Origin of the sequence: Bremerella alba, assembly GCF_013618625.1 — a bacterium.
In the GTDB taxonomy this organism is placed as follows: Bacteria; Planctomycetota; Planctomycetia; order Pirellulales; family Pirellulaceae; genus Bremerella; species Bremerella alba.
On the sequence record NZ_JABRWO010000006.1, the window covers coordinates 1 to 230,686 of the forward strand.

Annotated in this window: 177 protein-coding genes, 1 tRNA gene, 3 pseudogenes and 1 riboswitch (1 of these 182 cut by a window edge); of the genes and pseudogenes, 94 read left to right on the plus strand and 87 right to left on the minus strand. The window is 53.3% G+C overall.

Translation table 11 applies throughout. The features are described from left to right. A pseudogene (locus tag HOV93_RS26700) lies at window positions 1–72 on the plus strand (IS200/IS605 family transposase); the annotation flags it as partial. A gap of 63 nt (window positions 73–135) precedes the next feature. On the opposite strand, the gene HOV93_RS11155 reads toward HOV93_RS26700, so the two are convergent. Next, window positions 136–4,158 carry a protein kinase domain-containing protein gene (locus HOV93_RS11155; protein WP_207396588.1) on the minus strand — a complete coding sequence of 1,341 codons (4,023 nt, stop codon included), beginning with the start codon at window positions 4,156–4,158 and terminating at the stop codon, window positions 136–138. Window positions 4,159–4,253: 95 nt separating this feature from the next. Continuing rightward, window positions 4,254–4,829 carry a sigma-70 family RNA polymerase sigma factor gene (locus HOV93_RS11160; RefSeq protein ID WP_207396589.1) on the minus strand — a complete coding sequence of 192 codons (576 nt, stop codon included), beginning with the start codon at window positions 4,827–4,829 and terminating at the stop codon, window positions 4,254–4,256. 462 nt (window positions 4,830–5,291) lie between these two features. On the opposite strand from HOV93_RS11160, the gene HOV93_RS11165 reads away from it, so the two are divergent. The 12 genes from HOV93_RS11165 to HOV93_RS11220 all read left to right on the plus strand — a co-directional run bounded on the left by HOV93_RS11165 (window position 5,292) and on the right by HOV93_RS11220 (window position 23,395). Beyond that, window positions 5,292–6,773: an MFS transporter gene (locus HOV93_RS11165; protein ID WP_207396590.1), complete on the plus strand. Its 1,482-nt coding sequence runs from the start codon at window positions 5,292–5,294 to the stop codon at window positions 6,771–6,773. A gap of 89 nt (window positions 6,774–6,862) precedes the next feature. Further along, on the plus strand, window positions 6,863–7,666 hold the full coding sequence (locus tag HOV93_RS11170; RefSeq protein WP_207396591.1) for a DUF1028 domain-containing protein: 804 nt from the start codon (window positions 6,863–6,865) through the stop codon (window positions 7,664–7,666). Between the two features lie 329 nt (window positions 7,667–7,995). Next, on the plus strand, window positions 7,996–8,943 hold the full coding sequence (gene coxB / locus HOV93_RS11175; protein ID WP_207396592.1) for a cytochrome c oxidase subunit II: 948 nt from the start codon (window positions 7,996–7,998) through the stop codon (window positions 8,941–8,943). Window positions 8,944–8,945: 2 nt separating this feature from the next. Then, the gene (gene ctaD / locus HOV93_RS11180; protein ID WP_235990257.1) at window positions 8,946–11,168 is read left to right on the plus strand and encodes a cytochrome c oxidase subunit I; all 2,223 of its coding nucleotides are present in this window, start codon (window positions 8,946–8,948) and stop codon (window positions 11,166–11,168) included. Beyond that, window positions 11,168–11,980 (plus strand): cytochrome c oxidase assembly protein, encoded by an 813-nt coding sequence (locus HOV93_RS11185; RefSeq protein WP_207396594.1) that lies wholly within the window; start codon window positions 11,168–11,170, stop codon window positions 11,978–11,980. The genes ctaD and HOV93_RS11185 overlap by 1 nt, the downstream gene beginning before the upstream one ends. Beyond that, window positions 11,977–12,192, plus strand: a complete 216-nt coding sequence (locus HOV93_RS11190) for a hypothetical protein (protein WP_207396595.1) — start codon at window positions 11,977–11,979, stop codon at window positions 12,190–12,192. Before HOV93_RS11185 ends, HOV93_RS11190 begins: the two co-directional genes overlap by 4 nt. Beyond that, complete coding sequence (locus HOV93_RS26385) at window positions 12,185–12,712, plus strand: QcrA and Rieske domain-containing protein (protein ID WP_207396596.1); 528 nt, start codon at window positions 12,185–12,187, stop codon at window positions 12,710–12,712. The genes HOV93_RS11190 and HOV93_RS26385 overlap by 8 nt, the downstream gene beginning before the upstream one ends. A gap of 2 nt (window positions 12,713–12,714) precedes the next feature. Then, complete coding sequence (locus tag HOV93_RS11200; protein WP_207396597.1) at window positions 12,715–14,139, plus strand: cytochrome b N-terminal domain-containing protein; 1,425 nt, start codon at window positions 12,715–12,717, stop codon at window positions 14,137–14,139. Window positions 14,140–14,290: 151 nt separating this feature from the next. Beyond that, the gene (locus HOV93_RS11205) at window positions 14,291–16,894 is read left to right on the plus strand and encodes a DUF1592 domain-containing protein (RefSeq protein WP_207396598.1); all 2,604 of its coding nucleotides are present in this window, start codon (window positions 14,291–14,293) and stop codon (window positions 16,892–16,894) included. A gap of 22 nt (window positions 16,895–16,916) precedes the next feature. Continuing rightward, complete coding sequence (locus HOV93_RS11210) at window positions 16,917–18,347, plus strand: DUF1552 domain-containing protein (RefSeq protein WP_207396599.1); 1,431 nt, start codon at window positions 16,917–16,919, stop codon at window positions 18,345–18,347. Between the two features lie 483 nt (window positions 18,348–18,830). Further along, complete coding sequence (locus tag HOV93_RS11215; protein ID WP_207396600.1) at window positions 18,831–20,246, plus strand: efflux RND transporter periplasmic adaptor subunit; 1,416 nt, start codon at window positions 18,831–18,833, stop codon at window positions 20,244–20,246. After that, the gene (locus tag HOV93_RS11220; protein ID WP_207396601.1) at window positions 20,243–23,395 is read left to right on the plus strand and encodes an efflux RND transporter permease subunit; all 3,153 of its coding nucleotides are present in this window, start codon (window positions 20,243–20,245) and stop codon (window positions 23,393–23,395) included. The genes HOV93_RS11215 and HOV93_RS11220 overlap by 4 nt, the downstream gene beginning before the upstream one ends. A gap of 103 nt (window positions 23,396–23,498) precedes the next feature. On the opposite strand, the gene HOV93_RS11225 is transcribed toward HOV93_RS11220, so the two are convergent. The 4 genes from HOV93_RS11225 to HOV93_RS11240 form a co-directional block, all read right to left on the minus strand. Beyond that, window positions 23,499–23,969, minus strand: a complete 471-nt coding sequence (locus tag HOV93_RS11225; protein WP_207396602.1) for a bacterioferritin — start codon at window positions 23,967–23,969, stop codon at window positions 23,499–23,501. Between the two features lie 116 nt (window positions 23,970–24,085). Continuing rightward, window positions 24,086–25,429: a Gfo/Idh/MocA family protein gene (locus HOV93_RS11230; protein ID WP_207396603.1), complete on the minus strand. Its 1,344-nt coding sequence runs from the start codon at window positions 25,427–25,429 to the stop codon at window positions 24,086–24,088. 184 nt (window positions 25,430–25,613) lie between these two features. Next, on the minus strand, window positions 25,614–25,910 hold the full coding sequence (locus tag HOV93_RS11235) for a hypothetical protein (protein WP_207396604.1): 297 nt from the start codon (window positions 25,908–25,910) through the stop codon (window positions 25,614–25,616). 205 nt (window positions 25,911–26,115) lie between these two features. Next, window positions 26,116–27,051 carry a malate dehydrogenase gene (locus HOV93_RS11240; RefSeq protein WP_207396605.1) on the minus strand — a complete coding sequence of 312 codons (936 nt, stop codon included), beginning with the start codon at window positions 27,049–27,051 and terminating at the stop codon, window positions 26,116–26,118. A 257-nt stretch (window positions 27,052–27,308) separates the two neighbouring features. Between HOV93_RS11240 and HOV93_RS11245 the strand changes: the two genes are divergently transcribed. The 5 genes from HOV93_RS11245 to HOV93_RS11265 all read left to right on the plus strand — a co-directional run bounded on the left by HOV93_RS11245 (window position 27,309) and on the right by HOV93_RS11265 (window position 34,012). Next, window positions 27,309–27,752, plus strand: a complete 444-nt coding sequence (locus tag HOV93_RS11245) for a Fur family transcriptional regulator (protein ID WP_207396606.1) — start codon at window positions 27,309–27,311, stop codon at window positions 27,750–27,752. A gap of 203 nt (window positions 27,753–27,955) precedes the next feature. Beyond that, complete coding sequence (locus HOV93_RS11250; protein ID WP_207396607.1) at window positions 27,956–28,798, plus strand: polyphosphate kinase 2 family protein; 843 nt, start codon at window positions 27,956–27,958, stop codon at window positions 28,796–28,798. Window positions 28,799–28,909: 111 nt separating this feature from the next. Further along, complete coding sequence (locus HOV93_RS11255) at window positions 28,910–31,744, plus strand: PSD1 and planctomycete cytochrome C domain-containing protein (RefSeq protein ID WP_207396608.1); 2,835 nt, start codon at window positions 28,910–28,912, stop codon at window positions 31,742–31,744. Continuing rightward, window positions 31,734–33,137, plus strand: coding sequence for a DUF1501 domain-containing protein (locus HOV93_RS11260; protein WP_207396609.1), 1,404 nt, complete (start codon window positions 31,734–31,736; stop codon window positions 33,135–33,137). Before HOV93_RS11255 ends, HOV93_RS11260 begins: the two co-directional genes overlap by 11 nt. Before the next feature lie 32 nt (window positions 33,138–33,169). Beyond that, the gene (locus tag HOV93_RS11265) at window positions 33,170–34,012 is read left to right on the plus strand and encodes a hypothetical protein (protein ID WP_207396610.1); all 843 of its coding nucleotides are present in this window, start codon (window positions 33,170–33,172) and stop codon (window positions 34,010–34,012) included. Between the two features lie 65 nt (window positions 34,013–34,077). Here HOV93_RS11265 and HOV93_RS11270 read toward each other — a convergent pair whose 3' ends face one another. The 6 genes from HOV93_RS11270 to HOV93_RS11295 form a co-directional block, all read right to left on the minus strand. After that, entirely contained in the window at window positions 34,078–35,163 is a 1,086-nt protein-coding gene (locus HOV93_RS11270) for a Gfo/Idh/MocA family protein (protein ID WP_207396611.1), read from the minus strand. Window positions 35,164–35,295: 132 nt separating this feature from the next. Continuing rightward, complete coding sequence (locus tag HOV93_RS11275) at window positions 35,296–36,324, minus strand: CPBP family intramembrane glutamic endopeptidase (protein ID WP_207396612.1); 1,029 nt, start codon at window positions 36,322–36,324, stop codon at window positions 35,296–35,298. A gap of 12 nt (window positions 36,325–36,336) precedes the next feature. Next, entirely contained in the window at window positions 36,337–36,963 is a 627-nt protein-coding gene (gene pgsA / locus HOV93_RS11280; RefSeq protein WP_207396613.1) for a CDP-diacylglycerol--glycerol-3-phosphate 3-phosphatidyltransferase, read from the minus strand. Window positions 36,964–37,014: 51 nt separating this feature from the next. Beyond that, a complete protein-coding gene (rimO, locus tag HOV93_RS11285; RefSeq protein ID WP_207396614.1) occupies window positions 37,015–38,436 on the minus strand; it encodes a 30S ribosomal protein S12 methylthiotransferase RimO in 1,422 nt (473 codons plus the stop codon). Window positions 38,437–38,510: 74 nt separating this feature from the next. Continuing rightward, window positions 38,511–39,323, minus strand: a complete 813-nt coding sequence (locus HOV93_RS11290) for a hypothetical protein (RefSeq protein WP_207396615.1) — start codon at window positions 39,321–39,323, stop codon at window positions 38,511–38,513. 10 nt (window positions 39,324–39,333) lie between these two features. Further along, complete coding sequence (locus HOV93_RS11295; protein WP_207396616.1) at window positions 39,334–40,035, minus strand: PTS sugar transporter subunit IIA; 702 nt, start codon at window positions 40,033–40,035, stop codon at window positions 39,334–39,336. Between the two features lie 384 nt (window positions 40,036–40,419). Between HOV93_RS11295 and HOV93_RS11300 the strand changes: the two genes are divergently transcribed. Then, window positions 40,420–41,940: a Mur ligase family protein gene (locus HOV93_RS11300; protein ID WP_207396617.1), complete on the plus strand. Its 1,521-nt coding sequence runs from the start codon at window positions 40,420–40,422 to the stop codon at window positions 41,938–41,940. Window positions 41,941–42,194: 254 nt separating this feature from the next. Continuing rightward, window positions 42,195–43,145 carry a hypothetical protein gene (locus HOV93_RS11305; protein WP_207396618.1) on the plus strand — a complete coding sequence of 317 codons (951 nt, stop codon included), beginning with the start codon at window positions 42,195–42,197 and terminating at the stop codon, window positions 43,143–43,145. 284 nt (window positions 43,146–43,429) lie between these two features. Here HOV93_RS11305 and HOV93_RS11310 read toward each other — a convergent pair whose 3' ends face one another. From HOV93_RS11310 to HOV93_RS11325, 4 genes are all read right to left on the minus strand, one after another. Further along, complete coding sequence (locus tag HOV93_RS11310) at window positions 43,430–44,404, minus strand: nitrilase family protein (RefSeq protein WP_235990216.1); 975 nt, start codon at window positions 44,402–44,404, stop codon at window positions 43,430–43,432. Continuing rightward, window positions 44,401–45,228, minus strand: coding sequence for a hypothetical protein (locus tag HOV93_RS11315; protein ID WP_207396619.1), 828 nt, complete (start codon window positions 45,226–45,228; stop codon window positions 44,401–44,403). The genes HOV93_RS11310 and HOV93_RS11315 overlap by 4 nt, the downstream gene beginning before the upstream one ends. 154 nt (window positions 45,229–45,382) lie before the next feature. Next, window positions 45,383–46,525: a (E)-4-hydroxy-3-methylbut-2-enyl-diphosphate synthase gene (gene ispG / locus HOV93_RS11320; protein ID WP_207396620.1), complete on the minus strand. Its 1,143-nt coding sequence runs from the start codon at window positions 46,523–46,525 to the stop codon at window positions 45,383–45,385. 77 nt (window positions 46,526–46,602) lie between these two features. Further along, window positions 46,603–47,748, minus strand: a complete 1,146-nt coding sequence (locus tag HOV93_RS11325; protein ID WP_207396621.1) for a glycoside hydrolase family 88 protein — start codon at window positions 47,746–47,748, stop codon at window positions 46,603–46,605. Window positions 47,749–47,891: 143 nt separating this feature from the next. Between HOV93_RS11325 and HOV93_RS11330 the strand changes: the two genes are divergently transcribed. Continuing rightward, window positions 47,892–48,395 (plus strand): tRNA (cytidine(34)-2'-O)-methyltransferase, encoded by a 504-nt coding sequence (locus HOV93_RS11330; protein ID WP_207396622.1) that lies wholly within the window; start codon window positions 47,892–47,894, stop codon window positions 48,393–48,395. A 314-nt stretch (window positions 48,396–48,709) separates the two neighbouring features. Then, window positions 48,710–49,678 carry a lysophospholipid acyltransferase family protein gene (locus HOV93_RS11335; RefSeq protein ID WP_207396623.1) on the plus strand — a complete coding sequence of 323 codons (969 nt, stop codon included), beginning with the start codon at window positions 48,710–48,712 and terminating at the stop codon, window positions 49,676–49,678. Between the two features lie 254 nt (window positions 49,679–49,932). On the opposite strand, the gene HOV93_RS11340 is transcribed toward HOV93_RS11335, so the two are convergent. Next, window positions 49,933–50,496 (minus strand): type 1 glutamine amidotransferase domain-containing protein, encoded by a 564-nt coding sequence (locus tag HOV93_RS11340; RefSeq protein ID WP_207396624.1) that lies wholly within the window; start codon window positions 50,494–50,496, stop codon window positions 49,933–49,935. 341 nt (window positions 50,497–50,837) lie between these two features. After that, window positions 50,838–51,854 (minus strand): hypothetical protein, encoded by a 1,017-nt coding sequence (locus HOV93_RS11345; RefSeq protein ID WP_207396625.1) that lies wholly within the window; start codon window positions 51,852–51,854, stop codon window positions 50,838–50,840. Between the two features lie 403 nt (window positions 51,855–52,257). Between HOV93_RS11345 and HOV93_RS11350 the strand changes: the two genes are divergently transcribed. After that, a complete protein-coding gene (locus HOV93_RS11350) occupies window positions 52,258–53,184 on the plus strand; it encodes a hypothetical protein (protein ID WP_207396626.1) in 927 nt (308 codons plus the stop codon). Between the two features lie 522 nt (window positions 53,185–53,706). Continuing rightward, window positions 53,707–54,684, plus strand: a complete 978-nt coding sequence (locus tag HOV93_RS11355; RefSeq protein ID WP_207396627.1) for a glycosyltransferase family 2 protein — start codon at window positions 53,707–53,709, stop codon at window positions 54,682–54,684. 21 nt (window positions 54,685–54,705) lie between these two features. On the opposite strand, the gene HOV93_RS11360 is transcribed toward HOV93_RS11355, so the two are convergent. Further along, window positions 54,706–56,001, minus strand: coding sequence for a right-handed parallel beta-helix repeat-containing protein (locus tag HOV93_RS11360; protein WP_207396628.1), 1,296 nt, complete (start codon window positions 55,999–56,001; stop codon window positions 54,706–54,708). 407 nt (window positions 56,002–56,408) lie between these two features. On the opposite strand from HOV93_RS11360, the gene HOV93_RS11365 reads away from it, so the two are divergent. Further along, on the plus strand, window positions 56,409–57,335 hold the full coding sequence (locus tag HOV93_RS11365) for a DUF1559 domain-containing protein (RefSeq protein WP_207396629.1): 927 nt from the start codon (window positions 56,409–56,411) through the stop codon (window positions 57,333–57,335). A 59-nt stretch (window positions 57,336–57,394) separates the two neighbouring features. After that, window positions 57,395–57,808, plus strand: a complete 414-nt coding sequence (locus tag HOV93_RS11370; RefSeq protein WP_207396630.1) for a carboxypeptidase-like regulatory domain-containing protein — start codon at window positions 57,395–57,397, stop codon at window positions 57,806–57,808. 78 nt (window positions 57,809–57,886) lie between these two features. Here HOV93_RS11370 and HOV93_RS11375 read toward each other — a convergent pair whose 3' ends face one another. The 4 genes from HOV93_RS11375 to HOV93_RS11385 form a co-directional block, all read right to left on the minus strand. Continuing rightward, window positions 57,887–58,084 (minus strand): cold-shock protein, encoded by a 198-nt coding sequence (locus tag HOV93_RS11375; protein ID WP_207396631.1) that lies wholly within the window; start codon window positions 58,082–58,084, stop codon window positions 57,887–57,889. A gap of 178 nt (window positions 58,085–58,262) precedes the next feature. Beyond that, on the minus strand, window positions 58,263–58,691 hold the full coding sequence (locus HOV93_RS26590) for a DUF2625 family protein (RefSeq protein WP_390814338.1): 429 nt from the start codon (window positions 58,689–58,691) through the stop codon (window positions 58,263–58,265). Then, a complete protein-coding gene (locus HOV93_RS11380; RefSeq protein ID WP_207396632.1) occupies window positions 58,628–59,587 on the minus strand; it encodes a bestrophin family protein in 960 nt (319 codons plus the stop codon). Before HOV93_RS11380 ends, HOV93_RS26590 begins: the two co-directional genes overlap by 64 nt. 94 nt (window positions 59,588–59,681) lie before the next feature. Next, entirely contained in the window at window positions 59,682–61,271 is a 1,590-nt protein-coding gene (locus HOV93_RS11385; protein WP_207396633.1) for an arylsulfatase, read from the minus strand. Between the two features lie 295 nt (window positions 61,272–61,566). Here HOV93_RS11385 and HOV93_RS11390 point away from each other — a divergent pair, with 295 nt between their 5' ends. Next, complete coding sequence (locus HOV93_RS11390; RefSeq protein ID WP_207396634.1) at window positions 61,567–62,856, plus strand: hypothetical protein; 1,290 nt, start codon at window positions 61,567–61,569, stop codon at window positions 62,854–62,856. 3 nt (window positions 62,857–62,859) lie between these two features. Here HOV93_RS11390 and HOV93_RS11395 read toward each other — a convergent pair whose 3' ends face one another. Both HOV93_RS11395 and HOV93_RS11400 read right to left on the minus strand, forming a co-directional pair. Then, on the minus strand, window positions 62,860–63,279 hold the full coding sequence (locus HOV93_RS11395; RefSeq protein ID WP_235990218.1) for a carboxypeptidase-like regulatory domain-containing protein: 420 nt from the start codon (window positions 63,277–63,279) through the stop codon (window positions 62,860–62,862). A gap of 19 nt (window positions 63,280–63,298) precedes the next feature. Continuing rightward, window positions 63,299–64,264 carry a DUF1559 domain-containing protein gene (locus tag HOV93_RS11400; protein WP_207396635.1) on the minus strand — a complete coding sequence of 322 codons (966 nt, stop codon included), beginning with the start codon at window positions 64,262–64,264 and terminating at the stop codon, window positions 63,299–63,301. Window positions 64,265–64,696: 432 nt separating this feature from the next. Between HOV93_RS11400 and HOV93_RS11405 the strand changes: the two genes are divergently transcribed. Then, complete coding sequence (locus HOV93_RS11405; RefSeq protein WP_207396636.1) at window positions 64,697–65,545, plus strand: arylamine N-acetyltransferase family protein; 849 nt, start codon at window positions 64,697–64,699, stop codon at window positions 65,543–65,545. A 10-nt stretch (window positions 65,546–65,555) separates the two neighbouring features. Here HOV93_RS11405 and HOV93_RS11410 read toward each other — a convergent pair whose 3' ends face one another. Both HOV93_RS11410 and HOV93_RS11415 read right to left on the minus strand, forming a co-directional pair. Then, window positions 65,556–66,662, minus strand: coding sequence for an SGNH/GDSL hydrolase family protein (locus HOV93_RS11410; protein ID WP_207396637.1), 1,107 nt, complete (start codon window positions 66,660–66,662; stop codon window positions 65,556–65,558). A 176-nt stretch (window positions 66,663–66,838) separates the two neighbouring features. Continuing rightward, a complete protein-coding gene (locus HOV93_RS11415; RefSeq protein WP_207396638.1) occupies window positions 66,839–67,867 on the minus strand; it encodes a TlpA family protein disulfide reductase in 1,029 nt (342 codons plus the stop codon). A 222-nt stretch (window positions 67,868–68,089) separates the two neighbouring features. On the opposite strand from HOV93_RS11415, the gene HOV93_RS11420 reads away from it, so the two are divergent. After that, on the plus strand, window positions 68,090–68,941 hold the full coding sequence (locus HOV93_RS11420; RefSeq protein WP_207396639.1) for a GNAT family N-acetyltransferase: 852 nt from the start codon (window positions 68,090–68,092) through the stop codon (window positions 68,939–68,941). Between the two features lie 71 nt (window positions 68,942–69,012). On the opposite strand, the gene HOV93_RS11425 is transcribed toward HOV93_RS11420, so the two are convergent. Next, window positions 69,013–69,603, minus strand: a complete 591-nt coding sequence (locus tag HOV93_RS11425; RefSeq protein WP_207396640.1) for a hypothetical protein — start codon at window positions 69,601–69,603, stop codon at window positions 69,013–69,015. A 264-nt stretch (window positions 69,604–69,867) separates the two neighbouring features. Between HOV93_RS11425 and HOV93_RS11430 the strand changes: the two genes are divergently transcribed. From HOV93_RS11430 to HOV93_RS11440, 3 genes are read left to right on the plus strand one after another with little or no spacing between them, the layout of a single operon-like run. Then, window positions 69,868–70,536, plus strand: coding sequence for an esterase/lipase family protein (locus HOV93_RS11430; protein ID WP_207396641.1), 669 nt, complete (start codon window positions 69,868–69,870; stop codon window positions 70,534–70,536). 44 nt (window positions 70,537–70,580) lie between these two features. Next, window positions 70,581–71,102 carry a GNAT family N-acetyltransferase gene (locus HOV93_RS11435; protein WP_207396642.1) on the plus strand — a complete coding sequence of 174 codons (522 nt, stop codon included), beginning with the start codon at window positions 70,581–70,583 and terminating at the stop codon, window positions 71,100–71,102. Window positions 71,103–71,132: 30 nt separating this feature from the next. Next, window positions 71,133–71,447 (plus strand): Rieske (2Fe-2S) protein, encoded by a 315-nt coding sequence (locus HOV93_RS11440; RefSeq protein ID WP_207396643.1) that lies wholly within the window; start codon window positions 71,133–71,135, stop codon window positions 71,445–71,447. Window positions 71,448–71,485: 38 nt separating this feature from the next. Here HOV93_RS11440 and HOV93_RS11445 read toward each other — a convergent pair whose 3' ends face one another. Both HOV93_RS11445 and HOV93_RS11450 read right to left on the minus strand, forming a co-directional pair. Continuing rightward, window positions 71,486–71,914, minus strand: a complete 429-nt coding sequence (locus tag HOV93_RS11445; RefSeq protein WP_207396644.1) for a hypothetical protein — start codon at window positions 71,912–71,914, stop codon at window positions 71,486–71,488. A gap of 123 nt (window positions 71,915–72,037) precedes the next feature. Next, a complete protein-coding gene (locus HOV93_RS11450; protein WP_207396645.1) occupies window positions 72,038–72,982 on the minus strand; it encodes a DUF1559 family PulG-like putative transporter in 945 nt (314 codons plus the stop codon). A 630-nt stretch (window positions 72,983–73,612) separates the two neighbouring features. Here HOV93_RS11450 and HOV93_RS11455 point away from each other — a divergent pair. The 3 genes from HOV93_RS11455 (at window position 73,613) to HOV93_RS11465 (ending at window position 77,496) form a co-directional block, all read left to right on the plus strand. Further along, the gene (locus HOV93_RS11455) at window positions 73,613–74,833 is read left to right on the plus strand and encodes a hypothetical protein (RefSeq protein ID WP_207396646.1); all 1,221 of its coding nucleotides are present in this window, start codon (window positions 73,613–73,615) and stop codon (window positions 74,831–74,833) included. 134 nt (window positions 74,834–74,967) lie between these two features. Next, the gene (locus tag HOV93_RS11460; protein ID WP_207396647.1) at window positions 74,968–75,576 is read left to right on the plus strand and encodes a glycine zipper domain-containing protein; all 609 of its coding nucleotides are present in this window, start codon (window positions 74,968–74,970) and stop codon (window positions 75,574–75,576) included. Between the two features lie 183 nt (window positions 75,577–75,759). Next, on the plus strand, window positions 75,760–77,496 hold the full coding sequence (locus tag HOV93_RS11465) for an outer membrane protein assembly factor BamB family protein (RefSeq protein WP_207396648.1): 1,737 nt from the start codon (window positions 75,760–75,762) through the stop codon (window positions 77,494–77,496). Here HOV93_RS11465 and HOV93_RS11470 read toward each other — a convergent pair. Beyond that, window positions 77,493–78,623: a hypothetical protein gene (locus tag HOV93_RS11470; RefSeq protein ID WP_207396649.1), complete on the minus strand. Its 1,131-nt coding sequence runs from the start codon at window positions 78,621–78,623 to the stop codon at window positions 77,493–77,495. The two genes, HOV93_RS11465 and HOV93_RS11470, sit on opposite strands and share 4 nt — an antisense overlap. A gap of 123 nt (window positions 78,624–78,746) precedes the next feature. Here HOV93_RS11470 and HOV93_RS11475 point away from each other — a divergent pair, with 123 nt between their 5' ends. The 10 genes from HOV93_RS11475 to HOV93_RS11520 all read left to right on the plus strand — a co-directional run bounded on the left by HOV93_RS11475 (window position 78,747) and on the right by HOV93_RS11520 (window position 88,038). Beyond that, window positions 78,747–79,571 (plus strand): SDR family NAD(P)-dependent oxidoreductase, encoded by an 825-nt coding sequence (locus HOV93_RS11475; RefSeq protein WP_207396650.1) that lies wholly within the window; start codon window positions 78,747–78,749, stop codon window positions 79,569–79,571. Window positions 79,572–79,578: 7 nt separating this feature from the next. Continuing rightward, window positions 79,579–81,003, plus strand: coding sequence for a DUF6513 domain-containing protein (locus HOV93_RS11480; protein ID WP_207396651.1), 1,425 nt, complete (start codon window positions 79,579–79,581; stop codon window positions 81,001–81,003). After that, window positions 80,993–82,420 (plus strand): anthranilate synthase component I family protein, encoded by a 1,428-nt coding sequence (locus HOV93_RS11485; RefSeq protein ID WP_207396652.1) that lies wholly within the window; start codon window positions 80,993–80,995, stop codon window positions 82,418–82,420. Before HOV93_RS11480 ends, HOV93_RS11485 begins: the two co-directional genes overlap by 11 nt. Further along, on the plus strand, window positions 82,417–83,085 hold the full coding sequence (locus HOV93_RS11490; RefSeq protein ID WP_207396653.1) for an anthranilate synthase component II: 669 nt from the start codon (window positions 82,417–82,419) through the stop codon (window positions 83,083–83,085). Before HOV93_RS11485 ends, HOV93_RS11490 begins: the two co-directional genes overlap by 4 nt. Beyond that, entirely contained in the window at window positions 83,082–83,681 is a 600-nt protein-coding gene (locus tag HOV93_RS11495; protein WP_315853390.1) for a DUF447 domain-containing protein, read from the plus strand. The genes HOV93_RS11490 and HOV93_RS11495 overlap by 4 nt, the downstream gene beginning before the upstream one ends. 89 nt (window positions 83,682–83,770) lie before the next feature. Beyond that, on the plus strand, window positions 83,771–84,709 hold the full coding sequence (locus HOV93_RS26390; protein WP_207396654.1) for a hypothetical protein: 939 nt from the start codon (window positions 83,771–83,773) through the stop codon (window positions 84,707–84,709). A 26-nt stretch (window positions 84,710–84,735) separates the two neighbouring features. After that, window positions 84,736–85,449, plus strand: coding sequence for a pyridoxine 5'-phosphate synthase (locus tag HOV93_RS11505; RefSeq protein WP_207396655.1), 714 nt, complete (start codon window positions 84,736–84,738; stop codon window positions 85,447–85,449). A gap of 99 nt (window positions 85,450–85,548) precedes the next feature. Continuing rightward, window positions 85,549–86,436, plus strand: a complete 888-nt coding sequence (dapA, locus tag HOV93_RS11510; protein WP_207396656.1) for a 4-hydroxy-tetrahydrodipicolinate synthase — start codon at window positions 85,549–85,551, stop codon at window positions 86,434–86,436. 31 nt (window positions 86,437–86,467) lie between these two features. Beyond that, window positions 86,468–87,568: a glycosyltransferase family 4 protein gene (locus HOV93_RS11515; protein WP_207396657.1), complete on the plus strand. Its 1,101-nt coding sequence runs from the start codon at window positions 86,468–86,470 to the stop codon at window positions 87,566–87,568. A gap of 128 nt (window positions 87,569–87,696) precedes the next feature. Continuing rightward, window positions 87,697–88,038: a hypothetical protein gene (locus tag HOV93_RS11520; RefSeq protein ID WP_235990221.1), complete on the plus strand. Its 342-nt coding sequence runs from the start codon at window positions 87,697–87,699 to the stop codon at window positions 88,036–88,038. A gap of 8 nt (window positions 88,039–88,046) precedes the next feature. Here the strand turns inward: HOV93_RS11520 and mgtE are convergent, their stop codons facing one another. After that, on the minus strand, window positions 88,047–89,396 hold the full coding sequence (gene mgtE, locus HOV93_RS11525) for a magnesium transporter (protein ID WP_207396658.1): 1,350 nt from the start codon (window positions 89,394–89,396) through the stop codon (window positions 88,047–88,049). Between the two features lie 298 nt (window positions 89,397–89,694). Here mgtE and rnc point away from each other — a divergent pair, with 298 nt between their 5' ends. Continuing rightward, window positions 89,695–90,453 (plus strand): ribonuclease III, encoded by a 759-nt coding sequence (rnc, locus tag HOV93_RS11530; RefSeq protein WP_235990223.1) that lies wholly within the window; start codon window positions 89,695–89,697, stop codon window positions 90,451–90,453. Between the two features lie 237 nt (window positions 90,454–90,690). Beyond that, window positions 90,691–91,122 carry a response regulator gene (locus tag HOV93_RS11535; protein WP_207396659.1) on the plus strand — a complete coding sequence of 144 codons (432 nt, stop codon included), beginning with the start codon at window positions 90,691–90,693 and terminating at the stop codon, window positions 91,120–91,122. On the opposite strand, the gene HOV93_RS11540 is transcribed toward HOV93_RS11535, so the two are convergent. Continuing rightward, window positions 91,119–91,862 carry a hypothetical protein gene (locus HOV93_RS11540; RefSeq protein WP_207396660.1) on the minus strand — a complete coding sequence of 248 codons (744 nt, stop codon included), beginning with the start codon at window positions 91,860–91,862 and terminating at the stop codon, window positions 91,119–91,121. The genes HOV93_RS11535 and HOV93_RS11540 overlap by 4 nt on opposite strands. Window positions 91,863–92,186: 324 nt before the next feature. Between HOV93_RS11540 and HOV93_RS11545 the strand changes: the two genes are divergently transcribed. Together HOV93_RS11545 and HOV93_RS11550 are read left to right on the plus strand one after the other, a co-directional pair. Continuing rightward, window positions 92,187–92,570 (plus strand): methylated-DNA--[protein]-cysteine S-methyltransferase, encoded by a 384-nt coding sequence (locus tag HOV93_RS11545; protein ID WP_207396661.1) that lies wholly within the window; start codon window positions 92,187–92,189, stop codon window positions 92,568–92,570. 178 nt (window positions 92,571–92,748) lie between these two features. Continuing rightward, window positions 92,749–92,822 (plus strand) — tRNA-Arg (locus HOV93_RS11550). A 229-nt stretch (window positions 92,823–93,051) separates the two neighbouring features. Here the strand turns inward: HOV93_RS11550 and HOV93_RS11555 are convergent. The 4 genes from HOV93_RS11555 to HOV93_RS11570 form a co-directional block, all read right to left on the minus strand. Then, the gene (locus HOV93_RS11555) at window positions 93,052–93,468 is read right to left on the minus strand and encodes a carboxypeptidase-like regulatory domain-containing protein (RefSeq protein WP_207396662.1); all 417 of its coding nucleotides are present in this window, start codon (window positions 93,466–93,468) and stop codon (window positions 93,052–93,054) included. 102 nt (window positions 93,469–93,570) lie between these two features. Further along, window positions 93,571–94,500, minus strand: a complete 930-nt coding sequence (locus HOV93_RS11560) for a DUF1559 domain-containing protein (protein WP_207396663.1) — start codon at window positions 94,498–94,500, stop codon at window positions 93,571–93,573. A 101-nt stretch (window positions 94,501–94,601) separates the two neighbouring features. Then, window positions 94,602–96,356 (minus strand): LamG-like jellyroll fold domain-containing protein, encoded by a 1,755-nt coding sequence (locus HOV93_RS11565; RefSeq protein ID WP_207396664.1) that lies wholly within the window; start codon window positions 96,354–96,356, stop codon window positions 94,602–94,604. 58 nt (window positions 96,357–96,414) lie between these two features. Then, the gene (locus HOV93_RS11570; protein WP_207396665.1) at window positions 96,415–96,951 is read right to left on the minus strand and encodes a sigma-70 family RNA polymerase sigma factor; all 537 of its coding nucleotides are present in this window, start codon (window positions 96,949–96,951) and stop codon (window positions 96,415–96,417) included. A gap of 663 nt (window positions 96,952–97,614) precedes the next feature. Here HOV93_RS11570 and HOV93_RS11575 point away from each other — a divergent pair. Next, window positions 97,615–98,367: an AraC family transcriptional regulator gene (locus tag HOV93_RS11575; RefSeq protein WP_207396666.1), complete on the plus strand. Its 753-nt coding sequence runs from the start codon at window positions 97,615–97,617 to the stop codon at window positions 98,365–98,367. 28 nt (window positions 98,368–98,395) lie between these two features. On the opposite strand, the gene HOV93_RS11580 is transcribed toward HOV93_RS11575, so the two are convergent. Then, a complete protein-coding gene (locus HOV93_RS11580) occupies window positions 98,396–98,818 on the minus strand; it encodes a helix-turn-helix domain-containing protein (protein WP_207396667.1) in 423 nt (140 codons plus the stop codon). 5 nt (window positions 98,819–98,823) lie between these two features. On the opposite strand from HOV93_RS11580, the gene HOV93_RS26160 reads away from it, so the two are divergent. The 8 genes and pseudogenes from HOV93_RS26160 to HOV93_RS11615 all read left to right on the plus strand — a co-directional run bounded on the left by HOV93_RS26160 (window position 98,824) and on the right by HOV93_RS11615 (window position 108,390). Beyond that, window positions 98,824–98,955, plus strand: coding sequence for a hypothetical protein (locus HOV93_RS26160; RefSeq protein WP_261358595.1), 132 nt, complete (start codon window positions 98,824–98,826; stop codon window positions 98,953–98,955). Between the two features lie 671 nt (window positions 98,956–99,626). Further along, a complete protein-coding gene (locus HOV93_RS11585) occupies window positions 99,627–101,120 on the plus strand; it encodes an aldehyde dehydrogenase family protein (protein WP_207396668.1) in 1,494 nt (497 codons plus the stop codon). Between the two features lie 36 nt (window positions 101,121–101,156). Beyond that, window positions 101,157–102,449, plus strand: coding sequence for a class II aldolase/adducin family protein (locus tag HOV93_RS11590; RefSeq protein WP_235990225.1), 1,293 nt, complete (start codon window positions 101,157–101,159; stop codon window positions 102,447–102,449). A 90-nt stretch (window positions 102,450–102,539) separates the two neighbouring features. Then, the gene (locus HOV93_RS11595) at window positions 102,540–103,952 is read left to right on the plus strand and encodes a sulfatase family protein (RefSeq protein ID WP_207396669.1); all 1,413 of its coding nucleotides are present in this window, start codon (window positions 102,540–102,542) and stop codon (window positions 103,950–103,952) included. 180 nt (window positions 103,953–104,132) lie between these two features. After that, complete coding sequence (locus HOV93_RS11600) at window positions 104,133–105,284, plus strand: alpha/beta hydrolase (RefSeq protein WP_207396670.1); 1,152 nt, start codon at window positions 104,133–104,135, stop codon at window positions 105,282–105,284. Window positions 105,285–105,352: 68 nt separating this feature from the next. Continuing rightward, window positions 105,353–106,843: a hypothetical protein gene (locus tag HOV93_RS11605; protein ID WP_390814337.1), complete on the plus strand. Its 1,491-nt coding sequence runs from the start codon at window positions 105,353–105,355 to the stop codon at window positions 106,841–106,843. A 336-nt stretch (window positions 106,844–107,179) separates the two neighbouring features. Continuing rightward, window positions 107,180–108,063: pseudogene (locus HOV93_RS11610) on the plus strand (integrase core domain-containing protein). 24 nt (window positions 108,064–108,087) lie between these two features. Beyond that, the gene (locus HOV93_RS11615; RefSeq protein ID WP_207396672.1) at window positions 108,088–108,390 is read left to right on the plus strand and encodes a hypothetical protein; all 303 of its coding nucleotides are present in this window, start codon (window positions 108,088–108,090) and stop codon (window positions 108,388–108,390) included. Between the two features lie 60 nt (window positions 108,391–108,450). Here HOV93_RS11615 and HOV93_RS11620 read toward each other — a convergent pair whose 3' ends face one another. From HOV93_RS11620 to HOV93_RS11630, 3 genes are all read right to left on the minus strand, one after another. After that, a complete protein-coding gene (locus HOV93_RS11620) occupies window positions 108,451–109,428 on the minus strand; it encodes a formylglycine-generating enzyme family protein (protein WP_315853391.1) in 978 nt (325 codons plus the stop codon). An 81-nt stretch (window positions 109,429–109,509) separates the two neighbouring features. Continuing rightward, on the minus strand, window positions 109,510–110,835 hold the full coding sequence (locus HOV93_RS11625) for a DUF1552 domain-containing protein (protein ID WP_207396674.1): 1,326 nt from the start codon (window positions 110,833–110,835) through the stop codon (window positions 109,510–109,512). A 30-nt stretch (window positions 110,836–110,865) separates the two neighbouring features. Then, complete coding sequence (locus HOV93_RS11630; protein WP_235990228.1) at window positions 110,866–113,415, minus strand: DUF1592 domain-containing protein; 2,550 nt, start codon at window positions 113,413–113,415, stop codon at window positions 110,866–110,868. 480 nt (window positions 113,416–113,895) lie between these two features. Between HOV93_RS11630 and HOV93_RS11635 the strand changes: the two genes are divergently transcribed. From HOV93_RS11635 to HOV93_RS11650, 4 genes are all read left to right on the plus strand, one after another. Beyond that, window positions 113,896–117,036 (plus strand): amidohydrolase family protein, encoded by a 3,141-nt coding sequence (locus HOV93_RS11635; protein ID WP_207396675.1) that lies wholly within the window; start codon window positions 113,896–113,898, stop codon window positions 117,034–117,036. A 58-nt stretch (window positions 117,037–117,094) separates the two neighbouring features. Beyond that, window positions 117,095–118,351 (plus strand): amidohydrolase family protein, encoded by a 1,257-nt coding sequence (locus HOV93_RS11640; protein WP_207396676.1) that lies wholly within the window; start codon window positions 117,095–117,097, stop codon window positions 118,349–118,351. 363 nt (window positions 118,352–118,714) lie between these two features. Beyond that, window positions 118,715–120,646 (plus strand): DUF1592 domain-containing protein, encoded by a 1,932-nt coding sequence (locus HOV93_RS11645; protein WP_207396677.1) that lies wholly within the window; start codon window positions 118,715–118,717, stop codon window positions 120,644–120,646. 35 nt (window positions 120,647–120,681) lie between these two features. Then, complete coding sequence (locus HOV93_RS11650; RefSeq protein ID WP_207396678.1) at window positions 120,682–122,037, plus strand: DUF1552 domain-containing protein; 1,356 nt, start codon at window positions 120,682–120,684, stop codon at window positions 122,035–122,037. Here the strand turns inward: HOV93_RS11650 and HOV93_RS11655 are convergent, their stop codons facing one another. Both HOV93_RS11655 and HOV93_RS11660 read right to left on the minus strand, forming a co-directional pair. Beyond that, window positions 122,038–123,423: a hypothetical protein gene (locus HOV93_RS11655; protein WP_207396679.1), complete on the minus strand. Its 1,386-nt coding sequence runs from the start codon at window positions 123,421–123,423 to the stop codon at window positions 122,038–122,040. Between the two features lie 63 nt (window positions 123,424–123,486). Next, window positions 123,487–126,450 carry a PVC-type heme-binding CxxCH protein gene (locus tag HOV93_RS11660; RefSeq protein ID WP_207396680.1) on the minus strand — a complete coding sequence of 988 codons (2,964 nt, stop codon included), beginning with the start codon at window positions 126,448–126,450 and terminating at the stop codon, window positions 123,487–123,489. A gap of 320 nt (window positions 126,451–126,770) precedes the next feature. On the opposite strand from HOV93_RS11660, the gene HOV93_RS11665 reads away from it, so the two are divergent. The 4 genes from HOV93_RS11665 (at window position 126,771) to HOV93_RS11680 (ending at window position 133,773) form a co-directional block, all read left to right on the plus strand. After that, on the plus strand, window positions 126,771–128,168 hold the full coding sequence (locus HOV93_RS11665) for a glutamate decarboxylase (protein WP_207396681.1): 1,398 nt from the start codon (window positions 126,771–126,773) through the stop codon (window positions 128,166–128,168). Window positions 128,169–128,327: 159 nt separating this feature from the next. Further along, window positions 128,328–129,038: a hypothetical protein gene (locus HOV93_RS11670; RefSeq protein ID WP_315853392.1), complete on the plus strand. Its 711-nt coding sequence runs from the start codon at window positions 128,328–128,330 to the stop codon at window positions 129,036–129,038. Between the two features lie 179 nt (window positions 129,039–129,217). After that, window positions 129,218–132,307 carry a PSD1 and planctomycete cytochrome C domain-containing protein gene (locus tag HOV93_RS11675; protein WP_207396683.1) on the plus strand — a complete coding sequence of 1,030 codons (3,090 nt, stop codon included), beginning with the start codon at window positions 129,218–129,220 and terminating at the stop codon, window positions 132,305–132,307. Continuing rightward, window positions 132,304–133,773, plus strand: a complete 1,470-nt coding sequence (locus HOV93_RS11680; protein WP_207396684.1) for a DUF1501 domain-containing protein — start codon at window positions 132,304–132,306, stop codon at window positions 133,771–133,773. Before HOV93_RS11675 ends, HOV93_RS11680 begins: the two co-directional genes overlap by 4 nt. 48 nt (window positions 133,774–133,821) lie before the next feature. Here the strand turns inward: HOV93_RS11680 and HOV93_RS11685 are convergent, their stop codons facing one another. The 8 genes from HOV93_RS11685 to HOV93_RS11720 form a co-directional block, all read right to left on the minus strand. Further along, window positions 133,822–136,320: an FAD-dependent oxidoreductase gene (locus HOV93_RS11685; protein WP_207396685.1), complete on the minus strand. Its 2,499-nt coding sequence runs from the start codon at window positions 136,318–136,320 to the stop codon at window positions 133,822–133,824. A gap of 48 nt (window positions 136,321–136,368) precedes the next feature. Beyond that, window positions 136,369–136,785, minus strand: a complete 417-nt coding sequence (locus tag HOV93_RS11690; RefSeq protein ID WP_207396686.1) for a hypothetical protein — start codon at window positions 136,783–136,785, stop codon at window positions 136,369–136,371. A gap of 23 nt (window positions 136,786–136,808) precedes the next feature. Further along, window positions 136,809–137,726, minus strand: a complete 918-nt coding sequence (locus HOV93_RS11695) for a DUF1559 domain-containing protein (RefSeq protein WP_207396687.1) — start codon at window positions 137,724–137,726, stop codon at window positions 136,809–136,811. A gap of 98 nt (window positions 137,727–137,824) precedes the next feature. Then, entirely contained in the window at window positions 137,825–138,631 is an 807-nt protein-coding gene (locus HOV93_RS11700) for an IclR family transcriptional regulator (protein WP_207396688.1), read from the minus strand. Between the two features lie 210 nt (window positions 138,632–138,841). After that, window positions 138,842–140,503 (minus strand): FGGY-family carbohydrate kinase, encoded by a 1,662-nt coding sequence (locus HOV93_RS11705; protein ID WP_207396689.1) that lies wholly within the window; start codon window positions 140,501–140,503, stop codon window positions 138,842–138,844. A 4-nt stretch (window positions 140,504–140,507) separates the two neighbouring features. After that, on the minus strand, window positions 140,508–142,142 hold the full coding sequence (locus HOV93_RS11710) for an L-fucose/L-arabinose isomerase family protein (protein ID WP_207396690.1): 1,635 nt from the start codon (window positions 142,140–142,142) through the stop codon (window positions 140,508–140,510). A gap of 4 nt (window positions 142,143–142,146) precedes the next feature. After that, window positions 142,147–143,070: a dihydrodipicolinate synthase family protein gene (locus HOV93_RS11715; protein WP_207396691.1), complete on the minus strand. Its 924-nt coding sequence runs from the start codon at window positions 143,068–143,070 to the stop codon at window positions 142,147–142,149. A 54-nt stretch (window positions 143,071–143,124) separates the two neighbouring features. Further along, window positions 143,125–144,672 carry a sodium:solute symporter gene (locus HOV93_RS11720; RefSeq protein ID WP_207396692.1) on the minus strand — a complete coding sequence of 516 codons (1,548 nt, stop codon included), beginning with the start codon at window positions 144,670–144,672 and terminating at the stop codon, window positions 143,125–143,127. 432 nt (window positions 144,673–145,104) lie between these two features. Between HOV93_RS11720 and HOV93_RS11725 the strand changes: the two genes are divergently transcribed. Next, on the plus strand, window positions 145,105–145,875 hold the full coding sequence (locus HOV93_RS11725; RefSeq protein WP_207396693.1) for a GntR family transcriptional regulator: 771 nt from the start codon (window positions 145,105–145,107) through the stop codon (window positions 145,873–145,875). On the opposite strand, the gene HOV93_RS11730 is transcribed toward HOV93_RS11725, so the two are convergent. Beyond that, window positions 145,872–147,311, minus strand: a complete 1,440-nt coding sequence (locus HOV93_RS11730) for a sulfatase (RefSeq protein ID WP_207396694.1) — start codon at window positions 147,309–147,311, stop codon at window positions 145,872–145,874. The two genes, HOV93_RS11725 and HOV93_RS11730, sit on opposite strands and share 4 nt — an antisense overlap. Before the next feature lie 419 nt (window positions 147,312–147,730). On the opposite strand from HOV93_RS11730, the gene HOV93_RS11735 reads away from it, so the two are divergent. The 3 genes from HOV93_RS11735 to HOV93_RS25770 all read left to right on the plus strand — a co-directional run bounded on the left by HOV93_RS11735 (window position 147,731) and on the right by HOV93_RS25770 (window position 152,999). Continuing rightward, complete coding sequence (locus HOV93_RS11735) at window positions 147,731–148,672, plus strand: DUF1559 domain-containing protein (protein ID WP_207396695.1); 942 nt, start codon at window positions 147,731–147,733, stop codon at window positions 148,670–148,672. Window positions 148,673–148,734: 62 nt separating this feature from the next. After that, window positions 148,735–149,202 (plus strand): hypothetical protein, encoded by a 468-nt coding sequence (locus HOV93_RS11740; protein WP_207396696.1) that lies wholly within the window; start codon window positions 148,735–148,737, stop codon window positions 149,200–149,202. Window positions 149,203–149,249: 47 nt separating this feature from the next. Next, window positions 149,250–152,999, plus strand: coding sequence for a sulfatase-like hydrolase/transferase (locus HOV93_RS25770; protein WP_235990231.1), 3,750 nt, complete (start codon window positions 149,250–149,252; stop codon window positions 152,997–152,999). A gap of 30 nt (window positions 153,000–153,029) precedes the next feature. On the opposite strand, the gene HOV93_RS11755 is transcribed toward HOV93_RS25770, so the two are convergent. After that, window positions 153,030–153,950, minus strand: coding sequence for a PLP-dependent cysteine synthase family protein (locus HOV93_RS11755; protein ID WP_207396697.1), 921 nt, complete (start codon window positions 153,948–153,950; stop codon window positions 153,030–153,032). A gap of 167 nt (window positions 153,951–154,117) precedes the next feature. Between HOV93_RS11755 and HOV93_RS11760 the strand changes: the two genes are divergently transcribed. Continuing rightward, a complete protein-coding gene (locus tag HOV93_RS11760; protein ID WP_207396698.1) occupies window positions 154,118–154,939 on the plus strand; it encodes a sialate O-acetylesterase in 822 nt (273 codons plus the stop codon). Window positions 154,940–154,957: 18 nt separating this feature from the next. Here HOV93_RS11760 and HOV93_RS11765 read toward each other — a convergent pair whose 3' ends face one another. Together HOV93_RS11765 and HOV93_RS11770 are read right to left on the minus strand one after the other, a co-directional pair. After that, window positions 154,958–156,574: a proprotein convertase P-domain-containing protein gene (locus HOV93_RS11765; RefSeq protein WP_207396699.1), complete on the minus strand. Its 1,617-nt coding sequence runs from the start codon at window positions 156,572–156,574 to the stop codon at window positions 154,958–154,960. Next, the gene (locus HOV93_RS11770) at window positions 156,575–159,175 is read right to left on the minus strand and encodes a secretin N-terminal domain-containing protein (protein ID WP_207396700.1); all 2,601 of its coding nucleotides are present in this window, start codon (window positions 159,173–159,175) and stop codon (window positions 156,575–156,577) included. It abuts the gene before it with no gap. Window positions 159,176–159,826: 651 nt separating this feature from the next. On the opposite strand from HOV93_RS11770, the gene HOV93_RS11775 reads away from it, so the two are divergent. After that, entirely contained in the window at window positions 159,827–160,825 is a 999-nt protein-coding gene (locus tag HOV93_RS11775) for a DUF1559 domain-containing protein (protein ID WP_207396701.1), read from the plus strand. Between the two features lie 55 nt (window positions 160,826–160,880). After that, window positions 160,881–161,342: a hypothetical protein gene (locus HOV93_RS11780; protein WP_207396702.1), complete on the plus strand. Its 462-nt coding sequence runs from the start codon at window positions 160,881–160,883 to the stop codon at window positions 161,340–161,342. A gap of 47 nt (window positions 161,343–161,389) precedes the next feature. Here HOV93_RS11780 and HOV93_RS25775 read toward each other — a convergent pair whose 3' ends face one another. Then, entirely contained in the window at window positions 161,390–163,696 is a 2,307-nt protein-coding gene (locus tag HOV93_RS25775; RefSeq protein ID WP_235990234.1) for an exo-beta-N-acetylmuramidase NamZ domain-containing protein, read from the minus strand. After that, window positions 163,696–165,198, minus strand: a complete 1,503-nt coding sequence (locus tag HOV93_RS11795) for a sodium:solute symporter family transporter (RefSeq protein ID WP_207396703.1) — start codon at window positions 165,196–165,198, stop codon at window positions 163,696–163,698. The genes HOV93_RS25775 and HOV93_RS11795 overlap by 1 nt, the downstream gene beginning before the upstream one ends. Window positions 165,199–165,419: 221 nt before the next feature. Here HOV93_RS11795 and murQ point away from each other — a divergent pair, with 221 nt between their 5' ends. Together murQ and HOV93_RS11805 are read left to right on the plus strand one after the other, a co-directional pair. Then, window positions 165,420–166,325 carry an N-acetylmuramic acid 6-phosphate etherase gene (murQ, locus tag HOV93_RS11800; protein WP_207396704.1) on the plus strand — a complete coding sequence of 302 codons (906 nt, stop codon included), beginning with the start codon at window positions 165,420–165,422 and terminating at the stop codon, window positions 166,323–166,325. Window positions 166,326–166,331: 6 nt separating this feature from the next. After that, entirely contained in the window at window positions 166,332–167,336 is a 1,005-nt protein-coding gene (locus HOV93_RS11805; RefSeq protein WP_207396705.1) for a BadF/BadG/BcrA/BcrD ATPase family protein, read from the plus strand. Window positions 167,337–167,339: 3 nt separating this feature from the next. On the opposite strand, the gene HOV93_RS11810 is transcribed toward HOV93_RS11805, so the two are convergent. Then, the gene (locus tag HOV93_RS11810; protein ID WP_207396706.1) at window positions 167,340–168,431 is read right to left on the minus strand and encodes an anhydro-N-acetylmuramic acid kinase; all 1,092 of its coding nucleotides are present in this window, start codon (window positions 168,429–168,431) and stop codon (window positions 167,340–167,342) included. A gap of 224 nt (window positions 168,432–168,655) precedes the next feature. Here HOV93_RS11810 and HOV93_RS11815 point away from each other — a divergent pair, with 224 nt between their 5' ends. Further along, the gene (locus tag HOV93_RS11815) at window positions 168,656–169,843 is read left to right on the plus strand and encodes an AraC family transcriptional regulator (RefSeq protein WP_207396707.1); all 1,188 of its coding nucleotides are present in this window, start codon (window positions 168,656–168,658) and stop codon (window positions 169,841–169,843) included. A gap of 128 nt (window positions 169,844–169,971) precedes the next feature. Here HOV93_RS11815 and HOV93_RS11820 read toward each other — a convergent pair whose 3' ends face one another. The 5 genes from HOV93_RS11820 to HOV93_RS11840 all read right to left on the minus strand — a co-directional run bounded on the left by HOV93_RS11820 (window position 169,972) and on the right by HOV93_RS11840 (window position 175,535). After that, window positions 169,972–171,273, minus strand: a complete 1,302-nt coding sequence (locus HOV93_RS11820; RefSeq protein WP_207396708.1) for a DUF5690 family protein — start codon at window positions 171,271–171,273, stop codon at window positions 169,972–169,974. Between the two features lie 50 nt (window positions 171,274–171,323). Further along, window positions 171,324–172,139, minus strand: coding sequence for a phosphonoacetaldehyde hydrolase (gene phnX, locus HOV93_RS11825; protein WP_207396709.1), 816 nt, complete (start codon window positions 172,137–172,139; stop codon window positions 171,324–171,326). A gap of 36 nt (window positions 172,140–172,175) precedes the next feature. Next, window positions 172,176–173,381: a phosphonoacetaldehyde reductase gene (locus HOV93_RS11830; protein WP_207396710.1), complete on the minus strand. Its 1,206-nt coding sequence runs from the start codon at window positions 173,379–173,381 to the stop codon at window positions 172,176–172,178. A 59-nt stretch (window positions 173,382–173,440) separates the two neighbouring features. Then, window positions 173,441–174,739: an alkaline phosphatase D family protein gene (locus tag HOV93_RS11835; RefSeq protein WP_207396711.1), complete on the minus strand. Its 1,299-nt coding sequence runs from the start codon at window positions 174,737–174,739 to the stop codon at window positions 173,441–173,443. 232 nt (window positions 174,740–174,971) lie between these two features. Continuing rightward, window positions 174,972–175,535, minus strand: a complete 564-nt coding sequence (locus HOV93_RS11840; RefSeq protein ID WP_207396712.1) for a helix-turn-helix domain-containing protein — start codon at window positions 175,533–175,535, stop codon at window positions 174,972–174,974. An 854-nt stretch (window positions 175,536–176,389) separates the two neighbouring features. On the opposite strand from HOV93_RS11840, the gene HOV93_RS11845 reads away from it, so the two are divergent. Both HOV93_RS11845 and HOV93_RS11850 read left to right on the plus strand, forming a co-directional pair. Further along, the gene (locus HOV93_RS11845; RefSeq protein WP_207396713.1) at window positions 176,390–180,103 is read left to right on the plus strand and encodes a DUF1553 domain-containing protein; all 3,714 of its coding nucleotides are present in this window, start codon (window positions 176,390–176,392) and stop codon (window positions 180,101–180,103) included. Between the two features lie 52 nt (window positions 180,104–180,155). After that, window positions 180,156–181,451 carry a DUF1501 domain-containing protein gene (locus HOV93_RS11850; RefSeq protein WP_207396714.1) on the plus strand — a complete coding sequence of 432 codons (1,296 nt, stop codon included), beginning with the start codon at window positions 180,156–180,158 and terminating at the stop codon, window positions 181,449–181,451. A 10-nt stretch (window positions 181,452–181,461) separates the two neighbouring features. Here HOV93_RS11850 and dprA read toward each other — a convergent pair whose 3' ends face one another. The 3 genes from dprA to HOV93_RS11865 all read right to left on the minus strand — a co-directional run bounded on the left by dprA (window position 181,462) and on the right by HOV93_RS11865 (window position 184,055). Continuing rightward, a complete protein-coding gene (dprA, locus tag HOV93_RS11855) occupies window positions 181,462–182,592 on the minus strand; it encodes a DNA-processing protein DprA (RefSeq protein ID WP_207396715.1) in 1,131 nt (376 codons plus the stop codon). 81 nt (window positions 182,593–182,673) lie between these two features. After that, window positions 182,674–183,795, minus strand: coding sequence for a 3-dehydroquinate synthase (gene aroB, locus HOV93_RS11860; RefSeq protein WP_207396716.1), 1,122 nt, complete (start codon window positions 183,793–183,795; stop codon window positions 182,674–182,676). A 29-nt stretch (window positions 183,796–183,824) separates the two neighbouring features. After that, a complete protein-coding gene (locus tag HOV93_RS11865; protein ID WP_207396717.1) occupies window positions 183,825–184,055 on the minus strand; it encodes a hypothetical protein in 231 nt (76 codons plus the stop codon). Between the two features lie 115 nt (window positions 184,056–184,170). Here HOV93_RS11865 and HOV93_RS11870 point away from each other — a divergent pair, with 115 nt between their 5' ends. Then, window positions 184,171–184,671, plus strand: a complete 501-nt coding sequence (locus tag HOV93_RS11870) for a hypothetical protein (RefSeq protein ID WP_207396718.1) — start codon at window positions 184,171–184,173, stop codon at window positions 184,669–184,671. 13 nt (window positions 184,672–184,684) lie between these two features. Here HOV93_RS11870 and HOV93_RS11875 read toward each other — a convergent pair whose 3' ends face one another. Together HOV93_RS11875 and nagB are read right to left on the minus strand one after the other, a co-directional pair. Beyond that, a complete protein-coding gene (locus HOV93_RS11875) occupies window positions 184,685–185,689 on the minus strand; it encodes a rhomboid family intramembrane serine protease (protein ID WP_207396719.1) in 1,005 nt (334 codons plus the stop codon). A 12-nt stretch (window positions 185,690–185,701) separates the two neighbouring features. Beyond that, window positions 185,702–186,493 (minus strand): glucosamine-6-phosphate deaminase, encoded by a 792-nt coding sequence (nagB, locus tag HOV93_RS11880; RefSeq protein WP_207396720.1) that lies wholly within the window; start codon window positions 186,491–186,493, stop codon window positions 185,702–185,704. Between the two features lie 235 nt (window positions 186,494–186,728). Between nagB and HOV93_RS11885 the strand changes: the two genes are divergently transcribed. The 7 genes and pseudogenes from HOV93_RS11885 (at window position 186,729) to HOV93_RS11910 (ending at window position 192,336) form a co-directional block, all read left to right on the plus strand. Next, window positions 186,729–187,565 carry a ParA family protein gene (locus tag HOV93_RS11885; RefSeq protein ID WP_207396721.1) on the plus strand — a complete coding sequence of 279 codons (837 nt, stop codon included), beginning with the start codon at window positions 186,729–186,731 and terminating at the stop codon, window positions 187,563–187,565. 107 nt (window positions 187,566–187,672) lie between these two features. Continuing rightward, window positions 187,673–188,317, plus strand: coding sequence for a hypothetical protein (locus HOV93_RS11890; RefSeq protein WP_207396722.1), 645 nt, complete (start codon window positions 187,673–187,675; stop codon window positions 188,315–188,317). 125 nt (window positions 188,318–188,442) lie between these two features. Beyond that, a pseudogene (locus tag HOV93_RS26595) lies at window positions 188,443–188,538 on the plus strand (MJ0042-type zinc finger domain-containing protein); the annotation flags it as partial. Beyond that, window positions 188,539–190,155, plus strand: a complete 1,617-nt coding sequence (locus tag HOV93_RS11895; RefSeq protein WP_235990238.1) for a hypothetical protein — start codon at window positions 188,539–188,541, stop codon at window positions 190,153–190,155. Between the two features lie 67 nt (window positions 190,156–190,222). After that, window positions 190,223–191,164, plus strand: coding sequence for a hypothetical protein (locus tag HOV93_RS11900; RefSeq protein WP_207396724.1), 942 nt, complete (start codon window positions 190,223–190,225; stop codon window positions 191,162–191,164). 95 nt (window positions 191,165–191,259) lie between these two features. Continuing rightward, window positions 191,260–192,003, plus strand: coding sequence for a metallophosphoesterase (locus HOV93_RS11905; RefSeq protein ID WP_207396725.1), 744 nt, complete (start codon window positions 191,260–191,262; stop codon window positions 192,001–192,003). A gap of 6 nt (window positions 192,004–192,009) precedes the next feature. Continuing rightward, window positions 192,010–192,336, plus strand: a complete 327-nt coding sequence (locus HOV93_RS11910; RefSeq protein WP_207396726.1) for a hypothetical protein — start codon at window positions 192,010–192,012, stop codon at window positions 192,334–192,336. A 63-nt stretch (window positions 192,337–192,399) separates the two neighbouring features. Here HOV93_RS11910 and HOV93_RS11915 read toward each other — a convergent pair whose 3' ends face one another. Then, window positions 192,400–194,454: a TonB-dependent receptor plug domain-containing protein gene (locus HOV93_RS11915; protein WP_207396727.1), complete on the minus strand. Its 2,055-nt coding sequence runs from the start codon at window positions 194,452–194,454 to the stop codon at window positions 192,400–192,402. A 37-nt stretch (window positions 194,455–194,491) separates the two neighbouring features. Further along, window positions 194,492–194,679: riboswitch (cobalamin riboswitch) on the minus strand. Between the two features lie 201 nt (window positions 194,680–194,880). Here HOV93_RS11915 and HOV93_RS11920 point away from each other — a divergent pair. Next, a complete protein-coding gene (locus tag HOV93_RS11920) occupies window positions 194,881–198,405 on the plus strand; it encodes a DUF7133 domain-containing protein (RefSeq protein WP_449243555.1) in 3,525 nt (1,174 codons plus the stop codon). Between the two features lie 31 nt (window positions 198,406–198,436). On the opposite strand, the gene HOV93_RS11925 is transcribed toward HOV93_RS11920, so the two are convergent. From HOV93_RS11925 to HOV93_RS11935, 3 genes are all read right to left on the minus strand, one after another. Next, window positions 198,437–199,819, minus strand: coding sequence for a Gfo/Idh/MocA family protein (locus HOV93_RS11925; RefSeq protein ID WP_207396729.1), 1,383 nt, complete (start codon window positions 199,817–199,819; stop codon window positions 198,437–198,439). A 53-nt stretch (window positions 199,820–199,872) separates the two neighbouring features. Beyond that, the gene (locus HOV93_RS11930) at window positions 199,873–201,276 is read right to left on the minus strand and encodes an SUMF1/EgtB/PvdO family nonheme iron enzyme (protein WP_207396730.1); all 1,404 of its coding nucleotides are present in this window, start codon (window positions 201,274–201,276) and stop codon (window positions 199,873–199,875) included. 290 nt (window positions 201,277–201,566) lie between these two features. After that, a complete protein-coding gene (locus tag HOV93_RS11935) occupies window positions 201,567–204,623 on the minus strand; it encodes an FAD-binding and (Fe-S)-binding domain-containing protein (RefSeq protein ID WP_235990239.1) in 3,057 nt (1,018 codons plus the stop codon). Window positions 204,624–204,779: 156 nt separating this feature from the next. Between HOV93_RS11935 and pncB the strand changes: the two genes are divergently transcribed. Genes pncB through pncA form a run of 4 tightly spaced genes read left to right on the plus strand, consistent with a single transcriptional unit; the run spans window position 204,780 to window position 207,567 of the window. After that, window positions 204,780–205,628 carry a nicotinate phosphoribosyltransferase gene (pncB, locus tag HOV93_RS25780; protein ID WP_235990242.1) on the plus strand — a complete coding sequence of 283 codons (849 nt, stop codon included), beginning with the start codon at window positions 204,780–204,782 and terminating at the stop codon, window positions 205,626–205,628. Window positions 205,629–205,653: 25 nt separating this feature from the next. Beyond that, the gene (locus HOV93_RS26395; RefSeq protein ID WP_315853393.1) at window positions 205,654–206,238 is read left to right on the plus strand and encodes a hypothetical protein; all 585 of its coding nucleotides are present in this window, start codon (window positions 205,654–205,656) and stop codon (window positions 206,236–206,238) included. An 11-nt stretch (window positions 206,239–206,249) separates the two neighbouring features. Next, complete coding sequence (locus tag HOV93_RS11945) at window positions 206,250–206,957, plus strand: NUDIX hydrolase (RefSeq protein ID WP_207396731.1); 708 nt, start codon at window positions 206,250–206,252, stop codon at window positions 206,955–206,957. Window positions 206,958–206,967: 10 nt separating this feature from the next. After that, window positions 206,968–207,567 carry a bifunctional nicotinamidase/pyrazinamidase gene (gene pncA, locus HOV93_RS11950; RefSeq protein WP_207396732.1) on the plus strand — a complete coding sequence of 200 codons (600 nt, stop codon included), beginning with the start codon at window positions 206,968–206,970 and terminating at the stop codon, window positions 207,565–207,567. Window positions 207,568–207,871: 304 nt separating this feature from the next. On the opposite strand, the gene HOV93_RS11955 is transcribed toward pncA, so the two are convergent. Next, the gene (locus HOV93_RS11955) at window positions 207,872–209,092 is read right to left on the minus strand and encodes a pyridoxal phosphate-dependent aminotransferase (RefSeq protein ID WP_235990245.1); all 1,221 of its coding nucleotides are present in this window, start codon (window positions 209,090–209,092) and stop codon (window positions 207,872–207,874) included. Between the two features lie 280 nt (window positions 209,093–209,372). On the opposite strand from HOV93_RS11955, the gene HOV93_RS11960 reads away from it, so the two are divergent. Then, window positions 209,373–210,317: a hypothetical protein gene (locus HOV93_RS11960; protein ID WP_207396733.1), complete on the plus strand. Its 945-nt coding sequence runs from the start codon at window positions 209,373–209,375 to the stop codon at window positions 210,315–210,317. A 52-nt stretch (window positions 210,318–210,369) separates the two neighbouring features. Further along, complete coding sequence (locus HOV93_RS11965; RefSeq protein WP_207396734.1) at window positions 210,370–211,782, plus strand: amidase; 1,413 nt, start codon at window positions 210,370–210,372, stop codon at window positions 211,780–211,782. Here the strand turns inward: HOV93_RS11965 and astB are convergent. From astB to HOV93_RS11990, 5 genes are read right to left on the minus strand one after another with little or no spacing between them, the layout of a single operon-like run. Continuing rightward, complete coding sequence (gene astB, locus HOV93_RS11970) at window positions 211,779–213,083, minus strand: N-succinylarginine dihydrolase (protein ID WP_207396735.1); 1,305 nt, start codon at window positions 213,081–213,083, stop codon at window positions 211,779–211,781. The genes HOV93_RS11965 and astB overlap by 4 nt on opposite strands. Further along, window positions 213,080–214,510 (minus strand): succinylglutamate-semialdehyde dehydrogenase, encoded by a 1,431-nt coding sequence (locus HOV93_RS11975; protein WP_207396736.1) that lies wholly within the window; start codon window positions 214,508–214,510, stop codon window positions 213,080–213,082. Before HOV93_RS11975 ends, astB begins: the two co-directional genes overlap by 4 nt. Window positions 214,511–214,534: 24 nt before the next feature. Continuing rightward, window positions 214,535–215,563, minus strand: a complete 1,029-nt coding sequence (locus tag HOV93_RS11980) for an arginine N-succinyltransferase (RefSeq protein ID WP_207396737.1) — start codon at window positions 215,561–215,563, stop codon at window positions 214,535–214,537. Window positions 215,564–215,595: 32 nt separating this feature from the next. Then, on the minus strand, window positions 215,596–216,990 hold the full coding sequence (locus HOV93_RS11985) for an aminotransferase class III-fold pyridoxal phosphate-dependent enzyme (RefSeq protein WP_207396738.1): 1,395 nt from the start codon (window positions 216,988–216,990) through the stop codon (window positions 215,596–215,598). Between the two features lie 53 nt (window positions 216,991–217,043). Beyond that, window positions 217,044–218,264: a hydrolase gene (locus tag HOV93_RS11990; RefSeq protein WP_207396739.1), complete on the minus strand. Its 1,221-nt coding sequence runs from the start codon at window positions 218,262–218,264 to the stop codon at window positions 217,044–217,046. Window positions 218,265–218,394: 130 nt separating this feature from the next. Between HOV93_RS11990 and HOV93_RS11995 the strand changes: the two genes are divergently transcribed. Further along, entirely contained in the window at window positions 218,395–220,038 is a 1,644-nt protein-coding gene (locus tag HOV93_RS11995) for a Glu/Leu/Phe/Val dehydrogenase dimerization domain-containing protein (protein WP_207396740.1), read from the plus strand. A 9-nt stretch (window positions 220,039–220,047) separates the two neighbouring features. Here HOV93_RS11995 and HOV93_RS12000 read toward each other — a convergent pair whose 3' ends face one another. The 9 genes from HOV93_RS12000 to HOV93_RS12040 all read right to left on the minus strand — a co-directional run. Next, window positions 220,048–220,857: a DUF1338 domain-containing protein gene (locus HOV93_RS12000; RefSeq protein ID WP_207396741.1), complete on the minus strand. Its 810-nt coding sequence runs from the start codon at window positions 220,855–220,857 to the stop codon at window positions 220,048–220,050. A gap of 699 nt (window positions 220,858–221,556) precedes the next feature. After that, window positions 221,557–221,985, minus strand: coding sequence for a GreA/GreB family elongation factor (locus tag HOV93_RS12005; RefSeq protein ID WP_315853394.1), 429 nt, complete (start codon window positions 221,983–221,985; stop codon window positions 221,557–221,559). A 274-nt stretch (window positions 221,986–222,259) separates the two neighbouring features. Then, window positions 222,260–223,654 (minus strand): sigma-54-dependent transcriptional regulator, encoded by a 1,395-nt coding sequence (locus HOV93_RS12010; protein ID WP_207396742.1) that lies wholly within the window; start codon window positions 223,652–223,654, stop codon window positions 222,260–222,262. 11 nt (window positions 223,655–223,665) lie between these two features. Then, on the minus strand, window positions 223,666–224,913 hold the full coding sequence (locus tag HOV93_RS12015) for a sensor histidine kinase (protein WP_207396743.1): 1,248 nt from the start codon (window positions 224,911–224,913) through the stop codon (window positions 223,666–223,668). Window positions 224,914–224,996: 83 nt separating this feature from the next. Further along, on the minus strand, window positions 224,997–225,140 hold the full coding sequence (locus HOV93_RS12020) for a hypothetical protein (protein ID WP_207396744.1): 144 nt from the start codon (window positions 225,138–225,140) through the stop codon (window positions 224,997–224,999). A 307-nt stretch (window positions 225,141–225,447) separates the two neighbouring features. Continuing rightward, window positions 225,448–225,951 (minus strand): carbonic anhydrase, encoded by a 504-nt coding sequence (locus HOV93_RS12025; protein WP_235990281.1) that lies wholly within the window; start codon window positions 225,949–225,951, stop codon window positions 225,448–225,450. Window positions 225,952–226,094: 143 nt separating this feature from the next. Continuing rightward, entirely contained in the window at window positions 226,095–228,029 is a 1,935-nt protein-coding gene (locus HOV93_RS12030; RefSeq protein ID WP_207396746.1) for a SulP family inorganic anion transporter, read from the minus strand. Between the two features lie 8 nt (window positions 228,030–228,037). Continuing rightward, window positions 228,038–229,288: a proton-conducting transporter transmembrane domain-containing protein gene (locus HOV93_RS12035; RefSeq protein WP_315853395.1), complete on the minus strand. Its 1,251-nt coding sequence runs from the start codon at window positions 229,286–229,288 to the stop codon at window positions 228,038–228,040. A gap of 182 nt (window positions 229,289–229,470) precedes the next feature. Beyond that, window positions 229,471–230,686, minus strand: the 3' portion of a protein-coding gene (locus tag HOV93_RS12040) for a proton-conducting transporter transmembrane domain-containing protein (RefSeq protein WP_207396748.1). 224 nt of this gene lie beyond the right edge of the window; 1,216 of the gene's 1,440 nt are visible here — the last part of the coding sequence; its start codon lies beyond the right edge, outside the window — the gene reads right to left on this strand; its stop codon occupies window positions 229,471–229,473.

Genomic DNA, 230,686 nt, shown 5'->3' on the forward strand with positions numbered 1-230,686 from the left:
GAATACATTCGCCACCAGGACGGAACGGAGCCTGGCGATGGGGGCGACCACTTCCGAATTACTCCTTCGTGAGTTGAGGACTTCAGTCCGAATCTCACGAAATCTTCAAACCTGCCGGCTTTAGCCGGAAGTTGTTTAGTCTAATTCTGTTGGGTTGACTTCGGGTTTCGGTGGGCTCTTTCGTACCCGGGCTATGCGGAAGCCGCTTAGGTAGTTTCGGAAGTCTGGGGGGTCGAGGTTTCGTTTGGTGGTTTTGTTTTGGTCGGGGCCGAGGAAGTAGCCGCCTCCTCGGACGGGGTGGCGGAGTTCTCCGTTGTTGGTGGCGACGGTGTCGTGGCACCACTCGTAGAGATTGCCGTGCATGTCGTACAGCCCTAGTTTGTTGGGGGCGTAGCTGGCAACTTTTTCGGTGCGTGCCAAGCGGTTGCCTACGTTGGCTTGATCCATCTCTAAGCGGTTCGTTCCTTCGGCAAAGTAATAGCTGAAAGCCGATTCTGCCGGGCTCGTCATGGGGCCGTTGCGGCAGGCGTATTCCCACTCTTGTTCCGTGGGCAGACGGTAGGTCCAGCCCTCTTCGTTCAATTCTGAGTTCAGCTTTGTCAGGAATTGTTGGACTTCGTTCCACGAGACCAGTTCCACTGGCAACTTCTGAACTTCTGCGTGGGTTAAGCCTTGGACGGCATCTGCGCCGGGTGATCTTCGAGTTCCAGGAGGGCCTGGCTTTTGAAAAAAGCTTGGATTACGCCCCATGACCGAATGCCATTGCTCTTGGGTGACTTCTGTCGTGCCGAGGTAGAAATCTTCGGTGAAGACTATCTCTTGGGTGCCTGGTTTGCCGTCGCTGCCACCGAGCCAGGCTTTGCCGTGTGGCACCAAAGCAAACGACATTCCGCGAAGGTTCGTGAAGCTTACAGTCGGGGCTGCATCGGGATCGAGGATTCCACCGTTCCAGACAATTTTTAGCTTGGGGATGGCTGTGGCAAGCTGCTTGACGACCGATTCGCTTACGTCGCATCCGCTCACGTCAAGGAATTCAAGCTGGGAACATGCGAGCAATTGCTTGAGGCCTTCGTCGGTGATCGATGTTGCGCTGAGATCAAGAAAAGTCCAACGCGGCTGCGAGGCAAGTTGCTCACACGATTGGTTGTTGATGTTCTTGCAGTTTGCTGCTCGGATCGCTTGGTTTTTCAGGGGCAATAAAAGGTTGATCCCCTCGGAAGTAACCTGGGTATTGTTGAAACAAACCCCACGCAAGTTCGGAAGCTCTTTCATGTGCATTAGAAAATGGTCGGTTACGTTCGTATCGCGCATGTCGAAGTGTTCGACTGCGTTGATGCCTGGGGTGCGTAGCAACGCAAGCAGCAGTGCGTCGTCGGCCTCTGCGGGTGCGATCAGCGAGCGGTGGACTTCGGGAAGGTGTTGCAGGTTCTCAATCATCGCCACGTCGATCTCGGTCGCATCGGCCATCTTAAGATCAACTATTTCATGAGACGGTGCTTCAACCGGAAGGAAACGGGGGCCGTAGGTGATGTAACCACCACGGTGAATGACTCCGACTTTGATGCCGTGCTGGCATGCCCATTGAATGGCACCGAGTTGTTGCTGCTGAGTTTCTGTCTGAGGCGGATCAAGGACCATGACCTCGACATCTTTAAACTGGAATGTCGAACGCGGCAACGCATGGCTTGCACGCAATGCGGGCATTCCGGCGGAACGCGTGATTCGGTCGTCGCGTTTTTCATAGACTTGTTTTCCATCGACAAAGACCGAAATGGTTTCATCAATGGTGGCCAAAGCGAATTCAAAGAAGTCCGTCGCCTGATCTTCCAGATGAACGTCGGCCAATCGTAGATGGCGATCTCCGTTGGAAAGCCAAACCTGAAGTTCACGGCTGTTAATCATATAGACGGCGATGTGATCTTCATTGGATCGCAGATAAAAGCCTCCCCAGGAACCTTCAAGTTTGCGAATCTTGGCTCGGATGATTGCGTCTTTGGCGAGGATGTCGGTGAAGTAGAGATTCTTGGCATGTAGTTCCGTCACACCGTCAATGTACTTCGCGTAGGCATCCTCGGATTCGTTGAGAGGTGGGGATGCCGCAAGCACGCGATCGAATTCTTCTTGACTGCGAAGAAGCAGCTGCCACGTTCCGCTTGCGATTTTATTTAAGTCGGCAATGGTCTTCGTATCTCCCTCGGGAAATCCTTTCCATAGGAGCTTGTCTTCGGGATTCGTGACCGTCAAGTTTCGCCAGCGGACAGCGGAATTCCATGTTCCTAGTCCAATGCCTCCTTGGGCAAAGTGCGGATTTTTAGTCTCGAACATCAGTTGACCGTCAAGCCATATTTGGATCGTGTCTTGTCGAACTTTAGCGTCGATGGCGTACCAGCGATTGCGCTCGTACTGAACTGCCGCATAAGTGTCGTCACGATGAAACTGACCTTTCAGCGTGTAGGCCAGATCGGTTCCCTTACCGAAATAATTGCCAGGCGTGAACGCGTACCGATTCGAGCGATCTTGTGCGCGTAGGTAAAGAGAACCCCCTTGGCTGCCAGGGTCGTCTGACTCGGTTTTCATCTCGACGTGAACGTCGTAGTCGGTCCAAGCCGTATCGCCGAAGTAGAGTTCCGAGAATTCAGGTTTTCCTTGAAGGAATTCATCGCCATCATTTATCCATACTCCTTTGCCGTTCCTTTGCGACAAAGGGGCGGTAATTGCAGACTGATCGTCGGAGGCCGTCTGGCTTGGCAGAGATTGCTCTTTAGTGGTAACGCCCTCTGGTTGCTGGGCTTCCTGGGGCAATGTCTGGGTGGCGACAGCGTTTGGGCTTGGGACTGTGTGAGCATCAAGCGACTGCGAGGTTATCTTGGTTGGCTGCCCGTGCTCCAGCGAAAGGGCGAATATCAGAATCGCGACCAGGGCCATCAACCCACCAACCAAGGCCAGTCGACGCGGGGCGGTCCTGGTTTGCTTGGTCGTTGGTTGGGGAAGTTGTGTAGTGGCCCTTCGCACAATTTCAGATGGAAGATGGACGGCCTTGTTATGCTTGACGTCGTCGTGGCAGCGATGCAGCAGCGTGGCAACTTCCTTGGCTGAGGCAAATCGCCGATCTGGTTCTTTGGCGAGAAGTACATCGACGATGGTTACCAGCCAGTTGGGCACCTCGGGGATAATCTGCTGGATCGGGCGTGGCTGGTCTTCAACAACTCGACGGAGCACTGCGAACGTTGTCTTGGCGCGAAATGGAGGTCGGCCGCTGGACATCACATACAACACGCTACCGAGGCTAAACAAGTCGCTACGCTCGTCCATTTCCAGACCTTGCGCTTGCTCGGGCGACATGTAGAGCGGGGTCCCTGAAATGATACCACTTTGCGTTATGCTGGCGTCATCGGCCGACCTGGCCAGGCCGAAGTCGGTGAGTTTGACTTCGTTGGTGTTTCCTTCCAGCAAAATGTTGGCTGGTTTAATATCGCGATGAATGAGCCCCTTCGCGTGTGCGGCGGCCAGGCCGGCAGCTGCATACTGGCCGATCTCAAGAATGTCGTCGAGTTCCAAGGGGCCGAGCGCGTTAATTTTTTGCTGTAGCGTCGGGCCATCGATCAGTTCCATCACTAGATACGGTAGCGGAAGCTCTTCGACGGCATAGATGCTGACGACATTGCGGTGTCGAATTGCGGCGGTTGCTCTGGCTTCGCGTAGAAAACGCTTGCGTGCCGGTGAAGTTACTGCCAATTCCGGATACATGACCTTGATTGCCACGATGCGTTCCAGCTTCGTATCAAAGCCTTTGAGGACGATCCCACAGCCGCCACGGCCAATCGTTTCACGGATTTCGTAGTGCCCTAGCTTGCCCATGGAATCAGGCTCGTCCGAGGGTTCCAGAAATGAGAAATCAATGGGTTCGGCGTGGCCGGGGGCGCCTTGAGTCGTGATCGTTACCTCGCTCTCGTGAGAATCTTGCCCTGCGGCTAGCTGCTCGAGAACGGGTACATTGAGAAATTGCCCGGAACGCTCGTGCTCAACGAGTAGGGCTTCAATGCGTTTACGAAAGAGAGAGTCTCCACCACACGTTTTGTTCAAATAGGTGGCCCGCTGACGTGTGTCGGCTATATCTATTGCAGCCAGGAACACCGATTTTTCGTTCAGCTCAGTCATATAGCACGATGTCGATTATTTTTGACGATACGCACGATTGGTTCTCTAAGACTTATGCGAAAATGGCTGGTCGATGTCGCCAATATAAAATGCTTTTATTTTGAAACATCCTCGTGGGGTGCAATCTCACGCCTTAGCCATGCTCGGGCAAACGTCCAGAGACGATCGGCCGTTCGTGGCGAGATGTCTAAAATCTCTGCGGCCTCGGCACGTCGTAGCCCTGAGAAGTAAAGCAACTGCACCAATTGGGCGGCCTCTGGATATTCGGTGTGAAGCTTGCTGAGGGCCTCGTCGAGTGCGAGTAGGTCTTCCACGGGTTCTGGTAAGACACAAATTTGTTCGTCGAGGAGTTCCTGCCGTGTGAAGTTGCCCCCTCGCTTCTGGCTGCGTTTTTTACGCGAGTTGTCGACCAGAATGCGGCGAATCGAAATGGCCGCCGCCGCGAAGAAATGCCGGCGGCCCTCCCAGAGTTTTGCCTGCTGCCCACCGGTCAGACGCATGTATGCTTCATGGACTAAAGCGGTCGGCTGAAGAGTTTGCCCGGGGCTTTCGTGGGCAAGCTGATAGGCCGCCAATCGACGCAATTCGTCGTAGACCATAGGGAGCAATTCGTCCGAAGCCCTGGCGTCGCCGTTGCCAGCGGCTTGTAAGATCTCGGTAAAGTTTTGCATGCCGTGATTGCTTGAGTTGAATTCGTGGTACTCGGCCTAGATGCTCTCTTAATATCCAGGTTGCAAGCTGGTAGTTCCAGTAGTATTTGGGGGTTTTCGCTGCTTTTGTGATTGGCTCGTTGCCAAAGGCGACTCAGGTTTCAGGCTAGGCCAACCGTCTCCCCGCTTATTACTGCGAAGCATCCATGGCTGGTTGTTTAGCAGTACCTATCAGAAAGGGCTGCCGCGAACGGATAAGAAGCAGGCGGCCCTTTGGTCGATTTGTAAGACACGATTTGCGTGGCGACAAAATGGTGGTTCGCCTGATGCTAACAAGAGCTTAACGCCGGACTTACCTGTTTCGACTTGTGATCTGGAAGCAAGTTGATACAGTTCACTCTTTATCGCCGCGACACTCTTGAGCAGGGAGCGTTGCGCAGCGAAACGGCCGCTGGCAGAGCCTGGTTCTCGAGGAAAGACAGTATGGATACTTCGCCGGTTGGCTCGACTGAAAACGGCAACAAGTCGGTTCAGCAATATATCGACGAAACGCCAGTCTGGTCCGACGGAACGCGTACAGCCTCGACACCGATGACGCCGATGCAGTTGCGAATCTGGTGGCTTGCCGCGGCTGGTAAGTTCTTTGAAGGACTGGTCGTCTTCATGACCGGCGTGGCTTTGCCATTATTGGCGAAGGAGTTTTCGCTCGATCCAGCCGCCCACGGGATTGTTGGGGCGGCGTCGCTACTGGGCATCCTGATTGGTGCTACTGCACTGGGTGGTCTCGCCGATCACTTTGGCCGCAAGCCGATGTTCATCATTGAAATGGCGATCTTCAGCGTCTTTTTGGTGGGCGTCACGCTAAGCCCGAACTTTCCGTTTCTAGTCTTTTGCTTGTTTGGCCTGGGGATCGCGTTGGGGTGCGACTATCCGACCGCCCACTTAGTGATCTCCGAGAGCATGCCGAGCAACTGTCGCGGCCGCTTTGTCCTGGGGGCATTTGGCTTTCAGGCGGTCGGGGCGTTGATGGGAGCTGGCATTGGTTTCTTTATCTTGTATGAAAATCCCAGCCTTAGCGCGTGGCGCTGGATGTACGCGACGGCCATCATTCCCGCTGTGTTCGTAACGCTGGCACGATTAACAATTACCGAGAGTGCCCACTGGTTGTATGCACGAGGTAAGAACGACAAAGCCGAACAGGTGATGGTGCGTCTGCTCAATCGCGAGCCGCAGTACCCTCGCGAAGTAAACCTGGGTGGCGAGGAAGAGTACGACGACGCGGCGCAATCCGAAGCGAGTGGCGGCTATCGAGAACTCTTTAGTGAGAAAAACCGCCGCGCCACAATCCTGGCGTCGGTGCCGTGGTTTCTGCAAGACCTGGGGACGTACGGTATCGGGATATTTACACCGACTATATTGGCTGCGGCGGTTGGGCATAAGAAGGACCACGCCACGGCCATTTCGGATATCGTTCAGAATGACATGATTGCTGCCAAAGGAGCGGCAGTGATCGATGTTCTGTTGATCTTGGGAATTGTCGGAGCGGTCTTGTTGGCAGATCGCGTCGGTCGAATCAAGCTGCAGGTGTTTGGTTTCATTGGATGTGCTGTCGGGCTTTTTCTGGCCTCTCTTTCGGTCGATTTCACCGGGTTAATGCAGCTTTATCTGATTTTCGCAGGCTTCATGATCTTCAGTTTCATGACCAACCTCGGCCCCAATGCTCAGACCTATTTAATCGCCGGCGAAGTCTTCCCTACCAAGGTCCGCGGCAAAGGGGCTGGTTTTGCCGCGTCGTTTGCGAAAATCGGTGCCGTGCTCACGGCGTTCCTTTTTCCGATCCTGTTGGCACAGATTGGGGTGAAATATCTGCTTTATATTCTTGTCGCGACATCGATCGTCGGCGCCGTCGTGACTTGGATGACGCGAATTGAAACGAACGGCTTGAATTTGGAAGAGTTAGAGTAGTCTCGCTCTGCGAGGAGATAATTTACCGGAAACGTCGCCAAGTCGAGGGTAAACTAGTAGCGAACTCTAACCTCGATGGACGCGCTAAAATGACTTCTCTGAAGCAATCTTTCTGGATCGCAATGCCGCTTCTGGCAGTAGCGTTGGTTTTCATGATCTTGCCTGAGCAGGAAACCCAGCCTGAGAAGGATGCGTTTGTTGCCGAAGGTTCAGACCCGGAAGTTAATACGTTTTCGATTGTCGCGTACGATCCTCAGACCGGCGATCTGGGGATTGCCGTGGCGAGCAAGGTGCTTGGCGTTGGCTGTATCGTCCCCTGGGGAGAAGCCGGACGCGGGGCCATTGCGACCCAGTCGGCCGCGAACACGGCCTACGGACCCAATGGTTTAGAGCTGCTGAAAGATAAGTCGGCCGAAGAGGTCGTCCGGTCGTTGACCAGCGGAGATGAAGCTCGGGCCATACGTCAGCTCGGGATCGTAGACGCCCAAGGAAACGCGGCCAGCTACACCGGCGACCAGTGCAATGCATGGGCTGGCCATATTGTGGGAGAGCATTTTGCTGTGCAGGGAAACTTGTTGGCCGGTGAGAAGGTGCTCGAGGACATGGCGACCAAATACCGCGAGGCGCGTCGGCAAGGCGAAGGGGAACTCGCCGACTGGTTAATCGCCTCTTTAACTGCCGGCGACGATGCCGGTGGAGACCGCCGCGGTAAGCAATCGGCGGCACTTATGGTCTATCGGCAAGATGCCGGCTACGGTGGCAACGATCGTTACATCGATCTGCGGGTAGACGACCATCTTGAGCCGGTTTCGGAACTATCTCGACTGCTTGAAGTGCACAAGAAGTTTTACGCCAGGGCGCATCGTCTCATGAAAGCTGACGCGAAAGAATGAGTCTTCTCATTCTTCCAATGGGTCGTCTTTGTGAAGCGTGCTGCCGAAGCTATTCATGAGCGGTTTGATCGAGCATTCGAGAAAATTCTCTTGAAAGGGGAGCTGGAATTCGAGAACGGCTTGCTCGAACGAATTCTTTACCAGCGGCAAGGTGGTTTCACTAAATTGCCTTGAATGCGTAGTGCGAACTGCTTACCGGAATCGGCAAATTGTTAAGCTGACATGAGTAATGTCTTTTTGAAACCGATTGCGGCTTGCGAGAATCTTCGTACAATCGCATCGACCAGCAAGGATTACGCTAAGCATCAGCACCCTAGAGTTTGGACGCAATGGAGTCGACATTTCCCGTATTCGATCCGGCATCACCTCAGGCGGAATCGATACGCGATCTCTTCGTCCAGGTGCTCTTTATCAGCGGGGGAATCTTCGCGATTGTCGCGGGGCTTATCTGTTTTGCCTTGTACCGGTTTCGTGTTAGCGAGAATCTTCCGGTACAAGATTTCGGCAGTCATCGGCGAGAAATAGCCTGGATGGTGGGGCCGGTGATCATTGTCGTGTGGATCGCGGCGATCAGTATCAAGTTAATCCTCACGGTTAACGCGTTGCCGGTCCAATATGTCGAAGGTTCGACCGATGGCATCGATCTCATCGTCACCGGGCACCAATGGTGGTGGGAAGTGGAATACCCCGCGTCCGGGATCGTCTCAGCGAACGAAATCCACATTCCTACCGGAAAAAAACTGCGAGTCGCGTTGCGCTCGGAAGATGTCATTCACAGCTTCTGGGTTGCGCAATTAACCCGCAAGATGGACGCGATTCCCGGTCACGAGAACTTTGTCTGGTTAGAAGCCAGCACACCAGGTACCTATCAGGGACGCTGCGCCGAGTATTGCGGAACGCAACACGCCTGGATGAACTTTTTAGTGATCGCACACGAGCCAGCTGACTTCGAGGCTTGGCAGAAGCGTGAAAAGCAGGTTTCTACAGCACCAGACGATCAACTGGCATCCGCTGGCGAGGCCCTCTTTATGAAACTGACCTGTTCGCAGTGCCATGCCATTTCGGGAACGGAAGCCAAAGAAGACTTTGCACCCGACCTGACGCACTTGGCAAGCCGAGCTCAGCTGGGCGCTGGCGTGCTGAAGAACACTCCGGAGGAACTCCGCACCTGGCTCGCCAACCCTCAGGCAGTGAAGCCGGGCTGCAAGATGCCTAACTTTAAACTCAAAGATGAGCAACTCGATCAATTGGTTGCCTACCTGGAGACCCTCCGTTGAGCATGCCGCTGGTCGAAACGAAGGAAAAAGAAGCCGAGCGGTCGCCGGCAATGGGCCCCCTGCTCTCGTGGGTCAGTTCGGTTGACCACAAGCAAATCGGGATCCTCTATATCTGCACGGCGACCATCTTCCTGGCCATCGGCGGACTAGAAGCCCTGTTGATTCGGTTTCAACTGCTGGTTCCTAAGAACGACTTTCTCTCGCCTGATTTCTTCAACCAGATGTTCACCATGCATGGGACCACGATGGTCTTTCTGGTGGGCATGCCGGTGCTGGTTGGCTTTGCGAACTATTTTGTTCCCCTGATGATCGGGGCGAAAGATGTTGCCTTCCCGCGGCTCAATGCGATGAGCTTCTGGCTGTTGCCCATGGGCGGCATCTTGCTTTACTTCAGCTTTTTTACCGGTGCGGCCCCGAGCGCCGGCTGGTTCAGCTATGCTCCCCTTTCGACGCGTCCTTACAACTTGATGGTCGCGCAGGACTACTGGATTATCGGCCTGCTCTGCCTGGGCGTGGGTAGTGTGGCCGCAGCGATCAATATTTTCGTGACAGTGCTTACACTTCGTGCACCGGGGATGAGCTTGCAGCGGGTGCCGCTGTTTGTCTGGATGAGTCTGATGACGGCCATCCTGACGGTGCTCGCCTTGCCGGCACTCAACGCGGCCTTGGCCATGCTGCTCATCGATCGCTTCTTGGGGGCCGCGTTTTTCCAGCCTGAACGTGGTGGCTCGGCGGTACTTTGGCAGCACTTCTTTTGGGTGTTTGGCCATCCCGAGGTTTATATTCTCATTTTGCCAGCGTTCGGGATGATCTCGGAAGTGATTCCGGTCTTCTCGCGAAAGCCCGTGTATGGCTACGCGTTTGTGGCAGGCTCGAGTGCTGTGATCGTTCTGTTGAGTTACGGCGTATGGGCCCATCATATGTTCGCCGTGGGGCTGGGCATGGGGGCCGATATTTTCTTTGCCGTGGGAACGCTGCTGATCGCGTTGCCGACCGGCGTGAAGATCTTTAACTGGACCGCAACCATGTGGGGCGGGGCCATCCATTTGACTGTCGCGATGCAGTTTGCCGTGGCTTTCTTGCTGGAATTTGTCATCGGTGGTCTTACCGGCGTGATGTTCGCCGCGGTGCCCATCGACTGGCAATTGACCGATACCTATTTCGTGGTAGGGCACTTTCACTACGTGCTCATCGGCGGAACTGTGTTCGGGTTGTTCTCGGCAACTTACTATTGGTTTCCGAAAATGACCGGGCGGATGCTTAGCGAACGCCTCGGCCGCTGGCAACTGTGGCTGTGGATCTTTGGACTCAACGCCACGTTCATGTCGCAGCACTTCCTTGGCGTGATGGGCATGCCGCGGCGGGTGTACACCTACGATAACAACCCCGGCTGGATGTTGCTGAACATGGTGGCTACCGGCGGTGCTGTCGCGATGGCAACCGGAACGTTGGTGTTGCTATGGAACATCGCGATCAGCCTCCGAAGCGGCAAGATCGCAGGCAATAACCCATGGAACGGCTTCACGCTCGAATGGGCGACAACCTCGCCACCGCCGGCAGAAAACTTCGATACCATCCCCGAAGTTAAAAGCCGTCGACCCGTCTGGGATTTAGACCACCCGGAGCATGCCGATTGGAAGGTATCCAGCACGCCCAACGATAACGGACGTCGGCCCGATAAGGCGATGGTATGTGCTTGGACGTTTATCGCCTCCGAAGCGGTTTTCTTCCTGCTGCTGTTGATTTCGTACGTGGTTTTCAACTCGCAAGAATCGGAAGGACCAAACTCGGCAACCGCGCTCGATGCGACTCGCACCGGAGCGTTTACCGTATGCTTGCTCTTGAGCAGTGTCACGTTTTGGTTTGCCGAGCGGGCGTTGAAAGCACGAAAAGCGAAACACTTCCGGGGCTGGCTTGGTTTGACGATCGGCCTGGGCACGGCATTTATGCTTGGTCAGGTTTGGGAATATTACGGGCTGATTCAAGGTGATATTACCGTCGATTTGAATCTCTTCGCCGCCACTTTCTTCACCGTGACCGGGTTTCATGGTTTGCACGTAACAGCAGGATTGGTTGCGCTGTCGATCTTGCTGGCCCTGGCGATGAATGATTCGTTTAGCAGCGATCGCAGCAAAGTGTTTGCGGCGGTTGGTGTCTATTGGCACTTTGTCGACGTGGTTTGGATTATCGTGTTCCTGATTGTGTACATGGGGTATTTGCAGTGATGGCGTTTCTCACGAGCCAGTCGCTTTGGAATATCGCCTCGCCGGTGTGGCTGGTGGTACTGCCCCTGCTTGTCGCGGCATTCGGGTGGCGGAAGCAGTTGACCGGTGCCAACTGGTGGTGGTTGGCAATCGCCACGATGGTTTTGGTGTTGGCGTTTGTTTCCCCAATTGGTGTCCTCGCAGGCGGTTACCTGTTTAGTGCTCATATGGTGCAGCACCTTTTACTGCTGCTTATTGTGCCGCTTTGCTTGACTCTGTTTCTTCCTCGCGAACCGATTGAGTCGCTGCTGAATCGTCCAGGCATGTCGAAGTTGAACTCGCTGCTGTCCACACCAATCTTTGGCTGGATTGCCGGCCTTGGGGCGATGTGGCTATGGCACGTTCCATCGCTATGCAGTGCGGCGACGCAAAGTGACGTCCTAAGCGTTGTCCGCAGCGCGACGTTCCTTGCGGCAGGGATGGCGTTTTGGTGGCCCATTTATTCGCCCATGTCCCGTTTTCGTTTGGATCCTTTGTTGGCGGTGATTTACCTGTTTTCGGCATGTGCCGGCTGCACGCTGCTGGGCATCTACATCACCTTCACACCGGTCTCCGTTTGTCCGGCGTTCGCTAATCCGGTCGATCGGGTTGGCATTCTGACGTCGCTCTATCAAGCCGGCTTTACCCCGATGGTCGATCAACAACTGGGGGGGCTGCTGATGTGGGTTCCCCCTTGTTCCCTGTATATTTGCGCGATCCTTAGCGTGTTGTGTCGTTGGTATGCGACGGAAGAACACTCCACCACCGACAATCTGCCGGAGGCTTCCCTATGAGTGAAAGCCAAGTTGCCAAGTCGCACGAGGCACCAACACCCCAGCCAAGCTATGCTCCGGCGGCCATGGCCTTGGGCATTATGATGCTGTTGTGGGGCATTACGACGATGTGGATTATGTCGCTCGCTGGACTGGGGGTGATGACGTGGTCGTTGTGGATGTGGATCAACAGCATCCGTCTTGATTGGAACAAGGAAAACATCGGTGAGTGATAGTCCCGAAGCAAAGTGCCCCTCGTCTGACGAAGATCGACGAGGATTTCTGACCAAGCTCTGCCTGGGGCTATCGGCGTTGATTGGTGCGGTAATCACGTTGCCTGGCGTCGGGTTCGTCTTGGCCCCCGTGTTTGCCCGGCCAAAGCAAGTGTGGCGAAAGCTCGGAAAGCTTGACCAGTATGAAATCGGCAAGACCGTGAGTGTTGAATTCAAGGATGCGGTTGATCAACCGTGGGCAGGCGTCACGACCTTGAGCGGAGCTTGGCTCCGGCGGGTTTCAGAGAACGAATTTATCGCGTTCTCTATCAATTGCCGACACCTTGGCTGCCCCGTGAACTGGGTCGCGGATGCGTCTTTGTTCATGTGTCCATGCCATGGCGGTGTCTATTATGAAGACGGCGAAGTTGCTGCGGGACCTCCGCCTGAACCACTCGCTCGTTACCAGGTACGCGTGACAGACGGTTTCGTCGAGATCGAAACGGCGGCCGTTCCTTTGACCACCAACGACCGGGTATAACGATGCTGGGCAAGATCTGGAATTGGATCGACGATCGAAGCGGCTTCTCGGATGTTGTCATGCCGATGCTCGAGCATGTCGTTCCGCGCGATGCTCGTTGGTGGTACGTTTTCGGCAGTGCGACCTTGTGCGCGTTCATCGTTCAGGTTTTGACAGGCATCGCGCTGGCGATGGTCTATGTCCCTGGGGGCGACGCAGCCTACGAAAGCCTCGTCTACATCACCCACGATGCAACGCTGGGCTACCTGGTGCGTGGGATGCATTACTACGGCGCGACCGCCATGGTGGTGCTGGCAGTCGTACATATGACTCAGGTATTTCTGCACGCATCGTACAAGTACCCGCGTGAAATGAACTGGATGAGCGGCGTCGTGGTGCTGTTTGTCGTGCTGGGAATGGCCTTCACCGGACAGCTTCTAAGGTGGGACGCCAATGGAGTGTGGTCGGTGATGGTCGCGGCGGAAATGGCTGCCCGCGTTCCCTTTATCGGGGCGTACATCTCGCAGTTCCTGCTCGGGGGCGAGACGGTCGGCGGGTCGACGCTGAGTCGCTTCTTTGCCATTCACGTGTTCATCTTGCCTGGGCTGATCTTCGCAGGCGTCGGTTTGCACTTGTGGCTCATTTTGCGGCACGGCATTTCCGAAATGCCTAAGGCCGATCAGCCGGTGGTGCCTGAGACATACAAGGAAGATTACGAAGCAAGGCTGGAAAAGACCGGTGTGCCGTTCTGGCCGATCGCGGCGTGGCGCGATGTCGTGTTCTCAACGCTCATGGTCGCCGTGATCATGGGTTGTGCGATCTTCGCAGGCCCTCCTACCCTCGGGCCGGCACCCGATCCGGCAAACATTCACACCAACCCGATGCCTGACTGGTATTTTTGGTGGTACTTCGCCGTCCTGTCGATGCTTCCACCAGAGTTGGAAACTTATATCATTCTGGGCATGCCGGTCTTAGGGGCGATCGGGTTGTTCATTGTTCCGTTGCTCTCCAACCGCGGAAATCGTGCCCCCTCGAAACGTCCCTGGGCACTCGCCACGGTCATCGTAGGGGCCACGGCATTTGTCGTTCTGACGATCTACGGCTACCGCAAACCGTGGTCTCCTGATTTCGATGTCAAACCGCTGCCACCGGAAGTCGTCCGCTCGAAAGATCCAGGCATCCAGCATGGTGCCGTGCTGGTGCGGGAGAAAGGTTGTCTCTACTGCCACGATGTCGATGGATTCGGTGGCCATCGCGGTCCCGAGCTTTCCGTGATCGGCGATCGCCTCGACCGAGGCGAACTGGTCATTCGCATTAACAATGGTGGCTACAACATGCCGTCGTTCGCCTCTTCGCTGACGGCGGAAGAACTAAGGCTGATTGTCGACTTTCTGCTGACCCGGACCGATCATCCCGACACAGATGCCGGTGAAGATAAGTCTGACTAACCGGCAGATGACCTAAACCGAAAGATGAGTCGGGACGTCAATTTGCCATTAAATTGACGGATGCCCGATTTTTTCTATACAATGGGCAGGTCTCGTTCGCTTCTAATCTGCTTGCCTATTTCCTTGCCCGATCCTTCGATTGGTCCACCCTATGAATGGTCCCCTGCGCGGTCCACAAATTCTGGCAATAGTGCTTCTTTCCTGGCTTGGCCTGCCCGCCCACGCAGAAGATGCATCCTCGAAACCGCAGCAGCAAGCCCATCAATTCGAGACTCAGGTGGCCCCCATCCTTTCACGGCATTGCCTCGAGTGCCACTCGGCGAGCAAGACCGAAGGAGGATTGAATCTTTCACGCAAGCAAACTGCCTTGGCCGGGGGCGACTCTGGAAGAGCAATCCACGCCGGCAGCCCGGGCGATAGTCTGCTATGGACACACATCGAGTCGGACGAAATGCCCCCGAAACGTGCCCCACTTTCGGATGCCGAGAAAAAGATCATTCGAACTTGGATCGAATCTGGTGCCGCTTGGACGCGTGAGGTGATCGACCCAGGCTCTCACCTCATCAATCAATCGTCCGAAGTCTGGGTGCAGCGGCTTACGCTGGTCGAGTATATCACGACCGTTCAAGAGCTTACCGGTGTCGATATCGCTACCGAAGCCCAGCGATTGATGCCTCCGGACGTGCGGGCCGATGGTTTCTCGAATACTGCCTACAGCCAAACGGTCGACTTAAGCCACGTTCAAGCTTACGCCGAGTTAGCTCAACGGATTGTGCAGAAGATGAACTGCACCGAGTTCGCGTCACGCTTCACCGACTGTCGTTCATGGGATGATGCCTGTGTGAACGAACTGATTCAGAGGATGGGCAAACGTCTATTGCGAGGCCCGCTCGAACCGTGGGAAGTAGACAGTTATCGCCAGATTGCAAACGCCGTGCAGCGAGAAAAGGGGACGTTCGACGAAGCGGTCGGCTACATTCTGGAAGGAATGCTACAGTCGCCCCGTTTTGTCTATCGCATCGAAAAACCGCAGGCCGATCAACCGTCGCAGTATGAACTGGCTTCTCGCTTGAGCTATATCCTGTGGGGCGCGCCGCCCGACCAAGAACTGATCCACTTGGCCGATGCTGGTGAGTTGCACGGGGACAAACTTCACGCATCGGTCGAACGGTTGCTGATCGACCCACGTGCCAAGTCGCGGTCGTCGCGGTTCGTTCACCAATGGCTTGAACTGGAGCGACTCGATTCGCTGCGACCCAACTCAAAGCAATATCCGGCGTGGAGCCCTGCCCTGGGCCGCGATATGCAGGAGGAAACGCTCGCTTTCTTTGCAGAAGTCGCCTGGCAGCAGCAGCGTCCCTTGGCCGACCTGATGAACGCCCAGGTCACCGTTGTTTCGCCGCGATTGGCCAGGTTCTACGGGTTGAAGGCCGCGCACGGCAAGCCTCTGGAAGGCTCGCGGCAAGTGGCTGGCGGATCGAGTGGTGTGCTTGCGTTCTATGACTTCAGCGAAGGCAGCGGAGATGTCGTGCACGATCGAAGTCGCAACGATTCGTCTCTCTATCTCAAGATTCAATCGCCTGAGAGTGTTCGATGGACATCGAACGGCCTTGTTGTTCACAAGTCGACACGGATCTTTACGACCGAGCCTCCACGACCGATGACCGCAGCTCTGCGAAAGACGAACGAGATCACGATTGAAGCTTGGATCACGCCACAAAATCTGCAACAAAACGGACCTGCCCGGATCGTGACCTTTTCGCGTGATACGAGCAATCGTAACTTCACCCTGGGACAAGAGAAAAAGAAGTACGACGCACGCCTGCGCACGAAAAAGACCGATCGCAACGGCTTGCCGGCGGTCGGCAGCGACGCTGGCCAGGTGAAGACGCAGCGTACGCACGTGGTTTATACCAAGGACCAACAAGGGCTCGCACGGCTTTACATTGACGGGCAACCGGCAGGCGAACGTAAGGGACTAGGGGACTTCTCGAACTGGGACGGCGAGATGGTATTCGGCCTGGCGAACGAGGTCACCGGCGATCGGCCATGGCTCGGAACGCTGCACTCCGTGGCGATCTATGATCGTGCGTTTGACGCAGAGGAGGTGGGCGTGCAGTACGAACCTATCCGCAGATACGACCTGGGCGAGATTCCCCAGCGGGGAGGTCTCTTGACGCAAGGGAGCACGTTGACCCTGGGCGGCGATAACGCCTCGATGGTGAGCCGGGGGCTCTTCGTGTTGCACGAACTGCTATACAGTCATGTCGGGGCACCGCCCCCCTGCGTCGATACGAGCCCTGTGCCTACCAAACCAGGTTTGACGCAACGTGGCATTGCCTTAGAACGAATCAACAATGCTTCTTGCGGTGGGTGCCACTCGCGATTTGAACCGCTGGCCTTCGGGCTCGAGAGGTTCGATGGGATCGGGGCGTTTTCCGAGCGTGATCGACACGGGAATCTACTACGAGAAGACGGCGAGATCCTGCTGCCAGGAACCGAGCAGGCGGTGAAGTATAAGTCATCCCGCCAGATGATGGAGATTCTCGCTGCGAGTGATCGTGTGGGGATGGGGATCACTCGAAAGCTTGTTCAGTTCGCGATTTCTCGCCCTTTGGTCTCTAACGACGAGGCCATCGTCAAGCAGATTCACGAGCAAGCTCAGGCCAACGGCGGCACGTATCAAGCTGTTATGCGGGCCATCGTCCTTAGCGATCTGGTTCAGAAGTTTCCCCTATCCAAAACATCACGGTAACTATTCCTTCTGGTAATCACCGATGAAACGAACGTATCTCAATCGTCGGACACTGCTTCAAGGTCTAGGCTCGGTTGCCATTGGGTTGCCGCTGCTCGAAGAAATGACCGTTACGCCGGTGCTGGGGGCCGCCAAGGCAGAGATTCCGGTGCGCGCCTTCAATTTGTTTTTCGGACTCGGGATCCCTGCGCCTCTCCAAAGCGAAGGTTACGACGGCGTACTTGAACCACTCAAGCCGCTGCGAGACAAGTTGCTCATCATGCGGAATGTCGATCATGTTCGCTGTGACATGCCGGGCATCAATGCTCACTTCGACGGGGCATCGGCGGCTTTTACGGCGATGCCCGCCGAAGGAACTGCCAAAGCGGGTGGTCCTTCGATCGATCAATTGGTTCGCCAACAATATCATCCCAATGGTCTTCCGCCGGGAATGATTTCGACGCTGATCGCCGGGACGTTCTTTCGCCGCAGTCGTGTGGTGCGCTATACCCATAGCTTTAAAGACGACGGCACACCGGCGGCTGCCATGCAGGAAAAGCCGCGGGATTTGTTCAGCCGAATCTTTGGGGAAGTCCCTAGTGATTCACTTGATCCCCGCCGGCAGCGATTGTCGCGAAGCGTGCTCGATAGCGTTGTGCAACAGGCACAATATTACACCGGGCAAACATCGCCGCTGGGCAAGGTCTCGCGGTCGCGTTTGCAAGATCACCTTGATCGCGTGCGAGAGTACGAACAGCGAACGATCGAGTTCGAGAAGAAATCCCAAGCACAACGAAAAGAACTTCCGGTGCCGCCGGCCTCTCAGTTGCCGCACGGAAACGAGGCCGATCCAAGCGGGCAAGGTATCGATATCACCTTGGAAGAACTCACGACCGAGTGGCGATTGATGGCCGACCTGTACGCGCTGGCCATTTCCATGGATCGCTGTCGCTTTGGGTCGCTCACCTTTCTAGCCGCAGGCGAACGCATTCGCTTGAGCGGCGATTACGAATTCAACGGCGAGAAGCGGTTTGTCTTCGACGACGAAAAACAGCTGAAGGCCAGCGGGGATAAAGGGTGCAGCCACGAATGGTGGCACAAATTCAAAGAGAATAAACCGAACGAGCAGTTGCGGGCTCACGCACACATGAAAATGCGTGAGATCGCCTACTTCTTACAGCGGCTCGACGAGCAGGACGCGATCGAGGCCAACGGCAAAACCATTTTGGAGAACTCTCTGTTCACCATCAGTACCGAGTCTGGTGATGGCCGCCACAATGATGTGAAGCGAGAACTTTCAGGCGTGTTCCATGCGGTCACCGGAGCCAATGGCCGCTTCAAGACTGGCGAAACGATCGACGTTAAAGCGGAAGGACTCGACGCCTACAACGAGCTGCTTCGTGGTATGGGCGCTCAGCGAAACCTGGGCCCGCTTCAACGCGATAAGAAATCAGTCGATCAGATTCGAGCGTAAATATCCTACGCTTACCTTTTATTCCCTATGGTGACTTAAAATCCACTCCTTAGAGCCACTCTAACTGGACACTTAGACAGCTAAATGTTTACGTGGAAGATTTTATCGACTTTCTTGTCGAGTTTTTTTCCGCTACCAAGGACATAGCGTTCCCATCACTTAAGGGGGATTGTGTCATTTCAAACCAGGTCCCTCTAACGGGCCGTTTTGTGTGGTGAAATGTAATCTAGGAAACGATATCGTTTCCATAATACCCGCTTTTGAGGCCAAACGACTAACCTAGGCCTTACCTGAGCTTTCTCTCGCTTTTGGTGGATTGGTTGTTACACGTTCTCGGGTTCCCGCGAACATCTTCTCTTGGTGAAAGGATTTGCCAAGGATCGCGCAGAATCGTTCTCTCGACGCGTCTGAGCAACTGACTAGAATTGGCAATCCATCCAAGAGGACTGTGCTAATTATGACACCAACCATTCAATAGGCTCTATGGAAACCCTTCGACGCTACCCAAAGGTGGCACTCGCCACGCTTGCATTTGGAATCTGCGTGATTGCTCATGCAGGTTGTTCTTCGGCACCCCAAGGCGCTGTGGATCGGCCTCCTCCGACGGTGACTGTTTCGCAGCCGATCACGAAACAGATTGTTGAGTGGGACGCCTATACCGGCCGTCTCGAACCAATCGAATTCGTGGAAATTCGGGCAAGGGTTAGCGGCTATCTTCAGTCGATCCACTTCGACGAAGGTCAGATCGTCAATCAAGGGGATCTACTCTTTGTCGTGGATCAGCGACCTTTTATCGCGGCGCTGAACGGCGCCAAGGCTACCCTGGGTCAGGCCCAGGCCCAAATGGCTCAAGCGAAGGCGCAACTCGATGAATCGCGTGCTCAGAAGAAGCAAGCCGAAGCAGAGTTGAATCTGGCCCAGGCCCGCGTTAATCGAACGCGAACGTTGCGGACCTCGAACGCAGTCGCTCAAGACGAACTCGATCAACGTGAAGCGGAATTTACACAAGCCGAAGCAGATATAACGGCCTCGGACGCAGGCATCGGGCTGGCCGAAGCCGGCGTGGCGACGGCTCAGTCGGCGATCCATTCGGCCGAAGCAGCGATCGAAACGGCGGAGCTTGATCTCAGTTACACAAAGATTCACGCGCCAGTGACCGGCCGTATTAGCCGGGAATATGTTACCGAAGGCAACCTCGTCAGTGGCGGTGCGGCGACATCTTCCCTGCTGACGACGATCACTTCGGTCAGTCCCATTTACTGCACGTTCGACGTCAACGAGCAGCAGGTTTTGAAGTACATTCGTTTGGCGCTGGAAGGAAAGCGAGAAAGCTCGCGATCGGCCAAGAACCCGGTGTACCTCGGATTGGCTGATGAAAAAGACTTCCCGCACATCGGTCATATGGATTTCGTCGACAACCGCTTCGACGCCGACACGGCCAGCATTCGAGTGCGTTGCATTTTTCGCAACGAAGACGAAGTCCTGGTCCCCGGCATGTTCGGCCGGGTTCGGTTGCCTGGCAGTGCTGCCTATCAAGCGGTCCTAATTCCCGATTCGGCAATTGGCACAGATCAGGCATCGCAGTACGTGTATGTTGTTGTAGACGGCAAGATCGAGCGGCGTAGCGTCGACGTGGGGCCGATGGTGGACGGTCTGCGTGTGGTGCGTAAAGGGCTCGATGGCAGCGAGTCGCTGGTCATCAAGGGGATCTTGCTGGTTCGACCAGAAATGGCCGTGAATGTCGAGAATGGTGAGATTGAAATTCGCGAAGACGGTCTGCCGCACGACTACACGCCCCTTCCGCAAGATCAGTGGATCTCACCAGGACTTAGTTCTATCGGTGCGCTTCATCAAAAGACGCAGACTGCAGTTGAAACGACCGAGGAGGCCGTCCGGTGAAGTTCCCTCATTTCTTTATCGAGCGTCCGATTTTCGCATCGGTGCTATCGTTTATCATCCTCTTGGTGGGTGGAATCACTTATTTCACGCTGCCGGTTTCGCAGTATCCCAGCGTGGCTCCGCCGACCATTGTCGTGCGTGCCAGCTATCCCGGGGCAACACCCCAGGTGATCGCCGACACGGTTGCAACGCCGATCGAGCAGGAGATGAACGGCGTCGACAACATGTTGTACATGGAGTCGTCCTCCAGTGCCGACGGCACCATGCAGTTGACGGTGACTTTCAAGCTGGGAACCAACCTGGATGACGCCCAGGTGCTGGTGCAAAACCGAGTGGCCATTGCCGAACCACGTCTGCCTGAGTCGGTTCGCCAGATTGGCGTTACGACCAGCAAGCAGATTCCCGATATGCTGATGGTGGTGCATTTAGAGTCGCCTGATGGTAGCCGCGATCAGCTTTATATCAGTAACTTTGCGTTTCTACGTATTCGCGATGCATTGATGCGTCTGGACGGGGTCGGTGACATTCGTATCGCTGGTGGTAACGAGTACGCCATGCGAGTATGGCTCGATATCGAGCGCATGACACACCTCGACCTGACACCCGCGGACGTGATCGGAGCGATTCGCGGGCAGAATGCGCAGGTCGCTGCCGGGGTGCTCGGACAGCCGCCCAATGATGGAACCGGCGCGTTTCAGCTAAACGTGACAACGGAAGGACGTCTGAAAGATACCGAGGAATTTGGCAACATCATCATTAAGCGGGGCGACGATGGTCGGGTTACCCGCCTGAGCGATGTTTCGCGCGTGGAACTGGGTGCCCAAGATTATTCGCGGCTTAGCTATCTTGATGGCAATCCGGCTGTCGCGGTACTCATTTATCAGCGGCCAGGCACCAATGCGGTCGATACGGCAAAAGAAGTCAAACAAACCATGGCCAATTTGGCCAACGACTTTCCCGAGGGGATTGGCTACCAGATTGCCTATAATCCAACTGACTTTGTCGAAGAATCGATTGCCGAAGTGTTCGATACGCTGTTGATCACCACAGTACTGGTGGTGTTTACGGTATTCATCTTTCTGCACGGCTGGCGACCGACCATTATTCCGGTGATCGCGATTCCGATCTCGCTGATCGGAACGTTTGCCGTGATGCAGTCGATGGGCGTCACGCTGAATACGTTATCTCTTTTCGGATTAGTGTTGGCGATTGGTATCGTGGTCGACGACGCGATCGTGGTCGTAGAGAATGTCGAGCGTCTGATCGCCGAAGGACTCTCGCCGCGTGAAGCAACCCATAAAGCAATGGACGAAGTCGGATCGGCGTTGATCGCCACGACCCTCGTGCTAATTGCCGTGTTTCTACCAACCGTTTTCATTCCCAGCATTAGTGGGCGGTTCTATCAGCAGTTCGCGATTACGATCGCTATTTCTACGGCGTTCTCGACGTTTGTGTCCCTGACGCTGAGTCCGGCATTGTGTGCATTACTACTGCGTCCTAAAGATGCCAAGAAAAATCGGATTGGCAAAGTAGTCGACTTCTTGTTTGGCTGGTTTTTCCGGCTGTTCAACAGGATGTTCGACATGACTAGCAATATTTACGCTGGCATCATTTCGCGAACGATCCGTGTTTCGGCCTTGGTATTGCTGCTGTATGTCGGGCTGCTGGTAGCTACCTATTACAGCTTTGGTATGGTCCCCAACGGTTTCATACCCCAGCAAGATCAAGGTTATCTGATCGTAGCGATTCAGCTGCCCGACGGGGCTGCCCTATCGCGAACAGACGAAGTCACGAAGGAGGTTGCCCGGAGAGGCGGCGAGATCGACGGCGTGAAGCACGCGGTTGGCATCGCCGGACTATCAGGCTCTACGTTTACCATCAGCCCGAGTGCCGCGGTGACGTTTCTTCCCTTGGAAGATGCCAAAGAGCGAAGTGCTCGGGGGCGACAAATTGAAGTGATTATAGGCGAGCTGCGGGAAAAGCTGAGCAGTATCAACGAGGCCCAGATTTTTGTGATACCTCCGCCCCCGGTTCGTGGTATTGGTCGTGGTGGCGGATATAAGATGTACGTACAAGACCGGAGCGGTGCCGGCCTCGAAGCACTTAGTCAGGTCACCAATCAGATTGCAGCCGAGGCAAATAAGCAGCCAGGACTGGTCCAGGTTTACTCGAACTATCGACTCAGTGTTCCCCAAATTCAAGCGAATGTCGACCGTACGAAGGCCGAGATGCTGGATGTCCCGGTGAATGATGTCTTTGCGGCACTGCAGGTCTATCTTGGTTCGGTCTACGTGAACGACTTCAATTTGCTGGGGAGAACCTATCGCGTGACAGCCCAGGCCGAGCCTGAGTTTCGCGATGAACCGAGCGACATTTTGCAACTCCGTACTCGAAGCACGCGAGGTGCTAGCGTGCCGTTGGCTTCGATCGTCGATGTCGAGCGCGTGGTCGGTCCCGATCGCCTGGTGCGTTTCAACTTGTACCCAGCCGCCGACCTCAACGGCGATACGGTCCCAGGCTTCAGCACCGGTCAGTCGCTCAGCACAATGGAACGGCTGGCAGACGAAAGCCTTCCGCCTGGGTTTGGCTACTCGTGGACCGATATCGCGTTTCAAGAACGTCAGGCAGGCAACACAATTATCTTCCTGTTCCCTTTGGCGGTCTTGTTTGTGTTTCTTACGCTTGCCGCTCAGTACGAAAGTTGGCTCTTGCCGCTGGCAATTATTCTGATCGTGCCGCTGTGTTTGTTATTTGCCATCATGGGGATCTGGTTCCGTGGGATGGACAACAACATCCTCACGCAGATCGGTTTCATTGTGTTGGTGGGTCTGGCATGTAAGAATGCGATTCTGATTGTCGAGTTCGCCAAAGCGGAAGAAGATGCCGGCAAAGACCGGTTTGAAGCGGCCGTCGAAGCTTGTCGCCTACGACTTCGCCCGATCTTGATGACGGCGTTTTCGTTCATTTTGGGCGTGATTCCACTGCTGATTGCCACTGGTGCCGGCTTTGAAATGCGTCGTGTGCTAGGAACGGCCGTTTTCGCTGGAATGTTGGGCGTGACGATTTTCGGCTTGTTCCTGACCCCGGTCTTTTACGTGGTGCTACGGAAGTTCGCCAAAAAGATCAAAAAGGAACCAAGCGAAGCTTAGAGAGCTGCGATTTTGCAAACACGCGAAAGAGTAAGGGCGATGCTGACGGAAGTTGGCATCGCCCTTGTTTGCTTTGGAATCGTACCGGTGAAGGTATTGCTGCTTACGGCGAGGACATGTGCTTGGCGATGTAAGCCGCTTCGCCCATGCGTTCGATCAGGTCGAGCTGGAGTTCCAGCCAGGCCATGTGCCCTTCTTCGTCCAAGACGATCTTCTCGAAGATTTGACGCGTTCCGATATCGGAATCGGCGGAAGCTTGCTGCGAGGCCTTGGTGTAGAACTCGATCGCTTCCTTTTCGTCGTTCATATCGGTTTTGAAGATTGCCTGAAGCGTTTCGGCGCGGACCGGAGTTTTGTCAAACGTCAAACGCGGTTCGCCTTTGAGGAAGAGTATGCGATTGAGGTACTCGTCGGAGTGCCCCAGCTCTTCCTGCATTTCTTCCCGCATCCGTTTGGCCAGTAGATCAAGTCCCCAATCTTCCAGCACAGCTGCATGCAGCTGATACTGATGGCTGGCCGTCAGCTCCATCGACAGGGCCTTCTGCAGATTCTCAATAGACTTTTCTCTCGACATGGGTTTTCTCCCAGAGACGCGATCAATTGGTTGTTGGATCAGCGTGCGAACTCAACACGCTGATCCTATCATTGTACCGCGATCTGTCCCCAGTCGGTAACCAGGAGGACTGGTGCTTAAACCCAGGCCGGTTCCCATCCCTTGGCATACGACTTGGTAAGCCAAGGTTCTGCTTCCGTGAAATTGGGGATCTTCATCTCTTCAGCATTCCACTTCAGCATTTGACCTGGGAAGCGAATGCCGACGGTACCCAAAAGGACCGTTTCAGTCAGAGGGCCTGAGTAATCGAATGTCGAGGTCGTTTCGGCTTCGCCACGCGCGGCATCAGCCCACTGCACGTAATGGTCGACGCTTGGCACTTCTTCGATGGTTGCTTCTGCATCGGCACCCGTTAAGAAGAGCTTGGGCATGGCAACGTGAGGAATGACAAGCGTTCCCTTCTCGCCAATCAGGACGGATCCTGCGTTCGGAAGCGAATACGACTTGGGCAAGTAGGCCGTGACTTCCGCAGGTGGGCGGACACCGGCTGCGTCGTACCAGGTAACGTTAATCGTATCACCAGAGGTGTGCTTGGTCCCTGGGAATACATAACGCACCGTTGCACTTTCGGTCCAGGTTTCTGGATTGAGCGGTGGTGCTTCGGCCGTCAATTGCAGGGGCGCTGTCAGCTCAAGTGATTTGAAGACCGGGTCGAGAATATGACAACCAAAGTCGCCAAGCTGTCCCGTGCCATAGTCCTGCCAGCCCCGCCAGTTGAACGGATGGTAGAGCCCGGTCTTGTAAGGACGACGGGGGGCGACCCCTTGCCAGAGGTCCCAGGCCACCGTCTTGGGGATAGGATCTTCCCCGGTCGGACGATCGATGTTGCGGGGCCAGCTAGGGGTGCCGGCCTGCCACGAATGGACTTCTTTAACCTTGCCAATTTTGCCGGCATGCACCAAAGCGACTGCCGTGCGATAGGCGGCGTGCGATTGAATCTGGTTGCCCATTTGCGTGACGACTTTATTGCGTTGGGCGGCTTCTTTCATCTGCCGAGATTCAAAGACGGTATGCGTCAGTGGCTTCTGGCAAAAGACGTGCTTGCCTAGTTGCATGGCGGCCAGCGAGACCGGGGCATGCATGAAGTCAGGCGTAGAAACGATCACACCGTCGACACCATCTGAGTTATCTAGCAGTTTTCGCCAATCGGAGTAGGTCTTGGCGGCGGCATATCTCTCGGCGGCTCGGCCCAGGTGATTCTTGGAACTGTCGATATTGCACAGTGCGGTGACCTCGACGGCAGGGCTTGCAGCGACACCAACAAGGTCGCTCCAACCTTTGCCACCCGTGCCAACACTGGCAACACGCAGACGATCGTTGGCACCCAGTACACGAGAATAACTAACCGCTGGCAGGGCCAACGCGGCACTGGCGATCCCTAAGGTTTTAATAGCTTGACGACGATTCAGCTTACCGGTCATAGATGTCTCTCAAAGCGCTCGAAGGTAGGAAATGGTAGGTGGGAGCACCAAGTCTTACGAATAAGCGCGGCGTCGTCAACGCTTTTTCGCTAAGAAAAGCAGCGTAGAGAGATCATTGACCGAAACAGCGTATGAGAATCGCCAGGCGGAGTTACCCTGAGGTACCCGTTTGAGCTTGCGCTGATTAGTACTCTTCAGGGACCAGCGCCGGGTCGATCGTCAGTTGGGTCCCGTCGGGAAGGGGGACGACGCGGTCCTCTTGCCACTGGGGAAGGTTTTCTTCGACGTATCGCATTGCCGCGACGAGGGCTTTCTCATCTTTCTTGTCGAACGAATTGTCGACACCATTGAGAAGCGTCAGGACCTGGACGCTGCCGGTGTCGGCACCGTAGGCCCGTACTGCACTGAGCATTACCTGAACACTCAAAATGCCCTGTCGATCGTACAGGTAAACAAACGCTTCTTCATTGTTCTTAAACACGATGAGTTCTCCGTCGGGACGTATGCCTGATTGTTCTGCCGCCTAGCAGGCCCGAAGCCGCACCATAGCTTGCGACTTCGATTCAACGTAAAACGTATGTCGAAAAACAGAAATGTGCGCAACCAATGCTGTTCTCTTCTCAAGATCAACGGGAGTAGGTCTGTTCGTACGTTCCGGTTATGCCGATATCAACGGAGGTGCCGCTTTAAGGAGTGCTGCTTGACCAGAACTGGGCAAGGCTCTGGTTTACCGAAGACAGATGTTGGGCTGAAAAACGTAGCTGTGCCTGTTCTTCTTCGCTCAGCGCGATGCTCAAGACCTGGGCGATCCCTTCCTTCCCGATCACTGCCGGCAGCGATAGACAAACATCTTCAATACCGTAATATCCGTCGACCAGCGTCGAGACCGGCATTGTGTGATGCGAATTTTCTTTGATGGCCTGCAATACCATGGCCGCCGCACTGGCAACGGCAAAGTTGGTGTAACCTTTGGCCAAAAAGACCTCGGGAGCAACGCTCAGCGTTTTTTCAAACGCCCGTTTGACCTCGGGGTCTTTGCCCATATACCACCCGCCTGCGTAGACGGCACTTAGCACCGGGAATTGCGATTCGCCATGCTCACCTAAGACATAAGCACGGATATCGTCCGAGTGGATTTCGTAGTGCGCGGAAAGAAGCGTGCGGAAGCGTGCGCTGTCGATTAGCGTGCCTGTGCCTAAGACGCGATGGCGATCAAAGCCTGATAGCTTAAGCGTCGCATAGGTCAGCACATCGACCGGATTGGTGACGACCAGCAAGATGGCGTCAGGGCTCAATTGAGCGATCTTCGGTACGACCTCCTGAAAAAGCTGGGCATTGGGTTTGGCCGAAGCGATCCGGTCAAGGGTATGGCCCCCCTGCTCGGCCGATTGAGCCAGAGCAAGCACTACCACGTTCGAATTCCTAGTTGCCTCGATATCGCCACTGTGCACCCTCACACGAGTCGGTCCCAGCGCGGCAGCATGCTGCAGGTCGAGGGCTTCACCTCGGATACGATCCACATTTCGGCTCACGAGAACCAAATCGGTCGCCAAACCTTTGAGCACGATCGAGTAGCCAAGCGTGACGCCAACCTTACCGACACCAACAATGGAAACCTTCATGGGCGATCCTTTCGTCCTGGTAAGCAAACCTTCAATCTCGCGGACTCGTTAGGGTTGCTCAAGTGGTCCTATGTCCAATTTCGCGCATGGGAAGGAGAAACAACCGAAAGTTTCGAAAATGATGGCAACAGCGTGTTTGTTTTATCTCTCGGAAATCTTCGTTCAGCATGCCTATTAAGGATCATTCGGTTTGCAAGTGCATTGCAAGTACGATAAAATTAAGCCGACAGAACCCCACACACAGGTCCCACGAATCCATGCCACGTAAACGAAAATCTAGTTTCTCGATGGAGGCCGCGAAGACTTTGCTTCGCGGCGTAAACCTCCGGTGTACGGCGGCCCGCATTGCCGTCGTTCAGACGCTGGCCGATCATCAGACTCCGTTGAGCCCTAATGAAGTCGCCGACGAACTCTCGGAGTTCGGTTTTGATAAGTCGACCATTTACCGCTCGCTGACCGAGTTAGACGAGTCTGGTATGGTGGCCCGGCTCGACTTGGGAGATGCGGTGCGACGATTCGAGCTGTTGCCCTCAGGCTCAGAGGGGCGTTCCGAGCATCCTCACTTCATGTGCATCGACTGTGGAAAAGTAATGTGCATGTCCGGTTTTCATATCGAACTGGTTTCAGATAACCCGAAGCAGAAGCCACCCGGGAAAATGGATGAGGTCTTAATCAAAGGGCACTGCGACGCCTGTCTCTAAGCGACGGTGCGATAAAAGGCTGCCTGAGTTGTTTACCAATCACTAGCAGCTATCCGCAGTGACGGGTTAGTTGAGCAAGGCGATCTCGTACCGCACCTTCCACAGATGGCCAAGTCCAGAGGTAAAATCGTGGTAGGGAAACTGCCCCTAAGCGGCTAGACTAGGGGCACTCGTCGCTTTTCTGAACTCTTGCCAGGTGTGCCATGGACTACTACGACCACTTCCGAGTTTTGCCCGATAGCAAGCTCGATCTTGATAAATTTGATCCGACCTGCAAAGACCTCCACGACGACCGCGCCGCTGCGGAAGAAGAGACATTGAAGCTGCGCGATCGTATTCGTGAGTTGCAATACGAACTGTATGCCGAACGCAAACGATCGGTGCTCATTTGTTTGCAGGGGCGAGACGCCGCCGGCAAAGACGGAACCATTCGGCACGTATTTCGCGCGATGAATCCGCAAGGTTGCGCCGTCTTCAGTTTCAAAGTGCCGAGCAAAGAGGAAGCCGAGCACGATTTTCTCTGGCGGCATCACAAAGTCACGCCGGGGCTTGGGCATATCGCCGTGTTCAATCGATCGCACTACGAGAATGTTCTCATACAGCGCGTGCACAACATGGTTCCCAAGGATGTCTGGAAAAAACGGTTCGAGCAAATCAACGACTTCGAGAGAATGCTGTGGAACAACGGGACGCACATCTTGAAGTTCTATTTGCACATTGACGAAGAGGAACAGTTAGAACGTTTCAAAAAGCGATTGGACTCCCCCAAAAAGCACTGGAAGATCAGCGACGCGGATTACTCGGAACGCCCCTACTGGAACGAATACACCAAAGCGTACGAGGACGCGTTGACCAAGTGCAGCCCCGAGCATGCTCCTTGGTTTACGATCCCCGCCAATCGCAAGTGGTTCCGCAATTATGTGGTCGCCAAGATCATGGTCGCAGCGCTGGAATCGTTTGATATGAGCTTTCCAGAGACCAGCGTCAATCTGCCAGAGATCCGTAATCTGTATCATGAAGAGAAGCGAAAAGAAGATGCTTCGTAGCTGACCTGAGGGAGGCGACCAATTTCAATCGTCTCGTGGCTTTTGTTTAGACGTTTTCTATACTAGGGGTAGCTGCCTCATTCTATCCTCCCATTCCCTTAGGCAGGTCTCATGCGCGCGGTACCCTTCACCTGCTTGGCCCGACTTGTTGTCTTGCTATGGTTCGTTCTTGGGCTCGCTCAGCCGTTGTTGGCAAACGAGCAAGAAGGCGAAAGCCTATTCGTCCGCCGCATAGCCCCCCTGCTTGCCGAGAAGTGCTTGGCATGTCACGGGCAATCCTTAGATGAGATCGAAGGTGGCCTCGATATGCGTTCGCTGGCTGCCTTGCACCTGGGGGGTGATAGCGGCGAGTCGAGCATCGTCGCTGGCAAGCCGGAAGAAAGCCCTTTGCTGCTGGCCATCGTGCGCGATGATGTCATCTGGTCGCCCATGCCACCCAAGGAAGCTGAAAAGCTGACTGACGAGCAGATCGGCTGGGTCCGGCGTTGGATTACACTGGGGGCACCTTGGCCCGATAAAACCAGAACTGCGGAGATCAACGCCCAGTATGCCGATCAATGGTCGGCTGAAGATGGTATTACGGTCGAAACGGTCGGGGCCCTCTCTGCCGATTGGGCTAACCGTAAATACAAGCCAGAAGCACTGTGGGCCTACAAACAGGTCAGCAAGCCAAACGTCCCCAAGGTAGACGCGGAGCATCCGATCGATGCATTTCTCGCGGCGAAAATGCCGGAAGGCCTGCAAGTTGCGCCAGCCGTTGATCGCGGGACACTCATCCGCCGAGCAACGTTCGATCTGACCGGGCTGCCACCCAATCCGCAGGAAATCGACGCGTTCGTCAATGACTCCTCTTCCGATGAAGTTGCGTTTGCTAAGGTGATCGACCGCCTGCTTGCTTCTCCGCACTATGGCGAGCGCATGGCACAGCATTGGCTGGACGTGACCCGCTACGCCGACACGTCGGGCTTTGCCAACGACTACGAACGGGGCAATGCCTGGCGATACCGCGACTATGTCGTGCGAAGCTTCAACGAGGACCTGCCGTACGACCAATTCATCCGTCAGCAGATCGCAGGAGACGAACTCGACCCAGAGAATTCCGAAGCGATCGTGGCGACCGGATTTCTGCGGATGGGGCCGTGGGAACTGACCGGTATGGAAGTCGAAAAGGTCGCTCGGCAACGCTTCCTGGACGATGTGACCAATAGCGTTGGAGAAACGTTTCTGGCACATTCGCTGCAGTGTGCCCGGTGTCACGATCATAAGTTCGACCCCATTCCCACGCACGACTACTACGCGGTTCAAGCCGTCTTCGCCACCACGCAGCTGGCCGAACGGAAAGCCCCCTTTCTGAAAACCGAAAACACTGCTGGTTTCGACGAAAAGAAATACTTGCAAGCGCGTCGCGTTGAATACTCGCAAACGTTGAAACAGCTTGATCAAAAGCAGTTACAAGCGGCTCAAGACTGGTATGTTCAACAAGAGATCAACGTCACGCATTGGAATGAGACTCTCGACAAGCAAAAAGGCACGAAGAATTTCGGGGCGGCGCGCCAGGCACTGATGCGGCAGATGGTGCCGGAGGACCAGATTCCTCCGAAGCATGTCGGCTTCACGCCGGAAGATTACGGCAACGAACGCGTCGCCCGCAAAGGCTTGCAGCGGCTGAAGTGGGAAGAGGACCGCTACGAGCCCTACGCACTAGCCGTCTACAGTGGGAAAACGCCAACGCTGCGTTCGGTGTATGCTCCCTTGCGTGTCCCAGCCAAGCCCATGCAGGCCGGCGAACTTGAGCAAACCTGCATCCTGACCGGCGGCGATCCATTCAGTATCGGCACGCCCGTGAAGCCTGGTGTCTTGAGTGTTCTCGATGAGGTCGAACATCCCCCGATTCCAACGAAAATCGAAGGCCGCCGCGCTGCGTTTGCCCAGTGGGTGGCCAACCAAAAGAACCCCCTCACTGCGCGGACGATCGTCAACCGCATCTGGCTTTGGCACATGGGACAGCCGATTGCCGGCAATCCCAACAACTTTGGCTCGACCGGCAAACGCCCGACCCATCCGCAACTGCTGGACTGGTTGGCCGCCTCTTTCGTCGAGTCTGGCTGGTCGTTCAAAACGCTGCATCGCCAGATCATGCTTAGCGAAGCCTATCGAAGATCGTGCGCGCACCCTGACTTTGACATGCTGGACGAGAAAGATCCGCTCGGCACATCCTACGCCGCATTTACGCCTCGACGGCTAACGGCAGCGGAGATTCGCGATGCCATGCTCTCGGCAACTGGCGAACTAAATCCGCAGCTGGGCGGCATTCCCAACCGGCCTGAAATCAATCGGGAAGCAGCCATGCAACCGCGGCAAGTGATGGGGACGTTCGCTTCGGCATGGACCCCCAATCCGCTACCTCAGCAGCGTCATCGTCGATCCCTCTACAGCTTGAAGGTCCGTGGTTTGCCGGATCCCTTCCGAGAAGTCTTCAACGCCCCAGGGCCGGATTTCTCGTGTGAAATGCGAAGCGAGTCGACCGTCACGCCGCAAGTCTTTGCCCTCTTCAACAGCAAGGCGACCTACGACCGAGCCCTAGCCTTGGCGCAGCGAGTTACTCAAGAAGGTCATACCCAGCAAGCTGCGATCGACCGTGTGTTTCAGCTAACCTATGGCCGCCTGCCGACGGACAGCGAACGCGCAGCCTGTACGAAGCATTGGGCTGCCATGGAAGTGATTCAGCAGCAGCGGAACCTGACCGCAGTTGAAGCCCCATTGGTCGTCCGACGTGATGCGATCGAGGAAAACACCGGCGAAAAGTTCTCGTTCGACGAAACGCTGCATGCCTACCAAGATTTCGTCCCAGATCTTCAGCCGCAAGATGTTGACGCGAAAACACGAGCGTTGGCCGACGTTTGCCTGGCGCTCTTGAATTCCAACGAGTTTGTCTATGTCTACTAATCCGCTGCCCAAGCGACGTGAATTCCTCTACGGCCTGGGGGCCTCTCTAGGGAGCGTTGCGCTAAGCTCGCTCTTGGCGGCCGAAGAAGACCAAGCCGCCGTTGGGCTTGAACCGCGTAAGGGGCACCTACCGGCCAAGGCCAAGAACTGCATCTTCCTCACCATGGAAGGTGGTCCTTCTCACATCGATACGTTCGACCCGAAACCGAAACTCGACCAGTTGCACCTGCAAGAGTTTACCCGCAGCGGCGAGCAGAAGTCGGCAATGGAAAGTGGCAAACGTTATTACGTGCAAAGCCCTTTCAAGTTTCGCCAAGTGGGCCAGGCAGGCGCCGACATGGCCGAGAACTGGCAGCACCTGGCCGGTGTGGCCGATGAAATCTGCTTCTTCCGAGGTTGCCAGGTCGATAGCGTCAATCATCCGACGGCCATGTACCAATTGAACTGCGGCAACCGTTTCGGCGGCGACCCTGGCGTCGGAGCATGGGTCACCTATGGGCTGGGATCTGAAAACCAGAACCTGCCTGGCTTCATCGTGTTGCCAGAGGTCAGCTATCCTCAAGGAGGTGCCGCCAACTGGAGCAACGGCTATCTGCCGGCGCAGTTCCAAGGAACACCACTGCGTCCTACAGGGTCGCCGATCCTCGATCTCTTTCCGCCCAACGGTATCACGGCCGAGCATCAGCGGAAAAACCTGGACCTGATCGCCCAGCTCAATCAAGCTCATCAGAAACGTCATGCGTATCACGACGAATTAGGTGCCCGGATGGAAAGCTACGAGCTGGCCTTCCGCATGCAGATGCAGGTACCCGGCGTGCTCGACCTAAAACAAGTCCCGCAAGATACGCTCGATTTGTATGGCGTGGGCAAAGAGCCGACCGATTCGTTCGGTCGCAAGTGTTTGCTGGCCAGCAAGCTTGTCCAGCAAGGGGTGCGATTTGTTCAGCTTTATCATGGTTCGTGGGACAGTCACGACTATATTGAAAGGGCACACGGAAACCTGGTTCAAGCCGTCGATCAGCCGATCGCCGCGTTGATTGCCGACCTGAAACGAACCGGGCTACTCGACGAAACGCTCATTGTCTGGTGTGGCGAATTTGGCCGCACGCCTGATAACGGCGTCCGCGGCGGGACTGCCTATGGCCGCGACCACAACCCGCACGCGATGACCTATTGGCTGGCCGGGGGTGGTGTGAACGCAGGCCACACGATCGGCGCGACCGACGAAACCGGCATGGAGGCGGTCGAGAACGTCGCCCACATTCGCGACTTCCACGTGACACTGCTTCGCCTATTGGGACTCGACGACAATAAACTTACGTACTACCATGCCGGCCGCTTCAAGCAGCTCAGCCAATTTGGCGGCAAGGTCATTCCCGAACTGATCGCTTAACACTTGATGGAACTTCCATGGGATTTGAATTCATGAAACGCGTCTCTTCGCTGTTCTTAAGCGTTGTACTCTTGAGTAGTTCGTTTGCGCTGGCGGATGAACCGCAAGTGTTGCAGCAGGATAATCTTGTTGCGTGGTGCATCGTCCCGTTTGATGCGGCCAAGCGAACGCCCCCAGAGCGAGCTGCAATGCTCAAAGAGTTAGGCATTCAGAGATGCGCCTACGATTGGCGGACCGAGCATGTGCCCACCTTCGAGGCCGAGATTCAGGCCTACCAACAGGAAGGTATCGAGTTTTTCGCCTTCTGGCGCGTTCACGATCAGGCATTTGAACTGTTTAAGAAATACGACCTGCACCCACAGATCTGGGAAACGATTCCGCTGACCGATGCGGATACGCAAGAAGCCAGAGTCGAGCAAGCCGCCCAACGGTTGCAAGCCGTCGCCAAGCGAACCCAACATGCAGGCTTTCCGCTTGGGTTGTACAATCACGGCGGCTGGGGAGGCGAGCCCGAGAACATGGTGGCCGTCTGCCAAAAGCTACGCTCGATGGGCTTCGACCATGTAGGGATCGTCTACAACTTTCACCACGGTCACGAGCACATCGCCGATTGGCCGGTAGTGTTCGGGCTGATGAAACCCTATCTGATTTGCCTGAACTTGAACGGCATGAACGATAAAGCCAAGCCGAAGATCTTGGGCATCGGCAAAGGGAAGCACGAACGTGCGATGATCGAAACGATCGTCGAGAGTGGCTACAACGGCCCCATTGGCATTCTGGACCATCGCAACGAACTCGACGCGAAAGAATCTCTGCAAGAGAATCTCACCGGGCTCGCTACCGTTGTCAAAGAATTGCCGACTGAGACTAAGTAGATCATCCGGTCCCCTCTCCACCGTACTCGGGGGAGAGGGTTAGGGTGAGAGGACATGAATGTGGTCTACTTTCCTGGCGACCAATCACTCAGGTCGGGGTCCTTCTCCAATGGAAAATCGACCCGCTGTCCGGTAGCCGCCGCTTGATAGATGGCCAGGATCACTTCGACCGAACGTCGTCCTTCGGGGCCGTTGATTGCTGGTTCGCGATCTTCTTTCACGGCCGCCAGCAGATCTTCAAACTGGGCTCGGTGGCCATGATGGCCGATCGCTTTCGGGTCGGCGGCACCACCTCCGGTTTCGGTCTTGCCGGCCAGACGCTTTTTGATGGCTTCGTCTTCTTCGGTCGGCTCGGCGAAGTCCCAGCTCTTGATGTCTTCTTCTTCCATTACGGCCGATCCCTGCGCACCGTGAATCTCGATTCGCTTAAGATAGCCAGGGTACACAGCCGTACTGGCTTCGATGGTCCCGAGCGCGCCATTTTTGAATTTTAGAGAAGCCACGGCGACGTCTTCGACTTCGATGCGTTCGTGCCCGATCAGACTACAATTGGCGGTGATCGACTCGACATCACCCATCAGCCAACACAATAAGTCGACGCTATGAATGGCCTGGTTCATTAGCGCGCCGCCGCCGTCCAACTGCCAGGTGCCCCGCCAGGCACCGCTATCGTAGTACTCTTGGGTGCGGAACCACTTCACGTAGGCGTCACCCAACGAAAGCTTGCCAAAGCGGCCTTCGTCGACCGCCTTTTTGATTTCGGTCGAAGGTCCATGAAATCGGCTCGGGAAGATGGTCGCCAGTTTGACGTTGTTCTCGCGGCAAGCGTCGATGATCGCATCGCAGCGGGCCAATGTGACATCGAGCGGTTTCTCGACGATCACGTGCTTGCCTGCTTTGGCCGCAGCCACCCCAGGTTCCATATGAGCACCGCTGGCCGTACAGATGGTAACGACATGAATGTCAGGGTTGGCCAGCATTTCCTCGAGCGTTTCGTAGGCGGTAATGCCTTGCTCGGTGGCAAACTTCTGGGCCTTTTCAGTGGTACGGTTGTAGCAGCCGATCAGCTTGGCATCGGGGATGTCGGCGATTGCCTTGGCGTGAAAATCCGCGATCATCCCGGTACCGATAATGCCAAATCCAAACGCCATGCGACTCAACTCCGCTGTGATGCTACTGGTGGGGGTCATGAAACGTGGGAGTCAGCGCAATCCATCGCAAACATTGACAGTATCGCTGATTCCCTTTGTTGATGTCGCATTATAAAGGGAGCCGCCTCGTTGTTAAACCGGCGGTGCCTCGAGCGAATCGCCAAAGAAGATTTGCAAGATCAAGAGCACCATCGACTGTCCATTGAGCATCATGTGTACAACCAGGCTCGGCGTCATGGTCCGCCGCTTCTGATAGACATAACCCAGGCCCAGCGCCAGAAAAAAGAGGGGGATAGGCGCCCCGCCTTGGCCGAAGTGCAACAGCGCGAAGATGATCGAACTGATAAAGATCGGAAAGACCATCAACGAAGGCCGCGACGGATAGGCTGGCTCTGCATTGGCAGTCTCTAGCGGCTGCGATGATTCTGATTCAAGTTCGCTTTCAGCAGCGAAACGCTGCTCAGACGAACGACCGATTTGAACGTTCGCTGGGCGTCCCTGGCGGCCAATCAGGATTTCACTTACCGAGAACAGCCGCCCCGTGAAGACGTCTTCCAGCCAACCTTGCAGCAGCAAGCGAAACGCGAACTCTTCAGTGATGGGGGCCACCAGCACGGCGGAAACGAGTACCGGTATGATGATCCCAGGCGTGGGGGACTCGATCAGCATATTGATCAATTCATGCTCGTACTGCACGAACTGGGCGATCACGACTTGGATAAGGATTATCGGCACGCACAGCGCACAAAACGTGGCAACGCCAATCAATACATCTTTGCGGAACGCGGCGAAACTCTCGCCGATGACAAGCGTCAGGCCGCCACGCAAGACGATCAAGATAAAGATTCCCAGGCATACCAGACACTGCGCCGAGATCTGCCCCCACATCGCTCCGATGCGTTGTTGGACCGTCAGTTCGGCCATGCTGGTTGGTTCGCCTGATAGATATAGCGAGACAAACAAATTCGCCAACAGAATGAACGCCAAAGTTCCGCCGAAGATATCGAGCAGTCCCCAGCGAGCGACCGGGGCCGGTTGCGTTTCCAGGATCGGTTGCTTCTCTACAAGACAGCGAAGGACACCCACCCAAACGCTCACGCTGATCAACAGCACCAGCGACACATATCCGATCAGACCGAAACCGAGGAGCAATTGAGTCACAACAAGTCAGGCTTAATCTGTAGAAAGGCTTCCGGATCGGATCATGTTGACGGCATCCACAATATAGATCCATCCCGATGCCAATGTCAGACCAATGGTGCCCCACACGATGAAATTAAACAAATAGGCCAACCACGCCGGCTCATTGCTTAACCCGTACCATGTCGTTTGGGCCGTACCCTCATCGAGTCCCAGCACAACCATCGACAGAATGGCTAACGCACACTGAAAAACCATCTTCCATTTGCCAGGCCAATTGGCGGAAAAGTCGCCGCCATGCTGTTCGACAAAGCTGCGAATCACGGTCACGAGCATCTCGCGCCCCATCACCACCACGGCCACCCACGCGGCAACGCCGGATCCGGGGATCGCTACGAGAAACACAAACGTCCCGCAAATGATGATTTTGTCGACAAACGGATCGAAGATGCGACCAAACTTGGTGACCTGGTTGTATTTTCGCGCCCAGTAACCATCGATCCAGTCGGTCGAGACGGCCACGATAAAGATGGCCAACGCCGCCCAGATAAAGTTCAGCGGCAACAAAACAAACGCCACGATCGACAGCAAAAAGCGGAGTGCCGTCAGCGTGTTGGGGACATTGACGATCACGTCGGAAGGGACGGGCTTATCTGACATGGACGGGATCCCCTAAGGCTGCGCGTCAGGTGCGGCAGTTGGTAGGTCTTACTATCGGGCAGGGCCACTTGCCACGCCGACCAAGTCATAGTCTTTGTACATGACAATCTCGGTCGGGACGATATCCCCCGGCTTAAGTCCCTGGCCGGTCACGTAGGTCACGCAGTCGACGTCCGGGGCATCGGCGACGGTGCGTCCGATGAAAGCGGTCTTTTCGCCTGGCACCGGCTGATCGATCAGCACGTCTAGCGTTTGGCCGACCTTGGCTTCGTTATGATCGAAGACGATTTCCTGCTGGATCGCCATCAAATGCTCGCGGCGCTGCTCCATCAGTTCGTCCGGCAGGTGATCGTCCAGGCGAACCGCCGGGGTGCCTTCTTCCTTGGAATAGGTGAATACCCCGACACGCTCGAAACGTTGGGTTTCAATAAAGTCGGCCAGCTCCAGGAACTGCTCGTCCGTTTCGCCTGGGAAGCCGGTGATGAACGTGGTTCGGATATTCAGACCAGGAATGATCTCGCGCATCTGGCCGACCATCTCTTCGGTCTGGCTACGCGTCACGCGGCGGGCCATGCGGCGGAGCATCGTGTCGTTGATGTGCTGCAGCGGAATGTCGACGTACGGCACTATCTTGTCGCACGCGGCCATCGTCTCTAGCAGCGGCCGGGTCACGTACATCGGGTAGAAGTACATCAACCGAATCCAGTCGATGCCTTGCACCTGGTTCAGCTTCGTAAGCAGCTCGGCTAAACGCGACTCGCCGTAAAGGTCCATGCCGTAGTAGGTGGTGTCCTGGGCGACGATGTTCAGCTCGCGTACGCCATCGGCGGCCAGTTCCTCGGCTTCAGAGATTACCTCTTCCATCGGCTTGGTGGCGTGCTTGCCGCGCATCTTGGGGATCGCGCAGAACGTACAAAGCCGGTCGCACCCTTCCGATATCTTCAGGTACGAAAAGTGTCGCGGCGTGATACGCAGGCGATTGCGATCGGTGAGCGCCCGAACCGGGGCTGGCTTGAAGACGGTTCGCTGCTCTTCCAGCTGTCCGACCAGGCGATCGGCAACCTGGGTAATTTCTTCCCGACCGAAAACGCCCACAATCTGATCGATCTCGGGGCAGGTTTCCAGCAACACATCTTTCTGCCGTTCGGCCAGGCAACCGGCGACGATCACCCCTTTGATCTTGCCCTGACGCTTCAGCTCGAGCATCTCTTCGATGGCGGCGAACGATTCGTCGCGAGCGCGTTCGATGAAGCCGCACGTATTGATCACCACGAAGTCCGAGCCTTCGGTGTCCTGCGTCAGTTGGTAGCCATCTTGATTCAACAGGCCCAACATGCGTTCGCTATCGACCAGGTTCTTCGGGCAACCCAGGCTGATGAAGGAATACTTTCCCCGGGCCTCGCCAGAGGCGCTCGTGTTGGCGACTTGGGAAGGGCTGGGTGTATTCGAATCGATAATAGGCAAACTGGTCATGAAGCTTGGATCAGGGGTTTAGGGAAGGCGGAGCCCCATAGATTGGGTCCAGACCGCTGGTCGAACTCCTCATCCTATCGGCTCGAAGGCTGATTGACGAGGGGCAAAATGCCGCAATCTGCGTGTGGTTGAAGCAATGTGGCTAGGTCAGCGAGGCGGAAAGGTTGCCCTAAAATTGCCGTAACGCCGCAAGATTGAGCTTTCTGCCAGTCTTCCCACGTCGGGCCACCCAAACAGGCGATCTTGGGAATCAACGGAAACGTCGCAAACCAGCGAGAAAGCTCGGCAAATTCGGGCCCGTCCGTGCCTGGGACAATGCCCACAGCGGCATCCAACTCGCCGGGCGTGAGGTGCTGCTCGGCGCGAAGCCAAGTGGCCGTATGCCCCAGCGCATGACATGCCGATCGCAGGTAATCGAAGTCAGCCGCAGTGCCGGCCCAGATGCCAACCGACGCAGAGGGGCCGTCACCGGTAAGTTCGCCTAGCGAAGCGAACACTTGTTCTTGAGGCGAAGACGTCGACGGCACCGGCGAGCCATCTTCGATCACCGACGGCAAACGATACGACCATTCGTACCAGGCCATCCGCTGCAGACCATCCGGCACCGGGCCAGTTCGCGCCTCGCCGATGCACCAAGGGCCGAAAATCTGAATCAGTTGCGCTAAGGGATTGCGCTGGCGAAACGCTTCGACTTCGTCCACCGAAAAACGACCCGGTCGGGCAGCGCAGAGCAAAATAATGTCGACGTTGGCAACCGATGCCGTGGATATGTCCGAAATTCGCTCGGCACGGATTAGCTCGACATTGGGCCAATCACTTAACCACGCAGCAAGCCCTGCAAATTCCTGGGATTGCAGGTCGCCTGAGATCAGTATCTGACGCTTCACGGCATCCACCTTAGATCGCGTCCTCGCGTTCGCGCATCAGCGACAAAACGTCTTCGGCGTGGTCGGCATCTCGAATGCCGTCGAGTACGGCGTTGTCGTTAATAATTCGACTCAGCCGCGCCAGCGTTCGCAGGTGCGAGGGGTCGTCGATCGAGCCAATCAGAAAGAACACGTCGGTCAAGCTTCCACGACTGCCACCGAACGGAATGCCTTGGTAGGTGCGGCCCATCGCCAGGAAGCCTTCCGAGATAATCGACGGCAAAGGACGCCGCGGGTGAAGCAGCGCCACGCCGTTGTCGAGCGCCGTCGAGTGCATGTTTTCACGCTGCAGCACGGCGTCGATCATCTTCGGCTCGTCCCAAAGGTACCCCGCTAGCATCGCCACATCGCAAATCTCAGTAATCACTTTTCGCGGCGAGCGGCTGGTGATGGGAATCTTGATGGTGCTTTCGTGCAGCATGTCGCAAATGCGGACCGGCTCTTCATGCTTGCCGTGCCGGTCGAGCACTCCTTCGACGCGCTCTAACTCGCTGTCGTCAAACACGCCAATGCGATGTTCGAGCCAATGATGGATATCCGGTTTAGAAAACTTCCACTTTCCAGCGACCTTGCGGCCAGGAATGTTGTCGCGACTGGCGAGCCTCTCAACCTGAGATGGTGTCAGATGAAGATAAGCGGCCAGTGCATCGAGATCAAAATCTTGCGTAGGCATGGGACTCAGGTTTAATGGCAATACGGGTAGGGTCGGTAATCTTTGACGGCTAGATGGGAAGTTGTTGTGGGGGAGTGTGAAGTTTTCAGTGTTCCGTTTTCAGTTAGAAGCGGAGAGGCATTTTGTTTCTTTTCTCCGCTGAAAACGGAACACTTCAAACTGAAAATTTGACATCTCTCGTATCCGCGGAGAGAGATGTCGGCAAAGTCGGGTTGACTCTTTAGCGGAAATGGAAAACATTAGCTGCAGCGTCGAGCGACAAGTCTATTTTAGGCATGTCCCAGGTCAGGAAGAACCAGGACGGGTCGTTTGCGTATCAACTTCGGATGGATTCGAGGTTTTTCTCGATCAGGTTCGCGCCCAAAATTGGCAAGGAGGCCAACGATGTCGCAGACAATCACTTCTCGCGTTGGAGTATCGCTTCGGAATTTGTTGCCCGATGCGAAGTTCATTGGCGGAAGCGACATCTACGCCAAAGCCTGCTGTGCTCGACCAGAACACATCTTACCAGGCGAAGTCTTCATCGCCATTTGCGACGACAACGAAGACGGCCACGACCGCGTTGACGAAGCTATCGAGCGCGGTGCCTCTGCGGTTGTCTCCGAAAAATCACTCCCCGTTAGCGTGCCGGTGTGTGTGGTCGGAGACAGCCGCGAGGCATACGGGCAGCTTTGCCATGCGTTGGCCGATCAGCCGACCGATCGCATCAAAGTGATCGGCGTCACCGGAACTAACGGCAAAACAACGACGTGCCTGCTGATCAAAGCCATTCTGCAAAAAGCAGGAGCCAAGGTTGGTAGTTTAACCAGTTTGGGCTGCGACAACGGCTACGACCAGCAATCGTGGGGTCAGCCGACCCCTAACCCGGCCATCATGGCCGATATGCTGTCGCGCATGCAGTACAACGGCTGCACCCACGCGGTACTTGAAGCTTCCAGCGAAGGCCTGGTCAAGCAGCACCTGGCCGGCGTGCAGCTAGATGTGGCAGCGTTCACCAACATTCGGCAGAACCATATCGAGCTTCACGGCTCGGCCCGCAATTATTATCGCGCCAAGAAAAAGCTGCTGAAATACCTCCGCGACACAGGCGTTGCCATCTTCAACGGCGACGACTCGAACTGTGTCCGGCTTTTGAACCAGGCCGAAGTTCCCGCGCTGTCGGTTGCCGTTCATGGAGTCGGCGAGATCACCGCTTCGGTGGTTGAACGTCACAAGAGCGAACAAACGTTCATGTTAACTGCCGGCAGTCAGACCATGCCTGTCTGCACGCGGATGATCGGCGACCATCACGTTTACAACTGCCTGGTCGCGGCCGCCGTTTGCTTGGTGTACGGAGTCGATCTGAAAACGGTCGTTCGCGGGCTCGAGTCGGTCGAGACTCTGCCGGGCCGCATGCAGCGGATTGAATGCGGACAGTCGTATGGCGTTTTCATCGATCAAGCCCACACCCACGACGGGCTGGCGGTTGCCTTGAAAACACTTCGCCGCGTAACCCATGGCCGATTAATCTGCGTGCTTGGGGCTCATGAGTCGAGCGACCGCGTCAATCGACCTTTGCTGGGCCGCGTTGCCGAACGAGGTAGTGACGTCTCGTTGATCACCATGAGTGGTCCCGCCGGGACATCGCGAAACGAGGTGGTGCACGACATTATCGACGGCTTTGCCCGACCTGCCAAAGCGCACGTCATTCCTAACCGCAAAGAAGCGATCCGCTACGCACTGAGCCAAGCCGAAATCGGCGATACGGTACTAATTACCGGGCAAACAACCGAACGACTGGTTAGCGATCGCGTCGAAAAAACCGAACCCCGCGACTGCGATGTTGCCCGAGAACTGCTGTACGAAATGGTTCAAGAAGAAGAAACGGCCCCGATGGAAGCCAAGGTTATCGCGTTTCCTCGGTAGGCGACTCGTTCGCAAGACCTAGCAGCGATGCGAGTCTCGAATAGGTGCAGCAGCTTGAAACAGCTTCCCCACTTCGGTCCATTCGCCCCCATCTGCGGGGGAAAGGGTGAGCGGCATCGCCCCGGTGAAAATAAACTGGCCAGGCAGCGTGCAAGTCCTATCAAAAAATGCCTACCTTTCCGCTTGGTGACATTTGGGATACGCTTAATTAATAAGAACTCTGTCATCCCCATTTCGCAGAAAATGTTGCTCTCTTGATCGTCGTTCGTTCGTTTTCCAACAGCGATCCTCCCAAATTGGTGGAGCTCTGGAACCATCAGCCCATCAGTCGGGGACTAGCTCAACCGATGGCGGTGACGTTGTTGGAAGCTCAGGTCTTCGCAAAGCCCTATTTTCAGCCGAAAAACCTTTTGATTGCAGAAATTGAAGGGAAGATCGCTGGGATGGCTCACTTGGTGCCGGTCGGTCCGCTGCTGCCTGATGAATTGCGCGCAGAGATCGCCAACGTGCCGATTATCTTAGCGGCGAACATCCCCGAAGCAGCCGAAGTCGAAGATGCCCTTTTCCATGCGGCCGTAGAAATCGTTCGAGAGATGTCGGCGTCATCCATTCTTTTGGGTGGGACTACCGAGCCGGGGCCATTTTACTTTGGTCTGGCGAAGGGAAGTTGCAACCGCGGTGCCTTAGTGTCCGATACGCGGATGATCGAATTGGCAGAGCGGCATGGCTTCGACCACTCTGAAAGCTGGCAGGTCTATAGCCGGGCCTTGCGGGGTTTTCGTCCGCCGGTCGATCGCAACCAGATCGCTGCCCGACGTTCGCTGAACGTGATGCGCGAAGACGATCCGCCGTACAGCAGTTACCGCGATGCGTGCATCTACATGCATCAGCATCGCACGCGGTATTCCTTGGTGCAAAAACAAGACAGCCAAGAGCTGGCCCATTTGACCGTCGTGCAAATGGAAGCATTCAGCCACTTTCGCGGCGTACGCATGAGCGGCATTGTCGATCTAGACACCTTGAATGCCTGTTCGCAGGTGCAAGCTCAGTTCTTCCTGGCTGAAACGCTACGGCAAATGACCGAAGAAGGAACCGCCGTCGTCGAAACGCAAATTACCAGCGAAAACGAAATGCTAACCCAGGTCGTCGATACGCTAGGTTTTGAAACGATCGACGAACTTCGCCTGATGACCAAGCCGCTCTAAGGGCCCATGAGATCTCGGGAAGCCTGGAAGACCGACCGAATCTATCCCAGAGGGTGGCCCAGAGATTCATCTCTGGGTGACCGTAGGTCACAAGCGGCTCATGAGTTGAGTGAGAACAAGATATAACGTTTCTATTTTCTGCCAGCCTGATGCATTAGCCGCTTGTAGCCTGCGGCTACCCAGAGATAAATCTCTGGGCCATCCTTCGTTTGCGGTCAACCAGGAAGCGATCTCTTATCCGCGTCCATTTGTGTAACCCGCGGTTCTCATTCTCTTCAGCACCACTACCGTGAATCTTCCGTCGAAGCATCCGAGAACCGGGCCTCGTGGGGTGAAAGTTCGCTTCCTTGCGACTCGGTCAAAATGCCGTATAGCTCGGGTCGCCGACCGCGGATCCAGCGCCGGCCGGTGCACTTGTCCAGCAGGCTCATGTCCAGGTCGGCGATGACGAGCGAGTCTTTCGGCGCTTCCGCTTCGGCTACGATCCTGCCGTAACAGTCCAAGATCATCGCGTTGCCGGTCCGCACTTCGTCGTCGTCGAGACCGATCCCGTTGCTAAACAGCACAAACAGGCCGTTGTCGTGGGCGCGTGCCGGCAGCCATCGTAAGAGCCACTCGCGTCCTTTAGGTCCGTTGACCTCAGCGGCCAGACGCTGCGGGGCTTCATGCCGTGCGTGCCATACTTCTGGATCGATGCGTCCCATCGCGTGCGGACTTCGCGAGGCCGTTCCGCCGGTTTGATGCGGTGCCAATAAGATATCGGCCCCCAGCAGCGCGGTGGCCCGGACGTTCTCGATTAGGTTGTTATCCCAGCAGATCAACACGCCCAGCTTGCAGCCCAGAGGCGTATCGAACACCGTGAACCGATCGCCGCTACTCATGTGCGGGCTGATAAAGCAGTGCAGCTTGCGATGGCAATGCACGTTACCGTCGGGCATCGCCACAACGTATGTGTTGTAAAGTTGCCCATCCCCTGCCCTTTCAATCAAACCGGCACCGACGACCATTTGGTATGCTTGCGCGAGTTCCACGAGCGCGGCGGTGGATGGCCCGCCGGGGACTTCTTCCGCCAAAGCATCGATCGCCTCGCGATCGAGACGGTGGACATGCCAATAGCCGGTCAGGCACATCTCGGGAAAGGTGATCAAACGCACGTCTTGCTCGGCTGCCGACTTGACGAACCGAGAGACCACGTCCAGATTGGCCCGACAGTCACCGGGGGCATGCTGAAACTGTACCGTGGCGGCGCGAAGCATCATGGTAGGCGTGGCTTGTCTGCGGGATAGGTCATGCTGACGTGTTCAGCCAGCTTGAGTTCCGCCTGAGGAATCGTGTTGCGGATGGCCAGGGGAATCGGATCGACGATCTGTTTATCGCGGCGAGCCACCAGATAGTCGCGAATGATCGGCGAGCGTTGGTTCTGCATAATGAAATGAACCCACAGCCACGCTTCGGCATAGTCGGTGCTGGTCATCTGCTCCGGTTTGGCCAGCGACGCCAAGCGTTCCAGGTCAGGCTGCCACCGACCGGTTCGTGTTCCGTCGGCCAGCCAGGGAAGATGCTCGCGATTGAGTCGGCCCGGCACGCCAGCCACTTCATAGTATTCGGCCAGGCCTTCGTCGAGCCACAGCGGAAGCGTACCGACGGACGAGTTGAGATAGGCGTGCGTCAGCTCGTGCCGTAAATCGGAAAGCACGTTCTCTGACCAAATCGCGTAAACGTAATACTCACCCCGTTCGACTACAAACAGGGCTCGACGGCCGTTAAGCTGCGGAAAGTGCTGCCGTGTGAACGCGGCGAATGTGGTCGCGTCGCGAAAGATTCGGACGTGAATTTTGTCATTCGAGAACGGAATGCCCAGGTCGTCCCGCAGTTCCATCTTCAGATTGCGGACCTCTTGCAGCACCTGACTGTCGTCTTGCAGATCGAAGTCCGCTTCAATTTTCAGCGGGACATCATCGACGAACGTCGGCGGAGGATTGTGGATTTGGTTGCTCCACATCGTACAACCAACCGAGAAAATCGCGCACAAGCTGAGCAGCAGTGCCAAGCGAAGTTCAACAAGTTGATTGAAGCGGCCCATCCGTGGTCCTTGCTTGTGTTATCCGTTCGTTCATCGCGATATGAAAACGATTCGTGCCGAAGTCTAGTCCCCTCTCCCTCGAAGGGAGCGGGATTCTTTAGCGATCGTCGACAACCATCGCCGGCTTATTCATCGATACCCAACTACAAGCCTACTACCCAACCGTTTGGGCATCGATCAATTGATCGAGCTCTTCCTTGAGTTTCACCAAAACTTCTTCATAGCCAAATGCACCCAGCGGTTCGCCACCTTTTTTCAGGTTCACGAAACTCGGACCGCACCACAAACCTAGGTCGGCGTCGTCCGTTTCGCCAGGACCATTCACGCGACAACCCATCACGGCGATGGTGATCTTATGATCCTTCGCGTACTCGGTCATCTCTTTTACTTTGGCGGCCAGGTCGACGAATGCTTCGTTCTCGACACGCGAACAGCTTGGGCAGCTAATGATATTGAGCGTTTGCAGACCGTAATCGACCACCGTTCGCACGCGACCGGCGGCGATGTCGTCTAAGATCTTGCGGCCGGCGGCGATTTCTTCCCCTTTACGGGCATTGGGGACCGTCAGCGAAACGCGAATCGTGTCGCCAATGCCGGTGCCAATGAGCTGCTCGAATGCGATCCGCGTTTTGATGATTCCATCAGGCGGCATGCCTGCTTCGGTCACTCCCAGGTGCAGCGGCACGTCGGGGCGCTTTTCCGCAAAGCGGCGATTCACTTCGATCACCTTTTGCGGGTCGCTATCCTTCAGCGAAACGCAAAAGCGATGGAAGTCCAGACGGTCGACCAAATCGCAGTGCTCCCAGGCACTTTCCAGCATCGGCGTGATCGAGTCGTCTTTCTCGTAGAGCGCCAGCTTGGCCGGATCGACGCTGCCGCAGTTCACCCCAATGCGAACCGCACAGTCGTTGTCTTTGGCGACCCCGATGATGTACTCGACCTTCTCTTGCCACGGCTTTTCGCGCTCGTGGTGATAAAGGTGCCCGGGGTTGTAGCGAATCTTGTCGACATGCGGTGCGACCAGTTCGGCCAGCCGGTAATTCTCTTGCAGGTCGACCGACAAATTGCCCGAGGTCTGCTTGCGAATTTCAGCGAGCGCCTCGGCGTCCTTCTTGCTGTCGACGGCAATTCGGATGACATCCGCGCCGGCCTGCTCCAGATCGGTTACCTGGGCGACGGTGGCGTCGATGTCCTGCGTCTTGGTGGCCGTCATACTCTGGACGGCGATCCGATGGCCAGCGCCGATGTGGATGCTGCCGATTGCGACACTACGCGTCGGGTTGCGAACGATTTCCAACGTTGTAAACTCCCACGGTTGAAAGACTTTTGCTGTATTCTCTACAACCGCGGGACTTTTGGCAACATCACGATTGGTTAAGCTTTGGGCCCATCGTAAGTGATTGGGTAGGCGTCTCGCACGACCTTCGTCAACGCTTCGACAAAGAAGTATTCGCCGAACATCACCGACTCGTCCACGCCCAGGTCTTTCTCAGTATGGTAGACCCCATGCTTGAGGATCCCTTCCCAGCCGATGTCGTTGATGGCCAGGTACTCGGGAGTGACCAACGCGTCGAGCATCGCCAAGGCAGTTTCTTTATATTGCGCCGCTTTCGCAGAGTCCTTGGTTTGCTTGCTCAAGTCTAACAAACCAGAGGCCGCAATCGCCCCGGCCGAGGTCTCTTTCTGGGCTCCCCATGGGGCCGGCTGGCTCACGTCGGCGTCGAAGTCCCAGAATGGCACCTTATCTTCCGGCAAGTTAGCGATCCAGAAGTCGGCGTTTCGCATCGCAACGGCCAAGTACTGCTCGTCTTGCGTCAGTTGGTAACACTTCGAGTACCCATACAGCGACCACGCCAAACCGCGGGCCCAGCTGCTGTCGCCACGCAGGCCTTGGTGGGTGGTTTGCTCCAGGAACTCCCCTGTTTCCAGATCGAACATTCCTTCGTGGGCGGTCGAGCCATTTTCCCGGACGATCGTATCGCGGGTAGTTTGGCAGTGATTCACGGCCCGTCGCATCAGTTCCTGGTCGCCTGATTCGATTGCCGCATAGAAGATGATCGGCACGTTCATCATGATGTCGATGAACAGCGAATCGTCCGAAACGAAGCTTCGCAGGTACTGACCCTTATCCTTGAAACGCATCGCCAAGGTGCGGCCAGCTTGAATCAGCACGTCATGCAGATGCTTGTCGCCGGTCAGCTGGTACCACGGCAGGTAGGTGCTGAGAAAAATGAAGCCCAGATCGTGGACGTCGCGGTCGTGCTGGCGGTGCTCTAGCTGCTTCGAGTAGTGCTCGGCCTTCTCGCGCCAGCCAGCGTCGCCGGTTCGCAAGTGAAACTGCCACATCATCCCGGCGTAGAAACCGGCACACCAGTCGGTCCATAACTCTTTGTCATGCCGCCACTTACCACCCTCGGTGTAAATGGGGAAATAGTCCGGGTGCTGCTCGGTGGTCGCGGCGACCTGCTTCTCGGCGAACTGAAGGGCTTGGGTATACTGCTCGGTGCGCGGGTCACTCATGATCGTGCGAAACTCTTACAGGGAAACGGGATAGGGGCGTAAAGTCGCGTACGGATATCGTCTATAATGCGATCGTGAGGCTCATACTAGCCCTTGATCCTCTGCCCGAAAAGCGACCTGCTGCAGGAACCCGGAAAATTTCGATGTACGACCCAGTCTTTCATATTGTGCTGCTCGCCCCTGAGATCCCTCCCAACACCGGCAACATCGGGCGAATGTGCGTCGCCACCGGCAGCAAACTGTGGCTGGTCGAACCACTCGGCTTTCAGGTTGACGACGCCGCGCTGCGCCGCGCCGGTATGGACTATTGGCAGCACCTCAACTGGGAGATCGTCCCCGATTGGGCGGCCTTGGAAGATCGTCTTAAATCCAATCGTAAATGGTACTTAACCAAGACCGCCCCACGCAGCTACGCCAACGTCAGTTACGAAAAAGGAGACGCGTTGGTCTTCGGCTGCGAGTCAAAAGGCCTACCGCGCCAGCTGGTCGAGGCGAACGATCAGACGGCCATTTCGGTCCCCATGCGAACCGACGTCCGCAGCCTGAACCTGGCCTCGACAGCGGCGGCCGTCACCTACGAAGCCGTCCGCCAGCTGACCGTTTCCGGCGAATATTCTTTACCAATCGGCGAATCCCCGATTGGGTAAAGCAAACCTGAATCGCCAACCAAGCCACCCCAACCCAAGTTGCCACAAATGGGTGGCCCAGAGATTTATCTCTGGGTGGCCGAAGGTCACAAGCGGCTAATGAGTTGAGTTGGTACCGGTGGAACGTTTCTATTTTCTGCAAACCTGATGCATTAGCCGCTTGTCGGCTACGCCGACCCAGAGATAAAACTCTGGGCCACCCCTCCATTTACGCCAACATCCCTGGCGGATTGATCTTCCCTGATAGCTGGCTTTTTCTCACAATAGCCGCTCGATTGAAAAGACCCATCGGCCACGCATCGCAGGGAGGCGAAATGAGGCCCAAGCTTGTTGTTGATTATGTTGTGTATCTCATCGTTCGCCTGTTTATCTGCACGGTTCAGGCAACGCCCCTTTCGGTATGCGCCCAGGTTTCAAGTTTTCTGGCCTGGCTGGCCAACGACGTCTTAAAGATCCGCGGCAAGCTGGTCGACTCGAACCTGAAGCACGCCTTCCCCGATCTTTCGCCCTCGCAGCGAAAAAAACTGGCCCGCCGCAACTGGTACCACCTTTGCCTGATGGTGTGCGAAATCGCCCACGCGCCGCGCAAGTTGCACGACACCAACTGGCACAAGCACATCAAAATGAAGGACATCCACATCCAGATCGAGCAGGCGCTCGGCCGCCGACCGGTGGTAGTGCTGCTTGGGCACTTCGGCAACTTCGAGGTGATGGGCTACTGCACCGGCATGCTCGGCTTCCCCACGTACACAGTGGCCCGGCCGCTGGATAATCCGTTTCTGCATAGGTGGCTGGAAGAGTTCCGCAGCGCCACCGGTCAGATCATCCTCCCCAAACAAGGCAGCGCCCCCTACATCGAACAAGTGCTCGACCAAAACGGAACGCTGGCCCTGCTGTGCGATCAAAACGCCGGCCGCAAAGGATGCTGGGTCGAATTCATGAACCGCCCTGCCTCGTACCACAAAGCAATCAGCGTCTTCTCGATGGCTAGCGGCGCCCCACTGGTGTTCCTCTACATGCGCCGCACCGGCGGCCCCATGCAATTTGAGTTCGGCGTCGAAGGCATCTACGACCCCGCCACCGCCGACGAGCAAAAAGGGGTGAAAGAAGTCACCCAGTGGTACAACGAAATGCTAGAACGAGTCGTCCGCCGCGACCCAGAACAATACTGGTGGGTGCACAACCGCTGGAAAGACGACCGCCCGGCTAAGAAGCGAGAGAAGGAAAAACAGCGATTGGCCGCCGAGCGGAAAGAAGCCGCAAAACTGGCCCAAGCTGCTTAGGGATTACTTGCATATCTCCGTGTGCCCCTGGCCTCTGACCAGTGTTTCGGGATCGGCATAAAGTTCGCCAGCGGGTACCCACTTCACACTGGCGAGACGCCAGTGGCACACAGAAGCCTGTACCTTCGACAGTCCGCCCCAGCCGCCGAACGCTAATAACTAGATGCTCGGCAACCGCAGTAAGTGGCGCAACAAAAAAGGCAGGCCCCAGGGCCTGCCTCAATCTTCTAATCATTCAATTCTCGATCGCACACCTAAACCGTTTGCTCGGCATGCTTCCCCTCGGCGAACTCTTCAATTGCCTTGGCACAAAAGGCTGGCAAATCATCGGGATTTCGGCTGGTGACCAGGCCTTCGTCGCAGACGCATTGCTCGTCTACCCAGTTCGCTCCCGCGTTTTTCAGGTCGGTTTTCAGGCTTGGCCAGGAAGTAACCTGGCGACCTTTAACCACGCCAGCTTCGATCAGCGTCCATGGGCCGTGGCAGATGGCGGCGACAGGCTTATGCTGTTTGAAAAAGTCGCGGATGAAGCTGACCGACGTCTCGCACGTGCGGAGGGTATCTGGGTTGGCGACGCCGCCAGGCAGGACGAGTCCGTCGAAATCTTCGGCTGATACTTTTTCGACATTTAGATCGACCTCGAACTGGTCTGCCTTCTCGTCGTGGTTCATTCCCTGGATCTTGCCGTCTTTGGGGGATACCAGCACGACCTGGGCTCCGGCCGCTTTGATCGCGTCCCACGGTTGGGTCAGTTCGACCTGCTCGAAGCCATCGGTGGCGAGAAATGCAATTCGTTTACCGTTTAGTTGATTCGACATCTCTTTTCCTCTTTCTAGCTCAGTGTCTGATGAGGCCTATCGCGGGCGTTCTGCGTGTGGCGATGGCGTACAGCGCTCAGCACGGTCGCCAACCAACCAGGCCTTATCCTAAAAGCAAATAGAATGGCTGAAATTCGCGTCCCAGCCGGGCTTGGTTGCTATCGTTGCAGATTGCGCGCCAATAGTGCCACCAAAAGAATGCCTGCGGTCGAGTGGCACTGGCGACCGTTAAGACCTTTATGTGCCTTTGGCCAGTGCAATGTGGTCTCCATCACGAACCGCTTGAGTCTTGAACACCCGAGCGATGAAACCGTGCCGGATCTGGTTTGGTGATTCGGGGGTTACTTCGTCCCGGCTCCAACTCGGACCAACTTCATGATCCGCCCTGCCACGTTCCAATCTTGCACGTACAGATTCCCCTCGGCGTCCCAAAACGAACCGTGCGTTCCGCTGAATACGCCTTCAATCCATTGGTCTTGGGGAACGTTGTAGTTCTTCCCTTTGGCCAGGCTGGGGTTGTTGCCGAGGACGGCGATGATGGTGTTGGTTTTGTCGAGGATCACCAGTCGCCCGTGTAGGTCTGGCACCGAGACAAAGTCTCCTTGGATGGCTACCGAGGTCGGCATGCCGAGGCCGGTGGTGACCTCTTCGATGAACTCGCCATCCAAGCTGTAGTGCAGCAGGCGGCCTTTGGGTTGGTGGTTTCGATCGCAGATCAACAAACGGTTCGGCTCGTAGCGCGTGTCGAGCGTCATGCCGTGGGCCGTGTTGAACTGTTTCAGGCCGTTCCCTTTTTCGCCAAAGTGCATCAGGTATTTTCCGGCGGCATCGTACTTGAAGATGTGATTGCTGGCGTACCCGTTAGACAGGTAGATATCGCCGTTGGCAGCGACGGTGATGGCCGTGGGGTTGAACTTGATTTTGCCCAGCCCGGCTTCTTCCGGCAGTTTCAAACGCAAGACAATCTCGCCGGTCTGGGCGTTGAACTTGATCCCTTCGGCGTCGTTATTTCGGGCCCCGTAAATGTACTGGGTGCCGTCCTCGTCGCGGATCTCCATGTCGTGAATGTTGGAGTAGTCCTTGCCCAGGTAGCTTTGAATTACCCTGCCGTCCGGCGAGAAAACGAAGACGCCGGCTTTGGCACTGGTGTAAATGTTGCCGGCCTGATCGATGACCACCGAACCATGCGTCGGGCCAATCGCGGAGTTGCCATCGGGACGCAGGCCCCAGCCTGGGACGGTGTCGAAGGTCATCTGCCCGCTGCCCATACGAACCGGCTGCGGACCGTCGTCGGCCATCAACGAGATAGCAGTGCCCAGCGAGACGACCATGGCGAGAAAGAGCGAAAAAAGACGCATGACGAGTGCTCCGAGGTGACTTCTACAGATGTGGTTGGCGGGAATGTAGCGTAGGCCAGCACAAAGCTCGAAGCAAGTCTCGACCGGTAAGGCCCCACGCGGGCGCGGGTCGGACGCCTGAAACTGCTTAATAACCCACGCCCGCGCGAATCTTAAAAAATTTTCATTTCAGCACTGTACATATGCTACACCAGGCTGATATATCTAAAGCATGCCCAGGGGACGCTTCCCCGGCACCGTGCCTATTTTCTTTGTAGGCATACGAAAACAGTACCCCGTTTCGCTGCTAAACAAGCAGCAAACCGTAGGGCCCGCGTGTCGCGGGTCGCGAAGTGGGTACCCGGAATCCGACCCGCGTTCGCGCGGGGCCCTACTAAACCCAACACCATATAAGAGCACCGTTATGTCCCATCACCACGAAAAACCTGAAAAACACGAACCGGGCGCCTCCGCGCACGGTTCGCAGGTTGCCGTGATCGATGGCAACCGACTGCTATGCCCCTGCTGCGGAGAAGTCCTGGCGATCCTGGCCGATGAGCCTCCTGAGGAGCCAGTCGATAACGAATCAGTCAATAACGAACCGGCCCAAGAAGAGCCAGCCGACGAGCCACCATGGCAACCGACCGAGTCGAAACACTTCGTCCTACCGCAACCGGACCTCTCATCCCCCTGGGATGAAATCGCTCGTCGGCAAGACGCCCTTAAAGAAGCCGCCTGGGAGGCCTACAACCAGTCCGAAAAGGCCAAGCAGGAAGCACTTTACGCCCAATATCTAGAGTCTGACGACCCCGGCTTCCTAGCCGATTATCTGACCGTGCCGATCGATCCTGAGATCGACGCCTACGAGATCCCGGCCGAAGATCCGCCCCCGCTGCCGAGTCGAAAAAAGACGAAGCCAGCGCGGACGGTTACCCGACCACCACGCGAGCAAAACACAGAGACCTGGCGCCAGCGGAAACTCCGTTGGCGAACGCATCTGTTCGAAGAACCGCGCACGCGCGATCGAGATCGCTTCTTAGCGTGGACCTTTTACCACACGAAGATGTTCAATCTGCAACTGCAGGAAGAGATCCGTTTAAAGCAGGCGAAGATCGAAGGCCTGCGCTTCGAGCATGGCGTCGCGGAAGTGCCCCCTTCGTACGAAGAACACTTGCCTAGCGATAACCTGCCAAAGGCACGACCTCACGTTGCAGTCCAGGAGTTCGACCTTCTGTACTGGATCGAACAGGTAAGCCGGTCAGAAGAAAGCCACGCCCACAAAGACGTGAGCATGGCACCCGCCAATGTTAAACCGAACCAGTATCTAGCCAAAGAACGCGGCCCACCCTGACTTAACCTCCGGTAGGGTGCGAGCAGAGACGCGAAGCGGAACGTATCGCACCGAATGCGGTCTCCATCAAATGGCAACGCGACAACGTTGTGCAAGGTGCGATTCGCTGCGCTGCTCAGCACCCTACATCAAAACAGGGTTCTCATCTCTTGTCCCCTCTCCCTCGAAGGGAGAGGGGTTCCTGAACAAAATTTAACAAAGACCACAAGAACACGTTCCGAATCGTTCGGGAACGTCGTTCGCGCATGCGCTGCCAACAAGCCGGATGCCCCCTCACCCTAACCCTCTCTGTGCGGGTAAGGGGGCGAAGGGACCGGAGCGCGTATGGCAACCCGTGAGCGTTGTTCGTGATGCGACTGGCTGTGTTGTTGGGCAGGCTACAATGATTGAGCCGGGGGCTGAGCCGATGTGGTTGCGTTCATTTCCACATTGATTCCCCTGCATGCAGTCGTTATTGTTTCGCCTCATCAATGAGAACAGGCGGGCAGCCGTGGCGAACAGCTTTCAGGGGACGTGCTAGCGATGGGCGAGGATCCAATAATTTCCGTGGTGGTGCCGCTGCCGGACGACCGGGGGCATGTGCTCGACTGTTTGACTGGTTTCACTCAGCAAACGCTGGAAGTGCCTTTCGAGGTGATCGTGCCGACCGAGGCGGCTTCGTCCAGCGAGGTTGCCTGGCTGGTCGATCGCTTTCCCCAAGTACGGTGGATTCATCGGCCCGGGCTGAAAGTGAACGCCTTGTATAATGTCGGCGCGGCTGCCGCACGGGGCGAATATCTTTACATTTCGGAATCGCACTGCGTGCCGCGTAGCGATTGCCTGCAGCAGATTTTCGACTTCGTCCAGCAATCGGGGCTGCCGGCGGCGTGTAGCGCCAGCGACGGCATCAATGCCAACTACGTGGCCGAAGGTGAGCAGCGGATTTTTGAAGAAGACTTTCATCGTTGGATGGAAGCTAAAAAGTGCAAGATCGCAATCCGAGGCACGCTGATCGAGCGTGCTTTGTGGGAACAGGTCGGCGGGTTTCAGGCCGAGTTCGGACACTTCTCAGAGATGCTCATCGGTTGCCGATTGGAAGCTGTGGGCGCTCGGTTTGGCTTCGCGGCGAATTCGTACGTTTCGCACGGCAACCAGGTCTGTTTGAAATCGCTTTCCGAGGAGTTGATCGAGTACGGCGAAGACGAGTGCCGCTCTTGCCACCTCACACCGGCAGAAATGCGAATCGCCGATACCAAAGAATGGGCGGACCGAGAGTTGCTGAAACGGCAATCGCTGTGGCTCCGCTTTCGGCAGGCCAAAGAAGCGGTTCGCCAATGGGCTCGGGCTGTTGCCATCCAAACCCTTCCGCTACCGGCGGAGTGGCGGTTTCAAGTGTTTCGCCGATACTGGCAATCGGCGATCCGCCAAGGCCGGCTGCGGTATTTGGCATCGATGACGACGTTCGACGCAACGAGTGAAGAGATCGCTAAGCCGAGCGATGCTTATCGAAAAGCGGCTTAGCAAGACGAATCATCGTTGATCTCACTGGCCGCTTGCTGCCTGATAGCCTTGGTTGGACGCAGGCTTGGGGGCCAACGGCTGGCCGGTTCCATCCCACGGCGGTACCGGGCGTGTCGTAGATTTATCGGCGGTTTTTGCTTCCGATGTGGGGGCGATCACTTCGGTGTCTTCGAGGATCACTCCACCGCCGCTGGCCGTTTGGCGTTTTGTTTTTTGGCAGTTGGCGATCCGACAATCGGTGAGCGTGATTTTGTGCTTTGCGCGGTCGTCGGTCATGGCGGCAACGCTTAGGTCGTAAAAGGTGCAGTGCTTCGCCGTGAGTGGCCCCCCGTTGCTCCAGAGCCCGGTGCCGCCGTAGCCGAGGTAGCAGTTCTCGAGCGTACCGGTCGTCCAAATACGAACCTGACGACCATTGCCCAGGGCGATGCAATCTTTGAGTTGCACGTCGTCGACCTTCAAGTCGTAGCCAGCGTCTTGATTGCGGATGCCACGGCAGCGTAGGAAGGTGACGTTCTGGGTATTGCCTTCGACGACGAACCCGTCGCCGTTTTTGTAGCGGTTTTTCTGCAGCGGCATCATATTGTTGGCAGCGGTGCAGTCCTCGAACACGATGTGCGAGTTGGGCGTGCCACCATTGTTGACGTTGAAACCGAAGGGTAACAGCTCGGTGTGTTTTTCCCACTCAGGATCGGCCTGAGAGCAATCGGCGACGCAGCGTTGAAACACAACATGATCGCAGCCTTGTTCGAGGCGAAAGCCATGTTTGCTGTAGCGAACCAGATCGCAGTCCTTGATCCGCACCTGATCGCAATCGCTTAAGTAAAACCCATACCGGCAATGCTGCACATCGACATCATGAAACGCCAAATGTGTGCGGTCGTCTGCGTTGCCTACTTTGTCGGCCAACACACCAGTGCGGTAGCCATCGAGGCGAAGGTTTTCAAACGTGATATGGGATGCCCCGGCCCTTAGTCTGATCGCCGTGGCCCCTTTCGAGGGCGCTTCGAGCTTCCACTGATGCGCCAACACCGGCAAGCCGTTCCCCCGATCGACGCCGCGGATAATGATCGGGGCGTCCGCAGTTCCGTGAACATCGATTGAAAGCGAAACCCCTTGATACGAGCCCCCACCGAGAAGCAGCGTATCGCCCCGCTTTAGCTGGGAAACCGTTTCGGAAAGCGATGTGGCGTCGAAGGCGTTTTCCCAGTTCGTACCATCCTTCTGCCCGGCACCTTCTACCGTGACATGGCGGTCGGCGGCAACGGCCCATGAGATAAGGAATAAGGAGAGGCAAATCGTAAGGGTTGTTTTCAGCATGAAGGACGACTCAAGAGGAGGTGATCAGATAAGTGCACGTAAGACACTACCCTACTACAGATGTCAGAAAATTTCATGATCCCGACAGGAAAGTCTCGCGATGCGGCGATTCAACTTCGTTGAGAATGCTTGCTGTAAAAACGTTCAACACAAGCCTGCGGCTTAAGCAGTTTAGGCCGAGGTGAGCAAATATGGCCCACTCCTCAGAGATACCACGAAATATCTTTGAGTCTTGAATTAACGATATTTAATACATTTTGTGTCGCAATGGGATCTCGCATTGGCATGCTAACTGCATTTGTTTGTCTTGTGTCTTGATCTCTTATTGGCCTTATCTCTGTCGAATGGTCAAGACACGTTAACCCCCTCCCCTTTCTAACTAGTATTCTGAAAAGGCAAGACGCTTCATGGTTCACCATCCTTCAACTCGGCGCGGGTTCACACTTGTAGAACTGTTAGTTGTGATCGCTATTATTGGCGTATTGATCGCGCTTTTGCTTCCGGCTGTGCAACAAGCACGCGAAGCGGCTCGTCGGATGCAGTGCAGCAACAATCTCAAGCAACAGGGGCTGGCTCTGCACAACTATCACGACGTTCACCAATCGTTTCCATCGGGCGAATTGACGGTCAGTCGTTTAGGTTGGCAGTCGCTAATTCTTCCGATGATCGAGCAAGGTGCCCTGCACGATGCGCTCGACACGGCCGGGGCATTCACTGCCAGAAACACGTCGGCCGATCCTGCCTGGCATAACGACCCCGACGTGGTATCGACCGGCACAACGCCGCTGGCCCAAACGATTATTGACGGCTACATCTGCCCTTCAGATCCCTCGGGAGGTTTGAACGAAAAGATCCGATCGGACGATTCGAATTACCCTGGAGCCTATGGCAAGTCGAACTACGTCGGCGCATACACGGCCGCGTTCTACGACAGTTCTGGCACGAAGACAGCCGATCGTAAGGCAACCTTCTACGAAAACTCGAAGGTCAAGTTCCGTGATATTACCGACGGAACGAGCAATACGTTGATTGTCGGCGAACGATGTACGGCCTCTCCTTTTGTCGGGTCGTTGTGGATCGGATGGCACAATCTAACCGGTCCCATTACCCACAGTCATCAGTTTACTTTGCGGGTTCGGATCAATCGTCTGTCGAACGACACCGACTATCCAATCAATGGAAACAGCATGCACTCGGTCAGCAGTATGCACCCCGGTGGTGCCCAGTTTTTGTTTGGTGACGGCTCGGTCCGTTTCTTAGCAGAAACGATCAATCTTCAATCGTACGCAGCTTTAGGAACCATCGACGGTGGCGAGGTTGTCAGCGAGTTTTAAGCACGCGCCGTCGTGATCGCCTAAATGACATTTAGAAACATTGGTTGAAGAGGACTTAGATGAATCGAATGCAAACACTCATGCTGATCGCTGCGTTGTCAGCGATCAACTGGACGGGCTGTAGCCAGGATAGCGGCCCGGCTTTAGGGCAGGTAGATGGAGTCGTTACTCTGGATGGCAAGCCGCTGCCGGATGCGATGGTGAGCTTTTATCCAGCCGAGGGTGGACGATCGGCGCATGGAACGACCGATGGCACGGGCAAGTATCAGCTACGTTTCACAGCCTTTAAAGAAGGGGCCATGGTGGGCCAACACACCGTCAAGATCGAGGTGGGTGTTCAGACTGGGGAAGTCGCTTTGACGCCTGCCCAGAAAGCGCGAAAATTGCCGGAAATCTATAACAAAAATTCCGAGCTTAGCGCTGAAGTCAACAGAGGTTCTAACACGCTCGACTTCGCACTGAAATCTAAGTAGCCAAAAAAAATTGCCGGTCGAAGCGTCCGCCGGAGGGGACGCTTCATCTCCGGCAAATAGTCTCTCGCGAAACTGTTACTACGCAGGTTTCACGTTTTCGGCACGCGGACCTTTAGGGCCTTGGCCTTCATCGTAAGAAACACGCTGACCTTCGTGAAGGTCTTCAAACCGGACGCCGTCCAAGTTTGAAAGGTGAAAAAACAGGTCCTTGTTCTGACCTGTGTCGATAAAGCCGAAGCCTTTGTCGGTGAGACGCTTGATGATACCTTCCGGCATGATCCATTCCTTGAGCACAAATCTTGCAGGACACCGGGAAGCACTTTGCTTAACGGTTGTCTTTGCATAAAAGAGCATTTTACGACGAAAATCGAGCGCTGAACAGCATGCTAAGCAACTTAGTTCACATCTTTAATATACATCGGGAAAAAAAGATCATCGCTCGCGCTGAAAACCCTTAAAACCCCGGTAAAAAGGAGGTTTTAAGGTCGAAGGCCTCGCTTACTGGGACTTCGTTTCGGGCACTATTTTCGATCGATCCTTCGTTCGTCCAAAGAAAAGGATAGAAGAAGAAGCACCGATCACGGGAAAGATATCGGGTATCGGCTCGCCAAGATGTCCAACGAAGGTCGGCATAAAATTCATCGAGACCGCCGTTCACGGCACTATAAAACAGGTCGGAGTAACCCAGTTCGAGCGGCTCCCAGTCCAGATCATCGGGTGCCCAGTAATAGACATTGCCGACGTCCTCGCCCAGTTTGCCTCCGTTGATGGCGAAGAATCCACCGGCTACGTCGTCCGCAATCAGGAAAAGCCCTGGGGTTAGATCAGGATGTGGTCGACCGGTTGGATCGGTTCCGGCAGTTCCTCGTCGGGACGCCCGGATAGTTGGAGAACGTTGCGTTCGATCATGGTGGTCAGCTGCAACAGCGGCAGGTCGTTGTCGTCGAGCATAAACGGCTGCTCGATTTCGTCCCCCACGGCATCGAGCCCGAGAAAGAAGTAAGCGACCAAGGTGACGACCAGCGGAGTTAACATTCCGACGGTATCGTGCAGGCCACACGGCAATGCCATGCAGTACAGAAAGACTGTGCGGTGGGTCAGCACGCTATAGGTGAATGGAATTGGGGTGCTTTTAATGCGTTCGCACCCACCTTGAATGCCCATCATTTCGGTCAAGCAGCTGTGCAGTAGCGGGACATGATAGGCATCGAGTCGTCCGCTTCGCCAGGCCGAATTGATCTGACGCGAGATCCGATCGGCGATGGCCGCCGGAACATTATCTTGGGCCAGATCATGGTGCAGCTGCTGGTCGCCAGGTAACTGTTCTTCCAGGTCCGCGGCTGGGTCGGTTTCGCGTAGGCGATGTCGCAGAGCATGAATATGACAGATGACCAGCCGCACCATGTGCAGACGCTGTTGCTGAACTTCGTCGGAAGGTTGTGGGTTGTTTTCGCCAACGGTATCGTCAATCAGCGTGTTGATCTGCATGGTGAAACTTCGGCAGACATTGACCATACATCCCCACAGTTTGCGGCCTTCCCAGTAGCGATCGTACGACGCCGTATTACGAAAACCGAGGAAGATCGCCAACGCCAGGCCGACCACGGTAAAGGGTGCCATCGTTAAGGTGTACGCGTGATCGGGAAAAAGAAATGCGGAGGTGGTGATCAGGACCGACCAGAAGAAGACGACGGCCATGCGCGGCCAGATCGATTCCATCGTCGTTCCATGAACGGCGAAGATCATTCCTAGCCAGCTGTCTTTTTCCGTAACGATCATGAGGACCTAAGGCCTGATTGCATAGAGGTATGGTAATACTTGCCGAACAAGTTACCCGATGAGACCCTGCTATGGCAACCGAGACCGGCACCGATCAATCCTTGGCCGGTGCGCCCCCTTTGCGAAGTAGAGGTGGCGCCTTGCCGGAGACAGGCCGAATCAGCTTGCCGCTGAGATGGTCGGTCTCGACGGCCGTTTTATGCCAGAGCTGCGAAAGCTCTTTCACGCGCTGGGGATACTCGTCGGCAAGGTCGTTCAGTTCGGTCCCGTCCTTTTCAGTGTCGTACAGCTCCCACTGCGAAGCGCGATGCGTGACGACCTTCCATTTCCCTTGCCGAATCGCTCGGTTGTTTGCGAAGTGGAAGTACAGGAACTCGTGCGGCTGACGCGTTTCGCCTGCTAAGATAGGCGTTAGCGAGAGACCTTGCAGCGGCTCGAGCTTTCGCTTGGGCCAGCTGGACGGGTACTCGGTTTTGCCCAGATCGACGCACGTGGCCATGAAATCGATCAGGTGGGCTGGCTGATCGGTGATCGCGCCGGGCTTGGTTTTCAAGCCGGTGGGCCAGTGGGCGATTAGCGGAGACGAGATGCCTCCTTCGTGCTGGTTTTGCTTGTGCAAACGAAACGGCGTATTACCCACATGCGACCAGCCGGTGTCGTAACACCAGTACGATCGCGGGTCCCATGGCTCGTACTCTTGGCCGCGAGTGCGTTCAAACGGACAGGCCCCGTTGTCCGAGCAAATCAGAATGAGCGTGTTGTCGAAGATGCCCTGCTCTTTGAGAAACGCGACCAATTGGCCGGTCGTTTGATCGACCCGGTCGACCATGCCGGCGTAGGCTGCCATGCGGCGGCGTTCCCAGTCTTTTTGATCGTCGGTCAGCGTGTCCCATTCGGGAACGAGTTCTGGCCTGGGAGACAATTCCCACTGTTTGGGAATCAGCCCCATTTCAAGCTGTCGTTCGTACCTGGTCGCGCGAAGTTTATCCCAGCCTTCGCCGTAGCGGTTTTCGTACTTGCGGAAGTCTTCCTCGCGGGCATGCAGTGGGTAATGGGGAGCGTTGTGGGCAACATATAAAAAGAACGGCTTGTCGGGGTTCTCGGCGAGCGACTCGCTGAGGAACGTCTTGGCCCATTTCACGTTGGCGTCGGTGGTATAGAAGTCGTCGTCGAAGTCGTCCCACTTCTCGCCATTGAGACGAAACGATTTGTCTCCTTCAAAGAAGTTGGTCGCCCCGGAAAGGTGCCCGAAGTATTTCTGAAAACCAAAATCGGTTGGCTGTTTGCTGAGATGCCATTTGCCCACCATGGCCGTGGTGTAGCCAGCATCGCCGAGCACCTCGGCAATCGTCACGCCCCGCTTGAGTGACTCGCTGCCGGCTTGGTCGCAGTACAAACCGGTGAGCAGCGATACCCGCGATGAATGGCATTTGCCGGTGTTATAGAAGTTGCGAAAGCGGAGCCCGTCCTTGGCCAAGCGGTCGATGTTGGGCGTTTCGATCTCGCTTCCATAGCAACCGAAATCAGAGAAACCAAGATCGTCGACCATCATAATGATGATATTAGGACGCTCGGCCGCTTGAGCATTGGGAGTGCCCCACCCCAAGCCCACCACCGTTGTCACAACGAACAACGAAATTCGGGCCGCCGCCGCGATCGTCTCGCGCATAGTAATAAGGTCCATTTTGGAATTCCAGAGCGATCAATAAAGAGGGTCAGGCGGGGCTTGTGCCGGTGGGGGGTGTCGTCCGAATGATTCGATTATAGCCACACGACGCCAAACTCGCCAAGAGTTACAGTCAAAGGATAAACGATCAATTGACGAATGGGTTCTAAAGTGGATAATAGTATCCAGAATAAGGTTTCCCCCCAAGGTATCGAGAATCCCCCCTGTCATCCGCTGACACAAATCCAGATGACTCAGCGGCTCGCCGGTGCCGCTTGCTCGGTCGTCTGGGACTTTTGAAACAGGCTTCGATATGAGAATTCACCCGACGTTGATGGTGGCGACGATGGTGTTGGCCGTCTCGCCTGGCATGGCTCAAGAGCATTACGACCAAGAGCCCATCAACTACAGCGCCAAATCGAGCGATAACCCGATTGCCCAGGTGCAGCAGCAACTGGACGAAGGCAGCCAGACGCTAGAGTTTGACCAAGACCACGGCTTTCTCAAGTCGGTGTTGAAGGTCTTGGAAATCTCGCCAGAGTCCCAGGTGCTGGTCTATTCTAAGTCGAGTTTTCAGCTACAGCAAATCTCTCCTCGTCGTCCTCGGGCACTCTATTTCAACGACGACTCGTACGTCGGATGGGTGCAGAATGGAGATGTGCTAGAGGTGATGACGACCGACCCGATCCGTGGCGAAGTGTTCTACACGCTTGAGCAGCAGGCGGAAGAAAAGCCGCAGTTTGTGCGCGATCAGGGGCAGTGCACCGTTTGCCATTCGTCTTCGCGCACACAGCGCGTGCCGGGCGGGTTGGTGCGGTCGATGTTTGTCACCTCGAGTGGCATGCCGCACTACGGTGCCGGGACATTCAACACAGATCAAACGAGTCCCCTTTCAGAGCGTTGGGGCGGATGGTACGTGACTGGAACGCACGGCGAGATGCGGCATATGGGAAACGTGGTCTCGAAAGATCGCTACAAGCCAGAAAGTATCGATCGTGAAGAAGGGGCGAACGTAACCGACCTGAGCGAGCTTTTCGCGGTCGACAAGTACGTGACACCTCATAGCGATATTGTCGCGCTGATGGTTCTCGAACATCAGTTGCAGATGCAGAACTTCCTGGCCCTGGCCAGTCACGAGGCTCGCCGTTCGGCCCATCACGACCAAGTGATGAACGAGGCCTTGGAGCGTCCCGACAACTACGTGAGCGACACCACCACACGCCGCGTTCAAAGCGCCGGCGACAAAGTCGTGCGTCACATGTTGATGGTCGACGAGGCACCGCTGACTGACACCATCGCAGGAACCTCAGGCTTCGCCGCAGAGTTTCAAGCGAAAGGGATCAAGGATTCGCAGGGGCGTTCGCTACGTGATTTGGACTTGAAGACGCGGCTCTTTAAGTATCCGTGTAGCTACCTGATCTATTCGAAGACCTTGGATCAGCTTCCCTTGAACATGCGGACACACATCGCCCAGCGGCTGCGGGAAGTTTTGGCTGGGGAAGACACTAGCGGCGATTTCGATCACCTCACTAGCGTCGACCGCCAGGCAATTTCCGAGATCTTGCAGGAAACCAAGCCTGAATTGTGGAAGCTTGGCAAGTAGCTCTTATCGTTGAGCCAAGTCAAAGGTGAACTCGTTGGGCCCGGTCAAGGTTACATCGACGGGGATTCCTTGCGAGCCGACGGCATAGCGTTTAGGCACAATGTCTTTCGTCGCGTTGGCATCCATTAGCTGGAACTGCACACGATGCTTGCCGGGCACGGCACCTGCGGAATTGGTCGGATAGTAAACCCGAAATTTTCCGTCGGCGTCACTCAGTCCGCGCGAGGCGCCGGCATCGGCCTCGGGCTGGAATAGGACTTGAATGTTCTGAAGCGGTGCTCCGTCCATCGTGACCACACCACTGACTTCGGCCAGATCCGGTCCGTCCGAAGACGAACCGAAACAACCGATGGTGGTTGATGTGATCAGAGCGATCAGCAGCACTAAAAACGATCGATTTAAGTGAGATTGGAAAGGCTTCATCCGTTTGATCCCTGTGCAATTAGTATTCGCCCAAAATTTCGCCGTCACCGATCCGAGTGAGATAACGAAGCGTATCGAGATTGGTGGTCTCGCTCAGGAAGTGAACCGAACCATCTCCGAAGATCGCATTGCATCCGCCGGGGTGATTGCTGCCGGGCGTCCAGGCATAGGGACGAGGATCTGGTGGTGAATGAGCCGTATTAATCCCACGCGACATTTGCAGCCAGAACGTATGCGTGTACGCACCCCAGAACGGACCATACGAGGCGGACTGCTTCTCCATAGGTGTTTCACACATCAGGATCGAACTGCTTAGGCCATCGGTGATGTCGCGAAACTTAGCCGCGCCATTGTCGCCGAACGCCGGCCGCATTGACGATGAATTGCTCGACCCTTGCCAGTACAAACCGGTGCTGTAGTCGTTCCAATCGCTGGCAATAAAACCGTAGCTGGTCCGAGCGTAGTTCTCATTGTGATACCAATCCGTGGTGGCGGTGCCTAGATTGTCGTACGGATCGGAAGGACAGGCAAACAGGTCGATTCGGGCACCCTGTAGCACGGCCATGTTATTGGCTGCGTCGGTTGCATCAGGTGGCGTATCGCCATCGGCCGCCGAGCAAAGCCCCATCGGGAAGCGGAAGTCGAGCTGATCGTGCATCGCGCCTTGTTCTAGAAATGGCAAGATCAACAAGTGCCCCGTGATGTTACGAATGTTGTCCTTCAGTGTGGCTGGATAAGGAGAAGCGTCGCAGCCTTGGCAGGACGGGTTGAGGGTCGCTGGCGGCAGAACCAGATGCGTATCGTGATAGTTGTGCAGTGCCAGCCCAATTTGCTTCAATTGGTTTGTGCATTGCATTCGCCGGGCAGCCTCGCGGGCTTGTTGAACCGCCGGAAGCAGCAGTGCGATTAATACGCCAATTATGGCGATCACGACCAGAAGTTCGACCAGCGTAAATCCTCGCTGAGTCTGAGGTTTGCGTTCCATGTTGCCAATGGTCCTGTACGAATGTGATGAATGAGACGATCAATAACGAGACCAGCACACTTCCCTTCGCCTAATTAAACTGAAGTGAGCAATGAGAAGTAGTGGTTCAACTAGGCACTTGCCATGCCAATGAGAGTTGACTATCGCGTCGAGATATAACGTGGCATCATTGTGTATGTCATAAGTATGGATTTTTTAATGGTTTATCGTAATATCCTCCCGAGTGGACGATTTTGTCCCACCGAAATGAGTGGCATCGAGGTTGCTTCGATTGCAGCACGGTCCTGTCGCGCAGTTGAGCAGCGTACGGTGGGAAATGTTAAGTAGGGATGAACGTACGCTCGTCGGTACGTTGTTTCCTTGGCGCATGCGAACCTTTTCCGGCCAAGCGGCATCCGAGGATCATCCCACTCCCGATCATGGATAGGCGAAATGAAGATGGACCAAGCAGCACGCCCGGCGGAAAACGTTTCTGATTACGTCGACTTGAACGCCTATTTCCGACGGATTGGCTACGACGGGCCGCAAGAGCCGTCGTTGTCGGTGCTGCACGATATCGTGCATGCCCATGTGCTAAGCATTCCGTTTGAAAACCTCGATGTATTGTTGGGTCGACCGATTTGCTTGGATGCGGCCGCACTGCAAAAGAAGTTGGTGCACGATCGCCGCGGCGGCTATTGTTTCGAGCAGAACGGCTTGCTGCTGTTGGTGTTGGCAGCGATAGGGTTCGATGTCATTGCGATCAGTGCGCGGGTCAAAATTGGTTACCCGCGCACAGAGATCACACCACGAACGCACCAGGTGTTGCGGATCGAAATAGAGGGAGAGTCCTGGCTGGCCGATGTGGGCGTGGGGGGCCTCAGCTCAACTGCGGCGCTGAAGTTAGAACTCGACAGCGAACAGAAGACACCGCACGAGACGCGGCGGATTGTGCGCGATGACGATCTCTATTTCCACCAGGCATTGCTGGCCGGCACATGGGAAGATGTCTGTCAGATGACGCTCGAGCCGATGCCGCCGATCGACCGCGAGGTGGCTAATTGGTATACGTCGACCCACCCCCAGTCGCGTTTCAAGAACCTGTTAATGGTCGCCAAGGCTGCACCCGAAGGAGTTCGGCTGACGATGCTAAACGACGTGTTTTCGGTCCGGGATGCCAGCGGCACAGCCACCAAAACACCGATTCGCACCCAAGAAGAAATGCTCGACCTGCTGGCCGAGCATTTCAAAATGGAGCTTCAAGGGGACGATCGCTACGACCTACCCCTTTTGCGCGGTTAGGACGTGGGGCTTAGTTCGAGCCGAGAGCTTTTTCTAGGACAGGCTTGAACGCCTCGGCTTGTCGCATGAAGCCTAGATCGCTGGCGTGCGAAGCGTCGGTGGCCCCTTCGGTATCTTTACCGTAGAGGTGATCGCCGGGGATGTAGTACAGGTTTTTGATGCCTGCGTCGGTTAGCTCTTGATAGGCTTTGGTTAGGGCGGCGTGGTTGGCCGTGTGATGCTGGTTTCTGGTCGGCAGAATCCAATCGTTCGTATTGCGGCGGTCTTCAACCAAAATGATCGGTGTGTCAGGCTTGGCCGCACGAAGCTGTTTCACCAACGGCACGCAGCGCTGGGCGACATCCGGAGCACTCATGTTCGGTAGGCAGTCGATCACGTAGGCGGCTGCGTCGACCTGAACCAGGTAATCGGCAACTTCCTCGTGCATTTTTCCGTTGCCCGAGAAGCCCAAGTTGGCGACGGGACGATCGAGCCAACGCCCGAGAATTGCAGTGTGAACCATGCCAGGGCGACTAGCACAGGCCCCGTGGGTGATGCTGGTGCCGTAAAACACAATCGGTTTCTCGCGGGGTGCGAGGCCTTCAAACTTCGAGCCTTTCTTGACGCCGACCTTCAGCGTTTCAATGCCGTTATACAGGGGAAGATAAGCAGCGTACTCGCGCTCGCCAGGGGCCAGGCCACTGATCCATTTGGTTTTCACGGTTTGGGAGGATGGCTTGGTGACGCTCACCCACTTCCACGTACCATCTTTATCACGCGCGTAAAGATCGACGCCGCTGACGCCGGTGGCAGGCATGTGCGGCATCGCGATGCCACCGTCCTTCAGCTTGTAGTCGATCCACAGTTCGGTGGCGTCGGTCTTGAACCGGGCCATCATACCAGCACTGTCGCGGCTTAAGCTCCAAACGGCCGAGGTGACTTTACCTTCTGCGGATGCAGGCAAGCGATCGAACCAGCGGGAACGTTCTTGCTCGGGAAGGATTCGGCCTTCGACCCCCCACTGCGTAATATCGTGCCAGACAATACCGTCGTCGGTTTTGTCTTGTGCGACAAGCGTTTGAAACGAACTTAACGAGAGGATGGCGACAGCGCAAAGGAGTGTCGGGAGGGTTCTCATGGCGTGATTCCTGTGGCGGGATAAACTTGAAGTTCCTTCGACGTTAAATGGTCTGGTCGGAACAAGCAAGTAGGCAAACAAGCTTATCAGGCGGAGAAATCGCCAGCATGAATCGCCAAGCGGGCCATCCTTTCAAGCAAGATGGCCCTTCGTTGACGATCTTAAGGGGGACTTCTTTACTGGACGGCGCTGATCGCCTTTTGGGCTTCCTGGCCGTAGTGCGTGTCGGAGTAACGGCTGACGACGCGACCCATCATCCTTTTCAGGGTGACCGGAGAATTGGCCTTCTGTTGGCCTTGGTCGTAAAGCTTCTTGGCCGTTAGCTCATCCTGAAAAGCTTCGTTTTCGTCCAGCTTGTCGACCAAGTCGCGGCAGGCGCGGCCTTGCGGAGTCGACTTGAAATCCGTGGCGACCATTTCCGCGAGTTCGTACCCTGCGATCTGCTCGGGGATGGTTCCTTCGCGCGAGGTCTTGATCTTTTCGATTTGACGATTCAAGTAATTGGTGACGGTCGAGTTGAACTCATCGGCCAGTGATTCGTCCATTTTCTTGCGAAGCGAAATCAGCGAACGCTCGTCCAGCTTGGCACCGATTTCCGCAGGCCACAAAATTTCTCGCATCCGTGGCGACATTTCTGGGGTGAGGATCGAGAAGCTGCCACCCATGCCGGACTTCATGTCGCGGACAATCGAATACTCCTTCGTGCCGTCGTCCTTGGGATAAAAGCTGCCGGCCGATCTTCGCCCGGTTTGTATGCCATCTTCGAATGTGGAATACATGAACAGTTCGCTTTGAAAGCCCATCCGCTGCACGATCGAAGGATCGTCGCCGTGGAAGATGTTGGGCCCGACGAGATTACGTTCTAATGCGTAGCTGACCCCGCGCGAGGTTTCATCGGCATTGATCGCGAAGAGCACAACAGGCTCGTTACGAATCATTTCATGAATTTGCGCAAAGAGTTCCGGCGACCAAACATTGCACTTGGGACACCACGATGCGTAGACCATGACGACCGGGGTTTTGTCGCCGATCGATGCCGGCGACGGCACCCTGCCTTGCCAGCGCACGCCGGCGAGTGCTTGATCGAGCGAAACGTTTTTGATGGGGACCATCTGCATGCCTGGGGCGGCAATTTGACCCAAAGCCAGGGCAGGCAGCATAAGAACAGCAAGCGTGACGATCGTCACCATGGAAAAGCGATGCATGATAAGAGTCTCCTCAAACAATGGTATCGATGATCTTCGATTGAAATCGTTTCAAACCCGTAAGTCAAGGTGTTTTGGTACCCCTCTGGATGGGTCTGGCGAAATTGCGCAAGTTTTACATATCGCAGCGACCTGATTTACAGTCACGCCGCGTTCTGACAAGCAGATTCATTCGCTAAGATATGCGGTTCGATAGTGCAATCTCAGCGAGGAGCAGCGGCGATGACAACGCGAAATATGACCCAGGAAGAAGTCGTTCAACTGGTCGAATGGGCGGCTCAAGAGGGATGGAATCCTGGGCTTTGCGATGCCGAACGTTTTTGGGCGACCGACCCGGAAGGTTTCATGGCCATCGATGTTGACGGGCAGATGGCCGGTGCCGGTTGCGCTTTCTATCATGGTCCCGAGTATGGTTTTATGGGGCTGTTTATCATGCTGCCAGAGTTCCGCGGGCAAGGGCTGGGCCGCACCCTATGGTATGCCCGCCGCGACAAGCTTCGCTCTCGCCTATCGGCAGACGCGACCATCGGCATGGATGCTGTCACGAACATGATTCCCTTTTATGCCGAAGGGGGATTCGAGGTCTTTGCCCGGCACTGCCGCTTCACGCTTTCAGCGGAGAACGTATCGGTGCCAGAGAACCCTGCGGTGGTTCGTTTGACTGAGCCCGATCTGGCGGAAGTTCGCGCGCTTGACCGACGTGGCTTCCCATGCGAGCGAGAGAAATACCTGGGTGCCTGGACGACGCAGCCCAATGCCTATTGGCTTGGGCTGCCGGGAAACAACGGCCTGGAAGGTTACAGCGTTATGCGGTTATGCCGATCCGGCTGGAAGGTTGGTCCTCTGATGGCGGCGGGGAAAGATCAGGCCCGGCAGTTGCTTCTGGCCTGTATCGCTCGGGCAGAGCGCGGCCCGGTGTTTATCGACGTGCCGGACAACAACCCAGCGGCGTGGAGTCTGTGCGAAGAGTTCAACATGGAGCAAGTCTTCGAGTGTACCCGCATGTACTTCGGGCCAGCCCCTGAGCTTGATCATGCGTGGATCTACGGCGTGACGAGCCTGGAAGCGGGCTAGCGATCACTTAATCATCCGCGCTACCAAAGCGCGGATGATCGGATTGCTAAGCAGGCTTTGCCGGGCAGGCGTTAGTCGATGCCGTCCCGACGCTCCTTGATGTACATGTCTTCGTAACCCTCTCTGCCGTGGTACTTGGAACCGGCTTCGGCGAGCATCGAGTGGCACTTCTTCTTGAAGTCTCGCTTGTCGCCGTTCGCGAAATGCTTGGCGGCTGTGTTGAAGCTTTGCATTGCACCTCCTTCGAGAAAGGAGTTTTTGTAATGCAGGAACAGGGCCTGAGCGAAATGTGCGTCGGCTTCCATTTCCTGCAACGTCATTCTCCATTTCTTCAAGTCCTGAATCATGTGGGTCGCTTCGTGGGCGATCGTGCTCCATTGCTGCGGAGTGCTGAGGCCTTCGGTCGCGGGTGTCAGGTACAGGCAATTCGACTTGAGGTTGTAAAACGCCTTGGCCCCGGGGATTTTGCCTTCGGCGACGTAGACGCGGATCTTCTTGCTGGCGATCTTCTGCCCGATTTCCTCGTAATGCTTGTGCTTGTAGCCAACGACATTTGGCAAATGCACCCGAGGGAATTTGAACTTCTTTAGAATGGAGTCGTGCTGTAAAAAGTTGGCGATCTGAGTGATCTTCCCTTGCGGTAATGCGGTGCTTGAAGACATGGTAACCTCTTCGAAGGATTGTTCCTGAAATGATGCCGCTGCCAGGCGACTGGGATCGCACATGCGGCTGTCTGGGATGTAAATGGCGAGTTTCGAGAAAACCTTTCAGAGAATTTTGCTCAAAGTTTGCCGATAGGTGGGGGGGAATGGCAGGCAGGCGAGTCGCAGAGATTAACGCGAGAAAAAGAAAACGGTCGCCCTGAAAAAGTCCAAATTACGCGAAATGGTTAGTGGGGACTTACGACCAGTGGAGAGACAAGCAAGATGGAAACACCAAAACAGCAAATGAAAGACAGCGGTCAGCCGGTTATCCTGATCCACGGCCTGACCGGCAACCGGTGGGTGTTGCGGCCGCTCGCCCGGTTTTTGACGCAGCAGGACTATCAACCGACACGGTGGTGTTACCGCAGCGTGGGCAACAGCGTCATGAGCCATGCCCAGCGGTTGAAGGGGTTTCTGGAACGCGAAGCGGACTCTGCGGAGCCGCTGCACTTCGTCACGCATAGCATGGGCGGCATCATCCTGCGGGCCGTGCTGTCCGAAATGAATTGGCGGCGACCGGGAAGACTCGTCATGCTCGCCCCGCCCAATCATGGTTCGCGGGTCGCTGCGTTGGCTTCGCGATGCCTGCACTACCTCTGCCCTGCTTTGTCAGACATTTCGACCTCGCCAGGTAGCTTGGTGCACCGCCTACCGATGGTACCTTCGTTGGAAACAGGCGTCATTGCCGCAACGCAAGATATGCTGGTGCATCTCGAGAGTACTTCGATCGCCAACCAGGCCGATCACGTGCTTGTTTCGTGTGGGCACAATCGCATTTTGTATCACCGGGGAGCACGGCAGGAAGTGTTGCACTTCTTAAACAAGGGTCGCTTTACCGAGGGGGCCCGCCGTGTGGCCGCAACCGCTTCGCCGCAGCGGCTTATGGTATGATGGCAGATATCGATTTTCCTTCTGCCTCGAGACCACGACCTTCTATGCAATTTGTATCTTGCACCTATGAAGCGCACGCCGAGTCGATCTTAGAGATCTTCAACGACGCGATTGTCCATACCACCGCGCTGTATGATTATCACCCGCGGCCACTTGAGAGTATGGTTGGCTGGTTTGCCGCCAAGCAGGCAGGTAACTTCCCCGTGATTGGTGTGACCGACGAGACGGGTCAGTTGATGGGCTTTGCCAGCTATGGCACCTTCCGAGAGCGACCGGCCTATAAGTACACGGTCGAGCACTCGGTCTATGTCCATAAGAATCACCGCGGCAAGGGGCTCGGCTTGATGCTCATGAAGCGGCTGATCGAAACGGCCCAGCAGCAAGACATTCATGTGCTGGTCGGTGGCATCGATATGAGCAACGCAGGAAGCGTTCGTCTGCACGAAAAACTCGGGTTCGAACTATCGGGAACGATCCGTCAGGCCGCCTACAAGTTCGACCGTTGGTTAGATCTGGGGCTCTATCAATTAACACTGCCAACGCCAACGAATCCGGTCGAAGGTTAATCGTAGGTCAGCACAAGAATAGGAAGATAGATGCCGAATTGGATTGATGTCGCAGCCGAAGCAGACTGCCAGCTGGGGAAATCGCTGGAAGTGGTTGCCGCCAAAAGAATGGTCGCCGTCTATCACACGGCCGAAGGTTATTTTGCCACCGATGGGATGTGTGCCCATCAAGGAGGTCCCGTCGGTCAAGGCGAGCTATGCGGCAACATCGTGACCTGCCCTTGGCATGGCTGGCAGTACGATATCACGACGGGAAAGCACCAGCTCAGCTCGATCCATCTCGATTGCTTTCCGGTGAAAGTCGAAGCGGGACGCATCTGGGTGGATGTTCCCGCTGACGACTAAGGGGAAGCGAATACCGTCGACGGTGACGTGCTCGTGCTTTATTTTCCGTTCTTCTTCAGGTCGAAGTTCAATTCTTCGTTCGGACCCGAGATAGTCGCCGTTAGAGGAGTCAGGTGCTTGGCGTTGTAACTGGGATGGGTCACTGTTTCCAGCTTCTCACGAGTACCGCTATCGGGCACACCGGCCAGTATGTATTCTTCGCCAACGACTTTGTTGCCCAAGACCATCACTTTTTTCTCGCCTGGTTCGACTTCACTCTGATAGCTTCCGTCTTGAATCACGGCCCCTGCGGCCGGCGAGTTTCCATCGATGGAAATAAAGGTGATCAGGCCTCCTTCAACCGGTTGGCCTTCTACAGATACGGTGCCGCTGATCGGTATGGCAGTCGATGCCGGGCCACCGCAGCCGAGCACCAAAGGTATCGCACAAACGATCGACATCACGGCTAAGAGTGGAGAGTATTTCATAGCAAAAGTCGCTCTAGCAGTTTGAGAAGATTTAGGTCTAGGAGAAGCGCCTCTTCGCCGGGAACCGTTGGCATCGCGCTGAATGGGATGCGCGATGCCAGGTGTTTTTCCGATTTCATCTCGTTAAGGAAGTTGTATTGCTTCGCCACCTTGGCCGGACATAGCAGCTTCCCAAACACTTTGGCTCACTGTTTCCGCGATAAATCGAACCGAGCCATCCATCATGCTCACGTTCACGCCGCCAGGATGATTGCTGCGGGGAGCGATCTGGTATTCAGTGTTGTTTCCGACTTGAGTGCATGGCATCCGGCGATAGTCGGCATGGGACGGGTCTTCGCTGGTGTCTTTGCACTGACGGCATTGATCGGGAACGGTCGAGTTGGGCGTGTTGATCGACATGAAGCCGGGGCTTCCTTCGTCGTTGAGAATGTCGCCACGGTTGTCGTCCAGCCCATTCGGCGATGCGATCAAGATTTCGGAAAAGCCAACCGTGTTGGACGTACCGTCGGTCAGGTCAGCAAAGCGATACATGTGGCGAACACCAAACGGCGAACCGCTGAAGATGGCCTGATCGGCGGCGTTCTGATGCAAGTGGGTGTTGCCCATGTTGGTGACGTAGTTGCCCATCACGCGCCAGTACGTATCGGACTGGTCTTGCGTGACGTTCCCTTTGTCGGACGGACAGCTATAGCCGGGAACAAATACCCGGTGCGTATCAATGTTCGGAGATGCATGGAATGGGCTACCGATGTCGTATCGATCGTAGAGGGCAGACTGCTCGATGAATGGCCACAAGAAGACGGCAAAGGTGATTCGTTCGTAATGTTGGCCATTCTCGACTTCGCCGGGGCCGTTCATTGCTGCCAACGGCATGAACTCTTTGTTGATGTCAGCGAAGTTATGCGAGGCCAAGGCCCATTGTTTCAGGTTGTTGGTGCACTGCATGCGGCGCGCTGCTTCACGGGCCTGTTGAACGGCCGGCAGCAGCAAGGCAATCAGAACACCGATGATGGCGATAACGACTAAAAGTTCGACGAGGGTAAAGCCCTGCCGTGAGGTAGTTCGCATAGTTGGCAGCCTTAGAAGAAGAGTTGGGTGAAAAGTGTTCGCGATTCGATTCGCTGCGTGTCCTGGAAGCGGAAAATATCCACCTCGGTTAAATCAAGATTGGCAGATGTAAAAACCGTCAAATGCCAAAAGATTTCCATGACGTGTGCTGAATTGTACCGAGGCGGGAACCGCATGGCTAGATAGAATTGAGAAATATTGCCTGCGGGTGCAGTAGGGCTCACAAGTGGTGTATGCCGCGTAAAATGAGCAAAATTGCAAATATGTAACCCTTGAATTGCAAAAATGCACCACAAATATACTCACTTAGAGGGGCGGCCTGTACGCCATTGGAAATGCTTTAGGTGGTTAATGTTGAGAATTGTTGCGGTGTCGGCGTCTTGATCGAATTGCCCTGCGATCGAATTCGCCTGGGAGCGAGACCATGTTAAATTGGAAAAGACATTACGACGTCGTCGACATTTAGCCGGTCGCCGTTTAAAGCTGAGTGCCAGGGAAAGATAGACAGTCTCCGCGATTGCGTCTCGTGGGTTAACTTGTTCGTGGACGATTCACTTAGCTAGACACTAGAATAGGTGGCGACCTTTCGCTCGCCGAACCTCTGTCTCACCAGGCCAGGAGCCATGCGTCTTGTTGGAAAACTCGACTCTCGATCGCCGCTCACTCATTCTCGTTGCATTGCTCACGATCGCGATCGGTGTGGGTGCCGTCGGCCATGTATTCGCTCAAGAGGAATCGCCAAGCGCGAACACGGATGAAGATTTGATCGCGCTGCTTGGCGATCAGCAGTATGCCGTTCGCGAACAAGCGGAAGACCAAATCATGCAGCGGGGTGCCGTCATGCTTCCGCTACTGCGGGCAGCGCGAAAGTCGCCTGATCCGGAGATCCGCTTACGGGCATCGACCCTCTACCGTCAGTTGAGCGATCGTATCCGCAAGGAAAATTTCAGCCGCTTTGCCGAGATGGCCAAAGATGTCGATCTGCCAGGTTGGGAACCATTTAAAGATCGGCACGGCGATACGCGGGAGATGCGTAAGCTGTATGTCTCGATTTTAAAAGAGGAATGGGACGTGATCGTGGCACTCGAAACACAGCCGCAGATCATGGACTATCTGTTGTTTCAGCGGGCCAACAAGATCCGCGAAGAGTTGTATGGCCCTAATCACGTACAGATTTCCGCAGGGACGGCCGCCGCGATGCTGCATGCGACCTCATTCGAGAACATTCGCATCACGAGTCCGACAATGGATCAGCTGAAATTTCTGCTCGCCGCACCACAGGTCACTTCCAGCTTGCAAGACCCGGAAAATGCCGGTCCTTTGCTGAGTGTGTTCGATCAGTGGTTGGAAACAAATTTAAAATCGGGACGCTTCACCCAAGAGATGCGATTTGTCGTATTAACCACCTGCCTGCGCGAAGGGATCAAAAGCGGCAAGATTGTGGCCAAGCAAATGCTCGATGAAAGGGCCAGCCCGCTCTATCAAAACGGCTTCGGCCAATTCGGAGCGATCAACGCCACGCAGCAAATGATGTACGCGATGCTCGCGATCGCCAAACTGGGCGGCAAGGAAGATATTGAATATCTCAATCAATACTTCGAGAACGAGACCGAGGTTTCGCTGCCGACGGTTCAGGGAGATCAATTCAACACACAACTGAGGGATGTCGCGTTGGTGGCCGTGCTGCACATCTCAGGTGAAGATCCGAAAGAGTTTGGCTATCCGCGCATCTCGACCGATCCCAACTTCTTGTACAACATTCGCTCGATCGGCTTTACCACCGCCGAGCAGCGCGAGCAGGCTTTCCGCAAATGGGACAAGGCTCAGAAGTCTCAGCCAGATGAAAAGTAGTGCTAGCGTGCTGGCAATTTGGATTGACCTACCGCAATGAACTTGGCATGATTCCGCGACGTGTTTTTGAGTAGCGACCAGCTTTGCCGAGGACGATACTTAGAAAAGCACGCTATCGTTCACGGAGGAACCTCATGCGCAAGATCGCGCCTATCATTTTCGTCGTTGCTATCGTTTCGGCCGCTTCGCTTGGCTGTCGCTCGCCTTACCATCAAGATCAACTGGGCCTGGTGGGTGCTGGTACGGGCGCTTTGGCAGGGGCAGCAATCGGCAACGCTACCGGTCATACCGCCGGCGGTGCGATCATTGGCGGGCTGGTCGGGGCAACTGCCGGATCGGCCGTTGGTTCACATATGGACGAAGTGGAAGCCCGAAATCAGGCGCTCTTCCAGCAGCGTCTGGGACGTCGCATGGAGGGGCAAACGACCTTTGATGACGTGATTGCGATGAGCAAGGCCGGCCTCAGCGATCAGGTCGTCACCACGCATATCCGCCGACATGGGGTGGCCCAGGTACCGTCGGCTCCGGACCTGATTTATCTGAAGAACAACGGCGTCAGCGATGCCGTCATCAACACGATGCAAAACCCGCCGGTCGAAGTCGTTTCGGCTCCTGTGCAGGAAAGGGTGATTGTCGAAGAACATTACTACGGCCCCCGCCCCTATTATGGCCCCTATCGACATCATCGACGGCACTACCACCGTGGGCCAGGCGTACATTGGGGTGTCAGCGTCGGGCGTTAACAGGCGACGCGATGTTTTGTCTGATTACCAAGTCAAGGGAAAGCCCAGCAGCTTTCCCTTTTTCTTTGCGCCGCAATAAGAATTGTGCATGAATTCCTGGAAGGTCCTGTCGGCTGTCTAGTCTCGCAAGCGTTATACTGAGGCTACGAGACAAGGCGGATCATTCATTTCGACGAGGGAATCATGAGTAACGAACCCGTTCACGGTAATCCGGAAGCATCTGAATCGGCGACCAGCCAAGGGGCAACCGGCAATCAGGATTGGTACGTTCCCCCACGCAGGATCTGGATTATTGCTTCGTTGTTTCTACTGTTAGGAGTCGTCGGGTTCTTCGGGCGTGTGCTCGGTAACGGACCATTGGCCGACCTTTACGACGCGGTGTGGATTTTCCGCGATCCGGCAATCTGCAACGTGATGGCGTTGATCGGCGGGTTCTTTGCCTGTTTCATCCCGCTGATGTGGTTCACCTTCCGCAGCAGCTGGCCAGCGGCGATTCGTTTCGCCCCGTTCACATTGATTAGCTTGGCCGTGGTGGGGTTCTTTGTGGTCTTCGAGATCCAAGGAGTCAGCGGCGAAATGATTCCTCGGTTTGGTTACCGTTTCGGGAAAGCCCCCGATCAGCGTCTGGGCGAGTTCACCGCTGCGGGAAGTGATCAGGAAACGAAACAGTCGCTTTCGGTGGAGGACGATCCCAACGCGTTTCCGCAGTTTTTGGGGCCCGATGGAAACAGTCGGCTGGCCGGGCCAAGTCTCGAGACCGATTGGGCCGCCCATGCCCCGGAAGAGATCTGGCGTATACCGATCGGTGCTGGCTGGTCAGGCTTCTCGGCGCTTGATGGCCGGATCTACACCATGGAGCAGCGTGACAATCAAGAGCTCGTGACCTGCTACGACATGCAGAGCGGCGAGCCCATTTGGGGAACGCCGGTCGAGGCGCGTCACTATACGGTGATGGGTTACGTCGGACCGCGATGCACTCCCCTGCTCTTCGACGGGCGGGTTTACGCATCGGGGGCTACCGGCGTACTGCGTTGTTTGGATCCGCTTACCGGCGAAGTCGTTTGGCAACACGATCTGTTAGAGATGTACGGCGTCTCGCCGAGTGTCGAAAAGGCCAACATTGCCTGGGGCCGTTCCAACAGCCCACTAGGCTATGAGTTGGAAGACCGCAAAATCGTGATTATCCCTGCCGGTGGGCCTGACAAAGCGAATAAGGACGAAATGGTCTCGCTGGTGGCCTTCGATGCGGCCACCGGAGAAACGGTTTGGGAAGGTGGACAAGAGCAGATCAGCTATGCCTCGCCGAGCATCGCTCAGGTGGACGGTAAGGACCAGATTATCAGCGTGAACGAAGCGACGATCACCGGTCACGATCCGGCAACCGGCAAGCAGCTGTGGTCGTTCGATTGGCCTGGCAATTCCAGCGGCAACGCGAGCTGCTCGCAAGTTCATTCGTTAGGAGACAATCGCTTCTTCGTCTCTAAAGGTTATGGCCAAGGAGCAAGTACGTTCGCGGTCAAACCGGAGGGGGATGGCTTCACGACCGAAGAGTTATGGAGCAATGCTCGCGTCTTGAAGACCAAGTTCACCAACGTCGCGATCCTGAGCGATGATGTCTTCGGGCTCAACGATGGCATTCTGGAAAAGGTCGAACTTGAAGCGAAGCGACCCCAATGGCGGGAACGTGGCTTTGGTCACGGCCAGGTCTTGCTGGTCGATGACGTGCTGTTGGTCATGGGGGAAGAAGGCAACCTGGCCGCAGTCGATACGACCTCGGAAGACTATCACGAATTTTCGCGAATCAAAGCCCTGTCGAGCGAAATCGCACCGACCTGGAATCCGCTCTGCTTATACGGCGATTTGCTGCTGGTTCGCAACGCCGAAGAAGCCGCGTGTTTCAAGCTTCCAACCAAAGACTAAGTCGATTGGTCGAGCAGCCAGTCCTCGAAGTTGGTTTGCTTGATCGTGGGGGCACGCAGCAGATAAGCACGCTCGCCAATGAGCGCATTAAGCCACGGGCGATAGACGAGCGTGGACAGTGCTCGGGTACTGATGCTGGCTTTGACCTGGGCTTCGACATTCTCAGCGAGACGATGATAGGTGGCCGGCACGATGTTGGGCTCGGGGCCGAGGTGAATGAGCGACTCGGTCCCACTGCTGAGCGTATGGTAAACGGCCTGCCATAGGTGCTGAGGCTTGTCGACCCACTGGCAGATGAGGTCGCGGACGTTCGAGTCGTCGTAACTGCATGCCCCAGTGACAAGCGAAAGCACCGGAGGCTTGGGTGCCGTAAACCCGCTTTTCATCTGGCTCATCAACAGCGAAGCCCGAGAGTTGATATGCTCGCGCCAGACAATCGGCGTGTGCATAGGGGGCCATTTATGCGGATTCTTCTTCAGGTAAACGCGATCGGCAACCGTCTCTTGAAGACGTGCTTGCAGCCGCGTGGTGGTGTCTTTTTCGCCGATGACAATCAACGAGTTGGGGGAAAGAACCGCCGAGATTCCCAGCAGCCCGTGACCCTCGGCGCTAATCTCTTGGCAGATGTGATGAACATGGGTAGCGCCGAGTGTTTTCTTACGGCAAAAGATAACCGCCAACGTGCACGTCGGAGCGAGCTTGGCAATGTCGCTGGACAGGGAAAGCGGAATCGTCAGTGCGTCTTCCAAGCTTAGGCAGCGGCCAGCAACCAAGGCCGTTAATTCCCCCAAGCTGTACCCCATCAGGTACTGAGCGTTGGCCAGTTGGACGTGGTATTCCTGTTCGAGAATATCGACCTGTGCCATTTCCGCGGCCATAATCAAGGCGATCGCGTCGGCGTAGGTATCTAGCGTGGTCTGCTCGGCCCGGGTTACGCGGCCCAGTAGATCGATCGGCCGATGCAGCACGTCTGAGGCTATCTGCCCGCATTGCCGTAAGCGTTTGGCCACATACCCGCCGAACCGCGGGTGATTTAACAGCTCGGGCGTGCGTCCCATATTCGTGACGTTGTAGCCGCGAAAGACGAACGTGGTCGTACTCAGCTGCCCAATGATCGGATCCGCCATGATGGTTGTTATCGTCGAGGTGCTGTCCAGTGGAAGGGCATGCCTGGTGCGTGGCATCCCGTAGTGCCTACCGACAATATACAATGACGGTAGCTTCAATGTGAAAAGTAGGACACAACGGCAATGGAAACCACCCCCGAAACAGCAACGTCTGATTTCAATTTAAAAGGAAAAGTCGCGGCCGTCACGGGTGCTGCTAGCGGCATCGGCCGAGCGATTGCCCTGCAGTTGGCCCGTCAGGGGGCTTCCCTGGTCTTGCATACCCGCAGCAACGATCACGGCCTGCGCGAGACCGCCAACCTGGCCCAGGCGATTCAGCCTGAGATTGCGGTCGACTTGTTGCTCGAGGATTTTTCAGACCCACAGCAACAGGACCGCTTCTGCCAACAAGCATGGGATTGGAACGATGGGATCGATATTCTGGTCAACAACGCCGGCGTCGATGTGCTTACCGGAGAGATCGCGCAGCTGTCTTTCGAGGAAAAGTTAGAACTTGTTTACCGCGTCGATGTTGTTTCCACCATTCGGATCGCCAGGACACTTGGCACCAAAATGAAACGCATCGCCGGCAGCAGTATTGTGAACATTGGTTGGGATCAAGCCGAGCACGGTATGGAAGGCGACAGCGGTGAGATGTTCGCCGTCTCGAAAGGCGCGATCATGGCGTTCTCGAAAAGCCTGGCCAAGTCGTTGGCTCCGCAGGTTCGCGTCAACTGCGTGGCCCCTGGCTGGATTCAAACCGCATGGGGAGAAGATAGCTCGTCGTATTGGCAATCCCGCGCCCAGCGCGAGTCGTTGGTGCAGACGTGGGGAAAGCCGGAAGACGTCGCTGCGGCGGTTGGCTTTTTCGTTTCTCCTGCCGCGCGTTTCGTGAATGGGCAAGTCGTTCCGGTTAACGGCGGATTCAACCATGGAGGTCAGCTTCCACGAGATGTGAAGGAGACCTAAAGACGCCATGCCTCAGCCCCACATTCATTTCGTTACGGGGAAGCTGGCCGAAACGTCTCTGCGAAACGTCCTGGCTCAGTTGGCTCCCCAAGCAGGCTTTCAATACTCGGTCCAGGTTCTCAACATTACCGTCGCCGCGCTGATGACGGCCGATTGGATTGCCCGCCGTATCCAGGTTCCGCCGGAAGCGACCCAGGTGATGGTAACCGGGTACTGTCGTGGCGACTTGAAGCTGATCGAAGCCGCCGCCAAGGTGCCGGTCGAGCGCGGACCGAAGGACTTACGGCAACTGCCTGACTGGTTCGATCAGCCTGCGCTGGCCGATGACTATGGCGAGTACGATGTCGAGATCATCGCCGAGATCAACCACGCGCCGAGCTTCACCTTAGAAGAGATCATTGCAGAGGCCCGCTCACTGCACGCCGCGGGGGCCGATCGGATCGACGTGGGATGCGACCCCGGCAGCGTCTGGACCGGCGTGGCCGACTGTGTGAAAGCCCTGCGCGATGAAGGCCTGCAGGTTTCGGTCGATAGTCTCGAACCGCAAGAGATCGCGCCGGCGGTGCAGGCCGGGGCCAGTTTGGTGCTGTCGGTGAATTCGAGCAATCGCCAGCACGCGGTCGATTGGGGATGCGAGGTCGTGGTGATTCCGGACGACCCGAAATCGCTGCAAGGATTCGACGAGACGATCAACCACTTAGTTCGCCAAAACGTACCGTTTCGCCTCGATCCGATTCTCGAGCCGATCTCGTTTGGGTTTACCGAAAGCATCGTCCGTTACCATGAAACGCGGCGGCGCTATCCGGATGCCGAGATGATGATGGGGATTGGTAACTTGACGGAACTGACCGATGCGGACTCGGCCGGAATCAATGTCATGCTGCTGGGCATTTGTCAGGAACTGGGGATCCGCAGCGTGCTGACTACCCAGGTCATCAATTGGGCCCGAACGAGCGTGCGGGAATGCGACCTGGCTCGGCGTTTGATGCGGTACGCGCTCGAGCATCGAACGCTTCCCAAGCGAATCGAGCCCAAGCTGGTAACCCTGCGCGATCCGAAGCTGAGTGAGCCGTCGGAAGAAGAGCTGGCCCAACTGCCGCAGCAACTCAAAGATAAGAACTACCGCTTGTTCGTCGCCCAGCAGATGCTGCACTTGATATGCAGTGACTTGCATTTGCAGGATGCCGACCCCTTCTCGTTGTTTGAGAAATTGGAAGCGACGAGTCCCACCAACTTGAATCCGTCGCACGCGTTTTACCTTGGTTTTGAATTGTGCAAAGCGATGACGGCCCTGCACCTGGGGAAGCAATATCGACAAGACGAAGCGCTCGACTGGGGTTACCTGACGCACGCTGAAGAGTCGCACCGTATCAATTTGCACAAAGATCGCCGCCAGCCAAAAGCACCCAGGGAGACCGACGATGAATCGTAGCGATGCGTTGGGAACGCCGTTGGTCACGGCACTGGACGATCGGTTTCAGCCGGAAGAAGTCTTTAAGCGTTTAGCCAGTTTGCCGCATGTGCTGTGGATGGATAGCGCTCGGCACGACGATACGCTCGGCAGGTACAGCTTTCTAATGGCCGACCCGGTGGAAGTCATCCAGGCAGGTCCGCTACAAATAGAAGCTGCCTTGTCGCGGCTGACCGAGTTGGAGAAGACGTTTCGCTTAGATCGCGTCGCCGATCTTCCGCCGTTTCAAGGAGGCGCCGCGGGATACTTTTCTTATGACCTGAACCGGGCATTTGAGGAGGTCCCCGAAACCAAGTTCAAGGAGTTTCACCTCCCGCTGCTATCCTTGGGTGTCTACGACTGGGTGGCGGCTTGGGATCATACCGAGGGAAAAGGTTGGTTGTTCTCGACGGGTTTCCCGGAGATAGATCCGCAGAAGCGGCAAGCTCGCGCCAAAGCGAGGGCCGAAGAGGTTCTGGCAATCTTTGATCGGGACGAAACGATCTGGGACGAAGCCCGCCCAGGCAGAATCATTCCGCCGACGGAGCTGGCTCCCTGTTTCGCTTGCCCCGAGTTCCCTGGCGTGATGAGCAACTTCCCAAAGGAAGACTACCTGGAAGCCGTGCGAAAGTCGGTCGAGTACATTCATGCCGGCGATATCTTTCAGGTGAATCTGTCCCAACGCTTGATCAGCGAGGCGAAGTCTTCCTCGCCGCAGTTGTACCTTAAGCTACGCGAGAAGAACCCGGCTCCGTTTGCGGGATACTATGACTTCGGCATGGGGCAGATTGTGTCCGCTTCGCCAGAACGTTTCATCTCGGTACGTGATCGAAAGATCGAGTCGCGACCAATCAAAGGAACCAGACGCCGCAGCGGTCGCCCAGAGCTGGACATGTTTTGGGGAGACGAACTGATTCGTAGCGAAAAGGACCGTGCCGAAAACGTGATGATCGTCGATCTACTACGCAACGACTTGTCGCGGATCTGTGAGCCTGAGAGTGTCGAAGTAACAAGTCTTTGTGGGCTGGAGTCGTACCAAACGGTGCAGCATTTGGTATCGATTATTGTTGGAACGCTGGCACCTGAGGTGGGCATCCGAGAGATTCTCGAGGCCACTTTTCCCGGCGGTTCGATCACCGGCGCACCGAAGATTCGGGCGATGGAGATCATTTCCCACCTCGAACCCACAGCACGCGGCCCTTACTGTGGATCGCTGGGGTATTTCGGTTTCGATGGCTCGATCGACTGGAACATTCTCATTCGGACGGTGATCGCGTCGGCCGGGTGGTGGCAGTTTCCGGTGGGCGGGGGCATCGTGGCCGACTCGGACCCCTTGCGGGAATACGAGGAAACGTGGCATAAAGCAATGGGACTTCTCCACGCGGTGCTCGACGAATGATACTGGTGATCGACAACTACGATAGCTTCGTGCACAACCTGGCGCGGTATTTCCGCCAGTTGGGGCAAGAGGTCGTCGTGCGCCGTAACGATGCGGTAACGGTCGACCAGATCAAGCAACTCAAGCCAGCCGCGATCGTTCTTTCGCCAGGACCGTGCACGCCGACCGAGTCAGGTGTTTGCTTGGATGTGGTGCGGCAGCTACACGCATCGGTGCCGATGTTGGGCGTGTGCCTGGGGCATCAAGCGATTGTCGCGGCGCTGGGTGGTCGGATTGTTCGCGCTGGTCGACCGCTGCATGGTCAGGCCTCGCGGGTGACGCATGACGGGCGGGGTGTCTTTGGTGGTTTGCCTTCGCCGATGCAAGTTGGTCGGTATCATTCGCTGATCGCCGAGCGAGAATCGCTGCCGCCGTGCTTGCAAGTCGATGCCCAGACCGACGACGATACCATCATGGCCGTCTCGCACGAAGCGTTGCCGGTCGTGGGGGTTCAGTTTCATCCTGAATCGGTTCTCACCGAACATGGGTATGCCCTGCTGGCCAACTTTTTGCGAATGGCTGGGCTGACTTCGCCCAGCAGCGTAGATGTCGCCATGCCGAAGATCGCAATCCCAGGCAGTGGGGCCTTTGCTCAAGGGGATGTCTATTGGAGCCAAGAGTCGTGAGTGAAGCCCGATTGCGAATCGTTGAGGGAATGCTCACGACACAGAATGCCGATGGCACGGTGAACGTGGCTCCGATGGGCCCTCGCGTCGACGACCATTTCACGCAGTTTCTATTACGGCCGTTTCCGGGTTCGCGAACGTATGACAACCTGCTACGAACGCGGCAGGCAACCTTTCACGTGACTGACGATGTCGAGATGATCGCCCAGGCAGCCGTGGGAGACTTGCATCTGTCGCCTACGTTTCTCGCCGGTACCGAAGAGGGCTACCATGTCCTAGCCAACTGCTGCCGCTGGTACCAGTTGGAAGCCGCCCAGGTCGATACGTCGGGAGAGCGGGCCGCATTGACTTGCCGCGTAGCGAAGCAGGGACATCTGCGAGACTTTTTCGGCCTGAATCGCGCCAAGCATGCGGTCTTGGAGCTGGCCATTCTTGCAACGCGTGTGCATCTTCTCTCGGCGGCAGAAATCGATCAGGCAATCGAGACGATGGCTCCTTGGGTCGAGAAAACCGGGGGCGATGCAGAGGTTCGGGCCTGGAAATTCTTGCTATCGACGATCGGACAGCGGCGAATCGCGGGCAGGGAATCGTCGTGACGCCCGAAGTTCGGTAAACTGCTGGGATGCCGCTTTTCAAACGCTCACCCCTGGTAGATCCAACGTCTTCGCTACTTGCGAAGTTAACCGTGGGCGCGCGCCTTCATTTTGGCCTGCTGGCGTTTGATTCGGACGAAGCTTCGTTCGGTGGTGTCGGTGTGATGATCGATCGGCCAGGGCTGGAAGTTCACGCGAGCGAAGCGGAACAGTTCACCGCAACAGGCCCACTGGCCGAGCGGATCGAAGCGTTCGCCAATTTATGGCAACGAGCGACCGACCTTAATTTGCCAGCGGTGCGGATGGCCACTCGTGGACAACTGCGCGATCACGTGGGACTTGGCTGTGGTACGCAGCTTGGGTTGGCTGTGGGAACGCTGCTTTCCAAATTGGCCGATTTCCCACTGCCGGACATTCAGACACTGGCCGCGACGGTCGATCGTGCGAAGCGGTCGGCGATTGGGTGTTATGGATTTCTCGAAGGGGGATTTCTGTTCGAGACCGGGCATCACGCCGAGACCTTTCCGCAGTTGACCTACCGAGCCGATCTTCCCCCAGCCTGGCGATTCGTTTTGGCGACCCAGCACGAGGTGCACGGACGGCATGGCGAGGATGAAGAAGAAGGGTTTCGCCAGCTTGCACCGGTGCCGGCTCCTACGACGGCGCGCTTGCGGCAACTGATCGAAGGGGAGATGATACCCGGCTTGGAATCGGCGGACGTTCGGCGTTTCGGCGAGTCCTTTTACGAGTACGGCTGTTTGGCCGGCGACTGTTACGCTTCGCTGCAAGGTGGGCGTTACGCGAACCCTACGTGCACCGATCTTGTCCAACGGATGCGATCGTTCGGAATTTCAGGCGTAGGTCAAAGCTCGTGGGGTCCCACGATCTTCGGTTTGTGTGAAGATGGCCGGCAAGCCGAGGCACTTTGCACTCAACTGCGAGAGCGGTATTCTGAAAGCCAGTTACAACTAGAGATTTCCCGGCCAAATAATCGCGGTGTCCAGCTCGAGTGGGCTTCGTCAGGCGGCTGATTAGCTTTTAAGAGGATTTAGAGTTCATGCCTCATTTGGGCGTCAATATCGATCACGTTGCCACCATTCGCCAGGCTCGTAATACGAATGAACCTGACCCGGTTTGGGCCGCGGCACTCTCCGAACTGGGGGGGGCTGACTGTATCACACTTCACCTTCGCGAAGACCGTCGCCATATTCAGGATCGCGACCTGGAAGTGATGCGGCAGACGGTGAAGGTCAAGCTGAACCTGGAGTTGGCCGCGGAAGCGGAAATGATCTCGATTGCTTGCCGCGTGAAGCCTGACCAGGTGACACTGGTGCCGGAACGCCGCGAAGAAGTCACCACCGAAGGGGGCTTAGACGTCGTCACGCACGAAGAATCGATGATTCGAGCGATCGATCAATTTCGCGAAGCGGGCATTTCGGTCAGTTTGTTCCTCGACCCCGAACCCGAGCAGATCGACATGGCGGCCAAGCTGAAAGTGGATGCCGTCGAACTGCATACGGGGCAATATGCATTGGCCAGCGGCCGTGAACAACAACAGGAATTGGCCCGACTGTCGATCGCCGGCGAGCAAATCCGCAAAGCGGGGATCGAACTGTTCGCCGGACATGGGATGACTTATACGAATGTTCAGCCAATTGCCCAGATTCCTGAAATGGCCGAACTTAATATTGGGCACAGCATCGTGTCGCGGGCCGTTTTCGTCGGATTTCGTGAAGCGGTAGCCGAAATGAAACGGCTGATCACGCTCTAGGCGGCACTGGCCAAGTTTTCACGCGTATCGTATTATAGGCCGGTCCAAGACAGGCTTTCTTTCTAAGTTAATTCGTTTTCAATCTGTTGGTGTTTCAGCATGACACGCAAAGGTAGCGATTTCGCAGGCGTATCGGTAGCAATCACGACTCCCTTCCGGGGGGACATGGTGGACTACGATGTGTTGAAACAACAAGTCGAATTTCAGCTTGAAGCAGGCGTGAAGTGCCTTTGCCCGGTTGGAACCACCGGAGAATCGCCGACTCTTTCTCACGAAGAGCACGAACGGGTCATCAGTGTTGTTATCGAAACGGTAGCCGGTCGTGCGAAGGTGATGCCGGGGACCGGCTCGAACAGCACCCACGAAGCGTTGAAGCTTACCCGCTGGGCCGCCGCCGAAGGCGCCAACGCCGCGTTGGTCGTCGCGCCGTATTACAACAAGCCGACGCAAGAAGGCTTTTATCAGCACTTCAAGGCCCTGGCCGAAGACTCGGACATTCCGATCTGTGTCTATAACATTCCTGGCCGGACCGGTAAGAACATCGAGCCAGAGACCATTGCCCGACTGGCCGAACTGTCGCAGATTCAATTGGTGAAAGAAGCGACCGGTTCGATGGATCAGGCCTCGCAAACGCTCGAGATGACCAACCTGACCCTTCTCAGCGGCGACGACAGCATGACCCTACCTCTGATGTCGATCGGCGGTGCCGGGGTGATTTCGGTGGTCGGTAACATTGTTCCGCAGGACATGTTGAAGCTGGTCAAAGCGGCTGCCGACGGAGACTACGCCGAAGCCCAGAAAATGCACTTCAAGCTGTTCACGCTATGTCGCGAAATGCTTGGTCTCTCGACCAATCCGATCCCGGTCAAATGCGCGATGAAGATGCTGGGCCGCGATACGGGCGAACTGCGTCTGCCGATGACCTCGCTGTGTGAAGACGGCGAAAATCGTCTGACCCAGGTGCTGACCGATTACGGTTTGCTCTAATTCGCTTATAGCTTAAACGGCGGAAGCTGCCATGTCGTTGGTCGTCTATCTGTGCGAGTATGGGACGATCTACGGTGGCGAGAACTCTATGCTCAGCGGGCTTCAGGCTATGCAGGGCTGCGGCTATGACGTTGCCGTGGTCTGCCCTGGCGAAAGCCCTCTGGCACAGCAGTTAGCCAAGCTTGGTGTTCTCCACTTGCCATTCACATGGACCGACCACGAGGGGCGACGCAAGCCGCTAGAGCAACTGCGCGAGCAGCTTGCTACTGCCGTAGTGGCTTGGAAGGCCGATATTGTGCATGCCAATAGCTTGTCGGTATCACGCATTCTGGGGCCAGTGCTGCGGCCACACGGAACCCGGTTTGTCGGTCATCTACGCGACATTATCAAACTGAATCGGCGCGTCGTGCAGGACATTTCGTCGCTGGACGAGATTTACTGTGTCTCGGATGCGACACGCTCTTTTCATTTAAACCAGGGACTGACAGAAGAGAATTCGCTAGTCCTGCATAACGGCATCGATCTGGCAGAGTTCGCTCCGCCTGATGCGCGGAACGAGCGTTCCACTTTGCAGGCGGTCTACATTGGCCAGCTCGTCATGCGGAAGGGAATTGACGTTTTGCTGGAAGGGGTTCGGCTGGCTATTGAGGCGGGGGCCGACGTCACGCTCGATCTGTACGGTGAGTGTCATTCAAGTAAAGAAGAGGCACGGCAGTACCTGGCCAATGCCGAGCTTTTCGTAGATCACTGGAAGCTATCGGATCGAATTCGCTTTCGAGGACGGACCGACCACGCTCGGCAAATCTTGCAAAAGGCCGACATCTTGGTTCACGCGGCCCGGCAAGAGCCGTGGGGGCGCGTCTTATTGGAAGCCGGTGCGTGCGGTCTACCGATTATTGCGACCGATGTGGGAGGAACCCGCGAGATGTATCCCCACGGGGAGGCCTCGCTTGTTCCGGTAGACAATCCGGAGGCGATCGGCGAAGCGATTGGTAAGCTGTGCCGCTCGCGAGAACTTCGCCTATCGATGGGAATGCAGGCAAGGAATCGGATCGAACAATTCGACATTAACGATTATGCGAATAAACTGGCCAGCCGTTATCGAAAAGTGCTGCGGGGCACCGTGAAATGACTCAAGGCCTGCGTGGGTGACTAATTTTGAGCTAGGTTTATGTGACTGGAGAGGATTCGATAGGCGGATCGTGCCCGGTCAGTCCCCCTCTTCTTAAGAGCCTTATCAATTCGCACTGTAGGTCTGTCATGAGCATGTCTTGCCAGGAACTTGCCAGCCGCATCGAACGGATGCAGCCTAATGCCGAACCTCGGGATGTAGCCCGGCTGTGTTTGCTGCTCTCCAATTGTGTCGAGAACGTTGAACAACTCGACGACGACAATTTATTGACCGATGCATGGAAAGAGATGGGGCTGCGTCTGCAAGCTGCCACCGATCAACATGCGGCCATGACCGACGAATTGGACGAACTGGCCCACTCGGACCCACGAAAGTTTTCGCCTGATCAGATTTGGGTATTAATCCGAGCGATCAAGGTCCAAAGCCAGATTCTGCAGATGTATGTCGGGCAACCGCTGATCGACGTTTAATTTCGCTCTTAATCAAGCAGTAAGAGTGCGACCTGAAGGTAGATCACAATCCCAAAAAGGTCGATCAACCCGGCCACAAACGGGTTACTCATCAAAGCCGGATCGAGCCCAATCTTCTTGAACATTAGCGGCAACATCGAGCCGATCAACGTTCCGGCAATCACCACTAAGACCAGGGTCAACGGGACCACTAGCGCTGAGTAAGGTGTGGGGGATTTAAAGAGCGCCAGAAGCAACCCCATGAAGGCCATGATCAAGCCTAAGATCAGGCCCATCGCCAGCTCCCGCCGTAAAATTATCGACCAGTCGGCAACACTGGCCTCTCCCTTATTCAGCGCGGTAATCACGAGCGTCGCCGACTGGTTGCCCGAATTCCCGCCGGTCGAAATGACCAACGGAATGAAGATGACCAGCCAAGGGATCCGCGCGAGGTCGCCTTCAAACTGTTCTAAAGCGAACGTCGTCATGAAGGCCCCCACGAACAGCACGGCCAGCCATACGCCCCGTTTGCGGCTTAATGTTAGCACCGATGTTCGTAGATAGGTCTCTTCCAACGGTTCGACCGCCGCCGCACGATAGGCGTCTTCGGCCGCTTCTTCGACGACCACGTCAAGAATATCATCGTGCGTAATAATACCGACCAGGCGAAGTTCCTCGTCGACCACGGGAATCGCTAGAAGGTCGTAGTCGGCCATCTTGCGAAGAACGTCCTCTTGGTCGTCCATGACGTTGGCGTGAATGACCTCGGTCTCCATGATCTCGCTTAATTGCTTCTGCGGCTTGCTTAATGCCGAGACAATATCGCGAGTCGAGACGACTCCGTGAAGACTGCCGAAATCATCGACCACATACAGGTAGTAAATCGTTTCCAGATGCTCGGCCTGGTTGGTAAGTTCGGACAGGGCTTCTCGCGCTGTGAGGTTCTCGCTGAGACGGGCCATTTCCGTCGTCATGATCGCGCCGGCAGTCCCTTCGGCGTAATTCGATAGACGCAGTACATCGCGTCGATCATCTACGGAAAAGCAAGCGAGAATCTGCTCGGCTGTTTCCTCTTCGACCTCACCTAACAGGTCGACCTGGTCGTCGGCCGACATCGTGGCCACCACCGGGGCGACCGATTCAGGGGACCGCGATTCGAGCATCTCGGCTTGTCTGTGATGCTCGAAATACGAGAGTATCTCGCCTTGCAGGCTCAGATCGGCATGATCGAGCACCCCCCAGGCCTCTTCCGGGGAAAGACCTTCCATGAACTCGGCTGTACGCGCGGGATGCAGGGCCGTGCAGAACTCGCGGAGTCCATCAGAGTCGTTCTCGGCCAGCATCTCGCGAAGTTCTGGCAAGTACAGGGTGTTGATCATGGGGGGCCTTGGATGAATTAGCCAAATTCGCTCATGTTTCGCGGGTTTCAGGTACTATCTTACCGATCTGAGCTATTCGTGGGAGGGATGCCAACGACTGATTAAACAATCCTGAGCGTGAACTTCACGGCGAGTTTTATGAAGGATGTACGAACCATCCGGAGTATGTGATTGACTTTCTCTCCCCCTGAAAGTACTTTCTATGTATCAAGTATTACCAATAGTTGGGTATTTCCTTCGTTTTGCTGATGTGCTTCTTGCGCTGCATCGAAACGAAGAAAATATCGAGCGTTACTAAATGGATTCGTTCGATATGCTACGAGGACAAGACTCGCCGGTAACCGGTGAAGATCGACTCTCCGAGTGCGAATTGAAACTCGGATACACATTTAAAAATCGCGAGCTTTTGCAAGCCGCCCTTACCCATGCGTCGGGTTCTAGCCATCGGCTCGGTAGTAACGAGCGGCTTGAATTTTTGGGCGATGCCATTCTAGGCAAGTTCGTATGCGAAACCCTTTTCCAGCGGTTTCCTAATTACCTGGAAGGCGACCTAACGCGAATCAAGTCGATTGTCGTCAGTCGCAGCACATGTGCCCGACTGAGCGATCAGATGGGGCTCGAACCATTTCTGATTCTCGGAAAAGGCATGGCGTCGACGCAGTCGCTACCCAAATCGCTTTTGGCCGACGTGTTCGAGGCGATCATTGCCGCGATCTATCTGGATGATGGCAACGAAGCGGTCAATGGGTTCCTGGCGATCGCTCTCGAGGACGAGATCGACCAAGCTTCGGCCGGTGAAGTAGGTAGCAACTATAAGTCGATGTTGCAACAGTTCGCCCAACGAGAGTATGGCACGACCCCCAACTACGAACTGGTTGCCGAACGAGGCCCTGATCACAGCAAGTTCTTTAACATAGCGGTCATGCTTCAGGGGACTCGTTACACGTCGGCTTGGGGTGCCAACAAGAAAGAGGCCGAACAGCGTGCGGCCAAGAACGCACTTCACGAGATCCAAGGGGAAAGCCCTCCCTACGTGGAAGAGATCGAGCCCGGCTAAATCTTATCTGGGATCTCTGAATCTTAACGATGTCTGGCCTTCCAGAAATTCCAAACCGACTGATCGAGCCAATCGGAAATTCTAGCGGGTTGGTTCAGCGCACCTTCGCCTTTCGTTTGTTGGTAAGTGGGTATTGGTGTACTAACTTCTTATTGTGACAAAGCTTTACGTCGCATCGGTGGCCCCCCGATAACACCTGTCTGCAACTTTACGAATAGTTACTGGTTACCCCCAGATATGGATTGCCCTTCGCTATCCAAGAGCGCACCTCGACTGAAATGTCTGCCCAGTTTGCAGACGCTGCACATTCTGGCGACCGAGGATCAGCCCTTTCATCAAGAGCTTTTGAAACGCGCATTGAGTCGCCATGGTGCGACTTTTCACATTGAACCCGATGGCGAGTCGACCCTTGCCCGGGCCGACCTGAGCAGCTTCGATGTGATCTTTCTCGACTTGATGCTACCCGATACAGATGGTTTGCAATTGGCGTTAGCCCTACGAGACCGCAACGTACAAACACCGATGGTGGCGGTCACCGCAGGCACAATGACTTACACACCGAAGGTATGCTACGAAGCGGGTTTCCAAGGCTTTCTCGAGAAACCCTATTCGCCGATTGGACTGGCCGCGATGATTCGCTCGGTCTGTGAATTACCGACGAACATTTAACGAATGGTGATTGCCTGCTTGAGTGGTTCCAGGATATTACCAATCACATATTGATCTAACAGGCCCACCGCTTGATCGTGAAGTCTTTCGAACGCGGTGACGTATGTTTCGCTTTCGTCCAAACTGCCGAACCGTCGAACGGTCAGGTAAACGCTCAGCTGTTCTTCGGGGAATTCACCGGTGCGAACATGATAAGCGGATGTTCGTGTCTCGATGCTGAGCCGAAACTGGGTTCGACATTCGTCGTCTAGGCTACACTGAATTGCTGGCTCGAAGCCGATGATTCGGTTGTCACTCCCCTGCACCATTTTCTCTAAGGCCGGCGGAAGTCCGAGGGCATCGACGACCAGTTGGTTATGATTTCCGCTGTAGGTGAAATCGAACCCATACATCGCATTGAGCGACTCGCAATCCAAGGGACTGATAGAGAGCGCGTACGGAATTTGATCGAGCACAAATCGGTGCTGCTCGAGCGCCTCGTCAAAGGTGCTTGGGTTGACATGCCCAGATAGTATTCGTTTTGGTTCAACGGACGTCCAGCGATAGCTGCCGCCATCTTTGTCTTCTTCAAGTACAAACTCGTTACGATCACGCGAGTAGAAATTCCGCATGTTGGGGTAACGTTTTCGGACCTGCTCGAAAAAGTGAAGAACCGTGTCTCGCCCGCTAGGTAAGTCCATCTCCGTGTTGAGATTCATGTTGATGTAAAAATCGTCAGTCAGCGAGCGGATATCGACCATCCAATTCTCCTTCTGCTGTATGTGCGTGGTGAACCACGGGGCCGGCAGGAGTGGCACAACCCAGTTGCAAGTATAGAATGACCGTCACAAAAGTGTCAAAGGTGCCATGCTAGGTAAAGGACACCACCGGTGACGAGTCAAAATGTTGCTTCCGCTAGGGTAGACAGTATTTCTGAGAGATCGGTTCAGCTAGAAACGCCCTTGGGGCCAGCCGAGATCCGCTGGCAGGGGGAAAAGCTCTGCCGTTTCGTTTGGTTACCCCAAGGGACTCGGTTAAAGCGGAGGCCGCTTCCCGACGAGCTGTCCGACCCTGAGCGAGACTTGATGCAAGATGTCGTCGATTACGCTGCTGGCATCCGGATTGATTTTGCAGGGGTTCCTGTGGATTTGTCGCATGGCACCCTCTTTCAGCAACGTATCTGGAATGCCTGCCAGCGAATTCCTTATGGCGAGGTGGTCACCTACGGAGACCTAGCCAGGTTCGCCGGTCGCCCGGGAGCTGCCAGGGCCGTTGGTACGGCCATGTCACAAAATCGAATCCCTTTGATAATCCCCTGCCATCGAGTTATTTCAGCCGGCAATAAGATTGGCGGATTCACCAGTGATCAAGGAATTAGCCTGAAAAAGCGGCTGCTCGATCTAGAAGCTGGCGGTCAGACCCACATTAAAATGCCGCAGAAAAGTAATTTCCGGAAAATGCCGAAGTAATAAAAACGCAACACCTGAGAAGTCATAGGTATTTGGGACCGGAAATGCCATTTTTTTCACGATCCTGAACCTAACTCCCCTGGAAGCGTCTTTACGGGAACCTAACACGTCACTATAATCCAGGGTCTTGCTTGAGAGGGAATCGCCGATAAGGGTTTTGATCAAGCGAGTGTCACTTGTGGGCGTAGCTCAATTGGATAGAGCATCGGTCTACGAAACCGAAGGTTGAAGGTTCGAGCCCTTCCGCCCACACTTAGTGAAAAGGCCGTAAACCGCTGGGTTTGCGGCCTTTTTCATGCGCTCAGTGAAAGGGGAAATAGTTCTTTCGCCACGACGCAAAGCAGTCGCGATGTGTCGTATTTCGATCTTTAATAGGAGCGTTCGGTTTCTCCCGCTCCTATTAAAAAAGGGCGACGCTCTGTGGAGCTTGCCCTTTCGTTGTCTTTCAAGGAAATTTTCGTCGTCAAACGAGACCGCTGACCTACTTCGACAGGTCGAAGTTAATTTCGTTTTCTCCAGGTTCGACGGCTGCGGTAAGTTCGCCTCGCTTGCGGTATTTCCTGGGGACCCTTTCCGGCAAGAGCATTGCTCCTTGCTCTTCACTCTCAAGGCGACGGGTCGTGATCATCACCTCGTGATTGCCTGGAAGGCATCCGGGCGTGTCGTACGTAAACATCAGCGAATAGTGGCCGCTTTCGTCGGTGACCCCCTGAGAAGCTCGCCCTTGCTCGGGGTAAAAGGCAAGCTCTGCATTGGGTAAGGGAGCGCCATCAAGCGTCACAACTCCCTGAACGAACCCACTAGCTGGCCCGGTTTCGCTACAACCGACAAACGTTAACGATACAAAGAGGCTGAATAGAATACCGCTGCGTGATATGCGGCTCATGAAGTGATTCATGATCAGGTTCCTGAAAAGGGTGTTTTTGAAAAGTCCATTTCCAGCGCCGGCGACTTGGTTGCATAGCCGGCGCGAAAACTAGATAGCATTCAGCGAATGAGACTAGAGGCCCGGAGTCACTTCGCCGCCGGAGATGGTTCCCAACGCTTCGTAGGTCGTGCCGTCGATTGTTTCTGCAATGAACACGACCGAGCCATCGCCGCGGCAGAAATTCGCCCCACCGGGATGCAAGCTGCCTGTTGCGGCCCACGAATGAGAACCGTTGATGGTATAGGATGGGTTGGCCGAGGTTGGGCTGAGGGTCGTATTAACCCACTTAGCACGATCGGCTCCGACCCAGCAGGTTGCCTTGCGAGGCTTCTGAGCCCCGTCTTGCTCGGCGACCATCACCGTATTGCTGGTTCCGTCGGTCATATCGCGAAAAGAAGTTTCGCTGTTGAGCCAGAAGGTGCCATTGAATTTGCTGGCATCGGTCCTATAGGCCGCGTCATCTGTCCCCAAGTCACCGGGAATCATCGAGCCATTGACGGCTTTGTAGTTCGACTTGGCGTTGTCACTACGATTCGGGTTCATTTCTTCCATAGGGCAAGAGGGGCACATATAACCATCGATGGCAACACGTCCCCAGTTGGTTCCGGTTGTCCACCAAGAGAACCGATCTTTATAGACGTCGAAATTGTCGTTCTCGTCACGAATTTCTTCGTAAAGAGATTGTTGCTCGATGAACGGCAACACAAGTGTTTGCCAGCTGAGCCCGTGCCTATTAGCCCAATCTTTCGAGCCACCAGAAGCATCACGATTGGAGACACTCTTTAACCCGGCGGGAAAAACACCGTAGGTGTCGTGATGATTATGTAGTGCTAACCCCATTTGTTTTAGGTTATTGGTGCACTGCATCCGACGAGCTGCTTCGCGAGCTTGTTGGACGGCCGGTAGCAGTAAAGCGATCAGAACACCGATGATGGCAATCACCACCAACAGTTCGACCAGTGTAAATCCTTGCCGAGGCTTTGAATGAGAATCGTGAGGCATGTGAGTCTCCGAAAAGAAGAATTGAAAAGGAGGCGATAAGTAGCAAAAGCAGACCCATTAGGCGTTGAAAAGAGCATTGAAGAAGGTCAGACGCTTTGCCATTAGGGGCGACCCTTTTGGAAAAGTTCTCCCACCTGATCTTCTGTCAGTGCCACGCCGTAAACGGTCATTTCGTCGATTCGTCCATTGAAGTTACGAATTTTCTGCCACGCGGAAGTTTCGGTTGGCGTCCAGTTGCCGATCGTCACGTAACCGAGTGTTAAGTCGCCACGGGCCGCCTGGTCAATCGGCTGATTCGAGATGAGTTCTCCGTTGAGGTAATGGCGAACTCGCGAATCGACCGTGTCGTAGACGGTAACCACATGAGCCCATTGCCCCACGTCCCGTAAGCTGAACACGTTGGGCGAGCGATAGTGTGCGGTATCTGAAGCAGCTTCCATCCACATACCCAGCAGCATGTGACCTTCCTGGTGAACTTGCCAGTGAGGCATGTTGTTGTTGAATTCGTCTGTCAAAAGGAGCGAGTTAAATCTGCGATCGAGCCCGTCCAGACGAATCCAAGCCGAGAAAGTGAGCGACAAATAGTTGCCGGGAATGTTAAGGCGAACCCGGTCACCAGGGCGTTTGAATTCGAGGCTCGACTTATCGTTCCAGCGGCCGGTGGTCCACTGGGCTCCAACGATCGCTCCGTGAATCTTTTCCCCATCAGGACCGTAGCCAACCAGTGTGCGGTCATCGACCGGATCATGATCGAAGGGGAAATACGCTGCGATCCGTGGATCTTCGATCGTCGCATCACGCTGTTGCTCCCATCGCTGATACCGCTTTACCGAGCGGGTACCGGTCATGCTTGCCAGTTCACGAGGAGACACAAAGCTAAGATCACCAGAATCAATAACCTTGCTGAGGCCATCCGCAGTGATGGAAAGAGGTTTACCTTGGACAAGTTCGCGCCGTGTCGTTTTGTTTCGATTGGAGTTCGGCTCGTAAAGCTCGACTTTTCCCTCGTACACTTGCACATCGACCGAACCGTCACTGGAGACTTCCATCCCGAATTCGGTGCCCAGGTCGACCAGTTCCAAGGTCTTAGCAAGGATCGTGAATCCCTGGGCTGGCTGGGGAATGTTCGCCCGCAGTTTGCCGTAGTTGAGGTAAATGTTGCTGGCATCGACAATCTCGATCGACGCAGGCCCTTCGGCCACCAGCGTTGCACCGCTGTAAAACTCTAACTGGATTAATCCTGTATCCCAGGTCAGTTGTTGAGGAGAAACGGTTACGCCTTCTTTCCAGACGTTTGCGTTTCCACCTTGAACACCCACTTTGCGAGTTAGCAAAGCCACGCCGGAATCACGTAGTTCTTCTACTTCAGGTGTAGGATTCGCAGCAACTGGCCCTACTGGCACTGGGGGCGCTGCATCAGGAAGAACCGCAACGTTAGACGCATTCGGATCTTGCTCTGGCTGATCACCTTGTGGAAAGGCAAACAGGGCCACCAGGATGGTTGCGGCCAAGGCCATCACGCCCCAAATCCAGGGACGCTTTTGGGTTGGCCGTTTCTCGTCTGTGCGAGCAGGGGTTTTCGGCTCGTGACTGGCGTTGAGAACCGATTGGATAAAGCCGGCTGAACTGTCGTCGGCCGAGACACGGGTTCTTAGCGACTCAAGGTACCTGGCTTCCGCACGTCGTAAGTCTTCGTATTGAGAAAGGCGATCGCTAAGAACAAGGTGCTGCTTTAGTTGAGCAAGGTTCTCTTGGTTTTCGCGGGCCAAGGCCACGAGTTCGTCCAACTCGTTTTCCGATGCAACGTCATCGAGCATGATCGCAAGCAGTTCGTTAAAACGCTGATGGGATGCCAACGGAATCTCCTAAGAGGTCGGTAACAGAAAGACGTGTATTAAAATGGACGAGTATTTTCTAAGCGGTATCGCCCAGACGATTTTCGATGCAGTCTTTCAACTGTTGGCGAATTCGCATCAGGGCCTGTCGAACGGCTGCCGCAGTCATTTCCAAATGATCTGCCAAATCTGTGGCCGTCCATCCGTGCGAATAACGCCCGGTGACGATCTCGCGACTCTTAGGAGGCAACCCCTCGACACAATCTCTTAAATGAGTCAACCGAATCCGTTGCCATTCAGGGTGATCGTCATTGCTATCGGAATCTTGCAAAAGCAAATCAGCGAGACCTTCGTGAAGGATTCGCCGCCGCCGTGCGTCCTTGCGGACTTCGTTTCGTACCAAGTTGCGGGCAATACCCCGGAGCCACTTTCCGACGTCCTGCTCTTGATCGAAGGAGTTCCTCTCACGGAGCGCGACGAGAAAAGCCTCCTGAGCAAGGTCATCCACCCAGTCGGGATCCACTCCCAGCATGCGGACAAACGAACGCAGTTGGACGTGGTTTTCGGCGACCATTCTCTCGAATGATTCATCAAAACAATGGTCTTGGTTGTTCATTTGTGAGTACCTTGTCGCGAAGAATCTTTGTGTGAGTAACAAAATCCAAAAAAGCAAAAGAAACTACTAAATGGAGTTTATCTGATTTGTCTTGTCACACCTGCAGAAGTGGCGACAAGGGGTGTGCTTATGACCATAATTGCCTAATTGCATGGTCTTAAGGTGTTAACCCTGGCTGCTACGGCCAGCGGTGAAATCCGAGAAGAACTAGTCATCGCCATTTCAACATGGCCAAGGTCTGTTTTAGTTGAGGAGCTGGCTAATAGATTGAGTATACGAATTCTCGTGCTATCAGCATCGATTAAGACCTATCGCTGTCGAGGGAATTTAGTCTTAGTAGGTTAGTTAGGTTCCAGTGAACTGGGCCCATACCGTACCATCCCGAAATGGGTTGATTTCTAGCAGGTTAATTACCCTTACACGCGTATTTGACTTGCTCGCTGATTATCGAGCCACCTCCTGCTTACTTGGGGAAACTTCTCGATTTAGAAACCAAAGGAGAGTCAAAAGAGGCGATCAGATACCGCTGGCCTTTGATCCCTGTAGGTGGCTATTTTGTAAGCCCAAGTTACGAGGTAAGATTGATGCGTTACTCAGACGTCACGACCTCGTAAGTGCTTCGTCGTGTTCTTCTTATGTCTTGTAAATGGATGGTAGCTCAGCGTGATTCCGCGCACCAAACTGCTTCAAGAGGTGACCTCAGAACGCGAATGGAGCGTTGATGTCGACTTGCTATCCGAGTTGTTCGACAGCACGCCTGATACGGCATTCTTTGTTAAGGATGCCCAAGGGCGATACATCGCTGTGAATGACTCACTGGTTCGTCGTCACGGATGGCGAGAGAAGCGTGACGTCATCGGTAAGCGTTCGGCTGATATTTGTGCCGGCGATCTAGGCTCGATTCCTACGCAGCAAGATGAAAAAGTCGTTCGGACCGGAAAGGCTTTGTTAAATCAGCTGGAAATGCAATGGTATCGTCCGCCTACAATGACTTGGTGTTTGACGACCAAGTTACCCATGAAAGATGCCGACGGCACGATTATTGGCCTGATTGGCTTCTCGAGAGACGTACGAATCTTAGTGGATCCTGAGGAAATACCTACGGCGTTTGCGAAGGCATTGGCGGAATTCGAGGAACACCTGACCCCTGACGTTAATCCCGTTTGGTTTGCCCAAAAAAGCAAGTTGACTTCTCGTCGGCTGGCCATGCTGACAAAAAAGATATTCGACTTAACCCCTGGCCAGTTTATCGCCAAGATCAGAATTGATGCGGCTACCAGGCTACTGCGAGAAACGGAATTGTCGGTTTCTGCCATTGCTCATCAGTGTGGCTTTTACGATCACAGTGCATTCACACGAGCGTTTAGAAAGGCAACCGGCACTACTCCTAGGTCGTTCCGTAAACTCGCCCGCTGATAGCCCTGATCGATCTCACCGGTACACATCACTGGGCATCGCGTCGGTCGCCAAGGGTTGCATTTCTGTATTCTCGGGGAGTACAGTTCATCACTCGACTGAATGCATCATTGAGAGTGCGAAGGCTCACAAACCCACTGCTCAGAGCAATTTCCTTAACGGTCAATTCCGTTCCCAATAGTTCGCGACGCACGCGCTCGATCCGAAGTCGTTGGATTTCACTGGCGACCGTTCGATTAAGATGCTTTCTAAATTCAGTGGTCAGCTTTCGTCGCGAAATAAGCAGGGCCTCGGCTACGTCATCGACCGAGATAGATCGATGCAGGTTGGTATCAATAAAACGCAGGGCCTGCCTCATTAGCTCGTCTTCGATAGCGATGAAGTCGGTAGGGCGGCGGGCAACGACCCCTACCGGCGGTAGATACTGGCCTGCCCCCATTTTCTGTATCAAGCGTTATGAAAGATTGGACCGGGAAACAGTATAACATCAATGCGGCTAAGAACCCTGAATTGAACCTGGATATCACCGACCAGGGATTGGTTTTCGACTACGATATTGTCTACGAGGGCGAAATCCCTCCACTCTAAGAGCATGACTCAATGAGGGTAGTGCTATCGTGCTCAGCTGTTCATAAATTAATGGACTGACTGTTTTGATACCCATTAGGCGTCTGGCCGGTTCTCGCTTGAAAACAGGACGCAATTGCTCCTTGTGGCTGTAACCAACGCGATGCGAATCGGCTCGAGTGTCATTTCAGATTCACACTATAGGTGCAGAATCTTGGAAAGCTAATCGTTTGTAATTTCCAAGCGAAGCGTTCTCCCGGTCTTCAACTGCGGTAACTTCGGTCGAGGGCCGATTGATCACCCTGTTGCGACGCACAAGTTCAATGCAGGTTGGCTTAGGAAAACCGTTCAACACTTCTTGCGGCACCTCTGCCGTGCGATAGCCATCCAACTCGGCGTTTAGATTTACCTTCGTTAACGACGGGGTTGAATTGCGTCATCGATGCCAATCACGGCAAGATCGTCTGGTACAGGGATTTCTAGAGTACGACAAGCGTTGAGAACTTGTCGTTCGACAGCGACCTCACGCACCGAATAATGAGGGATAGGACGAGCCGAACCCAATTTCGATGAAGTGGTTTGTTTTGGGGCTCTCAACTTGCGACAATAGAAAGATCCTGTCAGTGACTAAATCAAAGTCCTTGGGTATGTTCTTTCGCCCCCTCCCCCCCAACTCGTATCTAAGAAACTGTATGAGCACCCTATCGAAATTAACGCTGCTGCCTGAAGTCGAGAAGTTCCTTAGCCGAGGTCGGCTTACTAGTTTTGTTGGTGGCCAGTCGTTTGAGTCTGGTTCAAGCGATGTTATCACGACGTACGATCCTGGCTCTGGAGAGAAATTAGCCGACGTCGAGGAGTTGACCTCGCAGGAAGTCGATCAGGCCGTGCAGGTTGCTGACGAAGCTTTCAAAAAGACTGGCTGGGCAACTATGCCAGTCAATGAGAGAGCCGCTCTGATTCATCGTCTGGCCGATGCCATCGAAAAGAAAGTAGCAATCCTTGGTCAAATTGAGTCGCTAGACGCAGGCAAGGTCGAAGCTCAGGCCCAAGGCGATGTTCAAAATTGTGCTGATACTCTTCGGTACTTTGCCGATCTTTCGCAGCACTTGAACCACCGCACGACCCTGGCCGTTAAGGGGCATGAAGCATGGACGATACGCAAGCCTTGGGGGGCATGTGCTTTCATCTTCCCTTGGAACTTTCCTATTCTGCTGATCGGTTGGGGAATTGCTCCTGCACTAGCGGCAGGCAACACCGTTGTGATCAAGCCGGCCGAAGACACGCCACTCTCGGCAATCTACCTGGCGGAATTGGCCAAAGAAGTTGGCATTCCCGATGGTGTAATCAATGTGATCACGGGACGAGGGGCAACCGTCGGTGCTGCTTTATCGAATAACAAGTTGATCAAGCGTATGTCCTTCACCGGATCACCTGAAGTGGGACGCCTGGTTGGTCAGTCGTGCGGTCACAACTTGGTGCCGGTAAAGCTAGAACTGGGTGGCAAAGGAGCAGCCGTTATTTTTGATGATGTGGATGTCGCGGATACAGCCGAGAAACTTGCCGCCGCGATCACGTTCCACTCTGGTCAGGTGTGCTGCGACGCAACCCGCTGGATAGTTCAACAAGATATCTATGACGAGTTCGTCAACCAATGCGTAGATCGACTTTCCGAGGTAAAGATTGGTCATCAACTTGAAGCTGATACTCAGATGGGCCCGGTCGTCAACGCCAAGCAGCGCGAACGCGTCTTGGGCTACCTAGAGAAAGGCGTCGCCGAGGGAGCCGAATGTGTCCTTAGTGGTGGGCCTGCACAGGTTGCCGGGTATGAGGGGCATTTCGTTAAGCCGGCCCTGCTGTCCGGTTCGTTAGGCAATACTGCAGCACAACAAGAGATCTTCGGCCCTGTCGCTTACCTTGCCTCGTTTAAGACGGAACAGGAAGCGATCGAGATGGCCAATTACACGACCTACGGCCTTGCTAATAGTGTTTGGACTGCCGACTTGGCTCGTGCCGGAAGAGTGGCTGAATCGATGGTCGCGGGCAACAGTTGGATTAACGCACATAACGTGTTTGCCCAAGGCGTTCCCTATGGTGGCATCAATCAAAGCGGTCTTGGCGGCGGTGTACTCTCGGTAGAAACGTTGCTGGATTACTACCGTAGTACATCAGTTGTTCGCCCACTCTGAGTTCGCAATCCCCAACAAAAAGATCAAATCCCAGCCATGCTCAGTAAGAACGACTATCTCCACCCGCGCGACGAGATCATGCAGACGATGGATCGTATCTATCGATATCGTATGACGACTACGTCGGGCGGAAATCTTTCGATTCGTGACGAAGCCGGAGACATCTGGATTACTCCGGCACGAGTCGATAAGGGAAACCTCTCGCGGAACGATATTATCTGCGTGCGATCTGACGGAACCGTGGAAGGGCCTCACCCGCCCTCCTCGGAGTTTCCCTTTCATAAAGCCATCTACGATGCCCGCTCTGATATCCAGGCCATCGTTCACGCGCATCCGGTAGCCCTGGTTGCATTTAGTATTTGTCAGGCGGTTCCTAATACGCGCCTTTTCCATCAAACCCACTCGGTCAGTGGTAAAGTCGGTTTCGCTCCCTACGCATGCCCTGGCAGCCAGCAACTGGGTAGCAATATTGCCGACTCGTTCGCTCAGGGGTGCGACAGTGTGATTCTGGAAAATCACGGTGTCGTCGTGGGTGCCGAATCGCTGGCTCGCGCCTTCGAACGTTTCGAGGCATTCGAGTTCGCAGGAAAAACTTTGATCAAAGCGAGCAAGCTTGGCAATGTGAATTACCTGGACGATTCGCAATTGGAACTGGCAGCGAACCGAAGCGTTGACTTGCCCACCTTTGAGCGATCAACGGCAAATCAGCAAGAACGTGAGCTTCGCAAACAGCTATGCGATTTCATTCGACGTGGTTGCCGCCAACGCTTGTTGATCAGTACCGAAGGCAGTTTTTCAGCGCGCCTCGACCAGGATTCATTTCTTATCACTCCGACCCAGCAGGATCGAGAGTCCCTCACGATTGATGACTTCGTTTTAGTGCACGAAGGGAGCCGAGAATCCGGTAAAAAGGCTAGTCGTGCGGTGATGGCTCATCGAGCCATTTACCAGAAGCACCCGAGCGTAAAAGCGATTGTTTTTGCACACCCGGTCAATGCGACCGCTTTTAGTGTTACGGACTCTAACTTAGATACGCGCACGATTCCAGAAAGCTATGTCTTCCTGCGAGATGTCGGACGCGTTCCCTACGGGGTCCAATATCACAACAATAGCCAAATCGCTGAACACATTTCCGCAAGTTCGCCTGCTGCTTTACTAGAGAACGACGGCGTGCTTGTCACAGGCTCCAGCGTGCTTGATGCATTCGATCGTTTGGAAGTTCTTGAGGCAACTTCGGAAGCCGTTATCAACGCAACCTCGATTGGGAAGGTTTCATCGATGCCGCAAACGGTGATCGATGAACTTCGCGCTGCGTTCCAGCTGAAATGACATTCCAGTGTGCTATTACTTGAAATTGGATTCAAACGGATTCCATTTCAATGAACGGGATCTTGGACGATAAAAAAAGGCGGAATCCTCATGCGAATTGGACTTGTCTTGATTGCCGCAATCGTGGTGGGACTATGTCACACGGTGGCGTGTGCGGCTGAGGAGGACTCCGCGAAGCCTAATATTGTATTTATCTTTGCCGATGACTGGGGATGGGGTGACTTAGGCTGTCACGGACATCCCTATGTGAAGACCCCTAATATCGATCGCCTGGCGAGTGAAGGCACCGACTTCCATCGCTTTACAGTGGCAAGCGGTGTCTGTTCGCCGAGTCGCGCGGCGGTCATGACGGGACATTTTCCGGCGAGGTACAACATCGACGGACATTTTGCCTGGGTGCCTAGCAATGCCCGCCGCAACATGCCTGATTGGTTGGATAAAGATGTTGTAACGATTCCCAAATTACTTCAATCGGCCGGCTATGCCACAGCCCATTATGGAAAGTGGCACCTGGCAAACGACATGATTCCCGACTCGCCTTCTCCAGGGGTTTATGGCTACGACACATACGGAGCATTTAACTGCTCCGGAGAGCAGATGCCAGTCCATGAAGACGCCACCAATGCGATCCAGTTCATCGAACAAAACGCGAAAGATGGGAAACCGTTCTTTATTAACTTGTGGATCCACGAGCCTCACACGCCATTTCACGTTGTTCCCAAGTATCGATGGCAATTGCGAGATGAAGGCCTTGAGGAGAACGATGAAATCTATGCATCGGTACTGATGCACGCTGACGAGAGAATTGGTGAGGTTCTCGATGCATTGGAGCAATTTGATGTCGCCGACAACACGCTCGTGATCTTCAGCTCTGACAATGGACCTGCAAGAGCCAAACCAGAAGCGGAACTCGAACTCACCTACGATACGGCTACCGGCGCAGGCTTCGGAATAGCCGCAGCGAAGGGAATTACCGCAGGCAGAAAAGGATATAAGGCTTCCTTGTTCGAAGGGGGAATCAATGTTCCATTCGTTGTTCGCTGGCCCAACAAGGTTGCGGCCGGAAAAGTCGATGACCAACTAATGATCTCAGCCGTCGATCTCCTGCCGACCTTTTGCGAGATAGCCGGTGCAAAGTTGCCTGACGGCTATCAAGCCGATGGCGTCAGTCAAGTTGTTCAACTCCAAGGAAAGTCAATGACGGGACGTAGTAAACCTCTGTTTTGGAAGATGTCTGGCCACGGACGGGGAGGCCGCTCTGAATCATATCACTGGGTGTCTTACTGCGTTGCTCACAATAATTGGAAGCTACTCGCCTCGAAAGACTTTGGCTATGTCGAACTGTATGACATAGTTCATGATCCCTACGAGGAAGAAGATTTGAACGATTTGAAGCCGGGTGTATCCTCGCAGCTGTTAAAAGTGCTTGCGGAGTGGAAAGACAGCCTGCCTGCGAAGCCAGACGCTAAGAATTATTCCAAACTTCGAGTGTCGCCGAGATGAAACCAATACGTTTGTTTCACCTCGTTTGCCCCAGTCCTGGGCTGGGTCAGGGAATCATTCGTAAGTTGAATATTCGGTGCAAAAATAACATCAGGGCTAACATTATCCCGCCACCTCGCGGCTACTACCTTGCCGGACGGGAAGGCAGTTAGAGAGGAGCACCCTCCGAGGAATTGTCATATGACCAAACATCGCGGTTACCTAAGCCTAATTTCGTTGACGTTCCTAATATCGACAAGCCCAACTTTTGCTGAGGAAACCAACGTTCTCGTCGCAGAAAGCGCCCGCGATTCGCTTGTTCGCGCTACGCAAGAGATGCGCAAGATCGACGCGAACGGTAATGGCGCATTCGAAAAGAACGAGGACGCTGCGGCCTGGCGACGCTATCGAAAGCTGGATACGAATCGTGATGAAGTGATCTCGATCGATGAACTTCGTAAGCTAAGGTTATCCTATCTCGAAACGAGCGGAGAGCGAAAACTTGACATCGTCTATAAAACCGCGGCTCAACAAGACATGCTCTTGGATCTTTATTATCCCCATCAAGAGACCATGAAAAAAGGATCTCCGTATCCTGTTGTTGTGTACACGCATGGAGGTGGATGGGCGGCAGGCAGCAAGCAGGGTATTGCCAAAGGTTTGTTTAAGGAAGTTTTTCAGAAGCTTCTCGATCGTGGGTTTGCCGTGGCCTCGGTCAATTATCGTCTTTGCCGATCCAATAGCAGGAACACCATGCGGGATTGTGTGATCGATTGCAAGGACGCTGTTCGTTACCTATCAATGAACAGCGACACGCTTAGGTTGGATCCTGCCCGGTTCTTCGTCATGGGCGATTCCGCCGGAGGGCAGTTGGCGCAGATGCTGCTACTCTCTGCACCGGAATCTATGCCAGGAGACAAAAAGCTGGCAGCGGTCTCTTATAAGATTCTGGCAGGCGTGTCGTGGTACGGACCATGTGATTTCGAGAAGACCGATCTCTTTAATCATGATGATCGAGACGACTTTCGGGATCGATTCGGACCTCGCATTCTAGGAACCGATTTAGACTTGGAGAGCAAACGGGAACGGTACCGGGAAGTGAGCCCGGTAAATTATCTGAGTAAAGACAATCCGCCGCTATTGATGATCCAAGGGGACAAGGATGTGACCATCCCCGTAAAGCATGCCTACTACATGAAGAAAAAGGCAGAGGCCGTTAAGGCACCAGTTGAGATTATGATCATCAACAACGCTGGTCATAACTGGCGAAAAGTCGGCGCGGACATCGATCCTTCACGAGAGGCGATCGTCCATCGAACCATTCAATTCTTTGTCGACTATCTTCCGCAGTAGATGGTACCGTGTTTTAAGCTTCGATAATAAATGCAAACATGACACTCCTAACATTATTCGAGAGACGCATGAAGTATCAATCACTCTTACTCATGGCTTCGTTGCTTGCCGTTACCCAGGTGCAGGCCTACGAATGGACGATCGACAGCGCGGACGATTGGAAACAGAATATCGAATCGTCCGAAGGGGCCATCGTCGCTGAAGGCTCGGTTTCGCCCAAAGCAATGACAGCGACCATCACAACTAAAGTTCACGTATCGAATGAGAAGCGTTCCGCTAAGTCGTTCACTTTAACGCAGTCGCCTATCTGGCAGAACTGGAATCCGATTGAAAATCTTGGTCCAGTTAATCTCGCCGACGCGCCAGTACTGCTTACGGTCGGACCGAATAATTACTGGATGTTCGGGCGTTATGGCAACAGGAAGAACCAGAACTCAAAGTTTCAACCGGAAGTAGTAACGCTGGAAGGGTTCGACATTCCGCTGCAAAGCACGCCATTCCCCAATCAGTTTAATGCATCTGGAGGCCTGAAGCCTGGCAAAGGTGGGTATCACGCTTGGCAGAGTCGTGACATGAAAAATTGGGTCCATCATGGCCCTGTTACGGAAGGATTCTCGAAGTGGGTTACTAGCGCCGAATGGGTCGACGGCAAGGCATTGATCTACTACGACTTTCCAAATGACCAAGATCCTCATGTTTATGTGGATGAAGACCTGTTTGACGGTAAGCCGGGCAAGAACATGGGCATTGCCGTCCGCGATCCGTCGCATGGTTCGGATGCTGGCTTCATTCGCGACCTTGAAGGCAATATGCATGTCATTATCGAGGATTGGAGTCCGATTAATGCCAGCAAGTGTTCGTGGGATTCGCCTCTAGCCGGTCACGCAGTGAGCCCGAATGGAATTGACGGATTCGAATTTCGTCAACCTCCAGTTGATATGCGTACGACTCCAACCGGAGAAACCGCCACTTACAAACACCCTCACTGGGCCAAGGAAGATCCGAAGAATTACAAAACAAACGTTGCCGAATACAACGTACATGAGCCAGAGCAGGAAGCTTATGGCGACTGGGCAGAGATCTGTATCGGTGGTCAGTACTACCTCTTTGGTGATTACGATCCTGTTGGCGGACATCAAATGAGCGTCGGCTGGTTCACATCCTCTTCCATTGACAAGCCGTTCAAATGGTGCGATCACATCGGGAACGGGCATCCCGATCCGGACGTAGCGTTTGCTGAGGGCCAATTCTATCTCGCAACCCAGCAAAAGACCGACTTCGTCAGTCCAGGGCCATGGGTAGAAACCGTCGAAGCTCGTGTCGGAGTCGATACCGATAAAGATGGCAAGAGCGACCAGTGGACCGATTGGACCGAGCTTAAAGAAAGTTATGACTACATTCCGGGTTTCTCGAAGCAAATCGCCAGAACACCAGCGCAGCTGGATCTTTCACCGCTACCTGCAGGCTACGGATTTCAAGTCGAACTGCGGCTGACAGATTCGACCGAGAATAAATCGAAACCGATCATCGAAAGCATGTCAGTGACATTTGCCGAGTAGGCTTGTCATGTTACTCCAAATATTGAGAAAGACCCACTTCGCTCTGCTGGCGGTTGCCGGCAGAAGAGGCCTCAAGCAATTCAAATTGAAAGAAATCGGTTCGCTTACTGGCTGGCAGGCGGAGATCCCTTCGTTCGCCCGGTCCTTCGGAATCGTTACGACCTCGAACCAGAGCCAGCCCAACGCCGTCGTTTCAGATGCGAGACAGGCGATGAATCGTATCGGTAAAGCAATTTGGTTGGAAACGCGATGTTGACCTGCAACCCAAAAACTGACCCAATGCAAGTGAGAAATTTAGAGTAAAATCTGGCCATCATTTTCGAGGAGATGATGACCATGAAGAAGTCGAAATTTACGGATCAGCAGATCGCGTTCGCGCTGAAGCAGGCAGAGACAGGGACGCCGGTCGATGAGGTCTGCCGTAAGCTGGGTGTCAGCCAGCAGACCTTCTATCGCTGGAAGAAGAAGTTCGCCGGACTGGGCGTGGAGGAACTGCGGCGTTTGAAGCAGTTGGAAGAAGAGAACAAGCGTTTGAAGTCGCTGGTTGCGGACCTGAGCTTAGATAAGCAGATCTTGCAGGACGTGCTGTCAAAAAAGCTTTGAAGCCTGCTCGCCTTCGGGAATGCGTGGAGGGTGCCAAGCGATGCTATCGAGTCAGCGAGGGTTGGGAGGTGAACGGGAAGCGAATCTATCGTCTTTACCGCTAGGAGCAGTTGAGTTTATGCAGGAAAACGCCGAAGCGTCGAGTCAGCTGTCGAGCGCGTGTCGATCGGCCGGAAGCTTCTCGCATTAACGACTGCTGGGCTATGGATTTCATGTCCGACGAGTTGTTCGACGGCCGTGCCATTCGGCTGTTAACGATAGTCGATCACTTTACTCGTGAGAGTCTGGCGATGGAGCGAACGCTGCCCAAAACGATCCGCGTCGACAACGGTCCCGAGTTTACGTCGAAGGCACTGGATCAATGGGCCTACGCGAACCAGGTCGTGCTCGACTTCAGTCGGCCTGGAAAGCCAACGGATAACGCCTTCATCGAATCATTCAACGGCAGCGTGAGGGCCGAGTGCCTGAACGAAAATTGGTTCTTGTCACTGGAGGACGCCCAAGAGAAGATAGAATCTTGGCGTCGTGACTACAACGAACACCGCCCACACAGCGCCCTGGGCAACCTGGCCCCCAGGGAATTCGCTTCATCTGGCCAGGCTAGCCTGGCCAGATGAAGATTCTGGATTTTCTCCTTTAGATTGGTACAGAAAAGGGAAGCAGGTCACCTGAGTTGTCTGACGCCGCAACATAAGTATACGTATTGGTGGTACTCCGAAGGCAGCATCGAGCCAGTCGAGGAACTGTTCGACACTAAAAACGATCCACACGAGATGACGAACCTGGCGGGAAAAACCAACAGCGAGGCAGTCCTGTCAGACATGCGGAAACGCTACGATCAAGAGCTGGCAAAGTGGAAGAGTCAGGCCGTGGACTATAATGACTACCAACGTTACGGAACTCTGTTCAGTCGTGCCCTGCCCTCTTCGGACGCTTCGAAGTAAGCGGTTCTTCTCGCGTTGGAGAAGGCAAATTGGGATGAATACCCGAGCCTCAGCGTTGTCTCACTTTTCCTGACGAACAACGCGAAAACCAATATAGCTGAACGCATCATGAGCTTCGGCAAACGCACGCACCGACGATCGGCATTGCAGAGGCGCAACGTACCATGAGCCCCCGCGTAGCGAACGCCAATCTCCATGTTGATGCTTGGGCGTATCCTCAGGGCCTTGTGGATTGACGATTGGTTCTGGTTTGGTTCGTGAACCGTTTTGACGAGCCTGGGTAAGCATATCGTCGTAATAGCGGTCGGAATACTTGTCGTGACACCATTCCCATACATTGCCATGCGTATCGTAAATGCCCCATGCATTGGCTCGGAATGACTTGGCCGGTGCAGTAAACACGAAGCCATCCCCGGTCGCCAGTTCCAGACCCACCGTGCGCTGGCGTAGAACGTCTTCTGGGTGCAGCGCATACAAACTTGCATCGGCCACGTTGCCCACCTCGTAAACGCTATCGGGCTTGTCGCCGCTGAAGTAAGAACTGCGTGTGCCGGCGCGACAAGCGTATTCCCACTCGGCTTCGGTAGGTAAGCGGTATGTCACTCCTTCTTGCTCACTAAGCCATCGACAAAATGCCTGGGCGTCGTGCCAACTGATGCAGGTTACCGGATGCTTGTCGGATTGTTCAAAGCCAGGGTTTCGCCAATTAGCGCCTTGGATCAGTGAGAATCGATTGAGCGGATCTTCTGCGTTTGGCCGAAACCCCCAGGCCTCGCCTGTCTTTTCTGCGTCGGTTTGGTAGCCTGTGGCCTCTACAAAGACGCGAAACTGCGAAACGGTAACCTCCGTTTCACCAATCGAAAAGTCCCGGGGTAGCCGTACTGGAAAAGAGGGCCTTTCGACGTAGTCATGGATCTCGCGCTGATAGGCGCTCCCTTTATGCTCCAGCTTCAAGCGGTGCTCGTCGAGCATGCCCATCTCGAATTCGCCTTGCGAAAGAGGGACCATTGTCATGCCAATGGAGTTGTGTGATGCCACTGTCTCTTTGCCATGCAAACACGCAAGCCAGCTAACGACTTGTAGGAGGATGAAGCTAACGACTAATGCTCGATTTGCCATTTAACTAACCAACGCTTGAACAGGGCCTGTGCTATCTTGAAACAGATTTCCGACGTCGACGCCAACCCGGTCTAGCATTGTGTGCCACACAGATGCAAGCGGGATCTCGGAGGTTAGCTTTAGATGGCCGTGATGCTTGATGCCTAGCGCGGACCCTCCGCTAACGATCGTCGGCAAGTCGTTCTTGCTATGCTCGAAACCCATGCCGCTAGATAACCCCAGTACCGTTCGATCGAGAAGTGTTCCGTCCGCTTCCTGGATCGACGCCAGGCGATCCAGGAAGTAGGCCCAGTGGTTCATATAAATTGCATCGACGCGAGCTAACTCCTCCAGGCTTTGCGGGTCATTGCCGTGATGCGACAGCGCGTGATACCCCTTGGATACGTTGAACTCAGGATAAACTCCTCCGGCGAGTTCTTTTCGCACGACGTACGATATAACTCGCGTCGAGTCGGTTTGAAATGCCAACGCAATCAGATCGTACATCAACTTGGCATAGTCGTCGTATAGATATTCGCCGTTTCCTTCGGGGCCTGCCATTTTACTCTGGTAAGTTCCGTGAAGGTCATCCGTTTCCACGGGCGGTTTCGGCGTGTCGGCCCATTCGACTCTACGAGCCAGCGACTTTTCAAGCTCTCGAACCGAAGTGTAGTATTGATCCAATTGCTCGCGGTCGGTCTTGCCAAGACTGCTTGCTAATTGCTTAGCATCATCTCGAACAAGATCGAGAATGGAATGACGGCGGCGAAACTCGTTCTTTTCCTCTGCTTTTTGCGTTTGTGTGTCAGGTCGAAAGAGTTTGTCAAAAAGCACTTTTGGGTCGTTCTCGGCTGCCAGTGGCACGCCCTGTTCGTTCCAGGAGATCGTCGCGAGTGCCTGGCTTCCGTAATTTGTTCCGCGATCGACCGACAACTGAAGCGATGAGAAGCGGGTATCGGAACCAATCGTTTGTGCGGCAAGCTGGTCGGGGCTTTGCCGTTGCCGTTCCCCTTTCGCGATGGAAGTACTGAAAGGGTATGCACCGTCATGGCCTCCGCCCTCTTTAAGGAACGTTCCGTTGATTGCCGTAAATTGTCCGCGGTGTTTATCAAGCGGCTTCAAGATACGTGAGGCCTGGTAATCAAGTCCCTGCTGATCTGGCCAGAACTGACGCATGTTCATGCCTGTCCCGAGGTAAAACATGCCCATGCGCGCAGGTGCTTTCGGCATGGGTGCCGCTAGCACGCTCGATGGCATCATCGCTTCGAGGTAAGGAAGTGCCATGACGACTCCAGTTCCTCGCAGGAACGTGCGGCGCGAAATCCAAGTCTTCTTGGGGCTGGGCATTAGGATTCCATCCTGTGAATTGGGCATGAGTTACTTTGTATGAAACGCCTGGCTGGCAACGACACCATGAATCAAGGATGAGAGCGTGTAGTTGCTGTTCCGCATCTGTTCGGCAAGTCGATCTACCAAAGGACGGTCGGTGGGTTCGATGGGGCGACCCAAAGCATAGGTCAGCATCTTTTCTGCCAAGCCATGGGCGAATCGATCCTTTTGGTCGAGCAATAGGAGTCTGAATTCAACGAAGTCCTCGAATGGCTTTCCATTGGGAAGTACCCCAGAGGCGTCAATCGGTGGCGTATTTCGACTGCGAAAGTCTTCCCCATCCTGATGTGTTCGCCATGCGCCGATCGCGTTGAAGCTTTCCAGGGCCAATCCATAGGAGTCGATCGTCCGGTGACAGGCAGCACACGAGGGAATCTGTTGGTGCTGTATTAGTCGCTCGCGAACCGTTAGCTTCTCTCCCTTGATATTGGGTTCGACTTCACCGGCATTTGGTGGTGGCGGATTCGGAGGATCATTGAATAGCACGTCCCGCACATAGACGCCGCGATTAACCGGTTTCGTGCGGTTTCCATCTGAGCCTCGCATGGCGACGCCGGCCATGGCCAGGAGACCACCACGAGGGGAGTCTTCAGGCAGGTTCACGCGTCGGAACTCGTTTCCTTTGATGCCGTCGATTCCGTAGAACCTCGCCAGCCGCTCATTGAGCATGGTCCAGTCGGCGTTGAAGAACGACAAAGCGGATTCATCTTGGTGGAGGACTTCACTGAAGAAGGCGATCACTTCCCCAACCATCGCTTCTCCTAGCTCGTCATCATACTCCTTATACAATCGGGTATCGGGCATAAAGTTGCGAAACTCGTCGGTCTTTAACCATTGGGCTCCGAAACCCAGCACGAAACCGTGACTCTTTGGGTTGGCCAGCATTCGGTCGACTTGAGCCGAAAGGATGCCTGGCTGACGAAGTTGCCCACTTGCAGCGAGCCGAAACAGTTCTTCGTCAGGCATACTAGACCATAGGAAATAGCTCAGCCGCGAGGCAAGCTCCCAGTCATCTAAGGGACGCTTCTGATCGGTTGAAGAGGGTTCGATAATATATAGAAACTTAGGGGAACACAGGATAGAAATGAGCCCGGTACGGACGGCATTGTGATAGGTCTCGCCAGCGGCCAACTCTGAAAGACAAAGGGTTACAACCTTCTCGATCTCTTCCTGGGTAACCGGCCGCCGGAATGCCTGGGGTAGGAACTGCGCAAAGATTTCTCGCAGGTAATCTTCATTTTCGGTAGCGTCATCACCTTGAAAGAAGAGCGTTTCGTGGCTTTTAGGTGGCCACTGATCGTACAGCGGGCCTTCACATTCCAACCAATCGACGACCAGCTTGCGTAGTTTGCTGGTGTCAGCTGCATCTGGATTTGGCTTTCCCCAGGTTAAATTCTCTAATTGCTGACGCGATTGAAGTCGCATCACTTTCTCGTAATCTTTGGACGTTCCGGCCTGCTGCTGTTGTCTACGAATCTCGTTTCCTGCACGGCTTGTGATTTGAAAGCCGGTCTGGTTCACGATCGAAACGTTGTATTCACCACATTTCGGATCGCGAGGGACGACAATCTCGTAAATCTTCGGCTCATCAGTCACTTCCGTTTCCAGCAGCAGTTGCTGATCGGCACTCGGATGCCCCTGCCGTAGACGCATGATGACTGGCTTGCCGTCGGCACCACGCTGGCCCCACGCACGGACGCGTATACGATACATGCCGTTGACGGGTATTTCGTCCCGGGTCCCGGGATACTTCATCACGCCAAACGACCGCGTTGAGCCTTGCATCAAGACGATTGCCTTTTCCTGACATTCGATACCTGGTGTTGCGCATAGGTAATCGATTGCCCGATTCTCGGCGATATCCTCCATTTCCAGTCGTATCGTCTCGGTTGCGAACGGGGGTGGTCCATCCACGATCGCCTTGTTAGCAACGCCTAGGGCAACCTCAAAGTACTTATCTAACAGAGACGGATCGAGCATGAGTGCGACAGAAACTTTGTCAAAACCTTCTGCGGTTCCATCGGGCGGAAGAACGCTCTCAGGGCTTTCGCCAGGTAAGAATCTGAGATGCAGGAGATCGCGCACCGTGTTGGTATATTCGGCACGATTCATCCGACGCAAGATAACGCGTCCCTCGTTGCCAAAGCTATTGCGTTCGGCTTTTCGCAACTCGGCGGCGATCCAGTGGGTGACCTCGGCAAGTTCGGCTGTAGTCGGCGAAGGGGAATTGTCTGGGGGCATTTCTCCCAGGTTCATCTTGTCCATTACCTCGATCCATGAACTAGCCGAGGTCGATTTGTTGAAGTCTTCTTCGAGCGTATCGAGTCGTAGATCTGACTCTTGAGTTTCAGGACCGTGGCAATCAAAACAATAGGTCTTGAGGAAAGGACGGATTTTCTTCGAGGAACGATGGGCTTGGTCCGGTGACCCAGGTGTTTGGGCCTGAAGCAAATTGATAAACATCATTGCCACAATGAATGACATTGCGACAGGAAGCCATGCGGTCGTCCGCGTTGGGGAAGGAAGAGGAAGGATCATTCCGAAGACCTGCATCGTGTGGGGTTGCCGGAGACCGATATTGTTGATGGGATGAGAGTAGGAGTCGATCTAGCAGTACTGACCTATGATCCAAGCTAACAAATGGTTTCAGTTTCTTGAAATCAAATAGGGTATTCGCGGATCGGCATGAGGCGTTGAAATGTCGATGCGGCCCGTAAACTCAATTCCTGAAAAAGCGAAGAAGACTCCCCTTAGTCATTCTGGTGCAAGAGAATACGCAGGAAACTAAAAATCCTGACACTTCGATTCATAATTTGACACGATTTGGGAATTAAACTTAGACAAAGGCTTAACCATCCCAAGAGTGATTGCAATCTGAGGAGCCAATGTCACAAAAATTGCGCAAAATGATAAAGGCCCCAATAGGTTTTCGGACTATCTTAGATATGACAATGCCAGCTTAGGTACCCTTAATTTCTCGATAACACTGACCGAAATTAACTCGCTAGAGTCTCTTTGATGAAATTTTCGTTTCCAATTGCCGTCCTACTACTGGTCGTTCTAACTCTTTCTGCTTCCGCCCAGACCTTTCCGCCAACGTCGCGTCACGACGAAGGCTTGCATCGCCATCCGCTGAGCGTCTTCGCGCTCACAGGTGGTAAAGTGATCCGTTCGCCTGGGAAAGAGCCCGAACCGGTTACGATTGTGATTCGCGATGCCAAGATTATTGCCATCGGTAAGGATGTCAATATTCCTGCGGAAGCAAAGGTTATTGATCTGGAGGGCAAGTACGTTTACCCAGGCTTCATCGATAGCTACTCGGAAGTATCGTTAAGCGAAGCCAGCAACCGGCCGCCGACCAGTTATTGGAATGAGAACATCCGATCCGACTTCGATATTGGAAGTGCGTTAACTAAAAGTGACTTGTCAGCGTCCGAACTGCGAAAACAGGGATTTGTGGCACAGTTAATTGCTCCGCAAGATGGAATTATAAAAGGTCGTTCGGCAATTTATGCGTTAGGCGAAGACGAGATTTCACAATCAGTATTACGAGAGCAGTTTGCTCTGGTTGGCGAATTGACACTCTCTCGCAGACGTGGCAGTTATCCAAAATCTCCGATGGGGGCCGTTGCCTTAGCACGTCAAGCATTCTATGACGCACAGTGGTATCGTGACGCGCACCGGATCGCTCGTGCCGACGCCGAACTTCCTCGGCCTGAGAAGAACGTTACCCTGGCCACCATGCAGCCATATATCAATGGCGAGCTGCCGGTTCTAATCGAAACGAGAAACGATCAATTCCTGCTGCGTGCCGACCAATTTGCCCAGGAGTTCGGCCTCGACTTGATCGCCATTGGAAGTGGTCGCGAGTATCGCCAGCTGGACGCTATAGCAAGAACGAAAAGGCCCCTGATCGTTCCCATTGATTTCGCCAAGGCACCCAACGTAGCGACACCCGAGGCCGCTGACGATGCCACATTACAAGCTCTGATGCACTGGGATCATGCTCCGGAAAACATTGCCCGACTGGTCGATCGTAAGGTCGAAGTCATGCTGACGACGCATCGATTAGAGTCTCCATCCCTGTTTCTAAAGAATCTGCGAATTGCCGTGCATCGTGGTTTAGACGAGGTTGATGCGTTGGCCGCGATGACCACTGTGCCTGCTAAACGCTTGGGCATCGATAAGCAACTAGGTACCATTGATGAGGGAAAACTGGCCAGCTTGGTGGTGACTTCAAAACCGTGGTTTGAGGAGAAGTCGGAAGTCGTTGAAACGTGGGTCAATGGTCACCGCTATGAACATCAAGATGAACTGCCTGAGGGACTTGCTGGCGATTGGGAGCTTTCGATCCAAAAGTCCCCTGGAAAGACGGACAAGGTGTTGTTGATCAACATCGAAGGGGAAACGAAGCTAAAAGGCACCATCCGACCTGCCGAAACGACGCCGAAATTTAAGGATAAGGTCGAACTTAAATCGATCAAGTTTGAAGACGTCGAACTCACGGCGCAGTTCATCGCCGATAGCTTCGGAAGCCACGGCGTCGCCATGCTCTCGATTGTGTTTCAGGATGACGTCGAAGTGCGGCACGGATCGCTCCGCTGGCCAGACGGATCGGTTTCAACGGTAACAATGTCCTCGTCCGGCATGCAGACCAAGGTCGACGACGCGGATAAGAAACAATCCGATGTCAAATCTGACGAGGAGGAGAAAAAGAAGAACGAGGACGAAGAGAAAAACAAACGACTCCGCATGGCTAGTTTTCCGGTTCAATATCCACTTGGTGCTTATGGTCGCGAAGAACCCGTCAAGCAGGAATCGATCGTCGTATTCACTGGTGCCACGATCTGGACGAGTGGACCTCAAGGAAAAATCGACAAGGGAACCGTCCTGGTTAAGAATGGTAAAATTGTAAAGGTTGGCAAAAAAGTTGCTATTCCCAAAAAAGCCCTTGTCGTGGATGCAACCGGTAAGCATATCACGCCTGGGCTAATCGACTGTCACTCGCATATCGCGACCGATGGTGGGATCAATGAAAGTGGCCAGGCTATCTCAGCCGAAGTTCGGATCGCGGACTTCGTGGATGCAGACGACATTTCGATCTACTGGCAACTCGCTGGCGGCTTGACGACCACCAACGTTTTACATGGTTCGGCAAATCCAATCGGTGGTCAGAACCAAGTTATCAAAATGCGTTGGGGATCGAGCTTTGATCAACTGAGGTTCCATGAGGCGCCGGCCGGAATCAAGTTCGCCTTGGGCGAAAATGTGAAGCAGAGCAATTGGGGCGATGACTTCAATAGCCGCTACCCGCAAACGCGAATGGGAGTCGAGCAGATTTTTCGCGACGAGTTCCGCGAGGCCCAACAGTACCAACAGGCCCATCGCAACTACGCTAAGAACAAACGAGGCCTTCCTCCTCGCCGCGATCTTGAACTCGATGCGATCGTCGAAATCCTTAATGGAACACGTTGGATCCACTGCCATAGCTATCGGCAAGATGAGATTTTGGCCCTGATTCGTGTTCTGGATGAATACGACATCACGATTGGTTCGCTGCAACACATTCTCGAAGGGTACAAGGTCGCCGATGCCATGCAGAAGCACGGTGCGACCGGGTCCACGTTTTCAGATTGGTGGGCTTACAAGGTCGAAGTGAAGGACGCGATCCCCTACAACGGTGCGATGATGCACAATCAAGGGATCGTTGTCTCCTTTAACTCAGACGACGGGGAACTTGGTCGACGCATGAATCAAGAGGCCGCCAAGGCTGTCAAATACGGCAACTTATCTCCGGAAGAAGCACTCAAGTTCATTACGATCAATCCGGCAATTCAGCTTAGGATCGACAAGTATGTCGGGACGATCGAGCCTGGCAAACACGCCGACCTTGCTATCTGGTCAGGCCCACCACTTTCTAATTTCAGTACCTGCGAGCAAACCTGGATCGATGGCAGTAAGTATTTCGATCGTCAGGAAGAGCAACAGCAACGCAAAAGGTTAGCAGAGATGAAGAATTCCCTGGTTCAGAAGATCTTAGATGCCAGGGCCCCAATGATGGAAAAAGGGGAATTCTTGGAAGATGGATCTCAGCTTTGGCCCCGGCACGACGAGTTCTGTCATTCGCACGACGAACACGAACATGGCCACGAACATTAAATCGCGACCACGACGTTTTAACACGCTTTACTTCGCAGCTTCTGAAAAGACTTGCCCGATGCCTTTTTCTATCCGACTACTAACAATCATTGCCATTGCCTGCGTAGTGGGCGTTGCCCCTGCTTCCGATCAAATCCCCGGTGCGATGCCCGCGGGGCCGGTTGCGATTGTAGGAGCGACGATTCATCCCGTCTCAGGACCGGCGATCAAGAAAGGTGTCTTGATTTTCGAGCAAGGTAAGATCACATCGGTTGGCGAGAAGGTTAAGATTCCAAAGAACGCTCACGTTATCAAGGCCGCTGGTAAGCATGTCTACCCAGGACTGTTCGAGCCCTATTCACGTATCGGCCTTACGGAAATATCGTCAGTTAGGGCGACCAATGACTATCGCGAGCCCGGCAGGCTGAATCCAAATGTGACCGCCCATGTTAGTGTCGACCCGGATGGTGAAATTATCCCGGTAACCCGGTCCAACGGCGTGCTGCTCACGATGACGACTCCGACTGGTGGCTTGATTTCTGGGCAAAGTGCTGTGCTTCAACTCGATGGTTGGACCAGCGAAGACATGACCCTTCTTCCCCGCGCCGGTATGATCGTTTCTTTGGACAGCGAAGTTGAGAGAGAACGCCTCGAAGCCTTCTTTGATGAAGCACGCCGATATCGTCAGGCTCAACAAGAGGCGAAGTCGACCATTCTGCACGATGCTCGATTAGAGTCCATGGATAAAGTTGTCAGCGGCGATCAGCCAATCATTATTTCCGCCAACGGCGCGAAGACCATTAACAGGGCGATATCTTTCGCGAATGAGCAAAAAGTGAAACTCATTATTTTTGGCGGATACGACGCCCCGCAATGTCAAGAGTTGATGAAGAAGTACGATATCCCCGTCATCATTTCGGCCGTCCATCGTAAACCCCGTCAACGTGACGACCCGTACGACGCGGCGTATACGCTGGCAAAACGTCTCCAAGATTCTGGAATTCGCTTTTGTATTTCCGGTTACGAACGATCGAACTCGTGGAATGCACGTAATCTCCCCTACCATGCCGCCACGGCCGTAGCGTTTGGTTTGAGCAAAGAAGACGCCATTCGCGCAATCACACTATCCCCTGCTGAAATTTTGGGGGTCGCAAAGCGGGTTGGAAGCTTAGAAAAAGGGAAAGACGCGACGCTGTTTCTTTGTGATGGTGATCCGTTAGAAACTGCTACCCAAACTCAAGCCGCATGGATCGCCGGAAAGCCTGTCGATCTGAGCAATAAGCAGACGATGCTTTACGAGAAGTACCAGCAAAAATACGAGCAATCGAAGGAATAGGTGAGTCAAGTACGCACCCAAAATAACGACATGAAATAGTAAAATGAAATGGCTGGCCAGTATCACTTAGGTGCCAATTGCGTGCAGTAGATACCGGCAATATTCCAGAACAGTTCGGCATTGTGTAGAAAGTTGGATCTCCCGCGAATAGCTCGTAGTCGCTGCACGAGGGTTAGCTCCTATCCCGAGATCGACGCAAGGTGATCACTAGTAGGGACTTGCAAAGCGATCTGGTTTAAATTCAATCCGTGAGATACGATTAAGTGTCCCACCTCGAATTTTCCCTGCCCCAGGCCCCTGCCGATGCACCGACTCTTTAAGCGCGCAAGCGATTCGCGATATGTACTGTGCAGTTTAGTACTGATGAGTCTGTTCGTGTTGTGGGAGTATCCAGCATGTCTCGCAGACGAGCTTTCGCCGGAAATGTCTCGCTGGGGCGATCGCTATACAAAGGATATCTTGCCAATCATCCAGTCACGATGCATTGAGTGTCATAGTGGAAAGGATGCGGATGGGGAATTCGATCTAAGTCGTTTCTCATCCGGCGACATTGCTGCTAAAGCCGGCGATATCTGGGAACGTGTTGCCCGCCGGATTCGGCAGAACGAAATGCCCCCTCAGGGAAGCCCTGGTCTGAACGATCCACAGAAGGGAGCGTTTAATGGTTGGCTCGATTCGCGACCCGATCAAGATCTTTGCAATCAGCTGGCATCTGATGAAACGCAGGCCTGGTACCGTGGCCATGTGATGAGCCGCCGATTGACGCGAACCGAATACCGCAACGCGATAGAGGACCTGGTCGGTCTAAAATTAGAACCGCACGAGTTGCCGCCTTCCGATGGCGCTGGTGGTGAAGGCTTTGACACCGTCGGGGATGCCTTGTTTACGTCCCCAATTCATATGGAAGCATATTTAACCGTTGCCGATCGAATCATTGAAACGGCTCTCCCAGATGCTTACGACGCCGCGTCCTCGGACATAAATGCTGCGAGAGATTCAATTCTTACCGGGATTCCCGTCACCCATGACCCTAAAAGGGTTGAAGACAATCGGAAAGCAGCACAGCAGTGTATAGAGCGATTCGCGAAGCGTGCATGGCGTCGACCGGTGACGGATGAAGAAGTGGATCGATTGCTGAGCATTTATGACGCTGCTCTCGGTAGGGGCTATGTGTTTCTGGCTGCTCTTCGCGAACCGCTCAAAGCGGTCCTCGTATCGCCTCACTTTCTATTTGTAGTGGAGTCGGAGCCTGCCGGCGGAGGCGTGCAAAGAATCACGTCGTATCAATTGGCAACACGCTTGGCTTTGTTGATTTGGTCGTCGATTCCCGATGCTCGGCTGCTGGAACTAGCCGAGCAGGAAAAGCTCTTTGAAGAGACCGTATTACGTCAGGAAGTTCGGCGGATGCTGGCCGACCCTAAAGCCGTTGCGTTGGGAGAGAACTTCGGATTACAGTGGCTTGGGCTTAGAGAGTTTGGTAACGGGCCTCGACCAGATTCGGAGGTCTTTCCTCTGTTCAATGACGCGCTGGCAGCGGATATGCGGGAAGAGGCGATCCTGACCGTCGCAAATGTCTTTCGAGAAGATGAGCCCTTGACCCGTTTGATCGATGCCCAATACATCTACGCAAATGACCGTTTAGCCTCGTACTACGGACTGGAGATCGAAGAAGGAGCGGATTGGCAGCGAGTAGAGTTGCCAAACCGGCAAAGGGGTGGCGTGATGACGATGGCCAGTGTATTGACGACAGCTTCATACCCGCGTCGCACCAGCCCCGTTCTGCGAGGAAGGTGGATCCTTGAAGAAGTGTTAGGATCTCGGGTTCCTCCTCCGCCGCCCAATGTGCCTGCGCTCGAAGAGTCGCATGAGTCAGGTAAGAATCTGACGCTCCGCGAGCGACTTGAGGTGCATCGACAAAAAGCCGAATGTGCCAGTTGTCATAACAGGATGGATCCACTGGGATTCGGCTTAGAGAATTTCGACGGCATCGGTCGTTGGCGGGAAAGTGACAATGGACAGCCAATCGACTCGGAGGGCAAGCTTCCTTCCGGAGACCAGTTTAGCGGACCAGAAGAACTCAAGACCGTGATCCTTAAGCGGAGCGGCGAGTTCCAGAAACACTTCGTGCGTAAGCTGATTGGTTTTGCCTACGGTCGAAAACTCAATAAATTCGACAACTGCGTTGTTGATCAGTGTATGAAGAGGCTGAAAGAAAGCGATTTAAAGGCTGCTGTCCTGATTGAAGAGATCGCCCTCTCCTATCCATTTCAGCATCGCTACTTCAAGTCGGAATAACACAAGTCAAGAATATATTGACCGGAACTGCTGCCATGAAAAGACGAAACCGCTCCGCAAGTGCCCTTTCGCGTCGCCGCTTTTTGCAAGGATGTGGCGTAGCACTAAGCTTGCCATGGATGCCGTCACTTTCTCCGAGAATTGCTAAGGCGACTGAAGTCGGCAGGCCCCCGGTTCGTTCCGCCTTTCTTTACTTTCCCAACGGCGTCTGGGAGAAGGATTGGATTCCGGAAGCGTCAGGAGAAGACTATCAATTGACGCCATCACTGGCCCCGCTGGCTGAAGTGCGCGACGATGTGCTTGTGCTGACAGGTCTTGATAAGAAGCATAGTCATGGCGGGGATGGTCACTATGCTAAGACCGCAAATTTTTTGACCGGGATGCCGGTGACCAAAACAACTGGGAAGGATATCAGCAGCGGCGGAATTTCGGTCGATCAGTTGATGGCTCAACATTCAGGGCAATTTACTCCCCTGCCTTCGTTGGAACTGGGGACCGAACCGGTCATTAGTGGAATCGACAGTAATGTTGGTTATACGAGACTGTACGGTTCGCACATTTCGTGGCAGTCTCCTACCCGCCCGGTGGCTAAAGAGATCAACCCGCGTCTTGTGTATGAACGTCTGTTCGGTAAGACGCTTACTCCTGATTCCGAGAAGGCGGAGTCTTATCGTAACTTGCTAGACTTCGTGCTCGAGGATGCTCGGCGTTTAAGACCGCAGCTTGGTCGCGACGATCAATTCAAGATGGACGAATACTTGGATTCGGTTCGGGCTGTTGAGAAGCGAATAGAATTTGCGACCAAGGGAGAGCACGGAGACTGGCAACCGGACGTTGAAGATCATGTGCTTGCAGCGGCCCGACCGGGCGTTCCCGGCGACTTTCGTCAGCACATCGGGATCATGTTGGATCTGATCGTGCTGGCGTTTCAAACTGATTCGACGCGGGTGGCATCTTTGATGTTCGCTAACGACGTTTCGGGCAGGAACTTCTCTTTTCTGGATGGTGTAAGTGGCGGCCACCACGAGCTATCGCACCATGAAAACAAGAAGGAAAAGATCGAGCAGTATCAGCGTATTAATCGATGGCACGTCGAACAGTTCGCACAGATGTTAACCAAGCTGCGAAGCATCAAAGAAGGGGATGGAACTCTGCTGGACAATTGTATGATCCTGTGCGGGTCGAGTATGTCGGACGGCAATCGGCATGATCCTGATAATCTGCCAATTCTATTGGGAGGGAGCGGAGGACGATCCTTGAACTCAGGCCGTCACTTGCCGGCCGATGGCCAGGTGCCGCTCTGTAATTTATACCATGCGATGCTCGAACGCATGGGAGTTGAAGTGGAAGCGTTTGGAGACAGCACTGGGCCTTTGAAAGATCTCGCTTAGTCAATTAGCGGAATCATCTTGCAGCAATTTGGCCATGGCGCCGATCAAGACCTGTTCCGTTCGTGCGGAAACACGAGAAGCAGGCCGGCTCGTTTCATAGCCTCCTTCGCTGTAAGATTTCTCGGTACCAATGTAGCCGGGGGCATAATCGCCGTACGCAGCCAATGCTACGAACAGATCAGGACGAAGCTTTTGCGCCGCGAGTTGATACTCGACGAATAATTCTCCAGGCAAATGAAGGATTCTGACATCCCCAATCGTCAGGCATTCAATTGAGATCGCGTCGCCTGCTTCGTGGCGGCGTAGCCAGGCAAGTTCGCGGGCAGCACGGAAATGGGTCAAGCGGTCCAGCTTTTTGTTCTTGAGTTCAGCGACGGCATCCTCTTTTTGAATAAAGGGAGAAAGTGGAAGTAGAACGTCAACAGACTTCATAGTGACATCTCCTGCTTTGATCGATTGCTTCTGGGTGGCCTCCCAAGCACGTTGCATGCCGTCTTCGACACGCTTTGCCAAAACCGCACGATTCTCCTTCGCACCATCGTTCCACTTCCCTGCCCCGATGTTGCCGCCGGCACCGTTGAAATGGATGTGGAATGTCTTCGTTTCCTCTTCGCGGGCATTGCGAGCCATGCCTGGGAAGTCGGGATTGGCGAGACCTGTTCGGTAGTAGCTTTGCGGGTGGGTTGCATAGTAGGTCATCATCGCTATAGGGCGATCCGCATTCCAAAAACTGATCGACTTGCACATTGGATCGATCGTCCCGGTCGGCTGAGCGCGAACGACGGGATCTTTGGTAGCCGTGTATCGGACATACTTCACCTTGCCGTCTGGGCCTAAGATTCTGCGGTTCGAAGCAACCTTTTCAATTTCCGCTTCCCCGGTACCGATGTGCGTAACGGTTTCCAAGGACTTCAGTGACTGCTTGGCAGCGGCGGCAGCCTTCTCTTGTACGTCCGCGATGAACTTCAAGTCGTACATGTCGTAGTCTAGGTCAAACTCAGCGAAGACTCTCTGGGTGGTCGCATCGCAGCGAGGAGCGTCGTGCTGATGAATCGCATGTATTACCACATGCTTGGGATCGGTATCGACTGCTTCGGCAATCGCTCGTTTAAAGCCCTTCTGAGAATCGCTAGAAACCCCAAGCCAATCAACGCAACAGAGGACGTACGTATCGTGTCCTTGAATGATGATTCCGCGGAAAGAAAGCGGTTCCTGAATCCCCTTGGTCGGGTCATATGCTAGGGGGCTTCCGATTGGCGGCGATGCATCAACCTCGAAGGTCGCGATCTTCAACGCATCGGCTTGAAGGGTTGACGAATAGCTGCTGGCAATACCGATAGACAACAGGAGAATTAAGAATGATGAAGAATATCCAGCGAGTCTCATGGAAAAATCCCTCTTAGGTAGACAGACCGAAGTTAGTGCGTTGTACGTTGAATTCATGGAGGCTTATTGGGACTGTGAGATGTAGTTCAACAGGTCGGACATGGCTTGTGGGTTGATCACCTTTTCCAGCCCTTCCGGCATTAGCGAGACGCCAGTGCTTTGTAGCTGGTCGATATCAATCCGAAGAATTGTCTCTGACTTATTGTCTGCCTGAACAAGTGTAATACTTGTCGCCGTTTCGTTGGTAATGACCCCTGAAACAGTGCGACCGTCATGGGTTAGGCAGATATAGTTCATGTACTGTGGATTGACTTCCGCGTTGGGATTTAAAATGTTGACAAGAATTGCTTCTGCCCCACGGTTCTTCATGGCCGCCAAATTAGGACCGATGGGGTAACCTTCTCCATTCAACTGATGGCACGCCGTACATTGCTTTTCAAATACCTTCCGGCCTCGGTCTTTGTTTCCATCCATGGTAAGCGTAGAACGATACGTTTTAATGATTTCAGCTCGATCGGATCGCGATGGACGATTCAACAGTAAGTCGATTTGTTGACCTTGTTCTGCAGACAGGATTGGCTTCAACTCGGCTAGTTGAGAAATGTCTACATCGGCAGGCCGAATCGTTTGCTCGTTGATAGCATCAAGAAGAACGCTAACCCAGGTTGCTCGTGAGCTGAGAAGGTGCGTGGCCTTGGCTCGCAATCCAGGGGCCATGCTTGGCCAGCGAGCAACGATCAGCGTTGCTACTTGAGGATCCTTGAATCGACGCATCGCTTGCAGTGCTGCCTCTTGGATTACCAACGGCTGGGAGGGCTCAAGTAATTCTTCAAAGGTGGCTGCATCAAATTTTCCAAATGGAAGCACGTCGATCGCCCCAACACGGGCTCCTATCGGGGTGTCCCGATTGCTCAATGTGAGCTTGGCTTGATCGACCATCCTCTGGATGACTGCCTCGGATTCTCCTTGGGTTGCATTGGCCATTTGTCGAGCTAACGAACTGCCTGGAGTCGCGTCTAAATGAGTCACGATCAATTCAAATAATTCGGGGTGATTGCTAGTTAAATTTGAAAGCAACCTGGTAAGGGTCGCAACGTCTCCGGGACGCTGCTGTTTGCCAATCTGGCGAGCGAGGGATGATAGCAACTCCTTCGGAGCATCGCCGTGCGTTGCTAACTCTGCCAGCAATTGGCCTGCACTCGTTGCTAGTGAGCTTTGTATGGCGACGCGGAAAATGGGATTTGCTCCATCTGAAATGGCAAGTTGCTTGAGCACAGAGACTTTGTTTTCAGTTGGAAGGTAACCTGCGGAAAATGCTAATTGGAAGCGAACATGCACACTGGCATCGTCCGTAATGCTGGTGAGGTGTTGCTGAAGTTCAAGGGATGTTGGGAGCAGTGGTTCTGAGAGACGGATGGCATGTTGTCGAACGCGAGGATGTTCATCCTGCATGGCGGATCGCAATACGTCCGACGACAGTCCCTGAAGCCCTGCTAGAGCCGAGATCGCCATTATGCGCCCCTCGGGCATGGATGCTTCGGTGGTGATTGTTTCAAGCAGCGGCAAGACGCTAGTGTCTTGTCGTTCATAGATAATCCGCGCAGCCGTTTCACGATGCCACGCATTGGGATGGTCGAGGAACGAAACCAATTCATCTGTCGGTATCTGCGTTAATCGGGGTGTTGCGCGTCGCTGAATGTTGTTGCCGATAATACGGTAGATTCGCCCCCGGTCCCGACCATTGGTCAGGTCAAGGTGCTTCTTGATCATAGGCGGAAGAGACTTGGGGTGTTCGATCACTTCACGGTACATGTCCGCCACATAGAGGGATCCATCCGGGGCGTTCGCATATTGGACCGGGCGAAACCAGATGTCGCTCGAAGAGACAAACTCCTCGCCTTCATCAATCCGCTTGCCTTGGTAGACAACTCCTTGGTCGATTAGCTTTTTACGGTGGATCAGGTTACTGCCAACATCACCTATGATGGCCAAGCCTTGAAATTGCTTTGGCCACGCATCTCCGCGGAATACGGTTACTCCGGTAGCTCCGGTGAAGTAACCGGCCGGTCGCCCACCTCCTTCGACAACACCAGGGACGACTTTCGCAGCGCGAAGCTTTGTTCGAATAACTCGCCATGCTTCAACACGACTTGTTCGATAGACTTCGGCCTGAGGGCCATCTTGTGCAATACTCCGCCGGACCGATGGTACGCTTAAATATGGATTTCGGGCCAAATAGTGATCTTCGAATACGATCTGTTGCAAATGGTCGCTATTGCTGCACGTAAACTTTTCTCCCCAACTGTTCATGCTCATGCCATGTTGTCCGCCGCCACTTATCGCGACGATATCCATGGTGAGAGGATCGATCGAAAAATCTCTCCCGCGCAAAGGGATTGGTTTGCCTGCTACGTCTCCATCGGTAACGCTTTGTACGTTTCCTCCGCTTGAACTTGTGACACCGTGAATGCGGTTATTGAGTCCCCACTGAAACGTATTGAGCAAGCCTTGCACGTTAGATTTGTTGAAGCCAGTAAAGACGACGCGGCGCTCGTCTGCCTTGCCATCACCATCGGAATCTTTCAGCCAAAAGATATCGGGTGCAGCACCAACCAAGATGCCCTCCCGAGTGCAGCAGATGGCGGTTGGCCAGGAAAAGCCATCGGCGAAAACGGTGCTCTTCTCGTAAGTGCCATCATCGTCGATATCTTCGAGCAGTCGCACGCGACCGAGGATTTCACCGTCGTCTTCGGAATAGCCACGCATCTCGATGACAAATAAACGACCATCGGCATCGAATGCCATGGCGACAGGGTCAACGACGTTTGGTTCAGCGGCAGCCAACTCGATTTGAAAGCCATCGGCAACCTGAAACGACTTCAAGGCCTCCGGCGTTTCCTTTGGGAGAACCGGCTGCAATTGGTCTTGATAGTCACGTTCTTCTGCAACGCACGGAATCGACAGAAGTAGGCAGAGACTGCCAGCCCAAAAAGTAAGCAGTGCTGGCAGGATATAACGTGGTATCATGATGGCAAGACGGTCAGTTGGAAGGAAACAAGTGAGAAAGATCGCAGATTGCGAGGGGTGGGACGAGTTGCGAATGAAAGTGCGAAAATTAGCACTGCATCGAGTTTAGAAGGTCTTTCGCGAAATGTGAATTACATTTCTCATGTTTTTGGGAAACCAATTTCCCGAGCGTATGAACGAAAGACGCCTGCATCGCTAAAATCTTAATGAGTAAAGCATTTAGATTCACAACAGGTTTGTACCGATTGTGTATGATAGAGCCGCGCTGAACGCTTGCCTGGGATTCACGATCATCGATGTTTAACAAGGAGATTGAGACGATGTCGCTACATGCCAAGAAGGCCGTACGAGAAATGCTGGACGATGACATCTATGCATCGAACGATCTGTCGATTCAGGTTCCCAAGTACAAATTTCCGACAGACGAAAGTGATCCGCGGCACGTCTATTCGATTGTTCACGACGAACTAATGCTCGATGGCAATTCGCGGCAAAACCTAGCAACTTTCTGTCAGACATGGGTCGAGCCTGAAGTCCATAAGCTCATGGATGAGTGCATCGACAAGAACATGGTTGATAAGGACGAGTATCCTCAAACGGCCGAGATCGAAGCACGCTGTGTTCACATGCTAGCCGATCTTTGGAACTCACCGCACGGGGCGGACACCGTTGGATGCTCGACGACAGGCTCAAGCGAGGCGGCCATGTTGGGCGGAATGGCAATGAAACGTCGTTGGGAAGCCAAGCGTAAGAAGGCCGGCAAGCCGATCGATAAACCTAATCTTATTACGGGGCCGGTGCAGATTTGCTGGCATAAGTTTGCTCGATACTGGGATATCGAGCTACGTGAAATTCCCTTGGAGGGAGATCGTTTCATCATGACCGCTGAAGAAGTCATGAAGCGTTGCGATGAAAATACGATTGGCGTTGTACCGACCCTCGGTGTGACATTTACCTGTGAGTTTGAGCCGGTCCAGGCGGTTTCGGAAGCTCTCGATCAATACGAGAAAGACACCGGGATCGACATTCCCATCCATGTCGATGGAGCAAGTGGTGGGTTTCTAGCTCCATTTTGTGCCCCTGACTTGGTTTGGGACTTCCGACTGTCGCGAGTGAAATCGATTAACAGTTCCGGGCACAAGTTCGGACTCGCTCCACTAGGTGCCGGCTGGATCATCTGGCGCGAGGAATCGGACCTGCCCGAGGAACTCATTTTTTGGGTCAACTATTTGGGTGGAAACATGCGTGACATCGCGCTTAATTTCTCGAGACCAGGTGGCCAGATCGTCTGCCAATACTACAACTTTTTGCGACTTGGCAAGGAAGGCTACCGACGCATTCATACGGCATGCTATGAGACCGCCCAGTATTTAGCGGAAGAGATTGCGAAGCTGGGGCCATTTGAGATTATCTACGGTGGCGGCATGAATGAAGGGATTCCCGCGTTGTGTTGGCGAATCCGTGAGGGAGTCAGCCCTGGATTCACGCTTTACGATCTGGCCGATCGACTACGTGCCCGAGGTTGGCAAGTCCCCGCGTATTCATTACCGGCGAATCGCCAAGATCTGGCGATTCAACGAATCTTAGTGCGTCACGGTGTTAGTCGCGATTTGGCGTACTTACTGCTGGAAGACATGAAGCGATCGCTGGAATACTTCGAGTTGCACCCCATCCAGTCGCCACTCACTGAAGACGAGGCGTCGGGATTCCATCATTGATCGATGAGCATGGATCGAGTTAAAGAAACAGGGAAAATGCCCAATTGCATTGCGGCAAACGGGCCATTTCCTTTCTTGACCCATCGAGTTTTCCGACATCCAAGCGGAAAACTCGAGGATTGGCATTCACGCCATCATCGTAAAAAGATTCTCCGTCACGTGCCGCTGGGGACGAAACTGCTCGCACGCTTGATATCCCATGGGGTATGGCTTCCTCGGGACTTGAATTGGTGGATAGGCGTGGTGTTTGCCATCGGAGCTGCGCTCTTTAGCATCGCAAGCATTCTTAGTCTGCTTGATATCGCCGTTGACGCGGTGAATGTTATCTATTTCCTCGGTTCGATTCCGTTCACTTTCGCGGCGTATCTTCAACTCTACCAAGCAGCCAATGCCGACCCGTTGCCTTCTAACGGAAAGGTTGTTGGAAACTACCGCTCCTATCTAGGTTGGAAGCCCCGCGACATCGGTTGGTTAAGTTGTGCTTTCCAGTTTGTGGGCACTGTGCTTTTCAATATCAATACGTTCGATGCGATGCTGCCATTGCTGTCTTGGTTTGAACAAGATCTGCTGGTGTGGATTCCCAATATCGTAGGTTCGATTCTGTTCTTGGTCTCTGGTTACCTGGCTTTCATCGAAGTGGGGCATGCCTATTGGGCGTGGAAGCCGAGGGATCTTTCTTGGTGGATTACCTTTACGAACTTTCTAGGGTGTGTTGGGTTTATGATCTCGGCAGTCCTTGCGATTGGGTTACCAGTTCCGGCATCCCCTCTTCGGATCACGCTTTCGGTGGCTTTTACACTGCAAGGGGCGATTTGCTTCTGTTTAGGGGCATTGCTTATGTTGCCGGAGGCGTCCCATGTTTCCGATTAAGCTGTGACGAATGAACGGTCGATCTTTGGTGAGCAAATGCTAGGAATAGAAAGTAGAAATTTCCGTAGGCCTAAACTTGCCTGATCTGCTAAGATTAAAGTTGTTTGCTCAAACGCTTTAAATTACGATCCCAGAGTCATCTCCTTCGTTACTCCTACCTCAACCTGCCCGATTCAGCTATGTGGCATCGCCTATACTGCACACTGCCGGTGGTTGCGCTATTATGCGTGACGGCATCGGCTGATGAGCCTGTCGATTTCAATCGACAAATCCGACCCATTCTTTCGGATCGCTGTTTTCAGTGTCATGGTCCTGATGAAGAGGAACGCTATGGTGGCTTTCGGCTTGATGTCCGTGAAGGTGCAATCCAGGAGGCCGATTCGGGAAGTATTCCTATCGTTCCCGGTAGGCCTGACGAGAGCGAACTTCTATTACGTGTGTTGACCGACGACGAGTCGATGCAGATGCCCCCGCCGAAGGCGAATAAACCTCATCTGTCAGAACAAGAAGCAAGCCTCCTCAGGACATGGATTCAGCAAGGAGCTCTTTGGTCGCCCCATTGGTCTTTCGTTGCTCCGAAACGGCCAGAACTGCCGGCGGTTGAGAAATCGCATCAGGCTCGCAATCCCATCGATCAATTTATTCTGTCTCGGTTACAGAACGAAGGCTTAACTCTTTCAGCGGAAGCCGACAAACGAACGCTCATTCGGCGTGTAACACTCGATCTAATTGGCCTGCCACCCACGCCTGAGGAGATTGGGGAATTTCTCGATGATGACTCGTCGGATGCGTATGACAAAGTGGTCGACCGGCTTCTAGCCTCTCCTCACTACGGAGAACGAATGGCGTGGCCATGGCTCGATGCGGCCCGCTACGCCGACACCAATGGCTACCAGGGAGATCCCGAACGTACGATGTGGCCCTGGCGAGATTGGGTGATCAATGCTCTAAACGAAAACATGCCGTTCGATCAATTTACTCTCGATCAATTGGCAGGAGACCAAAGGCCCCACGCCACGCATGCCCAGGTAATTGCGTCCGGCTTTAATCGGAATCATATGCACAATGGCGAAGGGGGACGAATCGCTGAAGAGACTCGTGTTGAAAATGTATTTGATCGAACGGAAACGACGGCAACCGTATGGCTAGGTCTAACCTACACATGCTGTCGGTGTCACACCCATAAGTTCGACCCGATTACCCACACGGACTATTTCGCGCTTTATGATTTTTTCAATCAAACTTCAGAAGCGGGGGGAATTCGCGGTGGTGCGATTCCCCCGGCCATTGCCTACGTCAGTGGAGAAAATCGCAAAAAATTAAACCAGTACGATCAACAGATTGCCCGTTTGAACAAAGCGATTTTACAGGATGATACTGCCGCAGATTCGGCACAGGCAAGATGGGAAGCCGAGCAGCAGTCTGCACAGCCGTGGATAATACCCACCCTGGTTCATTTTCAGACAAGCGGAAGGTCGAAATTAGTCAAACTCGAAGATGGTTCGTTCAGGGCGGAAGGTGCTCGCCCCGATCAGGATGTTATTACGATTGTTGCTCAAACGGATCACCAAAACCTGAAATCAATTCGATTAGAGGCGATCGAGGATGATGTTTCTTCACCAGCTGGCAGTACCGGCAGAGCTGACAACGGTAATGCGGTACTAAGTGAGTTCGAGGTCTTCGTTAGACCATTGAACGGAACAGACGAAAGTGAAGTGCAATTAACGATTTCAAGTGGTAAGGCAGATCATGCCCAAAGCGGCCATCCGATTGAAGCCGCCTTCGATGGCCAAACGACCGGAGGAGGTGGTTGGGCGACAGAAGGTTTCCGCCGCAAGCAAAGCAACACGGCCATATTCAATACGAGTCAGCCTTTTGGATTCGACGGCGGCACTGAAATTCGCTTTGTGTTGCGCTGCGAGTCCAAGTACCCCGCACATACTTTGGCCCGTGTACGACTTTCCATCGGAACTTGGGATGGTAAGGAGCCGGTTCCGCTAGAGGCGCAGCAAATTCTTAGAAAAACTGTGGAGACGCGGTCGGACAAAGAGACGAACGAGCTTCGTCGGCTCTTTCGCAGCAAAATCTATTCGGGAAAGACTCCTAACGGAGATGCCTATCAGGGACTTTCTCGACAGATTCAACAAGCGGAATCAGATCGCACTAAGCTTCGAGAATCGCTCGACAAGACCAAAGTAATGGTCATGGATAGTTTGGCAAAGAGACGTGAAACGCGGATTCTTGAAAAAGGACTATATGACAAACCCGTCGGTGATGTGATCACCCCTGGTGTGCCTGAAGCCCTTCCGTCGCTGCTGCCAACCAATGCTCCGCTAAATCGCTTGGATTTGGCAAAGTGGTTGGTCGAAACTGATAATCCGTTAACGTCGCGTGTCATTGTAAACCGCTACTGGCAACTCTTCTTTGGAAAAGGTCTGGTGACGACGCCAGAAGACTTTGGTACGCAGGGTAAACTCCCTACTCATCCCGATTTACTTGACTGGCTGGCAGTAAAATTTCAATCGAGTGGATGGGACGTAAAGGCCATGCATCGTTTGATTGTTACCAGTGGAACCTATCGCCAAAGTGCCCTGCAAACGCAGCACCTGCGTGAACGCGATCCGGAGAATGCGCTTTTAGCAAGGCAGAACCGATTCCGTTTGCCATCGTGGATGATTCGCGATCAAGCACTGCACGTTAGTGGGTTGGCATCGCTCGAACTGGGTGGCCCACCGGTCAAGCCGTACCAACCTGAGGGAATATGGGCTGAAGCGACGTTTGGTAAAAAGAAATACAAGCAGGATCAAGGAGACGCAATTTACCGACGCAGTTTGTATGTGTTTTGGCGGCGCATCGTTGGTCCGACCATGTTTTTCGATGTGGCGAATCGGCAAACGTGTTCCGTGCAAACAGCGACCACCAATACACCATTGCACGCTTTGACTACGCTCAATGACATCTCCTACGTCGAAGCGGCACGAATGCTGGCCACCCGCGTCATCAAGGAAGTCGAAGAACCGGAAGATCGTATCCGTCGAATCTACTTATACCTGATGTCCCGGCCACCCAGCGAGGAAGAATTGAGTATCGTTCGTCACCGACTGAAGCTTCTGGAATCCGAATTTAATGGTGACCTGGCCAAGGCCAGGCAGCTTCTAACGATTGGACAGTCCAAGCCAGATAGTTCAATTTCCGTGGTACAGTTGGCGGCTTATACCGCGCTTTGTAATGCTCTTATGAACTTAGACGAGGTCCTCAATCGACCATGAGTACGCATGAAATATCTAGTCCTCAAAAAGATCATGCGATTGCGATAACACGCCGCCAATTGTTGGGCCGCACTGGAATTGGTCTTGGTAGCGTTGCGTTGGGCTCGCTGTTAGGTAGTGATTCGTCGGCCGCTGTACCCCGTAACGGATTCACTTTGCCACACTTTCCCCCAAAGGTGAAGCGGGTCATCTATCTGTTTCAGAATGGAGCACCGTCGCACGTCGACCTATTCGACTATAAGCCGAAGCTTCAGGAAATGCATGGTACGCAGATCCCTGACCAGGTCGTTGGTGGTAAGCGTTTCAGTACGATGACCGGCGGTCAGTCAGCTCGTCCTTGTCTCGCACCGATCACCAAGTTTGCTCAGCGGGGGAAGAGTAGAACCTGGATCGCTGAAGACTTTTTGCCACGCACGGCGGAAATTGTCGATGAGTTGTGCTTTTTGAAGTCGATGCACACGACCCAGGTAAATCATGCCCCGGCAATTACGTTTTTTCTTACGGGGGCCGAAATGGCTGGTCGTCCCAGCATGGGGGCATGGCTGACCTACGGGCTTGGTTCTGAGACCCAAGAGCTTCCCTCGTATGTGGTGATGACCAGCCGAGACAAAGAGGCCTCGTGTGGACAGATCTTCTATGACTTCTATTGGGGAAGCGGCTTTTTGCCCAGCAAATTTCAAGGCGTGAAGTTTCGTGGGGCGGGCGATCCGGTGCTTTACCTCTCGAATCCAAGTGGAATTAGTCGGGAAATGCGCCGCGGACTGTTGGATGACCTGGCTCAATTAAACGAGCTTGCTGCGGAAAGGACAGGTGATCCAGAGATTGCCACACGTGTGGCTCAGTATGAAATGGCCTACAAGATGCAGGCTTCGGTTCCTGAATTAACTGACTTTTCCAAAGAGCCGCAATACATCCTAGACATGTATGGACCGGATGTGCAGCGGAAAGGGTCTTACGCGTACAACTGCCTAATGGCACGGAGACTTGCCGAGCGTGGTGTCCGCTTTATTCAATTGATGCATGCAGGCTGGGATCAGCACCGCAATCTCAACTCGCAGTTGAAGATCCAATGTAACGATACCGACGCCCCAAGTGCGGCTCTTGTTAAAGATCTTCAACAGCGAGGTCTCCTTGAAGATACGCTGGTCATTTGGGGCGGAGAATTCGGTAGGACGCCGTTTCTACAAGGCGCGATATCGGAAACGAAAACCTGGGGACGTGACCATCATCCTTACGCCTTCTCGCTATGGATGTCCGGCGGTGGTGTTAAGCGAGGGGTTTCTCATGGCCAGTCCGATGAATTCGGTCACAATGCTGTGATAGACCCGGTGCATGTGCATGACCTGCAGGCGACGATATTACATCTATTAGGCATCGATCACGAGCGGTTTACGTATCGCTTCCAAGGCCGCGATTTCCGACTGACGGATGTTCATGGGCACGTGATCAGGGATATTCTAGCATAGCATTGCCGGCAGCCTGCTTGATCTAGCCAACGCTAGGTTCTGTTATGGCTACTGCTGTATTGGTTCAATAACCAACCAATTTATACAGGTATTGCTGCCACCCTTGGGCTTCCCAAGTGTGAGCGTCAATCTGCCGTCTTCGATTGCGACGTCCGAGGTAATCTCGATGAAGCTACCTGATTGCGTATCGAAGTTCTCTGCGACCACTTTCCCTTCAATCTGTAAGTTCTGCCCAAGCTGCTCGTGCCCAGCATCGCCAAGGCAGACCGAAACCCGGTAGCGTCCATTGGGTAAAGTGTACTCCCAGACATCTTCGACCCGCGTGAAGACAAACGCTGTGGCAAGCGGTGTCTCGTGCGTTCCGCGGTCGCGGATGTTCTTTGTCAGATCCTGATGCCAGCCGTATCTCGCATTGGCCTGATAAGGAAGCCCGATATCTTTCTGAAACCCAGGTACATCGGGACTGTTCGCGGAAGTGAAGTTGATGCCAATTGCGTTACTTGCGAGCTCCCCTTCGTGATCTGGAATTCCATCGCGTGTGGAATCGTGCTTCCATGATTTCCATCCCGGTGTGTACGGCAAGGGATCATTCTCGTCAGGTACTCCATCTACATCAGCATCGTGGGAATCAAGTCGATTCCAATTCGGCGTCGATTGCTTGGCGAGAACTGCCCAAATTTGTCGAGCAGCCTCTCGACGTGTCGCTGGAACAGGTTTTTCACTGAGAGCCGACACATCATACCCTTGCTTGGCAGCATTAGAGATAACTTGTGCGTACCAGCTATCTGCAGCGGGGTCGTCGGCTCGAAATGTTACGTCAGCAGGCCCTAGCTCCAGTAAACGCCGCAAGGCCAGCTGCTGAATTGCGGCGAATCCTGGTTCAAAAGGATCGACATCCGCGAACGGCCAAACGACTAAGGGGGCGCCATCCTGGCCGTCGAGCAAACCATCCCAGATCTCGGCCAATCTTTCTCGTTGCCAGGAAAGTTGAGAAGGATTCGTGCCATGCCGAAGTGAAACGGCCGCGACAGCTCCACTGGCCTGTCCGGCATGAATCGATTGATCGTGCAAGCGACAGGAAGAACTGACGATGCTGGTATAGCCGAGATTCTTTTGCGCCCCGAGCAGACCTTCAACTCCGGAAGGAACTAGGGCTCGCAGCGGAAAGACAGCTCGACCGGTCCCTTCACGTCCAAAGCGTCGATTTCCGCGAAAACTAGCTTCCCAGGGGCCGTCGTCCAACTTATCAGTTCGCCAAGAGCGTTTCGTTGGATGAAAGTCGAGCTCGAACTGCCAGGAGAACACGGCATCGGGAAACATCGTCGTGGCGTAGTTCGAACGTGCTTCGAAGCCCAGCACTTCCTGTTCGCGAAGTACGTGCTCAGCCTTCAGACGGATACTCTCGCGAATGTACGGCTTAGGTGGCAGTTGATTGGCCGTCCCAAACTCGGAGCTTAGCCCCATCTTTCTAAACTTCGGAAACTTTTGCTGAAGGTAGTAAAGGAATTTAAGCGAATGGTTCTGGGCATCGGCAAAAACGATGGCCCGCTGATCCGGCGTCATGGCCGCCAAAGATTTTTGAGATGAGCCCTGCTCTGTCTCTTCTAATGCCTTGGCTACATTGGCCGGAAAAACGTCCAAGGGGTAATCGATGGGAGGCGTATTAATGAGCAAGACATCCGGGTGATCAATCTGGTCGTACCCGTTTCCGTCGACTAAACGCCGTGTGGTGTAAGCAAACTTCTCGTCAATCCATCCCCACTTGCCTGTAAAGTAACGTTCGTCGTAGCCTTCGGGTTGAGGAATAAGACTGTCTTCCGTTTTCTCTTCGACAATCAGGCACCACGTGATGGGGTTGACGTCGGTTGCTGGTTCGCCAGATTCCGGAGCACTCGCTTCGTCATATTCGTCACGAGCATCGAGCCCGACATCCCACTTCGCCGCCGATTTTTGGATGACATCCCCCCAATCACTGGCGTCTATTGTCATCTTAGCGCGGACGGTCAGTTTGGGCTTGCCACTGGAGGATTGAAACACAACGCCACCGACGCGATCACTTTCCATAAGTACCGATTCAACGACGTAGTTCGAATAGCGGTGGATCTTCCCTGAGGCCTCATACGGAGCCAGCAGTTCACGGAAAATCTGTTCGGACACGACGGGGCGGCTGGTGGTGATGACGCGAGTATTGCCTGGACGGCGTACGCCCCCGTATAGCTCGGCATTCTTTGTTTCAATAGCATCGATGACGTCCCGAAAAATTCCACTTCGCGGAATGGGCACGGTCCCGTTGTACCCGTGCCCGCGGTTTTCGTCGATCGCTCCGAGTGCCTCGGCACTAAACTGCCCGCCCAACCACTCGATGTCGTTGACCAGTACGATTCGCTTGACACCCATGCGCGCCGCTTGAACGGCGGCTGCGCAGCCAGATTCTGTTCCGCCGACCACTAACAGATCGGCTTCGATCTCTTCAGCATGCCCAAGGGTCGGGAGTGCAATCGAAAAGAGCAGAGCAACAACACAGAATAGGTCGATAACTTGTCGCATCGTTTTAAACTCAATGAGGGGAGTATGGGGATGGGGTATGGCGAGGAACTAACGTCTTCGCGTCCTCTTGGGGATATCAAAGTTGTGCGTAGAGTCTGCTTGGGGAAGGCTGACCTTTTCCGTATGGTCGGAGAACAAAGGGACGCCATTGGGACCCATCTCTACGGGCTTTCCATCGAGACCGATGATGCGGACTCGTTGAGCTCCTCCGGAAGTGCCACGTCCTCCTTCCGCTGCCGTATCGAATTGACCATCTCGAATAATGGCCAGCCCTGCTTGACCGCTTGCTCCCTGGGACTTGTCGGGCTGAAACAGGATAGTTCCGGCAGGGACCGGCTGACCGTCGAAGTTAACTTGCCCCGAGACTCTATAGGTGTCTGATTGGGCAGCACCACATCCAGCTGCAGCGATCAAAAGCAACTGCCAGATACAATGAAATCGTTGATGTCGTTGATAGGGATCCATGGTTCCACCTTATGGAAACGCATTTAATTCTCGGTTGGGACCTCGCCCCCGTCACGGCTGGCAGTGGCTAGGAAGGCATCAAAATCGATTGTTTCTGGCACGAATCGCACCGAGCCATCTGCTCTGGCGAACATGGCTCCACCCGGGTGAAGACTACCGAAAGACGTATTGTTGAAGGTACTTATGATGTTGGTGTTGATGGGATAATAAATGTTTTTGGCTGTTGGAAATGCTCGATTTTCTACCGTCTGATCGAAACTGCCGTTGGCTCCGAAAACCCAATTGCGGGCTGTGGTATTTGGCAGGGTAGCCGTACTCCAAGAAATTTCACCTACCGCGTATGTGTTGGATGTACCATCCACAAAGTCTCGAAAGGCGGCGGGCTGGGGAAAGGTAAATGCACCTTGCTGGCCGTAACCACCATAGTGCCCAACGTTCAAAGCCGTCACGCTGTAGATGCCTCCCGACTCCGGGTTGGTTCCACTAGGACCCATGACGCCATAGTAGTGGGTCGTGTAGGGCTCAATTCCACTGCCGCTGGGAACTTGAGCGTTGGCATGCTTCCACCCAGTGTATTGGTCGACGCCGCTGGGACAAAGAAAACCATCGACTCGGTTTGCGCCCACTTCTTTCTTGCCTGGATCTTGCAAGGTTCCTTGGGAAAAATTGGCCAGATCGTGGAGGTTTCCATTTTCCATAAAGGGCAGAATGAAGACGTTCCAGCTCAACTGGTTTGTGGTGATGCCAGCAGGCGGAAATGAGCCATATGTGTCGCTATAGTTATGCAGTGCCAGTCCCAATTGCTTCAGGTTATTGGAGCACTGCATTCGTCGCGCCGCCTCGCGTGCCTGTTGTACGGCAGGCAGCAGCAACGCGATTAAAACTCCTATGATCGCAATGACTACGAGTAGCTCAACGAGTGTAAAAGCGTTTCGTTTCATGGCCGAGGGTCCTTGCCTGGGGATTTTGAAAAGGATTGCGAAAGATTAGAAACGGACGAGGATAAATGTGTGACTTACACTTCTGAAGATGAGAACTATTAAGTAATAGCGGGTGCGACCGTGTCCCAACCAAGTCGCTTAGAGATTACTTGTGCTTGTTCCATCACGGCGGATCGAACCTTTGGAAATCGATTCTTTGTCAGGCGCGTTTTCGGTCCTGTCACCCAGATCGAAGCAATAGGCTCGCAGCGACGATTAAAGATCGGCGCAGCAATGCAGTGGATCTCATCAACTTCTTCTCCCTGATCAAGCGCGAAACCCTGTCGTGCGACCAGGGCAAGTTCTTTGTAATAATCCGACTTCTTAGTGATCGTCCGATTGGTAAGCTTTTCGAAGGTTATGGAATCGACAATTGCCTTTCGATGCGTTTCTTCCAAGTAAGCCAAGATTGCTTTTCCTGGGGCGGCAGAATGAAGTGGAAACGAATGGCCGATTTCTACCATCACCTTGATTGGCTGGGGACTAGGAAGCTGTTCTAAGACAACACCACGATGATTACTGAGCGTTCCGATGAGTACGCTCTCTTGAGTGACGTCTCGCAGATTACGCATCGGTCCGAGCGACCTCTCTACCAAATTCGCTTCATCAATTGCGGCATATCCGAGCGCAAGTAGTTTTCGAGAGAGCACGTAACGCTTCTGAACTGGTTCGCGATTTAAATAGCCATAGTCGGCAAGCGTCGTCAGAATACGAAAAACGCTGTTTTTGGGGAGCGACAGCCGGGTTGAGATCTCAGAGATCCCAAGGCTTTCCGGTTCGGAAGCTAGAAACTCGAAGATCTGAAGAGCTCGAACCAGACTGGGAACATGGTACCGCTGGTCGAGCGTGTCGTTCTTTGAAATCATGGCCAGATACCTTTTGCCGTCATCGAACTAATTAAAAATACCCATGTTTGACTGGTAGTATATCGTTTGACATAACAAACACGCAAGGAAAATCGTAAATTACCAAAATTAAGTTACAGGCGTTTCCGGAACACTTACAGAAAAAGCCCCGAAGCTGATTGCCAGTTCCGGGGCTTGGATTATTTACTTAGACGAGTATGCGTGATGGATTCAGTCGGAAGACATCAGCTTGCGGTAGGCCAATTGATCGTCGTGCATACGGCGGAAGACTTGGTATTTCGCTTGATGAAACCGTGAAGTCGCCTCTTTCTTAGGTTCAAGTATTCTTTCCGCAGAGCTCATTGTCGCCATTGCTTGTAAAAGGTCTTTCTTTTCGCCGGAGGCGACGGCTCCTAGCATTGCGCTTCCCAGTAGTACGGATTCTGACTGCTGGGGTAATACAACACGGCAACCAGTGATATCTGCGTGCTCTCGAAGAAAAACGTCGTTCTTAGTACCACCGCCACAAGCAAAGATTGTATCGATGTGGTATCCGGCGTTGTTCATCACTTCGATGATGTGCCGTGTTCCGTACGCAATCGACTGAATCGTCGCCAGGTAGAGCACGGCCAGGTCGTCCAAAGTTGCTGAAAGCGAGAGTCCAGATATCATTCCACGCAGAGTTGGATCTGCCCATGGGGAACGATTTCCATGAAAGTACGGACCAACATGAAGGTCCCGGGCGAGCGATGCAGGTATCTGGCGATCTCGAGATAGGCATTTCAGTCGCTCGTTTAAGAGATCATATATGCTCTGATTGGTCGTCTCAGCAAGTCGATGCAACTCGGCAGTTGCTCCATGATTGTTGATCACGAAATCGATCAATGCCCCGGTCGCTGACTGACCTCCTTCGGTGAGCCACATTCCGGGAATCATGGCCGAATAATAAGGCCCCCAAATTCCTGAAATAAAGCGAGCATCTTGTGATGCGGCCATGTGGCAACTGGATGTTCCACCAATCAGTGCCAGTCGATGATCGAGTTCTTTGGCATCCGGAGAGACTCCTTCGAGCGCTGCTCCAATCATTCCGATTCCGCCAGCGTGGGCATCAATAATGGAAACTCCGACTGCTGTACCTTGTAGCAGACCTAATTCGACGGCAGCTTCACGCGAGAGGCCATTACCGATGGCCTCTCCCATCGGCCGAATACACGATCCGATACGGGTAAAATCCTCTTCTACCAAGTCGCCCAACCCGATCGATTCAAAGTACGAGGCATCCCAACGTCCGGTTTCGTCGCTTGTACTCTCGTGTCCCAAGTAAGTCCACTTACAAACGGTACTGCAAAGTGAGCGAGTTTCGTTCCCGGTTGCGCGATAAGTCAGGTAATCAGGTAGATCGAAAAACTTCTTGGCACGCTGCCAAGATTGGGGAAGGTTCTCTTTAAGCCAGAGTAGTTTTGGGGTTTCCATTTCGGGCGAGATTACATTCCCGACATACTTCAAGACATCGTAGGCCCCTTCATTGATTCGAGCGGCTTGAGCAGTCGCCCGGTGGTCCATCCAGACAATCACATTCTGATCATCGTTGCCATCAGGACTGACCGTGACAGGCTGCCCATTTTCGTCGGTCGCAACCAGAGAGCACGTTGCATCGAACCCAACACCACGAACCGTGGCAACGTCAATTGCGGCATCAGAAACCGCCTCGCGAACACACTGGCAAAGGGATTGCCAAATGTTGTTAGAGGACTGTTCGACAAAGTCGGCCTGTGGACGGAAAGTCTCGATCGGATAGACGGCCGAAGCGAGCATTGTTCCTTGGCCATTGAAAACGCCTGCTCGAGCACTTCCGGTGCCCACATCTACTCCAATGAAATGGCTATCACTCATGCGGTTAACCCTTCTTATGCCAACTTGAACCATCTTTCTGGGTACCACATAGATTGACCCGGATTCCCAATGCTGTGGCCATTGCGGCCCGGGTCCAAAAAGCTTGATCCGCCGCTGCTACGTCCTCGGCATAAGCCACCTGGACGTGATTCGCCTTGTGTTTGGCCATCATTTGATCACGAGAAACGCCGTAGGTGACGCCATGCATAATAGGCCAGACTGCGGTGGTACCCTCTAAACGTCGTTTCGTTTCCTCAGGAGGAAGTGCAAGCGACTCGCCGCGACCGAGATCCATATAAAGCGCGTTATCGGCAATGTAAATACGTGACCAGATGATTTCACCGGGGCGAGATACTCCCGAGAGCGTTGAACCCCCTTTAGGAAAATACATCGGCGGTTGGCGGTACCCGTGACATTGGTTCCATCCTCCAAGATGTTCCGCAGGTGCTGAGCCGGAGATCTCAAAGACCCAGACATACTGTGTCGTGGTTCCCGACTGATCGGGAGATCCCCAACGAAGGTCATGAAGTGTTGTCTCTACCGGTTGTCGCAAAATGCGATGAATACGATGAATCATCATGGCATCGAGGCCAGCGCATTCGTCGACTTCATTGAAATGAGGAATCGCTTGTCCCGCGTAGAGTTCCTTGGATCCATGTCGGTCGAAAACCGGAGGGCGGCTGGTGCTGTTGAGCGTTCCTTCAACCAAGTCACTTGCCGGCGTGAGGTCCTTTAAGCCTTGCTGATATTGAATGCCGATCGTTTCACAGCCAAATTGATCGGCCAGACGAACGGCCGCGATGTACATACGGCATTGTTCGAGCACTTGATTGGGCGTCAAATCTTCGACGTCGCTTTCCCCAAAGTGGAATTTCATGCCTTGGTCTCGGTACCACTGGAAAGCCTTGTTGGTATCATCGTCACTAACTTCGCGCATTTCTGCATACAGTGCCGATTGACTAAGACGTTCTTTGAAGACACCGAGAGGATGGAGAAGATGGTCGGGAATGATCGCGTTGAACATGCCCATGCAGCCTTCGTCGAAGACTCCCATTATTGCTTTGTCCTGGCGTAGTTCGTCTGCCAGTCGTTTGCCCGTTTGCGAGGCCAACTGCGGAATCCATTTCGGCTCAAGCGAGGCGACGTGGTCGGTCGTGTGGTGAACCGTACCGGTTTCCAGCCAAGTCTTCAGATGTCCCAGGAAAAAGTCATCGGTAAAATCCTCGCTCCAAAGCGTAGAATACTCAGCGCCGGCTTTCGTAAGCGAACCGTTCAGGTTGAGCATCCCTACCAGCCCTGGCCACTGTCCGGACCAGTTGGCTACGGTAAGAATGGGCCCTTGATGGCTGAGAAGTCCAGCCAAGACATGATGCGAATACTGCCAGACGGCTTCCGCTACGATCAGCGGAGCGTCAGGAGCAATCGTGCGAAATACTTCCATGCCTCGCTTTTGACTGTCGATGAATCCGTGCCCCTGGTCTGTTACCAGATGAGCACGCTGGACGCTGTAGCCTAGTTTTTCGACAGCGTTATTCAGTGCTTCTTCTAAGGCATTCTGGGCGGGCCAACATTTCTGATTTGCGGAAAGACGAGAGTCGCCGCTGGCGACCAATTGAACAGGGGGACGCTGAGTGGACATAAGCTTAGCTTTGGGTGACAGGGATATCGAGCTGATTCAAAATGTCAGCGACTTGCTGCCGCTGTGGCACGTGAAAACTATGGAAGGGCTCGGCCATGAAATCGTTGCAAATCCCCATCAATGAAAGGCAACACTTGGTGGCCTTAATATATTTAGATGCGTACTTGCCAATCTCATAGATACGCTGGAATTCGTTGATGCGATCGTGTAATTCTGCCAGCTCAACATTGTTGTTGGCAAGCTTTGCTTCGTAGCAATCAACAAACAATCTTGGCAATACGTTCGCCCCACCGGCGACAGCGCCATCGCCTCCGAGACGCATCGCCTCTGGTAATTTGGCTTCCGGTCCAATCATAACCGACCAGTCAGGACGAATGGTTTTAAGCTTGGCAGCCTCTTCGAAGTACGTCATGTCACCGCTGCTATCCTTGAGTCCCACTATGCCGTCGAGGTCGGCAAGTTGTTTCAACGACTCAATTTCGAACCACACTTTGGTAAGCTGTGGCATGTTGTACAACATCAGCGGCAAAGGTAGCTTTGGCGTAATGTTTCGAACGTAGCTAATCAGTTCAGTCTGGCCTGCGGGGAAGTAATATGGCGTTGTTAAGACGACTGCTGCAGCCCCAGCGTCGGCTGCATGCTGAGCCAGGGATACCGATTCAACGAAGGCCGTGTCGGTAATACCTACTAACACTGGAGTACGATCGCCGACTTGCCTGCAGACTGCATCGACCAGCTCTCGTCGCAGTCGGTAACTTAAACTGGGAGCTTCCCCGGTGCTACCCAGGATGAACAGTCCGTGTACGCCTCCTGTGATCGTATGTTCGATCAATCGCTGTAAGCCGTCATGGTCCAATTGGTCCCGTCCGGTCAACGGTGTCACAAGAGGCGGAATGATTCCGTGAAACGGTTTGCTGAGCGAATTCACTAAGTCGTTACCTTGAAGAGAAAGGGTTCGCGATGACAATTGTGGCACTTAGTATCAGGAGTTATCGTTGGGTGGTGTATCAGTCTCGCCGGTAGCGTCCAATGGCACGGATCGACTGAAAAATGTTGTTAGGAGCCAGCCAGTCAGCAATATCGTAAGTGTCCCAAAGACAATGACGAGATAGTTATTAAAGGGACTAGCCACCGTGGCCCATCCTGCGGGCCAGGCTTCTGTGCGAGAAAGGGTCATCCAAAGAATGACCAGCACGCCGAGCACAACACCAACAACGGCAGCTCGATTCCCCGCTTTCCGCGAGGTCATTCCCAGGAGGAATAAGCCAAGCATGCCTCCGCTGAAGATCCCGGCCAACTGCCACCAGGCATCCAGAATGCTTTGAACTTCCATCATGGCGATTGCGGTTGTCGTGCCGATTACACCCCATGCCATGGTGCTAATGTAGAGGACGATCATCGACTCGCGCTCGCTAGCCTCGGGGCGGATAAAGCGGCGGTAGAAATCAGTCAGCGTCAAGGTCGCTGCCCCATTCAAGCTTGTAGAGAGCGTACTCATCGCAGCGGCAAAGATTGCGGCGACAAGCAGTCCAGAGATACCGGTGGGAAGTCCATCGACGATGAAATAAGGAAACACGCCGTCTCCCTTGCCCTCGGCGACTTGAGCCTTGAGGGATTCCGGCAGAAGATCAGGCTGAGCGTTGTAGTAGGCAAAAAGTGCAGTACCAATCCACAAAAAGATAATGGAGATCGGCACATAGACCAATGCCCCGATCCAGACCGACGTCCGGGCATCACGATCCGATTTTGCGGCAATATAGCGCTGCACATAGCTTTGATCAATGCCGAAGTTTTGCAGGTTGATAAACATCCCATAGATTAAGACGATCCAAAACGTAGGCTGGGAAAGACTTAGTCCCAACAAGCCAAGGCTGAACTTGTTGTGGGTAGTCGCGATCTCCAGCATCTGCGACGCTCCCTCTGGCATGCTCATGGGAAGAATAATCGCACATGCAACGGCGCCTATTGCTAGTACAACGCTTTGCAGAGCATCGGTCCAGATGACACCTTCGATCCCGCCTAGAAGTGTGTAAAGCGTCGTGAGACCACCAGTTATCAAGATCAACGCTGGCACATTCCAGCCTAACAGTTGGTGAAGCGGCAGCGCTAAGAGGTACATTACCGACCCCATGCGTGCGACCTGGGTTAAAAGGTAGCAAGTTGCGGCGTAGGTGCGGGCCCACACTCCAAATCGCTGTTCCAAGTGTTGATAAGCTGAAACCGCATCACCTTTTCGGTAGTACGGCACGAACCAGGTCGTAGCGACCCAGGCCGCCAGAGGTAGGGAAACACTGAATGCCAAGGCATTCCAATTACTTGAAAAAGCCTTGCCTGGTAATGCCAAAAAACTGATGCTACTAACGTACGTTCCGAATATTGAGAGTCCGACTACCCAGCCTGGCATCGAGCGACCGGCGGCCATGTACCCTTCTGGGTTGCGGTTTTTGCGAAAGAACCACACGCCAAGCCCGACCACGCCAAGAAGGTATGTCACGAGCACGACGATATCGGCGATAGCAAATTGATGCACAGGAAAAGCCTCGTTCGAATTCGGTGCGTATTACAAGTAAACGTCGATCCGAATGCATTGGAATACCACTGGTATCCCAGAGTATGGACGCCATGAGACAGTCGTGCAAGTCCTTTCGTGCAGCGTTTGCGTTTGTGGCATTTATTGGTTCCGATGCAAAACAACGATACGACACAAAGTCTTTGCTCTTTGAAGACAGCGATGGGAACGGACGCGATCAATCATAGTTGGTTCTGTGGACGTGAGCATTTTGGCAGTTGATTGGCCACGCTGCGAAGACGAATCAAAGCTTCTTAAAGTTGATTGCAACAGTTGAGTCATGCGTCTGGGGCGTTGTTTTGTTAGAATGCCACTTGGGACAGCAGATTTACGTGTTTGTCTAAGTGCATTTGCTCTAGGCGGTTACCTGGCCCTTTGCTCAACTTGGAACTTATGGAAAAGACTCCGCGGCGTAAGCAAGCCTATCAATATATTCAGCAGCGGATCTTGTCGGGCGACCTACCTGCCGGCACACAGATTTCCGAACTTATGCTCGCCAAAGAAATCGGCATGAGCCGAATGCCAATCCGAGAAGCGATTCGGCAGTTGGAAGTTGAAGGGTTGGTGCGTCAAGTGCCGCGGTTCGGAACGATCGTGCATTCGTTAGATCGCTCGGAAATGGCCGAACTCTATGAAGTTCGCGAGGCTTTGGAAAGTCACGCTGCGGATTCGATCGCCGGAAATATCACCAGTGAAGACAAGCAGATCCTTTCGCTTCTCTGCAAAAAAATATTGATACTTGGCCGGGAATTGCGTGACAGCAAGGAGAAGACATTCAGTCCAGAGCTGATGCAGAAGTTTTTAGCGGCGGATATGGGGTTCCATATGGTGATATTGCGAGCCAGCGGAAACCGCCGGATGATGAAGATAGTTTCGGATCTTCGCGTGCTTTCTCGCATTTTCACTGCGAAACGGGAGCCGCACGATTTGGAAATTGTAACAAGCGTCTATCGCTACCATCGTCGCATATTGCGAGCTTTGAAGCGTGCAAACGGGGAAAAGGCTCGTTACTGGATGCGGGAACATATTCGTGAGAGCCGACGCTTGGCACTCGAATCGTTCGATCGTCATCAGGCAATGGGGGACGCGAGGAATGCTCTGCCACTCGCCTTGCCTCAGGATTTACTGGAAGAAATCAATCAGATTGAATCTGGTGAAACTTAACGCGGAGTTGCCATTCTGGCCTGATGAGCTTGCAGATATCGGTGAAGCGACTCTTTCAATTCTGCCGACTTCTCTGTCTCTATTTCGCTGAGGTTCATTTGTTCGGACGGGTCACTGGAAAGATTAAAAAGCTCGACGTGATCGTTTTCGGCAAACCAAAGCAACTTGTAATTACCTCGACGGATCGCAGACTGGGGCGTGGTTTTGCTAACCGCGAAATCGTCGATACCTATGGTCGGTTTGGCCGTGCCGTAGCCACGCTCTGGATGGTAATAGGGAAAGTGCCAAATGAGGTCCCTCATAGTAGCTTGCTGCGAGGAATCTCCGCTTATATTAATTGCTCGGCCGTCTACTTCATCGATTCGGCCGCCGGCTGCCTGAACGATGGTGGAAGGAAGGTCATATCCAATTGTGGGGGTATCATTCTCAGAACCGGGCTCTCCATAACCGTGCCAACGCACGATGAGCGGTACACGGATTCCTCCTTCGTAGAGATTCCATTTGGATCCACGGAGCGGCCCATTAGCCGTAAATTCCGGGTGCCCTCCATTGTCGGAAAAGAAGACAAATAGCGTATTGTCCTCTTGGCCACTATCCTCCACAGCTTGCATGATCTGGCCAACATGGTGATCGAGTGTCTCTAGAAAAGCCGCGTACTTAATGCGATTGGCTCGGTTCTTAGAGTCTAGAGGAATGGTCTTTTCATAGTGATTAGTCAGCCACCTTAGTGGTGTTCTCACAGGCGTGTGAACGTAGAACGACGAAGCCATGACAAAGTATGGCTTGTTATGTGGCTTTCGAATATATCGGCAGACTTTCTCTACCATCGAGTCCGCAATGAAGGTTCCCTTTTGGTCGATTTCTGCTGGCAGATTGCGATTCCACGAATATGGGTGCGCCCCAAAATCTTCTTCGGCGACTTGAAACCCTTGCTGCTTGGGACCATGTGTGGGGCTCCACCCCAGATATCGCCGGTGATGTTGGTTCAAATGCCACTTTCCATAGAACGCGGTGTCATAGCCCAAATCGCTTAGTCTCTCAGCGATCGTCCGTTCAACAAGGGGAAGGTTGAGCGTGAGTGGAGGTGCTATTAGGGCCGTTGGGACATCTAAGTTTTGCCCGCCGGCGGCATTCTTTGTTACGAATTCGAAACCTAGACGGGCCGTTGTTTTCCCTGTCATCAGGCTAGCTCGTGAGGCCGAACAGATTGGTGCCGACGCATAAGCATTGGTGAATCGAATACCGGCCCTCGACAGTCGATCGATATTGGGAGTTCGATGCCAGGGGTGGCCGTAGCAGCCCAGATCCGACCATGCCAAGTCATCGGCAAGAATAAAGACGACATTGGGTTGAGGTGGTTCCGCCGCAATGATTTGTATTGGCATCCATAAAAACATGATGAGAGTCAGGAGCGGAAATATTCGCGGAGAGATCATGGGACGCTCCAAAAGTAAAAGCCTCGAAACAATTTAGAACTCGTTGGTTCGGAAGACTGAAAAGTGCTTAGCAATCGTTAAACAAGTAAGACGTAGTGTGGAAAGGATCAAGACGTCTCAATCGACTATGCGATCACTTCCAGCGGACAAGTCGAGCTAGCCTGGAAAAATTGGCAACAAGCGGTAAGAAAAAACTTGATTTCATTTTGGCTGTGCCATATCTTGGGATCCCAGCGGGATGCTATTATCGTCTGTGCTCCCCGTATGAGTCAAATCGCCTGCTAATTAATCGTCAATAACGCTCCGGTTGTTTCCGGAGCAACTGGATTCAATTGCGAGAGATCAAAACCCGCACACTGCATTTTCTTTTCATGATTTCTATTCGTTAAACGACTTCCTTACATCGCAAGGATTCTCTCATGACCGATTTCCATCCAAAGAATGGTCGAAGGCCCCACGGTTTTACGTTGGTCGAGTTGTTGGTAGTGATCGCGATTATTGGAGTTCTGATTGCCTTGTTATTGCCGGCAGTCCAGGCAGCCCGGGAAGCGGCTCGGCGTATGCAGTGTAGCAATCATTTGAAGCAATTGAGCTTGGCACTGCATAATTACCACGACACCTTCGGTGCATTCCCGCCTGGTGGATATAAGGATGGAAATCAACTGAGTTGGCATGCTCGTATCTTGTCGTTCATCGAGCAATCGGCCATCGAGGATCAGATCGTGTGGACCGCATCTGGCTATCCTGCAAACAAGCCACTTACGCTCGATATCGTTCCTGATACTTTCCATTGCCCTAGTAACGTAAGTGACAAACAACGGGGCGTCTGGGGGAGCGGCCAAGTGAGTGGCCAGAATACATATACGCAGCATTACAATGGCGTCGCCGGGCCCATCGGGACCAATCCGCAGACCGGTCAAAGCTACCCCGTTCTTATCGGAAATGCTTACCACTCCGCTTGTACTGGCGCCAGCGAACGCCGCGGCATGGCCACCGGAGGAACGTTGTATGTCGATTCCAAGGTCCGATTCGGCGACATTACTGACGGCAGTTCGAATACGCTAGTTATTGGCGAACGCTTTGAAGGAGAGACGAGTTGGATTGCCGGGACCAGCAACACGATTGGGTGGCCATGCGATGCGGCGGCCTTTAAGAATCTCGAATACAGCGTTAATTTCTGCGGCCCCAATGAATCTTGTGGTTCCTATGGCAACTCACGGCCGTTTTCCAGCAATCATCCCGGCGGTGCCCAGTTCGCCTTAGGAGATGGATCGGTTTCGTTTCTGCCGGAGACGACAGACTTCGATGTATTGCTCTCAATGGCTAGTCGAAGTGGTAACGAGCCGATTTCCAAGCCTTAACGAAGATTCATTCCCTGAGATTCCTATCGCGACTAAAAACACAACTGCGAGAACTCATTATTATGAACGCCATCTTTTCAGGGCTGCCTGCGAACAAATTGGCTTACCTTATCTGCTTGTTGGTAATGGGTTGCCTTTCGTCGCTCGCATGCCAGACGGAAACTTCGGATCGTTTTGTGTTATCTGGTGATGCCACGTACGATGGAAAGCCTATCCCTACCGGCGAGTTGATATTTACGCCAGATACTGGTCGTGGAAACAAGGGCCCGCAAGGCAAAGCACGGATTCAAGATGGTAAGTTCTCGACGGAAAACAACGGTCGTGGCGTTGTCGGTGGGCCTCACCGTGTCGAACTTCGCGCCTTCGACGGCATAGAGTACGAAGGCCGCGAAATGAAAATTGAAGAAGGTCGGCCATTATTCGGTTCCTTGATGGCTGAGATCGACTTGCCCGAGAAATCTGCCAATCTGAAAGCAGTGGTTGTGACTGAAGGAAACAAACCGCAATTAGTACTGACGGTTTCGCAATAGTGTTGTCAAAGTTGAATTTCGTTTTCCCTCCCTAAGAATGCCTTTCCATGCTTGAAGAACCCACTTTACTGCTAAAACGCACGACCGCCTTTGCGTTATTGCTGCTCGCTGTCTGCTGTGGTGAGTCGCAAGTCAATGCGGATGATGATTTAGCGACGGTGAAATACCGAAATCCCGGATTGAAAGTTGATTTAGGGGTGGGGCTATGGGCCTGGCCTATGCCCATGGACTGGGATGGAGACGGAGATACGGACTTGGTGGTGTCGTGTCCCGACGTTCCTTTCAACGGAATGTATCTATTCGAGAACCCCGGCGACGACGGCAAGTCGCCAACATTTAAGCCGCCAGTCAAAATCGGTCCCGGTATGCATTCCGTGCATGTCTCATACGTCGATGGAAAACCTCGGGTCCTTTCTCCTGGTACTGAATGGGTGAACTTTCTGGGCAAAGAATTCCGAGAAACCAAGTCGATCTATCCCACCAAAAATGTTCACCCCAATCGTGTGCGTGCCAACCAATGGCGCTACGTCGACTATGACAACGATGGGGCAACCGACTTGTTGATTGGCGTAGGCGATTGGAAGGAATATGGTTGGGACGATGCGTTCGATGACGAAGGGAATTGGACTCGCGGGCCGCTGCATGGTTATGTCTATCTGGTTCGCAATACCGGAACGACCGACAAGCCAACCTATGCCAAACCAACGAGACTTGAGGCAGATGGACAACCAGTGGATGTCTTTGGAATGCCTTCCCCGAATTTGGCTGATTTCGACGGGGACGGGGATTTGGATCTGCTTTGCGGTGAGTTCCTAGACGGCTTCACGTATTTCCAGAATATTGGTACCCGAGAGCGACCGAAGTTCGCGACCGGCAAGCGTCTCAATTTTGAGGGACATCCGCTGGCGATGGACCTACAAATGATTACGCCCACTGCATTTGATTGGGATCAGGACGGAGACTGGGATCTTATCGTGGGTGATGAAGATGGTCGAGTCGCGCTGGTTGAGAATACCGGCCAAGTCATTGATGGTCTCCCACAATTCCTTCCACCGAAATACTTCCAGCAAGAAGCCGATGCACTAAAGTTCGGTGCACTGGCGACACCAGTTAGTGTTGACTGGGACCGTGATGGTGACGACGACATCATCACGGGAAACTCGGCCGGGAATATTGCCTTCTTCGAGAACTTAGATGGTGGAAACCCGCCGAAGTGGGCCGATGCGAAACTGCTGAAAGTTGGTGGTAAACCTATCCGCCCCCAGGCCGGACCTAATGGATCGATTCAAGGACCAGCCGAGGCGAAATGGGGATACACCACGTTAAGCGTTGCTGACTGGGATCATGACGGCAAGGATGACCTGATGGTCAATTCAATCTGGGGAAAGATCCAGTGGTATCGTAACACTGGCTCGGTCGATGAATTGGCAGAAGCAAAGCCGGTAGAAGTTGAGTGGACAGGAACTCCGCCTCATCCTGCGTGGAATTGGTGGAAGCCTGACGGCAAGCAATTGGCTACCCAGTGGCGCACAACGCCGGTTGTTATCGACCTAGATAAGGATGGTTTGAATGATTTGGTCTGTTTGGATCATGAAGGTTACTTGGCGTGGTTTCAACGGGAAAAGGCTGGCGATCAATTGGTCTTGCGCCCTGGTAAGCGGATTTTCACCAATCGGAGAGGTGAGCCGCTACGACTAAACGCAAAAAATGCTGGGGGAAGCGGCCGACGTAAAATCTGTTTTGCCGATTGGGATGGTGACGGCAAATTAGACTTGCTCCTCAACAGTCGCAGCATTGACCTGATGCGTAATGTATCTACACAGGATAAGCCCTGGGCGTTTGATGCTCCTGTTCAAGTTCATCCGCATCGCCTTGCAGGGCATACAACAAGTCCCACCATTGTTGATTGGAATCAAGACAATCGCCCCGACCTGTTTGTTGGTGCGGAGGATGGCCACTTTTACCTTCTGGAGAATAACTGGAAGCCATACGAGGCTAAGAAGGTAGGCTCTGTGGAAGTCGAACGAAGGAAGATTTCTCTTCATCCATTTGACAATGGTTCAAAAGCGTACGGAAACCGACCTTATGTTTGGGAGTCTGTGCCCAAGCGTTTTCAGGGGTGGCAGTTCCTGCGCGGCAATGGCGGAGAATCTGAACCTGCGTTCGTGACCGCCACGGAGAACGCGACCGTTTACTTAGCTATCTCGGCGTCGGTCAAACCTTCCGAGCTGCCTGAATGGAAGCTGGTTGAGGGGGCAGTGTTTCACTACACCGATGGCGGAAGCACAAAAATGCGAATTTACGAGTGTGACTTGTCGACCGGAGATCGAATCGCGATACCTCAGCTGACCTGGACCGGGGGGATTCTCTTGTTACCTCCCACCCCTGAACGCAAGTCAAATGAATCCGCTCAGTCTGTACCAGGTAAACCAAACGTGTTGTTCATCGTCGTCGATGATCTTCGCGTGCAGTTGGGGTGTTATGGTGATTCGATAGCCGATACGCCCAATATCGACGCTCTAGCAGCTCGCGGCATGTTGTTTCGACAAGCTTTTTGCCAACAGGCATTGTGTAATCCCTCACGTGCTTCGGTTATGACCGGGAGATATCCCGATTCTTTGGGAATCTGGAACCTGGCAACGCATTTTCGGGAAACCCATCCGAATGTGGTCACATTGCCAGAGCGTTTCAAACGGGAAGGATACTTTACGCAAAATATTGGTAAAGTGTTTCACAACTATCGCCAGGAAATTCAGAACGACGAGCAGTCGTGGAGCGTTCCGGCAAAATACGACTGGGGTGCCCATTCCAACGATTGGTACGTCGATGGGGAGCCTTTTGAAATGCATCAGGTGCCCAAGGGGCCATCCATCCAAAAGGTAGATGTGCCTGACGAGGCGTATCTTGATGGCCGTATCGCGAATGCTGCTGTTGAGGCAATCCAACAGCGGGCACAGGACAATCGACCATTTTTTCTGGCAGTCGGTTTCTGGAAGCCCCACCTTCCTTTTAATGCTCCGCAGAAATATTGGGACCTGTACGATTTCGAAGAGATAGCACAGCAGACCAAGACTCTACCAACCTCGGATGCTCCCGAGATTGCTCTCCATGATAGTCGTGAAGTTCGCGGCTACACAGATATTCCGAGGAAGGGAGATATCTCTCGAGAGGTCAATCTAAGACTGAATCACGGCTATTACGCGGCCATTTCTTTTCTCGATGCTCAGATTGGAAAAGTGCTCGATGAATTGGAGAAGGAAGGTCTCGCTAAAGACACGATCGTTGTGCTTTGGTCCGACCATGGATTGCATCTAGGCGAGCATGACCTGTGGTGTAAGACAAGCAATTTTGAGTTGGATGCCCGAGTTCCTCTGATCATATCCCAACCCGGAATGACTACATCAGGCAAGCAAAGCAATTCATTAGTCGAATTGGTTGATCTCTATCCCACGCTTTTGCAGCTATGCGGAATCTCTCCCCCGCCGTCGGTCGAAGGTAAGACTTTGGTGCCGATTATTGAAAACCACAAAGCTGTGGTGCGAAACGGCGCTTTGACGCAACACCCACGTCCGGCATATTACCGAGGTAAACCAGAGGTCATGGGCTACTCGCTACGCACAAGTGATTTCCGGTATACCGAATGGCGCGACTTTAAGACCGGCAAGATAAATGCCGTCGAACTCTACGATCACAAGCGAGATCCCCAAGAATCGGCCAACGTGGCAAATGAGTCGCCCTATCAGGCTGCTCGGCAGACACTCAGCGAACAGTTAGCAACTCGTCTAAACCGAAACTAATGTTTAGGCATTCACTTGAGTGAACCGGTGTCATGCAAAAAGGTCCGTCGAGAAATACCGTTCCATGCGATCGGGAAAGACGGTCAAGCAAATTGGATCGCCACTCTGCTCTCGGTATGCCTGGACAGCAGCTAAGTAATTAAGACCAGAGCTGGGGCCAACCGGAAATCCGGCACGAATTAGCTGCCTGGTTGTGTCGATTGCTTCTTCATCTGAAATCTCAAATTGTTTCAGGTTTGGCAGGTGGGCTTCGCGAAAGATAGCTGAAAGGCCATCAACTACTCCAGGAATGCGAGTGCTGAAACTACAGCACTCGACATCGGATATCAGTCGGTTGCTGACGGGACGAGCCAAGACCGGCATGACCTTACATCCCGCAGAGGCAAGTCCCTGAGTGACGCCGACTAGGGTACCTCCCGTTCCCACACCGCTCACGAACATATCGACCTTGCCACTGGGAATCTGGCAAAGCACTTCGGCAGCCGTTTCATCACAGTGGGCCTTTGCGTTATCAGGGTTTGAAAATTGCTGAGGCCAGAAGGCTCTCTGCTCTTCAGAGATTTGCTGAGCCAAGCGAATGGAAGCATCAATTCCGTCTTCAGCTTTAGTCAACTCGACATTTGCACCATACGCTCGGATTATCTTGATCCGTTCAGGGCTCACATTCTCTGGCATCACGGCGGTAAATTGAAGTCCTAACTGGGCCGATGCGAGCGCGAACGCAATACTCGTTGAACCACTCGACGCTTCGACCACCTGATCGCCAGGTTGAATCCGCTGGCTGCGCATCGCTTTTGATAAGATGTAGCGCGCAATTCGATCTTTCGTCGACCCACTCGGATTCAAATATTCTAGTTTGCACCAGATGGGCACTCCGTGTTCCTGGAGGAGGATTGGAACCAGCGGAGTCGTAACGCGACTGTTTGCGAGGATGGCTAAGGGATCGATCATCGAGAATCTAGAACCAAGGGTAAGTCATCGACATGTGAAAACGCGCAGGCCGAGTTTGGAAGTATAAATTCAGTCCGCGATGGGTTAAAGTAAGGACTTGCTCTTCAGTGACTATTTCCTCTGCTTCTGACCTTAAAACCTCTTTACGTGATCAAATGATGCTCATCATGCGGAATAAATTCCCCCTTATAGCTCTCGTCGCATTACTCTTCACGGCATCCTTTGTGGTTACTGGAAGAAGTGAAGAAGTAGAACTGCCAGCCAAGGATAAGTTTCATCTGTTTCTCTTGGTTGGTCAGTCCAACATGGCCGGACGAGGAAAGGTAACGCCTGACGACCAGCAAGAGAATCCCAAAGTATTGATGCTCAATCAACAAGGCAAGTGGGTGCCAGCGGTCGATCCGCTGCACTTCGATAAACCAAGGGTGGTGGGCGTAGGGCTTGGACGTACTTTCGGGATGGAGGTTTCACAGAGCAACCCAGATATCACAATTGGTCTTATTCCATGTGCTGTGGGGGGCTCGCCAATCGAGTCCTGGGAACCCGGAGCTTGGGATGCCCCGACGAAATCGCACCCCTACGATGATGCCATGAAACGTGCAAACGAGGCTCTCAAGTCAGGCCAGTTAGCGGGGATACTTTGGCACCAAGGGGAATCTGATTCGCGGCCCGAGAGAGCGAAGGTCTATGAACAAAAACTTCGTGAATTGATCGCACGGTTTCGTAAGGAGCTAGGCGGAAATGACGTGCCGTTTATCATCGGCCAGTTAGGCCAATTTGAAGAAAATCCTTGGAACGAGGCCAAAGCAAAGGTCGATCAGGCTCACAAAAATATCGCGAAGTCCGATAAGAAAGTTGAGTTCGTAGAATCCGATGGACTTACCCACAAAGGTGACAAGGTCCACTTTAATGCCGAGTCTTATCGCGAGTTCGGAAAGCGTTATGCCAAAGCATACTCAGAGGTCACCGAAAAAGAGACGAAGGAGTAGCGACGCCTCCTACTGCAATCATGGTTGGTGCGTAGTCGCGCTTGTATCCTCGGACGGCAAGGGTTCGTCGTCCGTTTCGTTTTCCATTGGATTCAATCGCTCGGCAACGGAATCAGGATTGTCAATCGCTTCACGGTCTGGTTGGACAAGAAGCGACCAGCCATGCAGTACGCCTGACCTCTCGCTCCGGCTAGCACGAATCATTAACTGCCAGGTCCCTTTCAGGTTCTTTCCTTGAAATTGGTTCAGTCCTGGCTGACGTTTTTCTAAGGCTTCAGGCTGAAATGTTCCGCGAAACGGAGCCCTGGAACGCGTGATTCGTTCGCCGTTGTCGTCGTCAAATATCGTCTTGTCAAAGTGATCGTCGCTTCCCCCAACGCCTGTGAAGAGTTCGATTCGTTGACCATCGGGGCCGATCAAGTATCCATCGAGTTGCTCGGTATAGGTATGGGTAATCGAAAGCTGAATATTTAAATCACCGATTAAATAGTCATCAGCGACTTCGATCTCAGAGACAATCGTCGATCTTGGTAGTAGTAAGAAAGCCTGGGAGTTGGAGAACTTGCCGCCAACAACGGTTTGCGAAGTCAGTACTTCATTGATGGTGATCATCCCGTCGCGATTATGGTCGTAGGAAGCGAATTCTTCGAGCTTTGACTCGTCCCACTGCTGGGTAAACTCAGACATTAATACCTGATTGTCGCCATCTCTATCTTGTTCGAAGAACCAAGTCGGTATCGCTTCCTGGCTGGCGTTGGCCTTACGCTCCAATGCTTCATTTAAGTACTGGGCAAACTCGTTTTCATCGACTGCTCCATTCCGATCGTAGTCAACCTTGGCAATCGAAATTCCGACGCTCGACATCTCTTGGGGATCGAGTTGATCGTTGCGGTTGAAGTCATAACGCTCAAGGATGCTATTGGCCAGCGATGCACTGCCTCGGTCCCCACCCCGAGAACTGCCTGCCCGCATCCGATCACGGCGGTCGCGATCATCTTGACGATCATTTCGACCAGAGGCACCTTCCTGTAAGGAGCCGACGGACATGATTTCGCGTTGCGACTCAATACGGCGCTGAGCGTATCTCTGGTGAAGTTCCATCTTGGTGAGAATTCCATCTTTGTTGAAGTCGCTTTCCATTGGATCGCGTCCAGTCCAACGTGCCCTCTCTATTTCCTGGGCATCCAACTTGTCGTCGTCATTGCGATCCCATTTACGCAGGAGCTTTGTAGTTTCATCCAAATCTGCTTGTGTGTAGGGGTACTTCACTTCGCGAAGACCAAAACCGGGAACCAATGGCTTCGCGGGATCGACACCGAAACCCTTCATGCCTGTGGCTTCAGCTGCCGGAGGCAAAGTGGAAGTACCATCTCGATCACGGCTCGCTGCGTGTAGGCGAGCCGCCTGCTCGAGTTTCCTTACGGAATTTGGGCGAGAAAGACTCAGTCCATAAGGAATTGCGAACTCTTCAAGATATCGCCGTCCTCGATCGGAAATCTCGTCTGGCTCTATGTAACCGTTGTTGTCGTCGTCGATTCGACGGATCCACTCACCCTGGCCTAAACTTACCCCGGTGAATAGGGAGACCATGATAAATGTAATCAGGTAGCGAAGGGCCAACCTTGTGGGAATCATTTAACGTCCTCGCGAACGATTAGAACTTGACGATGAGGACGAACGCGTACGAGCGGAAGAGCTTGACCGGGCCGGATTTCCTGCCTGCTCTGCTAAAACCTGTTCGATCATTTCCAGATTGATGCCGTTGGTTGCGGTAATCACACGAACCGCACGCTCGCTGCGCTGGTCGACCGATGCAACCAATTGCTCAACTTCAGAAAAGAGCGCATCGGGTGCAGTTACGACCAGTGAGTTGCTCGCTTCGTGTACGGCGACGGCCATGGTCGGCTTGCTGCCGCGCGTGGGTTTTTCCTGAAACCCCCGCTGCTCGTTCTCGTCCCGTCGGTCGTTATTATTTCCACGATTGTTACTTTGGCCAGGACTTGCTTGACGAGACTGCGCATTTCGCTGCGTGGACATGTCGACGCGATCAGGAAATGCTTCACGAATCATCTCAGCTACTTCCGTAGCACGAGCATGTTTCAATTCGATAACTCGCGAACGTCCTGAAGTCTCTATATCGGTGATGCTAGAGTCCTTGTCGATGATCTTCATGTAGCTTTCGATCGTCGCGATATCTTCTCTGGTCCCTTGTACAATCAAGCGATTTAATCGTGCATCGGAAACAATCGTAGCGGTGCCTGCAGTAACGGTTGTCATGCCGTCCCGCTCGAAAAGAAGGCTACCGTAATAGCTACCCAAGCTGCCAACGGAACCACGAACAAGAGTATCCGTGGGTGAATCATTCAGGGCGCTACCGCCATCCAGTAAATCGGCGACCATCTTAACGGCTTCCTCTGCCGAAACGTACTTCAAGTAGTAGATCACCGTGGGTGAGATCGCGTTCTTATCCTGTGCTGAAAGCAACCGGAGATGCTCTTCAAAGCGATCTAATGCGTCGATATCATCCGATTGGAGTAGGATGCCGTTGGGGACCAATTGGCTACGAATGGGCGCATTGACATTTCTGACAGCCGCCGATGTATTGATTGTCTTGCCTCCTTCAGGCAGAGAGACGAAATTGTTCTCCGCACCCTCATCTAAACGCATGGGAGGAAGGTCTTCCGGGGGTGAGTTCGTGGGGACGACCGTTTGCGTCTTATCGTCACTCGGCACGTCTTCGGAATGGAGCGAACGCTCAATAAAGAGTTGCTGCTTGGCTTCCTCGGCTGGTAGGATCTGGAGACAGTTATCGCCTCCCCAAGATTTCTTCGCCGTCTGCAGTAGGTTCTGTCGCATGGGGCCTGTAAGGGGAACAAATCGCAGGTCTGTTCCACTGCTTTCGCGCGAATCAAGTCGCTGCACTAGCTGCTCTATTTGTTGAATTTGTTCGGCGGTCCCACGTACGAACAGGCGTCGATTACCTGGGTCGGCATCCACCTTGGGGGGCAACACGCGATTTTCATTGTCGTCACGATCATCTTCGTCTGAGTCGCCGAACATTTCTGCCACGAGCGAGACTGCAAAATAGGGATCAACCGAGTTCAATTCGACGACAGAAAACTCTACCGAAGGAGCTTGTAATTCCTCGATGGTATCGCGGATAAGTTGGTGCGAGTCAGCGTCCGCCAAGGCAACGATTGAGTTACTCTTTTCCTGCATGGAAAGTCGGAGAGATTTATCAGCGAGGATCGTTTGAAGGACATCGTAAACCACTTGCAGGTTGTCTCCCTTGAGGGAGTGTGATACGAGTGTCTTTTCGATCGAAGTTTCTTCCGTGTTCTCAGGGACGTCGACGACTTGAATGAGTGAATCGAGTCGCTTGAGCTTCTCTTCGGAGCCTACTGCATAGAGTCGTTTGCCTGTGGTATCGGTGGTAATCGTTATGTCGATCCCACTCGTTTCATTCTCCGGAATGCCTAAATGAGTTGCAGCGACTAACAGCACCGTGGCCGCATCGGCGTGCTTCAGGTCGAATCGACGAATCGTGGCCTCTTCCCCTTGAGGCTCCTGCATTGATTCTAGAATTTGTAGGGCACTACGAAGGTTCTTCGCTGTATCGGTGATGATAAGTTGATTGGATTTGGGAAGTACGACCGGAGTGGTCATTAGAGAGAGAGGTTCCATTTCGTTGATCGCTTCCGTAGGGATGATATCCCCTAGTTTAGCGAAGTATTTGACTACTTCATGGTCGTTCAACTGAGCGAGTTCTTCGAACGAAACCACGCGGGCCATGGCGTCCAACTGTTGAAGACCACGAGGATCGCCCAGGTTAATTACAGATAGCAACTGTCCTTTTCGGACCAAGGTGTAACCACGAGGCAAAAGAAAAAGATTCAAGCGAGTTACAGCATCATCGATCGTGAAATGCTGGCTATCTGAGTAGGTAAAACTGCCAGTTGGGACGTCGTCTACATATAGGGAAAGATTTCCAGCTTCAGCGATCCAATCCAACACCTCGTGCCATGAAGCACCACGGAATGAGAATCGTAGTTTACCGTCCTTTTCCGGCAGTGATACTTCGGCGTCTGAATCGACACTTGGAGTGGGCACAATCGCAGGTGCCACAGGCTCGACAGGAGTGACCTCCGCTTGTCCTAATGCGATTGATTGACCAAGCAACGCCAGGGCTATGGCACCGCAACAGTATGCAGATAGCGAAAATAAAACGCGATACATGTTCAGCTTCACCGGGGGAAGGTTCCCGGCTCCCGTGGTTGGTTCAGCGGGCACGCCAGTGGTAAGCGATATAACGCTGTACCTGATCGCATTAGTCCAAGAAAAACGCAGAAAAGGCAGGACTGCTTACTTGGAGTTGCGTTGGAAGCTGTCACGAACAAGGTCGAGACGATGGAATCCAGGTGGGTACAACGATATCGATGGTGGGCAATAGGCGGGACAACAAATCTTTACATAACCACGTTTTAGAACGTTATGGCGATTTCGTCAATGTTTTCTGTTGCAGCACAACTTTTCCAGATTGCGATCAGTCTTTCCATTTGCCTATCGCTCAAGCATGTTTGGAAGTTAGGGCGGCATCTTTTCCGTGGACAGCCAACGCCAATAAACTGCAAGCCAATATTGAAGTGCCATCCGGAAAAAATAGCTAGCGAACTGAAAGGTGCTCTATTCAACTTTGACAAGGTCAAACAGGTTATCGGCAAGGCGTGCGCAAAACAAAGAAAGTTTAGTCATATATCGTAGAGAATTTATGAGATCTTCCTTGCTAGAATTCTTGGATAGGTGGGTCGTATTCATTTTCCTTGGTCGACCTGATGCTTCTTGGAAGCGTTTGGGCGTCGACTATTTCTTTTCTTAAGAGGATTCGCTATGGAACGCTCGCATCAGGTTAGGGGCTTCACGCTCGTCGAGTTATTGGTGGTGATTGCCATTATCGGTGTTTTAATCGCACTTCTTCTACCGGCGGTTCAGCAAGCCCGGGAAGCAGCCAGACGGATGCAGTGCAGCAACAATCTCAAGCAAATTGGTTTGGCCCTTCACAACTACGAAAACACGCATCGTGTGTTTCCTCCGGGACAATGCCGAGATACCAACGGTGCGCCCGATGCTTCTACTCATGCTTTTATCCTCCCGTTCTTAGAGCAAGGTAACAGCTATAAATTGTTTGATTTTTCGTTCTCAATCAACGGAAGTTCGGTTAATTCGGAAGCCACCAAGCAGTTGATAACGCCTTATCAATGCCCCTCTGATATCCAGCCGGCGGGCAATTCGATCGCAGGCAGCGGTACCGTGTACGGTGGCTCCAGTTACATGCAAAGCTTAGGTGCCACTGCGACCGTCATATCATCCGAAATTGACTCACAGCTAGGGGGGCCGTTTCATCGTAACTCGGCGACCAAGTTCGCAGACATTTCCGATGGAACTTCAAATACAGCTTTGTTTGCTGAAATCAAGAAAGGACCGAGTGGCTCTTCGACCAAGACGGTTGTCGCTGCAGGGGATCCGAACGATTTTCGGGTCGCTACTTCGGTTACCGCAGGCTTCTGGAATGCCGATGCTGAAACGCCTCCTTCTGTATGTGAGACCCGTAGTACGTCTGCTTGGAATTACCGCGGACTTCAATACTATCGCGGACTAGTGGTAACAACGTTCTACACGCATACCTTGACGCCGAATGCTCGAAAACGTGACTGCGTTGACGGTTCGCATGGATCACGCGGGCACTTGGCGGCTCGAAGTTATCATCCCGGCGGTGCGCAAACGGCATTCGCCGATGGTTCGGTTTCGTTTATGCCGGACACTATAGACGACATCACTTGGCGAGCCCTTGGAACCATGGCAGGCGGCGAAGTCGTATCGCGCAACTAGCGATGGCGATGCATGGTCTCTTTTAACTTTGATTATGATTGAAATGAGGTTTCAAGTGATTAGCAAGCGTCAGCCATGCTTTTCGCCCAAGCTTGTCTACTTGGGGACATTGAGCTTAGCTGTATTCACGCTGGGATGCAGCGATGTTCCTACGGGAGACATCGTACCAACCTCGCCAGCTGCCGGTGTGGCCAAATATCAAGGCAAGCCGTTGGAATACTATCAAATTCAGTTCATACCCGAAGAAGGTAGGCCAGCTGCAGGGATTACAGATGAGAACGGCAATTTTACGCTCGGTACGAATGATGTTGGCGATGGAGCACCCAGCGGCTCGCATCGCGTAGCGGTGACTTATGTTGGTCCACCACCTCCGCCCGATTACGGAGTTACTAATTTCGATCCCATTCCACCACCGAAATTCAAGATTCCCGCAAAGTTTAATGACCCGAAGCGGTCTGGGATTGTGGTAGAAGTGCCTGAAGCTGGTAAGACCGACCTGTTGATTGAACTGAATTAGCCCTGCTTGTATCTAATAAAAGGGGCAGTCGACTTGGCAGCTCATTCTTATGGGTATATCAGGAATGGTTCACGTCGTTTGGCGAATTCATCGACGTTTTTCTCGTACGATGCAGAGATCTCCTGCGGAGACTTGGTCTGTAGGATACTTGTCTTAACGGCGTCATTGCTCAGCAAAACATGCAAGCGTTCTGTTTCCCAGGTTTTGGGGTAAAGGGCGTGCAGACTGGAAGCTGTCGCCCATCCGAGATCTAGTGGCCGAAAGGCCTCCCAATTGGTGATGATGAAGTTTACGCCGCCACACTGTTGTTCTGCATACTTGCTGGAAGCTGGGGTAAACTCGACGCCTATGACTTTGACCCCAGGCAAGTTATGGGAGTTGATCAGAGTAGCTAGTTTCGGACCGTCAATCCATGGTGCTCCTAGCACCTCAAACGGTGTGTCGGTACCACGACCCACGGAGACGTTGGTTGTTTCTAGCAAGCCTACCCCAGGGTAGATCATGGCTTGCGTCAGGTTCCGCATGTTGGGCGACGTGTTTCTCCAAGGTAGACCTGTGTCGAACAGCAATTGGCCTCGCCCCCATCCGGTGAGTGGGACGACCGTTAAGTCGGTCTTCCAGCCACGCTCTTGATTCATCATCTTCGCCAATTCGCCGATCGTCATGCCGTGTCGAACTGGGATAGAGTGGAATGCGACGAATGACTTTGTTTTTCGATCAAGCAGTGGGCCTTCGATTGTATCGCCGCCGAGCGGATTTGGGCGATCTAGCACCATAAACGGAATGCCCTGCTCTGCCGCCGCTTCCATGGCAAGGCCCATGGTGGAAATGTAAGTGTAGAAGCGGCAGCCAATGTCCTGGATGTCGAAGACGAGGATGTCGATGCCTTCCAACTGCTTGGGTGTTGGTTTGCGGGTTTCGCCATACAGACTTTTTATGGCAATGCCTGTCTCCGGATCGACCATATCGCCAATATGGGATTGATCGAGACTGCCAGCGAAACCATGTTCAGGACTAAATAAAGCTACCAGGTCCACTTCAGGTGATTCGTCAAACAGCAAGTGAGTGGGCTTGCCTGATTTGTTGCGACTTGTGTGGTTCGCAATTAAGCCAACCTTTTTCCCTTTAAGCAGATCAAACTGACGATCCGCGAGTACATCGACGCCTAGTTTTGTTTGCATAAGCGCCGAAGTCTTCTGGGCTTTTAAGCAAGCATCAGCGGCAATCGTTCCGATACGACCTGCGAGCGCGTTGACGGAACCTTTCTCGTTGGGATGAACGCGATTCGAAAGGAAGATCACAGCCAGTTCTAGCTGCGGGTCAATCCACAATGCAGTTCCAGTGAATCCACCATGACCGTACGCAGACGAACTCATCGACTTACCGCGATTGCTTGAGTAGCCACTTTGTTTGTCCCAGCCCAGCCCGCGAAGGCTTCCAGCGGCGTTGTATGAATTGGTCAAAGCGGTCAGCGTTTGTGGCTTAAACAGATGGTTGGGCCCTGGGGTGCGTGCGTCGAGCATGGCTTGGGCGAAGAGCAGCAGATCATCCGCCGTGCTGAATAGGCCTGCATGGCCGGCGACTCCATCGCAGTAACGTGCTCGCGGATCATGAACGGTACCTTTCAACCACTCTCCGTTAACTTTCGTGGTGGTGACCGCACGTCTGGCTAGGCTGGCGTTCGGGTTAAAGCCCGATTCACTCATGCCCAGCGGCTTAAAGATCTGTTCGGCAGCGTAGAGGTCCAGCGGCTTTCCTGAAACTCGCGCGACCACTTCCCCCAACAGAATAAAACCGACGTCGGAATAGCGGAAACGATCTCCTGGAACGGATAGCAATTTGAGGTTGCAAATTTTCCCGTAGGCATCAGGCCAGCCGTTTTCATAGTCGGACAGGGCATTATCAGGAGTTAAGCCGCTGGTGTGGATTAGCAACTGCTTGATAGTGATTGTTTCTTTGTCATGACCGCGAAACTCAGGCAAATAGTTGGCAACTGGCGCATTGAGGTCAACTTGGCCCGATTCGACCAACTGCAGGATACTAGTCGCGGTTACGATTGGTTTGGTGAGCGAAGCCATGTCGAAAACCGTATCGATTGTCATCGGCTCGACGGAGGGTTCGACCCGGCGGTTTCCATGTGCTTTTTTGTAGATGACCTTTCCACCGCAAGCGACAACGACCACACATCCCGGCATCTTGTTTTCGGATAGCGCGTTATCGATTGCCTGGTCAATTTTTGTGGTGATATCATTTGCCATGCCAGTTATCTCGGGTGGGACAGCATATAGATCAGCATTGGCTCGGAGCGACCAAACCAGAAATAGCATCACGACAATACAACTGCGCAGACTCATCAATCTTCCTCCCAGGAAGCAACGCGAGAATTTTCGCCACGCCACGAGCACAGATAACCGAGTAAGACGGTGACTCCGAATGAAGTCCCACAACAAATTAAGGAATACCAGTAACCGCTGATATTCGTTTGAAAAGCAATCAATGTAATAACTACGGCACCTGTCAGCAGCCCGATATTTGCCAGAACACTTGAGACGCGGCCGATCACCAGGGCAACGAAGAATAAACCGAGCAGCAATCCCGCCGAAAAACCAGCAATGGCTAAGGCCTGATTGACGACGGTCTCGGCAAAGTGGCCTCGGAAAGCGACAATTGCGACAACGGCTTGAGACAGTGTAAATAGCACAGTAAAACCGCGTGCAAGGCGAAGCCGCCGCTCTTCTGGTAAGTCACTCCATGCCTGACGTCCGAAGTCTTGAAGAAGCGAACTGGAAGACGAATTGACAGAGCTGGAAAGGGTCGACATGGCCGCAGCGAAAACAGCAGCCAAGATGATCCCCCGGATACCGAGAGGAAGTTCACCCACGATAAATGTTGCCAAGGCCTGATCGCCAGGAATGTTGACTTTGGTTGGATCAAATTCGGTGAAATAACACGCCAGACCGGCACCGATCGCCAGAAACAATGCGAATTGAGCAAACACAATTGGGCCGCTCCAAACGAGCGCCAATCCGGCCGAGCGTTGATCTTTGGCACATAGGTATCTTTGAACGATCAATTGGTCGGCCCCATGCGTCGCTAGGCTAAGCATGGCCCCGCCCAAGAGTCCCGCCCATAACGTTAAATGGCCTTGAGCGGGAAACAGTTCAAGATCGAACAGTCTCAGGCGTCCAGTTTCTGAAGCAAATTGAATGTATTGCTCGGTACCTCCAGGAAGGCGCACTAAGATAACCGCCAAGGCGAGCACCGCACCGGCCATATAGACTCCAAACTGGAGGCAGTCATTCCATACCACCGAACGAACACCACCAAACAAGGCGTAGATAGCCGTGGCAACCGCAAGGATGGCAACACTGACCTCGAACGGCAACTGCATTACTTGTTGCAGGGCAAGCGCCGTGAGAAACAGACGTAAGCCGTCTCCCAGCGTGCGGGCAATAAGAAAAAACAGCGACGCTAGGCGGCGAGTGGAACTACCGAAATTTCTCTGAAAGACTTCGTACGCGGTCGAGTTTTCGTTCTGGAAGTAGAGTGGAAGCAGAAATACGAGCACTAAAACACGTCCAACAATGTAGCCGAGTGCCAATTGGAGAAAACCAAAGTTGCCCCCTTCCTTAAACGCAAGACCAGGCACGCTTAGAAACGTAACGGTGCTCGTTTCAGTCGCCACAATCGAAAGCAATAGGGCCCAGGTAGGTAGGTTCTTGGAACCAAGAAAGAAATCCCTTGTTGAATCTTCACCTTTCCCCAACCAAATTCCCAGAAGAGTCGTCCCAACGATGTACACGGCAATGATTGCTACGTCGATCGGATGAATCGCCATAGTCGCCAGGAGTATCATGCAGGCGAACCGGTTCTTGGAATGAGGAAAGATGGGCAACGAAGCTGCGACGGATCATTTTCAGTCTAGCTGGAGTCGTGGCTTTCGCTAGACGAGCAAGCGCAAAATAATCTCGCATTTGCGCAGAGAAGCTATGAAGGTGAAATTTTCCAGTTTAAACTTAGCGGAAAGACTCGCTTCCCACTTTGCCTTTCCGGCTGCATTATGTTCGCTGTGCTATCATGCTCGATCATTTGACGACCGAAGCTAGTAATCCAGCTTCCGAAGACCTCGACGAATTGTCGACTTTGGACTTGGTGAATCTGATCAATGATCAGGACGCCGGTGTGGCTATTGCCGTTGGTAAGCAATCGGTTCAGATTGCCTCCGCGATCGATGCCATTTCAAGTCGACTTCTTCAGTCGGGACGCTTGATCTACTTCGGAGCTGGGACATCGGGTCGGCTAGGCGTTTTAGACGCGGCCGAATGTCCGCCAACATTCAGTTCCGATCCCAGTCAAGTCATTGGCTTAATCGCCGGTGGACCATCTGCTATGACCAATGCAGTGGAAGGGGCGGAAGATAATCCGGAACTCGGAGCGAAGGACTTGCAATCGCTCGGACTTTCCGCCGAGGATGTTGTTGTCGGAATCGCTACCAGTGGGCGGACGCCGTATGTGATTGGCGGGCTGGACTATGCCCGGGAAATGGGAGCCTACGCAATCGGATTGACCTGCAATGACAATTCCGAACTGCACTCGCATTGTGATTTAGTAATTGCGCCAGTTGTTGGTCCAGAAATTATCAGCGGTTCGACACGGATGAAGGCAGGCACAGCGACTAAAATGGTGCTCAACATGTTGAGCACCGGCGCGATGATCCGGCAAGGGAAAACCTTCGGGAATCTAATGGTGGATCTGCGAGCGACGAACTCGAAGCTTAACCAGCGAGCCAAGCGAATCGTCAAGGCAGCCACTAAACTCTCTGACGATGCTGCTTCCCGTGTGCTGCTTGAATGCGATGGCGAAGTAAAAACGGCCATCATGGTCCATCATACAGGTGAAACGGCTCAGCGAGCTCGAAGCTTGCTGAACGACGCCAACGGTCACCTGCGTCAGGCCATCGAGAGAATGACCGGGGGAACTTAGTCGCTAATGCTAATTTCCGAAAATATGACGAGCGGCTTGCCTCACCGAGATCGAACTGAGGGTGAATTTGTTCTAGCCGTCGATAGCGGCGGTACTAAAACTTTATGCACCTTAGCTCGCATGGGTGCGGAAAAGCAATGGACTATTCTGGGTACTGGTCGTGCGTCAGGTGGCAATCCACGAGTGATTGGCGTCGAAGCATCTGTTAGGGCGATTACCGAGTCCGTAAAATTGGCCCAAGCGGAAGCTGGGCTAGATAGTTTTCCCTGTCATCGAGCACTATTCGCGGTTGCCGGGACCCTTTACGAGCCGATAAGGAACGACCTCTGTCGGCATCTGACGGAGTTGGAACTGGCAGAAGAGTGTATCGTCGTTCCCGATCTTATCCCCCTGGTTGCCGCCAGTGGCTATGCAGGATCGATTGGTTTGATCGCCGGAACCGGCTCGGTAGCTATCGGCCGGGATTCGCTGGGGAGATATGCCATCTCTGGAGGCTGGGGGCCGTTGCTGGGTGACGATGGAAGTGGGTTCGCGATCGGCAGGGCTGCACTCCGTGCAACGTTGAGAGCTCTTGAATCTGGGGCGACTACCATCGGGCTAGTCGAGCAAGTCTGTGAGGCGTTAAGGGCATGCACATCGCATGACTTAAAATCAGTAATCGCGGGCACTGACGACCTGCGCGAACTGGTGGCTTCTCTCGCTCCCATTGTCTTATCGGAATCAAATGAGACAGATCCACTTTGTGTGGCTATCATTACGAGAGCCGCTGCAGACTTAGGTGAGATGGTCCAGTCTCTTCACTCCCGTTTGCAAATTCCGTGTGAAGAGATGTGCATCGTGTTATCCGGTGGAATCTTGCAAGCACAGTCTCTACTCACAATCCAGCTCTCCAGGGAACTCCTCGCTCGCGGAATCCGAGCCAATATCGAACGGATTGACGATCCAGTTCTTCCCATTCTAAACATGCTTGCCCAACCTGAGTTGCCAAGAACGTTCGAGGTGCTTCGGTAGGGACTACGGCGTTACAAACCCACCGGTCGTCGGCTTCGAACAGCCAGTGGTTTCTGGGATTGTTAACGGAAAATTGCGTAAACTACGAACTGCCAGCCAAGCAAAACACTCTGCTTCCAATGTGTCCGGGCTTAGATTTCGCTGATCGATTGTTCGCACCATGGGAAAACGAGTACGAAGGCTTTTCATAATTACAGGATGTTGCGCGCCGCCACCGGTTACCCAAAGAACTCCTAGCGGTCCTGGCATCATATCGATTGCAGCTTCCACGGCACCTACAGTTACGGCACATAGCGTGGCCGCACCATCTTCGACGCTCAATCCCGAAACGTCGATGTGATCGAACTCAAAACGATCTGCAGACTTCGGAAGTGGTTGCTTAAAATAGGTTGTTGAAAGAAAATCATCGACGAGCGAATGTTGAACCGTTCCGCGCTTGGCCAATTGGCCATCAATGTCGTGACTAAGACCAGCCATTTCCTGGGCCCACTCGTCTAAGAGGCCGCAACCGGGCCCGGTATCTGCAGCGACAATGGATCCGTCAGAACCAAGCCAGGTGAGATTGGCAATGCCTCCTAGATTGAGAACACCAACGGAATGGTTCTCATCGTGAAAAAGCGCTTGGTGAAAAAAGGATGCCAACGGAGCGCCACGGCCTCCACGGGCCATGTCTCGGCGTCGAAAATCCGAGACGACTTGCAAACCGGTCTTCTCAGCAAGAAGCCACGGATTGCCTAGCTGCATCGTGACCCCATCGCCAGGCAAATGCCGCACCGTGTGCCCGTGAAACCCAATTAGCTTCGCAGAGTTCGCGATGGGGCCCAGCTGTTGTTTAAGGACGGTAACGGCTTCTGCATGATGCAGCGTGATTTCGTTTTCCAACAATAGCAGTTCGTCCAAACGGACATTGTGTTGCGACGCCTCGAGAATGCGAGATCGAAGTTCGTCGTCGTAAGGATGCCGCAGTCCTTTGTGGAACTCGACGAAATTCTCACCGTCAGTCGAAATGGCTGCGGCATCGACACCCTTGGCAGAACTGCCACTCATTAATCCAATAACAGTGCGACGATGACGATGCTGCGGACTCTCGCTCATGGGTACCCTAGGGCAATCGTTTTCTACCCTTGAGAGGGTAGAGTCTTAGCAATGGAAGTGAGACCTGTGATTCAGCTTACTCCTCTGTTCCGTTGAATAAAGCCCCCAGCAAACTGCCATGAGCAATTTGACAAATATTTATCGCTTCTGCGCAATTGAGGTGGCCAAGCAAGGTAGAATAGGGGGACAATCTCTCAAGCAGTCAAGTGACTAGATACCCGTTGATGACGAACATAGCAAAACCATCTGACGAAAAGCCACTGGTCCAGGTCGTGGCAGTGATGATCGAAACGGAGACGAGTTGGGGGCGTCGAATTATTCGAGGAATAGCACACTATTCAGAAAAACACGGCCTTTGGCATTTATTAATCGACCCTCGCGACCATGAACATCGGTCGGCATTACCAGACGGATGGCGAGGACACGGCGTGATCGCCAGGCTGTCGTCCCGACAGCAGATCGATCAAATTCAACAGCGTAAGATTCCGGCAGTTGACGTCGATGATATCGGGCCCTCGATCCCCAAAATTGGTCGGGTAATCACGGACGAAGCCGCCCGCGCCGAATTGGCCATCGAACATTTATTGTCGAAAGGCTTCAAGCAGTTTGCTTACTTTGCACCACCGAGCCATCGCTATTCTAACAACCGAGGCGAAGCCTTCCAGCAGACGGTAACCATGCGAGGGTACGAATGCCATACGTATCGCCCCGGTTACCGAGCGGGGCGAAAGATGTCTTGGGGAGAGCAACAGCGCCGCGTCAATCGGTGGCTTCTTTCGCTTCCGAGGCCAATCGCGATTCTTGCGGTCGACGCTCATCACGCTCGACAATTGGCAGAGGTTTGTCACTTTTCATCGATTCGCGTACCAGACGACTTCGCGATCTTGGCAGGCGATTCGGACGACCTCCTGTGCGAGGTGTCGACGCCTCCTTTGTCGGCCGTCTCGCTTGCTTGCGAGCAAATAGGTTACGAAGCAGCTGCAATGCTTCATCAGATGATCGAAGGCAAGAACGCTCCGATTGAACCGGTGCTTGTTCCTCCGCATGGCGTCACTAGCCGTCAATCAACGGATTTTCTGGCGATCGATGATCCATTGATCGTACGCGCCTTACGATTCATTCAGAATCATAGCCAACATGCAATTGGTGTAGATGATATCCTGCGGGAAGTTCCCCTCTCACGCCGCAGCTTAGAGATTCAGTTTAGGTCCTACCTGGGGCGGACGCCGGCTGAAGAAATCCGTCGCGTGCAACTAGAGCGTGCGAAAGAATTGCTTTTGAATCGCGACCTGTCCATTACTGAAGTCGCGTTAAGCTCTGGTTTTAGCAATGCGACACGATTCGGCATTGCCTTTCGAAAGAAATTCAAAACCACGCCGCGAAACTTTCGAAAGACACTTCTCAACGATTAGTAATCGATTGACTTCTCGGTTGTTTTGCGATGGCGTTTGCGGCGAATTATTGTCTTTGCCTGACAGGCCTCGTAAGTACCCGGAACTATTCCTGCTTTGCTCAACAAAATCAGGAGTGGATTATTGAATTAACCGTGTTCTGCAATCGCGGAAGATATCACAGGCTGCCGACCTTGGTTGGCGAAGTAAATAGCAGCGACAGCGAGTGCCAAGAGAGATGCTCCTAGAGCAACCCAGCATGCAGAGATAAAAAAGTTAAGGAAGTTCTCGCGACCAAGAAATAAGTTACGCGAAAACATAAGCACGACATAACCGAGATATCCGAACGCATCTGCAAGATACATCAGGAAGCCGAGATTTCCTCGCTCTCGTGTCATTGCCAGCAAGCGTTCGAAGACCGTGGTATGAATGGCTACATACGGCAAATAGAGGCCAAAGCCTACGAGCACCATGAATTGAAACGCGCCAATCGATTGGGTCTGTTGACCAATCAAAGCCAAGGCCACCACGACAAAACCAAAGGCGCAGATACCTAGAGAAAGAAAGAAGGCCAGTCGATTATTTCGGACGAGAATCGAAAGACCGTTCACGAACATCACACCTAATGCAACCCACATTTCAGATCGAGTGAAGATCGACGGGGGCGTTTCTTGACCCAGATCCCCCCACAACTCTGAGGCAAAGTCGGCCCGGATGCTACGTATGACAGTGATCAAAAGATAGATCCCAACCAATATCGAGAGCCCTAAAGCATACCGGCTAAACAACGACCATCGATCGTGCCGTGTCATCATATTGCGAGCTGACCTGGCGGCAATGTCTTGTTCGCTTGGCGCAGGAATTCTAGCTAACATTCCGACGCACACGCAAAGAGGGAGCAGAAAGATCAGGCCCGCTGTAAACGGCATCCAGTCTTCACGTACACCGTTGGACAATAACCACGCCCCGACCGATTTAGTAATGCCGTCGGCGAGTATAAAGCTAGTGCAAAGCCCGGCTACGAGAGCTTCGGTAACTCGTCGTCCTTCCAGGAAACCAAGCACCAACCCGAATACCATTCCAAGAGATAAGCCATTAAGAAACAGCCCAATTGCATTCCATGGGCGTGGCATGATGCCGAACAAGGCAAGTGCTGCCTCGGCAGAAAGAATGAGCCCAAGCAGGACAATTGCCCTATGTTTCGGGGGCATCTCGGAAATGATCTTGATGCCAATGAACTTCGACAACATGTATCCCAAGACTTGGATAGAGACGACAATGGTCTTGAAATCGATACCGCCAAAAGTCGTTCCTGAATATTCGGCTACTGTAAACGGCTTGCGAAAGCCATACATGCAAAAGTAGGTTCCAAACGCGGCGAAGACGGCCCAGAATGCCCAGAAAGAATCCGATCGCGTCGAGGGTGGATCCGGTACGGTTGCGGAACTCATGGATCAGAAGCTTCAAAGGGTTAATGGAAATGGGATGGAATCTGGACAACCTACGGACGATCGCCTTCAGCAAGGCGTTGATTGATTTGGAGGATCACTCGTGGGAGTTCTTCGATCGATGGGATTGCAAAATGGCTTCCTGCATTCTGGAAGACTGACGCGGTATTTTTAAGGCGTTCCGTTTTTGTCTGGGGGTCTAATTGACAATAGTCATCAAAGCTCAGTCCTGTGATGCTGCTACTGTCGCATATGCCTACAGTCCAACAACCAGCATTTCGGCCTGCTTCGATATCCGCGACGGTATCGCCAATAGCGACGACGGTTTTCGGGGGAAATACATTCAATGCTTGCATGGCTTGAAAGAGCATCCATGGGGCTGGGCGACCTTTTGGCACATTGTCAGCACAGACATTGGCATCTGGTGTAAAACCCTGGTCGTTTGCAACGCGATAAACCAAATTCGCGGCGGCTTGAAAGTAGCCTGTTGTGCTCCCAACTTTAATGTTGTTCGCTCGTAGCGAATGAATGACTTCCCTCAGTTGCGGCACGAGTTGGCCGTTTTGTTCGATCGCTTCTAGTTGATAAGGTACAAATTGATCGTACATCTGCGAGACGTCGGTATCTGTCCAGGGTGTCCCCTTCGAATCGTGCCAGCGTTTCGAGATCTCTTCGGTGCTGAGCATGGCAATGAGATGCTCAATCTTATTCAATCCCATCGGTTGACGAGCTTCTTCATCGGATACCTGGACTCCATGAGCCGCAAACACTTTGGCAAATGCGGTTGCCGGCGCGCATGAACCGAAATCGATTGTCGTCCCTGCCCAGTCAAATACGACAAGTTGAATGTTGCTGTATGGTGCGATCATTGAATCCTAATTGGTAAGGTATCGTTAAATGTTGTGTTACCCGGCTGTGGCTTTTGGAGCTTCCGTTCTGCGTCGACTTCCGGTCGCAATCGTCGATCTACCCTGCAGAAGTGATAACAGATCTTCATGATTGGCCGTGCGCGGGTTGTTGGAAAGTCGTGCGGCGTTTACACGGCTCGTTAGCACTCTCAGGCTTTCCTCGGATTGGATACCTGCGGCGGCGAGAGTTGGGCTGCAGCCGAGCGAACTGACGAATGCTTCGACCTGTAGGCATGCATCTTCTACGGAAGCCACTTTTAAGATGTCGAGAATCAGCGATAGCCGCTGCCGTACGTGAGCAGCGCCTCGCTGATCGGCGCAGTCTGAGGTGGATACACCGAAGTTATACGCAAGGACACAGCTCAAGGTCGTTGCGACGGCTGCTCCGTGAGGAATTCCATAGTCGGCCGTAATCGCGTAGGAAATAGCGTGGGGGAGCGTCGTCTTGCTGATGTTGATTGCTTTTCCGGCGAGGTGCGAGGCAAGGCTCATCGCATGACGGGCTTCTGGTGTGGGGGCATTGGTAGCCGTAGGCAAGTGCTCGAAAGCCAGAGTCGCGGCGGACGTAGCGTACGCGACAGATTCGTCGGTAGCCCCCACTGCCCAGATCGACTCGATGGCCTGACAAAATGCGTCCAGACCTGTCGCCGCAGTCATTTTAGGAGGAACACTGTAAGTTAGTTCCGGATCCACAACAGCGACACACGGCAACAAGCAAGGATCGGCAACGGAGTATTTCTTCCCCTCAATGTACACGACCGCGAAGTGAGTCGATTCGCTTCCTGTGCCTGCAGTTGTCGGGACGGCGATTAAGGGTAATGAACCCTCCGAGAGAGCAATTCCGTTGACAGCAATGTCGTGAGGACTCGCCTTATGCTTTGTCATCGACGCAATCATTTTTGCAAGGTCGATCGCCGTGCCCCCACCCAGAGCAAGCACCAAGTCAGGATTGGCTGCCCGGCATTTTGCTACACCGCGCTCTACGTCTTCGATTTTCGGGTTGGGCTCGAAACCACTAAACAGCGTGATTGCATCAGGCGGCAAAAATTGTCGCAATTGAGTCGCAGCTCCTGAGAGATTGTATGCGACTTCGTCAACCACCAGAAACGTTCGCGTTGCGCCATGCAACCGACAGATCCGTGGAATCTCTTTGAGGGAGCCCGCAGATAGATAAACCGTTTGCTGATTTCCAAGGTGCGACAAAGTTTCAGGCCCTTTTGTGGACGAAGTGTGACTCGAAATTCTGGCTGTTCGATTTCAAGTTAACTGTGTGACAATTGGTCGGTCGTGAGGGTAACATCCCACATGGGACGTCCTTCCATTTGTAGCCATTCTGCATGTAGTAAGGCCGGCGATTGTGTGTTGTCGGCTTCCAGACGCAGCCAGACGTGAGGAACTGCTTCACCTCGGACCAGGTTGGGGTGAGGCACGTTGAGCTTGGGAATCGTGCGATCGTGAATCGGCGAAACGATAAACTGATGAATCGGATATCCTACCGTTTTCTCTGTGTCATACTTTAAGTGACGAGAGCAGTGGATATCGCCACCGATCAACACCACGCCAGAGATGTTGTTATCACCAATGAACTCGAAAAGAGCATTCCGTTCATGCGTGTAAGATCCCCAGTCGTCCGATTCGGTGTTCTCTTTGTCATCCCAGATCATGCCGCAAGCGATTAGCTTGAAAGGAGCAGTGGAAGCCAACAGTTCCTCTTTAAGCCACTGCCACTGCTGCTTGCCCAAGAGTGTCGGCTGACTAGGATCGACAGGCGACTTTTCTGTCTGGGCAAACCATCGTGTATCAAGCAGGAAGACCTCAAGCGGACCATACTGGAACTTCGTGTAGATGCCGGACTGCTTGTGACCGTAATCGTGATTCGCTCGATACTCGATGAACGCTTGTCGTGTATTCTCTTTTCCTTTAAGTCGTCCATCAGAATCGTTGCGTCCGAAATCGTGATCGTCCCAAGTTCCCCAGGTAGGCGTATGGCTAATGAGGGATGCCAATTGTGGGACCTGAAGAAACGCCCGATGGTGCTGTCGGGCGACACTTAAATCGGTTGAGTCGATATACGGGGTATCGCCTAAAAGGACTAAGCCCTGAACGTCTCGCTGCTCCATCTGCGACCACAACTGGGAGGGCTTAGTAGCCGCACACGAGCCAAAAGCCAAGCAGACGCTATTCTCTTCAGCTGGATCGGGAGCCGTCTCGAAGTAGTAATCTTCCCCTGAAATCATCTGCCCGTTTGGGCCTGAAACCTTATATCGATATTTAAGTCCCGGTTGCATACCGGTGACAAGCCATGTCAAACAATAGTCGTTATCGACCTTGGACTCGGCGTGGATAACACGATCTTCGGTGCCATCTTCCTTCAGGATGTGAAGCGTGTACGTGCCCGGTTCACTGGGCCGAAACCAAACCTTGGCATCAAGATGCGATACATGTCCCACCATCGGACCAGTGGCTTTCAGAATCGCCGGGTTTTTCCCTTCCGCAGATGTCGCTAAGAGAGATGCGGCCGAAACTGCAAGCATCGAGCGTCGATTTAAGTTATGAGCCATTGTTTGCTTCGTTTCCCTAGGTGGACAGCCGCATTTAATGGCTATCGCAAGAGTGTGACCCTCGGGGCAATAAATGTGCCGTACGAGAGCTATTCTTACTGGGAGTTGCCTGGCAGTCAACAAATGTGATGTGAAGTCGCTGTTAAGATTCACTCAGAATAGACAGTCAAATGAATTCAAGTAGCGCATTCAAATACGACTCAAGTGCAAAGAGTTTCACCGAGCGAAAGAATTAGGCTTGCGGCGACTGGAAGATACAAAGCACGACAGCGGTTTTTTTGTAAGCGTTCACAAGGCGATGCGGCACACTGGCATCGAAGTAGAGACTGTCACCGGACTGTAGCTTGAAGACATCACCGTCGTATTCAAAGTCGACGTTCCCCGTTTGGACCAGCAAGAATTCCTCGCCCAGATGGGGCAAAGCCTCTTCCCGGGCAACCCCTGGGGGGATCGTGATCAAGAATGGGTCCATCGAGCGGGATTTGCGACGATGAGCCAGCGATTCGTAGACCGAAGTGTTTGCGTCCGATTGATCTCGTTCGACAACCTTCCGCTCGTTTTTTCGAACCATCGTTAACGATGGCTTTTCATCGAGTCCTTCGACTAGTTTGGAAGTAGGAACACCCAACGCCTTGGCAATCTCAGCTAATGCCGGCAACGACGGAGTGACACGAAAGTTCTCGACTTTCGACAGCCAGCTGCGTGTTAATCCAGTGCGCGATGCTACTTCCTCCAACGTTAACCGTTGGTCGATGCGAAGTGAGCGGATTCGTTCTGCAAGTTCAACTAGGTTCATCGCGGTATTATATTCTACCTTTAGATCGGCACAACAATACTTACTGCGATGAGTTTCCAGCTTTCTGTTCTCCCCTCTGCGCTGCCTAAAACTGGGACTTGGCCAGCTCAGAGCTGAGTGCATTCCAGCTCTTTATTAGATCGGAGAACTGTTGGCGCTGATCGGGACTCTACGAGAGACCATTCTTTTCGGAAGGATCGTTTTTGAGTTTGAGCAATTGCCACTTACTTAGTGAATCGAGACCATTGGCCGCGACGATTTTCTAGTGCTCGTCATGTAAGGCGACTCGTTTTCTTTGCCGCCAAAATAACGTTCGCCCTCTGGCCGAATCTTAGCGGAGTTCTCCCCGTGAGATAATCTGCTAGCCAAGGGCTGCAATTGAGACCTGCGTGCAACGCGCGACGTTTTTATTAAAAGCGGCAATTTGTGGCGTAATGACCAAGCCGTTTCCTGGGCAGCCAACTCGGCATATCCGAGAGTACCGGCGACCAAAAGCAAAAAACTTAGCGGCTGTAGCGAATCTGGGGCTTTCGCCTACGCTGGCGTAGTAAAAATACTGAAGATAACGCTGCCAATCCCCATCAGAGCAAACTTGCAATTGAGGGGATTTCGCTTGGAGTAGCCAAATATTAATGAGCAATGCATGAAGCTGGGTGGGCTCTCTTCAGTATTTTTTAATAGGACGAGTCGATCTAGCATAGGCAAGAAACCTTGACGAAAGCAAAAAATCTATGGATATTTAAGGTTCCCTCCTATCACTTCCGAGCGAAGTCTTAATTCCTGCCCATAGATTGTTGATTCGCCAAATCCCTTCGTATCCTCGCGAACCGGCCCCTTCTCAATAGGTACTGCTGATGAGATCTCTTCACTGCCACCTACTTTCTCTAAGCTTGGCGATGGCTTGCCTTGGCGTAACGGTTCAGGCATCCGAGCCCGCCGTGATGTGGGACTTTGGCACAGAAGAAGAAACGCCGCTAATTGCGCATGGGGGCGTCCATCGAGATGTCCCTGGCCCACGTCCTCCTGCGTATCCCGATTTTGATGCAACGAATACCGCAGTCAAGTTTGATGGTCGGGGTGCTTATTTTTCATATGACGATCCGGGCCATCTCAGTCCTTTTGACTTTACCAATGGCGATCCAATAACTATCGAGGCTTGGGTAAATGCTCGCGATCTGAAAGAGGGTGAAAACCTATACATCGTGGGCAAAGGTCGTACCGGGAATCCTGGCTTCGCTCCTGACAATCAGAACTGGGCTCTTCGACTCAGAGGTGTTAAAGGAAAAGCATGCCTTAGTTTCCTATTCGCGACACCCAGTAAAGGATCGGGATCACCTTGGCATCGATGGACAACAAGCGATGGTTTTATCCCGCGAACAGGTTGGCATCACGTTGCCGTCACCTATGAGTTTGGCAAACCCGAGAGCATCGAAGGTTGGATTGACGGTAAGCAACTCCCCGGCGTTTGGGATATGGGCGGACCTACGACGGTGGCTCCTGTGGTTGACGACGACAGCGTTTGGATCGGGTCTTCCATGAGAGGAAACGCCTCGAGTTCGTTCCGTGGGTATCTCGATGCCGTGGCCGTTCATCGTATTGCACTAGATGCTAACACGCTCAAGGCACGATTTAGTCGGGTGGGCGAAGCTCCGAAGCCTGAGCCGCCACCTGAATCGATGCCGAAACTCGGGAAGCTACCTGCGGATCGTGTGACGGTCACCTTTCACGAAGGAATGCCGTCCCACACGCGCTGGCTCGATTTCGATGAGGATTATCCTGCAGAAATTACCCGCTGGGAAACATCCGAGTTCCTCACGCCAAGGCTTCCTCAACGGTTTGACAGTTGGGGAATTCGAGATAGTTGGAAGGCACCAGTGCTTGTGAGAATGGCCGCCGATGTTTCATTGCCCGAAGGAGAACAAACCTTACTGCTCCGTGCACGCGGTTTAAGCCGACTATGGGTAGACGGTAAGCTTGTCGCAAAGACTGGCGCCTTGCAAGGATCGCCAAGCGGTGAGGAGCCGATCACTCCGGTTGCCGATCCGCCGCTGCCAGGTCATCGGATCAAGCAGCATCGTCTTCACGAGCAGACAGGCACATTTCTGGTTAGTAAGAAAGGGATGCACCGTGTTGTTGTCGAGACGATGGCAGGTGGAAAGAAGTTTCGTGCTGAGCCTGGCGAATTTACTGTCGCGATCCTTTCCCCTGAAGGTAAACTATACCACGTGCTAGGTCCGGCCGAAGGCCCAGACGCTCCACTCCCGTTGACGGATGAAGCGTTCGAAGGGGCTCTCACACGCATCGAGACTTCACTGTCATCGCACGACGACCATTCTCGCCGCGAGGCTGCCATCTCACGCGATCGGTTTTGGGGAAAACGCCATCAATTGGCCCAGCAGTGGGTCCAAAATAACCCGGGGCCAAATCTTCCTGAGCACTCGGAAGCGATAAGTCCCATCGACGCATTCGTCGCGGATCGTATTCAAGATGCCAAGTCAGCATCTAAGGGAACATCACCGGAAGAAGCGAAGCATTTTCATTCGGAAGTTCTTCCAATTTTACGAAGCGAATGCTTCCGTTGTCATAGCGAAAAGGATTCCGGCGGTCTTCAGTTAAATTCACTCGAGATGGCGGTCTTTGGTGGTAACTCGGGGCCTGCAATTGTGCCTGGCGATGCGACTTCTAGTGAATTGATGGCTCGAATTCAGCACAAAGATGCCGATATGCGGATGCCCCCAACAGGCCAACCGCTCAGTCCGGAACAGATCAAGACCCTGGAAGCGTGGATCAACGCTGGGGCAAAATGGCCCGAGTTACCACTTTCTCCTGAGGAAACGGAGTTCTCGCCAATTGTCAGCGATGCTAAATTCATTCGCCGGGCTTATCTTGATACGGTGGGAATCATACCTACAGAGGAAGAGGTTCGTCTCTTTCTAGAAGAGGACTCACCGAACAAACGCGCCAAGTTGATCGATCGCCTACTTGCCGATCCGCGATGGGCCGATCATTGGGTAAGCTATTGGCAAGACGTATTGGCCGAGAATCCAACACTGATCAACGCAACGCTCAATGCCAGCGGCCCTTTTCGTTGGTTCCTGCACGATGCCTTGCGCGATGATAAATCGCTTGACCGTATGGTCACCGAATTGATGATGATGCGAGGCAGTTCCGAAGACGGTGGTAGCGCTGGGTTTGCCAAAGCGGCGCAGAATGATTCGCCCTACGCTGCGAAAGGTCATGTCGTCGCTAACGCATTCCTGGGAATTGAACTGCAGTGTGCCCGTTGTCATGACTCTCCGTATCACAGCACAACGCAAGAAGATCTATATGCACTTGCGGCAATGTTTGCCAGAAAGCCGCTTTCCGTTCCTAAATCAAGCTCTGTGCCGGTCGCATTCTTCGAGAGCCAGGATCGTGAACCGCTAATTCAAGTGACCCTTAAACCCGGCCAGGCGGTCAAACCACAGTGGCCGTTCTCGGAGGTCACTGGCATTCAAGACAATGAAGCTTTGGCTACCTATCTCGAAAACGAAAAGGATAGCCGCGAGCGCTTAACAGCGTTGGTTACCGCTCCAGAGAATGAACGCTTTGCCGAGGTTTCCGTGAATCGTATTTGGAGGCGACTTATTGGTGCTGGAATTGTAGAGCCACCGCACGACTGGGAAGGAACCAAGCCTAGCCATCCGGAACTGCTAAAGTGGTTGGCCCGTGACTTCGTCGCACATGGATATAGCGTCAAGCATACTACGCGATTAATCATGAACTCGAATCTTTACCAACGCAAGGCAACCGGAAACCAGCAGGCCGCCGATCCCACGCGACGCTTGTTCAATGCACCTCAGCGTCGCCGGATGACAGCCGAACAGATCGTTGACTCGTTTCATGCAGCGGCCGGCAAGGAAATAGATGTCGAAACCCTTACGCTCGACCCGGACGGGAGACGACCGGCAAGCAACCGAAACAACCTCGGACGCGTTGAGCGAGCCTGGATGCTGGCGAGCATCTCTAACGAGCGTGACCGGCCAAGTCTGACGCTTCCCCGAGTTTCAGTCGTTGATGACGTAATGGTCGCGTTTGGCTGGTCGGCCGAACGTCAGATTCCACGCACCGATCGCGAAGACGAACCGAATATTCTTCAACCGGCAGTCATCGCTAACGGCACAATGACCGTTTGGCTTACCAGGGCTTCCCACGACAGCCCTCTAGCTGACTTGGCGGTCAATGCGAAGTCTCCGGGGCAGTTGGTCGATTCGGTATTCTTGCGGTTTCTAAGCCGATTGCCAAGTGACCAGGAACGTGAGTTGTTTGTAGAGGCACTTCGACAGGGCTTCGATCAGCGGCTTGTTCCCAAAAGTCAGATCAAGCATCCGGAACCCCTTGAGCGACTTCCTCAAGTAACTTGGTCCAACCATTTGCGGTCGGAAGCGAATACGATCCAGCAGGAACATGCTCGCCGGGCGAGAGTGGGACCTCCTAGCGACCCACGACTTCAGCCGCAGTGGCGTGAAGTCTATGAAGACATGGTGTGGAGTGTTGTCAATTTGCGAGAATTTGTTTGGATGCCCTAGCAGCTTTTAGTTTTCGCAAGCGATTCAAACCACTAATAATAAGCGGATTCAAATGAGCAATATTTACAAAAACTCAGGCGTCAATCGACGACAATTCCTTGCTGCTTCGGCAGCCACAGCCATGGCTACCTCCGTTGCTGGTGCCATGCCTCATGCAAACCCAGTTAGTGGCCAAGCCGAACACGTCATCTCCATATGGCTTGGCGGCGGCATGGGGCAGATCGATACGTTCGACCCGAAGGCCAAAGGGGATCCAAAATCTCGGAAACCGGGTGCTTATTACGATGCCATCCCGACATGTGTCGATGATGTTCAGGTTTGCGAGCATCTTTCGAAGATGGCCCCCATCATGGATCGCGTGACCGCTGTTCGTACGGTAAATCATGCGGTCATCGACGAGCACGCCGCAGCATCCAACTGGATGCATGTAGGTCGGCCGGTCAGTGGAACCGTAGTCTACCCATCGCTTGGCTCGATTATCTCCCACGAGCGTGGTGCCGCATCGGATGGTGTGCCGGCTTACGTTCTGATCGGATATCCAAATGCGACACGCGGGCCTGGCTTCTTGGGTGCTCAGCACAGTTATCTCTATCTGACAGACACCGGGCGCGGCCCGGCAGGTCTCTCTCCTCCTTTGGGCGTGGATCACGATCGTCAGCAGCGTCGCGATAGTTTCCTGTCGAAGCTTCGCGACCTCCAGCCAGACACAAGGGAGACCGTCTTGAAGGATTACGAGGCAACCATTGACCTAAGTAGAAAGCTTAGTGGTCCCGAATTCATAAGCAGTTTTGACCTCAACCAAGAGGCGTCTGACCTACGAGAAGGATACGGTGGAGAGTTCGGTCAGCGGTGCTTGTTGGCTCGGCGTCTGGTCGAACGAGGAGTTCGATTCATCGAGGTCTCGCACAACCTCAACTTTTTGAATGGCGCCGGTTGGGACGTCCACAACGGCGGCATTCTTGAGCAGCACAAGTTGATTCAGGAACTCGACAGGGCGGTAGCGGCGTTAATTCTCGATCTTGAACAACGGAAGATACTTGATAAGACGCTGATTGTGATCACAACAGAGTTCGGTCGACCGCCGGAATTTGACAGTGGTGGGGGACGGGGACACCAAGGGTCGGCATTTACGTGCGTGTTGGCTGGCGGTGGACTGAATCACTCTGGTGCCTATGGTCAGACTGACGAACTTTCAAAGAAGATTGTCAGCGATCCTGTTTCAGTCCCGGACTTCTTCGCGACTATTCACGCGGCAATGGGCATCGATTATGGGAAGTCGCTTTACAATGGCGATCGCCCTGTTCCAATCACCGATGGCGGCCAACCCATCAAGGCCTTGTTTGCTTAGCGATTCACGTTTAAGCAATTCGCTGCACGGTCGTGCCGTTAGTCCGCACAATAAGTCGTTTCATTTCTAAGATGCTAAGCGTGGACAACACGCGGTGCACCGGCAACTTAGATCGCGCCACGAGTGCATCCAAAGACATCGGTGCCAGATCGATGTGCTGAAGAACCTGCTGTTCCTGATCGTTCAGTTTTAGCTCTGCCGGCTGAATAACGGTCTGGGCTTGCGAAATTTGTAGCGGTTTCTGAAGTGGACCGAGTTGCTCAATTACGTCGTCGACCGACTGAACAAGCGTAGCGCCATCACGGATCAGGCTATTCACTCCTCGCGCGACGGGGTTGTCAATTTGTCCAGGCAATGCGAAGACCTCGCGATTCTGTTCCATTGCCATGCGAGCTGAAATTAATGCTCCACTTCGCGTTGCGGCTTCAATAATGACGACTCCTAAACTCATCCCGGTAATCAAGCGATTACGCTGTGGAAATGCTCCGGCGATGGGGCTTACCAAAGGTGCCGCTTCGCTGACGATTGCTCCGCTGCCGGTAACTTCTTCGGCAAGGTCCACGTGTTCCGGCGGATAAATTTTCGAGACACCCCCTCCTAGAAAAGCAATCGTTCGTCCTTTGGCCTTGATCGCCCCGCGATGAGCCGCAGCATCGATTCCACGGGCCAGCCCGCTGACAATGGTGAAGCCGGCTTTTGCCAATTCATAACCGAAACGCTCGGCCTGCTTTTTGCCATAGTGGGTGGCATGTCGAGTTCCCACTATGGCCACGGCCAGTTCGTCACAGGGGAGAATCTCACCTTTGACAAACAGCAAAGTGGGCGGATCAGCGATTTCACAAAGAAGCTCTGGGAAGCTATCGGAGGATCGAGTCAAAATTTGTATGCCGAAGTCTCTGCAATGCTCCAGTTCGCTCTGCACATCGAACTGACTGGCGGAAACAATTGTTTTAGCAACTTTAGGACCAATGCCAGACACTGCCTGAAGCTGGCTAGAAGTTGCTGCCATCGCAGCAGAAAGCGACCCGAAATAAGATTGAAGTGCCTGAACTTTTGCAGGACCAATTCCGGAACTGAGTGCTAGGCGTAAAGCGGCTATAAACTCAGGATCTTGCAGCGTATTATCGTCGACGGAACTCATTCGAGCAGGCACCTTGGAGACTGGATTTGAGTCCGCCATTATAGGGGGTGCTGGCTGGGTGTCGAGAAGATTATCGCGTCACTAACTCGCGTATCCGTCTGTCCAGGCTTCCATGGCGACCGCAGACGGAACGTCTGACGTGAGCACGACTTTTCCAAAACAGTGCGGAACGATGAATCTTAGCTTGCCGTGTTCCACTTTCTTGTCGCGCTGCATGACAGATAAGATGGCTTCTTCATTTAACTTCGGCACATCGACCGGCAACTCAAGTGCGGTCAGAAGATTGTGTTGCCGCTGGGTCGCCTCCGAGTTGAACACGCCAAGTTTCTCACCCAGTCGAGATGCGCACAGCATCCCTACCGCAACGGCCTCGCCGTGGAGGTATTCACCGTAGCCGGACACCGTTTCCAACGCATGGCAGTAGGTGTGGCCGTAGTTAAGTATCGCACGCAGTCCAGTCGTTTCGCGTTCATCTTCGGCGACAACTTGGGCTTTCAATTCACAGCTTCGCGCGACAATCTTCTGGAGCACGGTCGAATTGCGATTAAGAATCGGTTGAACATTCGCTTCGAGAAACTCGAAAAATTCCGGATCCAAAATCACTCCGTACTTCACAACTTCCGCCAGACCAGATAGGTACTCGCGTCGTGGAAGCGTCTCCAGTACGGCTGTATCGATCAGCACGCCTTGGGGTTGCCAGAAACAACCCACGATATTTTTCGCAGCCGGTAGATTGATACCAACTTTCCCACCCACACTACTGTCGACCTGAGCAAGTAGTGTGGTCGGAATCTGAAAGAAATCGAGTCCGCGGGTCATGGTTGCGGCAATGAAGCCGGCCAGGTCACCGATCACGCCTCCCCCCAGGGCCACCACAATCGACTTACGATCGACACGATTGGCTATGGCTTTTTCCCATAGGTCTTGGGAAGTTGCCACCGATTTGCTCGGTTCGCCCGCAGGAACGACTAGTTTGGTAACGCGAATATTTTCCGCTTCTAGACTTTCATTCACAGGATCAAGAAAGTGTTTGGCTACGTTTGCGTCGCTGATCAGCACCGCATGGGTTACGCTCCGCAGCGAAGTGATCCAACGGCCCACTTCTGGCAGATTCCCCGTTCCTATGGAAATGTCATAAGAACGCTCTGACAAAGGAACGTGAACTGTCTGCGATGCGAAAGCACTAGGGTTTGTCGGTGTCATTTAGATCTTCGGGGATATTCTGGGCTTGATTAGGGTTTCGCTTCCAGCCGCGCCACGTCTTCCTGTGTAACGGTAATCTGACGACAAAAGCCTGTATGCAGGCGAACGTACTCCAAATGATTGCACGAGGCGGCATCCGCATGAAGGCACCGAGCTATCTTCTCGCGTTCTTCCACAGGAAAATCGGCGAGCTCTTCAGACCAGATGGTTTTTTCCTCGACAATTAACGATTCGCGGTAGGGGTCGAATTTGTCCGGCAACTGACTATCCTTTGAGAGTCAAGGCACGCAACTTGGGTTCGCCGCCACGACGATCCTGTGCGTATCGAGTATAAATCAGGTGAGCTTCGCCGAACATTCCCGATAGGAGATCTCGTTGGCACCTTCGCGTATGAATTCGACTTCTCGTCTCGGCATTGGCTCAGGCAAGCTGGTCGTCACTTCAATGGTACTGATCGCAGCGATTCTGGCAGGCGTTACTGTCTGGCATCATTGGTCGAAAGGGTATGCGTCGATTGCCTATTGGGGAGCAGCCAATGGCGAAAATATTCGCTACGCCCCGGCCGTACAGTTGAAGACTAGCGGCAAAACCTTCGATATTTCCATGGGACGCGGATTAGTTCATTTTCGCCAGGCATTGATCGAAGACGCCAGTTTCACAGAAGTCACTACCGAAGAATCTGCTCAGCCAAATTGGACGCATGAAGTAATCTTTTCATGGCCAGAAAAGACTGATGCAACGATTGTTCTGTTCGATCTCAATAAGGGGTTGCTTGGGCTGTCCGATCACCCCAAAGTGCTCGTCGCTAAACCAGAACCGACGGCCAGCGGTCTCACCACATTCTTCGAGGATGTGACTTCGACAGCATCTCGATAAGGCAATCGGCGTTCTATCGCCGGGACATCGATTGGATGAATCCCATAAGCATCCCGGCCACCAGCCCTCCGGTGTGTGCCAAGTTAGCGACACCGCCCATCATGCCGAACCAGCAGAGGAAAAACCACATCATTAAAATGATAATAGACGACTGGTTGATCATGATTCCGAAGGTTGGATCATTGTTGGAACGCATCCATAGGTATCCGAATAGCCCATACACCACGCCGGAGTAGCCTAGGAAATTTACCCCGCCGTAGAAACGTTCGTATTGAACCAAGTTGCCGCCATACAGGTCGATGTACATGGGGATGACGCCTTGGGCTAGATTACCGGCCAGTGCCAACCCGAGATTCAATAGCAGGAATTGAACGCTACCCATCCTTCGTTCCAAGATGGGACCCAACATGAAAAGCATGTACATGTTGAAGCCAACATGCAAAATAGCCATGCTTCCATTGCGGGCGTGGAGAAATGCCGGGGTGATCAATCGCCAGACTTGCCCTCGTTCGATCGTGCGAAGTGAGTTGGGTTCAGGCGAAATTCCATATGCTTGTAAGTCACTAGGGGAAAGAAAGCTGAGAGCCCCATAAATTTGGTCACCCAAGCCGGGGTCTTTGGCTGAGTAGTTGGAGGCAAACATGCCAGCAAGTGCGATCACGATGCAGATGATCATGATGCCTTTGGTGACGGGGGCTCCGGAAAGCCCGGCGCCAGCGGCAACAGAACGATGCTTCACCTCGTGAACGTTCTTGCGACGTTCCTTTTCGCGAAGCTGCTCCATCTTGCGTATGCCGGAAGCTTCCTCTCCAGCGGTACGATACCGACGATCATCGGGGTTAGAGCGAAACGCCTCTAGTTCGGTACGTGCTTGATCAACCTGGTTTTCTTCATGGATCCAGACGGACCATTCGCCCTGCGAGTTTGCATCGGCTTTGGAGTGGATGCCTTGCGTCAACAAATAGTCGACAAAGCGGGTAGCATGGTTTTCGGAAGTGAGATTACCAATTTGGCGCATGACAACCTGTGGTTATTTGACTTCTCCGGATTGAAGCCGCCGGTGCGCTTCCTCTACTTCATCGTAGTAGGAACGCCGCTGCAATTGCGAGGCCGATTCTTCGTCGAGAATGACGACCACGTCCCGATGGAACTGCAATGCGCTTCCGGTGACTTGTGCCGTTACGGGCCCTTCGACCGTCGCGGCGATTGCTTCGGCCTTTTCCTTGCCGAATGCGAGAAGTATACACTTCTTCGATTCCAGAATGGTACCCACCCCCATCGTGATGGCCAAGCGAGGCACATCTTCGGCGGTCCCAAAAAATCTCGCATTATCGCGAATCGTTTCTGGGGCCAGCGTCTTCAGGCGAGTACGACTTCCAAGCGATGAACCAGGCTCGTTGAAAGCGATATGTCCGTCCCGACCAATTCCCAAGATCTGGAAATCTATGCCACCGGCTTCGTCGATCATGGTTTCGTATTGAGATCCATAGGTCTCATAATCGAGGGCCCGCCCGTCGGGGACGTGAGTATTGCGGATGTCGATATTGATGTGACGAAAGAGGTTTTCCGTCATGAAGTGGCGATAGCTTTGCGGGTGGGTAGGTGGCAGGCCTACATATTCATCCAAGTTAAAAGAGGTAATCCGCGAAAAATCAAGCCCTTCGCTCTGGTGCATACGGATGAGCTCTTGATAGAGCTTCAGGGGGGTTCCGCCGGTCGCTAAACCCAGGATAGCACGAGGTTTCTTGCGAATAAGCTGGGCGACAATCGCGGCGGCACGTTGACTTCCGTGTTCAGCCGAAGGTTCGATAATGACACGCACTTGGCGTTTCCTCTATCTTCATGTTAGGGCTTGAGAACTTAATGCTATCAAGCCCTCGATCATAGACCACCGGCACTTAGCGGAAAAGGCAACGACCATATAAACGTGCGCGGGAATTCAGGGAAAACCGGTCTGGAATTCAATTGGCAGTCCTGATTACAATCCTTCGCAATGCTGGCACCGCTGCACGCGCCAGAATTGTCGGAAAGTTTCGCTTTACAACAAGGAGGTTGTCATGCGGTCGATTGCTATTTTGAATCAAAAAGGGGGCGTTGGAAAAACGACCACCGCAGTCAACCTCGCTTCCGCCATTGCCCGCAAAGGGTATAAAGTCTGCGTCCTGGACCTCGATCCTCAGGCCCATGCCTCGCTTCATTTAGGGATTGGCGTCGCGTCGGGGACTGAATCGATTTACCAAGTCCTCATGGGCGAAGCATCGCTTGAAGAAGTGCGTCATCAGGCAGGCGAAAACATTTGGTGTATCCCGGCTCACCTCGATTTAGCCGCCGCTGAGATGGAACTTGCCGGAGAAGTCGGTCGCGAGATGATCTTGCGTGATGCGATGGAAGTTCACGGCCAGCAATACGATTACTTGATCATTGATTGCCCTCCTAGCCTGGGCGTTCTGACTCTCAATGCACTGGCTTGTGTTGACGAAGTATTTCTACCGCTACAGCCTCACTTCCTTGCTTTGCACGGGTTGAGCAAATTGCTCCGTACGGTGGATATCGTTTCTAAGCGAATCAATCCCGAATTGAAGCTCACCGGGGTGGTACTTTGCCTGTTTGAGTCTGGAACGCGACTGGCCGGAGAAGTGGCCGGCGACGTTCACGAGTTCTTCAGCAAGGGAACGGCAGAAGGAAAAACCTGGGCGGGCGCTGAAGTTTTTCAGACTCGTATCCGTCGTAATATCCGCTTGGCAGAAGCTCCCAGTTTTGGGCAGTCGATATTTGATTATGACCCCAATTCCAACGGTGCTGAAGACTATACCAACCTCGCACGGGAAGTGTTGGGGCTGGGATTGGCGAGTAAATCATCCGATGAGAAGATGGTTGAATCGGCGGCAGCTTAGAATCGTAAATTGGTACTTAGACGTTGATTCTTCTCCCATGCGACGGTATTGATTAAATGGACAGAAAGTGTCGTCCATTTTTCGATCCGGGAGGGGATATCTAGCGAATGCTTGGGTTTCGCTTTAGTCTGAAGAGCCTTTTAGGGCTGTTTGTTGTGGTTTCGATTGCGATCGTCATCACTACCCAGTGGCGTTATCGTGGTCGTCTAACTACTTATTTTCTTGATCCCACCTCCGTCGAGGCCAAGGCGCTCTTGGTGTCTCCTGTACTGGCCGACGATGAAATCTTGCCTACGGCCGAGTATCGGGCCAATTATCGCGACGTTCGGTGGCTTTTTTCCCGAGCGGAGGATGCCGTGTCCCTTTCCGGTGGATTACAAGCCGATTTCGACAACGATCGGGTTGTAATCCGAACTTCTCAGCCCGAGGATCTGAAGCAGCTCATCTCTAAGATGGTCGCGGCAGATCACTTGGAAGAAGATCATGGCGTGATACGGGGGATAGCTGTGGACGAAAATGATCGACCGGTGGCCAATCTGCCGGTTGATCTTTTGGGGCCCACGCAGTGTCTGAACGCCTATCTAACGCGACCAGATGGAAGTTTTAGCATACCCGTCGAATTTATTCCTAGTGACGACTACATGCTTCGTTTTCGGCGATCTTATGCCGAAACCTACCTGACGATGCCCTTTTCGCTCGGAAAATCGAAACGCGAAGTGGTTGTTCGGGTGGTGATTCCACAAAAAGGCTGATTGAGCCTAACAGAACACCTGTTGCGCGGTTGAATTTTGCTGCCCCCCCAGTGAGAATGAGGGGGTATCAAACTACGTGATTGAACACTGACTCGACCACCAATTGTTGCAATTCTGGGCTCAGGATGACCTCATACGCACAGTGCACTCATTGTCAAACTAAGTTTAAAGCCAAAGCCGAGCTTAATGGCAAATCCGTGCGTTGCCCTAAGTGTAAAAAGGTGTTTGATGTCAAACTGACCGACACGGCACCTTCCAGTGAAGAGAGAGCAAAGCACGGATCGGCGGCGAATCTTTCGAAATCCAAGGTGATTCCCCAGAATCAGTCGGGGTCGAAGATTCTGGGCGACAAGCCTGTCGCCGGAAGGCAGGCCCCTAAAGCTAAATCCGCAGATCGTCCCAAGTGGTCTGGCGAACCGGAATCGGGCAGTTCTCCCGCAGTAGACTCGACGGCTAAAAAGCAGCTTCACCAGATCCCCGCTGGGAAAGAAAGTCCTATTCTTCGCAGCCGCCGAACGCTCTCAGCGGTAATATTGCCCGGTGATCGGCATATTCCTGCGTTAGAGGTTCCCTGGGGAGCTCCGTGTAATCCACCCAAAGATTTCTTAAAGGAGCAATCGGGGTCAAGTGTGCAAACGCAATCGCCTGCTCCCTCACCACTTGAATACTCTCCGCTGATTTCTCCTGACGAAAAAGAAATTCGCATCGAAGTGACCCAGCCGGGTGAAAATGCTCCGATTGTCGAATCAGAAGATGGAGAATTGGGCCTTCAAGAGGATGTGACGAGCAAGCCCGCCTCGTCGTCTTCCAGCAGTATGGATATCAACGAAGATGAGCTGATCGCTGATGTTACGGAAAATACCTCCAAAGCTGCAAAGCCAAAGCAAGGGGAAACCGGTTTTCACCGCTCGGCGAAAGAAAAGGTCATTAAGGGAGCGTTTACTGAGGATGTAGTGACCTCGGACAACGAAGGAGGTTTTTACCGCCCTGCCCTGCCTGGTCAGCACGACGATATCTACACCCAAGATCCGGCTGTGCTCGAGATGGCTATGGCGGCGGCCAAGCAACTTCTAGGACGCGGTGCCTCGATCGACGATTTAGAAGCCGTAGAAGGCTCGAAATACGTCGAGCAAGTCGCAGAGGTCTTGGCCGAACAAGAGGGTTTTGGCCAGACGAAAGAGTCTGGCGGATTCTCACTGCCAGTCAATTCAACACTCGTCATGGGCGGTGTAGGTATTGTCTGCGGGGTTGGTCTATTGATTTTGTTGGTTTACGCGGTGAGTACGATCAGCAATACCCTTGGCTCAGATGGTGCTGGGGCGAATAAATTTGATTACGTCACGCAACAGACCAGTCAATTTCCAGTCGAAGCCCGAGGGCCCGCAGGGCTTGTGACTGTTAAGTTTCCATCAAACTTCGATCCCCTTCCTAGTATCGAGAGACCATGGCTAGGCACGAAAGTCGAGGGGTATCGCATCATTCGCGGTGATGAATCTTATGTCATGATGTTCAGCTCTTCGATCCCCGGAAATTCGCCGAAAGGGAATCAAATGCCGTCCAAGGAACAGCTCGAAGTGTTCGGCATGCAAAACCTTATGGGAGCGAGCAAGTACCTCTCCAAGACCGATCAAATGACACTCGACAATTATCCACTTTTCGAGTATCACTTTTCAGCAGATATCCTACGGAGCCAGCCCGGTAAGAGTCGGGTGGTCCTCCTTTTTACGCAACAACGAATGTTCATGTTCATCTGGTCGGGCCGCCACTCCTCTTCGGAAGTGAACAAGTTCTTTCAATCGATCAGCGTGAAAGGAAGCCCCTACCCTGGGGCAGGTTAGTCTCTACGGGGCCACTAAAGTCGTCTGTCCTTCAACAACAACCTTACCGAAGATTGGCAGTTTTGGTGTGACGGCGATTGCTAGGTGCACGAATTGTGATTCGGCCTTCAAAGTAAAAGGCCACCTGGTCGGCAAGGCCATCCGCTGTCCTAACTGCGGAGAGGCATTTCGTGTTGAGTCGTCCGGTGGTGCTCCTACAGCATCCTCCAAGTCCTCTTCCGCGACCGGTGGAAAACTGGGAAGTGGCCATTCGCATGCCCCAAATGTTGACGGGTTCTCGTCCCAGACTCCAGCGGTCCCGAATACTTCCGAAGGCTTTTTTGATACGCACGAGGATGTCGACGCAACGTATGCTGCCCACGTGGTCGTAGCCAAGCATCGAAAGCGGCAGCAACAACTAATCTTCCTGATCTCCTGCGGCAGTTTGGCTGCTATCGTATTAATCGTGGGAACGGTGGTCGCGTTTCAATATGCTTATGACAATACGGCCGTTCCGTTGCAACTAGCCGATCCGCGAAGTGTCGACACGACGGAGCTAGACGGAAGTTGGCGTCCGTATAGCGATACCCAGTGGGGCTATTCAGTCCGTATGCCAGGCGATCCAGAAATTGATACGAAAAATGAAGACAAGATTAGGTCACTGTCAATTCGTGACCAGCAATTTGGCACGATGAGGATCGAATTGCGTAAAGAGTCGCACACTGAATGGAATGATTATTTTGCGAAGCTAGAGCGAGCCGAAATTTTCCTAGGTGTGCCTGCCGGTAACCTCATGAAGATCAGCTCTGAGGTAACCTATAGAAACGACTCGACTGCTGTGCACCGCTATATCCTTGTTAGTAAGGATAGCCGCTATTCCAAAAATGTCGCGGTCGTACATAAGTTCTTCGTGGAAGGAACAACCATTACTGCCATGTGGTCAGGCAAACGCGAGATGCTCCGTTCGCCGGAAGTTCTTTACTTCTTTTCATCCATCGAGATTTCTGGTAACCGATACTTAACGCACTAAATCACCGACGGCGGACGTTTCCTTGCTGGGCGACGTGCTACAATTGGACAACGTATTTTATGATGTTGTCCATCGTGCTTTTGAGGAAGGAAAGTATGGATTGGTTTCTTTCCGATCTTCACATGTTCTCTCGGCGTTCAATCTACCATGAACATGCGGACGAGATTTTGTCGCGTGCCGCTGAGGCGCGAGTTTTCGTACTTGGCGGTGACATCGTTGATTTTTCGTGGACGACGTTGCCTTCGGTTGAAGCAACGATTGATGCCGCGATGCAGTGGTTGACCGATTTGGTCGAATCTAACCGTGATTGCCAATTTCACTATTTGTTAGGGAATCACGACTGTCATGCTGAATTTGTTAAGCGGCTTGGTGACGTTGCCGAGGCAAACGTGAACTTTCACTGGGATCCCTACTTTCTTCGGATCGGTTCCGCTGTGATGCTTCACGGAGATGCAGTGCATTTAAAGCAACGTACCAACCTGGAGTTGGCTGCACAGCGAAACCGGAAGCATCAGTTTAAGCAGCCTGAATACCGCCATCAGATTTATGAAATGGCGATTCGTTCTCGCCTGCACGCAGTTGTTGGCAAACTAGCTAATCCTCGTAGGATCGTAGCTGGCCGAATCTGGGATTATCTCACCAACGAGAAAGTGGACATGGGTGGATCCGTGAAGAATGTATATTTCGGCCACACCCACGTCCCGATGAGTGATTATGCTTTTCGCGGGATTCACTTCCATAATGGCGGAGCGTCAATTTCGGGTTTGAAATTCAACATGCTGCCGATGAAACTTGACGGCCATCACCATCCTGCGGCAGACAACTCACCTCTGGCGTGAAAACAAATGCCGAAAGAACCTGACCCGATCGCTCTCATCGAATTCCTGAAAATGCAAGGAGCTCGCATTCGCTTGCGTAAGAGTGGTCAGGTTCACACCTTGGACTTCTCAAGTTGTGACTGGAAGCCCGACGATGAATCAATCCGTGAGTTAGAAAGCTTGCAATCTCTGGAAGTATTAAACTGCGAGAAGGCTCAGCTTACGGACGCTGCCGTCGAATCGATTTTGCGGCACCACGGTCTGAAGATAATGACGTTATCGGACACTAAACTATCATCCAAGGCGATCAAACGACTGCGACAAAACCTGATCGGCTGCCGGATCATCGCATGAAAAAAGGCCCTCGATGAGAGGATCATCAAGGGCCTTTTGCGTGAGAGCTTTTGGGGTGTGCGGTTAAAACGTCCACTCGACGCCGCTATAGATAGCCGCATCGGAAGTCGAGTAACCGGTGACCTCTTCGTATTGCTCGTTGAAGAGGTTATCAATTTTGTAGAACCAACGCATGTTAGGCCGAATCTGGTAGTCGCCGTACACGTCGACAACATTGTAGTTGGCCAAAACGACGGATCCATTTCTGGCATCTAGTCTGTTTCCTACCATCCGAGCTGCCAATGTGATTGACCCGCAACCGCAGCCAAAGTATCGCGTGATACCAAAGGTTCCTTTGTCTTTGGGGCGACGAACCAAAGGAAGTCCCGTCTCGGCATCCCAGGTATCGGTGTGGGTATAAGATCCCCAAACGGTCCATGCTGGATTGATGTACCAGTCAGCGGTCAATTCCACGCCATGCGAGCGAGCCTGGCCGATGTTTAACAGCGTAAAGGTCATCGGATCGAAGAGGATTAAGTCTCGATAGTCGTTGCGAAAGTAGGTTGCCCCCAAGACGACATCGTCATTCCAAAGCGATTGATCGATACCGTATTCCCAGCCACGGCTACTTTCGGGACGCAAGTTTGCATTTCCAAACGGAAAGAGGTTTTCCGACAACGCAGGGGCACGGTAGCCGGTACCCAGACTCGCTCGTAGGCGAGTGTTCGTTTCATGGATCTCGTAGGCCGCAGTTGTGCGGTACGTTTGATGTGCACCGGCCGCACTGTGGTCATCCCAACGTACGCCAGCGGTCAGATGTAATCGATCCCAAAAGGAAATCTGATCTTGGAAGAAGATACCTGATTGGTATTGACTGGCCGAAGAGGGTGCCGAAGGCAGAAACTCCGTCGTTGCCGACTCGTCCCAATGCTGTACGCCGATCGAAAACTCATGGTCAGGCCATAAAATCGCTGTTCCCAGGTAGGTAAACTGCCGTGTCGCCCCGTCAGCATTGCCCGGAAAGACGTCGTCTCGATCTTCACGTTGGTACTCGACGTAGTCATAGGCAAACTGCTGCTCGATATTGCCATCAAGAAGAGTGTTGTTGATCTCGTATCGCTGAATAAAGTTTTGGGTAAGGTTTAGACGCGTAAGATCATCGGTAGGAGGAACACCTATTGAGAACGACGCATCGTCAATCCGTGCTCGGGCATCTGTGTAACGTAGTCGATAGACGAACTCGGTATTGTCTGTCAGTTGGACTCCGAATGCACCTGAAAGAGCACCCACTTCGAATGGATCGTTTTCAACTCCGCTCGTTGCGGCGGAAAAGGATTGGGTATCCAACCACGACCCGGAAAACGAATAGTCGAACGCTCCTTGGCTGCCTTGCACGTAGCCCCCTTCTCGATGCGTTCCATACGCACCACCTTGAGCAGATACAGCTCCCGACAATGGCCCTTCTCCGCGGCGCGTAATAATATTCACGACACCACCGATTGCTTCAGACCCATATAATAGACTTTGAGGGCCCTGCAGAATTTCAATGCGTTCTACATTGTCGAGCGTCAAATTTGCGGCATCGAAACCTCGGCTGGGACTGCTAGGGTCATTGACCGGCGATCCGTCAACCAGCACTTTGGTATGCTGCGAGTTGGCTCCTCGCAAGAAGATGGACCGAACTCCCCCTGGGCCGCCTGAGTTCACAACGTCGACACCTGGCTGCCGAGCTAAAATCTCGCCTACGGTAAACGCATCAGACTTCTCAATCTGATCTCGAGCGATCACCTGAACGGTTCCACCAAATTTTCTTTCTTCGGTACCGGTAGCCGTCGGAGTAACAACGGTCGCATTAGAAAACGTCGCGTCGTAATCTCGTTGAGTTTCGCCGCTGTTAGGTTCGCTTTGAACAACGACCGGAGGTAAAAGCGGTGCTTCCGTATCAGGAACCTCTGCAGCGCTAGGTGCGGCGTCCGTAGAGTTCGTGTTGTCGACCTCTTCTTGAAGTGCCGTCTGCTGTACTGGAATTACTTGGGTCGGCACCAATTGCTGAGCTGACGCCGATGTTCCCCAGCATGCCATTCCCAATATACAAAGCGAGCCCAAACTTGGCGGGCTCCAGCCATTAATCCATTTCACGCGCTGACCTTTCCATCCCTCGTGGAAGTGTTTGAAATTAACGACGTCTATTTGGGCGAATATCCTGACTTCGATTCATCCTTACGTCACCCTTCCCAAAGCGGCTTGGTGGTCGCTTCAGTGGTATGTGACGCTCGTCCTCGTTACAGTCGCGGGGCGGTGGGAGACTTACACTCCACTTCCTCGTTCCTTAGACACAGTAGTGCCGCATGCATCGCTAGCGGGCGTGCGATGCATACGTCGTATTGATTGGATCGACTTTGCGGGCTGAAGTCTCTTTCTAATCCGAACTGACTGCGACTGCTTACCGAGTCGGAAAAGTCATACATGCCATGGTTTATCGACATGGTTGGAATAGTCTCAGTGGCGAAGATATACTCAGGTAACAGCTCATTTTTGCTCACCTCTTCTTCCTTTGCCTGCCTTATGAATACCAACCTTGTGGTCTCTTTTGCGTGGCTTGCTCTTGTTCCATGCACTTGCTTGCTAGCGATCGAGCCTCTCAATACTCCTCAGCAACAACAAAAGCTTTTCCATCTTCCACCCGGTTTCGAGATTCAATTGGTCGTGAGTGAGCCTGATATCGGGCAGCCCATGAATTTGAATTTCGATTCTCGCGGCAGATTGTGGATTAGCAGCAGCATTGAATACCCCTATCCGGCGGACTCCCCAGGTGTACAGCCGCGGCCAGATCGATTTGCTGGGATTAGTCAGCACGCCCCACGCGATTGGGTAACCGTAGTTGAAGGTTTCGAGGAAGACGGGAGTGCCAAGAAAGTAACGAAGTTCGCCACTGGGTTGAACATACCCATTGGGCAGACCCCTATTACTTCAGGTGACAAGGCGATCGTCTACAGTATTCCCAACATCGATAAATTGACCGATTCCGATGGAGACGGCATCGCCGACGAACGGTTCAAGCTGTATGGTTCCGTTGGGAACATCGACACGCACGGCATGGTCAACTCGTTTACACCTTGGATCGACGGGTGGATCTATGGTTGCCACGGCTTCTCAAACACATCTGAAATTGCTGACGGTCAAGGTAACGTAACCCGCATGGAGTCGGGCAACACATATCGGTTTCAGGCCGATGGAAGCCGGTTTGAGGTGTTCACCCACGGCCAGGTGAATCCGTTTGGTCTGACTTTCGATCCAATGGGCAATCTGTATGACGCCGATTGTCACTCGATGCCGGTTTACCAATTGTTACGTGGTGCCAGGTATCCTCACTTTGGAGCCAAACCGGATGCACTTGGTTTTGGTCCGACCATGATCAACCACAGTCACGGATCGACCGGTATCTGTGGTCCGGCCTACTACGCCGCCGAGCATTTTCCGAAACCGTTCCGTGATAACCTCTTTATTTGCAATCCCGTGTCCCAAGTGATCCATCGCGACAAGCTCGAGCAATTTGGTTCTACCTATCAGGTCGATACCCAGCCAGATATGGTGAAATGTGATGATACTTGGTTTCGACCTGTCGACGTAAAGTTGGGACCAGACGGAGCGCTTTATATTGCCGACTTCTACAACCCAATCATAGGACACTACGAGTCTCCGCTCGATCATCCAGATCGTGATCGAACGCATGGGCGTGTTTGGCGAATCATTTACACCGGAGATAATGCATCGTCGAAGCCAATTACTGCCCCTGTCGATTTGACGAAACTATCCACGAATGATTTGGTTGAACAACTAGACAATGTGAACTTGCTTGTCCGTACGTTGGCAACGAATCTATTGGTAGATCGCCATGCGGAGGCCGCAGTTCAAGCGTTTGATTCAATTCAGAATATCACGAATCCGCGACAATTGGCTCATGCTCTTTGGGCGCTCGAGCGAATCAATGGGCTGAGCAATAAGGATCTTCAACGCTTGGCAGTTCATTCTGATCGACTTGTTCGCATTCATTTGATCAAGGCAATTGCCGAACGCGATGCTTGGTCTGACGTCGAATTCATGATCGTCCGGCAGGCCTTAAATGATCAAGACGCATTCGTCGTGCGCGCCGCAGTGGATGCGTTGGGACGTCACGCGGCCGACGGTAATGTTCGACCTATACTTTGGGCTTGGAAACAAGCACTCCCGGAAGATACTCACCTCATCCATACGATTCATCTGTCTCTTCGAGAACATTTTCGCTCGGGCGAAGTCGTCGCGATGTTGAGTTCCCAACAGTGGAGTGACGAGGAAGATAGGCAACTCGCAAGCATCGCAAAACTTTCTGAAAGTGAAGACGCTGCTCGATGGCTTATCCTGCGAGCCGATAGCAGGTCGATCGATTGGGATGCGCTACGTCGAGTGGCTCGGCAAGCGGCAAGGCAGAACGACTTGCAGATGCTTGAGAGAATCGTAGAGCTATCCAAACAATCTCCACCTTGGAAACAGCTTTCCGTGTTAAGTCAGTTCAGTCTCGCCGAACAAGAGGCAGGTCGTCTCCCCTTCCAAAACCCGCTGGCACGCGCTTGGGCTGAACGCTTATGGCTAGTTCTTTCCCCAGAACTAACGCGTCCTGAGGCCTGGACAGTCCATCAAATGCCAGGTGAAAGCTCATTGGCGATCAATCCCTGGGGGCCGCGCGATCGCGTGACATCCGTTGGAGCCACGCGGACGTTTGTGGATAGTATCGTCCACGGAGAGCAGCAAACCGGAATCCTTCGAAGTCGCAGCTTTCCTTTGCCTGAAGAGATTCACTTTTGGCTATGTGGTCAAGATGGTCTGCCTGGCAAGAAGAGCCCAGAATTAAATCTCGTTCGCGTGTGTCTGGCTGATGGAAACAGGATGATTGCGCAACAAAAGGTTCCTCGAAACGATGTCGCCAAGCATTTCAAACTTTCGCTAAACAAACACGCGGGCAAGCGTGGATATGTAGAAGTCGTCGATGGAAATTCAAGCAAATCGTACGCTTGGATTGCTGTGCACGATTTTTCGCCGGAAGTGCCTGCGTTACCTTTCCAGAATGAAGCCGCTTCGAAGATCGCTTTGCTGCGAGCAGTACAAGACTTCCAACTAACATCGGCTGAATCTCAGTTGGTAAAGCTAATGTCAAATCCAAAGCTAGACGTGGAAACTCAAGTTGCGATTGCCGAAGCATTGCATCATTTGGGACGCTCTGACAAGCTCGCCGATATGCTAGTTGCCATGCTACTGAAATCGGATCTCACGCCATCGATTCGGCAAAGGACGATTCGATTGCTCGGTTCGCATCCAAGCAAGAAGGTCTATAACGCACTTGTCGCCCAATTGAAGAACTTAGCGGCTGAAGAGCAAACCGTAATTGCGTTAGCGTTGGGGAATAGCAAGGAAGGAGTGAATGCTTTATTGGATGCCATCGAGCAAGGTAGGGCTTCTCCGTATGTACTTCAAAATCCAAAGTGGCAGCACCAAACAGAGGCCATCGTTTTGTCAGCCGCTTTACAGGAGCGAATCGCAAATATAACGGGTGGCCTACCACCCCTTTTAGTACAAGAGCAAGCTGCAATTCAGAATGTTCTGACAGACTACTCAGCGAGCCAACCGTCACTTGAGGCAGGGGCGAAGTCGTTTGAGAAGCGGTGCGCCGTGTGTCACAAGATTGGCGGCAAAGGCAATCTAGTTGGTCCGCAACTCGATGGAATTGGCAATCGACCATTGGAGCGGATCGTCGAAGATGTGCTGGCACCCAATCGCAACGTGGACGCTGCCTTTAGAACATCGCTCATCCAAACCATCGATGGCCAGATAATCTCTGGGCTTCCGCTACGGGAAGAAGGAGAAGTCCTCGTTTTGTCCGATGTCGAAGGGAAAGAGGTTCGCGTTTCTCAGAATGATATCGAACTCCGCAAGGAGTCACCATTGTCGTTGATGCCTGGCAACTTTGGGGAACAGATTTCTCAGGCAGAGTTACTAAGTCTGATTCATTTTCTTAAGGCGCAAAAAAAAGAGAGTGCTACAGTCGCATTACCGTAACACTCTCTTGGGTTGTCAAAAAGTATCGCGACTACACCACGTATTCGACGTCGCGATTCTGACCTGGCCTCGGAATTGGGTATTTGCCATCTTCATTCGGCATCACCGGGGCCGGTCCATCCGCAGTCAATTTATCGACGTTGGGGGCAAACTCTTGCTCGGAGTGGAGCATTTGTTCATAGGTGACCTCTTGGCCCGTATGAGCTGCCATGCGGCCCATGCTAGTCACCAAGCTCGCTTGAACGCCACGATGAACTTCGTTGTACGGTTGATCATTGACGATCGCGTCGACAAAGTCATTCCATTCTAGCTGGTACGGGTTTTGTTCTGGCTGTGGGTAGGCCCAGGCCACTTCACGTCGGTTTTGATTCTGGCCCTTGAACGTGCGAACCTTGCCCGGTGTATGTCCCGAGGTGCTCACAATCGCAGACCCTTTGCTGCCGTGGACGACGCTTGACATATCGTTTCGGCACCCTAGCATCGTGCGGCCATTGAAGAACAACTTCGAGCCATCGGCGTAGGTATATTCGACGGAATACGAGTCGAAGTTTTGGTCGATGAAGTCACCACGGTAATGACGTCCACCGAGTGCCTGAGCTTTAACGGGCCAGGCATTCTTCATCCATGAAGTTTCGTCGATTTGGTGGATGTAGAAGTCACTGAAGCAACCGCCACTAGCCCATAGAAAGCTATGGAAGCGTTCGATCTGGTACATGACTTCAGGCTTGTCTTCCGGTTTCGGTGTACTGAAAGCCGAGGCTACTGGGCCGTGCATACGATAAGCTCGCATACAGACGATATCACCAATTTCACCATTTTGAATTCGATCGTGCAGTTCTTGACGACCGCGGCAATGGCGAACCATCAAGCCCACGGCGGACTTGATGTTCTTCTTGTCGGCCAGTTCCGCCAAAGCGATCATCCTTTTGGCGCTCGGGCCATCAGCAATGACTGGCTTTTCCATGAAGACATTCAGCCCCTTGTCAATCGCGTACTGGTAGTGGACCCAGCGGAACGCAAGCGGTGTGGCGAGAATGACGATATCGCCTGGGTTCAATGCATCCATCGCTTGCTTGTAGGCTTCAAAGCCAACGAACTGGCGTTCCTTGGGAACCTCGACTTTATCCTTGTTTTCTTGAAAGGTGCGGTTCAACGCGTTGTAACTGCCGTCCAAGCGATGCTGGAAGACATCGGCCAAAGCTACTAGCTTGGTGCAGCCGTTGGGAACATTCAGCGAGTCAGCGGCGGCACCAGTTCCACGACCCCCACAGCCGACAAGAGCGACTTGGATTTTGCCAATCTCTTTCTCTTCCGCATGAACATGCGGCACGGCGAAAGCGCTCAAGGCGGAAGCCGCCCCGGCCATTTTAATAAAGTCGCGGCGATTGTTCTTTGCTTGCAGTCGTTCGCTCATAATATGTCCTGTGTTCAGTGGATAAGGTGTAGGGGATGACTAGGAGAGTGGGGTTAGTAGACGTCTTTGGCACTGTTCCAGTAGAAATACATTTCCTCGGGCGAGGGGATCTTTGCGGGTCGAACAATGCGAAAGCCTAGTTGCTGAGCATCAGTGTGGTACCAAATGCTTTTAGGAAGTTGCGGGTCTTGCTGCTTCCAGGCCGCATCACTGCCACGCCGCGCGGCGCTGCGAATTCGATCTGGATCATCGTCCCAGCCACCACCGCGAACACTTCGCGGGTAAAGACTCTGGGGTTTGATATATGGATTCTTACTCGAGTTCTGGATCTTTTTAAAATAGTCTGGCAAGTATTGATCCGCACACCATTCCATAACATTGCCATGCATGTCGTGCAGTCCCCAAGGATTAGGTTTCTTGAGGCCAACCTTTTGGTACTTTTCGTTAGCGTTGTCGTAAAACCAAGCGTAATCGAAAAGCTTCTCCGGATTATCACCAAATGAGTAAGCGGTGGTTGTACCAGCGCGGCAAGCGTACTCCCATTCCGCCTCGGTGGGCAGACGGTAAAAATGTCCGGTCTGGGAGCTGAGCCATTGGCAGTACTTGTTGGCCGCATGTTGCGTCATGCTGATCGCAGGATAGCCATGCTGTCCCATGCCGAAGCTCATCTCGGTGTAAGGAGGCGTCGGCTGACTGACGGCATCAACGATTGTGTGAGCTTGGGTATCGAAATCAGTCCGAGAACCATCTTTCCGACGATCGACCTGCGTGATCATGAAAGGTTCGTACTCATCCCAAGTCACCTCGCACTTGCCCATCCAGAAAGGATCGACGGAGACTTGGGTTTGCGGACCTTCCTCCGGTCGTCGTAATTCTTCGGTCTGAGGGCTTCCCATAACGAATTTGCCACCAGGGATGGCAATCATTTCGTATTCAACCTCAGTTACGGGAATCGCGTTGTTGTAGTTCTTATGGTTCCCCTGTTCTTTTTGGGCCTGGGCGACAATTTTGGCGTGAATATTCTTCACCAATTCAAAGTCATCGGGAGTAGCGAACCTGGGACCTTCCTTGGCACGGGCCTTGAGTTCCATGTCTTGAGGCCACTTGGCTCCTTCGGCGATCCAGGTCTTGAGCGTTGCGGTTTCACTTTTGGAAAGTGGACCACCTGAGCGAAGCGGTGGCATCAACTGCTCGTCCGTGCGTGGGAGAACCGTCATCGTGTAGAACATGCTGTCCTCGGGGGATTCCGGAAGGATTGCACCCCCGCTGCCTGATTCAAAAGCATCTTCTTTCGTTGTAAGAAGGTAATCCCCGGCAGGCTCGTCGCCGGAGTGGCACGAGACGCAATTCGTTTCCAGGATGGGAGCCACATCCTTTATAAAATCAACTTCGGCAGCCGACAGAAAACCAGGAGCTAAACCGAGAAGATATACCAATGGTAAAATCAGCAGTTTCATTCGATGTGCTTTGAGGCGCCTTGCGGAGACGGGGATTCTAATAGGAAGTTTCGGGGAGGGATAAACCAGCGAGGCGGTGACAGAAAACGTCACGAGGTGTGCGCTAATTCTAGGCAAACGACGTTTGGTTGCAAGTGATTTCTGGATACCGCAAAAGTATCAATTCAAGCAATTGCCGAAGATAACCCGAGATAGCAATCGTTTATGAGCATCGATTGCTACAAAATAGCAAACAGACGATGACAAAATTAGAATAGAAGAAGTCTGTCTTGAGTATGTTTGCGTCAAATTCAGGACGATTCTCGCAGGGCATTTCGTAAGATCTGTGCGGGATGCAGTGCCTTACGCTGAGTCCCGTCATGGATCTGATGCCGACACGAGGTGCCAGGAGCGGCTATCAAATGATCAGCCGGCAGTTCTCGCACGCGAGGGAACAAGATCAATTCACCGATTTTCATCGACACGTCGTAGTGCTCGATCTCGTAGCCGAAGGAACCTGCCATACCACAGCAACCGCTAGGGATCGTCTTTACCTCGTAGTTCTTTGGCAAGCCCAACGCCGCGATACTGGCCGATTGCCCTGCGAGCGCCTTTTGAAAGCAATGTCCATGGAGGTAGATCGTCTTTGCCTGATCTGTAAACGAATCGTCAGAGATACGCCCTGCTTGAATCTCTTGCTGGAGGAACTCTTCTAACATCAAGCAACGCGAAGCAATGTCGTGAGCGATTGGGCGAAGTTCCGGTTCGGCTAACTCCATCGTTTCATCGCGAAAGGTCAGTATTGCCGAAGGTTCGACCCCAATCATGCGAATGCCATCTCGCATCGCTTCTTTCAGAATCCGCAAGTTCTGGTCGATTCGCTGCTTGGCCTCACGCAGCAATCCTTTTGATAACCAAGTTCGGCCACTTTCAGTGATCGAGGCAAGGGTGACGTCATAACCTAAACGCTCTAACAATTCGATCGCAGCAATGCCGATATGTGGGTCATGGAAATTCGTGAATTCATCGTTGAAGAAGAGCACTCGGCCCACCTTCCCGGCATTCGCGTGAGGCTTGTGCTGGGCATGCCAGGCTGCCATTGTTTGCTTGGGCAAAAGCGGAATCGTGCGATCGGGATGAAACCCTGTCAAACGATTGATTACTTTCCGAATCGCTGGCGTTCCAAAGATGAAATTCCAAAGCCACGGCAGCCTAGCGGCGAGGATTTGTTTATTGAAGAAGTCAGCAATTAACTTCGAGCGTGGTGGCACGCCGTGCGCATCGTAATAATGCTGCTGAACCTCTGCTTTCAGTTTGGCCATGTCGACCGTCGAAGGACACTCCTTCTTGCACCCTTTGCACGAAAGACAAAGGTCCATGACGTCCTTGAGTTCTTCGTTGGCGAGCGGATTGACGGCGTCCGACTCGGTGATGATTTGCCGTAGTGTATTGGCCCGAGCGCGTGTCGTATGCATTTCATCACGTGTGGCCATATAGCTTGGGCACATCGTCCCGCCGGCCAATTCCGTCTTACGGCAGTCGCCAGAGCCGTTGCACATTTCGGCCGCACCCAGGATGCCGAAGTTCGACGAGAAATCAAACAAGGTATCTGGCTGCTGCGTCTTCTGGCCAGGTGCATACCGGAGCGATGAATTCATCGCTGGCGTATCCACAATCTTGTTTGGATTGAAAACTCCCTTGGGGTCCCAGGTTTGCTTTACCTGACGTACAAGTTCGTAGTTGTACTCGCCAATCATTTGCCGCAGAAACTCGCCCCTCAGGCGTCCATCACCGTGCTCACCGCTGAGGGATCCTCGATAGTGTTTGACCAACTCGGCAATCGTTTGGGCGACTTCCCGAAACTGTTGGTTTCCTTCTGGTGTTTTTAAGTTGATCACGGGGCGGAGATGAATCTCGCCGCTTCCAGCGTGCGCATAATGAACGCATTCAAGCCCGAATCGTTCTTTTAGGCGACGGTTGAACTCGGCGATATACTCAGGTAAATCATCGACATCGACACACGTATCTTCTACCACCGGGGCAGGCTTCGTATCGCCTGGTATATTCCCCAGAAGCCCCAGCCCCGCTTTGCGCAGATCCCAGATTCGTTCGGTCTCTTCGCCGTAGAGGACTGGATAGGCGTAACCTAGACCGGCAGCTCGCATTTGGTCTATGATCCGGTCGCAAACGGTCTGTACTTCTACCTCCGTTTGTCCACGAATATCGACTACGATGATCGCCCCCGGCTGACCTTGCACGAAAAATCGGTTGGCGCGATGTTCAATGCTTCGTTCGGTACACTCCAGAATGTAATGATCAATCAATTCACAGGCATAGCAATCATGTTTGACGGCGATCTGGGTTGCGCGAAGCGATTGGTCGACGGTTTCGAAGTGGGCACAAAGCAAACCACTTACCGGTGGAGGTAGGGGTAAGCAGTTCAGCTTGATCTTAGTAGCAAAAAAGAGTGTGCCTTCACTTCCGGCGATCAACTTGCAAAAGTTGAATCTGTTGGCGCTAGACTGATCGAAAACATCGGCGTCCATCAATAAATCGATCGCGTAGCCAGTGTTACGTCTCGGGATAGACGGTTTGGGAAACTCCCGCTCGATTCCCTCGCGGTTTGTAGCGTCGGAAAGCATATCGCGGATTTGAAGGTAAATCGATGTTTCGAGCGAAGCAGGACCGGAGCACTTGGCGTCGAACTCCTCTGCCGACAGCTGCCCAAAAGTGACTTGGGAGCCATCCGAGAGAAACCCTTCAATCTCTAATAGATGGTCGCGGGTGCTGCCGTATTTGATTGAATTTGAGCCGCACGAGTTATTTCCCACCATGCCGCCGATCATCGCCCGATTCTGTGTCGATGTCTCGGGGCCGAATAACATACCATGAGGCCGGAGAGCAAGATTTAATTCGTTGCGAATCACGCCCGGTTCTACCCACACGGTTCGTTCGTGTGGATCGATCTCAAGGATCTGCGTGAAGTAACGGGAAACATCAACCACAATCCCGCTTCCGACGACCTGCCCGGCCAAGGAGGTTCCAGCCGTGCGAGGAATCAGGCCGACTTCATGACTATTGGCAAATACAATCAGTTGTCGAATGTCTTCTTTGGTCTCTGGGATCGCTACCGCGAGTGGCATTTGCTGATAGGCAGAAGCATCGGTTGCGTAAAGACGCCGCATCAGCGATCCGGTGTGCAGTTGTCCCTGCAGTTGGGATCGTAGCTGATTGAATGCATCGGTGAGATCGGTGGCGGTTGTTTGTGGCGAAGAGGAAGCAGATGCCATTGGTGTCAATTCATAGAGGAAAGGTGGGGCCATCGAGCGTCGATCTTCTATCTTAAAGAACTTACGACAAATTCCCATCCTGGATCTTTCCTTCGACTGACTTTGCCGGTTACTAAGAATTTCCTATTGGCGGCGGGTTCTTTTCGTGAGAATGGTACGAGTCACAAAATCTAGACCATATGTTGTTGACAAAACAAGGATGGTGTAAATAATACACTAACGGAGTGAGAGGACATGCTCAAAAAACTTTATCAGCCACCATTGGCACTGCTGACAGACCTTTACCAACTGACGATGGCATACGGCTATTGGAAGCTAGGTCGTGCCAATCAGCAGGCTGTGTTTCACTTGTTCTTCCGAAAGCCACCCTTCAAGGGCGGCTACGCAATCACGGCGGGACTTCAACAAGCCATTGAATATCTGCAGGCGTATCGCTTGGATGACTCGGATGTTTCCTATCTCGCCGAGCTGGCCGGGAATGACGGTCAGCCGCTCTTTGAACAGGCGTTCCTCGATGATCTGCGTAACATGCGGCTCTCGGTGGATGTCGATGCGATGCCGGAAGGGACCGTAGCGTTTGGCCAAGAGCCGCTACTCCGCGTGCAGGGGCCAATCTGGCAGTGTCAACTGCTGGAAACGCCACTGTTGAACATGATCAATTTTCAGACCCTGATCGCCACGAAGGCTTCTCGAATACGAGCAGCGGCTGACGACGACCCGGTCCTAGAATTTGGCTTGCGAAGGGCTCAAGGGATCGATGGTGCTATCTCCGCAAGTCGGGCTGCCTACATCGGCGGATGTTCTGCTACGTCGAATGTCCTTGCTGGAAAGCTGTTTGGAATTCCGGTCAAAGGAACACACGCCCATAGCTGGGTGATGTCGTTTGATAGCGAACTGGAGTCATTCGAGAGGTACGCAGAAGTCATGCCCAACAATTGCGTCTTCCTGGTCGATACTTACGACACCCTGGAAGGTGTGCGGCAAGCCTGTCAAATAGGTAAGAATCTTCGAAATCGTGGGGATTCGTCTCGACTCCGGCGACTTAGCATATTTGAGCATCGAAGCCCGGAAGATTCTCGATAAAGAAGGTTTTTCAAATTCGTCAATCGTGGCCTCGAATGACCTCGACGAGCACATCATTCATAGCTTGAAAAGCCAAGGTGCCCAGATCGCCGTGTGGGGAGTGGGAACCAAACTAGCAACTGCGTTCGATCAGCCGGCCCTGGGAGGTGTCTACAAACTGGCAGCCTTGCAGCGAGAAGATGGTAGCTGGGAACCTAAAGTGAAGCTGTCTGAACAGGCCATCAAAACGTCGATACCCGGGATGCTTCAAGTGCGACGATATGAAACTGAACAAGGTTTAATCGGCGACATGATTTACGACGAAACACGCGGCATCGATCCGCGAGCGATCATCGTCGACAGCAAAGACACAACGCGCAGAAAGCCTCTTGCCAAGTCTACTCAGTCCACCGACTTGCTGATCCCTGCGATGAGAAATGGTGCCAAGGTCGGTGAAAGCGAGGCGATCGAAGACATTCGTGCTCGGGCGATTGAGCAGTTGCGGATGATTCACCCAGCCATACGACGGTTTATGAATCCGCATGAGTACCCTGTGGGGCTCGATATTGGACTGCATGAAGTCCGAGATCGCATGATCCATGAGATACGCGGTACGCAGTGGGAAGAATAGAGAGAGACAGGATGCGAAGTAAGCCGCTGAAGAAGTTTCAGTACGAATACCCCAGAGCCGCATTGACGGCCGATATTGTCGTCTTCGCGCTCGACGAAGAGGATTTAAAGGTCATGCTTATCCAACGCGACCTGAAACCGTTTCAAGGGCAATGGGCATTGCCAGGCGGATTCGTTCGCGTGAACGAAACATTGAATGATGCCGCACGACGCGAACTCCAGGAGGAAACGGGGCTAAAGGACATCTTCTTAGAGCAGTTGTTTACCTTTGGCGAGCTAGAACGTGATCCTCGCGAACGAGTCGTATCGATCGCGTATTTCGCGCTGGTTACCCTGGAAGGTCACGACGTAAAGGCCAGCACCGATGCGAGAAATGCGGCCTGGTTTTCGCTGAACGAACTTCCCGAACTCGCGTTTGATCATGCGGCAATTCTGAACGCTGCTTATCAACGTCTGCGTGGCAAGGTTCGATATCAGCCGATCGGATTTGAGCTATTGCCTGAGAAGTTTACCCTTTCTCAGCTTCAACATTTGTACGAAGTCATTCTCGATCGAGAACTCGATAAGCGCAATTTTCGGAAGAAGGTACTGGGCATGAAAATCGTCCAAGAGACCAGTGAGATCGAGAAAGATGTCGCCCACCGCGCTGCTCGACTCTATCGATTTGACCAAGAAGCGTACGAACGATTGAGCCAACAAGGATATCACTTCGAGATTTGAGGACCACCTCATGAAAGCCCTCTTATTGATCGACATACAAAATGACTTTCTGCCCGACGGGGCTTTGGCCGTTGCTGAGGGAGATCAGGTCGTACCGGTAGCCAATCGCTTAATGAGCGAATTTGCGTTGGTGGTTGCGACACAGGACTGGCATCCTAGCGATCATCGCTCATTCGCCAGCCAACATCCTAGGCGACATATTAGAGAGGTCATCAATTTGAGTGGCTTCGAGCAAGTACTGTGGCCCGATCACTGTATGCAAGGGAGTCACGGGGCAAAATTGGCACCTGGGCTGAACCTCGGCGAGATTGATTTCATCATTCAAAAGGGAACGGACGTTGACATCGATAGTTATAGCGGCTTTTTCGATAACGATCACCGCAAGTCGACAGGCCTAGAAGCACTGCTGCACGAACAAGGAGTGCAAGAGGTTCAGTTGGTAGGCTTGGCCACGGATTACTGCGTGAAGTTCACCGCGCTCGATGCTATTTCACAAGGATTCAAGACTTCCGTTGTCCTTGACGGCATACGCGGAGTGGAGCTAACACCGGGGGACTGCGAGAGGGCAATCCAGGATATGCGACTGGCTGGAGTGGAGATTATTCAATAGTGGTGGGAATATTGGAAGTGGTTAAAATTATCCGGAAAAACCCCTAACGCCCCCTGAATTATTGTTTCACGGAACGGCCACTCGTTTTCTCGAATCGATTATTGAAAAGGGCGACGACATCACGTCTACCTTTCTATCAATCATAAAACCATGATCGCGGTTGGTCGTCGTCATGGGAAACCGGTCGTGTTGGAAGTCAATGCGAGAGAGATGGTTGAGGACGAAAATTAGATTTTCGTGACCGGTAACCATGTTTGGTTAACCGATCACATTCCGCCGCCGCATCTCCTTGAGCTTCCTTAACCTAAAGGTCTTGCTTGGCGAGCCAGGGGATCATCCGGCTGAACGCTTCTTCGATCTTCTCGATCGACGTCGAATAACTAATTCTTAGTGAATTGTTGCAACTCTCACCGAACGCTTCCCCCGGTACAACGCACACGCCGATCTCTTCCAGCATTTTTAACGCGACGTTGCTGGCATTAATGTGGGATGGTAGCGATGGAAAAATAAAGAAACCACCCTGCGGCCAATAGCCAGTCAGGTGGGGAGTCTCGCTGACGAGTTGGACGATGCGATCTCGGCGACGGCGGTATTCTTTCACCATATGCTCAATACACTCATTGCCACCACGCAACGCCGCAACACCTGCCCACTGCGACGGCGTGTTGGCCACAGTCGTCGTGAACATATGATAACGCCGGAGCATCTTGATGGTCCCTTGGCTGGAGATCACCCAGCCGATTCGTAGCCCGGCCATCGAGAATGATTTCGAGAAACTACTGGCGATCATCACGTGATCCAGGTCGGACGCATGCCCTAGCACGCTGGCGTAATCGAGGTCATCCAAAATCAGGTGATCGTACACCTCGTCGCTAATCACTTTAACACCTTGATAGGCGGCTTCTTGGACGATTGTTTCAATGGTTTCTTGAGGGTATACAGCACCGGTCGGGTTGTTGGGCGAATTCAGGATAATAGCAAACGTACGTGGGCCGATGGCATTGATTACGTCTTGTGGATCCAATTGATGCCCGTGTTCGGCTCGGGTAGGAATCGGTTTCACTTCTCCACCATGCATACGAACCAACGGTGCATAGAGTGGAAAACAAGGGTCTGGTATTAAGAACTGCCGACCAGGTGCTGCCGTTACGCTAATCGACAGATACATCGCTTCGGTTGCCCCGGTCGTCACCAGGATGTTGTCTTCCGTGATTTCGCGGCCAGACCTCGCACTGTAGTAGCCGGCCAGTTCTTTCAACAATTCTGGTAAACCGGCGTCCATGGTGTAGCCGGTCTCTCCTTGTTGGAGAGCATGAATATAGGCATCGACGATGTGCTTAGGACAGGGAAAGTCAGGCTGGCCAATCGAAAGGTGGATCACGTTTTCCATAGACGCGGCAAGATTGACCATGCGGCGAATACCTGGCACAGGCAATGCACGAAGTGGAGGGCTCCATTCGAATGCGTCATCGGCGGTGGGAATCTTGAGACCGGAAATTAGCTTCTCGGACATTTCGCTCGACATGGCTCCAAATCCTCTGCACTAGTTTGTACGAATGAATTCGCTGGGAGTGGTTTGGGGTGCGACCAATGCATCTTGATCGATTTACGCTTTTCATTTCAAGATTAATTACAAACTCGCAAAGAAAAAGTTGTTCGCGGTTGGACTATTCGGCAAGAACCGATAGGATGCTTGGAACCATTCTGGTCACATCTCAACTTAGTCGTAGCGAGAACGCCCGCGGCTCGATTGCTTTGCAATCCACGCGTACTGACACACTTTCTCTTGTCACAGGAGCACTCAATTGACGGGTATCGATAACGCGAAACTGGAAGCGGCTCTTGAGGAACAGGGATTAACAACGCGAGATAACTACTCACTTCCCACGTCTGCACTTTCTTTTCCGGATGGCGGACACTTTCGTATCGAGATCGCTGGCGTCGAGCGCCTCTCGGCCCTGGAAACGATGCTGGCCGAGGCTGAGAAACTGAACGTCCCCGTTCATCGCATTATTGCGACGGTAGGTGGGGCGACTTATCTCACACAGAGCGAACTGAATGAATTTGCCGCGCTGGCCAAATATAAGAAGATCGAAGTCATCATGACGCTAGGTCCTCGGCGGGGGTGGGACACCGGTCGGCAAATTTCAACCCGTGAAGGAATTGTCTCCGGAATGCGTCTGCGTGGCGTCGACAGTATTCGTCATTGGCTTAAAGACTGTGATCGCTGCCTAGAAGCTGGTTTTCGCGGTTTTCTGGTACCCGATGAAGGTTTGTTATCCCTTGTCGGTGGTCTTCGAGAGAAGGGAGTGATTCCAGCGGAGACAATCTTTAAATTGTCGGTCTTCGCCGGACATGCCAACCCTGCGGGCGCTCAATTGGCTGAAAAATTGGGAGCGAACAGCTTCAATCCCCTAGCCGACCTGACATTACCGATGCTTTCGAGTATTCGTAGCTCCATTAGTATCCCCATGGATATCTACATGTGCCTGGTCAACGCCATGGGAGGATTCAATCGATTCTACGAAGCGGCTGAGATTGCTCGGTTATGTTCTCCTTGCTACTTCAAGATTGAACCGGGCCCCTCAGAAGAAGAGATATATGCTCCTTGGAATTCGCCAGAGTACCACGACACGCAGATGCGCGAACGCATGCGAAACGCGGCCGTGATCATGGAACTCATCGAGCGAGAAGGCGCCCCGGTTAAAGCTTCTCCGGCCGGAGGAGACGATCTGGTTATCCCCCGTTAGTGCGTTGTCCCGTTTTCAGCACCAAGAAGATTGAAACAAGAAGGAACGGAGCATGGCTCAGGATGCGACCCAAATCGCGGATATGACCGCAGGCGAGATGACGGATTGTTTTGCCAGCGGAGAATTGACGCCGACCGAAGCGGCTCAGGCATGTCTCGATCGGATCCACAAGCACAATAAACATGTCAACGCTTACAACATTCTTAACGAAGAAATCACGTTGGAGGCGGCCCGGCGTTCGAGCGAGCGTTGGCGATTGGGTACGCCGTTGGGCCCCATCGACGGCGTACCGGTCGCTGTCAAAGATATCTTCATGACCAAGGGGTGGCCCAATCGAAAAGGCTCGAAGCTTACCTCGGAGGAGCCAGTAAAGGTTGATGCCCCGGCGATTGCCGCGCTACGCCGCAATGGCTTCGTACCGCTTGGCCGAACAACCACTCCTGAATTTGGTTGGAAAGGGGTGACCGATAATCCTCTGGATGGTGTTACTTCGAACCCTTGGGACCCGACCAAGGTCTCAGGTGGATCGAGCGGTGGAAGTGCAGCGGCCGTTCCGCTAGGCATGGGGCCGCTTGCACTAGGGACCGATGCTGGCGGATCGATTCGCATTCCAGCTGGTTTTTGTGGAATCGTTGGCCACAAGCCAACCCATGGGCTTTGTCCCATGTGGCCCCCGAGTGCTTTCTATCCATTAGCGCATGTGGGGCCGATGACTTGGACCGTAGCGGATACGGCACTCTTGTTGGATGTGTTGGCAGAGCCTGATCCTCGGGACGTGACGCTATCCAACTGTTCCGTTTCCTTTCGCGACGTTTTGGAACATGTTGATCTGAGGGGGATTCGTATCGCACTCAGTCCTACGTTAGGCTACGTCGATGTCGACCCGGAAGTGCATGCTGCAGTCATGGCGACGGCGGGTGCATTCGAAGAGGCAGGGGCAGTCATCGAATCCGTTGATCCAGGATTTTCCGATCCGCTCGAGTCGTTCAATCGGCTCTTCTACGGGGGTGCGGCCAATGCGCTCCGCGATATTGGCTCAGATGATCGGGCTAAGATGGATCCAAATTTGATTAAGGTCGCTCAGTGGGCGAGCGAACTATCTTTGTTGGAATTTATGGACGCTGCCAACGAGCGGGCCGCTATTACCGAGAAAATGAGTCTCTTCCATCAGAAGTACGACTTGCTTCTCACGCCGACTTTGCCCATTCCTGCATTCGATGCCGGGCTGGAGGTTCCCAAAGATTGGCCGCACGACCGCTGGCCCACTTGGACTCCATTCACCTATCCATTTAATATGACTGGCCAACCAGCCATCTCGGTCCCGTGCGGCTTTACCGCGTCTGGCTTGCCGATTGGGTTGCATATTGTGGGTCCCCGACATGCCGATGCTTTAGTGCTTCAGGCTGCTCATTACTACCAACAGGTTCGTCCGCTTACGTCAATTCGTCCTGATATGTTAGCTTAGAGTTCTAGCATCTCGTCGAGTTCGTTCATTGCTTGTTTGACTTCTTCGATCAACCTTACATCAGCGAGGTCATCGACCGTGAGCCGCTCGCGATAGTGACGCCGCACCCATTTACACAGTTCGTGGTATCTCCTCTCCGTAATGAAAACGGCAGGTGGCACTGCCGCGAACTCTTCTTTGGTGAGAACGGCCCGCAATCGCAAACAGGCCGGTCCGCCACCGTTCTGCATACTTTCGCGTAGGTCGATGAACTGACACTCCACAATAGGGTTGTCTGCTCGAATCAGATTGGCGACAAGCTGGCGAGCGGCTGTGTTCTCGGAGCACTCAATCGGGCAAAGCAGCAACATCTGCTCGGTTCCTATCGAAAAGAGTTGACTGTTGAAGAAATAGCTTTGGACTGCATCCGCGAGTTTTAACTCCTGATCACTAAGGACTATTTGCTGCAGACCAAGTCCAAAGCAATCGGTGATCTCCGTCAATACACGATCCAGTTCGGCAAATGCGAACTCGTGAACCAGATGTAACGATTGATTCCCGACCGAGATCACATCGTTATGAAACACCCCCGCATCGATCGCGCTGGGATGTTGCCGCGCGAAAACACAACGCTTGGGATTCAGTTGATGCTCCATAGCGATAGACTTGCATGCGGCCAATGTTTGTCGAGCAGGAAATCGCTGTGATTTCTGTTCGTCGTTGTGATCTCGCCCGAAGACGAATAGCTCGACGCCTGAAGCTTCATAACTCCGGCATAGTCGCGTATGATTCGCCGCCCCTTCGTCGCTTGTCTCGGCCAAAACAGGCAGGGGGTCGTGAACTACAAAATGGTTCGTATCATGAAAGATCGCGCGAAGAGTCTTGGTTGTTTGCGGTGTTTCCAATGCGCGATGGGGCATGGTCTGCAAGTTTGCTGGCGTGATATGTACCCGGCCATCAGCGCAGTCGCTGCTGGGAGAAACGGTTGCCGCATTCGCTGTCCACATTGCTGAAGCACTATAAGCGACACTGAGAAGATCTGGTCGCTGGCGATGCACCTCAGCAATCATCTTGTCTGGTGACCCTGTGAACCCCTGGGCTTCCAAAAATGCCAAATTGGGGCGTGGGTGCGGCGGGAGGAATGCTTGCGGGATACCCAAGTCGGCTATGCGTTTCATTTTGGCTAGCCCTTGCAGTGCCGCTCTACGTGGAGAGGACACGGCATGGCGATGAACAACGGAGGCCAGGTTCCCTTGCGAAAGTCCACCGTAATGATGCGTAGGACCAATGAGCCCATCGAAGTTGACTTCATGCACTTTCACTGGCTCGTGCCTTCTTCGCTCACGGCCTCAACTTCTGCAATGGGAACATGGCAGAAGTTGACTGCGTGAGAGCCAGCCGGTCGATAATTGCCGCTTTGACCGATCCCGCCGAACGGCAATCGCCCACTAGCTCCGGTCGTTGCGAGATTCCAGTTAACTAGCCCGGCCTGAACTTGATCTCGGAATTCTTCGAAATCGGCTCGATCATCGCACAAAATACCGGCTGCCAGTCCGTACTGGGTGTCGTTCGCTTCCCGGATAGCAGCACCCAGGTCAGGTACTCGTATTACCTGCAGTAGTGGCCCAAACACTTCTTCATCGGATCGTGTTTTGCAATCAGTCACATCTATTATTCCAGGGCTGACAAACGCTGGTCCGATGGACAAACTTTGGGAGGGAAGCAGCGGAGTCGCTCCCTGTGATATTAATTGGGATTGAAACCTGAGCACGTTCTCGACGGCCCTGGCGTGAATCAACGATCCCATAAAGGGTTCCGGTTCGTCGCTTGGTCGTCCAACGGAAATTTCCTGAGTCTTTTCAACTAGCCGCTTCAAAAACAGCTTCGCATCGCCGGTCACAATGAGCCTCCGCGTGCAAGTGCATCGCTGCCCCGAGGTCATATAAGCCGATTTGATCACTTTATCGACATTGTCGTCGATGTTTGCTGGTTGGTGGACGACGAAGGGATTGTTGCCCCCTAACTCTAGGGCCAGCAGGACCTCAAGTCGCTGCACCATGGCCTCCCGCAGCTTGATGCCGGTGGCACGACTACCGGTGAAGAAAAGACCTCGCAACTGGGGCTCAGCCAAGATTGCCTGACTGGTGGACACACCCCCTTGAACGAGATTCAGGACACCAGGTGGCAAGCCAGCTTGCTCCCACAACTCGACCATCATTTGCGCGACATAGGGAGTTAGCTCACTAGGCTTAAAAATAACACTATTGCCAGCCAGCAGCGCGGGGACAATCTGGCCGTTGGCAATATGAGCGGGGAAATTAAAAGGACCGATCACAGCAACAACGCCCAGCGGCCGATAGACAACACGCCCAAGGAGCGTATTCGTGCTCACCTGCGTGTCATCACGGAGACCCTGGTAAGCTTCGATAGAAATTTGGCATTTGGATACGACGGCTTTGGCCTCGGTCTTAGCATCCCACAAAGGCTTGCCGACTTCGTCGGAAATTGCTTTGGCGAGCATTTCGGTGTGCTGATCAGCCAACTCAGCAAAGCGATGAATTACTTCAGCACGTTCTTCCCAGCAACGCGCTCGCCACCGAAGCTGAGCTTCGGCAGCCGCGTCAAACGCTTGGTGAACTTCATCAACCGTGGCAGCCCGTCCCTGCCAGAGCAACGCCTCGGTAACCGGGTTCGTGCTGTCGAACGATTCCCCGGAACCTTGCTGCCAGTTTCCATAGACAAAATGCATGATGAAGTGCCTCGTTGGTTTAACTCAACCTGACGCTTTAAGGGGGGCAAAGCGTACGGAATGACCGACGGCGAGTTGTAGTTCATTTGCTAGTTGGGATTCTAAAACGAGCCCGTGTGATGTCTCAATAATCTTTCCGCTACTAGCACGGAAGTACTGATGATCCTGAGCGGAAACAATCGCCAGGAGCGAGTCCTCACCTAACGCCGATTCAATGGACACAACAGGAAGAACGCGGCTCTGCTTAACCGTTCGGATATCCTTAAGTGGACTATGTAACACTGGACCGGCCTCGAAGATATCGACCAGGCTGTCGTACGCGAAACCCTCGCTTTCAAGCAACCGGCGTGCAGGGATTGTATTGGGATGCACATTGGCCACCGAAGCCTGGGCTTCCGGCGAAAGCAGGTCAACGTAAACGGGATGGCGTGGTATCAGCTCTTCAATAAAGTCTTTGTTGATCAGGCTGAGCATATCGGCATTGGGAAAGTCGATGCCAAAGAAGTGAACCCCGAAAGCTTCCCAGAAAGGACTGTGGCCAGCCTCGTCGACAACACCCCGCATTTCGGCAATCACTTTTTGCTCGAAAAGCTGAGGGTATTCGGCAAGAAAAAGAAAACGAGACAACGATAACACTCGACCATTCCCTCCACCGCGAAATTCCGGATGCAGGAACAAGCTGCCGATTTCTGTCGGGCCATCATGGTTTTTGATCAAGTGCAACACCTGATGCTCGTGCCTGCTGCCGAGCGTATGCGATTCCTGAATCTCCGTTTCCACGCGAAACGCGTAGAAGGGCTTAAATCCGCCAACCTTAGAAACAATGCCACAAGTTCCCACTACTTTCTTGGACGACATATCTTCCATAACAAAAAGATAGAGCTGCCCTTGAGGATCGGCGTCATTTAGGTCTTCAAACGCGCGAAGGCTTTGTCGTACGCGTTTCTCAAAGGTGGCTCGATCTTTGGGAAGCGTCGTGAGTCCATACTGAGTCAACTGAGCCAGTTCGTGCAGTTGATCTAAATCGCGTTCTTCTACAGGCCGAATGAGCATTGCGACTCCTTCGCTGGCGTCAGACATGAATATTAATTGAATGCTTTTGAGAGCAGGACACTTTCTAGGATGTCACAGACGTTCTCTATTTCATCGTTGGTCAACGAAAGAAATGGAGGCAAGAAACGTACACGGGCCGGACCAACTCCGGCCACAAAGGCGATCACCCCAGCCTCATACAGTGCATAGAGTACCTTTTTCGCAGACTCGGCTGAACCATCCAGTGGCGTAAATGCAATCATGCCGCCAATTCCCCATGGACCTGAGATTCGATCTGGAGCCTTCGCATGGATTGCCTCGAAACGAGCAACAAACCGACGGTGAATATCCGCAATCCGCCCCTCCGGACCATAATAGTTGCCTTCGATCAGCTTTTGTAGAATCCAACACGAGGCCACAATGGCAGTCGTGGAAGAGGTAAATGTCTGACTTAAGAGCCCAGGCTTGGGATTAAACTCTTTCCGGAAAAAGGTAGCGCAGACCTGAGACATCTTGCCTACGGAAACTACATCGGCAAAGGAATCGAGTTCGAGCATTTGAAACGCAAACGGAGCATAGGTCCGTCCGAACGTTTGTATCTCGTCGAAGAAGATTGGTACCTGGTGTTTCTTTAGCAGTTCGCATAGGGCAACGAAGTACTCACGCGGTGCACTGTAGTAGCCCCCTTCCCCCTGCACAAGTTCCATGATGAAACCACAGTGCGTGCCTGGGTAGCGATTCAGATATCTTTCTACGGTCTGCAATGTTTTTTGGGTGCTCTCTTCAGAACGCTCGGCATCGAAGAACGGAGCATAGTCCACCGGCACTGTTAGGGGCTGCCCCTGGCGATTCTTAGGACGGTCGGTTACCTGGCCGGTAAGGTGTGAGCGACCGGCAAACGCGTTCTCGAATGCCAGGATCCGGCTAGACTCGGTTCGATGTTGGAACAATATCTTGAACGCGTTCTCGTTAGCCATGGCGCCGCTGCTCGATAGAAAACAATGCTCGAGTGACGCACCATTTCGATTGGCAATCGCAACCCACTGTTTGCTCAGCAGCAGCGATTCTGTGTTCTGCTGCAAATTTCCTTGCATGACGGTATCTGAAAGTACAGCTGGAACTAGTTCCGACAATAGCTCGGAATTTGCGTGCCCCATCGCATGCACGCCGATCCCGGTGATCATGTCGTATTTGACGCTTCCGTCGGTAAGTTCCACCAGCGATCCCTGCCCTGCTCCGCTACCGAGATACGGAAAGAACAGAGTGTTACCACGCAGTCCCGCGAATGTTTCAAGACATTTTTGATAAGGCACGGCTAATTCAGGCTTGGGGCCACGAGCACTCAGCTTGGCTGAATGATCCGCCAATGCGTCGGTTAGAAGTTTCGTTGCCTGGGCGACACGGGGATCGGACAATAGCTGTTGGGCAATCAGAGATTCAGAATCCATAGAGTCTCCTTCGCAGATGGGTGTTGTACTGCATTCTACTCTGTCGTTGATCCTTAGGCCTGTCGAAAGTCTTCGGCGAGGGTGATCAACGTGAGGAAGGTGAGCTGTGTTCGTTCAACTAAACTTTCGCAATGCATATATTCCTGAGGAGAATGAATATTGCCACCGCAGACCCCCATGGTGTCGATATTTGGTACTCCCATCGCCGCCAGACGGTTGCCGTCGCAGACGCCGCCGGTCGATTCCCATGAAAGTTCTAGCCCAAGTGTCTTGCCATTCTCTTGTGCGTTCTTAAGCAAGGTTTCATATTTTTCTGTCATCGGCTTGGGCGGAGCGAAGAAGCCGCCGTGTTTTATCAAGGTAATGCCATCCCCTGTTTCTTCGACAATGCGATCGATCGTCTCACTTATCGCGTTTTCGATCTCAGCTGCTGGGTAACGTACATTGAAACGCACAACGGCTGTATCAGGCACGACATTGGTCGGCCCTCCACCATCAATTTTAGCAATATTAAGGGTAGTGTCTTTCCAGCGTCCATTCAGGTCATTCAGCTTCTGGGCAACCTGAGCGGCAGCAACAATGGCATTGCGTCCCTTGTGAAACTCGCGACCGGCATGGGCTGCTTGTCCACGGACGACAATTTCAAAATTGCCAGACCCTTTGCGTTGTCCCACTAGATTTCCATTAGGCAGACAAGGCTCGAACAGCAAGCCAAAATCAAATCCGTCGCAGTGGTTAGCGAAGATCTCGCGAGAGGCTGGCGAACCAATCTCCTCGTCGCTATTGAGAATGACTTTCCATCCCAGGTTTGAATTTCCCGTTGCTTCGACGTAATCTTCAAAGGCTTTTAGTGCCCACAAGAGGACTACCAGGCCACCTTTGGCATCCGCCACGCCTGGCCCGTAGAGAGTATCCCCCTCTTGTTTGACCTTCTGAAAAGGAGATTCCACCGGATAGACGGTGTCTAAATGAATCGACAAGATAACTTGCTTAGGAGCGTCGCCTCGGCGAACCCCAAATAGTACGTCACCGATAAATCGTTCCTTCAAGTCGCCATGCTCGTCGACAATTAAGTGCGGCGAAACGGGTATGGCCTGGGCATCATCGGAAATAGTACGAAGTTCAGCTAGTACCAGTTCGCCCAAATGGCGGAGACCGGCCAGGTTGCTAGTGCCAGAGTTGATAGCAGACCAGAGCACCAGTTGGTAAAGCATTTCATTTTGCTGCGTTTGAATGCGGGATAAAATGCTTTGAACTTCCGATTCCAGTGCCATGGCCATCCTGCCGAAAAGAGTGTGATAGAGATTTTACGCGCTATCAGGTATCTTACGCCATAGAATGTTAGCCGACGCGTTTCGATTTTTGACCTGCAGCAAACCCAGCCAACTTTGACAGGAGCCAGCGATGTCAGAAATTCTTGTTCTGGTCGTTGAAGATAACCCGCTTCAGGCCAAGCTGATCGAGGAACTTCTTTCTGAAACGGGTGATACGAAATTCACCATTTATTGCGTCGATTGTTTGGAAGCTGGCTTGAATTATCTATCGCAGAATCGCCCCGATGCAATTCTGCTCGATCTTACCCTTCCCGATAGTGAGGGACTTCAGACATTCCTGCGAATGCACAATGCGGCCGACAATATTCCGGTCGTTGTGTTGACAGGCAACGACGACCTGTCCTTAGCTGCCAAGGCGGTTGAGGCAGGTGCCCAGGACTATCTGGTCAAGGGAAAGATCGATGGACATCGTCTTGCGCGATCGTTGCGACTGGCCGTGAAGCGAACGCACGCCGAGCAGCAAGAATGGAATTCGCCCATGCTGCACTTAGCGCAGCAGCAGTTCTTGAAAGCGGCTCAAATTATGAGCCTAGACGAGAACTTGCGTGAACGACTTTTATTTCCGCAGCGGACGCTGGTGGTCACATTGCCGTTTCGAAGGGATCGTTACTCCCACGTCGAGACAGTGTTTGGATATCGTGTTCAGCATCTCTTGACGATGGGACCAACCAAGGGGGGAATTCGCTATCACGAGGATGTCGGCTTAGGCGAAGTGTCTGCTCTGGCCATGTGGATGAGCTGGAAATGTGCTTTGATGCGTCTTCCCTTTGGCGGAGCAAAAGGTGGGGTCCGGATAGATCCCACCGACCTGACCGGGCACGAACTGCAGCGATTAACTCGTCGCTACACGATGGAAATCATCGAAATGATTGGCCCCGAAAAGGACATTCCGGCTCCCGATATGGGCACCAACGAGCAAGTTATGGCTTGGTTGATGGACACCTATAGCCAGCAGCTAGGGTATTCCGTTCCAACCATTGTCACCGGGAAGCCTGTCGCACTTGGCGGGTCATTAGGACGGCGCGAAGCGACCGGCCGTGGACTTGTTTATGTCATCGAAGAGGCCGCCAAGGTGATGGGGCTGTCGATGCAAGGTGCAACGGCTGTAGTCCAGGGGTTTGGTAACGTTGGTAGCAATACAGCCCGGTTGCTGGAAGAGCTGGGAACAAAGGTGATCGGCGTCAGTGACGTTACAACAGGCCTTTATAACCCGAAAGGGCTTTCCGTCGCGGATTTGCTCCAATATGTCGAGAATAATCGAGTACTCAAAGGATATCCGCACGCAGAGGAAGTAACCAACCAGGAATTGCTTGAGTTGAAATGCGATATTTTGGCTCCTTGCGCGATGCAAAATCAAATCACTGCTGGGAACGTCGAGAAGCTGCAGTGCAAGATGGTAGCCGAAGGAGCCAACGGGCCTACCACACTGGAAGCCGATGAGATCCTCAAAGAACGAGGCATCTTTGTCGTTCCGGATGTGCTGGGAAATGCCGGAGGCGTAACGGTGTCGTATTTCGAGTGGGTTCAGGGAACCCAGAACTACATGTGGACGTTGGATGAGATCAACTCGCGACTGAAAAAGATCTTGGTCGACGCGTTTCAGCGGACTCGTGGTCGTAGTGAAAAACAAAACCTCGATTTCCGTACAGCCGCATTAATCGAAGGCATCGAAAGAGTCGCGGAGGCAAAGCTCCGACGAGGTCTTTTCCCGTAAAGAGAATACCTATTCGTGGAGCTTTTTATCGGTGCTTTCGAAGATCTTGTCCGCACTTTTGGCCACGAAGCCGCCAAATAAAGAGCCGTTGGGTAGCGTGTATCGCCGGGCAAATTCGTAGTAACAGCCCGGCACCGACCGATCTCCGTCTTTGAAAGGAACGTCAACAACCGAAGCTATGGTCGATGATTGTTCTAAGTATACCTCGGGCGAGCCCTTGATGGCTCCGCCTTCTTGATTCAACGAGAACCCTTCTTCCAGCAGCAGAGCATTCAGGTCTTGCAGGGAGTCGATGGTAGTCAGCGCGTTGACGAAGACCGTGAAATGGTTTGCACAGAAACCGTGTGCTGCCATCCAGGCAGCGTATTCGCTTTGCTCGCTCAACGCTTTATAGTCAGCATAAGGTACCTCCCAAAGTCGACCCGCAGTGCACAGGGGCTGGGCGAGGACTTCCCTATTGGGGATCTGGTCGAGCATCCGTTGAATGATATCGCGAAAGTCGTCCGAGAACTCATCAAGCATCAGCTCGCTGATAAAGACTTTGGGAAGCGCTGGGTCAGAATGTTGAAAATGCCTGGCGTAAAGCTTCTTGGCATCGAAGCGGTAGTCATCCCCGGCCTGATAGCCCGCTTCTAGAAAGGGAATCGCGAGCTGATCGATGCCTATTCTTGGGTCCTGAAATGTGCGAAAGGCGATATGGTCGTTAACGATCGTCTCACCACGTTCCGAGAGCAACCGGTGGATTCGATCGGCCTGCGGATTGTTCTTTTGATAAGAATCCCAGAGCTGGTCAATTAGCTTCTCAATGCTTCGAGTCATATTACTCTCCCTGGGCATAGTCTACCAATTTGAAGAATTCTAGCTTGATCGTCGGTCCAAGCAACTCGACTTATCGACGTTAAAATTAGACGACCTCAGCAATTTGGCCATCCAGTTGGTTACTATCAGGCCGTCATGTTGGGCGGTAATACCAAAATCTCTTCAACATCGGATCGATTTGCGACTTGCTATATGATCAAAATAACACCACAAGAGGCATGTTCAGCACCTCGTCGTGGCTAGATCGAAAATGAATTGAGCATGGGCAAGTCTGCCGGTAAAAAAGCAGCGGTTACGCGCTATCGTCTATAGATTTTCTGCCCAGAGCTTGGTGTAGTTGCCGTAAAACATCAGGCGGGCTGAAGCCATGCTGGTGGCAAACGTAGCGTAGAGACTTCCCTGCACAGTGGCTATCTATTCCCAGTCTCTCAAACACAGGACCAGTTTCCGGATGTTCGATTAGCCACTCAGGAATACTTGTGTCGAGGTCGCAATCCATACCTAGATGGTAACATACGACCATTGCGAAGCGACGGAATAAAAATTCACATCGCAAAAGACTAAGTTATGTCGGAGGCTTCACTGCTTTCGCAATCCGCTTTCCGTTGTAAAAACGGAAGCCCTTTAGCCTCATCATTCACTGATGAACATCTAAGCTATGATGCGCCACGGCAATGGCACGCTTCTCCAATTTGATTGCTAAAGTGTTGTCTCTAATCGCGAATCTGGAGCTAAAACTTCCTCGATCTCAACTTTGACATTTCCGCTGGGAACTGGCCAAGTAACAACATCACCAACTCTTTGTCCAAGAATAGCAGTCCCGATTGGCGCAAGGACTGACAGCTTGCCTTCGATGATATTGGCTTCTCTGGGAAAGACCAAAGTGAATACATCGACTTCGTGAGAACTGACGTCGCGCAGACGAACGATAGAGTGCATTGTGACTACGTCACGAGGAATTTTTCCTGATTCGACAATCTCGGCGATATCCAATTCGCCTCGGAGATCTTTTAGATAGGGCTTTTGTGACAATGCCAGGGCAAAACTATCGTTCAGTAAGGCCACCAGGCGTCTATAGTCTCCATCTGTCAAAATGATGTGTTTGGTCGGCTTCTTTTTTTGTATCACAATTTTGCTCCTCGGTGACCCTGTATTCCGTCTTGAAAAGGAGAGACCCTCCCCGGCCCACATCCCACGCGAAACTGGCATGAAGCAGTACCAAGCGGGTCACTATCCCTAAGAGATAAATGCAATTCAGAGACCAATCAAACAGATTCTATAAGGCGAATGCCTTTCCCCTGCTCATTGAGTGCTACTGGGTGATTGATCGAACATTTATATAGGCGATGATCTTTCGCAAGCGACAACAGCGGTTGTCAGTAACAAGCTCAGATGACAGCGGCTATTCCCGAAAATCAGCCGCGAGAATACCGTGTTTCTTCAGCAGCTTATGAATTCCCTGCCGAGAGACACCCGCTTGTTCTGCCGCAAGCGACACATTTCCGTTGAATTTTGTCAGAAGGAGAGTCAGGTATTTGTAGTCCGCATTATCTAACGCGGCCTCCCTAGAGACTTCTCCGACGACTGTCTCCACAACGCGACCAGGTCGCTTTTCTCGAAGCGGTTTGGGGAGATCCTCGATCTCGATCTGGTCTCTCTGAGTCAAGGTAATCGTTCGCTCGATAACGTTGCGCAATTCTCGAATATTGCCCGGCCAGTCGTACTCCCGAAACCGCTCGAGCACTTCTGCAGAAAACCGAGTTGGTCCCCCATCCCTGACCCACAAGCTTTTGAGAAAGTGATGTGCGAGAAGAATTACGTCGTCACCGCGTTCTCGAAGTGCGGGTAACTCTAGGTGGATTACGCCCAGACGATAGAAAAGGTCGCGTCGAAATCTTCCAGCCATGATTTCGGATTCCAGATTGCGATTAGTTGCACAAATGAATCGTGCGTCGAACGGGATGGGCGTTGTTGCTCCCACCGGTGTATAGGCTCGCTCCTGAACTGCACGCAACAGTTTGGCCTGTAAAGGAAGCAGTAATTCGCCCAATTCATCGAAGAAAACAGTTCCTTTCTGGCTACGCCCTAGCAGACCCTCTTGGTCGGCGACGGCCCCGGTGAACGATCCCTTGCGATGTCCAAACACAATTGACTCAAATAAATTCTCAGGAATCGCCGTGCAATCGATTACTTGAAACGGATAATCGCCTCTCGAGCTTCTGTCATGGATGGCACGCGCGACGACTTCTTTGCCGGTCCCGCTCTCACCGGTAATCAAAACATTGGTATTGGTGAGGGCAACTCGATCGATAACCTCTAAAACCTCAAGCATCGAGTCGCTCTGGGCGATGACTTCTGGAAATGCCTCTGAAAGGGCATTGCGATCGCCCCTTAATTCCGACCGTTGCGATGTCCCTCCTGATCGTTCCAAAACCCGCTGGATGCAGGCAATCAAGTCATTGAACTTGACCGGCTTGAGAAGGTAGTCCGCAATTCCTAGTCGTACGCTTTCGATCGCTGTAGGCAATGAGGGCACGCCAGTGACGACAACGAGAGGTACATCCGGCCATTTATCACGTCCTTCTTGCAATAATTCGAGCTTGAGATTGCCCGGCATATTCAGATCCGAAAGAATCAGGTCAAATCGCTCTTCAGCCAGATATTTCAGAGCTGTCTTAGCATCCGAGACACAGCGACACTCGAACCCTGCCTTCTTCAGCAGTTCTCCTGTAGTAATCAAGAACAACGGTTCGTCGTCAGCTACGAGAATTCTCTTTATCGTATCGATTGCCTGCATTCCCAATCTTCCTATGACCTCACATTGCTGGAGGAAATGCTATTTCCCTGGGTCAGTTCATCGATCGCTCGGGGCAAAATCAACTCGAACTCGCTTCCGGCATGCAGAGTACTTTGCACATGGATTTCTCCTCCCATCGCTTCGACTAGGCTGCGCGAAACAGAAAGACCGAGTCCCAGCCCCTCGCGGCTAGTGTTCGACTTAGTACTAAAAAACGGATCAAAAATATACGGCAGCACCTCAGGGGCGATCCCTTCTCCTTGATCTAAGACCGATAAGACGACTTTATCAGGGGTTGTCGCGTACAGGATAGTAACGGTGTCCCCACAGTCCGATGCCTGAATAGCATTGCAAACTAGGTTGAAGAGGATCTGTTTTAGCTCTCCCTCGCGTAGGAATACCTGGGTAGATTCCAATGCACCGGAGGAAACTCCGGACTTCATCCGATGATCGACCCAGACGTTCGCCTTCCGCAAAACGGGTTCCAGCAGTGCCAGTACTTCTTCAATGACACGTGTAATGTCGAAAGCACGGATTGCCTGTTGGCTAGGACGGTAAAGCTGGTACATCTGATGCGTGATCGCGCTGATGCGTTCGATCTCGTTGTCTATCAAATCCAGCAGTCCCGCATGCTCGTGCTCGTCGGAAACGCCAGAGCGGAACAGAGCAAATGCATTGCGTATTCCTGCCAAGGGATTGTTAACTTCATGGGCTACTCCTGCGGCAAGTTGCCCCAGAGCTGCGAGCTTTTCCATCTGGAGTCGTTGCTTTTCCAGTTCCGCGACTTGCGCGGTTCGTTCCTGCACAAGTTGCTCAAGATGTCGATTGTGAATGCGCAATTCTTCTCGAAGCTGATGTCGCTCGGTAACGTCCCGGATGCTCGTACGAAATCCGAGATGTGTTCCCGATGCGTCAAACATGGGCTGCCATGAAATCGCCATCCAACGCTGCACATCCTCTTGATGCGTTGCCAGGAACTCGACATCGTTTCCGCTCCCACCTTCAATAGCCTCTCGCATTACGCGAGCCATCTGCGGACGATAACTTGGTTCAACCAATGGAAGAGGATAATCCTCCATCGAAAGACATTCGCCAGGGGCAACGCCGGTCATCCTTTGAACTGCAGCGTTTACCCACTGCAATTTACCGTTAGGTGCATGCCAACTCTCCCAATCATAGGTACAGTCTGCGATAGCGCGAAAGATGGGGCTCTTCTCCAGAGCCCCACCGTGTTCTGAGAACAAATGAGGGCTTTCCATATCGTTGTTATACTGCTTAGCTCCCTGCCGCTGCTAATTTTTAAAGAGGACTCGAGTAACCAATAATTCCAGAGGCAGACAGACTAGCCGAAGCTGCGGAAGTAGATCGCTAAACCAAACGTGATTAGCAGGACCAAGTGCACCAGCAGAGATCCCCATAGACCGAGTGGATTAGTTTGCTGGGCCGGAGTTGAACGTTTGGGCTGGATGATGTGTGGATATCCCATCAAACGGTCTCCTTTGAATCAGGTGACAGAATCTATTGACGAACCCAACACAGCAACAAGCAATCGATATGCCATATTACTAAAAGCCGGCCAATATGGTGTTTTAGGCAGATAACCTGTCGCCCGCAAGCGTCAGTGTCGCTCAGTGGCGACACTGCTACGAGCTTGTCCGCAATAGCTTAAGTGCCAGCCCGAGCGTCCTCGTGAGAAGACAGGCCGCATAAACTTAGCCGCCAGGCAATATGCCTGACAGTCTTATGCCGGGCTTCGGCAGAAAAAAGAAATGCCGTATTGCGATAAGTTCCACCTAAATAGCGGCTAAACATCCACTAATAGGATCGTATGCACTAACGCGTGCCGTGTCGTCGTTAACGATCCATGCATGCACTTGTAATAACTGAGATTCAAGCCTGTCAAGGACAAATGGATGGGAACAAAGGTGCTCAATTTGGAATAGTGTGTGTTCGCAAATCATTGCCTTAACGCGAGCTTCACCACAATATTTAGGGTATGCCTGATTCACTACCTGAAGGGTCGTCTTTTCAAAGTGAGCACGCATTCCACTTGAGTCGGGCGCGTCGGGATAGTTCAGCCAATAGGGAATGACTCCACATCCTAGGTGTCCGCAAATAATCACGTGTTTGATTGCGTGTTGTGAAAAAGCAAATTCGATATCTGCAATCACAGAATTCCCAGCGTAATCATCTGCTGGACGAATCGATGCTGCAAGATGTTGGAGCACGAGGAATCGTCCTGGACGGGCGAATGAAACGTTGTTGGGCGCCGCTCCCTGGTCGGAGCACGCAATCATCAACGTGTCTGTCTCAGCACAATTCGCCGAGATATGAAAGTCTTCCGTCGAACCGAAGTACTCGGCTGGAAGTTGGTGGAGAGATCGATCAAGTGTAATCACAGCAGTGTCCCATTTAATGGGTTTCGAGAAATCGGCCGAAGCTAAACTTCAGTCGATTCCCGTTGAATAATTTCGATGGAATCGATGAAGGCATGTACGTGGCCATCGGTCAGGACATCTCTCCGGACAATGCTAAGAACATTCTCACGTATCTGAGGATGCAGAACGATTTCCATGCGAACCAGAGATGTCGACGCAGGCGAGCTACATGGGACGATTGAAAAAATAGTTGCCCCAAGATTCGTAAGCTTATCTTCTATTTGAGCAAGACATTTTGACTCCGTAGTGAAGGCAACGCGTTGCATCCTGGCAAGCTTCCGTTTTCTAGTCGCATGAATATCACTTGAAAGAGGGTGCAACGTGCCAAGTCCTCGAATATCAAGCTGCAGCCCATCTTGCTCAAAGTCGCGCCGAACTTCTTCTAATTTCTCCATCACACTATGATCAATTAGCTGGATACCAGATACGTCAATCACCAGATTACGCTGCTGAACGAGCCCTATCTGTTCAATCTGATGACGAAAAGGAAGCCAGTTGCTGAATACGGCCGATTCACGGGCAAGGATCAAGCTTGTGTTGTCGTTAATCTCTTGAACTTCGATATACGGTTTAAATAGCGATCGTAACGAAACTCCATTGGCGAGATGAATCGTCATTTTTAGCAAGATTCCCACAGCGACGCCTATCAGCAAATCGGTCGCTAGAACGACTACTAAAGTCGTCACAAAGATGGCAAGCTGTTCTTTGCCGATGCGGTAAACATAAATGAATTCGTTCGGATGCGCGAGACGGTAGCCGGTGTAAATTAACATTGCGGCAAGCGCTGCCAATGGGATTCTGTGCAAGTAAAAAGGGATTAAAGCAACACACGTCAGTAAGAACACCCCATGCCAGAAATCAGCGAATCGTGTTCTCGCGCCGTTATCAATATTGGCTTTAGATCGCACGATCTCAGAGATCATTGGCAATCCACCCACAAACGATGCGCAAAGGTTCCCAACTCCGATAGCAATCAGATCGCGATTCATATCGGTCTTACGCTTCCATGGGTCGAGAAGATCGATCGCCTTGGCGCTTAGTACCGATTCTAGGCTACCTATGATGAAGAACATTAGCACCCATTTCCAAGCTTTGGGCTGCATCAATACGGGAAACTCGGGAAACGTAATGTCATTGAACAAGCCAAATACCTTGTCTGGCATCATGACAAGGTACTGCTCGCTGAGTTGGTATTGATGTCCCTGCAGCGTGTAAGAATGCTCGTGCAAAAGGTCGAAGCCAATGCCCATCGGAATGGCAACCAGCAGCACTACGACCGGGGCGGGAACCTTTTTCAGAAATGCAACGCGCCCGGCTAGTAACGGCCAGAGAAACATAATCAACAAACTGAATATGCCGATGGCCGCTATTGCCGGATTCGCTTCCAACACGTAGTGCGGAATTTCTTGGATCATCTCCATGGGATCGCCTCCGGCGGAGACACCTAAGGCAATAGGAATCTGCTTGACGATGATGATAATGCCGATCGCCGCCAACATACCGTGCACAACCGACACGGGGAAAAACTCGCCCAGGATTCCTCCGCGAAACAGACCAAACCCTATCTGAATGACTGCCGCGGCTACACCAACCGCCAGAGCGGCCTTGTACGCAGCCAAGTCTGTCTCCGTCCAACCGCCTGTCATTCCATCGCCGCCGAAATCTTGAATACAGCCAATAGCGATCACGATTAGTCCGGCAGCCGGCCCTTTTATAGTCAGCTCACTGTTGCTGATGAATGTCGTTAGAAAAGAACCAATAATCGCCGTGAAGATACCCGCGATCGGTGGAAATCCACAGGCAAGCGAGATCCCCAGGCAAAGGGGAAGTGCGATCAGAAAGACTAGCAATCCGGAGACGAAGTCGTGGGGAAAGTATTTGAGAAATGCAGAGGCATTTCCACGTGGGACATCATTGGCTGGTGTTTTGTCAGGCATGGATTGACTCACCGACGTGATTGGGAAACGGAAGAGCGTTTTGTGGTTGGATTTGAAATCGTCTCGCTCGCACCGGTGTGGGCAGTATCGGAGTGCGAATCTGTTTCATCGACGCCGCGTAACTTGATTAATTCTGTCGCGGCGTGATATCGCGATTGGACTCCCGGTTGAGGAAACAATCCCCCACCGATGATCAATACTGCCATGATCAATATCGTTATGCGTTCAGGTGGTCGGCATACGAGAGATACCGTGGCCAAGTGGCGTGAGCCGGTAAAAACGTGAAAGTAAGCTCTAACGACAGCAATACCGTTCAACGCAGCCACCAAGACCACCGCAAAACCAACCATTGGATAGACGTCAATCACACCTTCTATAAGTAACTCGGTACCGATGAATCCTATCGTCCCAGGGAACCCAATCGAAGCCAGTCCAGTAAGGAGAAACATGTTGGCAAGAAATGGAGTGTGTTCATAAAGCCCGTGAAACCCATCAAGTGAAAGTCTGCCGGTTCGCGCTTCAACGGATCTTAACGCTAAGCCGAATCCCATGAGCGAGATTCCTACAGAAAGCCAGACGCATAACGCTCCGGCCAAACCAATCGGCGTTGCCATTTCCAGCCCGACCAGCACCAAGGATGAATGACTTAAAAAAAGATAGCAAAAGAATCGCCGCGATTCGTGTTGGATCAGTGCCATGCCCGCAGAATAGATCGCAGTTATCAAAGATAAGACCGCGATACTTTGCAGTGCCCACACCGGGGCAATCGGGAACACGAGACGCATCACGACATAGGCACCAGCCATCGGAGTAACGAACAAGATGGCCGTGCCGAAGGTCGCTTTCTCAAAAAGATCTGTCATCCAGCAGTGTAAGGGACAAATACCGCTACGAATCAATGCGCCCGCCGTAAGGAGACACCCCGCCAGGATTGGAGGATTGGCCGCTGTCGCATCAGCCCCTACCAAAAGCTGTCCCACGACCAACAGTCCCACGAACAGACCCATATGCAATAAGTACACACGCGTTGATTGACGACGGTTTCGCAACTCGATCCACGGAGGAATTATTCCGATGGCCATCAGCAAAATGATTATCCAAGGTTCACGACAGCCAAGCGTCGCAAGCAGTACTGATTCCGAAAACAGCGTCCACCCGAATGAAAAACGATTTACTTTCGTCCGAAGTGTTGTCAGCACGGTGGCGAGATAGAGCAAGGCCCCCAGAGGCAAAAGTGGAGCACTTAGCTGGTCGACCACAAATGCATCATTCGGAAAGAACAGTTGAAAGACGTCCCACCGATCGTGTGCCACGAAGGAATGCAGCGTCGTGAAATCGATCCATTCTCCGCAGGAACTCAAGAGTGTCAGACAACAAATCACGACACTCACCCGACGGGCTTGGTCGCGATCTTTCAACCATGAAACCCATATTGCCCCAACTAAGGGCAGCAGGACCGCCAAGCCCAGCCAGGGCATGTGTAGCTCTGGCATTTCGCTACGTCCTCCAACGAATCCCTATACGGAGCAATGCGATCAGACTCTCGCGAGTCCGTGCCAGAAATAAAGTTTGTCCAACGTCTCTCCATGGAATCGCAAAACTGAAAGGTGTTTATGAATGGATAGACAATCCAGCGATTCAGTAAGGGGTCTAGAAAACCACGATCGAGTGCAAATCTATATAACCACAATTGAAACGAGGAGGTTGATGGGGAACGACTGGACTTGTCGCCACTCAGGTGTGTCCCTACCGCATTCTCCAACATTCGATAATCCTTCAAGATGGAAGGGGCACGCAGGAGTTGCAGCGTTCGCAAGCAGGCATGGCCGATCATGTGAATCAGGGCTATGTATCGCAGGCCGAGGCCAATTTCGACCGTAATGATTCCAACCTGGGTCAACGATGCGAAAGCCAGAGCATTCTTCACATCACTTTGAGCGCGGGACACAATGGCCCCAAACAATGCCGTCACTAATCCGAACAAGACAACCACGATTTGTAACGGAAACGAGACATCGAGTAATGGGCTCACTCGAAGCAAGAGAAACACTCCCAGATGTACGGACAATGCCCCGTAAAAGATGGCACTGGATGGCGTAGGTCCTTCCATCGCACGAGGTATCCAGCCGGAAAATGGCACCATTCCTGATTTCCCTGCAGCCGCGAGAAGCAAAAGCAATCCAACTAAAAGTGCCGAAGTGGAATCGATCGCGGCAGCTCCTTCGGGCCATTGTCCGCCTCCCATCAATCGGTCGAAGTCCCCTGCTCCGGTCAGGTGATGCATCGTTAAAGCGGCGATCAGAAATGCGGCATCGGCAATGCGATAGGTGGCCCAGACCCGAAGTCCGTTGCGAACAGGAGCAGGCCGTTCATGGAAATAGGCGACAAGCAACGCAGACGACAAACCGACCAGTTCCCAACCGAAAAATAAGGTCTCGATGGTGCCGGCCAACGAAGAGACCACCATTCCCAACAAAAACAATGCATAGAGTAAGAAAAAGCGACTGTAGCCTCGATCACGATGCAGATAAACGGAAGCGAACGCCCCGACGGTACCGCATAACACAAACGACAAAATCGCAAAGGGTACCGATAGGCGATCGAAAACAAACTTCAGATGGAAGTGAAAATGCTCTTGGGGTATCGAAACCCAGTTT

What these genes read in the sequence shown, in the direction of transcription:
- HOV93_RS11155 (WP_207396588.1), bottom strand. Translation starts at nt 4,158, where the DNA reads ATGACTGAGCTGAACGAAAAATCGGTGTTCCTGGCTGCAATAGATATA.
- HOV93_RS11160 (WP_207396589.1), bottom strand. Translation starts at nt 4,829, where the DNA reads ATGCAAAACTTTACCGAGATCTTACAAGCCGCTGGCAACGGCGACGCC.
- HOV93_RS11165 (WP_207396590.1), top strand. Translation starts at nt 5,292, where the DNA reads ATGGATACTTCGCCGGTTGGCTCGACTGAAAACGGCAACAAGTCGGTT.
- HOV93_RS11170 (WP_207396591.1), top strand. Translation starts at nt 6,863, where the DNA reads ATGACTTCTCTGAAGCAATCTTTCTGGATCGCAATGCCGCTTCTGGCA.
- coxB (WP_207396592.1), top strand. Translation starts at nt 7,996, where the DNA reads ATGGAGTCGACATTTCCCGTATTCGATCCGGCATCACCTCAGGCGGAA.
- ctaD (WP_235990257.1), top strand. Translation starts at nt 8,946, where the DNA reads ATGCCGCTGGTCGAAACGAAGGAAAAAGAAGCCGAGCGGTCGCCGGCA.
- HOV93_RS11185 (WP_207396594.1), top strand. Translation starts at nt 11,168, where the DNA reads ATGGCGTTTCTCACGAGCCAGTCGCTTTGGAATATCGCCTCGCCGGTG.
- HOV93_RS11190 (WP_207396595.1), top strand. Translation starts at nt 11,977, where the DNA reads ATGAGTGAAAGCCAAGTTGCCAAGTCGCACGAGGCACCAACACCCCAG.
- HOV93_RS11200 (WP_207396597.1), top strand. Translation starts at nt 12,715, where the DNA reads ATGCTGGGCAAGATCTGGAATTGGATCGACGATCGAAGCGGCTTCTCG.
- HOV93_RS11205 (WP_207396598.1), top strand. Translation starts at nt 14,291, where the DNA reads ATGAATGGTCCCCTGCGCGGTCCACAAATTCTGGCAATAGTGCTTCTT.
- HOV93_RS11210 (WP_207396599.1), top strand. Translation starts at nt 16,917, where the DNA reads ATGAAACGAACGTATCTCAATCGTCGGACACTGCTTCAAGGTCTAGGC.
- HOV93_RS11215 (WP_207396600.1), top strand. Translation starts at nt 18,831, where the DNA reads ATGGAAACCCTTCGACGCTACCCAAAGGTGGCACTCGCCACGCTTGCA.
- HOV93_RS11225 (WP_207396602.1), bottom strand. Translation starts at nt 23,969, where the DNA reads ATGTCGAGAGAAAAGTCTATTGAGAATCTGCAGAAGGCCCTGTCGATG.
- HOV93_RS11230 (WP_207396603.1), bottom strand. Translation starts at nt 25,429, where the DNA reads ATGACCGGTAAGCTGAATCGTCGTCAAGCTATTAAAACCTTAGGGATC.
- HOV93_RS11240 (WP_207396605.1), bottom strand. Translation starts at nt 27,051, where the DNA reads ATGAAGGTTTCCATTGTTGGTGTCGGTAAGGTTGGCGTCACGCTTGGC.
- HOV93_RS11245 (WP_207396606.1), top strand. Translation starts at nt 27,309, where the DNA reads ATGCCACGTAAACGAAAATCTAGTTTCTCGATGGAGGCCGCGAAGACT.
- HOV93_RS11250 (WP_207396607.1), top strand. Translation starts at nt 27,956, where the DNA reads ATGGACTACTACGACCACTTCCGAGTTTTGCCCGATAGCAAGCTCGAT.
- HOV93_RS11255 (WP_207396608.1), top strand. Translation starts at nt 28,910, where the DNA reads ATGCGCGCGGTACCCTTCACCTGCTTGGCCCGACTTGTTGTCTTGCTA.
- HOV93_RS11260 (WP_207396609.1), top strand. Translation starts at nt 31,734, where the DNA reads ATGTCTACTAATCCGCTGCCCAAGCGACGTGAATTCCTCTACGGCCTG.
- HOV93_RS11265 (WP_207396610.1), top strand. Translation starts at nt 33,170, where the DNA reads ATGAAACGCGTCTCTTCGCTGTTCTTAAGCGTTGTACTCTTGAGTAGT.
- HOV93_RS11270 (WP_207396611.1), bottom strand. Translation starts at nt 35,163, where the DNA reads ATGGCGTTTGGATTTGGCATTATCGGTACCGGGATGATCGCGGATTTT.
- pgsA (WP_207396613.1), bottom strand. Translation starts at nt 36,963, where the DNA reads ATGTCAGATAAGCCCGTCCCTTCCGACGTGATCGTCAATGTCCCCAAC.
- rimO (WP_207396614.1), bottom strand. Translation starts at nt 38,436, where the DNA reads ATGACCAGTTTGCCTATTATCGATTCGAATACACCCAGCCCTTCCCAA.
- HOV93_RS11295 (WP_207396616.1), bottom strand. Translation starts at nt 40,035, where the DNA reads ATGCCTACGCAAGATTTTGATCTCGATGCACTGGCCGCTTATCTTCAT.
- HOV93_RS11300 (WP_207396617.1), top strand. Translation starts at nt 40,420, where the DNA reads ATGTCGCAGACAATCACTTCTCGCGTTGGAGTATCGCTTCGGAATTTG.
- HOV93_RS11310 (WP_235990216.1), bottom strand. Translation starts at nt 44,404, where the DNA reads ATGATGCTTCGCGCCGCCACGGTACAGTTTCAGCATGCCCCCGGTGAC.
- HOV93_RS11315 (WP_207396619.1), bottom strand. Translation starts at nt 45,228, where the DNA reads ATGGGCCGCTTCAATCAACTTGTTGAACTTCGCTTGGCACTGCTGCTC.
- HOV93_RS11325 (WP_207396621.1), bottom strand. Translation starts at nt 47,748, where the DNA reads ATGAGTGACCCGCGCACCGAGCAGTATACCCAAGCCCTTCAGTTCGCC.
- HOV93_RS11330 (WP_207396622.1), top strand. Translation starts at nt 47,892, where the DNA reads ATGTACGACCCAGTCTTTCATATTGTGCTGCTCGCCCCTGAGATCCCT.
- HOV93_RS11335 (WP_207396623.1), top strand. Translation starts at nt 48,710, where the DNA reads ATGAGGCCCAAGCTTGTTGTTGATTATGTTGTGTATCTCATCGTTCGC.
- HOV93_RS11340 (WP_207396624.1), bottom strand. Translation starts at nt 50,496, where the DNA reads ATGTCGAATCAACTAAACGGTAAACGAATTGCATTTCTCGCCACCGAT.
- HOV93_RS11345 (WP_207396625.1), bottom strand. Translation starts at nt 51,854, where the DNA reads ATGCGTCTTTTTTCGCTCTTTCTCGCCATGGTCGTCTCGCTGGGCACT.
- HOV93_RS11350 (WP_207396626.1), top strand. Translation starts at nt 52,258, where the DNA reads ATGTCCCATCACCACGAAAAACCTGAAAAACACGAACCGGGCGCCTCC.
- HOV93_RS11355 (WP_207396627.1), top strand. Translation starts at nt 53,707, where the DNA reads ATGGGCGAGGATCCAATAATTTCCGTGGTGGTGCCGCTGCCGGACGAC.
- HOV93_RS11360 (WP_207396628.1), bottom strand. Translation starts at nt 56,001, where the DNA reads ATGCTGAAAACAACCCTTACGATTTGCCTCTCCTTATTCCTTATCTCA.
- HOV93_RS11365 (WP_207396629.1), top strand. Translation starts at nt 56,409, where the DNA reads ATGGTTCACCATCCTTCAACTCGGCGCGGGTTCACACTTGTAGAACTG.
- HOV93_RS11370 (WP_207396630.1), top strand. Translation starts at nt 57,395, where the DNA reads ATGAATCGAATGCAAACACTCATGCTGATCGCTGCGTTGTCAGCGATC.
- HOV93_RS11375 (WP_207396631.1), bottom strand. Translation starts at nt 58,084, where the DNA reads ATGCCGGAAGGTATCATCAAGCGTCTCACCGACAAAGGCTTCGGCTTT.
- HOV93_RS11380 (WP_207396632.1), bottom strand. Translation starts at nt 59,587, where the DNA reads ATGATCGTTACGGAAAAAGACAGCTGGCTAGGAATGATCTTCGCCGTT.
- HOV93_RS11385 (WP_207396633.1), bottom strand. Translation starts at nt 61,271, where the DNA reads ATGGACCTTATTACTATGCGCGAGACGATCGCGGCGGCGGCCCGAATT.
- HOV93_RS11390 (WP_207396634.1), top strand. Translation starts at nt 61,567, where the DNA reads ATGAGAATTCACCCGACGTTGATGGTGGCGACGATGGTGTTGGCCGTC.
- HOV93_RS11395 (WP_235990218.1), bottom strand. Translation starts at nt 63,279, where the DNA reads ATGAAGCCTTTCCAATCTCACTTAAATCGATCGTTTTTAGTGCTGCTG.
- HOV93_RS11400 (WP_207396635.1), bottom strand. Translation starts at nt 64,264, where the DNA reads ATGGAACGCAAACCTCAGACTCAGCGAGGATTTACGCTGGTCGAACTT.
- HOV93_RS11405 (WP_207396636.1), top strand. Translation starts at nt 64,697, where the DNA reads ATGAAGATGGACCAAGCAGCACGCCCGGCGGAAAACGTTTCTGATTAC.
- HOV93_RS11410 (WP_207396637.1), bottom strand. Translation starts at nt 66,662, where the DNA reads ATGAGAACCCTCCCGACACTCCTTTGCGCTGTCGCCATCCTCTCGTTA.
- HOV93_RS11415 (WP_207396638.1), bottom strand. Translation starts at nt 67,867, where the DNA reads ATGCATCGCTTTTCCATGGTGACGATCGTCACGCTTGCTGTTCTTATG.
- HOV93_RS11420 (WP_207396639.1), top strand. Translation starts at nt 68,090, where the DNA reads ATGACAACGCGAAATATGACCCAGGAAGAAGTCGTTCAACTGGTCGAA.
- HOV93_RS11425 (WP_207396640.1), bottom strand. Translation starts at nt 69,603, where the DNA reads ATGTCTTCAAGCACCGCATTACCGCAAGGGAAGATCACTCAGATCGCC.
- HOV93_RS11430 (WP_207396641.1), top strand. Translation starts at nt 69,868, where the DNA reads ATGGAAACACCAAAACAGCAAATGAAAGACAGCGGTCAGCCGGTTATC.
- HOV93_RS11435 (WP_207396642.1), top strand. Translation starts at nt 70,581, where the DNA reads ATGCAATTTGTATCTTGCACCTATGAAGCGCACGCCGAGTCGATCTTA.
- HOV93_RS11440 (WP_207396643.1), top strand. Translation starts at nt 71,133, where the DNA reads ATGCCGAATTGGATTGATGTCGCAGCCGAAGCAGACTGCCAGCTGGGG.
- HOV93_RS11445 (WP_207396644.1), bottom strand. Translation starts at nt 71,914, where the DNA reads ATGAAATACTCTCCACTCTTAGCCGTGATGTCGATCGTTTGTGCGATA.
- HOV93_RS11450 (WP_207396645.1), bottom strand. Translation starts at nt 72,982, where the DNA reads ATGCGAACTACCTCACGGCAGGGCTTTACCCTCGTCGAACTTTTAGTC.
- HOV93_RS11460 (WP_207396647.1), top strand. Translation starts at nt 74,968, where the DNA reads ATGCGCAAGATCGCGCCTATCATTTTCGTCGTTGCTATCGTTTCGGCC.
- HOV93_RS11465 (WP_207396648.1), top strand. Translation starts at nt 75,760, where the DNA reads ATGAGTAACGAACCCGTTCACGGTAATCCGGAAGCATCTGAATCGGCG.
- HOV93_RS11470 (WP_207396649.1), bottom strand. Translation starts at nt 78,623, where the DNA reads ATGGCGGATCCGATCATTGGGCAGCTGAGTACGACCACGTTCGTCTTT.
- HOV93_RS11475 (WP_207396650.1), top strand. Translation starts at nt 78,747, where the DNA reads ATGGAAACCACCCCCGAAACAGCAACGTCTGATTTCAATTTAAAAGGA.
- HOV93_RS11480 (WP_207396651.1), top strand. Translation starts at nt 79,579, where the DNA reads ATGCCTCAGCCCCACATTCATTTCGTTACGGGGAAGCTGGCCGAAACG.
- HOV93_RS11485 (WP_207396652.1), top strand. Translation starts at nt 80,993, where the DNA reads ATGAATCGTAGCGATGCGTTGGGAACGCCGTTGGTCACGGCACTGGAC.
- HOV93_RS11490 (WP_207396653.1), top strand. Translation starts at nt 82,417, where the DNA reads ATGATACTGGTGATCGACAACTACGATAGCTTCGTGCACAACCTGGCG.
- HOV93_RS11505 (WP_207396655.1), top strand. Translation starts at nt 84,736, where the DNA reads ATGCCTCATTTGGGCGTCAATATCGATCACGTTGCCACCATTCGCCAG.
- dapA (WP_207396656.1), top strand. Translation starts at nt 85,549, where the DNA reads ATGACACGCAAAGGTAGCGATTTCGCAGGCGTATCGGTAGCAATCACG.
- HOV93_RS11515 (WP_207396657.1), top strand. Translation starts at nt 86,468, where the DNA reads ATGTCGTTGGTCGTCTATCTGTGCGAGTATGGGACGATCTACGGTGGC.
- HOV93_RS11520 (WP_235990221.1), top strand. Translation starts at nt 87,697, where the DNA reads ATGAGCATGTCTTGCCAGGAACTTGCCAGCCGCATCGAACGGATGCAG.
- mgtE (WP_207396658.1), bottom strand. Translation starts at nt 89,396, where the DNA reads ATGATCAACACCCTGTACTTGCCAGAACTTCGCGAGATGCTGGCCGAG.
- rnc (WP_235990223.1), top strand. Translation starts at nt 89,695, where the DNA reads ATGGATTCGTTCGATATGCTACGAGGACAAGACTCGCCGGTAACCGGT.
- HOV93_RS11535 (WP_207396659.1), top strand. Translation starts at nt 90,691, where the DNA reads ATGGATTGCCCTTCGCTATCCAAGAGCGCACCTCGACTGAAATGTCTG.
- HOV93_RS11540 (WP_207396660.1), bottom strand. Translation starts at nt 91,862, where the DNA reads ATGGTCGATATCCGCTCGCTGACTGACGATTTTTACATCAACATGAAT.
- HOV93_RS11545 (WP_207396661.1), top strand. Translation starts at nt 92,187, where the DNA reads ATGCAAGATGTCGTCGATTACGCTGCTGGCATCCGGATTGATTTTGCA.
- HOV93_RS11555 (WP_207396662.1), bottom strand. Translation starts at nt 93,468, where the DNA reads ATGAATCACTTCATGAGCCGCATATCACGCAGCGGTATTCTATTCAGC.
- HOV93_RS11560 (WP_207396663.1), bottom strand. Translation starts at nt 94,500, where the DNA reads ATGCCTCACGATTCTCATTCAAAGCCTCGGCAAGGATTTACACTGGTC.
- HOV93_RS11570 (WP_207396665.1), bottom strand. Translation starts at nt 96,951, where the DNA reads ATGAACAACCAAGACCATTGTTTTGATGAATCATTCGAGAGAATGGTC.
- HOV93_RS26160 (WP_261358595.1), top strand. Translation starts at nt 98,824, where the DNA reads ATGAAAGATTGGACCGGGAAACAGTATAACATCAATGCGGCTAAGAAC.
- HOV93_RS11585 (WP_207396668.1), top strand. Translation starts at nt 99,627, where the DNA reads ATGAGCACCCTATCGAAATTAACGCTGCTGCCTGAAGTCGAGAAGTTC.
- HOV93_RS11590 (WP_235990225.1), top strand. Translation starts at nt 101,157, where the DNA reads ATGCTCAGTAAGAACGACTATCTCCACCCGCGCGACGAGATCATGCAG.
- HOV93_RS11595 (WP_207396669.1), top strand. Translation starts at nt 102,540, where the DNA reads ATGCGAATTGGACTTGTCTTGATTGCCGCAATCGTGGTGGGACTATGT.
- HOV93_RS11600 (WP_207396670.1), top strand. Translation starts at nt 104,133, where the DNA reads ATGACCAAACATCGCGGTTACCTAAGCCTAATTTCGTTGACGTTCCTA.
- HOV93_RS11605 (WP_390814337.1), top strand. Translation starts at nt 105,353, where the DNA reads ATGAAGTATCAATCACTCTTACTCATGGCTTCGTTGCTTGCCGTTACC.
- HOV93_RS11625 (WP_207396674.1), bottom strand. Translation starts at nt 110,835, where the DNA reads ATGCCCAGCCCCAAGAAGACTTGGATTTCGCGCCGCACGTTCCTGCGA.
- HOV93_RS11630 (WP_235990228.1), bottom strand. Translation starts at nt 113,415, where the DNA reads ATGATCCTTCCTCTTCCTTCCCCAACGCGGACGACCGCATGGCTTCCT.
- HOV93_RS11635 (WP_207396675.1), top strand. Translation starts at nt 113,896, where the DNA reads ATGAAATTTTCGTTTCCAATTGCCGTCCTACTACTGGTCGTTCTAACT.
- HOV93_RS11640 (WP_207396676.1), top strand. Translation starts at nt 117,095, where the DNA reads ATGCCTTTTTCTATCCGACTACTAACAATCATTGCCATTGCCTGCGTA.
- HOV93_RS11645 (WP_207396677.1), top strand. Translation starts at nt 118,715, where the DNA reads ATGAGTCTGTTCGTGTTGTGGGAGTATCCAGCATGTCTCGCAGACGAG.
- HOV93_RS11650 (WP_207396678.1), top strand. Translation starts at nt 120,682, where the DNA reads ATGAAAAGACGAAACCGCTCCGCAAGTGCCCTTTCGCGTCGCCGCTTT.
- HOV93_RS11655 (WP_207396679.1), bottom strand. Translation starts at nt 123,423, where the DNA reads ATGAGACTCGCTGGATATTCTTCATCATTCTTAATTCTCCTGTTGTCT.
- HOV93_RS11660 (WP_207396680.1), bottom strand. Translation starts at nt 126,450, where the DNA reads ATGATACCACGTTATATCCTGCCAGCACTGCTTACTTTTTGGGCTGGC.
- HOV93_RS11665 (WP_207396681.1), top strand. Translation starts at nt 126,771, where the DNA reads ATGTCGCTACATGCCAAGAAGGCCGTACGAGAAATGCTGGACGATGAC.
- HOV93_RS11675 (WP_207396683.1), top strand. Translation starts at nt 129,218, where the DNA reads ATGTGGCATCGCCTATACTGCACACTGCCGGTGGTTGCGCTATTATGC.
- HOV93_RS11680 (WP_207396684.1), top strand. Translation starts at nt 132,304, where the DNA reads ATGAGTACGCATGAAATATCTAGTCCTCAAAAAGATCATGCGATTGCG.
- HOV93_RS11685 (WP_207396685.1), bottom strand. Translation starts at nt 136,320, where the DNA reads ATGCGACAAGTTATCGACCTATTCTGTGTTGTTGCTCTGCTCTTTTCG.
- HOV93_RS11690 (WP_207396686.1), bottom strand. Translation starts at nt 136,785, where the DNA reads ATGGATCCCTATCAACGACATCAACGATTTCATTGTATCTGGCAGTTG.
- HOV93_RS11695 (WP_207396687.1), bottom strand. Translation starts at nt 137,726, where the DNA reads ATGAAACGAAACGCTTTTACACTCGTTGAGCTACTCGTAGTCATTGCG.
- HOV93_RS11700 (WP_207396688.1), bottom strand. Translation starts at nt 138,631, where the DNA reads ATGATTTCAAAGAACGACACGCTCGACCAGCGGTACCATGTTCCCAGT.
- HOV93_RS11705 (WP_207396689.1), bottom strand. Translation starts at nt 140,503, where the DNA reads ATGAGTGATAGCCATTTCATTGGAGTAGATGTGGGCACCGGAAGTGCT.
- HOV93_RS11710 (WP_207396690.1), bottom strand. Translation starts at nt 142,142, where the DNA reads ATGTCCACTCAGCGTCCCCCTGTTCAATTGGTCGCCAGCGGCGACTCT.
- HOV93_RS11725 (WP_207396693.1), top strand. Translation starts at nt 145,105, where the DNA reads ATGGAAAAGACTCCGCGGCGTAAGCAAGCCTATCAATATATTCAGCAG.
- HOV93_RS11730 (WP_207396694.1), bottom strand. Translation starts at nt 147,311, where the DNA reads ATGATCTCTCCGCGAATATTTCCGCTCCTGACTCTCATCATGTTTTTA.
- HOV93_RS11735 (WP_207396695.1), top strand. Translation starts at nt 147,731, where the DNA reads ATGACCGATTTCCATCCAAAGAATGGTCGAAGGCCCCACGGTTTTACG.
- HOV93_RS11740 (WP_207396696.1), top strand. Translation starts at nt 148,735, where the DNA reads ATGAACGCCATCTTTTCAGGGCTGCCTGCGAACAAATTGGCTTACCTT.
- HOV93_RS25770 (WP_235990231.1), top strand. Translation starts at nt 149,250, where the DNA reads ATGCTTGAAGAACCCACTTTACTGCTAAAACGCACGACCGCCTTTGCG.
- HOV93_RS11755 (WP_207396697.1), bottom strand. Translation starts at nt 153,950, where the DNA reads ATGATCGATCCCTTAGCCATCCTCGCAAACAGTCGCGTTACGACTCCG.
- HOV93_RS11760 (WP_207396698.1), top strand. Translation starts at nt 154,118, where the DNA reads ATGCGGAATAAATTCCCCCTTATAGCTCTCGTCGCATTACTCTTCACG.
- HOV93_RS11765 (WP_207396699.1), bottom strand. Translation starts at nt 156,574, where the DNA reads ATGATTCCCACAAGGTTGGCCCTTCGCTACCTGATTACATTTATCATG.
- HOV93_RS11770 (WP_207396700.1), bottom strand. Translation starts at nt 159,175, where the DNA reads ATGTATCGCGTTTTATTTTCGCTATCTGCATACTGTTGCGGTGCCATA.
- HOV93_RS11775 (WP_207396701.1), top strand. Translation starts at nt 159,827, where the DNA reads ATGGAACGCTCGCATCAGGTTAGGGGCTTCACGCTCGTCGAGTTATTG.
- HOV93_RS25775 (WP_235990234.1), bottom strand. Translation starts at nt 163,696, where the DNA reads ATGAGTCTGCGCAGTTGTATTGTCGTGATGCTATTTCTGGTTTGGTCG.
- HOV93_RS11795 (WP_207396703.1), bottom strand. Translation starts at nt 165,198, where the DNA reads ATGATACTCCTGGCGACTATGGCGATTCATCCGATCGACGTAGCAATC.
- murQ (WP_207396704.1), top strand. Translation starts at nt 165,420, where the DNA reads ATGCTCGATCATTTGACGACCGAAGCTAGTAATCCAGCTTCCGAAGAC.
- HOV93_RS11805 (WP_207396705.1), top strand. Translation starts at nt 166,332, where the DNA reads ATGCTAATTTCCGAAAATATGACGAGCGGCTTGCCTCACCGAGATCGA.
- HOV93_RS11810 (WP_207396706.1), bottom strand. Translation starts at nt 168,431, where the DNA reads ATGAGCGAGAGTCCGCAGCATCGTCATCGTCGCACTGTTATTGGATTA.
- HOV93_RS11815 (WP_207396707.1), top strand. Translation starts at nt 168,656, where the DNA reads ATGACGAACATAGCAAAACCATCTGACGAAAAGCCACTGGTCCAGGTC.
- HOV93_RS11820 (WP_207396708.1), bottom strand. Translation starts at nt 171,273, where the DNA reads ATGAGTTCCGCAACCGTACCGGATCCACCCTCGACGCGATCGGATTCT.
- phnX (WP_207396709.1), bottom strand. Translation starts at nt 172,139, where the DNA reads ATGATCGCACCATACAGCAACATTCAACTTGTCGTATTTGACTGGGCA.
- HOV93_RS11835 (WP_207396711.1), bottom strand. Translation starts at nt 174,739, where the DNA reads ATGGCTCATAACTTAAATCGACGCTCGATGCTTGCAGTTTCGGCCGCA.
- HOV93_RS11840 (WP_207396712.1), bottom strand. Translation starts at nt 175,535, where the DNA reads ATGAACCTAGTTGAACTTGCAGAACGAATCCGCTCACTTCGCATCGAC.
- HOV93_RS11845 (WP_207396713.1), top strand. Translation starts at nt 176,390, where the DNA reads ATGAGATCTCTTCACTGCCACCTACTTTCTCTAAGCTTGGCGATGGCT.
- HOV93_RS11850 (WP_207396714.1), top strand. Translation starts at nt 180,156, where the DNA reads ATGAGCAATATTTACAAAAACTCAGGCGTCAATCGACGACAATTCCTT.
- dprA (WP_207396715.1), bottom strand. Translation starts at nt 182,592, where the DNA reads ATGAGTTCCGTCGACGATAATACGCTGCAAGATCCTGAGTTTATAGCC.
- aroB (WP_207396716.1), bottom strand. Translation starts at nt 183,795, where the DNA reads ATGACACCGACAAACCCTAGTGCTTTCGCATCGCAGACAGTTCACGTT.
- HOV93_RS11875 (WP_207396719.1), bottom strand. Translation starts at nt 185,689, where the DNA reads ATGCGCCAAATTGGTAATCTCACTTCCGAAAACCATGCTACCCGCTTT.
- HOV93_RS11885 (WP_207396721.1), top strand. Translation starts at nt 186,729, where the DNA reads ATGCGGTCGATTGCTATTTTGAATCAAAAAGGGGGCGTTGGAAAAACG.
- HOV93_RS11890 (WP_207396722.1), top strand. Translation starts at nt 187,673, where the DNA reads ATGCTTGGGTTTCGCTTTAGTCTGAAGAGCCTTTTAGGGCTGTTTGTT.
- HOV93_RS11905 (WP_207396725.1), top strand. Translation starts at nt 191,260, where the DNA reads ATGGATTGGTTTCTTTCCGATCTTCACATGTTCTCTCGGCGTTCAATC.
- HOV93_RS11910 (WP_207396726.1), top strand. Translation starts at nt 192,010, where the DNA reads ATGCCGAAAGAACCTGACCCGATCGCTCTCATCGAATTCCTGAAAATG.
- HOV93_RS11920 (WP_449243555.1), top strand. Translation starts at nt 194,881, where the DNA reads ATGAATACCAACCTTGTGGTCTCTTTTGCGTGGCTTGCTCTTGTTCCA.
- HOV93_RS11925 (WP_207396729.1), bottom strand. Translation starts at nt 199,819, where the DNA reads ATGAGCGAACGACTGCAAGCAAAGAACAATCGCCGCGACTTTATTAAA.
- HOV93_RS11930 (WP_207396730.1), bottom strand. Translation starts at nt 201,276, where the DNA reads ATGAAACTGCTGATTTTACCATTGGTATATCTTCTCGGTTTAGCTCCT.
- HOV93_RS11935 (WP_235990239.1), bottom strand. Translation starts at nt 204,623, where the DNA reads ATGGGAATTTGTCGTAAGTTCTTTAAGATAGAAGATCGACGCTCGATG.
- pncB (WP_235990242.1), top strand. Translation starts at nt 204,780, where the DNA reads ATGCTCAAAAAACTTTATCAGCCACCATTGGCACTGCTGACAGACCTT.
- HOV93_RS11945 (WP_207396731.1), top strand. Translation starts at nt 206,250, where the DNA reads ATGCGAAGTAAGCCGCTGAAGAAGTTTCAGTACGAATACCCCAGAGCC.
- pncA (WP_207396732.1), top strand. Translation starts at nt 206,968, where the DNA reads ATGAAAGCCCTCTTATTGATCGACATACAAAATGACTTTCTGCCCGAC.
- HOV93_RS11955 (WP_235990245.1), bottom strand. Translation starts at nt 209,092, where the DNA reads ATGTCGAGCGAAATGTCCGAGAAGCTAATTTCCGGTCTCAAGATTCCC.
- HOV93_RS11965 (WP_207396734.1), top strand. Translation starts at nt 210,370, where the DNA reads ATGGCTCAGGATGCGACCCAAATCGCGGATATGACCGCAGGCGAGATG.
- HOV93_RS11975 (WP_207396736.1), bottom strand. Translation starts at nt 214,510, where the DNA reads ATGCATTTTGTCTATGGAAACTGGCAGCAAGGTTCCGGGGAATCGTTC.
- HOV93_RS11980 (WP_207396737.1), bottom strand. Translation starts at nt 215,563, where the DNA reads ATGCTCATTCGGCCTGTAGAAGAACGCGATTTAGATCAACTGCACGAA.
- HOV93_RS11985 (WP_207396738.1), bottom strand. Translation starts at nt 216,990, where the DNA reads ATGGATTCTGAATCTCTGATTGCCCAACAGCTATTGTCCGATCCCCGT.
- HOV93_RS11990 (WP_207396739.1), bottom strand. Translation starts at nt 218,264, where the DNA reads ATGGCACTGGAATCGGAAGTTCAAAGCATTTTATCCCGCATTCAAACG.
- HOV93_RS11995 (WP_207396740.1), top strand. Translation starts at nt 218,395, where the DNA reads ATGTCAGAAATTCTTGTTCTGGTCGTTGAAGATAACCCGCTTCAGGCC.
- HOV93_RS12000 (WP_207396741.1), bottom strand. Translation starts at nt 220,857, where the DNA reads ATGACTCGAAGCATTGAGAAGCTAATTGACCAGCTCTGGGATTCTTAT.
- HOV93_RS12010 (WP_207396742.1), bottom strand. Translation starts at nt 223,654, where the DNA reads ATGCAGGCAATCGATACGATAAAGAGAATTCTCGTAGCTGACGACGAA.
- HOV93_RS12015 (WP_207396743.1), bottom strand. Translation starts at nt 224,913, where the DNA reads ATGGAAAGCCCTCATTTGTTCTCAGAACACGGTGGGGCTCTGGAGAAG.
- HOV93_RS12020 (WP_207396744.1), bottom strand. Translation starts at nt 225,140, where the DNA reads ATGGGATATCCACACATCATCCAGCCCAAACGTTCAACTCCGGCCCAG.
- HOV93_RS12025 (WP_235990281.1), bottom strand. Translation starts at nt 225,951, where the DNA reads ATGATTGCGTGCTCCGACCAGGGAGCGGCGCCCAACAACGTTTCATTC.
- HOV93_RS12030 (WP_207396746.1), bottom strand. Translation starts at nt 228,029, where the DNA reads ATGCCTGACAAAACACCAGCCAATGATGTCCCACGTGGAAATGCCTCT.